The organism is Tindallia californiensis (genome assembly GCF_900107405.1).
Classification (GTDB): Bacteria; Bacillota; Clostridia; order Peptostreptococcales; family Tindalliaceae; genus Tindallia; species Tindallia californiensis.
Genome location: NZ_FNPV01000001.1, coordinates 1 through 230,686 on the forward strand (window position 1 = coordinate 1; position 230,686 = coordinate 230,686).

Annotated in this window: 212 protein-coding genes, 2 tRNA genes, 1 other RNA gene, 2 riboswitches and 2 other annotated features (1 of these 219 cut by a window edge); of the genes, 44 read left to right on the plus strand and 171 right to left on the minus strand. The window is 37.6% G+C overall.

What is annotated here, in order from left to right; translation table 11 throughout:
• Positions 1–1,141: 1,141 nt before the first annotated feature.
• The 21 genes from BLV55_RS14950 to BLV55_RS00110 form a co-directional block, all read right to left on the minus strand.
• Positions 1,142–1,303, minus strand: a complete 162-nt coding sequence (locus BLV55_RS14950; RefSeq protein ID WP_408645559.1) for a YvrJ family protein — start codon at positions 1,301–1,303, stop codon at positions 1,142–1,144.
• 117 nt (positions 1,304–1,420) lie between these two features.
• Positions 1,421–1,648 (minus strand): DUF2922 domain-containing protein, encoded by a 228-nt coding sequence (locus BLV55_RS00015; RefSeq protein ID WP_093309613.1) that lies wholly within the window; start codon positions 1,646–1,648, stop codon positions 1,421–1,423.
• Between the two features lie 55 nt (positions 1,649–1,703).
• Positions 1,704–1,925, minus strand: coding sequence for a DUF1659 domain-containing protein (locus BLV55_RS00020; protein ID WP_093309614.1), 222 nt, complete (start codon positions 1,923–1,925; stop codon positions 1,704–1,706).
• Between the two features lie 25 nt (positions 1,926–1,950).
• A complete protein-coding gene (locus BLV55_RS00025) occupies positions 1,951–2,364 on the minus strand; it encodes a hypothetical protein (RefSeq protein WP_093309616.1) in 414 nt (137 codons plus the stop codon).
• Positions 2,365–2,375: 11 nt separating this feature from the next.
• A complete protein-coding gene (locus tag BLV55_RS00030) occupies positions 2,376–2,732 on the minus strand; it encodes a YcbK family protein (protein ID WP_093310502.1) in 357 nt (118 codons plus the stop codon).
• Positions 2,733–3,211: 479 nt separating this feature from the next.
• Positions 3,212–3,475 (minus strand): LiaI-LiaF-like domain-containing protein, encoded by a 264-nt coding sequence (locus BLV55_RS00035; RefSeq protein ID WP_093309618.1) that lies wholly within the window; start codon positions 3,473–3,475, stop codon positions 3,212–3,214.
• Positions 3,476–3,479: 4 nt separating this feature from the next.
• Positions 3,480–4,001, minus strand: a complete 522-nt coding sequence (locus tag BLV55_RS00040) for a PspC domain-containing protein (protein WP_093309621.1) — start codon at positions 3,999–4,001, stop codon at positions 3,480–3,482.
• 136 nt (positions 4,002–4,137) lie between these two features.
• Entirely contained in the window at positions 4,138–5,283 is a 1,146-nt protein-coding gene (locus tag BLV55_RS00045; RefSeq protein ID WP_176968175.1) for a PP2C family protein-serine/threonine phosphatase, read from the minus strand.
• A gap of 13 nt (positions 5,284–5,296) precedes the next feature.
• Positions 5,297–5,764 (minus strand): chemotaxis protein CheX, encoded by a 468-nt coding sequence (locus tag BLV55_RS00050; RefSeq protein ID WP_093309625.1) that lies wholly within the window; start codon positions 5,762–5,764, stop codon positions 5,297–5,299.
• Positions 5,764–6,243 (minus strand): chemotaxis protein CheX, encoded by a 480-nt coding sequence (locus tag BLV55_RS00055; RefSeq protein WP_093309628.1) that lies wholly within the window; start codon positions 6,241–6,243, stop codon positions 5,764–5,766. The genes BLV55_RS00050 and BLV55_RS00055 overlap by 1 nt, the downstream gene beginning before the upstream one ends.
• A 26-nt stretch (positions 6,244–6,269) precedes the next feature.
• Positions 6,270–6,626, minus strand: a complete 357-nt coding sequence (locus tag BLV55_RS00060) for a response regulator (RefSeq protein ID WP_093309630.1) — start codon at positions 6,624–6,626, stop codon at positions 6,270–6,272.
• A 47-nt stretch (positions 6,627–6,673) separates the two neighbouring features.
• Positions 6,674–7,165 (minus strand): chemotaxis protein CheX, encoded by a 492-nt coding sequence (locus tag BLV55_RS00065; RefSeq protein WP_093309633.1) that lies wholly within the window; start codon positions 7,163–7,165, stop codon positions 6,674–6,676.
• On the minus strand, positions 7,158–7,541 hold the full coding sequence (locus BLV55_RS00070) for a response regulator (RefSeq protein ID WP_093309635.1): 384 nt from the start codon (positions 7,539–7,541) through the stop codon (positions 7,158–7,160). The genes BLV55_RS00065 and BLV55_RS00070 overlap by 8 nt, the downstream gene beginning before the upstream one ends.
• Before the next feature lie 7 nt (positions 7,542–7,548).
• Positions 7,549–8,394, minus strand: coding sequence for a CheR family methyltransferase (locus BLV55_RS00075; RefSeq protein ID WP_176968176.1), 846 nt, complete (start codon positions 8,392–8,394; stop codon positions 7,549–7,551).
• Between the two features lie 11 nt (positions 8,395–8,405).
• A complete protein-coding gene (gene cheB / locus BLV55_RS00080) occupies positions 8,406–9,515 on the minus strand; it encodes a chemotaxis-specific protein-glutamate methyltransferase CheB (protein ID WP_093309640.1) in 1,110 nt (369 codons plus the stop codon).
• 22 nt (positions 9,516–9,537) lie between these two features.
• Entirely contained in the window at positions 9,538–9,969 is a 432-nt protein-coding gene (locus BLV55_RS00085; protein WP_093309642.1) for a chemotaxis protein CheW, read from the minus strand.
• 1 nt (position 9,970) lies between these two features.
• Complete coding sequence (locus tag BLV55_RS00090) at positions 9,971–13,015, minus strand: hybrid sensor histidine kinase/response regulator (protein WP_093309644.1); 3,045 nt, start codon at positions 13,013–13,015, stop codon at positions 9,971–9,973.
• 33 nt (positions 13,016–13,048) lie between these two features.
• The gene (locus BLV55_RS00095; protein ID WP_093309645.1) at positions 13,049–13,351 is read right to left on the minus strand and encodes an STAS domain-containing protein; all 303 of its coding nucleotides are present in this window, start codon (positions 13,349–13,351) and stop codon (positions 13,049–13,051) included.
• Complete coding sequence (locus tag BLV55_RS00100; RefSeq protein WP_093309647.1) at positions 13,348–13,758, minus strand: ATP-binding protein; 411 nt, start codon at positions 13,756–13,758, stop codon at positions 13,348–13,350. Before BLV55_RS00100 ends, BLV55_RS00095 begins: the two co-directional genes overlap by 4 nt.
• A 24-nt stretch (positions 13,759–13,782) precedes the next feature.
• Positions 13,783–14,838 (minus strand): HD domain-containing phosphohydrolase, encoded by a 1,056-nt coding sequence (locus BLV55_RS00105; protein ID WP_093309649.1) that lies wholly within the window; start codon positions 14,836–14,838, stop codon positions 13,783–13,785.
• Between the two features lie 99 nt (positions 14,839–14,937).
• Positions 14,938–16,278: an MATE family efflux transporter gene (locus BLV55_RS00110; protein ID WP_207645989.1), complete on the minus strand. Its 1,341-nt coding sequence runs from the start codon at positions 16,276–16,278 to the stop codon at positions 14,938–14,940.
• Between the two features lie 116 nt (positions 16,279–16,394).
• Here BLV55_RS00110 and pgmB point away from each other — a divergent pair, with 116 nt between their 5' ends.
• Positions 16,395–17,066 (plus strand): beta-phosphoglucomutase, encoded by a 672-nt coding sequence (gene pgmB / locus BLV55_RS00115; protein ID WP_093309653.1) that lies wholly within the window; start codon positions 16,395–16,397, stop codon positions 17,064–17,066.
• Here the strand turns inward: pgmB and BLV55_RS00120 are convergent.
• From BLV55_RS00120 to BLV55_RS00155, 8 genes are all read right to left on the minus strand, one after another.
• Positions 17,033–18,157: an ABC transporter ATP-binding protein gene (locus BLV55_RS00120; RefSeq protein ID WP_093309656.1), complete on the minus strand. Its 1,125-nt coding sequence runs from the start codon at positions 18,155–18,157 to the stop codon at positions 17,033–17,035. The genes pgmB and BLV55_RS00120 overlap by 34 nt on opposite strands.
• Before the next feature lie 3 nt (positions 18,158–18,160).
• Positions 18,161–20,515, minus strand: a complete 2,355-nt coding sequence (locus BLV55_RS00125) for a glycoside hydrolase family 65 protein (RefSeq protein ID WP_093309658.1) — start codon at positions 20,513–20,515, stop codon at positions 18,161–18,163.
• A gap of 85 nt (positions 20,516–20,600) precedes the next feature.
• A complete protein-coding gene (locus BLV55_RS00130; protein ID WP_093309660.1) occupies positions 20,601–21,947 on the minus strand; it encodes an ABC transporter substrate-binding protein in 1,347 nt (448 codons plus the stop codon).
• Positions 21,948–22,069: 122 nt separating this feature from the next.
• Positions 22,070–22,942, minus strand: coding sequence for a carbohydrate ABC transporter permease (locus BLV55_RS00135; RefSeq protein ID WP_093309663.1), 873 nt, complete (start codon positions 22,940–22,942; stop codon positions 22,070–22,072).
• Positions 22,929–24,008 carry a carbohydrate ABC transporter permease gene (locus BLV55_RS00140; protein WP_093309665.1) on the minus strand — a complete coding sequence of 360 codons (1,080 nt, stop codon included), beginning with the start codon at positions 24,006–24,008 and terminating at the stop codon, positions 22,929–22,931. Before BLV55_RS00140 ends, BLV55_RS00135 begins: the two co-directional genes overlap by 14 nt.
• Positions 24,005–25,516 carry a glycosyltransferase gene (locus BLV55_RS00145; RefSeq protein WP_093309668.1) on the minus strand — a complete coding sequence of 504 codons (1,512 nt, stop codon included), beginning with the start codon at positions 25,514–25,516 and terminating at the stop codon, positions 24,005–24,007. Before BLV55_RS00145 ends, BLV55_RS00140 begins: the two co-directional genes overlap by 4 nt.
• 42 nt (positions 25,517–25,558) lie before the next feature.
• A complete protein-coding gene (locus BLV55_RS00150; RefSeq protein ID WP_093309670.1) occupies positions 25,559–26,506 on the minus strand; it encodes a carbohydrate kinase family protein in 948 nt (315 codons plus the stop codon).
• Positions 26,507–26,509: 3 nt separating this feature from the next.
• The gene (locus BLV55_RS00155; protein WP_093309674.1) at positions 26,510–27,529 is read right to left on the minus strand and encodes a LacI family DNA-binding transcriptional regulator; all 1,020 of its coding nucleotides are present in this window, start codon (positions 27,527–27,529) and stop codon (positions 26,510–26,512) included.
• Positions 27,530–27,717: 188 nt separating this feature from the next.
• Between BLV55_RS00155 and BLV55_RS00160 the strand changes: the two genes are divergently transcribed.
• Genes BLV55_RS00160 through BLV55_RS00175 form a run of 4 tightly spaced genes read left to right on the plus strand, consistent with a single transcriptional unit; the run spans position 27,718 to position 31,445 of the window.
• A complete protein-coding gene (locus tag BLV55_RS00160) occupies positions 27,718–28,131 on the plus strand; it encodes an OsmC family protein (RefSeq protein WP_093309675.1) in 414 nt (137 codons plus the stop codon).
• A gap of 35 nt (positions 28,132–28,166) precedes the next feature.
• Positions 28,167–29,234: a pyridoxal-phosphate-dependent aminotransferase family protein gene (locus tag BLV55_RS00165; protein WP_093309678.1), complete on the plus strand. Its 1,068-nt coding sequence runs from the start codon at positions 28,167–28,169 to the stop codon at positions 29,232–29,234.
• Positions 29,235–29,260: 26 nt separating this feature from the next.
• Positions 29,261–30,196 (plus strand): D-2-hydroxyacid dehydrogenase, encoded by a 936-nt coding sequence (locus tag BLV55_RS00170; protein WP_330386542.1) that lies wholly within the window; start codon positions 29,261–29,263, stop codon positions 30,194–30,196.
• Position 30,197: 1 nt separating this feature from the next.
• Positions 30,198–31,445, plus strand: coding sequence for a DUF1015 domain-containing protein (locus BLV55_RS00175; protein WP_093309680.1), 1,248 nt, complete (start codon positions 30,198–30,200; stop codon positions 31,443–31,445).
• Positions 31,446–31,468: 23 nt separating this feature from the next.
• Here BLV55_RS00175 and metA read toward each other — a convergent pair whose 3' ends face one another.
• A complete protein-coding gene (metA, locus tag BLV55_RS00180) occupies positions 31,469–32,383 on the minus strand; it encodes a homoserine O-acetyltransferase MetA (RefSeq protein WP_093309682.1) in 915 nt (304 codons plus the stop codon).
• Positions 32,384–32,400: 17 nt separating this feature from the next.
• Positions 32,401–33,681, minus strand: coding sequence for an O-acetylhomoserine aminocarboxypropyltransferase/cysteine synthase family protein (locus tag BLV55_RS00185; RefSeq protein WP_093309685.1), 1,281 nt, complete (start codon positions 33,679–33,681; stop codon positions 32,401–32,403).
• A gap of 74 nt (positions 33,682–33,755) precedes the next feature.
• Positions 33,756–33,856, minus strand: a riboswitch (SAM riboswitch).
• A 180-nt stretch (positions 33,857–34,036) separates the two neighbouring features.
• On the opposite strand from BLV55_RS00185, the gene BLV55_RS00190 reads away from it, so the two are divergent.
• Positions 34,037–34,561 carry an arsinothricin resistance N-acetyltransferase ArsN1 family A gene (locus tag BLV55_RS00190; RefSeq protein ID WP_176968177.1) on the plus strand — a complete coding sequence of 175 codons (525 nt, stop codon included), beginning with the start codon at positions 34,037–34,039 and terminating at the stop codon, positions 34,559–34,561.
• A gap of 46 nt (positions 34,562–34,607) precedes the next feature.
• On the opposite strand, the gene BLV55_RS00195 is transcribed toward BLV55_RS00190, so the two are convergent.
• The 24 genes from BLV55_RS00195 to BLV55_RS00310 all read right to left on the minus strand — a co-directional run bounded on the left by BLV55_RS00195 (position 34,608) and on the right by BLV55_RS00310 (position 62,899).
• The gene (locus tag BLV55_RS00195; RefSeq protein WP_176968178.1) at positions 34,608–36,395 is read right to left on the minus strand and encodes a glycerophosphodiester phosphodiesterase family protein; all 1,788 of its coding nucleotides are present in this window, start codon (positions 36,393–36,395) and stop codon (positions 34,608–34,610) included.
• Positions 36,396–36,501: 106 nt separating this feature from the next.
• Positions 36,502–36,860: a transfer-messenger RNA gene (gene ssrA, locus BLV55_RS00200) on the minus strand.
• Between the two features lie 2 nt (positions 36,861–36,862).
• A complete protein-coding gene (gene smpB, locus BLV55_RS00205) occupies positions 36,863–37,327 on the minus strand; it encodes an SsrA-binding protein SmpB (RefSeq protein ID WP_093309689.1) in 465 nt (154 codons plus the stop codon).
• A gap of 1 nt (position 37,328) precedes the next feature.
• Entirely contained in the window at positions 37,329–38,231 is a 903-nt protein-coding gene (gene rbsK / locus BLV55_RS00210; RefSeq protein ID WP_093309690.1) for a ribokinase, read from the minus strand.
• Complete coding sequence (locus BLV55_RS00215; RefSeq protein WP_093309693.1) at positions 38,228–39,634, minus strand: ADP-ribosylglycohydrolase family protein; 1,407 nt, start codon at positions 39,632–39,634, stop codon at positions 38,228–38,230. The genes rbsK and BLV55_RS00215 overlap by 4 nt, the downstream gene beginning before the upstream one ends.
• 19 nt (positions 39,635–39,653) lie before the next feature.
• Positions 39,654–40,952 (minus strand): amidohydrolase family protein, encoded by a 1,299-nt coding sequence (locus BLV55_RS00220; protein ID WP_093309696.1) that lies wholly within the window; start codon positions 40,950–40,952, stop codon positions 39,654–39,656.
• On the minus strand, positions 40,942–41,874 hold the full coding sequence (locus BLV55_RS00225; protein WP_093309698.1) for a nucleoside hydrolase: 933 nt from the start codon (positions 41,872–41,874) through the stop codon (positions 40,942–40,944). The genes BLV55_RS00220 and BLV55_RS00225 overlap by 11 nt, the downstream gene beginning before the upstream one ends.
• A 37-nt stretch (positions 41,875–41,911) precedes the next feature.
• Positions 41,912–42,841, minus strand: a complete 930-nt coding sequence (gene rihA, locus BLV55_RS00230; RefSeq protein WP_093309701.1) for a pyrimidine-specific ribonucleoside hydrolase RihA — start codon at positions 42,839–42,841, stop codon at positions 41,912–41,914.
• Positions 42,838–43,773, minus strand: coding sequence for an ABC transporter permease (locus BLV55_RS00235; RefSeq protein ID WP_093309702.1), 936 nt, complete (start codon positions 43,771–43,773; stop codon positions 42,838–42,840). The genes rihA and BLV55_RS00235 overlap by 4 nt, the downstream gene beginning before the upstream one ends.
• Entirely contained in the window at positions 43,766–44,845 is a 1,080-nt protein-coding gene (locus BLV55_RS00240; RefSeq protein WP_093309705.1) for an ABC transporter permease, read from the minus strand. Before BLV55_RS00240 ends, BLV55_RS00235 begins: the two co-directional genes overlap by 8 nt.
• Positions 44,838–46,391 (minus strand): ABC transporter ATP-binding protein, encoded by a 1,554-nt coding sequence (locus tag BLV55_RS00245; protein ID WP_093310507.1) that lies wholly within the window; start codon positions 46,389–46,391, stop codon positions 44,838–44,840. The genes BLV55_RS00240 and BLV55_RS00245 overlap by 8 nt, the downstream gene beginning before the upstream one ends.
• Before the next feature lie 144 nt (positions 46,392–46,535).
• Entirely contained in the window at positions 46,536–47,702 is a 1,167-nt protein-coding gene (locus BLV55_RS00250) for a BMP family ABC transporter substrate-binding protein (RefSeq protein ID WP_207645991.1), read from the minus strand.
• A 93-nt stretch (positions 47,703–47,795) separates the two neighbouring features.
• Positions 47,796–49,958, minus strand: a complete 2,163-nt coding sequence (gene rnr, locus BLV55_RS00255) for a ribonuclease R (protein WP_330386557.1) — start codon at positions 49,956–49,958, stop codon at positions 47,796–47,798.
• Positions 49,959–50,040: 82 nt separating this feature from the next.
• A complete protein-coding gene (locus BLV55_RS00260; protein ID WP_093309710.1) occupies positions 50,041–50,313 on the minus strand; it encodes a DUF1294 domain-containing protein in 273 nt (90 codons plus the stop codon).
• 94 nt (positions 50,314–50,407) lie between these two features.
• The gene (locus BLV55_RS00265) at positions 50,408–52,417 is read right to left on the minus strand and encodes a sodium-translocating pyrophosphatase (protein WP_093309712.1); all 2,010 of its coding nucleotides are present in this window, start codon (positions 52,415–52,417) and stop codon (positions 50,408–50,410) included.
• Between the two features lie 44 nt (positions 52,418–52,461).
• The gene (secG, locus tag BLV55_RS00270; protein WP_093309714.1) at positions 52,462–52,698 is read right to left on the minus strand and encodes a preprotein translocase subunit SecG; all 237 of its coding nucleotides are present in this window, start codon (positions 52,696–52,698) and stop codon (positions 52,462–52,464) included.
• Between the two features lie 205 nt (positions 52,699–52,903).
• On the minus strand, positions 52,904–54,190 hold the full coding sequence (eno, locus tag BLV55_RS00275; protein ID WP_093309716.1) for a phosphopyruvate hydratase: 1,287 nt from the start codon (positions 54,188–54,190) through the stop codon (positions 52,904–52,906).
• 102 nt (positions 54,191–54,292) lie between these two features.
• On the minus strand, positions 54,293–55,828 hold the full coding sequence (gpmI, locus tag BLV55_RS00280; RefSeq protein WP_330386543.1) for a 2,3-bisphosphoglycerate-independent phosphoglycerate mutase: 1,536 nt from the start codon (positions 55,826–55,828) through the stop codon (positions 54,293–54,295).
• An 18-nt stretch (positions 55,829–55,846) separates the two neighbouring features.
• Complete coding sequence (gene tpiA / locus BLV55_RS00285; protein ID WP_093309722.1) at positions 55,847–56,605, minus strand: triose-phosphate isomerase; 759 nt, start codon at positions 56,603–56,605, stop codon at positions 55,847–55,849.
• Positions 56,606–56,654: 49 nt separating this feature from the next.
• Positions 56,655–57,854, minus strand: a complete 1,200-nt coding sequence (locus BLV55_RS00290; RefSeq protein ID WP_176968179.1) for a phosphoglycerate kinase — start codon at positions 57,852–57,854, stop codon at positions 56,655–56,657.
• Between the two features lie 199 nt (positions 57,855–58,053).
• A complete protein-coding gene (rpoN, locus tag BLV55_RS00295) occupies positions 58,054–59,430 on the minus strand; it encodes an RNA polymerase factor sigma-54 (protein ID WP_093309725.1) in 1,377 nt (458 codons plus the stop codon).
• A gap of 137 nt (positions 59,431–59,567) precedes the next feature.
• Positions 59,568–60,752 carry a glycine/sarcosine/betaine reductase complex component C subunit alpha gene (grdD, locus tag BLV55_RS00300; RefSeq protein ID WP_093309728.1) on the minus strand — a complete coding sequence of 395 codons (1,185 nt, stop codon included), beginning with the start codon at positions 60,750–60,752 and terminating at the stop codon, positions 59,568–59,570.
• A gap of 15 nt (positions 60,753–60,767) precedes the next feature.
• Positions 60,768–62,318, minus strand: coding sequence for a glycine/sarcosine/betaine reductase complex component C subunit beta (grdC, locus tag BLV55_RS00305; protein WP_093309730.1), 1,551 nt, complete (start codon positions 62,316–62,318; stop codon positions 60,768–60,770).
• A gap of 110 nt (positions 62,319–62,428) precedes the next feature.
• A complete protein-coding gene (locus BLV55_RS00310; RefSeq protein WP_093309734.1) occupies positions 62,429–62,899 on the minus strand; it encodes a tRNA (cytidine(34)-2'-O)-methyltransferase in 471 nt (156 codons plus the stop codon).
• Between the two features lie 182 nt (positions 62,900–63,081).
• Between BLV55_RS00310 and BLV55_RS00315 the strand changes: the two genes are divergently transcribed.
• Both BLV55_RS00315 and BLV55_RS00320 read left to right on the plus strand, forming a co-directional pair.
• Positions 63,082–63,828: an MBL fold metallo-hydrolase gene (locus BLV55_RS00315; protein ID WP_093309737.1), complete on the plus strand. Its 747-nt coding sequence runs from the start codon at positions 63,082–63,084 to the stop codon at positions 63,826–63,828.
• Positions 63,829–63,921: 93 nt separating this feature from the next.
• Positions 63,922–64,770 carry a DegV family protein gene (locus BLV55_RS00320; protein ID WP_093309739.1) on the plus strand — a complete coding sequence of 283 codons (849 nt, stop codon included), beginning with the start codon at positions 63,922–63,924 and terminating at the stop codon, positions 64,768–64,770.
• Here the strand turns inward: BLV55_RS00320 and BLV55_RS00325 are convergent.
• The 19 genes from BLV55_RS00325 to lepB are packed head-to-tail and all read right to left on the minus strand — an operon-like array spanning position 64,745 to position 82,872.
• Complete coding sequence (locus tag BLV55_RS00325) at positions 64,745–65,857, minus strand: pyridoxal phosphate-dependent aminotransferase (RefSeq protein WP_093309741.1); 1,113 nt, start codon at positions 65,855–65,857, stop codon at positions 64,745–64,747. The genes BLV55_RS00320 and BLV55_RS00325 overlap by 26 nt on opposite strands.
• A complete protein-coding gene (cbiB, locus tag BLV55_RS00330) occupies positions 65,833–66,807 on the minus strand; it encodes an adenosylcobinamide-phosphate synthase CbiB (RefSeq protein ID WP_093309743.1) in 975 nt (324 codons plus the stop codon). Before cbiB ends, BLV55_RS00325 begins: the two co-directional genes overlap by 25 nt.
• Entirely contained in the window at positions 66,804–68,324 is a 1,521-nt protein-coding gene (locus BLV55_RS00335) for a cobyric acid synthase (protein ID WP_207645992.1), read from the minus strand. The genes cbiB and BLV55_RS00335 overlap by 4 nt, the downstream gene beginning before the upstream one ends.
• Positions 68,314–69,585: an ABC transporter ATP-binding protein gene (locus tag BLV55_RS00340; protein ID WP_176968180.1), complete on the minus strand. Its 1,272-nt coding sequence runs from the start codon at positions 69,583–69,585 to the stop codon at positions 68,314–68,316. The genes BLV55_RS00335 and BLV55_RS00340 overlap by 11 nt, the downstream gene beginning before the upstream one ends.
• A gap of 10 nt (positions 69,586–69,595) precedes the next feature.
• Positions 69,596–70,633, minus strand: a complete 1,038-nt coding sequence (locus BLV55_RS00345; protein WP_093309747.1) for a FecCD family ABC transporter permease — start codon at positions 70,631–70,633, stop codon at positions 69,596–69,598.
• A 1-nt stretch (position 70,634) separates the two neighbouring features.
• Positions 70,635–71,576 carry an ABC transporter substrate-binding protein gene (locus tag BLV55_RS00350; RefSeq protein ID WP_093309749.1) on the minus strand — a complete coding sequence of 314 codons (942 nt, stop codon included), beginning with the start codon at positions 71,574–71,576 and terminating at the stop codon, positions 70,635–70,637.
• Entirely contained in the window at positions 71,573–72,199 is a 627-nt protein-coding gene (locus tag BLV55_RS00355) for a histidine phosphatase family protein (protein WP_093309750.1), read from the minus strand. Before BLV55_RS00355 ends, BLV55_RS00350 begins: the two co-directional genes overlap by 4 nt.
• An 8-nt stretch (positions 72,200–72,207) precedes the next feature.
• Complete coding sequence (gene cobS, locus BLV55_RS00360) at positions 72,208–72,942, minus strand: adenosylcobinamide-GDP ribazoletransferase (protein WP_093309754.1); 735 nt, start codon at positions 72,940–72,942, stop codon at positions 72,208–72,210.
• A complete protein-coding gene (cobU, locus tag BLV55_RS00365; protein WP_093309756.1) occupies positions 72,942–73,568 on the minus strand; it encodes a bifunctional adenosylcobinamide kinase/adenosylcobinamide-phosphate guanylyltransferase in 627 nt (208 codons plus the stop codon). The genes cobS and cobU overlap by 1 nt, the downstream gene beginning before the upstream one ends.
• Positions 73,559–74,098 (minus strand): methylated-DNA--[protein]-cysteine S-methyltransferase, encoded by a 540-nt coding sequence (locus BLV55_RS00370; protein WP_093309759.1) that lies wholly within the window; start codon positions 74,096–74,098, stop codon positions 73,559–73,561. The genes cobU and BLV55_RS00370 overlap by 10 nt, the downstream gene beginning before the upstream one ends.
• Positions 74,091–74,789, minus strand: coding sequence for a DUF2225 domain-containing protein (locus BLV55_RS00375; RefSeq protein WP_093309761.1), 699 nt, complete (start codon positions 74,787–74,789; stop codon positions 74,091–74,093). Before BLV55_RS00375 ends, BLV55_RS00370 begins: the two co-directional genes overlap by 8 nt.
• A gap of 39 nt (positions 74,790–74,828) precedes the next feature.
• On the minus strand, positions 74,829–76,274 hold the full coding sequence (locus BLV55_RS00380; protein ID WP_093309764.1) for a VanW family protein: 1,446 nt from the start codon (positions 76,272–76,274) through the stop codon (positions 74,829–74,831).
• A 36-nt stretch (positions 76,275–76,310) separates the two neighbouring features.
• Positions 76,311–78,209: a cell division protein FtsA gene (locus BLV55_RS00385; RefSeq protein ID WP_093309766.1), complete on the minus strand. Its 1,899-nt coding sequence runs from the start codon at positions 78,207–78,209 to the stop codon at positions 76,311–76,313.
• Positions 78,206–78,877, minus strand: a complete 672-nt coding sequence (nth, locus tag BLV55_RS00390) for an endonuclease III (RefSeq protein WP_093309769.1) — start codon at positions 78,875–78,877, stop codon at positions 78,206–78,208. Before nth ends, BLV55_RS00385 begins: the two co-directional genes overlap by 4 nt.
• A gap of 22 nt (positions 78,878–78,899) precedes the next feature.
• Positions 78,900–79,181 (minus strand): DUF503 domain-containing protein, encoded by a 282-nt coding sequence (locus tag BLV55_RS00395; protein WP_093309771.1) that lies wholly within the window; start codon positions 79,179–79,181, stop codon positions 78,900–78,902.
• A gap of 37 nt (positions 79,182–79,218) precedes the next feature.
• On the minus strand, positions 79,219–80,256 hold the full coding sequence (gene queG, locus BLV55_RS00400) for a tRNA epoxyqueuosine(34) reductase QueG (RefSeq protein WP_093309773.1): 1,038 nt from the start codon (positions 80,254–80,256) through the stop codon (positions 79,219–79,221).
• Positions 80,256–81,929 (minus strand): nucleoside kinase, encoded by a 1,674-nt coding sequence (locus BLV55_RS00405; RefSeq protein ID WP_176968181.1) that lies wholly within the window; start codon positions 81,927–81,929, stop codon positions 80,256–80,258. Before BLV55_RS00405 ends, queG begins: the two co-directional genes overlap by 1 nt.
• Positions 81,930–81,952: 23 nt before the next feature.
• A complete protein-coding gene (locus BLV55_RS00410) occupies positions 81,953–82,315 on the minus strand; it encodes a response regulator (RefSeq protein ID WP_093309774.1) in 363 nt (120 codons plus the stop codon).
• A 35-nt stretch (positions 82,316–82,350) separates the two neighbouring features.
• Positions 82,351–82,872, minus strand: coding sequence for a signal peptidase I (lepB, locus tag BLV55_RS00415; protein WP_093309777.1), 522 nt, complete (start codon positions 82,870–82,872; stop codon positions 82,351–82,353).
• 139 nt (positions 82,873–83,011) lie between these two features.
• On the opposite strand from lepB, the gene BLV55_RS00420 reads away from it, so the two are divergent.
• Positions 83,012–83,542 carry a hypothetical protein gene (locus BLV55_RS00420; protein ID WP_093309778.1) on the plus strand — a complete coding sequence of 177 codons (531 nt, stop codon included), beginning with the start codon at positions 83,012–83,014 and terminating at the stop codon, positions 83,540–83,542.
• A 68-nt stretch (positions 83,543–83,610) separates the two neighbouring features.
• Here the strand turns inward: BLV55_RS00420 and BLV55_RS00425 are convergent, their stop codons facing one another.
• A complete protein-coding gene (locus tag BLV55_RS00425) occupies positions 83,611–84,036 on the minus strand; it encodes a thioesterase family protein (protein WP_093309781.1) in 426 nt (141 codons plus the stop codon).
• Between the two features lie 174 nt (positions 84,037–84,210).
• Here BLV55_RS00425 and BLV55_RS00430 point away from each other — a divergent pair, with 174 nt between their 5' ends.
• From BLV55_RS00430 to BLV55_RS00445, 4 genes are read left to right on the plus strand one after another with little or no spacing between them, the layout of a single operon-like run.
• Positions 84,211–84,414, plus strand: a complete 204-nt coding sequence (locus tag BLV55_RS00430) for an indolepyruvate ferredoxin oxidoreductase subunit alpha (protein WP_093309784.1) — start codon at positions 84,211–84,213, stop codon at positions 84,412–84,414.
• 21 nt (positions 84,415–84,435) lie between these two features.
• Positions 84,436–85,512: a 3-methyl-2-oxobutanoate dehydrogenase subunit VorB gene (gene vorB / locus BLV55_RS00435; protein ID WP_093309786.1), complete on the plus strand. Its 1,077-nt coding sequence runs from the start codon at positions 84,436–84,438 to the stop codon at positions 85,510–85,512.
• A complete protein-coding gene (locus BLV55_RS00440) occupies positions 85,512–86,264 on the plus strand; it encodes a thiamine pyrophosphate-dependent enzyme (RefSeq protein WP_093309789.1) in 753 nt (250 codons plus the stop codon). The genes vorB and BLV55_RS00440 overlap by 1 nt, the downstream gene beginning before the upstream one ends.
• Positions 86,261–86,794, plus strand: coding sequence for a 2-oxoacid:acceptor oxidoreductase family protein (locus BLV55_RS00445; protein WP_093309792.1), 534 nt, complete (start codon positions 86,261–86,263; stop codon positions 86,792–86,794). The genes BLV55_RS00440 and BLV55_RS00445 overlap by 4 nt, the downstream gene beginning before the upstream one ends.
• Positions 86,795–86,894: 100 nt before the next feature.
• Here BLV55_RS00445 and BLV55_RS00450 read toward each other — a convergent pair whose 3' ends face one another.
• The 9 genes from BLV55_RS00450 to BLV55_RS00490 all read right to left on the minus strand — a co-directional run bounded on the left by BLV55_RS00450 (position 86,895) and on the right by BLV55_RS00490 (position 96,219).
• Complete coding sequence (locus BLV55_RS00450) at positions 86,895–87,668, minus strand: helix-turn-helix transcriptional regulator (protein WP_093309794.1); 774 nt, start codon at positions 87,666–87,668, stop codon at positions 86,895–86,897.
• Positions 87,669–87,810: 142 nt separating this feature from the next.
• Positions 87,811–88,452 carry a response regulator gene (locus BLV55_RS00455; RefSeq protein ID WP_093309797.1) on the minus strand — a complete coding sequence of 214 codons (642 nt, stop codon included), beginning with the start codon at positions 88,450–88,452 and terminating at the stop codon, positions 87,811–87,813.
• Positions 88,449–89,852 carry a sensor histidine kinase gene (locus BLV55_RS00460; RefSeq protein WP_093309799.1) on the minus strand — a complete coding sequence of 468 codons (1,404 nt, stop codon included), beginning with the start codon at positions 89,850–89,852 and terminating at the stop codon, positions 88,449–88,451. The genes BLV55_RS00455 and BLV55_RS00460 overlap by 4 nt, the downstream gene beginning before the upstream one ends.
• Positions 89,853–89,959: 107 nt before the next feature.
• On the minus strand, positions 89,960–90,904 hold the full coding sequence (locus BLV55_RS00465; RefSeq protein ID WP_093309802.1) for a 2-thiouracil desulfurase family protein: 945 nt from the start codon (positions 90,902–90,904) through the stop codon (positions 89,960–89,962).
• 115 nt (positions 90,905–91,019) lie between these two features.
• Positions 91,020–91,418: a DUF948 domain-containing protein gene (locus BLV55_RS00470; protein WP_093309804.1), complete on the minus strand. Its 399-nt coding sequence runs from the start codon at positions 91,416–91,418 to the stop codon at positions 91,020–91,022.
• 43 nt (positions 91,419–91,461) lie between these two features.
• Positions 91,462–91,956, minus strand: coding sequence for a YtxH domain-containing protein (locus BLV55_RS00475; protein ID WP_093309807.1), 495 nt, complete (start codon positions 91,954–91,956; stop codon positions 91,462–91,464).
• Between the two features lie 92 nt (positions 91,957–92,048).
• Entirely contained in the window at positions 92,049–93,956 is a 1,908-nt protein-coding gene (locus BLV55_RS00480) for a type I glutamate--ammonia ligase (RefSeq protein WP_093310519.1), read from the minus strand.
• A gap of 167 nt (positions 93,957–94,123) precedes the next feature.
• Positions 94,124–94,825 (minus strand): transporter associated domain-containing protein, encoded by a 702-nt coding sequence (locus BLV55_RS00485; RefSeq protein ID WP_093309809.1) that lies wholly within the window; start codon positions 94,823–94,825, stop codon positions 94,124–94,126.
• 173 nt (positions 94,826–94,998) lie between these two features.
• Positions 94,999–96,219 carry a SpoIIE family protein phosphatase gene (locus BLV55_RS00490; RefSeq protein ID WP_176968182.1) on the minus strand — a complete coding sequence of 407 codons (1,221 nt, stop codon included), beginning with the start codon at positions 96,217–96,219 and terminating at the stop codon, positions 94,999–95,001.
• 159 nt (positions 96,220–96,378) lie between these two features.
• Here BLV55_RS00490 and BLV55_RS00495 point away from each other — a divergent pair, with 159 nt between their 5' ends.
• Complete coding sequence (locus tag BLV55_RS00495; protein ID WP_093309814.1) at positions 96,379–98,010, plus strand: MBL fold metallo-hydrolase RNA specificity domain-containing protein; 1,632 nt, start codon at positions 96,379–96,381, stop codon at positions 98,008–98,010.
• Here the strand turns inward: BLV55_RS00495 and BLV55_RS00500 are convergent.
• The 3 genes from BLV55_RS00500 to trkA form a co-directional block, all read right to left on the minus strand.
• The gene (locus BLV55_RS00500; protein WP_093309817.1) at positions 98,007–100,418 is read right to left on the minus strand and encodes a homocysteine S-methyltransferase family protein; all 2,412 of its coding nucleotides are present in this window, start codon (positions 100,416–100,418) and stop codon (positions 98,007–98,009) included. The genes BLV55_RS00495 and BLV55_RS00500 overlap by 4 nt on opposite strands.
• Before the next feature lie 83 nt (positions 100,419–100,501).
• Complete coding sequence (locus BLV55_RS00505; RefSeq protein WP_093309819.1) at positions 100,502–101,950, minus strand: TrkH family potassium uptake protein; 1,449 nt, start codon at positions 101,948–101,950, stop codon at positions 100,502–100,504.
• A complete protein-coding gene (trkA, locus tag BLV55_RS00510) occupies positions 101,916–103,307 on the minus strand; it encodes a Trk system potassium transporter TrkA (RefSeq protein WP_093309821.1) in 1,392 nt (463 codons plus the stop codon). The genes BLV55_RS00505 and trkA overlap by 35 nt, the downstream gene beginning before the upstream one ends.
• A 181-nt stretch (positions 103,308–103,488) precedes the next feature.
• On the opposite strand from trkA, the gene BLV55_RS00515 reads away from it, so the two are divergent.
• Positions 103,489–104,535, plus strand: a complete 1,047-nt coding sequence (locus BLV55_RS00515) for an FAD:protein FMN transferase (RefSeq protein WP_093309824.1) — start codon at positions 103,489–103,491, stop codon at positions 104,533–104,535.
• A gap of 106 nt (positions 104,536–104,641) precedes the next feature.
• On the opposite strand, the gene BLV55_RS00520 is transcribed toward BLV55_RS00515, so the two are convergent.
• Positions 104,642–105,370, minus strand: coding sequence for an HAD family hydrolase (locus BLV55_RS00520; RefSeq protein ID WP_093309828.1), 729 nt, complete (start codon positions 105,368–105,370; stop codon positions 104,642–104,644).
• A gap of 11 nt (positions 105,371–105,381) precedes the next feature.
• The gene (locus BLV55_RS00525; protein ID WP_093309831.1) at positions 105,382–106,998 is read right to left on the minus strand and encodes a Na/Pi cotransporter family protein; all 1,617 of its coding nucleotides are present in this window, start codon (positions 106,996–106,998) and stop codon (positions 105,382–105,384) included.
• 188 nt (positions 106,999–107,186) lie between these two features.
• Between BLV55_RS00525 and acpP the strand changes: the two genes are divergently transcribed.
• Positions 107,187–107,420: an acyl carrier protein gene (acpP, locus tag BLV55_RS00530; RefSeq protein WP_093309834.1), complete on the plus strand. Its 234-nt coding sequence runs from the start codon at positions 107,187–107,189 to the stop codon at positions 107,418–107,420.
• A gap of 44 nt (positions 107,421–107,464) precedes the next feature.
• Here acpP and BLV55_RS00535 read toward each other — a convergent pair whose 3' ends face one another.
• The 9 genes from BLV55_RS00535 to pdxR all read right to left on the minus strand — a co-directional run bounded on the left by BLV55_RS00535 (position 107,465) and on the right by pdxR (position 115,755).
• Positions 107,465–107,839, minus strand: a complete 375-nt coding sequence (locus BLV55_RS00535) for an Asp23/Gls24 family envelope stress response protein (protein WP_176968183.1) — start codon at positions 107,837–107,839, stop codon at positions 107,465–107,467.
• The gene (locus tag BLV55_RS00540; protein WP_093309839.1) at positions 107,805–108,497 is read right to left on the minus strand and encodes a molybdenum cofactor guanylyltransferase; all 693 of its coding nucleotides are present in this window, start codon (positions 108,495–108,497) and stop codon (positions 107,805–107,807) included. Before BLV55_RS00540 ends, BLV55_RS00535 begins: the two co-directional genes overlap by 35 nt.
• 80 nt (positions 108,498–108,577) lie before the next feature.
• Complete coding sequence (locus tag BLV55_RS00545; protein ID WP_093309841.1) at positions 108,578–109,279, minus strand: HAD family hydrolase; 702 nt, start codon at positions 109,277–109,279, stop codon at positions 108,578–108,580.
• Positions 109,280–109,474: 195 nt separating this feature from the next.
• Positions 109,475–110,125, minus strand: coding sequence for a CoA transferase subunit B (locus BLV55_RS00550; protein ID WP_093309844.1), 651 nt, complete (start codon positions 110,123–110,125; stop codon positions 109,475–109,477).
• Positions 110,126–110,128: 3 nt separating this feature from the next.
• The gene (locus BLV55_RS00555; protein ID WP_093309847.1) at positions 110,129–110,779 is read right to left on the minus strand and encodes a CoA transferase subunit A; all 651 of its coding nucleotides are present in this window, start codon (positions 110,777–110,779) and stop codon (positions 110,129–110,131) included.
• A gap of 191 nt (positions 110,780–110,970) precedes the next feature.
• The gene (locus BLV55_RS00560) at positions 110,971–111,999 is read right to left on the minus strand and encodes an inorganic phosphate transporter (protein WP_093309850.1); all 1,029 of its coding nucleotides are present in this window, start codon (positions 111,997–111,999) and stop codon (positions 110,971–110,973) included.
• 36 nt (positions 112,000–112,035) lie between these two features.
• The gene (locus BLV55_RS00565; protein WP_093309852.1) at positions 112,036–113,286 is read right to left on the minus strand and encodes a competence/damage-inducible protein A; all 1,251 of its coding nucleotides are present in this window, start codon (positions 113,284–113,286) and stop codon (positions 112,036–112,038) included.
• A gap of 38 nt (positions 113,287–113,324) precedes the next feature.
• Complete coding sequence (locus BLV55_RS00570) at positions 113,325–114,227, minus strand: diacylglycerol/lipid kinase family protein (protein ID WP_093309856.1); 903 nt, start codon at positions 114,225–114,227, stop codon at positions 113,325–113,327.
• A 25-nt stretch (positions 114,228–114,252) separates the two neighbouring features.
• Positions 114,253–115,755 (minus strand): MocR-like pyridoxine biosynthesis transcription factor PdxR, encoded by a 1,503-nt coding sequence (gene pdxR, locus BLV55_RS00575; RefSeq protein ID WP_093309857.1) that lies wholly within the window; start codon positions 115,753–115,755, stop codon positions 114,253–114,255.
• A gap of 123 nt (positions 115,756–115,878) precedes the next feature.
• On the opposite strand from pdxR, the gene BLV55_RS00580 reads away from it, so the two are divergent.
• From BLV55_RS00580 to BLV55_RS00590, 3 genes are all read left to right on the plus strand, one after another.
• Positions 115,879–117,549 (plus strand): ABC transporter ATP-binding protein, encoded by a 1,671-nt coding sequence (locus tag BLV55_RS00580; RefSeq protein WP_278279985.1) that lies wholly within the window; start codon positions 115,879–115,881, stop codon positions 117,547–117,549.
• Positions 117,550–117,567: 18 nt separating this feature from the next.
• Positions 117,568–119,520 (plus strand): ABC transporter ATP-binding protein, encoded by a 1,953-nt coding sequence (locus BLV55_RS00585; RefSeq protein WP_093309861.1) that lies wholly within the window; start codon positions 117,568–117,570, stop codon positions 119,518–119,520.
• A 558-nt stretch (positions 119,521–120,078) separates the two neighbouring features.
• Positions 120,079–120,885, plus strand: a complete 807-nt coding sequence (locus tag BLV55_RS00590; protein WP_176968185.1) for a histidinol-phosphatase HisJ family protein — start codon at positions 120,079–120,081, stop codon at positions 120,883–120,885.
• Between the two features lie 87 nt (positions 120,886–120,972).
• Here the strand turns inward: BLV55_RS00590 and BLV55_RS00595 are convergent, their stop codons facing one another.
• The 4 genes from BLV55_RS00595 to BLV55_RS00610 all read right to left on the minus strand — a co-directional run bounded on the left by BLV55_RS00595 (position 120,973) and on the right by BLV55_RS00610 (position 125,342).
• Positions 120,973–121,593 (minus strand): GGDEF domain-containing protein, encoded by a 621-nt coding sequence (locus BLV55_RS00595; RefSeq protein WP_093309864.1) that lies wholly within the window; start codon positions 121,591–121,593, stop codon positions 120,973–120,975.
• Positions 121,594–121,689: 96 nt separating this feature from the next.
• Positions 121,690–122,136 (minus strand): MOSC domain-containing protein, encoded by a 447-nt coding sequence (locus BLV55_RS00600; RefSeq protein WP_093309867.1) that lies wholly within the window; start codon positions 122,134–122,136, stop codon positions 121,690–121,692.
• A gap of 33 nt (positions 122,137–122,169) precedes the next feature.
• Positions 122,170–124,092: a molybdopterin biosynthesis protein gene (locus tag BLV55_RS00605; protein WP_093309869.1), complete on the minus strand. Its 1,923-nt coding sequence runs from the start codon at positions 124,090–124,092 to the stop codon at positions 122,170–122,172.
• Positions 124,093–124,115: 23 nt separating this feature from the next.
• Positions 124,116–125,342 (minus strand): molybdopterin molybdotransferase MoeA, encoded by a 1,227-nt coding sequence (locus BLV55_RS00610; protein ID WP_093309870.1) that lies wholly within the window; start codon positions 125,340–125,342, stop codon positions 124,116–124,118.
• Between the two features lie 234 nt (positions 125,343–125,576).
• Here BLV55_RS00610 and BLV55_RS00615 point away from each other — a divergent pair.
• Positions 125,577–125,653 (plus strand) — tRNA-Ala (locus BLV55_RS00615).
• A gap of 42 nt (positions 125,654–125,695) precedes the next feature.
• Here BLV55_RS00615 and BLV55_RS00620 read toward each other — a convergent pair.
• On the minus strand, positions 125,696–126,625 hold the full coding sequence (locus BLV55_RS00620) for an RluA family pseudouridine synthase (RefSeq protein ID WP_093309872.1): 930 nt from the start codon (positions 126,623–126,625) through the stop codon (positions 125,696–125,698).
• Between the two features lie 128 nt (positions 126,626–126,753).
• Here BLV55_RS00620 and BLV55_RS00625 point away from each other — a divergent pair, with 128 nt between their 5' ends.
• Together BLV55_RS00625 and BLV55_RS00630 are read left to right on the plus strand one after the other, a co-directional pair.
• Entirely contained in the window at positions 126,754–127,560 is an 807-nt protein-coding gene (locus BLV55_RS00625; protein WP_093309874.1) for an NAD(+)/NADH kinase, read from the plus strand.
• Positions 127,561–127,618: 58 nt separating this feature from the next.
• Positions 127,619–128,887 (plus strand): [Fe-Fe] hydrogenase large subunit C-terminal domain-containing protein, encoded by a 1,269-nt coding sequence (locus BLV55_RS00630; RefSeq protein ID WP_093309876.1) that lies wholly within the window; start codon positions 127,619–127,621, stop codon positions 128,885–128,887.
• Here the strand turns inward: BLV55_RS00630 and BLV55_RS00635 are convergent.
• On the minus strand, positions 128,851–129,498 hold the full coding sequence (locus tag BLV55_RS00635; RefSeq protein ID WP_176968186.1) for an HD domain-containing protein: 648 nt from the start codon (positions 129,496–129,498) through the stop codon (positions 128,851–128,853). The two genes, BLV55_RS00630 and BLV55_RS00635, sit on opposite strands and share 37 nt — an antisense overlap.
• Positions 129,499–129,671: 173 nt before the next feature.
• On the opposite strand from BLV55_RS00635, the gene BLV55_RS00640 reads away from it, so the two are divergent.
• From BLV55_RS00640 to BLV55_RS00665, 6 genes are all read left to right on the plus strand, one after another.
• Positions 129,672–129,747: transfer RNA gene (locus tag BLV55_RS00640), tRNA-Val, on the plus strand.
• Positions 129,748–129,909: 162 nt separating this feature from the next.
• Positions 129,910–130,875 (plus strand): RnfABCDGE type electron transport complex subunit D, encoded by a 966-nt coding sequence (locus BLV55_RS00645; RefSeq protein ID WP_093309878.1) that lies wholly within the window; start codon positions 129,910–129,912, stop codon positions 130,873–130,875.
• Complete coding sequence (locus tag BLV55_RS00650) at positions 130,872–131,489, plus strand: RnfABCDGE type electron transport complex subunit G (RefSeq protein WP_093309879.1); 618 nt, start codon at positions 130,872–130,874, stop codon at positions 131,487–131,489. The genes BLV55_RS00645 and BLV55_RS00650 overlap by 4 nt, the downstream gene beginning before the upstream one ends.
• On the plus strand, positions 131,482–132,111 hold the full coding sequence (locus BLV55_RS00655; protein WP_093309882.1) for an NADH:ubiquinone reductase (Na(+)-transporting) subunit D: 630 nt from the start codon (positions 131,482–131,484) through the stop codon (positions 132,109–132,111). The genes BLV55_RS00650 and BLV55_RS00655 overlap by 8 nt, the downstream gene beginning before the upstream one ends.
• Entirely contained in the window at positions 132,111–132,698 is a 588-nt protein-coding gene (locus BLV55_RS00660) for an NADH:ubiquinone reductase (Na(+)-transporting) subunit E (RefSeq protein ID WP_093309884.1), read from the plus strand. Before BLV55_RS00655 ends, BLV55_RS00660 begins: the two co-directional genes overlap by 1 nt.
• Before the next feature lie 13 nt (positions 132,699–132,711).
• Positions 132,712–133,815, plus strand: a complete 1,104-nt coding sequence (locus BLV55_RS00665) for an NADH:ubiquinone reductase (Na(+)-transporting) subunit F (protein WP_093309887.1) — start codon at positions 132,712–132,714, stop codon at positions 133,813–133,815.
• A gap of 35 nt (positions 133,816–133,850) precedes the next feature.
• Here the strand turns inward: BLV55_RS00665 and BLV55_RS00670 are convergent, their stop codons facing one another.
• The 6 genes from BLV55_RS00670 to BLV55_RS00695 form a co-directional block, all read right to left on the minus strand.
• Positions 133,851–135,074 carry an aspartate kinase gene (locus BLV55_RS00670; RefSeq protein ID WP_093309889.1) on the minus strand — a complete coding sequence of 408 codons (1,224 nt, stop codon included), beginning with the start codon at positions 135,072–135,074 and terminating at the stop codon, positions 133,851–133,853.
• Positions 135,075–135,076: 2 nt separating this feature from the next.
• Complete coding sequence (gene dapD, locus BLV55_RS00675) at positions 135,077–135,790, minus strand: 2,3,4,5-tetrahydropyridine-2,6-dicarboxylate N-acetyltransferase (protein ID WP_093309892.1); 714 nt, start codon at positions 135,788–135,790, stop codon at positions 135,077–135,079.
• A gap of 39 nt (positions 135,791–135,829) precedes the next feature.
• Positions 135,830–136,558 (minus strand): 4-hydroxy-tetrahydrodipicolinate reductase, encoded by a 729-nt coding sequence (dapB, locus tag BLV55_RS00680; protein ID WP_093309894.1) that lies wholly within the window; start codon positions 136,556–136,558, stop codon positions 135,830–135,832.
• A gap of 30 nt (positions 136,559–136,588) precedes the next feature.
• The gene (dapA, locus tag BLV55_RS00685; protein WP_093309897.1) at positions 136,589–137,461 is read right to left on the minus strand and encodes a 4-hydroxy-tetrahydrodipicolinate synthase; all 873 of its coding nucleotides are present in this window, start codon (positions 137,459–137,461) and stop codon (positions 136,589–136,591) included.
• A 52-nt stretch (positions 137,462–137,513) separates the two neighbouring features.
• Positions 137,514–138,512 carry an aspartate-semialdehyde dehydrogenase gene (locus tag BLV55_RS00690; RefSeq protein WP_093309899.1) on the minus strand — a complete coding sequence of 333 codons (999 nt, stop codon included), beginning with the start codon at positions 138,510–138,512 and terminating at the stop codon, positions 137,514–137,516.
• Between the two features lie 120 nt (positions 138,513–138,632).
• Positions 138,633–138,815, minus strand: a riboswitch (Lysine riboswitch).
• Positions 138,816–138,896: 81 nt separating this feature from the next.
• Positions 138,897–139,736 (minus strand): carbon-nitrogen hydrolase family protein, encoded by an 840-nt coding sequence (locus tag BLV55_RS00695; RefSeq protein ID WP_093309901.1) that lies wholly within the window; start codon positions 139,734–139,736, stop codon positions 138,897–138,899.
• Between the two features lie 120 nt (positions 139,737–139,856).
• On the opposite strand from BLV55_RS00695, the gene BLV55_RS00700 reads away from it, so the two are divergent.
• Positions 139,857–140,594, plus strand: coding sequence for a lysophospholipid acyltransferase family protein (locus tag BLV55_RS00700; protein WP_176968187.1), 738 nt, complete (start codon positions 139,857–139,859; stop codon positions 140,592–140,594).
• Here the strand turns inward: BLV55_RS00700 and BLV55_RS00705 are convergent.
• The 17 genes from BLV55_RS00705 to tig all read right to left on the minus strand — a co-directional run bounded on the left by BLV55_RS00705 (position 140,591) and on the right by tig (position 157,465).
• Positions 140,591–140,965, minus strand: a complete 375-nt coding sequence (locus tag BLV55_RS00705) for a PilZ domain-containing protein (protein WP_176968188.1) — start codon at positions 140,963–140,965, stop codon at positions 140,591–140,593. The genes BLV55_RS00700 and BLV55_RS00705 overlap by 4 nt on opposite strands.
• A gap of 112 nt (positions 140,966–141,077) precedes the next feature.
• Entirely contained in the window at positions 141,078–142,271 is a 1,194-nt protein-coding gene (locus tag BLV55_RS00710) for an aspartate aminotransferase family protein (protein WP_093309908.1), read from the minus strand.
• A gap of 40 nt (positions 142,272–142,311) precedes the next feature.
• Entirely contained in the window at positions 142,312–143,172 is an 861-nt protein-coding gene (gene argB, locus BLV55_RS00715; protein ID WP_093309912.1) for an acetylglutamate kinase, read from the minus strand.
• A gap of 13 nt (positions 143,173–143,185) precedes the next feature.
• Positions 143,186–144,427 carry a bifunctional glutamate N-acetyltransferase/amino-acid acetyltransferase ArgJ gene (argJ, locus tag BLV55_RS00720; RefSeq protein ID WP_093309916.1) on the minus strand — a complete coding sequence of 414 codons (1,242 nt, stop codon included), beginning with the start codon at positions 144,425–144,427 and terminating at the stop codon, positions 143,186–143,188.
• A gap of 23 nt (positions 144,428–144,450) precedes the next feature.
• Complete coding sequence (gene argC / locus BLV55_RS00725; RefSeq protein ID WP_093309919.1) at positions 144,451–145,488, minus strand: N-acetyl-gamma-glutamyl-phosphate reductase; 1,038 nt, start codon at positions 145,486–145,488, stop codon at positions 144,451–144,453.
• A 202-nt stretch (positions 145,489–145,690) separates the two neighbouring features.
• Entirely contained in the window at positions 145,691–146,461 is a 771-nt protein-coding gene (locus tag BLV55_RS00730; protein ID WP_093309921.1) for a transglycosylase SLT domain-containing protein, read from the minus strand.
• Complete coding sequence (locus BLV55_RS00735) at positions 146,454–147,227, minus strand: WG repeat-containing protein (protein WP_176968189.1); 774 nt, start codon at positions 147,225–147,227, stop codon at positions 146,454–146,456. Before BLV55_RS00735 ends, BLV55_RS00730 begins: the two co-directional genes overlap by 8 nt.
• Positions 147,228–147,431: 204 nt before the next feature.
• The gene (locus BLV55_RS00740; RefSeq protein ID WP_176968190.1) at positions 147,432–147,737 is read right to left on the minus strand and encodes an STAS domain-containing protein; all 306 of its coding nucleotides are present in this window, start codon (positions 147,735–147,737) and stop codon (positions 147,432–147,434) included.
• 62 nt (positions 147,738–147,799) lie between these two features.
• Positions 147,800–148,000 carry a hypothetical protein gene (locus BLV55_RS00745; RefSeq protein WP_093309928.1) on the minus strand — a complete coding sequence of 67 codons (201 nt, stop codon included), beginning with the start codon at positions 147,998–148,000 and terminating at the stop codon, positions 147,800–147,802.
• Positions 148,001–148,030: 30 nt separating this feature from the next.
• On the minus strand, positions 148,031–149,323 hold the full coding sequence (gene hemL / locus BLV55_RS00750; protein WP_093309931.1) for a glutamate-1-semialdehyde 2,1-aminomutase: 1,293 nt from the start codon (positions 149,321–149,323) through the stop codon (positions 148,031–148,033).
• A 1-nt stretch (position 149,324) separates the two neighbouring features.
• Positions 149,325–150,629, minus strand: coding sequence for a glutamyl-tRNA reductase (hemA, locus tag BLV55_RS00755; protein ID WP_093309933.1), 1,305 nt, complete (start codon positions 150,627–150,629; stop codon positions 149,325–149,327).
• A 100-nt stretch (positions 150,630–150,729) separates the two neighbouring features.
• On the minus strand, positions 150,730–152,277 hold the full coding sequence (locus BLV55_RS00760) for a PAS domain-containing sensor histidine kinase (protein ID WP_093309936.1): 1,548 nt from the start codon (positions 152,275–152,277) through the stop codon (positions 150,730–150,732).
• A gap of 225 nt (positions 152,278–152,502) precedes the next feature.
• A complete protein-coding gene (locus tag BLV55_RS14430; protein ID WP_143033152.1) occupies positions 152,503–152,598 on the minus strand; it encodes a MetS family NSS transporter small subunit in 96 nt (31 codons plus the stop codon).
• 23 nt (positions 152,599–152,621) lie between these two features.
• On the minus strand, positions 152,622–154,136 hold the full coding sequence (locus BLV55_RS00765) for a sodium-dependent transporter (RefSeq protein ID WP_093309939.1): 1,515 nt from the start codon (positions 154,134–154,136) through the stop codon (positions 152,622–152,624).
• Between the two features lie 80 nt (positions 154,137–154,216).
• On the minus strand, positions 154,217–155,506 hold the full coding sequence (gene clpX, locus BLV55_RS00770) for an ATP-dependent Clp protease ATP-binding subunit ClpX (RefSeq protein ID WP_093309941.1): 1,290 nt from the start codon (positions 155,504–155,506) through the stop codon (positions 154,217–154,219).
• Between the two features lie 17 nt (positions 155,507–155,523).
• Positions 155,524–156,108 (minus strand): ATP-dependent Clp endopeptidase proteolytic subunit ClpP, encoded by a 585-nt coding sequence (clpP, locus tag BLV55_RS00775; protein WP_093309944.1) that lies wholly within the window; start codon positions 156,106–156,108, stop codon positions 155,524–155,526.
• A gap of 22 nt (positions 156,109–156,130) precedes the next feature.
• A complete protein-coding gene (tig, locus tag BLV55_RS00780; protein WP_093309946.1) occupies positions 156,131–157,465 on the minus strand; it encodes a trigger factor in 1,335 nt (444 codons plus the stop codon).
• 239 nt (positions 157,466–157,704) lie between these two features.
• Here tig and BLV55_RS00785 point away from each other — a divergent pair, with 239 nt between their 5' ends.
• Genes BLV55_RS00785 through BLV55_RS00795 form a run of 3 tightly spaced genes read left to right on the plus strand, consistent with a single transcriptional unit; the run spans position 157,705 to position 160,505 of the window.
• Positions 157,705–158,862: a betaine/proline/choline family ABC transporter ATP-binding protein gene (locus BLV55_RS00785; protein ID WP_093309947.1), complete on the plus strand. Its 1,158-nt coding sequence runs from the start codon at positions 157,705–157,707 to the stop codon at positions 158,860–158,862.
• Positions 158,863–159,507 carry an ABC transporter permease gene (locus BLV55_RS00790; protein WP_242869989.1) on the plus strand — a complete coding sequence of 215 codons (645 nt, stop codon included), beginning with the start codon at positions 158,863–158,865 and terminating at the stop codon, positions 159,505–159,507.
• Between the two features lie 35 nt (positions 159,508–159,542).
• Entirely contained in the window at positions 159,543–160,505 is a 963-nt protein-coding gene (locus BLV55_RS00795) for a glycine betaine ABC transporter substrate-binding protein (RefSeq protein WP_093309949.1), read from the plus strand.
• 392 nt (positions 160,506–160,897) lie between these two features.
• Here the strand turns inward: BLV55_RS00795 and BLV55_RS00800 are convergent, their stop codons facing one another.
• The 3 genes from BLV55_RS00800 to BLV55_RS00810 form a co-directional block, all read right to left on the minus strand.
• Positions 160,898–161,887 (minus strand): LacI family DNA-binding transcriptional regulator, encoded by a 990-nt coding sequence (locus BLV55_RS00800; protein WP_093310527.1) that lies wholly within the window; start codon positions 161,885–161,887, stop codon positions 160,898–160,900.
• A 31-nt stretch (positions 161,888–161,918) separates the two neighbouring features.
• On the minus strand, positions 161,919–164,366 hold the full coding sequence (locus tag BLV55_RS00805) for a sensor domain-containing protein (RefSeq protein ID WP_176968191.1): 2,448 nt from the start codon (positions 164,364–164,366) through the stop codon (positions 161,919–161,921).
• Positions 164,367–164,483: 117 nt separating this feature from the next.
• Entirely contained in the window at positions 164,484–165,044 is a 561-nt protein-coding gene (locus tag BLV55_RS00810) for a signal peptidase I (protein ID WP_093309952.1), read from the minus strand.
• A 318-nt stretch (positions 165,045–165,362) separates the two neighbouring features.
• On the opposite strand from BLV55_RS00810, the gene BLV55_RS00815 reads away from it, so the two are divergent.
• Positions 165,363–166,730, plus strand: coding sequence for an alanine/glycine:cation symporter family protein (locus BLV55_RS00815; protein ID WP_093309954.1), 1,368 nt, complete (start codon positions 165,363–165,365; stop codon positions 166,728–166,730).
• Between the two features lie 53 nt (positions 166,731–166,783).
• On the opposite strand, the gene ileS is transcribed toward BLV55_RS00815, so the two are convergent.
• From ileS to BLV55_RS00850, 7 genes are all read right to left on the minus strand, one after another.
• Positions 166,784–169,888 carry an isoleucine--tRNA ligase gene (gene ileS, locus BLV55_RS00820; RefSeq protein WP_093309956.1) on the minus strand — a complete coding sequence of 1,035 codons (3,105 nt, stop codon included), beginning with the start codon at positions 169,886–169,888 and terminating at the stop codon, positions 166,784–166,786.
• 65 nt (positions 169,889–169,953) lie between these two features.
• Positions 169,954–170,161, minus strand: a binding site (T-box leader).
• Between the two features lie 110 nt (positions 170,162–170,271).
• Positions 170,272–171,429 (minus strand): sensor histidine kinase, encoded by a 1,158-nt coding sequence (locus BLV55_RS00825; RefSeq protein ID WP_093309957.1) that lies wholly within the window; start codon positions 171,427–171,429, stop codon positions 170,272–170,274.
• A 218-nt stretch (positions 171,430–171,647) separates the two neighbouring features.
• Entirely contained in the window at positions 171,648–172,346 is a 699-nt protein-coding gene (deoD, locus tag BLV55_RS00830; RefSeq protein WP_093309959.1) for a purine-nucleoside phosphorylase, read from the minus strand.
• A 255-nt stretch (positions 172,347–172,601) separates the two neighbouring features.
• The gene (locus BLV55_RS00835) at positions 172,602–173,348 is read right to left on the minus strand and encodes a hypothetical protein (protein WP_093309961.1); all 747 of its coding nucleotides are present in this window, start codon (positions 173,346–173,348) and stop codon (positions 172,602–172,604) included.
• 140 nt (positions 173,349–173,488) lie between these two features.
• Complete coding sequence (locus BLV55_RS00840) at positions 173,489–173,710, minus strand: hypothetical protein (protein WP_093309963.1); 222 nt, start codon at positions 173,708–173,710, stop codon at positions 173,489–173,491.
• A 69-nt stretch (positions 173,711–173,779) separates the two neighbouring features.
• Complete coding sequence (gene mgtE / locus BLV55_RS00845; RefSeq protein ID WP_093309964.1) at positions 173,780–175,138, minus strand: magnesium transporter; 1,359 nt, start codon at positions 175,136–175,138, stop codon at positions 173,780–173,782.
• A gap of 84 nt (positions 175,139–175,222) precedes the next feature.
• On the minus strand, positions 175,223–175,837 hold the full coding sequence (locus BLV55_RS00850) for a Maf family protein (protein ID WP_093309965.1): 615 nt from the start codon (positions 175,835–175,837) through the stop codon (positions 175,223–175,225).
• A gap of 119 nt (positions 175,838–175,956) precedes the next feature.
• Between BLV55_RS00850 and BLV55_RS00855 the strand changes: the two genes are divergently transcribed.
• Genes BLV55_RS00855 through BLV55_RS00865 form a run of 3 tightly spaced genes read left to right on the plus strand, consistent with a single transcriptional unit; the run spans position 175,957 to position 181,386 of the window.
• Positions 175,957–179,760, plus strand: a complete 3,804-nt coding sequence (locus BLV55_RS00855) for a phosphoribosylformylglycinamidine synthase (protein WP_093309968.1) — start codon at positions 175,957–175,959, stop codon at positions 179,758–179,760.
• Between the two features lie 22 nt (positions 179,761–179,782).
• A complete protein-coding gene (gene speE, locus BLV55_RS00860; protein WP_176968192.1) occupies positions 179,783–180,622 on the plus strand; it encodes a polyamine aminopropyltransferase in 840 nt (279 codons plus the stop codon).
• Positions 180,623–180,639: 17 nt separating this feature from the next.
• Positions 180,640–181,386 carry an NYN domain-containing protein gene (locus BLV55_RS00865; RefSeq protein WP_207645994.1) on the plus strand — a complete coding sequence of 249 codons (747 nt, stop codon included), beginning with the start codon at positions 180,640–180,642 and terminating at the stop codon, positions 181,384–181,386.
• 54 nt (positions 181,387–181,440) lie between these two features.
• Here BLV55_RS00865 and trpA read toward each other — a convergent pair whose 3' ends face one another.
• From trpA to BLV55_RS00920, 11 genes are all read right to left on the minus strand, one after another.
• Positions 181,441–182,241 carry a tryptophan synthase subunit alpha gene (gene trpA / locus BLV55_RS00870; protein ID WP_093309972.1) on the minus strand — a complete coding sequence of 267 codons (801 nt, stop codon included), beginning with the start codon at positions 182,239–182,241 and terminating at the stop codon, positions 181,441–181,443.
• Positions 182,228–183,448, minus strand: coding sequence for a tryptophan synthase subunit beta (trpB, locus tag BLV55_RS00875; RefSeq protein ID WP_330386545.1), 1,221 nt, complete (start codon positions 183,446–183,448; stop codon positions 182,228–182,230). Before trpB ends, trpA begins: the two co-directional genes overlap by 14 nt.
• A 38-nt stretch (positions 183,449–183,486) precedes the next feature.
• On the minus strand, positions 183,487–184,104 hold the full coding sequence (locus tag BLV55_RS00880; RefSeq protein WP_093309973.1) for a phosphoribosylanthranilate isomerase: 618 nt from the start codon (positions 184,102–184,104) through the stop codon (positions 183,487–183,489).
• Entirely contained in the window at positions 184,101–184,913 is an 813-nt protein-coding gene (trpC, locus tag BLV55_RS00885; RefSeq protein ID WP_093309975.1) for an indole-3-glycerol phosphate synthase TrpC, read from the minus strand. The genes BLV55_RS00880 and trpC overlap by 4 nt, the downstream gene beginning before the upstream one ends.
• Complete coding sequence (gene trpD, locus BLV55_RS00890) at positions 184,907–185,941, minus strand: anthranilate phosphoribosyltransferase (protein ID WP_242869990.1); 1,035 nt, start codon at positions 185,939–185,941, stop codon at positions 184,907–184,909. Before trpD ends, trpC begins: the two co-directional genes overlap by 7 nt.
• Positions 185,938–186,513, minus strand: a complete 576-nt coding sequence (locus tag BLV55_RS00895; RefSeq protein WP_093309977.1) for an anthranilate synthase component II — start codon at positions 186,511–186,513, stop codon at positions 185,938–185,940. The genes trpD and BLV55_RS00895 overlap by 4 nt, the downstream gene beginning before the upstream one ends.
• Positions 186,513–187,997: an anthranilate synthase component I gene (gene trpE / locus BLV55_RS00900; protein ID WP_093309979.1), complete on the minus strand. Its 1,485-nt coding sequence runs from the start codon at positions 187,995–187,997 to the stop codon at positions 186,513–186,515. The genes BLV55_RS00895 and trpE overlap by 1 nt, the downstream gene beginning before the upstream one ends.
• Before the next feature lie 167 nt (positions 187,998–188,164).
• Positions 188,165–188,423: a binding site (T-box leader), on the minus strand.
• Positions 188,424–188,516: 93 nt separating this feature from the next.
• Positions 188,517–189,380, minus strand: coding sequence for a DMT family transporter (locus BLV55_RS00905; protein WP_093309981.1), 864 nt, complete (start codon positions 189,378–189,380; stop codon positions 188,517–188,519).
• Between the two features lie 176 nt (positions 189,381–189,556).
• Positions 189,557–190,333, minus strand: a complete 777-nt coding sequence (locus BLV55_RS00910; protein ID WP_093309984.1) for a DUF1295 domain-containing protein — start codon at positions 190,331–190,333, stop codon at positions 189,557–189,559.
• 15 nt (positions 190,334–190,348) lie between these two features.
• Positions 190,349–192,136 (minus strand): DAK2 domain-containing protein, encoded by a 1,788-nt coding sequence (locus BLV55_RS00915; protein WP_093309988.1) that lies wholly within the window; start codon positions 192,134–192,136, stop codon positions 190,349–190,351.
• Between the two features lie 64 nt (positions 192,137–192,200).
• Entirely contained in the window at positions 192,201–193,073 is an 873-nt protein-coding gene (locus BLV55_RS00920) for a DMT family transporter (RefSeq protein ID WP_093309992.1), read from the minus strand.
• Between the two features lie 214 nt (positions 193,074–193,287).
• On the opposite strand from BLV55_RS00920, the gene BLV55_RS00925 reads away from it, so the two are divergent.
• Positions 193,288–194,532: an aminopeptidase gene (locus BLV55_RS00925; protein ID WP_093309994.1), complete on the plus strand. Its 1,245-nt coding sequence runs from the start codon at positions 193,288–193,290 to the stop codon at positions 194,530–194,532.
• Here the strand turns inward: BLV55_RS00925 and BLV55_RS00930 are convergent.
• Together BLV55_RS00930 and panD are read right to left on the minus strand one after the other, a co-directional pair.
• Positions 194,529–195,179, minus strand: coding sequence for a cyclase family protein (locus BLV55_RS00930; RefSeq protein ID WP_176968193.1), 651 nt, complete (start codon positions 195,177–195,179; stop codon positions 194,529–194,531). The genes BLV55_RS00925 and BLV55_RS00930 overlap by 4 nt on opposite strands.
• A 95-nt stretch (positions 195,180–195,274) precedes the next feature.
• Positions 195,275–195,655: an aspartate 1-decarboxylase gene (gene panD, locus BLV55_RS00935; RefSeq protein ID WP_176968194.1), complete on the minus strand. Its 381-nt coding sequence runs from the start codon at positions 195,653–195,655 to the stop codon at positions 195,275–195,277.
• Between the two features lie 207 nt (positions 195,656–195,862).
• On the opposite strand from panD, the gene BLV55_RS00940 reads away from it, so the two are divergent.
• Positions 195,863–197,860 carry a methyl-accepting chemotaxis protein gene (locus BLV55_RS00940; protein ID WP_176968195.1) on the plus strand — a complete coding sequence of 666 codons (1,998 nt, stop codon included), beginning with the start codon at positions 195,863–195,865 and terminating at the stop codon, positions 197,858–197,860.
• A 29-nt stretch (positions 197,861–197,889) separates the two neighbouring features.
• Here the strand turns inward: BLV55_RS00940 and BLV55_RS00945 are convergent, their stop codons facing one another.
• From BLV55_RS00945 to BLV55_RS00960, 4 genes are all read right to left on the minus strand, one after another.
• Positions 197,890–199,110, minus strand: coding sequence for a BaiN/RdsA family NAD(P)/FAD-dependent oxidoreductase (locus tag BLV55_RS00945; RefSeq protein ID WP_330386558.1), 1,221 nt, complete (start codon positions 199,108–199,110; stop codon positions 197,890–197,892).
• A gap of 23 nt (positions 199,111–199,133) precedes the next feature.
• Entirely contained in the window at positions 199,134–199,988 is an 855-nt protein-coding gene (locus tag BLV55_RS14830) for a methyl-accepting chemotaxis protein (protein ID WP_093310006.1), read from the minus strand.
• A 185-nt stretch (positions 199,989–200,173) separates the two neighbouring features.
• Positions 200,174–200,956, minus strand: coding sequence for a DUF975 family protein (locus BLV55_RS00955; RefSeq protein ID WP_093310008.1), 783 nt, complete (start codon positions 200,954–200,956; stop codon positions 200,174–200,176).
• Positions 200,957–201,005: 49 nt separating this feature from the next.
• A complete protein-coding gene (locus tag BLV55_RS00960; RefSeq protein WP_242869991.1) occupies positions 201,006–203,270 on the minus strand; it encodes a DNA translocase FtsK in 2,265 nt (754 codons plus the stop codon).
• 128 nt (positions 203,271–203,398) lie between these two features.
• Here BLV55_RS00960 and BLV55_RS00965 point away from each other — a divergent pair, with 128 nt between their 5' ends.
• Positions 203,399–206,437 (plus strand): ligand-binding sensor domain-containing protein, encoded by a 3,039-nt coding sequence (locus tag BLV55_RS00965; RefSeq protein ID WP_176968196.1) that lies wholly within the window; start codon positions 203,399–203,401, stop codon positions 206,435–206,437.
• A gap of 21 nt (positions 206,438–206,458) precedes the next feature.
• On the opposite strand, the gene deoC is transcribed toward BLV55_RS00965, so the two are convergent.
• The 5 genes from deoC to BLV55_RS00990 form a co-directional block, all read right to left on the minus strand.
• The gene (gene deoC / locus BLV55_RS00970; RefSeq protein ID WP_207645995.1) at positions 206,459–207,238 is read right to left on the minus strand and encodes a deoxyribose-phosphate aldolase; all 780 of its coding nucleotides are present in this window, start codon (positions 207,236–207,238) and stop codon (positions 206,459–206,461) included.
• A gap of 133 nt (positions 207,239–207,371) precedes the next feature.
• On the minus strand, positions 207,372–208,655 hold the full coding sequence (locus tag BLV55_RS00975) for a cysteine desulfurase-like protein (RefSeq protein WP_093310012.1): 1,284 nt from the start codon (positions 208,653–208,655) through the stop codon (positions 207,372–207,374).
• Between the two features lie 144 nt (positions 208,656–208,799).
• Entirely contained in the window at positions 208,800–209,780 is a 981-nt protein-coding gene (locus BLV55_RS00980) for a YeiH family protein (protein WP_093310014.1), read from the minus strand.
• A 21-nt stretch (positions 209,781–209,801) separates the two neighbouring features.
• Entirely contained in the window at positions 209,802–210,092 is a 291-nt protein-coding gene (locus BLV55_RS00985; RefSeq protein ID WP_093310016.1) for a CC/Se motif family (seleno)protein, read from the minus strand.
• A 221-nt stretch (positions 210,093–210,313) separates the two neighbouring features.
• Positions 210,314–211,663 (minus strand): MATE family efflux transporter, encoded by a 1,350-nt coding sequence (locus tag BLV55_RS00990; RefSeq protein ID WP_093310017.1) that lies wholly within the window; start codon positions 211,661–211,663, stop codon positions 210,314–210,316.
• A gap of 154 nt (positions 211,664–211,817) precedes the next feature.
• On the opposite strand from BLV55_RS00990, the gene BLV55_RS00995 reads away from it, so the two are divergent.
• Positions 211,818–212,270, plus strand: coding sequence for a PPC domain-containing DNA-binding protein (locus BLV55_RS00995; RefSeq protein ID WP_093310020.1), 453 nt, complete (start codon positions 211,818–211,820; stop codon positions 212,268–212,270).
• Between the two features lie 24 nt (positions 212,271–212,294).
• On the opposite strand, the gene BLV55_RS01000 is transcribed toward BLV55_RS00995, so the two are convergent.
• The 6 genes from BLV55_RS01000 to BLV55_RS01025 form a co-directional block, all read right to left on the minus strand.
• A complete protein-coding gene (locus BLV55_RS01000) occupies positions 212,295–212,729 on the minus strand; it encodes a universal stress protein (protein WP_093310021.1) in 435 nt (144 codons plus the stop codon).
• 124 nt (positions 212,730–212,853) lie between these two features.
• Entirely contained in the window at positions 212,854–214,350 is a 1,497-nt protein-coding gene (thrC, locus tag BLV55_RS01005; protein ID WP_093310024.1) for a threonine synthase, read from the minus strand.
• A 48-nt stretch (positions 214,351–214,398) separates the two neighbouring features.
• Positions 214,399–216,375, minus strand: coding sequence for a serine/threonine protein kinase (locus BLV55_RS01010; RefSeq protein ID WP_093310026.1), 1,977 nt, complete (start codon positions 216,373–216,375; stop codon positions 214,399–214,401).
• Between the two features lie 237 nt (positions 216,376–216,612).
• The gene (gene glgX / locus BLV55_RS01015) at positions 216,613–218,733 is read right to left on the minus strand and encodes a glycogen debranching protein GlgX (RefSeq protein WP_093310541.1); all 2,121 of its coding nucleotides are present in this window, start codon (positions 218,731–218,733) and stop codon (positions 216,613–216,615) included.
• A 95-nt stretch (positions 218,734–218,828) separates the two neighbouring features.
• Positions 218,829–219,227, minus strand: coding sequence for a cytochrome b5 domain-containing protein (locus tag BLV55_RS14690; protein ID WP_207645996.1), 399 nt, complete (start codon positions 219,225–219,227; stop codon positions 218,829–218,831).
• An 88-nt stretch (positions 219,228–219,315) separates the two neighbouring features.
• Entirely contained in the window at positions 219,316–220,512 is a 1,197-nt protein-coding gene (locus BLV55_RS01025; RefSeq protein WP_093310027.1) for an MFS transporter, read from the minus strand.
• A 216-nt stretch (positions 220,513–220,728) separates the two neighbouring features.
• Between BLV55_RS01025 and BLV55_RS01030 the strand changes: the two genes are divergently transcribed.
• A complete protein-coding gene (locus BLV55_RS01030; RefSeq protein WP_093310030.1) occupies positions 220,729–221,139 on the plus strand; it encodes a DUF2177 family protein in 411 nt (136 codons plus the stop codon).
• A gap of 98 nt (positions 221,140–221,237) precedes the next feature.
• On the plus strand, positions 221,238–221,714 hold the full coding sequence (locus BLV55_RS01035) for a YbhB/YbcL family Raf kinase inhibitor-like protein (RefSeq protein ID WP_093310032.1): 477 nt from the start codon (positions 221,238–221,240) through the stop codon (positions 221,712–221,714).
• A 76-nt stretch (positions 221,715–221,790) separates the two neighbouring features.
• Here the strand turns inward: BLV55_RS01035 and BLV55_RS01040 are convergent, their stop codons facing one another.
• The 5 genes from BLV55_RS01040 to BLV55_RS01060 form a co-directional block, all read right to left on the minus strand.
• Positions 221,791–222,921, minus strand: a complete 1,131-nt coding sequence (locus tag BLV55_RS01040) for an ATP-NAD kinase family protein (RefSeq protein WP_093310033.1) — start codon at positions 222,919–222,921, stop codon at positions 221,791–221,793.
• A gap of 110 nt (positions 222,922–223,031) precedes the next feature.
• On the minus strand, positions 223,032–223,808 hold the full coding sequence (locus tag BLV55_RS01045) for a SurA N-terminal domain-containing protein (protein WP_176968197.1): 777 nt from the start codon (positions 223,806–223,808) through the stop codon (positions 223,032–223,034).
• 338 nt (positions 223,809–224,146) lie between these two features.
• Positions 224,147–224,503, minus strand: a complete 357-nt coding sequence (locus BLV55_RS01050) for a hypothetical protein (RefSeq protein WP_093310037.1) — start codon at positions 224,501–224,503, stop codon at positions 224,147–224,149.
• A gap of 202 nt (positions 224,504–224,705) precedes the next feature.
• Positions 224,706–226,121: a Na+/H+ antiporter NhaC gene (gene nhaC / locus BLV55_RS01055; protein ID WP_093310039.1), complete on the minus strand. Its 1,416-nt coding sequence runs from the start codon at positions 226,119–226,121 to the stop codon at positions 224,706–224,708.
• 480 nt (positions 226,122–226,601) lie between these two features.
• Positions 226,602–226,913 (minus strand): putative quinol monooxygenase, encoded by a 312-nt coding sequence (locus tag BLV55_RS01060; RefSeq protein WP_242869992.1) that lies wholly within the window; start codon positions 226,911–226,913, stop codon positions 226,602–226,604.
• 152 nt (positions 226,914–227,065) lie between these two features.
• Between BLV55_RS01060 and BLV55_RS01065 the strand changes: the two genes are divergently transcribed.
• A complete protein-coding gene (locus BLV55_RS01065; RefSeq protein ID WP_093310042.1) occupies positions 227,066–227,731 on the plus strand; it encodes a TVP38/TMEM64 family protein in 666 nt (221 codons plus the stop codon).
• Between the two features lie 17 nt (positions 227,732–227,748).
• Here the strand turns inward: BLV55_RS01065 and BLV55_RS01070 are convergent, their stop codons facing one another.
• On the minus strand, positions 227,749–230,214 hold the full coding sequence (locus tag BLV55_RS01070; RefSeq protein WP_176968198.1) for a U32 family peptidase: 2,466 nt from the start codon (positions 230,212–230,214) through the stop codon (positions 227,749–227,751).
• 97 nt (positions 230,215–230,311) lie between these two features.
• On the opposite strand from BLV55_RS01070, the gene BLV55_RS01075 reads away from it, so the two are divergent.
• Positions 230,312–230,686: the 5' portion of a 2-oxoacid:acceptor oxidoreductase subunit alpha gene (locus BLV55_RS01075; protein ID WP_093310047.1), read on the plus strand. The gene runs 1,311 nt beyond the window's last position; the window shows 375 of its 1,686 coding nt (coding positions 1–375); the start codon lies at positions 230,312–230,314; the stop codon falls past the right edge of the window.

Here is a 230,686-nt window from a genome sequence, read left to right on the forward strand (position 1 = left end):
GGGCTGGCCGGAGCCACGAGAAGCCGGTGATCTTCCGGCTGAAGTGCAGCGAAGGCCAGACCTGCTCTTGACTTGCTCTTGATTTTGGACCCGAGAGATAGGCCTAGCCGACACTATTTCTTAAATGTTCCTTTGGGGCAAGGTTTCTGGTAGTTGCTTGCAACTATGCACCAAAGATGGCATTTAAGGAAAGCGTAGCGTTAGTTGCGGCGGGTAGGGTTTTGACTTTCGGCGGTCCGGTGATCTTCCGGACGGCCGGATATAAAAAAGTTTCTATTAGCCGAATGGTATTGGCCAATGGTGGATGCATTTCCCACGATTGGCCTTAGTTGTTAAGTAACGATGAGAAAGCAGCGGTGCTTGTGGAGCTTGCGTAACTTGCACGGCTGCCTGGTTAGCCTTGCTACTTATTGTATGCGTTGGGCTGGTGGTGGGTGATCTTCCCACGGCCAGCTTTGGACCACATAGCTTCATTGGCCAGCAGAGCGAGCGAAGGCAGCCTATATCCTGTGGCAGCTGCATGATCCGGAAGGAAAGGACCTGACCTTGAGCCTGACTCGGATCAGGTAGATGCCAACTTATATCCTGTGGGTAAGCGAGCGACTTAAATAGAAGCCATGCGGGAAGGATGGCTTCCTTGTTTTTGATCTTCCGGCCAGATGAATCAGGGAGCCAAGCGACCATGACGGGATCGGCTGTAAGGATGTGCCACAAGGTTTTCTTCTCCCGAAGGGAAGCACTGAAATTGATGGATCTCTATTAAATTTCATTGAAACTTTGGATAAAGTCTGGATGCAACTTGACGCACCTTGTCCCTGATTTGTCCCTATACAAACCTTCGGACATATGGTCCGCAATAAGGTCAACGGCCTTGGCCACTTTCCATCTCAAGTGCACTAGGCAAAACTCCGGTTGTACGCCGTGCTTCTCTCCTGCCACACCCACGGCGATTCCAAGGCGCTGCCTGTTGAGCTTAACAGCAACAGATCTACTCTTTCGATCTACGCAGGGTAGCGGCGCTCTTGGCCGCTTCGCTGCGTTAAAACTTCCTCGCCATCCCGAGCAGCCGGGAGCGGAGGCAGGGGCGTTTACCCTCAGGGTACAGGTGAGCTGTGCGACTTTGCCGCTGCCGGGGATGGGTTCAGTCACGGCGGCCAAACTGGGCGATTGTGGTGGCTAATTCATGTACGCTGTCGGAAAGGTTTTCTATTTTGCCTTCCAACCTAACGAGCAAGTATATAGATAGCACCATCGGAAATCCCACGTTAGCAGCAGCGGTGAAAAGATCTTCTATTTTCGACACCTCCTTTCGTATGAAGGGTTGAAAAAAGGGCAAGCGCTAAACGCTTGCCCTTTCGGTCACTCTACTTATTTGGTTACAATTTATAATAGATGGATAATGTGTTAATAAATTAAAAAACTAACCAGCGTTTTCGACATCAAGATCTTCAACTTCTGTAGTTACCACTCTAGCCGACGCAGGGGCGGTTAACGCTACATTGCCTGGCGCAAAAGCGCCACTGTCGATAATTCCTTGCATACTCGCTGCAACTGTCGTTGCCGTGAGATCTTCTTTAGGATTCGGCAAACTGATTCTTACAGTGCTCCCTTCGGCATTCAAGAAGTTCATTTCAAGTCTTTGGTTCATTACTCTTTCACCTCCTATCTGTTTTTAATTCCATCACCTTTAGTTCGATTGCTCACTAACCTTCAATGATTTCTGCTCTTTCGATTCGGGTTATCGTTTTGATATTTTTGGTCTGCAACTGCATTAAATGATATGCCACTGCAAGAACCGCACTGTCTTCGGCTTCGGCTTTGATTCCACTAAATGTTCTGGTCATATACCGTTCAGCGCCATCGACAATCGAATCGATAAATCGTAGTTGTAACTGACCTACTACTACCGCTCTTTCTGCGTCCATGTGTTTTCACCTCCCTTCACTAATATTAAAATACGAAACTCTGCACTACGTCCCTAGGATCCACATCGTCTTTGTGATCAGCCGGAAGAATGTCAACTTTAATCGAATCATCTTCCGGGAAGTCTGATGTCTCTTCGTCTATACATATAGCCGCTTCTTCTTCTGGCTCTGCGGGTTCTTCAGTGGGAGTTGCATCTGTGTTTTCTTCCAACATTCTGATTCGCTGATCTTCTTCTATTTCACTAAAGGCAAGCTGCATAGTTTTGAGATTGACCAACACTTCCTCGTTAGGCCTAAACTTCCTGAGAGCAATTAAATTAGCATCTGTTAGTTCGATATCACCAAGCGTTATAGTGATAGCTTGTTTCCAGTCAATTCCTATAACTTTGTTGTCTAGGTTGATCTTTTTCACTTTTGCAATTACATTTGTTACGGGCATTGTCTCACCTCCTAACCGTTCCAGCGTGCTGGATTCGGTCTAATATCTACATGGGTAAATCTATTATAAATACCAATGCCATTAAAACCTACTTGGGCCGCCAGCTGAGCAACTTCATCCGGGTGCATCCCTGCGACTCTAACATCAGCCGCCTCACCTGTTAGATGGCGGCTTTGCGCCGCACCTCCCACGGCTGCGTTGTGGCTCTGATTCCGATAACCACTGGTAACGATCATTGGCTGGCCGATAAGATCACGGAGACGCTGTAGTTTCTCGATCAACTCCGCCTTGACCGCTACCTGGTGACTTCCGTCCTTGCACTCAAATTCTCGAAGCAAAAAATTCCTTGATACTCTGATATTATTCATAACTACCACCGCTCCCTCCAACCACTACATATTGTGTTTTTATCAGTTTCTATGATATAAATATACTATATACACCATTAGCAGGCAAGTCGCACAAAACAGAAAACTCCCGCAGCTTCTTCAATAGCCACGGGAGTTTTTTTCATTTTCTCTAATCTAATTCTCTAATCTAATTTCTCAAATTAGATCATTTATTTCCTAACGCTTCCTAAACCAATTTGCAAAAAATGCTTGTTTTTCAGGGCCGGAGGGAGTTTTTCTTAATCGTTCATAATCGTTCATAATGGCTGTATGTCTTTGGTAAGGAAGAGGTTCGGCGGTTCGAATCCGCTCAACAGCTCCATAATTACCAACAGTCCCAGAGGTTTTTGCCTCTGGGACTGTTCTTTTTTGTCAATCAATTTGTCAATCAAAAAAAGAAAAGGCTTATTCTTCATAATGGCCTTGTCTTTTTTGTTTTCGCAAGTTCTCCTCAAAAATCAGTATGGAAAAGGAATCATAGGGATATATATTTCCAGTTCTATCATAATGCTTAACGTTATTACAATGATAAAAAACAAAATCCAAGTTAATACTGCAACATAAGGTTGTTTTTCAATAATCAAGTTAATGCCTGTAATGATCAATATGACAGGCCAGAATTGAAATAGGTATCGAAAGCTGATGATACCAAAATTCCTTAAAAGAAATAGTATACCAGCTCCAATAAGAATAACTCCAGACGTATAATCCCTATTTTTCATATAATCACTTCCTTTGGTTTACAATAATATATACTCCAATAAGGATGAGTGCCAACGGCCAAATATAGCTGAAGTCAATCCAGTGAATTCGCAAAAAGTTTCTAGAAAAAAACAAAGACCCTAACACAACCAGTATGAGACCTATAGCCACATTATTGCTATCACTTCTGTATTCTGTTTGCTTTTCTTTCAATTCGTCATTATTGGATTTTTCATAGTCAGCTCGCTGATCGTCCTGTTTTTTTGTTTCACCCACTTCCTCAATATCCTCTTCTTCTACAACTTCAACAAAGCTGTCATCTTCATATGTTGCTCTATTACTAGGTGTATCAGAAATATCTAAGGGTTTTTCCGGCATAATAATAGCAGCAATGATATAAGCTAATACTCCCGCACCTCCAGCAAAGGTAAAAACTACCCATATCAAACGAATTAACGTCGGATCCACTTCAAAATATTCTGCTACACCACCGCATACCCCAGCCAGTTTTTTATCTTTCCTCGAACGATAAAATCGCTTTTCCATAATGATCTTCTCCTTTAATATACACGTCTCATTATAGTACTACGTCATTCTTCTTATTTTGTTTTAGATGACAATAAAAAATTCAGCCGATATATAGCGACTGAATCCTCTAGGATTTCGTTTTTGCTTAGCTTGTTTATTTTCTAATCAAATACATGATTGCTATATCATCATCAAGCTGACTTTTATTCGTTTTTCTAAACGAAGTCATTAGCTGTTCTAAAAAGTTGTCTGGTTTTTTCAATGCAATTCCATCAAGTAACTCAGCATGCTTTAAGACACTAGTATGACTCTTGCTTTCCTCTGGATTTTTAGGATCTTCAAAGAGACCATCTGTATAATTCAAAATACCTTCTCCAGGCAAAAGTGTTATCGCATGATTATCGTATTTTGTATCACGAAACAAGCCTATCAAATATCCATTAGCCGCTAAAAACTCCCACTCTTCTTTTCTTTTTTTAATTAGCAAAGGATATGGATGTCCTGCATTAGAGTATGTAACCGTATCACCTTCTAATTTCCCAACAAAGACAGAAAAACAAAGATTGGTATTCTCTTCCATCAAATTATAAAATGTTAAGTTGATTTCTTCTAGCACCTCTTTGGGCTTTTCATTGTTAAGTATAGCATGATTAAACACTACCTTAAGCATGGAAGCAACCATCGAGGCCGCGACGCCATGACCAGTAATATCAGCGATCATAAACCAACTATGGTTTTCATTTTCAACATAGTCAAACAAATCTCCACCAAGTTCATCACATGCTAGGTATTTTTGGTACAGTTTAACCTTATTTTGATTTTCTCTATTTCTAAACAAAGCACCTTGAAGTAAGCTCGCTATTTTAAGTTCATTTTTCATTCGTTTATTCATTTCTTTAAGATCTTTCTTCTGTTCATAAAATTTAAGCGCATTACTTGCTTTCAGTGGTATTATCACCTTCATCTGTTCAGGTGTAATTGGTTTAGTGAAGTAGTCCATAGCTCCCATTTCAAGAGTACGCTTTATACTCTCCATATCAGTAACCGCTGAATTAACAATAACCGGAATATCAACATGACTAGGATGTTCTTTCATTTCTTCCAGCACCTCATAGCCATCTTTCCCCGGCATCATTAAGTCTAGTATAACTAAATCAATATCATCTTTTTCCAATACTTCTGTCGCTTGAAAACCATCCTCTGCATCCAAAAAACAAACATTGTCAATGCTATCCTTCAGAACTTTTTTCATTAGTTTTCGGTTCACTAACATATCGTCTACAATTAAAATTCTGTACATATCAATAGTCTCCTTACATCTCCAACCCAATATTGACTTCAATTTTACCAACATCAGTCTCTAAGTCAATAGCAAGTGTCTCCATTGGCGTAATAATCATGTATATCTCTTTACCATAAATAATAGACGGTGGTGTTGGCGTCACTTCACTTATTTCTTCAATTTGTGAAAGGGTTGCAATTGCCGTTCCTGTAATCATATTAGCAAATTCTGACATAGCACTTCTAGCCATTTCATCTAAATCATTCACAGTCATACCCATCATCATTTTGGATGCAATCGATTTAGCTGTTTCTTCAGAAAACGCATAGCTAACATTACCTTTTACGCCTCCTACCAAACCAACTATCGCTATAGTATCCATATCAACATTCATATTCTCTTTTTTTACAATTGTTCCACGTTCAATTTTTTCAAAACCAAATTGTCCCATAATTGTTTTTACCGACTCTAAAAATGGTGTTATATATTTAGCATCCATCAGGCTTCTCCACCCCTTTCGAAAGCTACATTAATCCTTAATTTTCCTTGTTCTGTCATACATTCTACCGTAGATGACTGAATTTTAGGTATTGAAATAATAACATCTTTTCCTGTAAAAACAGCAGGTGAAGCAAGTCTGAGACCCAAAGCCATCTCATTGTTAAGATAAGTTATTGCATCGCCACCAATGATGTTATTTAATTCCGAAACCATCCCCATGTAAGTACTATCTTTAGGATCCTGCAATGTTTCCCCCAGAACTTCTTTAACAATTTTTGACGCAACATTAACTTCCATATCTATTAATAGTCTCCCTTTTACCTTTCCAACAAAAGTTACTAATGTAGTCACTCCATAAGATTTGATGTCTGTTGCTTGCTCCTTAAAATCATCATGTTCCTTTAGTGATACAGAAGCCATTTGCAAAAGCATGTCTTTAGTACTTTTCAAAAAAGGATCTAGTAACCGGTTATCCATATTATTTCCTCCCGCCCTGTTTATTCTTAAATTATCTTTGAGATCGCACTAACGATTTTATAATCATCGAAAGGTTTTTTCAAAAAAACATCTACTCCTAGTTGTTTTGCTTCTTCTTTGATTTCATCGTCGCCCATAGCACTTAGCATAATGATTTTTGCATCCGGATCAAATTCCTTTATAATCTTTACCGCATCCAGTCCTTCCATGACAGGCATTGTAATATCCATAAAGACAATATCTGGGTTAAGCTCTTTATACATATCTACTCCTTCTTTACCATTTTTAGCGTCTCCACAAACTGAATAATTGTTTCTTTCCAGAACTTTCCTTAACAAGTTGTGAATAATAGGTGAATCATCCACGATCAATACATTTTTCATCATTATCGCCTCCTAAATATAAGGTATTTTTGTATCGTTTCATGTTTTCATGTATTAAATACTTTTAATATAAAAGAAATATCATTGGAAGTAAAACGTTTTTGTATTAAACTCGCCTGTTTTTTATGTACGATATAGTGATTTTTACCCACAATGGTAAATGGTGGAGATATTTCAAAGTAAAACTCCGTATCACGTAACAGCGCTTTTGCTCTACCAGCTATTAAATTCATCATTTCTGCTACTCCATCAAACAAATCTTCGTCTGACAATTCATAATACGGGATGCCTGTCATATACGAAACCAGAACCGATGCTGTCGTTCTAGTCATTGTGGCAGTGGCCATACCGTTCTTACCACCAAACAATACCATAGCTCCGCTTATTTCACAAGGCTCTTTATTTGAAGCATCACATGAATCTCCTCGTGATTCACTAAATGAAGCATCTTCTTCCATTTCAAAACCTGTCATAGTGCTCATTACTTCTGAAACAGAAATTGAAAATGCCCGATGATAAGCTTGTTCATGTTCATTCATCGCTATCCCCCTGTCCCAAACATTCCAGTACTTTTTTTATAAGCTCTTCCATTGTAAACGGTTTGACAACATAATGGTCCGCTCCTGCTTTAATCGCTCTAACAATATTTTCTTTCTCGCTTTCCGTGGTAACCATCATAACTGGAATATGTTTATATTTTTCATCTTCTTTTATAAATTCAAGCAACTCCATCCCATTCATACCAGGCATATTCCAGTCTAGAAGTAGTAACCCTATTTCTTCATAGTGATTTTCCAGCACTTTTTTTCCTTCTACGCCATCAGAGGCTTCCAACAGGTCGTAATTTAATACTTCCACCGCCCCTCTAATGATTTTTCTAACAATTGCCGAATCATCTACAGATAGTATTTTCATTTGCTTTTCACTCCTTGACTTGATAGTATATACCTTTATCAACGTGTTTTGCTTCGAAATATTCTTTATAGGCCGGAAATATTTCAGAATTACCTATGAACAAAACACCTTTCTTTTGAAGTGCGTTTGCAAGTTTTTTAGTCATTTCTTTTTTGAAATCCTGCGAAAAGTATATCATGACATATCGACAAAATATCATATCAAATTTTCCAAGAGAATGAAAAGAATTTTGAAGATTAAACTTGCGAAACTTTACATGCTTTTTTATTTCATCTTTTACAGTCCATACACGACCTTCATTAATAAAATATTCTTCTTTAAGCTTTGGATCAAGTCCACGCATAATAGATATTGGGTCATACCTTCCCATTTTAGCTATTTCAAGAACAGGAGCAGAAATGTCCGTACCTACTATTTCAAAATCTTTTAATCCGACATCTTTTACTCTATGTTTTTTTAGATATTGATCAATTGATATTACCGTTGAGTAAGCTTCTTGCCCTGAAGATGCAGCCGCACTCCATATTTTAATCCTCTTCCCCGTATTTCGGATCATCGAGATATATTCTGCCATTAGTTCTTTTTCAAGGATTATCCATGGCGTTTTATCTCTAAACCATAATGTTTCGTTTGTTGTTATTGCATCAATAACCTTCTCCGAGAGCTTAGGATCTTTTCTATCATATAACATTTTATATAATTCTTCGAAGGAATTCAGCTTTGATTCAATCAACAATTTGGTTAACCTGCTTTCAATTAAATATGCTTTTTCATCTCCTATAGAAATTCCGCATTGATCTTCAATATATTTTTGAAACAAAGAAAATTCCCGACTTGATAAAGAAGCAGTCATCTTATCACCTCTCATTTCAGCATATTCACGATGCGTTCCGGAATATCGTTGAGATGTAACACTTCATCCGATAAACCGGCTTCTTCTATGCTCCGAGGCATACCATATACAACACTGCTTTCTTCGCTTTGTGAAATACAATATACCTCACATCGTTTTTTCAACTCTTGTACTCCTCGCATGCCATCATTACCCATCCCAGTAAGAATAACCACTAAGATTTTATACCCATTAAATTCTTTAGCAACCGATTTGAATAGAACATCAGCAGAAGGCCTTACACCATTAACCATAGGTGTCTCTAACAACCTTAGAGTTTTTTTGCCCTTCTCAGAAACCACAATCATATGCGACCCTCCAGCCGCTATAATCACTTCTTTCGAACTTATTTCTTGCTTATCTTCCACTTCAGAGATATTAAGACCACTTTTAGACTTTAGAGAGTTTGCAAGCACTTTAGTGAAGTGTTTTGGCATATGTTGCACTATCAAAACAGGTTTGTTGATTGGTTCCTCAATTTTTTTAAAGATACTTTCCAGTGCCACTGGTCCACCCGTTGAAGAAGCAATAAGAATAATATCTGGCTTTATTCGCTTATTTAAGCTATATGGTATATACGCCTGCTTTCTTTCTGCTTTTTTGATATTATGATTCGTTTTTTTATCAGCATCCATGATAGAGGTTTTTCTTTTATCAATGTTTCCTTTTTCATATTTATGCATGTGGATCTGTGCAAACAATATTTTTAATGTTCTCGTTATTGATTGAATGTTCTTTGTTTGATCGCCACCAGACGGTTTCATTATAAATTCCATAGCACCAAGTTCAAGAGCCTTAACCGTATTTTGAACACTATCCTCCCCATCACTACTGATCATAATCACAGCCATCGCAGGAAACTCTTTCTTTATCTGCTTTAATGCCTCAATCCCATCCATTACAGGCATAAAAACATCTAAAAGCACAACATCAAATGGTTTTTGTTGAAGCCATTCCAAAGCAATCATGCCATTAGGCGCCGTTTTATCCACTACACACAAACCTGTATCTTCAATAGCTTGTGTTAATATTTTTCTGTAAATAATAGTGTCATCAACTACTAATGCTTTTAGTTTCGTCATTTAATCACCTAAATTCCATGTTTTATTGTGTGTCAAACACAACGTCTGTATCTAACATTAACAACAGTTTATTATCAAGTTTAACCACTTCTTTTATATATTCACTCTTTACTTCCTCTACATTCGCAGGTGTTTTTTCACACCAACCATCTTGTATATCAACCACATCACCAGTTCGATCTATTAGAAATCCAATTTGATGAGGCTGATTCGGTAGGGCTTTTAATATGATGCATGCAGATTCATCGTTTTGACTACTCGATTCCAGCTCTAATATGTTGCTTAACCGAAATAGCGTAACTACCTGTCCTCGAAGATTCATTAACCCTACAATATTTGGATCAGAGTCCGGCACTTCACTAAATTCAACTTTGCGGCTTATTTCCTTAACTAGCTTTATATCTAAACCAAACATTTTCTCATTGATAAAAAAAGTTAATGCTTTTCCATTCATTTTACTTCACCTCTTTACTTAAGGCATTTTTCAACGTGTATAAAATAGAAGCTTTATCTAATTTGAACTCATAATAATCAAACCCCGCCTGCATCCCTAACTGTTTGTCTTTATCACTCGTCATAGAAGTCAATGCAATAACCGGTAATTTTGCTAACTTGGCGTTTTTACGGATCGATCTTACCAGGTCAAGGCCATCCATAACTGGCATCTGAATATCACTTAATACAAGATCTACCGGCTTCTCTTTGAGAACTTCAAGGGCTTGTTCTCCATTTTCCGTAAGAAGAACTTTATACCCGGCCCATTCTAAGTAATTCTTTGTAAGCCTCGCAAAAAAAGGAGTGTCTTCTGCAAGTAAGATTGTTTTTTCCCCAGATCTGTTTTTCAAACTTTCGTTTTCATATTCTTCAGGTGATACCATTTCGAACAGTTCATAAATATTAACTAGCAGTACTATTTTATTATTTAATATTGTTGATCCTAACAAACCTCTTCCTTTTATATCTTCTTGATTAAGGTGTATACTAGTCATCATCGTATCATGAATTTTTTCAATAATAATTCCGATAGGATTTTTTACTAGCTTCGGTATAATAACATATAACTTTTCTGGTGAATGGTCTTTTTTTGATACCGGAAGATAGTTTTCTGGCCTGATAACTCTTAATGCATCTCCACGATATTGAATATATTCTTTGTTTCCTATCTGATCAATATTATTTTGGGTGATTTCTTCTACACGAGATACCAGGGATAAATCAATTCCAAAGGTCTCATCTCCTGAGCATTTGAATATCAGCATATTTTGAAGTTCTTTAAGCTCATTTAACTGATCATCTGCCTCAGCCTCGCTTGCTTTAACCTGTTCATCCATAAATCTCAAGCTTGCTTTATTCACTATTCCTTCCGGATCTAAAATCATTGCTGTTTTTCCATCTCCCATAATGGTAACTCCTGAATAACATTGGCAATTTTTGAAATATTTCGGCAACGGCTTTACTAATATTTCTTCCTCATCATAAATAGAATCAACAACAAGGCCAAATCTCTTTGACCCAACTTTAAGCACAAGAATTCTTGTAATACCATCAAATCCTTCATTTATTTCTTTTTCTTTAAGGTTTACAAGGCCTAGCACCTGACCCAGATCTACAATTGGCAATAGCTTTCCTCTTAATCGAAGCACTTGAGCATTATGAACATATTCAATTTTTTTGCTTTGATCACCTTTCTTAAGCCGAACCATTTCCTGCAAATTCACTTGTGGTAAGGCAAACTTAAACTGACTGACCTCTACTATAAGAGAAGGAATAATCGCCAGTGTCAATGGTAATATCATTCTAAAAGTAGTACCTTCTCCTAGCATGGTTTTAATTTCAATGGTTCCGCCAAGTTTTTCAATATTAGTCTTCACTACATCCATTCCAACTCCACGGCCAGATACATCAGTTATTTGTTCAGCTGTTGAAAAACCAGGCATCATAAGCATTTGAAGAACTTCTTGTTCATTCATATTTTTAAGGTCTGCCTCATTGATAAGGCCTTTGTCGATTGCTTTTTTCTTAATTTTTTCAGAATCAATCCCCGCTCCATCGTCAATGATATCAATATGTACATATCCACTTTCGTGATAAGCTTTTAGATCTACCTGACCTACCGTCGATTTGTTAGCTTTTTTTCGTTGATCAGGCGTTTCTAATCCATGATCAACAGCATTTCGTATTAAATGCGTTAGTGGATCACTTAAAGATTCAATGATAGACTTATCGAGTTCAACATGGGATCCTTCAATATTCAGATCTACTTCTTTCCCTAACTTTTTTGATAGGTCTCTAATAACTCGTGGCATTTTATTAAACACATTTCCCACCGGTTGCATTCTTGTTTGCATAATTTTTTCTTGCAACTCAGTAGTAACCCTATCAATATTCTGGAGAATGGCGTCAAGTCCCACAATACTTTTACGATATTCTTCAATATTTCTTAATAGCTGATTTCTCCCCAAAACCATTTCACTAGCAAGGTTAAGAAGGTCATTTAGCAAAGAAACATGAACCCTCACACTATCTTCCACAACGGTTGCTGCAGAAGATTTTTTTAACGCTAACTCTGATACTTCATTAGTCTCATTATTATCTAAAAACACATCAGTTTCATGATCATCGACGATAGCATCCTCTGTATTAATTACAAAAACATCTTCTTTATCACCAGTCATTTCTGAAATGTTTACGGGCTTAGAATTTTCCAGCTTTTCATTGCTTTTAATCTCCTTATTTAACGCTTCTCCAAAATCCAATTCTTCTATCGAGTCACTTTCAATATCAAGTGCTATAGGCAGCAAGTTTTTTTCTAGTACTGTGGTGAACACAAAGGAAAAATAAACATCTGAGTCCATTACAGAATCAATACTCTCTATATCGCTTATATCTGTATAGGAATCAATAATCTCTCCAACAGATTGAATTTTTTTAAAGAAAAGGACTGGACTAATCTCTTTTGCCCCTATATCACGATTTATCCCAATCTTAACTTTATAAAGATAATGACCATGTTTCTTTGCTTGTTCTACTTGCTCTAGTTGAGCTTTGCTAACCTTCGTTACCGGTTCTTGGGTTTTCGCACTCGTTATTATTTCATCTTTTAAAGAAACATCAGAAACATTTGTTCCTTTTAGAATGTTTGTCATACTACTTATCAGATCATCCACATCGTATTGGCCACTGTTAAATACATCATCTACCATTTCTTTCAAGGAGTCATTTCCATTTAAAAGTAGATCTACCATCTCCGCAGTTGGCGTAATTTTATCATTTCTAAGTTCTCCCAAGATGTTTTCCATAATGTGGGCAAGTTCAACTATTTTTTCTAGTCCAAAAAAACCAGCTGTTCCTTTGATACTATGTATTGACCTGAAAACGTTGTTAATGTTCTCCTTATCTCTGCTTCCTTCATCCATTGCTAGAAGTCCATTTTCTACCATTTGCAAGTGTGTCTCAGCTTCTTCGACGAATTCATTTATAAACTCTTCATTATGAATCAATTGTATCACCTCGCTATTTTAGTAAATGAACCTCTATTTAACCGAAAATATCTTATCTAAGCGGATTATTTCAAATAAATTTTTTATTTCTTCGCTTGTTCCTATTACAGAAAATAATTTATTGGATGATTCAAGCGATTTGTAGATTCCTATAATTAAAGTAATACCAGTCGAGTCAATGTATTCTACCTCTGATAAATCTGCAACAGCCTCCTTATATTCTGCTTCTTGCCCTAATTTAATTTGTATCTCTTCTTTTAAATCTTTTACGGTTTTTGCCGTAATATTCTCTTCAAACTTGATGATTATTTTTTCTGTTTCTTTTATAAATTTCATTTTTTACCCTCCCGCTTATACTGTGCAATTACTTTATTTTTTTCAACAACCACATCAAATCCAAGTTTCTCAAGTAACCAAATTCCTCTTCTTCTATTTTCTAAATCATCTCTTTTTGTATCATCAAAATTTTTTTGAAAAAGATCAAATCCATCTCCCTCATCTTGAACTATTAAGGTTATGCATTCTTCTTCACTGGTGGCTGTACAAATAATTTTTTTTTGGGGATCACTAAGATTTCCATGCTCTACAGCATTATTCATTAACTCACGTAGAGCAAAATTGATATTAAAACGCTCTTCTGATGATAAGTTACCATTATGGTCAACCACAAAATCCGTCACAAGAATAGAGTGCTTATCCACTTCACAAAAGTCAGAATAGAATTCTACTCGAAATTCTTTCATGCCGCACCACCTTTATAGTACAAGTTATCTGTATATCTTTTGTATTTTTACTATTTTGTCCAACTCTCTTAAAAAAGCTTCTACTAACGTCGGGTCAAAATGTTTTCCACTCTGGTTTTTAATTTCCTTAATAGTTTCTGAAATTGACCACGCTTTTTTGTAAGGTCTGTCCGAAGTAAGCGCATCAAACACATCACATATGGCAGCAATTCTTCCAACAAGTGGAATCTCCTCTTTTATTAACCCCTTTGGATACCCACTACCATCCCATTTTTCATGATGATTCAAAGCCACTTCTTCAGCCGTTTTTATAAAATCCGATTTTCCACCAACAAGAATTTGCCCACCTATCACCGTATGTTCTTTCATTAACTTCCATTCATCTTCCGTTAATTTTCCAGGTTTTAGTAAAATTCTATCAGGTATTCCTATTTTCCCGATATCATGTAGCGGAACAGTATATCTTAGCTTTTCTTTTTCTATAGTATTCATACCGATCGCATTGCCTATGCATTCCGCGTAAAGTCCTACTCTCAAATCGTGATTCCCAGTTTCGTTATCTCGAAATTCGCCTGCTTTTGCAAGTCGAATGGCTATTTCTAGCTGTGACTCTTTTAATTCTTTCGTTCTTTGCAAAACTTGATTTTCTAAATTATTCTTCTTTTCATATACCTGGTTATACAAAATTCGTGTTTCTAAAATATTGCGAATTCTGTTCAGTGTTTCCGTTTTTTCAAAGGGTTTCCCAAGAAAGTCTCTAGCACCCATTTCAAGTGCCTTGTTCTGATTAGCCATGTCATCGTTAGCCGTCAATACTAATACAGGCAAAAAGCCATCTGCTTCAATTTTCTGTAGCTCTCGCATTATATCAAAACCGTCCATATAGGGCATCATTAAATCCAGTAAAACAATGTCTGGCTGCATTTCAATATAAGTCGCAATCGCATTTCTAGAATCCACAATAGATTTGTAGTTCTTATATCCACCCGATCTCAGCATTTTCTCTACAATATATATATTTGTTTTCAAATCGTCCACAATCAAAATTTTTGCGTTTTTTATTACCTCATCACTTAACATAGCATTCACCTGCTTTAGCAAATTCGATTGATCCTCGATCAGACTTGTGAGTATTTTTACCCAAACAGAAAGTTATTTAACAAATGGGCATGTTTTTTATCAAAGTTTTATTGTTTTCCAATGACCCTTTTGGAATCTAATGGTCATCAAAGTTGCCTCTACCACATATTGTGTCACAGAAATCCACCAAATATAAGTAACTGGAAGTCGAAAAACAAATACGGCTAAAAAGATCAATGGTAAGCGTATGCATAAATTTGTAATAAGCGAAACAGCAAAAGGACCTTTGGTGTCTCCAGCACCTTTTAATGCACCTGAAGTAACCATCGCTATTGCAATTGGTATCTGTTCAAAGGCACCAATCCTCAAGCATGCCGCTGCCACTTCTACAGCATCTGCTTGATTACTAAATAATCGCATTATTTGAAATGGAAATACAAAAAATAAAACCCCTACACATCCCATAAAGATAGCCGCTAGTAAAATAGATCTCCTTGTACTTTTCAATGCCATATCCAGGTTTCCCGCGCCCATGTGTTGTCCTACCATTGTTGCAGCTGCAACAGCAAATCCGTAACCTGGCATAAAAGAGACAGATTCAGCCGCAACCGAAAGAGAATGTGCCGCATACGCTATAGTTCCTAACTGAGCAATCCAAAACGATGAAACTAAGCGACTACCTTCGTTCATAAAAACCTCCATCCCGGCAGGTAAGCTAAGACGAATTAATTTTTTTAGTTTTTCTATTTCAAACAAATGCATTTCTTTTAGTTTTAGCTTAATCTTTCCCTTTTGGCTAAAAAGAAAATAGAATGTCACCATTGCTCCCAGTATTTGCGCTGTCCCTGTTGCTATAGCAGCTCCACGAGAACCCATGGCTGGAAATCCAAACTTACCAAAAATCAAAATATAATCTGCCGCAATATTAAATACATTAGCAAAAACAGCTGAAAGAAAAGGTACAAAAGTATTTCCACTCCCTCTAATAATTGCATTACCAATCATTTGAGGAATCAAAAAAAACACTCCTATTAAAACAATTCGAAGGTACATAGATCCAATTGCTACCACCTGCGGATCTTCCACTAAAAATTGAAAAATCCAATCTGCGCTTAGCATGCCAATAGAGCCAACAAAAATACTAATCAGGATGCCAATACTAATCGCTTGTGACGCTAATCGTGATGCTTCTTTTTCTTCACCAGCACCTATGTGTCTAGCAACCATCGCTGTTGCTCCTGTCCCAAGTGCTCCAAATATCATTGCTGTTGCAAACATCATGTGCGCTCCCAGATTGACAGCTGCAATATCTGCTGCTGTCAATCTGCCAACCATCGCTGTATCAGCTGTCCATACTAAAGTATGCATTAACATTTCTAAAATTGCCGGTCCTGCAAGAATCATAATTTGCATAGTTAGTGGTTTTGTTTTTTTTATCATTTTTGCTTCCTCCATTAAGATATCATGCTATAATAGTGTTAATCTAACTATCTAGTAGTATAGCATAGCTTTATAGAGTTTTTGTATGCATACCTTCTTACGAAAGGATGAAAAAATTGATTAAAGGTCTTATTTTTGACTTAGATGGTGTTATTGTTGATACAGCCAAATATCACTATTTTGCTTGGAAAAAACTTGCCGAAGAGCTTAACTTTGATTTTGATGAGAATCAAAATGAAGCCTTAAAAGGTGTCAGTCGTATGCAAGCACTCGAATTATTATTAAACTTTGGAAGTATCCAGGCAAATCAAGAAGAAAAAACGTTATGGGCAAATCGCAAAAATAGATATTATCAACAGTGCTTAAGCAATCTTTCTCAAAATGATTTATTGCCCGGAGTACTCAATTTTTTAATTAAAGCAAAAGAAAGAAAATACAAAATAGCCTTGGCTTCTTCTAGTAAAAACGCCAAGACTATTCTATATCATCTTAACCTTGAAAACTATTTTGATTACATTGCCGATGGGAATATGGTTCAAGAGTCAAAACCTGATCCAGAAATATTTCTATTAGCTTCTGACGGTATTCAATGCTCACCAAACAGTTGCCTTGTTTTTGAAGACGCATTATCAGGTATTCAAGCTGCTAAGAGTGCTGGCATGTTAGTAATAGGAGTAGGCAAATCTACTGTGTTAACTACTGCAGATTTGGTTATCTCTGGCTTTAATAATTTCAAGCTCAATGAAGCAGAAGCTTATTTCAATAATGACTCTTCTGTTTCTGGATGAAAAAAGTGCATTTTATCTTTTCTAGGATTAATGATAACTGTATCGTTCACTGCAACTTTTACAGATGGCTCTACCCTTGCTACTATAGATTGGTTCTGTTTAATGTTTAAGAAAAGATATGTTTCTGACCCTAGCATTTCAGTCACTTCCACTAAAGCCTGATTGCTATCATTCTCAGTATCATCGTTTTCTTTCGATGCTTTCACAACTACCTCTAAATGTTCCGGCCTTATACCAAGAATAACTTTCTTTTCCGATTGCTTTAGCGATCTAATAACCGCTGCTTTTTCATTTTGCAGCATCACTTTACCACCATGGTATTGAAAATACAAATCTCCACTTTCTTCAACAAACTCACCTTCAATAAAATTCATTTGTGGCGATCCAATAAAACCAGCAACAAACATATTTTTAGGATTGTCATACAAATTAGTAGGCGTATCAACTTGCATTACATACCCATCCTTTAATACAACAATCCTCGTACCCATTGTCATAGCTTCTGTTTGATCATGAGTCACATAAATGAAAGTAGTTTTTAACTTTTGGTGAAGCTTACTAATTTCTGCCCTGGTCTGCACTCGAAGTTTTGCGTCCAAATTGGATAAGGGTTCATCCATCAAAAAAACCTGAGGATCTCTAACGATTGCTCTTCCAAGCGCAATGCGCTGTCGTTGTCCACCCGATAACTCTCTTGGTTTTCTATCCAGCAAGTTTTCCAAACCCAGAATTTCAGCCGCATATTGCACACTCTTATCAATTTCATCCTTTGGTACATTCCTAAGCTTAAGACCAAAAGCCATATTCTCATAGTTAGTCATATGAGGATACAAAGCATAGTTTTGAAAAACCATGGCAATATCTCTGTCTTTCGGAGACACATTATTCACCAAACGATCTCCAATATATAATTCACCACTACTTATTTCTTCCAATCCAGCAATCATTCGTAAAGCTGTTGATTTTCCACAACCTGACGGACCAACAAAAACAACAAACTCATTGTCAGTTATCTCCAAATTCATATCATGTACGGCATGAAAGCCATTAGGGTATATTTTATTCACATTTTCAAGTTTTAGTCCTGCCATTTTTTACCCACCTCTTTTCATCGTTTTAATCGTTTTTTTTGCCGTCAATGTAAAAGGTATGCCTTCATGAAGAATATCAATACCTTCCCCTTCTAACAATTCATACTTTGTTTCTTTTTTCGATACCCTTACTTTAATTCTATTATTCAGGAATGCTAGTTGAAACTCAAAAGCATTCCATGATTCTGGTATTCTGGGAAAAAAACTGATTTTATTTTCCCAAGTTCTCATTCCAGCAAAACCATTTACAATACACATCCATGCCCCGCCCATAGCTGCAGCGTGAATACCTTGATGCGTATTATCATGAAGATTGTCGAGATCCATGCGAATATTATTTAAGAATAATGTTTCCGCTTTATTCATTTCTCCTATTTCAGCATAGAGAATACTAAAAATACTTGTGGATAAAGATGAATCATGAGTGGTTATGGAATCATAATAGTGAGTATTCGTAGTTTTTTCTTCAATTGTAAAGTGCTTATGCACCAAAAACATTGCCAATACTAAGTCAGCTTGCTTGCATACTTGATGCCGATATATTTCAAGTGGATGATAGTGAAGTAGTAATGGATAATGCTCCGCAGGAGTAGTGTGAAAGTTCCATTTTTCCTTTTCCAAAAAATGTTCATCTTGAGGGACTATTCCTTCTTCATTCTTTGATGGAAAAAACATATTTTCGCTAGCCTTTTTCCACTTATACTCTTCTTTTTCGTCCAATTCAATTTTTTCTGCTAGTTTCTTATATACGCCAGGTGCTTTTTTCTTTAATCTTTGATTATAGCAATACGCAAAGTTTAGATGCTCACTTGCCATAAGATTAGTAAAATAGTTATTATGAACCATTGCCGTATATTCATCAGGCCCGGTAACCGTATTAATAACAAACTTCCCGTTTTTCACAGGAGAAAAATGACCAATATACATCCATATTCGAGCTGTTTCCATAAGAATTTCTGCACCATAATGATGCATAAAATCCTCATCACCCGTAGCTTCCCAATACTTCTTAATAGAATAGGCTATATCTGCATTGAGGTGGTATTGTGCCGTACCCGCCGGATAATAAGATGAACATTCTTCTCCAGCGATGGTTCGCCAAGGATAAAGAGCTCCTTTTTTTCTGTATAAAGTCCTTGCTCTCTCGCGCGCTTTCGGTAAAATATAATAACGATATTCTAACAACTTTCTAGCCTTAGCTGGAGAAGTATATAAAAAGAAAGGCATAATGTATATTTCTGTATCCCAAAAGTAATGCCCTTGATAACCTTCTCCTGTTAATCCTTTTGCTGAAACATTCGTTTTCCCATCACAACCTGTAGACTGAAGCAAATGAAATAAGTTAAACCGAACTCCCTGCTGTTGTTTTTCATTTCCATCTATTATCACATCATTTTTCTTCCAAAATATTTGCAGCCACTCTTCCTGCTCTTTCTTCAAAAGTTCCCATTGACTACTCTCTTGACTTAACTGCTGACTTTTCCACAATTGGACCACTTCATCTTTTTTTTGCGAGGGTCCATGAGCGTAAAATAATTCTTTTTCCAACTCAATATCCATAAACCTTCTTGCCTGAATTTTATACGTAAAGTCTATGCTTCTATCAGTAGCACTTTGCGTTGCTTCATAATGACAGCAAGTTTGTAATCTATTTTTCATTGCGCATAATAGAATCAAGTCAGAATAAATGGTTTTCTGTAAAAACATTGCATCTTCTTGATCATAATAGGAATCAAGAGTTGCAAGTGATTCTTCCTTTATATTGGCACCAAAACGTGGATCTGCTCCCGATTCCTGATTTTTTACATATCCGTCCAACTTTGATCTAATGGTTATTTCACCATCAAAATCTAATGGAGTTAAGCTTATTTTCAACATCGCTTTGTTAGGGCACCAAAAGGAAACTAACCTCTCCCACTTCATTTGTAATGTTTTTCCCTTGGGTGATTTCCAAGTTACCATGCGAATCAAAAGGCCAGTACGGAAGTCTAGCTCCCGTCCGTAAGCCATTATTTGACCCGATTCAAAATTGAAAGCTTCTCCATCTAAATCTATGCTTACCTTTTTTCCATCTGGTACATTTAGCATCGTTTCCGAGTGTGTAGCATAGCCAAAGGCATTTTCATCATAATGAATGGGCGTTCTTTCATAAAATCCATTGAGATACGTCCCTTCCATAGAAAATGATTCTGAACTTCTATAACCCTCTTCAAAAGTTCCTCGAAATCCCAAGTAACCATTAGCTTGTGAAAACAAAGTTTCTTTTAATGCATTAAATTCTTTAGGGTATTTCTTTTCTATTAATTTCCAAGGGTGTATTTCTTCGCGATCCCAAATTTCATTACTCGAAGTTTTCATAAATCCAATGCCTCCGTTAATAGTTTCTTGAATATGTAAACTGTCCGAAAAATCGTCGGACAGTCAATTGTATCCCTATTGATAGTTATTCAATATCAAAACCAGTAATATCTTGTAAGTCTAATTCAAGCTCTTCCAAAGCAGTTGCTGCATCCGTATTTCCGTTTAATACATTATGCACAGCACGGAAAAAGGCAGTAGATACAGCATTGTAGTTAGGTGCACTAGCTGTCGAAGGTCTGGCTACAGCATTAATAAACACATCGTATAAGCTTCCAAAGAAAGGCGCTGCTTCTAATACATCCTCATCTTCATATAAATCCATTATGGTTGGATTAAGAGATCCATCAACTGCCCTCATTTTTTGCATATCATAAGATGCCATAAAAAGAGCTACATCAGCAGCTACATCAGGATTTTCACTATACTTACTGACAGCTAACTGCCATCCCCCTAGTGTAGCGGCAGGTTCTCCGTTAGTCCCAGCTGGTAGTGGGCTCACATCGAAGATATCTTTAACAGCACTGTCATCTTCTTGCCCTAAGCTATAAGCATATGGCCAATTTCTCATAAATGCGGCGTTTCCACCTTGCCAAATTGCACGGGCATCCTCTTCTGCCATCCCCGTCACACCTTCCGGAGATATTGTCCCTACCCAAGTAGCTGCCATATCAATTATTTCAGCAGCATTCTCATTATTAACGGTTATAACGCCTTCTGGACTAATAATTGTTCCTCCATTGTTAGATGCAATCCATTCAAGAGCATTGCAAGTCAAACCTTCGTAAGCATCTCCTTGCCACACATAACCAACAAAATCTTGATTTCCTTCGTCTCTTTCTCCCTGCTGAATTGTCTGTGCCTGCTCAACCAATTCTTCCCAAGTTTCTGGAGGAGCAAAATCATATTTTTCTAGCAAATCAGTCCGATAATACAGTAATCCTGCATCTGTGAACCAAGGAATAGCAACTAGTCTTCCGTTCACTGTATTATTCTCAACAATAGCAGGAAAATGATCTTCTACAACAGCATCCGCACCATATTCATAAAGGTCAACAAAATGTTCTTCTAAGTCTCCGGGCCAAATAACATCAATTTGATAAATATCTACTTCTGCACTTTGAGCCTCAAAAAACTGTAGATATAGCCCTAAACGATCTTGAGCAAGATCCGGGGTATCTAATACGTTTACAATAACATTAGGATTATCATCCATATACATTTCTGCAGCTAGTTGTGTTAGTTCTAATTCCTGGCCTACAGCTCCTGCTGCAACAGTAATAACTACTTCTTCTTCTGAAGGTTCTGTAATTGTTTCTTCTGAAACTTCCTCAACTGCATCCTCTTCAGCCGGAGATCCACAACCAGCTAACAAACTAAAGACTAACAATACTACCAACAGCATACAAAATAGATTTTTTCTCTTTCTCATTATTCTTCCCCCTTCTAATTTTTCATTACTTCATTACTAGCTAAGCTTCCATTATTACTAATAAGTGACTAAAAAGCATCCCCCCTTTTCAACAGTTTTTGAATTTTTAAGGTTCTTCAGATTTATCCTTTCACCGCACCTGCTGTCAAGCCAGCTACGATGCGACGCTGGAACACTAGTACTAAAATAACAATAGGAACCGTAACTAGAACAGCCGCTGCCATAATCTCTCCGAAAGGTTCCTGTCTAGCTACAGCGCCGGTAAAATAAGCAATTGCTACAGGTACTGTTCTTGCGGTGGGCTCAATAGAGGTAAATGTCAATGCAAATAAGTATTCATTCCACGCAGCTATAAAAGCTAATAGTCCTGTAGTTACTAAGGCGGGAGCTGTTAAGGGCAGCATTATTTTATAAAAGGTTTGAAAAGGAGTAGCTCCGTCTACTTGTGCAGATTCCAGAAGTGCTACAGGAAGACCACGAAAAAAGGAAGTCAATACCCATGTAGTAAAAGGTAGTGTAAAGATCATATAGGATAAGATCAGACTGATTAACGCTGGAAGCGACAGAGCCCTTATTACTGCATAAAGTCCTGCTAACACTGTTACTTGCGGAAACATAGTCATTGCTAAAATAAGGTAAAGCGTTGGTTTCTTACCCCTAAACCGTAGTTTACCCAGAGCAAACGCAGCGAAAGAGCCAGCAACCAAGGCCAGGGCTGTGGTAGAAAAAGCAATAATAGTGCTATTTACTATCCCTCGGATAAACTGTTGATTGTCAAATACCACTCGATAGTTTTGTAATGTTGGTGATATCTCTCCCGTTGCCGGATCTCTCGGCACCATGGTTGCGGGTGTCATTTGCAATTGAGCTTCTGTTTTAAGAGAAGAGTTGATCGCCCAATAAAACGGAAACAGTAAATAAATGAATATAATCATTAAAATAAAGTAAAACCCTATTTTGAGTATTCGTTGACGAACAGTTTTATGAGGTTTCATCCATCTCAACTCCTAACGATTTAATATAGATGATAGCAAACCCAAAGATAATAATAAAAATAATTACTCCAATTGCCGATGCTAATCCCATATTACGATTCCCAATAAGCTGGAAGTAATTATAAGTTGCCATCGAATACTGACTCTGACCCAATAGCACTTGAAAAACGTCAAAAACACGCAATGCATCTAAAGTTCTAAAAATCAGCGCTACAGCCATGGCTGGTTTTAGAAGCGGAAATGTAATGCTTAAAAACTGCTTTACCGGACCAGCACCATCGATGGAAGCCGCTTCATAAAGCTCTTCAGGAATCGTCTGCAATCCTGCTAAAAGAAGTAACGCCATAAACGGAGTCGTTTTCCAGACATCTACCGCTATCATCGCCGGTAATTGAAATGAACTGTTTGATAAAAAAGCAATATTGTTTTCAATTAAATCAAATCGATCCAAAAGCATGTTAAACATGCCTGTACGATTAGGCGCCAGCATCCACTCCCACATCCTGGCTGATACAACTGTTATTACAGCCCATGGAATAAGCATAGCCGTACGAGTGATCCCTTTGCCTTTAAAGTTACTATTAACTACTAAAGCAATTCCTAGCCCCAGAATCAATTCTAAAAAAACGGAAATAACCGTAAAAACAACCGTATTTTTAATTGCCTCTATAAAATCCACGTCTGTTGCACCTAAAACATACCGATTCCCCATAATGGTGAATGTTCTATATTCTCTATATCGAATCGGTTCCCTTGGCAGTACATCTATTGGCCTTTCATAGACAAAATCACCAGTTTCATTATCAAGAATAGGATGGTTTGTCGTTTCATCAATTACTGGCTCCAATTTTTGTACTGTCACGCTTAATAAGCGTCGATAGTTATCAAAACCAATGAATTCTGTTTCTTGACCACTAGCAAATTGCCGGTCAGTTAAACTGGTATAAAAAACCTGCCCCAATGGATAAATAGCTATCACAAGAAGAATGATTAACGCTGGTAACAGTAGTTTATAGGCTGTCAATTCTTCTCTTTTTGCCAGATCGGACCTTTTATTGTTTTTCAACCATCTCCCTCCTTTCTATCCACATAGTAGCTCTTAATGAAATTTTCCATTTCTTTTTTCGGATGCTGAAGCCATGATTGATAATGAGTGAGATCTATTTTTTTATCATTTGCTTTATTTTGCTTTTCTACTTCATTGATCTCTTTTTTATCGATTAGAATATTTGCAATAACTTCTTCGTAAGTATTAGCGGTTGATTGCCACGTAAAACGTTCAGCTACCCTCTTAAGACCTTGTTTATGAAAGTAGCTCCATTTTTCAGAATCCTTGACTAAATCCAATAGGTTTTCAGATATTTGGGTAGAACTTTCTGGATCCACCAGTACCCCAAATGATTCTAAACCTTCTTTTAGAATTTCCCGCCCCCCTCCATTCGATGTCACGACAACAGGTAGCCCGCAAGCCATCGCTTCAATTGTTGCGAGTCCAAACGGTTCATACAGCGAAGTTAAACAAAAGACACCACCATCACTTGCTAGTGCTCTATAGCAAGAAGCTAGTTCTTTCTGACTGAACAATTGTATAAAAGCTACTTTGCCTCCCAAATGATAGCGTTGAATCATATCAAGTATTTTTTTCATCTCTAATTGCTCTTCTTCTTTTAATTCACTAAAATCATTATAAGGATTTTCAGTTCCCCTCACAGCGATTAATAGATTCGCCCTTTCTTGTAGTTTAGCATTACTTGCAAAAGCCATGATCAATCCACTAACGTTCTTTTTAGGATCTAGTCGGCTTGAAGAAATAATAAAAGGCAGATTCCTACGATGTTTGCTTAAGTCCCTGGATCTGATTTTGTTTAATTTTTCAGAAAGTTCTTTCTTGTAATAAAAATAGCTTTGATTTACTCCTGGAGGAGCTACTATAAATTTTTTAATATCTTTTTCAAATAGATCACTGTATAGTCCATGCTGATACTGTTTGGTTTTTTCCTGCGAAGTGCTAACAAAACGAACCGATGCTTCCTTCATAGCCAATCGCTCAGCATGAATACGGGTTGCAAAAGAATAGTATCGGATCAACTCATCAAACTTAGATTCTGTCATCCCAACTTTATCCATTTTCTGTGCACCAAGTGAATGAGCTGTAAATGAAAACGGTATATCCGTTATTTCATTTAGCATTACCCCTGCAATACCACCATCTCCATAATGAGTAGTAATAAAATCTGGCCAATCATTCGTACTATAAAAGAATCTAATAATTCCCTCGACATATTCTATCAAAAATGGCCAAAGTAGCTCTTTTCGTAAAAAAACATCCCCTCCGAAAGGTATTCGGATTATTCGCACTCCTGTATCTGGGTAAACTTCTTCTTTTGCTTCAAATTCTGGCCATTGAGGATCTATGATCATTCTTGTAAATATATCAACCTCATGCCCCTTGTTCCTTAAGGCATTTGCAAGTTCTTTTACATATACCAATTGCCCACCAAAATCTGGATGTTCTGTCCAGTAACTATCCTTAATATCAAAGTTACCTTGTGGATTTAAAAAAGCTATTCGCATAAATGATCCTCCCTATTTTTTCTCCCTATTGGCTTCTTATTATTAACATTCCTTTGGCAACGGTAAATCTGTTATAGCTCCTACATGCTCTAGTTTATGAGCTGCAATCTGACTTCCATGGTCCAACGCTTTATGTAAATCGTTTTTCATTAATAATGAAGCCATAAATCCAGCCCAGAAAGCATCGCCAGCACCAGTAGTATCTATAACGGTTTTTGCATACGAAGGTACATTTATTCGTTTTCCCGAATGATAAGCGGTTAACCCTTTTGCACCTTTGGTGAGAATAATTGTCATTTCATTTTTTTCACTTAACTCCATAAAAACATCCTCTATCATAGAGCCTTGAATATTCCAAATATTCAAGGCATCATCCTCAGAAGGTTTTATAATATCCACCAGCGGTAATACGTATTCTTGAATCCATTTAGCACCATCATGATTTATTTCCCATAAGTTTTTCCGGTAATTCGGATCAAAGGTAATCAGCTTTTTCTGAAACCTGGCGTATTGAAGTAGATCCATTGTCACAGCCCTTATTTGCGGCATCGAAAGTGCCCAAGCAGTAAAATGAAAAATTTTACATTGATCAATTAACTGATAGTTAGTATCTTTATCTTTTAGACAGTAATCAGCATTTCGAACCGCAAAATAATGTGGACTTTCTAAACTTTTAGTAACAAAAATCATAGAAGTTGCTTCTTCAACTTTTTGCAAACCTTCTATATTTACATTTCGAGTCTTAAGGAATTCCTGAATAAACTCCCCAAACTCATCGTTGCCCACACTACCAATAATAGCCGTTTTAAGACCCATACCTGATAGATTAACAGCGATATTTCCAGGCGATCCCCCAAAGGTCTTTTGAAAGTGAACAGCCGATTTCAATTCTGTTACGTAATCTTCAGAGATAAAATCAATTAGCAATTCTCCTACCGTTAGAACATCTAAACTAGCTTCATTTAGGAAAGTTTTTTTATTTATATTCATTTGTTATTCCTCCAAAACAGGAGATTTTAAGGTGCTTTTTCGAAAAATGATTGAATGTGGTAATACAATATTTTTTTCTGTTACGTTAATTCCTTCTATTTTAGCAATCAACATTTCGCCTGCCGTTTTCCCTATCTCTATAATGGGTTGACGAATTGTTGTAATGGAAGGGTTATAATACATTGCAATAGGAACATCATCAAAACCAGAAACTTCAACATTTTCCGGTATTCTAAGTCCATGGTCTATCAAGGCTTTGATAGCTCCAATTGCCATCAAGTCGCTTGTCGCAACAATAGCCGTTGCTCTATATCCCTCATTCAAAAATCGTTTGACTGCTTTATATGCACTATCTATTTTAAAAGTGCTTCTGAGAACCAAATGCTCTCTCAAAGGAATATGATACATTTTTAAAGCATCCTGATATCCCTTAAATCTTTCATAGCCTGATGTTCTATCTGTTAATGGCGCTCTGATAATTGCAATTTGACGATGACCCCGTTTAAGAAAAAAGCTGGTTATTTCTTTTGCGGCCTGATAATTGTTGATATCTACGCTAAAGCTGCGCAAATCATTGCATTTGCGATTAACAAAAGTAACAGGTAATTTGTTTTCACTAAAAAACCGCTTATGTGCCTCTGTCACTTTTGATGTCATAAATACAATCCCATCAACATATTTCTCGCGAAGCATTCGCAAATGCTCCACTTCTTTTTCATGACTGTGAAAGGTATGACATAATACAATATGATATTGATGTTCTTGTACTACGCATTCTATCCCACGAACAATTTCTGCAAAAAAAGAATTAGTTATATCTGGTATCAAAACTCCAATAAAACCTGTTCTTTTCTGAACCAATCCTCTTGCCACCGGATTTGGTTTGAACTGCAACTCTTCGATCGCCCTAAGAACCTTTTCTTTCTTATCTTGATTTACCGGTTTGGATTCATTGATTACCCGAGAAACGGTTGCTTTAGAGACGCCTGCCAACTTTGCCACTTCATTAATCGTTAATTTCATTACCACCAGTTCCTTTCGGGAAATCGGTTTCCTTACAATAATTATAGTGCCTCTTCAAATATTTGTCAAAGAATTTTATTTTTTTCTGAATAATCTGACCCAACTCTTATCTTCCAAGGAATCTAGACTGTTTAATAACAGTTCATTGAGGTATAATAATCACAATAACTTTTACAAGGAGAGATCATATGGATCAAAAAGTGGAATGTACGTGGGTAGATAATTTGGTGTTTGATGCAAATTTAGATGGTCATCATGTTATTATGGATGCAAGTCCCGAAGTTGGTGGCGAAGATAAGGGAGCCCGCCCAAAACCCCTCTTATTAGCAAGTCTAGCGGGTTGCACCGGTATTGATGTGGTTTCAATTCTAAAAAAGATGCGTGTAGATTTTGAAGGCTTTCGAATGGAAGTGACTGCTAATTTAACAGAAGAACATCCCAAAATATATGATAAAATGTTAGTCACCTACTATTTCAAAGGAAAAAATCTTCCGATGGATAAACTGGAAAAAGCTGTTCAACTTTCCGAAGAAAAATATTGTGGTGTTTCGGCAATGTTGAAAAAAGCTGGACTAATTGAATATAAGATTATTATTGAATAAAGAAAACATTTATTGATAAAACAGGAGGGAATCTTATGCATACAAAATTATTTATTCCCGGACCGGTGGATGTTGCACCGGATGTGCTGGAAAAAATGGGAACTCCCATGATTGGCCACCGAACCAAGGCTGCCAGCAATTTACAGCGAAGTATTTCTGAAAAAATGCAGAAGGTGATGTTTACAAATAGACCGATTCTACTATCCACTTCTTCCGGCACCGGTTTAATGGAAGGCTCCATTCGATCCTGTACCAGAAAGCGGGCAGCGGTTTTCTCAGTAGGTGCCTTTGGCAAACGCTGGCATGAAATTGCAGAAGCCAACGGTGTCCCCGCAGACCTGTTTGAATCAGAAACAGGAGCACCTACAACGCCGGAAATGGTAGAAGATGCCTTGGCTACTGGCAAGTATGATTTGGTTACGATAACCCATAACGAAACTTCGACTGGTATAATGAACCCGGTGGAAGCCATCGCGGAAGTCATTAAGAAATATCCTGATGTGGTTTTCGCCTTGGATACAGTAAGCTCAATGGCTGGCACCAAGATTGAAGTGGATCGGTTAGGTGTGGATCTTTGCATTACTTCCACCCAGAAAGCCCTTGGCCTTCCGCCAGGACTGGCTATTTGCTCTATCTCAGAAAAAGCAATTGAAGCAGCCAGGCAGGTTCCTAATAGAGGGTATTATCTCGATCTCCTGACACTTTACGAATATATTCAAAAGAAAGACCATCAATATCCATCCACTCCCTCTTTATCTCATATGTTTGCTCTGAATTATCAGCTAGATCGTATTTTGGAAGAAGGATTGGAAAACCGCTTTCAACGTCATCTGAAGATGGCACAATACACTCGCCGTTGGGCCAAGGAACAGTTTGAATTGTTCCCAAAGGAAGCTTATGCTTCCAATACCCTGACCACTGTCAAGAATACAAAAGGACTCAGCGTGGCTGATTTGAATAAAAAGTTAGGGAAACGAGGTTACTCCATTTCCAATGGCTATGGGTCTTTAAAGGAAAAAACGTTCCGAATAGCTCATATGGCCGATACTACATTAGAGGAGCTAAAGACACTCTTGAAAGAAATTGACGATATTATCAAATAAAATCGACATGACCGGGAGGTAGTTTCATGAGTATGAAAGAGAAAATGAAAGTACTAATTGCTGACGATATTGCACCAAGTGCTGTAAAACTATTACAGGAAGCATGCTACGAAGTCGATACAAATACCTACAGTCCAGAAGAATTGAAAAAAAAGCTGGGTCACTATCATGTATTAATAGTGCGTTCCGCCACCAAAGTTCGTAAAGACCTGATTGATGCCGTTGAAGGTTCTAACTTAGAATTGATTGTTCGAGCAGGTGTCGGACTGGACAATATTGATGTAGGTTATGCTAAGTCGAAAGGCATTGAAGTGAAAAACACACCTAATTCCAGCATTGGATCAGTAGCAGAACTGGTGCTGGGCCATATGCTATCTCTGTCGCGAAACCTACATCGATCCAATGTCACCCTGCGTAAGGGGTCCTGGCCTAAAAAAGAATACAAAGGGACAGAATTATTTAACAGCACCTTAGGTATTATCGGCTACGGCAGGATTGGACGGGCAGTAGGCGATAAAGCCAAAGCCCTTGGCATGAAGGTTCAGTTTTATGAAATCTATGATGTGCAGAATGCTGATAAAGACATCAAACAAGTAGATATGGATATGTTGCTATCCACCTCTGATTTCATCACTTTACACGTACCCGCATTGCCTGGAAAATCTCCTATACTTGGAGAAGCAGAATTTCAAAAAATGAAAAAAGGTGTCTATATCATTAATTGTGCCAGAGGCGGCGTCCTCTCCGAGAAAGCACTCTTAAAAGCCATTGATGATGGCATTGTAGCTGGTGCAGGTCTTGATGTATTTGAAAAAGAACCGCCGGAATGTAAGGCGTTGCTTGAAAGTGAAAGAATTTCCCTATCACCACATATCGGCGCTAACACCTTTGAAGCTCAAGAACGAATCGGTAATGAACTGGTTGAAATTCTTCTGGATTTATGCGAAAGGAGACATTCATAAAATGGAAATAAGACCTTTTAAGGCACTTCGTCCAGCTCCCAACTTAGCATCTAAAGTAGCATGCTTGCCCTATGATGTCATGAACACGGAAGAAGCAGCTAAAATGACAGAAGGAAACCCTTACAGTTTTTTACATGTTATCCGATCAGAAATTGATCTACCACAAGTATCCAACCAGTACGATCAACAGGTTTATGAAAAAGCACAGAAAAACCTTCATAACATGGTTAAAAACCAGATACTGATTCAAGATCAAACACCATCTTTTTACTTATATCGACAATGCATGAACGGACGCCAGCAGCTAGGAATTGTTGCCTGCCATTCGATTGATGATTATGAAAATGGTTTGATAAAAAAACATGAATTTACACGTCCAGAGAAAGAAAACGATCGAATCCGTCATTTCGACCAATGTGATGCCCACACAGAACCGGTTTTCTTAACGTATCGGAGTGAAGCGAACTTTACCGGGCTGATCCGGCAATACGCTGCAGAACATGAACCGGTGTATGATTTTGCTACAGAGGATGAAATTCAGCATACACTGTGGATTGTCAGTAATAGCGAATGGGTTCAAAAGATAGCTGATACTTTCCAAAAGAACGTTGAAGTCCTTTACATTGCCGACGGTCATCACCGTACTGCTTCTGCCGCTAAGATTGGTTTTAAGCGACGTAAAGAGAATCCTGATCTTGATACCAATGACGAAAGTCAGTTTCTGATGGCCGTTTCTTTTCCGCAGGAAGACCTGTACTGCATGGAATACAATCGAGTAGTGAAGGATTTAAATGGCATGTCGGTGGATGAGCTACTAGCTAGAGTCTCACAGCATTTTGAATGCGAACCAGTGAATAAGCCCTACCAGCCAAAAGAAAAACATGAGTTTGGCATGCTGTTGAATAACCATTGGTACCGTCTAGTTGCAAAATCTCACACTTTTTCAGAAAACGATGTGATTCAGCAACTTGATGTTTCTATTTTACAAAATTATTTACTTCAGCCTATTTTGGGAATAATGGATCCCCGAACAGATAAGCGCATCGACTTTGTAGGCGGTATCCGAGGAATTGAAGAGTTGGAGCGAAGAGTTCAAAACGATATGAAGCTTGCTTTTTCCATGTTTCCCACCACCATCGAAGATCTATTGCAAGTAGCGGACGAAGATAAGATTATGCCTCCGAAATCCACTTGGTTTGAACCAAAGCTAAGGAGCGGAATTTTTCTACATCCATTTAAGGAGTATTAGGAAAGGAGCCATTTGGCTCCTTTCTAAATTCGACTGATATCATAAGGTGTTTCTTGGTATACAAAGTAGTTGAGCCAGTTGGAGAACAGTAAATTGGAATGTGCTCGCCAGGTAACAACCGGCTCTTTGGATGGATCATCGTAGGGGTAATAATTACGAGGAACTTCAATCTCCAGACCAGCTTTCACATCTCTGTCATATTCAGCTTTCAACGTCAATGGATCATACTCAGAATGACCAGTAACAAAAATGCTTTTACCATTAGCAGTAGAAGCAATATAAACCCCAGCTTCTTCTGATTCACAAAGGACTTCCAGCTCTTCTACCAAATCAATATCTTCCCTTCTCACTTCCGTATGTCGGGAATGCGGGGCCCATACAATATCATCAAATCCTTTTACCAGCCGATGATTCGACGTAAGAACTTTATGATTAAAGACACCGAATATTTTTTTTTCTACTGGATGTTTCGGTACTCCAAAATAGTGATACATAGCTGCCTGAGCTGCCCAACAAATAAAAATGGTGGAAAAAACATGGGTCCGTTTCCATTCCAAAATATTCTTCAACTCTTCCCAATAATAAACCTCATCAAATTCAAGTTTTTCAACAGGTGCCCCTGTTACAATCATACCATCAAACTTTTCATCCTTTATCTGTGAAAAAGTTTTATAAAAAGTTTGTAAATGCTCTTGAGCAGTATTTCTTGATTCATGGGTTTCCGGATGTAGAAGCGTTACATCAACCTGAAGTGGAGAATTTCCTAACAACCTCAGAAGCTGAGTTTCTGTCGTTATTTTAGTTGGCATTAGGTTAAGAATCAGAATTTTTAATGCCCTTATATCTTGAGAGTAAGCCCTGCTTTCTTTCATTATAAAAATATTTTCGTTGTTTAGTGTTTCAAAAGCCGGTAGATTATCTGGTATTTTTACTGGCATGATATTTACCTCCTTGTTCAGCTATTTAATGCTTGGTTCAGATCGTCGATAAGGTCTTCCGCATCTTCCAACCCTATGGAAACTCGAACCATGTCTGGACTGATGCCAGAATTCCGTTGCTGCTCTTCCGATAATTGAGCATGCGTGGTACTTGCTGGATGAATCACAAGAGATTTAGCGTCAGCTACATTTGCCAACAGAGAAAATATTTCTAATGAATCGATAAATTTTTTCCCTGCTTCTAGACCACCTTTGATCCCAAAGGTGAAAATGGATCCAACGCCTTTAGAAAAGTACTTTTGATAAAGATCGTTATAAGGACTGTCCTCTAGTTCTGGGTAGTTAACCCACGATACCTTAGGGTGTTTTTTGAGAAAAGAAATAATTTTTCTGGTATTCTCCACATGTCGCTCTAACCGTAAGGATAGAGTCTCAAGGCCCTGCAAAAACATAAAAGCATTAAAAGGACTTAAGGAAGCTCCAGTATCACGTAATAACTGAACTCTTGCTTTAACAATATACGCAGCCGATCCAAAAGTATCTGTATAGCAAATACCATGATAAGTAGGATCTGGCTCTGTCAAACCAGAAAATTTACCACTCTTTTCCCAGTCAAAGGTACCCCCATCCACAATAAGACCACCAATACTAGTTCCATGTCCCCCTATAAACTTAGTGGCAGAATGAACTACAATATCAGCCCCATGTTTTAATGGCTGAAATAGGTAAGGTGTCGCAAAGGTGTTGTCAATGATCACTGGTATTCCATGGCTATGAGCAATTTTAGCCACTGCTTCCAGATCAATGAGGTTTATATTAGGATTGCCTATACTTTCTAAAAAAACTGCTTTGGTTTTTTCATTGATGGCTTTTTCAAAGTTTTGAGGATCATCCGGTTGTACAAAAATAGTTTTTATCCCATATTTAGGTAGCTGTGCATCCAGCAATGTATAAGTTCCTCCGTACAGCGCGTTTGATGCTACAATTTCATCCCCTGCTTCAGCAATGTTCATAATGGCATAAGTCACTGCGGCGGCTCCTGAAGCCACTGCCAAAGCGGCTACTCCACCTTCAAGAGCCGCCATCCTTTTTTCAAAAACATCCGTTGTAGGATTCATAATTCGGGTATAAATATTACCAGCTTCTTCCAATGAAAATAGTTTAGCGGCATGTTCCACGTTGTCAAACACATAGGATGTCGTCTGATAAATTGGTACGGCTCTGGAACCCGTTGTCGGATCTGCTTCCTGCCCTGCATGGATTTGTAATGTGTCGAATTTTCTGGTTTTTTCTTTCATTTTTATCGCTCCTTTTTTTTGAGAATAAGAAGAACCTCTTTCGCAGGTGCAAAAGAGGTTAGATTGTTTCGAGTCTCTCATCTCTTAGGTGTTCACCTACAGGATTTGGCACCGTGCATTATATGCCGGTTGCCGGGCTTCATCGGGCCAGTCCCTCCGCCACTCTTTATAAGAGTAAGTTATTTAATTGATAGATATATTATCATCCTTTTAACGACTTGTCAACAGTACTTCCTCTCATTGAAACATTTGATCGCATCTATTTTATGTATTTTAGGAATATTTTTGATATGATTAATTTTTATGTTATACTTCATTATTATAATTCTTTTGATTCTGTCTGGAGGTAATTTAATTGTCTAATGAAAAAAGTGACTACACAATTAGACTTGCACAAAAAAAGGATTTACCAGCTATTACATTTATTTATAATCAAGGTATTTCGACTCGTTATGCAACTTTAGAATCGGAATATAAAAATTTAGATGAAATGAAAGAGTGGTTTATGACAAGGAACCCTAGGTATTGTGTTATCGTTTTAGAGTATGATGGTGAGATATTAGGTTGGGCTTCGTTAAATCCATTTCATTATCGTACAGCTTATGATGGAGTTGCCGATTTTTCAATCTATATTTCTGAAAACCATCGAGGAAAGGGTCTAGGCAAAGTATTGATGAAATATTTAGAAGATCTAGCAAGGGAAAATAAATTTTATAAACTCGTTTTGTTCACGCCAAATCATAATGAATCCGCAAAAAAACTTTATATGAATAGAGGTTTTCGTATTGTTGGCATTTACTATCATCAAGGTAAAATTGATGACAAGTGGATAGATATTGCAATAATGGAGAAATTACTAGGCAATAATCCCTCCACATAATGTCAGTCCACCACTTAAGTGGGCTGTTTGTTTTTATCTAAAAATTTCAAGACGTATTTTCAACCGTATACCCAATAATATTCTGAACTCGTTCAACATAGTCTGTAATAATTCCATCAATATCGTACATTAATACTTCTCTAATGTCGTCTTCTTCATTCACTGTCCAAACCCATACTTCTCTTTCGTCTTTTTTAGCGTTACGAATGAATTCTCTATTCAACATGCTCTGGTCAATTGCATAATAGTCTACATCTAATTGAGAAATATCACCTAATGCATAATACAGAATTTGACCTAAGTATAAATCAGGGTTTTGTTTTCTTATCATCTGTAATAACTCATAATCAAAAGATTGAACGTACACGCTATTCGCCATATTGGACCTTTCAATGGATTTCACTACTTCTTCGGCTAGAATCTCTATTGGTCCATAGGCTTTGACATCAATAATAACTTTTGCCTTCCCTTTGATTTCTGCAAGCACTTCATCTAAGGATACAACCGTTTCACCTTTAAAGTCTTCCGAAAAGCTGCTTCCAATATCAAGTTGTGACAACTCTTCATAAGTTAATTCAATAGGCCTTTCGGGAATGCCAGCTACTCGAGCCAAGCCCATATCGTGATTCAAGATGACTACGTGATCTTTGGATAGTTGCACATCAATCTCAATAAAATCCGAATGTTGTTCTAGTGCAGCACGAACCGCACTCATCGAATTCTCAGGTGCATTAATTGGATCACCTCTATGAGCTGCTATTTTAACATCTCTACCTAGATGAACAAAGTTTTCATTCAATGTATGTCCAATCATAAACGTTCCTAAAAGATTAAGCATTAAAATGGTCAATAATAAGGCCCTTCTTCTTTTAATTAAACGGGTAAAAAACCATTCTATTTTTTCTAATTTTTTGTTTCTAACTGTTTCAAATTCACCGGAGCTTTTCATCTTAGTTTTATTTCTCAAATAGTAAAATAACCTGGTTATGTATATGATGTTTATTGGCATGACAAGCATTGCCAGTATCATCCCAAGTAAACTATTAAAAGTAAGTATATAGGCTCCTAATAATCCTCCGGTTTTAATACCAATGTGAGAAGGTATAAAAGAAATAGCTGAGAAAATAATAAAACTTCCACCCACAATAATAATATTAAGAATTAGTAAGCTGGCTAAATGAATAATATTTCTACCTTCCGTCAATTTAGCGCTACAACTTATAGCTTTTCGTGCTGGTAAATTTTCCAATAAAATATAGTGCACTGCAAATATCCATCGCAACAATATTAAGGTAAACAGTGCTAGTATACTTCGATATACGTAAAGCATTATCTTGGAGTCCTGAATCATGTTCATCAGTATAGGCGGAACTTCTATTTTACTTGTTATTTCGGTGGCAACAGGTATATCAATAAGTGGTGCAACAACTAAAATAACAAAGATAAAATGAAGCATCCCTATACCAATAATTCTAGGAACAGAAAAGATAGCTGTTATGATAGCTTCCGATATAAATACTTTTTTGGAAAAAATTTTTCTTTGAGCTAACACAATAAGACCACCGAGTTCTATAAAAACAATCATGACCGAGATCGATGCAATAATGATAAGCCCTATTAAGCCCTCATAACTCAAAACGATTCTGAAAGCGTCTTTATTTATGAGTACACCTGCTCCCATCGAAATAATCAGTCGGTTAAATAAATAGCCTAGTAGCGGGATAAAAATAACACTGGTAAGAATTAAAAAAACAAATCCATACGCTATATATCCCCTATAATATTTTTTAAAATCTATTAAACTTTTCAGTAATAGATTGTTACGAATATTCACCATGTATTCTCCTTTTGAGATAAAAAATAATCAAAAACCGTACTGATCTATTCAGTACGGCCTAAGGACATTAGCTTACTATCGTAAATAATTATTTGCAATACCATGGTGGAGGCGAGGAGAGTCGAACTCCTGTCCGAAGGCTCTTTGTCGTCGCTTTCTCCGAGCACAGCTACTGTTTTGGATTCTCATCTCCTCCGCCGTTCAGTAGCAAACTGCGGATTTGACCAGCCTTGATTGTACAACGCAAAGTCAAGGCACCCTTTGCGACGTTCCCCGTTTAAATGACGTCACGACCCTGAATGACGGGACATCCAGGCGCAACGAGCTACCTTATATTAGGCAGCTAACGCGTAATTATTGTCTGCGTTTATCTTTAGTTGTTCCGTTCTTTTACGTGTACCCGAAACAAAACACGGCTCGCTTACGAAAACTCCAAACCCCCGTCGAAACCATTACGCCCCCTTCTACTGTTTTTGCCGTTCCCTAAGCTCTTTTTGGATCTTACGATCGGCATCCCTTTTTGCTATGTCTTGTCGTTTGTCATATTTTGCTTTTCCCCGAGCAACAGCCAACTCAATTTTAACTAATCCCTTTTTCAGGTAAACCCTTAAAGGGATCAGTGAATATCCTTTTTGCTGGACATACCCAATGAGTTTGCGTATTTCTTTCTTATGAAGCAACAACTTGCGAACACGCAAAGGGTCTGTGTTGAAAATATTTCCCTGTTCGTAGGGACTTATATGAACATTATACAGGAAAACTTCACTGTTTTCAACCCGGGCATAACCATCTTTTAGATTGACTTTACTTCCACGAATGGATTTTACCTCTGTTCCTTTCAATGCAATTCCTGCTTCATATACTTCTTCGATGAAATAATCATGTCTAGCTTTACGATTTTGTGCGATTACTTTCATATTGTCAGCCATTTTACTTCATTCCTTTTTTAATCAGTTCCTGTACTTCCAAGTCCGTTGGCAATGAACTTTGAGCACCCATTTTGGTTGTAGCCAATGCTCCTGCAGCATTAGCAAAACTTAGAGCATCCGTCATGCTTTTTTCTTTCATTAATGCTATCAAAAGAGCCGCATTAAAAGTATCTCCAGCTGCTGTTGTATCAATAGCATGGACAGCAAAAGGCTTTCCTTTCGTGGTTTTATCTTCATTAACCGCTATAGATCCTTTTTCACCTAAAGTTACAACTACTTGATTAACTCCTTTTTTTAATAAAGCTTGCACACCCATATCAGTATTTTCTACTCCAGACAAGAGTGATAACTCAGTTTCATTGGGAGTGATGATATCAATCAATGGATATAAACTATCTGGTAGTATTTGAGCGGGAGCAGGGTTTAGCAATATTCTTTTTCCTAAAGCCTTTAACCGCTTAATTCCATATTCCACTGTTAGCAATGGTGTTTCTAACTGAAACATGACCCACTCTGCATCTTCTACTAAATACAGTTTATCATCAATCCATTTTTCTGTCACATCATAATTAGCCCCTGGATAAACCATAATGGTGTTGTGGCCTTCTTTATCTATTGTAATAGAAGCATTCCCAGACGGAGTTTCAGTTCGCATGACTCCTTCTGTATTAACTTTTTCTATATTTAAGTGCTCCATTAATTGATCACCAAATCCATCTTTACCAAGGGCACCGATCATTGTAACATCGGCTCCTAGTCTAGCAGCAGCAACCGCTTGATTAGCTCCTTTCCCCCCTGGAACTGTCCTATAATGATCTGCCAGGAGTGTCTCTCCTTTTTGTGGCAACCTTTTTACTTGAAATATCATATCCATGTTGATGCTACCAATAACTGCAATTTTCATCGGCATACTCCTCCTTGATTGCACGCCTGCCTGATAGACTGAACAGTCCACTTAGCCAGACCAGAAATAGTCATGTTGTTCATAGTGCGCACATAAGTTTCAAGCTCATCTCCTATAGGAGCCTTCCATTTTTCTTCTATCCCATCAAGCCCATGAATAATACCTAGTATCGTAGCTATCTGCGCAGCGTTACAGTCAACGTCCCGTCCTGAAAGAGAAATAATTTCCATTGTTTTATTAAAGTCTCCATTGCCATACCACAAAGCAATCACCTCTGCTGCAGCATTGGGGTATGCATGGATCCAATTATACCTTTCATATTTCTCTTCACAAAGCCTCCACGCTTTCAGCCATTCATCATAACGTCGACACTGCTGTAGAGCAAATGTCACCACTTGAAAATATTCACTTTTTTCAGGTATGAGATTGATACTTTGTATCAGAATCTCCCGGACTTCTTTTTTTGAGAAAGCCATAGATACCATTATCGCATTAAATATTTCACCTATAATACCATTATTATAATGAGAAATAGAACCATCCATCCAAGCTAACCTTGCTGCTTCTTTAGGATTTCCAGGTGCTACCATGCCACAAATTGCACCCCTCATCTGTGCACCTATCCATTCATAAAAAGGATTATTGTTTACACCACTTTCTGGTGGATATATTCCTAGCTTTAAATTCCGAAGTGCAATATCTTCCGCAGACCAGCCAAAAGGAATAAGAGCTACCCATTCCTCTGCAATATCTGATGCTGTAATTTTATATCCTTTTTCAGAAAACGCTCTTAAGAATGCTAATTCATAAGTGATATCATCATTAAATGTATTAGGTTTGCGTAGATAGTCCTTCACCTCTCCAAATAGGCTCATAAGCTGATCTGTTGTATACCCTTCCAGTGCCGTCCCAATTGCTCCAGCAATAATTTGCGCTAACCAGCCGGCATGAATTTTTTCTAAAAATCCAGCTTGATTTACATCGATATATATTGAATCAGGAAATTTTACCGAAGATTCATATTGTTCCCAGCTGTAAAATTCTTCATAGGTCCAGTAAGTATCCTTTTGATTCTTAGGAGCCTTGAACAACTCATGAAAAATTCGTGCCGTAATCCGGTGAAGTGATGCCATATCATCAGTTTCCCATGCTTTTAGTCCAGGTTCTATCCATTTTTCAGCTTGCGATACATCCAACCCTCTATTTTCCATGTCTTGCATCGCTGCAATAATTAATCGCTCAGGTGCACCTGAACCAGGCACTTCACTATACCACCACATTTTCACTCGCTGGTCTTCTATATTCTCTGCCTGCTTAATGGAGCTCCAAGTTTGATCATCCTCTGAAAGAAGTTTTGGAACGGCATTTTTTATTAATTCCATTTCCATAAGCCGCGCTTTCATAAGACAGCCTCCTTTATTTTCAAAACATAAGCTGTGTTTTACCTTTTCCTATAACCATTAAATTTTCAGCTTGATATTCTAGGTTTTTTTGTACTTTTTTTTCATCTAGTTTTAGAGAACCTTCGTATTTTAACCATTTACCAGAAACCATCACGTTTCTTATATTGGAATGATCAGCGCTATATATGATAGCTGCTAACGGATCATAGACAGGCTGTGTAATGATTCCATTAAGATCCCAACAAATTAAATCTGCTGCACTTCCCGATGCAATCTTTCCACTATTAAAAGGAAGTGCCTGATGACCTCTCATCAAAATATTCCATAAGTCTTTCAACTTAAACTTTTCGGCATCTCCGGTAATATATTTTCCTATTAGCCCAAAATATCTGATCTGCTCCAACGGGTTAAGAGTGTTTGAACTTGCAGCACCATCTGTGCCAGAAGTTAGTGGCAATGTATCACTAAACTGCCATATTCTACCCATTCCCATAGCAAGTTTCATATAAGTTTTAGGGCTAATTGCCATGTAGGAATTGTCTCCTAACAGATTGATGTCATCTTTTGTAACCCAAAGACCATGAGCGATAATCGTTGGAAGATCAAATCCGCCTGCATCCGCAAAGATTTGAAATGGTGTTTTTCCATATATGCTCAAACTATCTTTTAATTGCTGTTCTGTTTCAGATAAATGAATGTGCAAACCCACCTTCATTCTAGAGGCTTCATTTACCATGATTTTAAGAGTTTCAGGCGGGCAAGTATACGGAGCATGAGGTCCTAAACGAAAAGATACCGTATTTCTATTTTTATAGTAGTGACTAATTAACTTAAGCGCTGACTCCAAATCTTCTCTAAAGGTAGGTGAACTACCAAAAATAGTAGTTGCAAAATCACAGCGAACTCCAGTTTTTCTAACAGCCTCTATGACCGTTTCTCCAAACATATAATGATCAGCAAAAGCGGTCACACCATAATGAATCATTTCACAACATGCAGCCATTGTACCTGCATACACATGTTCTTTTTGAATCTTGCTCTCATAAGGCCATATTTCCTTATTAAACCACTCATCAATCGCAACATCTTCTGCCAAGCCCTTAAATATATTCATAGGTGAATGGGTATGAAGGTTTACAAAACCAGGAGTAATCACCATCTTAGAAACATCTAAAATTTCTTTAGCTTTCCAGTGAAAATCCCATTTGTCTGCTATTATCTTTATTTCACCATCAGCGATAAGAATATGCTTTTCAGGTGTAAAGAAGCCGGATTCATTAAGAATACCGGCATTTTTAAGAATAACATCATATCTCATAGCTCTTTATCAACCCTCTTAACAAGTCTACAAATCTTTCCCTATCCATTTCTGTTGCGACCTGTGTATTTGGCTTCTTACCCGTAACACGCATCGTATCTACTACTGTTTTTCCAGTAGTGTAGTCTCCTTTTGTTTCCACCGTTACAAAGTAATCTTCTGTTTGTATTAGAGTTGGATCAATAGCAGCTGCTATTGCTGAAGGATCATGCATAATGGCGCCTTCAAAATTAAATCGGGAAGCAAATTCATGAATATGTTGCATCATTTCCTTTGCTAACCAAACGCCATTCTGTTTTGATGAATCACCCATACTTTCAATTTCATTTTTAGTAAGCCATGCTTTATGAGTACAGTCTAAGCCAACCATTGTAATAGGAATTCCCGATTCAAATACTATCTTAGCAGCCTCTGGATCTGCAAATATATTATATTCAGCGGCTGGTGTATCATTCCCATAACCGATAGACCCACCCATCATTGTAATGCGAGATATGCCATTCTTTAAAGTAGGATATTTCATTAATGCTATTGCAACATTACTCAAAGGACCTAATGTAATGAGATGGATTTTTTCATCGTTTTTAATACTCATTTCATAAAACAAATCCCAGGCCTTGGTACTCAGATATTCTATTTTAGCTTCCGGTAGCTCTACATGTGCCATTCCAGATTCTCCATGAACATGTCCAGCCGTTACCAACGGTCTCATAATCGGTTTTTCAGCACCTCTTGCTACAGGTACTGATTTATCTAAAAAAGAAACAATTTTCAACCCATTAACGGCTGTTTTTTCTGCCGTTTGGTTTCCTGCAACAGTCGTAATAGCTTTTACATCTAGTTTATCAGAAGCTAATGCCATAATCAGTGCAATGGTATCGTCTGTGCCCGGATCACAATCTATAATAACGGGTATCTTCATTGGATATCCCTCCTCTTACAATGTTTTTTCAAAGTTTCTAATGATACTTTTTAAGACTATCCATTAAAAGTTTTATAAATGCCTCACGATCCACATCATAGATAACCTCCGTATTGGGAATCTTACCAGTCACACCACGATAATCCACTACAGTAGCACCTGTGGTAAACTCACCCTTAGTCTCGATAGCTACATGCAGGTGTTTGGTCGTAAAGATATCTGGTTTAATAAGCCAAGCAACCGCACATGGATCATGAAGAGGACTACCTTCAAATCCCATTTCTTTGTGGAATTTAGCAAAAAAATCGAGCAGTTCTGCTACCATAACAGAAACTTTTCCACCTTGCAGACGAATAGATTCTATTTCTTCATCATATACTTGTGCCTTATGGGTAACATCTAAACCACTCATCGTGATAGGAATACCACTTTTAAAAACCACATCAGCTGCTTCCGGATCAACAAGAATATTAAACTCAGCTGCAGGAGTCCAGTTTCCACCTACTGCCGATCCACCCATTAAGGAAATTCGCTCTATGCGATCTTTCACATTAGGGACCGTTAACAGCAATGTAGCAATGTTCGTTAGCGGTCCAGTAGGAACCAACACTATTTTATCTTTGCTTGTCATAATAATTTCTTCCATCAGTTCAATAGCACCTTTTCCATAAGGTTTAAAGGTAGGCTCTGGCAAATAAGGTCCTTCGAGCCCACTTTCTCCATGTACCTCTGGTGCAATTTGCAATTCTCTCACTAATGGTTGGCTAGCACCTGGAGCAACAGGTATACCTTCAACTCCTGCAAAACTCAAAATACGCATGGCATTATTTAAGGTTTTTTCACTCGTTTGATTTCCACCTACCGTTGTTACTGCTTTAACTTCCAACTCCTCACTTGATATTGCAAGCAAAAGCGCTATTGCATCATCATGTCCTGGGTCACAGTCAATTATTACAGGTTTTTTCATACTCGATCCTCCATTTTTTGTCTTTTTGATGCATTTTTCTGTCTTATTGCATAAATAACTAATCCAATGATTGTCACCAGATACGGAAGCATTTGAACAAATTCTGATGGTATTTTAAAGCGTTGTAATGAGTTAGAAAGCGCATCCGCAGCACCGAATAATAGTGATGCCAGTAATATTCCCAGAGGTCTCCCCATACCCAAAGCTTCGGCAGCTAATGCTATAAATCCTCGTCCGGCAGTCATATCTGTAGAAAATCTGGATACATACCCCATCGACATATAAGCACCGCCAAAACCTGCAAATGCACCACTCAGTATTAATGCAATGTACTGAACCTTTTGAACGCTTATTCCCACGGATTCGGCTGCATGAGAGTTTTCTCCTACGGCTCTTATTTGTAATCCCAAAGGTGTCTTATATAGAAAAACATAGACTAAGAAAACGGATAATAGTGAAACATATGTTAAGATGTTGTGATTTGATAGAATGTCACCAAGTATAGGAATATTTTCCAGTATTGGTATACTAACTCGCGGTAATACCTGGCTACTAATTGATGACGATATCCCTCTATCTCCAGAAATAACAAAAAGTGCAAAAACGGTTCCTCCGGACGCCATAAGATTAATAGCAATCGCTGCCAATATTATATTTGTCTTCAGATTCAGCGCGAAATATCCTAACATTAACCCTAATAGCATCCCTATCAAAACAGCACCCACTAATCCCGCAAACGCACTGCCGGTGTATCCACTAATAACAACTCCAGTTAAAGCTGCTGTTAACATTGTTCCTTCCATACTTATATTTACTACACCTGCTTTAATGGAAATCATCGCTCCTAAGGTTGCGAAAAGAATAGGGGTGGTAACACGCAATACTGAATATCCAAAAGTAGTGGAGAAAATCAAATTAAATAAACTATCCATTGCTCACCCCTCCATTCTTCTGTGCTTCTAGCTTCATTTGCTCTTTGACAACGACTCGATGCTTCCAACCTGCTAGCAACCTTTCGGCTGTAACCAGCATAATCATAATCCCTTGAATGATCGCCACAACCTCACTGGGAACATCTGAAAACCTTGCCATTACATCTGCTCCAATTCTTAAATAGCCAAGAAAAATTGCAAATACTGGAATTAACAGCGGATTATTCCTTGACATGATAGCAACAATAACACCATCCCATCCATAGCCTGGAGATTGGAACCAAGTAAATCGGCTATACATACCCAATAACTCTACTGCACCACCTATTCCTGCTAAAACACCTCCAATAATCTGTGAATAAATAATAACAGCTGTTGTATTTATACCAGAGTACTCAGCAAATTTGATGTTTTGACCAGTCATTCGAAGTGCATATCCCCATTTTGTACGGAACAGAAATAAGTATACAAGAAAAACAAAGATAATCGCAATAATAAACCCAAAATGAAGCCTTGTGCCTGGCAGAATTCTTATAAGTCTAGCGTCAGGATTAAGACGGTAGGATGCCATAGCTCCAGCCATTTCATCTCGAAAATAATTGTTAATAATAAAAATACCAAACCAGAAAAGTATAAAGTTTAACATTAGTGATGAAACTAACTCACTTGCGTTTAACTTTGCTTTCAGAACAGCCGGAACAGTGCTACCGAGACCACCAGCTATCCCGCCTGCCGCAATAGCAAATATAGGCAGTATGATGGGAGGCATCTCAAAAGATATGGCTACTCCCGTTGCCGCTACCGCACCTATAAAGAAACCACCTTCAGCTCCCAGGTTAAATTGTTTCGCTGTAAACATCATAGACATTGCTAGACCAGTAAAAATTAATGGAACAGACATTTCCAAAATATTTCCAATATAGCGAGTGGTCGTAAGTGGAGCTACGATAAAATGATAGAGTGCAAATCTCGGATCCTCACTGACTGCAAAAATAATAACTAGTGCTAGCAATAATGCTACACCAATAGCCACTAATGTTCTTGCAGCTTCAAAAAAAATTCTTCTACCCACTTATTACACCCCCTATATCTTCCTCTGACATCCTTTTCAAGCCTAACATGTACATACCTAAATCCATTTCGTTAACCTTTGAAGCATCTTTAAAATATGCTACTATTTCACCTTCATACATCACTACCAAGCTATCACTTAACTCCATCACTTCGTTCAAATCTGCTGAAACAAGAAGCACAGCCGCACCTTCATCTCTTAGTTTTACAAGCTGTTTGCGAATAAATTCTGTAGAACCAACATCAATTCCACGAGTGGGTTGATTTGCAATAATCAACTGCGGCTCAGATGAAAACTCTCTGGCTACTACTACTTTTTGAATATTACCTCCTGATAGCATTCGTACTTGTTGTTTTTCTGAAGCACATTTAATATTGTAATCCGTGATCAATTTTTTTGTCAGCTGAGTCAGTTTTTTAACATTCATTAATACACCTACATTGTATTTCTTTTCATCAAATCGATCCGAGATAATGTTTTCTTCAATACTGCTGTCACCAGAAGCGCCATAAGTCATTCTATCTTCAGGTATATGTGAAACTTTAAGTTCTCTAACTTCTTTTACAGAAAGATTAGTTGAATCCTTATCTTTTATCCACACTTTCCCTTGTGAAGCTTTTTTCATTCCTGTTAGTAAATCTACTAATTCACCTTGACCGTTACCTTCTACCCCAGCAATTCCCATTATTTGCCCTTGCTTAATTTCCATTGATATGTTTTTTACAACAGAAGATCCATCACTACTATGATAAGTAATACCATCCATTTTGATCACCGTTGAGCCAGGTTTTGCCTCTTGTTTTTCGACTTTTAACATTACATCTCTTCCTACCATAAGCCTAGAAATTTCTTGTTCACTAGTATCTTTTGTGTTATGAATGCCCATACTCCTACCATTCCTAAGAATAGTTAAACGATCTGTAATCTGCTTAACCTCTTTTAATTTATGGGATATAAATATAATGGTAAGTCCTTGATTTTTTAAGTTTATCAATTCTTCAAATAATTCTTTTGTTTCTTGAGGCGTTAGAACGGCTGTAGGTTCATCTAATATTAGTATCTCTGCGCCTCTCACTAAGGCTTTGAGAATTTCAATTTTTTGTTTTTTACCAACAGCCAATGTTTCTACAACTGCTTTGGGGTCAATTTTAAGATTGTATTTTTTTGATACATCTTCAGTAATTTTAACAGCTTGATCATAGTCAAAAAACACGCTATTCTTTCTTGGTTCAATTCCCATCACCATGTTTTCTGCAACTGTTAAACTGGGAACCAACATAAAATGCTGGTGCACCATACCAATTCCATAATTAATAGCATCACTTGATGATGCAATGTTAATTTCTTCTCCCTTATAAATAATTTTCCCTTCCTCTGGTTGTTCCATTCCAAATAATATTTTCATTAAAGTCGATTTACCTGCACCATTCTCTCCCATTACAGCATGGATTTCACCTTTACGAACAGAAAAGTTAACATCTTTATTTGCCATTACTCCATTGGGATATACTTTAGTAATTCCTTGCATGCTTAATATTTCTTCCATATTTGCAGAACACACCTCCACCCTCAAAACTCCCGTCCTATTTGGGGCGGGAGTTTCTCTATTATATTATGTAAAATAAGGACAGGCAGAACAACATCTGACCTGTCCTCTTGCGTAAATTTATTGCTATTATCGCCATTACTACTATGGACTAACAGAATCCCGAATTTCGTCTAACTCTTCAGTAGACATACCTAAAGCTGATCTCACTGTTATTTCACCAGAATCAATCAGATCTTCAATTTCTTTGATATAATCTCTAAGTTCTTGGTCAACGTTTTCCTGGTAAAAATCATTATTGGCTAATCCTACAGCTTCCTCTTTAATACCTAAAGCTTCTGCTTCACCATATGGTAATGTTCCTTCAAGATGCATTTCTACAGCTCTTAATATTGAATTGTCAACACGCTTTAACATAGAAGTCAAAACAAAAGCTGCTTTTTCAGGATCCGTTTCTGCAAATACCATTGCCTGATCCGAGTCAACTCCTATTGCATATCGGCCAACTTCTGCTGCTGCATCAATTTGTCCTAATCCTGCTTGTCCTGCAACATTAAACCCAATATCGACACCGTCGTTATACTGAGCAAGGGCCATCTCTTTTCCCCGAGGTGAATCAGAAAAATCACCTATATAGGAAACATATACTTTAATATCTTCATCAACATAAAGCGCACCGTCAATATAGCCTACTAAGAAATCATTAATAACTGGAATATCCATACCGCCTAAGAAGCCAATCATATTCTGACTATTATCAGCATATTCCATATCAGAACCCGTTACGTGTGCTGCTAAAACACCTGCTAGAAAAGCACCTTCATTTTGCTTATATTGAATAGAGTACACATTATCTAATCCACCTAAGCTGTAATCAACAGAGGTATCAAAAATAATGTATCGGTTGTCAGGAAACTCAGGAGCTACTTCTTCTAAGAATTCCTGCATTTGCCAAGTACCAAGAACAATGATGTCCCAATCTTGCTCAGATACATCCCATAGAGTTGGTTCCCAACTTGTTTGGTCATAGGACATTTCAATCGTTCGAACATTTGCACCTAACTCCTGTTCGATTAGCTGCATACCATTATGAGCTGAATCAAAAAATGATCTGTCTCCTAATGTACCATTAATCAAAAGCACAATGTCCAGTTCATCTTCGCTAGGCTCTACTTCTTCACCATTTTCTACTGATTCATCAGTATCTGTCGGTTCAGCTGGCTCAGCTGGCTCATCCGAACCACCACAGCCCGTAAGAGCAAGCGACAAGATAAGCACGATCATCAATAACACACTTCCATACTTTTTCAACAGTAATTCCCCCTTAATTCTTTCTTTTTTTATGGAACGATAACGATTAAATTATCATCCGCATAGTAATTTTACTTCAATTCTGACTCTCCGTCAATGACTTAGATCATTTTTCAAATCATCCACAATTGATAAATGAATTTCTCGCCTTTTCACATCAACATCCTCAATTTTAACCATCAAATAATCGCCAATGCTATATGTTTTTTTAGTTTTTTCTCCAGTTAACTTTAACTGTTTCTGGTCAAACCTATAATAATCATCATCCATATCACTCAGTCTTGTCAAACCTTCTACCGAATTTTCAAGTTCAATAAAAATACCAAAAGAAGTAACGCTAGAAATAAAACCATTATAATGACATCCTATACGTTCTTTCATAAATAATGCTTTTTTTAGATCTTTTGATTCTCGTTCAGCTTCTTCTGCCTTCCGCTCCATCTCCGATGCATACTTAGAGATTTCTTCTAGTTTTACTGTCATTTTATCTTGAGCTGATTGATCTAAGTCGGAAGACGCTTGAATATGTTCTTTTATAATTCTGTGTATGGCAAGATCAGGATATCTTCGTATAGGCGACGTAAAATGACAATAATGCTCTGCTGCTAATCCATAGTGACCCAAAGGTTTTGTCGTATATCTAGCTTTTTTCAGAGATCTTAGCATCATAGCATTAATCATTTTACCTTCTTTTTTTTCTTCTACTTCTTTTAATAATAACTGTAATGTCTTTGGATGAATTGAATTGAATTGTCCTTTCAGCGTGTACCCAAAATGATAGATGAATTCTTTGAATTTTAATAATTTTTCTGAATCAGGTTCTTCATGGACTCGATAAACGAAAGGGTTTTTCAGCCAATAAAAATGTTCTGCAACCGTTTCATTACAAACCAGCATAAATTCTTCGATCATTCGATTGGCAATTCTTCTTTCTTCAGGGATAATGTCAATAGGATATCCAGTATTATCAAGAATCACCTTAGACTCTGGAAAGTCGAAATCAATAGCTCCTCTTTCCTCTCGTTTTTTTCGTAAAGCCTGACACAACTCTTTCATCTTAAAAAAGCTATCCGACAAAGCTTTGTATTTAGCTATTAATGTTTCGTCATGATTTTCAACCATATCGCTTACATCATCATAAGTCATCCTTGCATCTGTTCTAATAATCGTCTCCGCAATTTCGTAGTCTTCAACAATCCCACTAGTATTAATTTTCATTATCACAGACAAAGCTAACCTGTCTTCATTAGGATTAAGGCTACAGATACCGTTGGAAAGCTGATGTGGTAACATTGGCAAGACTCTATCTACTAAATAAACACTTGTAGCCCTTTTAAATGCATCTTTATCTAATTCAGTTCCCTTTTTAACATAATGTGCTACATCGGCAATATGCACTCCCAGTTGAAATGTGTCAGAATCTATTTTTTCAATGGAAACAGCATCATCAAGATCTTTTGCATCTAAACCATCGATAGTCACCATAAGAGTATCTCTAAGGTCTTTACGATGCTTTATCTCCTCTTTACCTATTTCTTGTGAAATCATTTTTGTTTCTTTAACGGTTTTTTTTGAAAAAGACTCTGGTAAGTGATGTTTTTTAATAATCGCTCTTAAATCTGTATCTGGAGAATTTGGATCTCCTAAAACTTCAACAATTTTCCCTTCCGGATTTCTGCGATTTTCTGGCCATGAGGTTATTTTGCATACAATTTTATGACCATTAGGAGCTTTACTATTCTGCTTTCCAGGCAGAAAGATATCCGCATGAAATCGATGATCATCAGGAACACAAAAACCATGATTTTTTGACTTTTGAAAAGTTCCAACTACTTCTGTTATTCCCCGCTTTAAAACACGAACAATTTCTCCTTCAGCCTTAAATGCCTCAGAAGAAGTTTGATTCACTTTAACTAGAACAAGATCTTGGTGCAATGCACCATTCATCATATTAGAAGGTATATATACCGAGTTAATTTCTGTTCTGTCAGAATCAACAAAGCCATATCCTTTCCAGTGACCAACTAACACCCCAGTCATAAAGCCCATTTTTTCCGGAACGCCATATCTACCAGATCGACTTTTCATTATTTGTCCATCTTTTTCCATCTCGTTCAATATGTTAGTAAATATTTTCTTTTGATTCCAATCGATGTCCATTGCTTCCATTAGTTCAACCAAAAGAAGTGGTTTATACACTGATTCTTTCATATACTCAATCATTTTTTCTTTGATATCATTTCCTCCTATGCTAATATTATCATCCCTACATCATTATTAATGTTGGAATTTTCATTGCTTTCACTATTATTTACCCTTATTTTATATAAAAGTTACATTAACTTAACATTTTATTTGATAGTAGCCTAGCAATTATTATCATATGAATCACTACCATCAAAGGCACTCCTACTTTGAATAATACTTTCTGTGTTTTATGTCTCCACGTCACCATACCAGCCCATACCCCCAATGCACCTCCTATTAGAGAAATTAGGAATAGATGCTTTTCAGCAATTCTTTTTTTATTTTTTTTCGATTGTTTTTTATCCCACCCCATCATTATAAAAGCAATAATAACAACAGCTACATAGTATATGATTAAAAACATATGCCACCTCAATTTCTTTGTCACTCGCTATGGTTATGATATAATCTCTAAATGAAAAAATCCCCTTTCAGCTGACAGCCGAAAGGGGATTTTGTTAAAATAACCCGGTCAATGCTCCACCAAAAGCAATAAACAAAGGTGCAAACACAACGGACACAATGGTCATAAGCTTAATAAGTATATTAATAGAAGGGCCAGAAGTATCCTTAAAAGGATCACCTACAGTATCACCAACAACAGCAGCTTTATGGGATTCACTTCCCTTACCACCATGATGACCTTCTTCAATATATTTTTTTGCATTATCCCAAGCACCACCAGCATTCGCCATCATAATTGCCAATAACACTCCTGCTCCTAAAGCTCCTGCTAATAAGCCACCAACAGCAGCAGGACCTAACAAAAGTCCCATCAAAATAGGAGCCAGTACGGCTAATAAACCTGGGATAACCATTTCCCTTAGAGCCGCAGCTGTACTGATATCTACGCAATTTGCATAATCAGGTTTGCCGGTTCCTTCCATAATACCTTCTATCGATTTAAACTGTCTTCTTACTTCTTCAATCATTTCATTCGCCGCTTTCCCAACAGCTTCCATCGTCAATGCTGAAAACAAGAATGGTAGCATAGATCCAACAAGTAGTCCAGCGATTACCGTCGGCTCTGTCAAGTCTATTGAAGAAAGACCTACAGCCGCTGTATAAGTTGCAAAAAGAGCTAATGCGGTCAATGCAGCCGATCCTATGGCAAAACCTTTTCCGATAGCCGCCGTAGTATTTCCAACAGCATCCAGTTTATCTGTTATTTGACGAACGCCACTAGGCAACTCGCACATTTCAGCAATACCGCCTGCATTATCAGCAATAGGTCCATAGGCATCAACAGCTATTGTCATTCCTGCTGTTGCAAGCATGCCAACAGCAGCTAATGCAATACCGTAAAGTCCTGCTGACGTATAGGCTACTAAAATCCCTACAACGATAAAGAGAATTGGCCAAACAGTAGAAAGCATTCCTACGGCCATACCACTAATAATAGTAGTAGCTGGTCCTGTTTCTGATTGTTTTGCGATTCGTTTTACCGCTTCATAATCACTTGATGTATAAACTTCTGTTACCTTTCCAATCAACATACCCACAATAAGACCAATCACAACAGCAAAAAAACCACCTAAGTCACCTAGTAAAGATCTACTAAGCATAAACGCTGCAACTACTGTTATTGCACCACTAACATAGGTTCCTCTGTGTAAAGCTTTAGCAGGATCTGCATCATCATCACCTTTAACAAAAAATGTAGCAATGACAGAAGCAATAATACCCACAGCTGCTAAAAGTAATGGAAATAAGGCTCCGTTCATTCCATGAGCTATCAAACCAAGAGAAATTGCTGATATAATGGAACCTACATAGGATTCAAATAGATCTGCACCCATACCAGCTACATCTCCAACATTATCCCCCACGTTATCGGCAATAACTGCTGGATTTCGAGGATCATCTTCCGGAATTCCGGCTTCAACCTTTCCTACAAGATCAGCACCTACATCCGCCGCTTTAGTATATATACCACCACCAACTCGACCAAAAAGAGCGATAGAAGAAGCTCCCAGTGCAAAACCGGTTATAATAGACGCAGCAGATTCTGCCCCTTCAGCAGCACTTATAAAAATAAACAATCCACCAACGCCAAGTAAACCAAGTCCTACAACCGACATTCCCATAACAGCTCCACCAGAAAACGCAACGCCCAGTGCTTTATTCATACCACTTTCTTTTGCTGCATTGGCTGTCCTTACATTTGCTTTAGTAGCAACTTTCATACCAAAAAAACCTGCAAGTCCTGAGAATAATGCTCCTATTAGAAAACAAACAGCAGTCAATACATTTATTCCAACAGCTAACACAATCGCCAGTACAACAACAAAAATAACAAGGGTTTTGTACTCTCTTTGTAGGAAAGTCATCGCCCCTTCATGTATGTAGGAAGCTATCTCTTTCATTCTATCTGTTCCTACTTCAACTTTTTCAATTTTCTGTGCCAGCATATAAGCAAAAATGAGTGCAATAATACCCGCCACAGGCGCCGCATAAAAATAATTCATTTACTGTGTCCCTCCTATTGAGTTTTAAATTTCTAATTATTATGCTACTGGATCGCTACAAGAATAATTGCAACAACAATAAACATTACCGCACCTGCTGTCGTTACTTTTTTCAATATTCCTTCATATCCTCTGCCTTCCTTACCAAATAACTGCTCCGATCCTCCGGCTATTGACCCAGACAGCCCGGCACTTTTCCCAGACTGAAGCAGTATACTTGCAATCAGTACTATGGAAGCTATTACTTGTAAAATCATCAAGACAATTCTTAACCCATTCATATCTTAACACCTCCTATACTATGTCGTTAACAAAGCTATTCTATCATAGAGACATTGTAAAATCAACAGCATTTTAGCATACACCCTGAAGCCATAGAATCCTTATGGTTACAGGGTGCATGCGTACACTTGAGCTGATTAAAAAGCATTATATCTTATTTGTATACAATCAGATACCTAAGATTCATATCTTTAGATATTCTATTTATTTTAGATTATAAAAAACATCGCCACTATATTGAGCTGTATCACCTAACATATCCTCAATCCTTAATAATTGATTGTATTTTGCAACCCTATCCGTTCTTGCTGGTGCTCCCGTTTTAATCTGTCCAGCGTTAACAGCTACAGCAAAATCAGCAATAGTATGATCTTCTGTTTCACCAGATCGATGAGAAATAACGCAAGTAAACCCGGATTTTTTAGCCATTTCAATAGTATCCAACGTTTCTGTTATTGTACCAATCTGATTTAGTTTTATAAGAATGGAATTAGCACTTTTTTCTTCTATTCCACGCTTCAATCTTTCTGTATTTGTTACAAAGATATCATCTCCTACGATTTGGATTCGCTGACCTAGTTTTTCTGTCATTTTGGCCCAACCTTCCCAGTCCTCTTCAGCAAGACCATCTTCTATAGAAATAATTGGATATTTTTCTATCAGTTCTTCATAGTAATCAATCATTTCATCTGCGTTTTTATTGACTCCTTCACCAGATAGTTCATATTGCTGTTTTGCTTCGTTATAAAAGCTAGACGCTGCAGCATCTATAGCAATCTTAATGTCATTTCCTGGTTGATAACCTGCTTTTTCAACAGCTTCTATTATTATTTTCAGCGCCTCTTCATTTGATGCTAAGTTGGGCGCAAAGCCACCCTCGTCTCCAACTCCAGTACTAAGGCCTTTTTCTTTCAATACATTTTTCAATCGATGATATATTTCTGTACACATTCGGAGTCCTTCCGAAAAATGATTGGCTCCTAAAGGCATAATCATAAATTCTTGAATATCAACATTATTATCAGCATGTGCTCCTCCATTAAGAATATTCATCATCGGAACTGGCAACTGTTTGCTATTCACTCCACCTAAATATTGATATAACGGCAATCCAAGACTTTGAGCAGCCGCTCGTGCACTTGCCATAGAAACCCCTAAAATAGCATTCGCACCAAGTTTGCTTTTATTCATCGTCCCATCTAATTGAAGTAGCGTCTGATCAATTCTTATCTGATCAGTTACATCCATCCCTATCATTTCTTCCGCAATATGCTCATGAACATTTTTCACTGCTTCCTGAACACCTTTTCCCATATACCTGCTTTTATCACCATCTCTTAGTTCCACAGCTTCAAAAATACCCGTCGATGCCCCTGAAGGCACAATCGCGCTACCTATATTTCCGTCCTCTAAATAAATTTCCACTTCTATCGTTGGATTTCCTCGCGAATCAAGTACTTCTCTAGCATGTACATCTGTTATAATTGACATTTTTCATCCTCCTAAATACGTATTTATATTACTTTAATACTGACTAAATACAGAATACTATTCGCTAATGTCTTCCACTTCAACAATTTTCATACATGGTTCTTATCTAACAAGCAATGAACGACCAGACATTTCCTTTGGTTTATTCATATTCATTATATCTAAAACAGTCGGTGCTAAGTCACATAGTTTTCCTTGTTGTCGGAGCTCTACACTACCTAGACCAGCAAGCATTAGGGGAACCGGATTGGTTGTATGGGCTGTCACCGTATTCCCAGTTTGTACATCTATTAATTCTTCAGCATTTCCATGATCAGAAGTAATTAATATAACGCCTTCAAGTTCAAGAACTTTTTTCACAATCATACCCATGCATTCATCCACGGTCTCCAAGGATTTAACAACCGCTTCCATTACACCTGTATGACCTACCATATCCGGGTTTGCATAATTCACTACAATGAAATCCGCATTGTTGGAATCTAAGTACCGCAGCAATTCTTGCGTTACTTCCGAAGCACTCATTTCAGGTTTCAAATCATAGGTGGCTACTTTTGGCGACTGAATAAGAATTCTGTCTTCGCCTTCGGATGGTTTCTCAACACCACCATTAAAAAAGTAAGTCACATGAGCATACTTCTCAGTTTCTGCTATTCGAAGTTGCTTTTTACCATTTTGAGCTAATACCTCTCCTAGTGTATTGCGTAGCTGTTGTGGTAAAAAAGCAACTTTTACTCCTTCGATCGTCTGATCATATTGAGTCATTGTGACATAGCATAAATTGACAGGTTTTTGATCTCTTTCAAAATACGAAAAATGTTTGTCTATAAAAGCTCTTGTTATTTGTCGTGCCCGATCGGGTCGAAAGTTAAAGAATATTACTGAATCACCTGTCGAAATTTGATTTTGCTGCTGATTGGCTTCATTAATGATTGTTGGCTTTATAAATTCATCATTTTCGCCTCTTTTATATGCTGATTTCACAGCATCTACTGCCGTTTCAGCCTTTATCCCAACGCCTTTGGTCATGGCATTATATGCCAGTTCAGTTCTATCCCATCGCTTATCACGATCCATCGCATAATAACGACCACTAACAGTTGCGATACGTCCTAACCCAAGAACATGAATTTTCTTTTCCAGATCTTCAATATACGAAACAGCGCTTTGTGGAGGAGTATCTCGCCCATCTAAAAAACAGTGAATGGCCACTTTACTTACATTCTTTTGCTTCGCCATCTCCAATAATGCAAAAAGGTGTTCCATGTGACTGTGCACGCCACCGTCTGATAATAATCCCATTAAATGAAGGGTCGTGTTCTGATTGCTTGCTTTAAGCATCGCTTCAGAAATCTGTGGATTGTTAAAAAACTCACCTTCTTCAATGGCCTTGCTAATTCGTGTTAATTCTTGATAAACAACCCTTCCTGCACCTATATTCAGATGACCAACTTCAGAATTACCCATTTGATTTTGTGGTAATCCTACGGCTAACCCACTAGCTTCTAACAGTACATTGGGATATTTATTAAACATTCCCTTAAAGATAGGCATGTTTGCTTTAAACACAGCATTACCAGTCTCATTATCACTTATTCCTAGTCCATCTAAAATCATCAGCACTACTGGATTTTTCATCATTGACCTTCCTTCCACCTAATTAGAATGCTTAAAATGTACAATGTTAATGAAGTCTTCATCAATCAGACTCGCTCCTCCTACTAAGGCACCATCAACATCTGGAGACTTCATTATTTCAGAAATATTATCCGGCTTCACGCTACCACCATAAAGAATTCGAATTTTCTCAGAGGAAGATTCACCATACTTTTCTTTCAACCATCCACGAATAAATCCGATCGTATCAGCCGCTTGCTCAGGAGTGGCTGTTTTCCCTGTACCTATTGCCCATACTGGTTCATAGGCAATCACTATCTTCGTTGCTTCTTGGGTGTTTATATTGGCTAAACTATTTTCCAATTGATCAGTAAGCACTCGTTCTGTTTGTTTACCCTCGCGTTCATTTAGCAATTCACCAATACAAAGAATTGGTACTATTTGCTTTTCCAAGGCTTTTTTTACCTTTAAATTAATCATATGATTTGTTTCTGAAAATATCTGTCTTCTTTCCGAATGACCAATAATGACATATTTCACACCCAGTTCCAATAACATATCTGCCGAAATTTCACCAGTAAATGCCCCAGAGTTTTCCCAATGCATATTTTGTGCTCCCAGCATGATTGCAGAATCGCTTAAGCACTTCCCTATTTCAAGGAGCATTGGAAATGGACAGCACACCACCACTTCGGGATCACTTCCACCAACTTTATCAGATATTTTTTTTACCAAATCTTTGCCAGACTCATGGTTCATGTTCATTTTCCAGTTACCGGCTATTAACGGAATCCTCACATTAACACTCCTCCCATATATCATTGATCAACACTGCGACGCTGCTCTCTTACTCATTTGAAATGATGTCAATCCCAGGCAATATCTTCCCTTCCAGAAATTCAAGAGATGCTCCTCCGCCAGTGGAAACATGATGCATCTTTTCACTCATTTCCCATTTTTCTACAGCCGCCGCACTGTCGCCTCCTCCTACGATAGTAATAGCATCATTGTCAGCCATTGCTTCAGCCACAGCTTTTGTTCCTTTTGAAAAGTTATCTATTTCAAAAACGCCCATCGGACCATTCCATATAACTGTTTTTGCTGCACGTATTCGCTCTGCAAATAAGCCTATTGTTTTAGGTCCAATGTCAACGCCTATTTTATCGTCAGGAATACGATGTATCTCCGCTATTTCAAAGCTTGCATGATTGGATAAATCGTTAGCGGCAACCACATCAACAGGAAGTAGTAACGGAACACCTTTTTCTTCAGCTTTTTCAATCATTTTTTTTGCGACTTCTATTTTATCTTCTTCTAATAGAGACTGTCCAATTCCAAAGCCTTCCGCCTTTAAAAAAGTAAACGCCATTCCTCCACCAATTAAAAGTACATCTACTTTATCGATGAGGTTATCAATCACTCCAATTTTATCAGACACCTTTGCACCTCCTAAAATGGCCACAAAAGGTCTAGCTGGTTTATTGAGTGCTGCCCCCATAATACCAACTTCTTTTTCTATTAAATATCCAATAGCTGATGGAAGATAGTTTGCAATACCAGTGGTAGAACAATGTGCTCGATGAGCCGTGCCGAACGCATCATTAATAAAAACCGTTCCTAAAGATGCTAACTCTTTAGAAAAGTTTGCTTCGTTTTTTTCTTCTTCACTCCGAAAGCGTACATTCTCTAACAACATAATTTCTCCTGGTTTCAAATTTCCAGACATGCTCTTTGCATGGTGACCTACCACTTCATCGTCGTCAGCAAAGAAAACCTTTTTGCTTAAAAGGTTTTCTAGTCTCTCAGCAATCGGCTTTAGTGTCAAGTCTTTTTTAGGCTCTCCTTTTGGTCTTCCTAAGTGTGACATCAATATAACCGAAGCATTGTTCTCAAGCAGGTATTTAATTGTCGGTAGAGATGCTTGTATTCGGCTATCGTCTATAATATTTCTCTCTTTGTCAAGGGGAACGTTAAAATCACATCTAAGTAAAACTTTCTCTCTTTCTAATTTAACATTGTTCATCTTCCTTTTATTTAAGCACATCATATAATCCCTCCTCTGTTTAGTAAAACCATTTCGATATCCGTTGATATTCGCTATCACTTTGAATACCCTAAAATCAAGTACACGAACAAAATTCTCTAGAAGATTCGTAATCTAAAAAAGAACAGGTCATCATTATGAGACCTGCTCCTATTATATCAAATTTTTCCTCATTCTTGAACGTATGAATTATTTCTAAATGTTAATATCGTTTCCTCTTGGATGATGAAGGGATTTTCATATCTTCCCGATATTTTGCCACAGTTCTCCTAGAAATTTTAATACCTTTACTTTCAAGTTCCGAAGCTATCCGGTCATCACTATAAGGTTTCTTTGGATCTTCATGATCAAGAATATCACGAATATAATTTTTAATGCTTTCAGCAGCGATACTTTCGCCTCCGTTGTTAGGTACTCCGCTAGAAAAAAAATATTTAAGTTCAAAAGTACCCGCTGGCGTTTCAACATATTTTCCATTGGTGGCGCGACTCACCGTTGACTCATGAACACCAATTTCATCAGCTATCTCCCTTAAAGTCATTGGTTTTAAATGTTTTTTTCCATGTTCAAAAAAACATCTCTGCTTATGAACAATCTGTTCAACAACTTTGTGGATTGTTTGCATTCTTTGCTCAATACTTTTAATCAGCCACATCGCATTGTTAAACTTATCATTTAAAAATCTAACAGCTTCTTCATTTTCGTCTCCTCTAGAAAGCATTTGCTGATAATCTTTTCGAATCGTTAATCTTGGAATGTTTCGATCGTTAGGAATGATATAGTACTCATTTTCAATTTTTTTAATAACAACATCAGGTACTACATAGCGATTATCATTCCCAGCATACTTTCTGCCTGGTTTTGGTTCTAACGTCTTTAAAAAGTCGCAAATATTCTGCACTTCCTGTGTCGTTATACCAAGGCTTTTCGCAATAGCTGGATATTTATTACAAGCAATTTCATCCAGGTATGATTCAATCATTAGATAAACGTTTTCATTTTTGATGCCTAAGGATTTACACTGAATTACCAGGCATTCTGTTAAGGTCCTTGCCGCAACTCCTACTGGTTCAAATGTCTGGATAATATGAAGAACACTCTCAACCGTAGAATAATCTTGTTGAAGGGTTTCGGCAATTTCTTCCAGAGACACTCTTAAATATCCATTTTCATCCAAACTATCAATAATATACTCCCCTATTAAATGCAAGTCAGCCTCTAAATAGGTAAGCGTAAATTGAAAAATTAAATGCTCTTGCAGTGTTGGATTTCTGAAAATAATATTTTCATAATTAAAGTCATTATCACTATTATGATGAAAAGCTTCCTTACAGTATTCGTAGTTATCAAAATCTTCAGCATATTCTTTCCAGTCAATTTTTTTATCCTCAATAAGTTCTTCTTTCGTTTTTTTATCTTCTTCATTTATTTCTATAATAGGATTATTCTCAATTTGTTGCTCTATATACTCTTCTAGCTCCAACGATGTAAATTGTAAAATTTTAATCGCTTGTCTTAATTGGGGCGTCATAACCAATTTTTGGGATTGCTCCAAATTTAGATTGAATCCCATTTCCATTCCCATCGCCTCCTGATCAAACCATACCACTGTATTTTTGCAGTTGGTCTTTCGAGACTATTATACCATTAATGATCACAATCTTAAAGTGAATCCTACAATTCTTTGCTAATTGGCACATTTTTTGCATATAACTCTTAACAACATCCTTCCTCGTATACTAAAAATCCTGACTTTTTTAGGGCCATGATTGCTCTTTCTGCTTTTTTCTCATTTACTAATAAAATAGGTCCAGTGCACCCCATCCCGCTTTCCGCATAGATACCACTACTCCATAATATCTGCATAGCCTGCTCAAGTTCCATGATGTCAATCCCAGCAATTCCATGATTCACAGGTTCTTCCAAAGGTATCGTAATACTTTTATTACCCATTTCCAGCTTATTCATTTTACTCATACGATTTATGATCTCTAATAGCCCTGCTTTTTTAGCTTTCGAAAATTCATTCTTTGCAACAGAAATTAAGTTTCCTCGAATTAATTTTGCTGCAAAATGTATTGCATTTTCAACAACAATCTCCGCCGATGCTCTAGAAATAACCATCGCAATTTTATCATACTGTTCTCCAATCCCAGGTCCATATCCTGCTCCAATCGTTTCCAGGCTTCCTCCACTCATAAAGGATGCACACATTTTCATCGTTATGTTTCCTGTAAGCGAGTCTTGGACTAAAACATCCGGTGTCCCAGCAATAACATCATTACCCCTCATAATGCAGCCTGCCTCACTTCGCATTGAACTTGCAAAATCAATGGGATAACCTCTTTGCGAAAGCTCTACCAGTCCTTTTTCCACTTGTCTTGCACCTTCTACATTCAAAATCCCTACTTTCGGATTATTGATTCCCATTGTTTTTGCTACAATAACGCCATACAGTGCATTAAATGTCATTGCAGCTCCTCTATTGATAGCTGATGTCCCAGAGGTAGTTGCCATAAATATCTGCTTACCTTGACTTAGGGTCGTCATTTTCCCTACTGAAGCTACGCCTATTGGATAAGTATAGTTTGTCGTAATACACGCATCAATAATACCATGATCTAGCATCATGTCCATTTTTTTATGAGCCTGTACTTCGTTAATCGCATCAAACTGTAATAAAGCTGTTTTCTGCTTTGGACCTATCAGTACAACTTCAAAGTCATCACTCTGTGCCGTTGCATTTTCAGCAGCTCTAATCCAGTTCTTAATTCCCGCCTCGCAGCCATAGGTAGTTAGTCCTACTTTCATTTTATTAGATTTTTTACCAGTCTCCAATATCTCGGCCACTTCTTCAAAGAGATGCCCCATCATATTACGAGTATTATATTCATTGACCATTTTTTCACCTCAGTGCTAATCCGTTTCTTTTAACAACTCTTCCGCAAACTTCCTCATCATTTTAGCCATTATTAAACGCATATCTTCTTCTGACAGCTTTTTTTCTTCCTCATCTTCCAAAAGTCCAGAATTTTTTTCTATCACAAAAGATACACCATCAAATTGATTGGTTAGCCTTGCAAGAAAAAGACTGCCTTTTCCAATAATCATTACGCGTGTTATTTCATTATTTAATATAGCAGAGCGAGCGTGACCTATATATGGAATGCCTGATGGAATATGGCCTTGGGTCGGAGCCCAGCCTAAAAAACCAAATGTTTCTCCAAAAGTAGCCACTTCTTTGGGATCAATTTCGCCTCTTTTCACACCTAGCGAAGCAATCATTTTATAGTTTGCTTCAGGCACGTCACCAGCTCCAGCTGGTTTAGTAATATCAGGATTCTGCATTTCCACAGCATATCGATCAATATCCTTCAGTTTTAATCCACCTTTTTCTAAAGGTGTAGTAATTAACGATGTTATAACAGCTTGTGGCGATGACCCAGTCGAAACCGTATGTTTACCTGCTAAATCAGATCTGATAATTGGATTCAACCCATCATTTTCACCTACCAATACAGCAAACCCAGCTATTACATCTTCTAGCACCGGCATGTCGTGTTTTAAGTGTTCTCTAGCATTCATAGCCAATTTAGCCGATGCTCCACCTGCCACCACTAAGACATTTCTATAGATTCCCGATTGGACTAAGGCCGAAGCTTCAATAATCGCGTGAACGGGAGCTGCACAAAAAGCACGAGTATCTGATCCGGAAGCATTCACTGCTCCTATGCCTTCTGCTATTGCTTTTGCAAAGTTTCCTCCTCCTCTTTGATAAACATCCCCTGCCGCACTTTCAGAGCATTCTATCACATAGTCAATTTCCGAAGCCTCTATCTGGTTACGATCCAGTAGATTCCATGCCGTTAACATACCGGAAGCTTTTGTAATAATGTTTTCAAAAAAAATCTCCGCCGTTAGATTTGGATCAAATTCATGCGCACGCTTAACACAGCCTACTACTTGGCCGCCAATTTTAAGAGGCATGGCTTGCATTTTGTCTATGTGCATCTGTATGTTTTCAAGGGAATCCCCTTCTTTTAATCGCCTGAGTTTCATTTCATTAAACAAAGGATGTTTGGTGAGTTGCTTTTTAATATGTGAAACATATTCTTTTTCCAATTTAATTAAATCAAAAATATCAGCTATTTTCAGTACACCAATAAATTCATCCTGACTCATAATTTCTCCATGTGCCCCAAATCTATCCGCATTTTTTACTGGCTTATTATACCATGGAAGATCATAATGCCTAAGCGTTTCTGGATTAATTTCTCCAATATACACTTGATGTGGTAAATATCGAACCGCTTCCTCGAAAGATCTCAAAGACTTTGAAAGGTTCTTTAGTATTTCAGACTTGTCATCCACCTTATTTTCAAGAGAAGAAAACACAGAGTTACTCTGAATAAAATCTGGTACATGAGCTAACGTATACCCTTCGCCTCTAATAACAGCATATCTCACAACAACCACCTCACATTACATTTTTAGTAGCATTGATTACTCTAAATCATCCTGCTGATTACTGATATTTTTCTAGTCTTTTTCAAAATAGTACTATTGGATAGCATTCTTTAATGCATTCCTATAAAATCCCACTGGCGCATCACTTCATATGCCACAATAGCTACCGCATTAGAAAGGTTTAATGATCTAGCACTATCGTGCTTAATCATTGGCACTCTTATTAATGAACTCCCATACTGTTCAAGGATGTTTGGAGGCAAACCAGCCGTTTCTTTTCCAAACATTATAAAGCTTGGATCAGAATATTGTTGATCACTATAGATTTCTTTAGCTTTTGTGGATGCGCAATATATTTTCTTCACTTTTGTACGCTTAAGAAAATCCTCAAAGTCATTATAGATAGTCAAATCCAATAAATCCCAGTAATCTAAGCCAGCACGTTTCACATATCGATCATCTAAAGAAAATCCTGTTGGTTTAATAATATGAAGACTTGCACCAATTATGACACAAGTTCTAGCTATATTCCCAGTATTCTGAGGTATTTCAGGTTCATGTAAAATAATATTAAGTGACATTTTTTCCTCCTAAACGACTTCATTAAAATCATGTTTGTCATCGGTGTTTTCATGCTAACCATATCAAATCTACTGCTAAGCAGATTATATCACATTTGAATAATGCTGCAATCTAGCTTAAATTGTGAAATCAAGATATAATGGGGTATAATATTTCTAAACTTTCCTAAGGAGGTTCGTTTATGAAACCATCAACGTGTAAAATTACGCATCTTTATCATAGCTCCTTTTATCTGCAAACAGCTCACCACCTATTTATATTTGATTATGTCCTTCCATCAAGTGATAGTGACAGCTCCTTAGACCTTACCAGCAAAAATATTCATCAATTAGCTTCAAATCGGAATGTTTTTGTTTTCGTTTCTCACCATCATTCTGATCATTTTTCTCCAGTTATTTTCGAGTGGAAAAATGAAATCAATAATATTCACTATGTGCTCAGCAGTGATATAAACCAAACTTTTGATGATTCAAATACACATTCTATGGATCCCGGAGAACAGCTCAAGATAAACGATGTGCTTATAAAAACATTTGATTCTACTGATGCTGGGGTTTCTTTCTATATCGAAGCTGACCAGCTTTCATTCTTTCATTCCGGAGACTTAAACTGGTGGCATTGGGATGATTTCTCTAAAGAAAAGCAAGAACAAGAAGCGTTAGAATATAAGAACGTCATTGAAAAAGTAAAAAAAGAGCATATTAATATAGCCTTCGTACCAGTAGATCCCAGGCTTGGAAATGCATTCTTTTGGGCTGGTAAGTATTTTTTCGAAGAAGTTAAGCCCGACCTATTGATACCTATGCACTTTCATGACAATTTTTCAATAACGAAAGCTTTTTCAGATGTAATGGGCTTATCTTCCAAAACAATTGCATCTATTGGTAGCAGAGGCGAAAAAATATTTTTTGATAAAGATCAGAAATAAGCCTTCTGTCCAAGAAGATCTCGCTGGCAATTGAACTGAATTTTAGTTATAATAATGTAAACGCCTGTAATATTAAAAGGAGGCACAAGACGAATGGCAAAAGTTCATATCGTAACAGACAGCACTAGTGATTTGCCACAGCATATATTGCTCGACCGAAATATACATGTTGTTCCTTTATATGTCCACTTTGATGATGAGATTTTTAGAGATGATGTTGATATTAATCCATCTCTTCTTTACAAGAAAGTTCAAGAATCAGGAATATATCCCAAAACATCCAGCCCTTCCCCTAAAGACTTTATTGATTTTTTTAAGCCTATAGTCGATAGGGGAGATCATGTCTTGTATATAGGCTTGTCTTCTCAGCTTTCTTCAACTATCCAGAATGCTCGAATTGCTGCATCTGAATTTCCAGACCATACTGTTTTGGTTGTAGATTCTCTTAATCTGTCAGCTGGTATTGGCATGCTTGTTTTAGAAGCATCGGAACTTTCTTTACAAGGCAAAAGTTTAGAAGAGATCTCAAAGGCACTTCATGCTATGGTTCCTAAGGTTAAAACATTTTTTGCAGTAGACACGTTACAATACCTTTATAAAGGTGGGCGTTGTTCTTCTTTGCAAAATCTTATTGGAACTATGTTTCGTGTGCGCCCTATCCTTCATGTTGTCAATGGCAAAATCATTGTTCAAAAGAAGGTTCGCGGCAGACGCGAAAAACAGATAGATGAAATGCTTCAATTTCCAGATTCGGAATCAAACGCTATTTCTATTAAAAGAATTATTGTGAATCACTCTTTTTGTCCTGATGATGCAGAACTCCTAAAAAAACAATTGGATCAATCATTTAGTCCAGAAGAAATCATCATTACGGAGGCAGGATGTGTTATCTCCAGTCATTGTGGTCCAAATACTTTTAGCATTGTTTATTGTTTAGAATAATATTGTTAACAGAAAGAAGAGAATCTATTAATTGCCTATTCTCTTCTTTCTTTTTTACGGCAACTCTAAAAAACCGACTAGGCATTCCATTAAAATTATTGCATTTTCGAATGAGTATCTGTCTTTTCAATAACCAATGATATAGTCTTTCTACATTGTATTTTTCATTATCACTCAAACGAATCAACAGATAATTTGTGTGTGATGGAAAAACAGTAAAAGCTTCCATTTTTTTTATTGCCTCTTCCATTATCTCCTTTTCAAGCTTTATTGTTTCGCTTACCTTCTTTATATACACTGAAGCCTCTACTGAATTAATATAGTACCTTAGAGATTCTGCAAATACATTGACACTCCACGGAACAGCATGCTTTCTATGATTTTCTGACAATTCCAAACAACCATAAATTCCGTATCCTAGTCTAATGCCTGGAATAGCAAAAATTTTCGTAAAGGCTCTTATGATAATCAAATGATTCCATTTATGTATTTCAGAAGCCATTGTAAGCCTATCACTCGCAGTAACAAATTCAATGAAAGCCTCATCTACAATAACTTTACACCCTACCTTTTGGCACTTTTCTAAAATTTCGTTCATTTCTTTTCTCGTTATAAGATTTCCTGTCGGATTATTAGGATTGCACAATACCAATAGATCAAAGGTTTCATCAATTTGATTAATTAATTTTCCAACATTAAGTTTAAAGTGATTAGTCATTTCCATCTTAAAATAGACCACACTACTACCCACCACCTCTAAAGCAGCTTCATATTCGCTAAATGTAGGTACTGGCAACATTGTTTTCACAGGATTGATTAACCTTATTGCATCATGAATAATTTGAGCTGCTCCATTACCAGGTACAATTCGTTCTATTTCTGTTGAAGCGTAATGAGCTAATGCCTTTCTAAGCTCATAGTACTTAGGGTCAGGGTATATGGATATATCTTTCTGAGCCTGCGTTATTAGTTGTATTAAACCATCCGGGATTTTAAACGGACTTATATTTGCACTAAAGTCTAAAATTTCATGGGGATCAATCCCGATTTCCTTTCCTATCTTCAATACATTCCCACCATGCTCCATCTAAATCCTCCTATTCCTATCAGTAAAAAACCCAAAAACACAGCCAAAATTATTGATGCAATCCTCATAACATCAGTAGTTTTACAAATCATATCTCGAAAAACATACGTCTCATTATCTCCTATTGTTGGTTTGCTGATTTTTTTACCAAAATAGTAGCTATCTCCCCCCAACTGAATCTCTAAAGCTCCCGCAATCATAGATTCAGGATATCCTGCATTAGGACTGCTGTGGTTCATTCTATCCCTCAACATAATTTTAATGGATTTTCTCCACTCCAATCCTCTTATCTTAATGGCTATCAATAAAAAAAATACCGATAATCTTGCAGGAACCCAGTTTGCTGCATCATCTAATTTCGCAGCAAATCTGCCAAAAAAAATATATTTTTCATTTTTATAGCCAATCATCGAATCCATTGTATTAATCGCTTTGTATGTTAATGCTAATAAGGGACCTCCAACAAATAAGTATAGGATAGGAGCTACAACGCCATCTGAAAAATTTTCTGCAACCGTTTCAATAACAGCTTTAGTAATGTCAGATTCATCTAAACATTCCGTATCTCTACCAACAATCATAGAAAGATAATATCTTGCACCTTCAATGTCTTGACTACATAACTTTTCATATACATTCATTGCCGATGTCGTAAGGCTTTTAACAGCAATGGTTGTATATGCAAGATATACAGAGAAAACAAACCCTAAGGATACATGAATGCTTGAAAATAATCGTTGTAATGACCATGCACTTATTATCGTTACACAAACCACTATGATGGTCAATAAAAAACCCATCACCATTTCATACTTAGAATTACGTTGCTTTTCCGAACGTAATTTACCTTCTAAAAAAGTAATTAGTTTTCCAATGCACCTTACTGGATGTGGCCAATCTTCTGGATCTCCAAGAAGCAAGTCTAAAAGAAAGGCTGAAATAATAATCATTGTGAATGTTCCTCCAAAATCTCATATATTCTTTTCATGTCAATTGATTCTCGAACGGTTTTAGCTAAGATATCATATTGCTCTTCCTTATAAGCTTTAAAGGAGCCTCTTTTTTCAATTTCATCAATATTTAGATCGTTGGATAAAAACATCAGTAATGCATTGTTAAACTCTTCGTTATCAAATATCCCATGCAAGTAAGTTCCCCACACTTTCCCATCACTCGATATCGCTCCATCGTAGCGGATGGTAAATTCTTGACTGTCTTTTATTTCAGCAAATGGTTTCGCTTCATCATTCAATGTTGTTTTTCCCATATGAATTTCATAGCCTTCCACAGCAATATTTTTCATTTTGTTGTCTATGTTTTCAAAAATAACTTCTGCTTTTGTTTGTTTCGTTACCTTCTCTCTGTCAAATATTGTTTCAACATTCAACAACCCCAATCCTTCTAATTCTCTAATATTACTTTCTACCCCGTGTGGATCTACTAGTTTTTTTCCTAGTATTTGAAAGCCACCGCATATCCCTACAATTGCAGATCCTTTATCTCTTGCTGATAAAATAGATTTATCTAACCCTTTTTCCCTCAAAAACAGTAAATCTTCAAGCGTGTTTTTTGTTCCCGGGATAATGATTAAGTCAGGTCTGCCCAATAACCCTGGGTCTTCAACAAAGCGAATGTTAACCAATGGGTGCTTTTCCAACCAATGAAAATCGGTAAAGTTAGAAATCCTTGGTAATCTTATTACACATACATCTATTTTGTTACTGGATAAAGCCTTTGATTTTAATCGTTCAGCTTCCCCATCTTCTTCCTCTATATCAAATTTCCCATATGGAATAACTCCTAGTACAGGAATGCCTGTTAAGGCTTCTAACTGTTTTAATCCTGGATTTAATATCTTTCTATCACCACGAAATTTATTAATCAGTAGGCCTTTTACTCTTTTTCTTTCATCTTCATCAAGGAGCATAATCGTTCCATAAATTGAAGCAAAAACACCACCACGATCAATATCTCCAATGAGAAGCACAGGAGCATCTACCATTTTAGCCATGCCCATATTAACAATATCGTTATCTTTAAGATTTATTTCTGCTGGACTTCCTGCCCCCTCAATCACAATCACATCCGCTTTCTTTTGGAGTTCATCAAAAGCACTTAAAATAATTTTTTTGAGCTTCGGTTTAAATTGATGATACTCCGACGCACTCATATTACCATATACTTTGCCACTCACAATTACTTGAGCATTTTTTTCACCTGTGGGTTTTAATAGAATAGGATTCATATTAACTTCCGGCTTTACCATTGCCGCTTCCGCCTGACACACTTGAGCACGTCCCATTTCTAATCCTTCGTCTGTAATATAGGAGTTTAATGCCATATTCTGAGACTTAAAGGGCATTGAATCAAGACCATCTTCCTTAAAAATTCTACATAACGCAGCTGTCAATACACTTTTCCCGACAGAAGATGCGGTGCCTTGTAGCATGATAGATTTATTTTTCATTCAAAATTACCTCCAGTTGATGAATTATTTCTTCGCAATCAGTAACTCTTATCATACCATTTTCCAACAAGAAAGCTAAACGTCTCAGACCTTCCCCTTCTACAAAATCCACAAGTGTTCCAGCAGGGTATTGATCCAAAAAAATAATTGGTTTTTTATTCGCAACCTGCTGTTCAGCAATTTTCAAATTTTCTAAATTACCCTTTCCAAACGGAATAGAGGTTAATATAACGACATCTGCATTTTTTGCACTTTTTAGCGCTAATAATAAGGATTTTTCCGAGATAGCTTCAAACGGCTTTTCTTCAATCACATCAAGAGTAAGCTTTGTCGAAACTTCCCAATCGCTATCGCCGCGATTCACAACACCCACAGATAAAGCAAAACCCTCTTGGTATAGTCTCTGAATCAGTATTTTTCCAGTACCACCACCACAGATTATATGAACCTTGAGTTTTTTAACCTTGCTTTTTTTTTCAAGCGTTGATATCGGTGAAACTTGTAAACATCCGGTATAAATATTCCGATCTATAACCATTTCAAGTTCATACGCTTTTTTTAAGTTTTCTACCGTCAAAACCTCTTCTGTTCGACCAAGGGTTAAAATATCCCCTCTATATAGCAGTAACATTTCTTCACTATAGCGTGCTGCCATATTAAGATCATGTAATATTACTATTACGGATATCTTTTTTTCTTTATTGAGTTTTTTCAATAGTTCAAGGACTTCAATTTGATGATGAATATCTAAGAAGGAAATCGGTTCATCTAATAGTAAAACATCAGGTTCTTGAGCAATTGCTTTTGCTATCATGACTCGTTGTTTTTCACCGCCACTTAACTCGTTAACGTATCGATCACGCAAATGAAAAACATGGGTTTCCTGCATAGCCATATTCACTATTTCTATATCTTTTTCAGTTTCTGCCCTAAGCCTTTTAATATATGAATGTCGTCCCATCATTACAATATCCTGCACACAAAATTGATGGTTAATATCCGGATTTTGATGAACCGCCGCTATTTTTCGTGCTAATTTCTTTACTGGATATAGTTCAATATTCTCACCGTCAATCATTATACTCCCTGTAGTAGGCGATAAGTTTTTAGCAATATTTTTTAATAATGTTGTTTTTCCAGATCCATTTGGCCCAATAATACTAAGGAAAGTTCCTTCTGTTATTAAAAGATTTAATGCGCGCAGTATTATTTTTTTATCGTATGCAAAGGTTAGCTCTTTTACTTCGACCATTGTTCCCATTAAAATCATCCTATTCTATTTTTCTTGCTTTTCTTAACAAGTAAACAAAAAAAGGTGCTCCCGCTAAAGCCGTTATGATCCCTACTGGCAACTCTGTTGGTGCTATGATTGTGCGCGAAAAAGTATCGGCTGTCACCAAAAAAATCCCACCTAACAAACCACACGCAGGTATCAAAACCCTATGGTTAGGTCCAATTAGCACCCTTGTTATATGAGGTATTATCAAGCCAACAAAACCAATAATACCACTAACAGAAACTGCAAAAGCAGTTATTAGCGTACTAATAATGAGTATGCTAATCTTCACTTTTTCGACATTCACTCCTGTATTTTGAGCAGTTTCCTCACCAATTAGCAATAGGTTCAGGTCTTTCGAATGAAAAATAAGAAAAAAAGTTCCCAAGACCATAGGAACAATAACAAGGCTTACATGATGCCATCCTCTAGCTGAAAAACTTCCCATTGTCCAGTAAACAATGGTTGAAACATCGCGAGATGCAATGACCATTATAAATGACAACGCTGCACTAAAAAATTGCCCCGTTGCAATGCCTGCTAACAGCAAGGTGGTGGTAGGAACTTTGCCCGAACGACGTGCTAACTGATAAACAATGCCCGTAGATAATAGAGCTCCTAAAAATGCAAAAACCGAAACCATTCCAAATCCTATAAATGTATGATTCAATTTCAACACAATTGCCAATGAAGCACCTAAAGCTGCCCCTGAAGAAGTACCTATAATATATGGATCTGCTAACGGATTTCTTAACATTCCTTGCATAGAGACTCCAACAACTGATAAACCTAATCCAACTAGGAAAGCTAACAATACTCTTGGCAAACGAACAAAAATAATAATAGATGTAGCCGCATCAGATATATGATCGATATTGACAAAATCCTTGATGTACGGAACATGGGCCATAACTATTTGAAAACCTTCTAAAATCGAAATATTGGCAGCTCCGATGGATGATGCTGTAATAATGGCTAGTCCTGCCATCGGTATCATCAAATAAAAATAGCTTTTTGCCGATAGCAACTTCATCTTAAAACTCCTCTGGATGCATAGCGGATGCAAAGATCTTGAGTCCTTCAATCACACGAACACCTGGTCTTGACACAATGTTGGGCTCTAATAGCTCTATACGATCATTTTGAACAGCTTTAATCTGGTCATAGCCAGGTCGATTTCTCACTTCTGCTTTTAATGAATTCGCTATTTCTTCACTCATATTCTCAAAATCAGCCACATGGGGTGGCATAAAGTATATTTCAGGATTTTGTTCAATTAATGCTTCAACACTATACATAGGATAAGCACCTTCTGTATTTTGCGCAATATTATAACCGCCTGCTAATGTTATTAATTCATGAATAAAAGACTCTGGACCTGCTGTTTGGAGAGGTTCATCCCAAACCTGATAGAATACCGGGATAGGTTCTAACTCATTAACTCTTTTTATAATTTTTCTCTTTTCAGCTCTTAATGCTCTTACAATTTCATATGCTTCATTGCTTTTGCCTGTTAGTTCACCAGTTTTAATAAGTGAGTCAAAAACTTCTTCTACATTTTCAGGCTCTACGTTAACAACTTTTATGTTTAGATCTCTCATCAGTTCCAATGCCTCTTTATGAGACTCTCCATAAACAAAAACAATATCCGGCCTTAGTTCAATAATTCTTTCGACATTTATGGTCCATGAACTTCCTAGCTTTTCTTTTTCAGAAACTTCTTGTGGATAATCACAATAATCAGAAACTCCGATCACTGAATCATCTAACCCTAGAGCAAATAGATTTTCAGTTTGACTAGGTGATAACGAAATGATCCGTTGTAAATCGCTATCAGTTTCCATTTTATGGTCTAAGGATGTATCTTCTAGCATTAGTTCTTTATCACCATCACCACAAGCGCTTACTATCAATGAAATAACAAGCAAGCAAACAACCAGCAAATACCGGTAATGATTTCTAGCAAATTTCTTCATTCCTGCCCCTCCTGATAATCAAAATGACAAGTATCATTTAGTTTTTCAATATATGGATATTCTAAAACATTTTTTAATACTGTGATCCCACAATGATCAACAGCGAAGCGCCAATGCCCATCAATATTCCCGATGACCAAGTGTGTAAGCATGCATCTAATGGTTCCTGAATGTGCTACAATTAACATATTTTCATCTTTTCTATTTCTGTGTAAATAAGCAATCAAGGTATCAATCACTCTTTTATGAAACGTATTTAAGTTTTCACCTTCAGGAAACGTATACTTATCTTCTGTATAAATTTTTTTGTACTCTTGATTGTGACGCTGTTCAATTTCTTGCATACTTAACTGTTCTAGATTGCCAAAATTCATCTCTCGAAACCCCATGATTTTTTCATGAGGGATTTCTTTTGACTGGTGTTGTGCAATAATTTCCGCTGTTTTAACAGCACGATTTAAATCACTGGAAAGCACTCTATCAATCGGTAAGTTCTTCAACCTTTGGGCAACAATATGGGCTTGACGAATACCGTTCAAGCTCAGAGGTGTATCTGTCCAGCCACTCATCTTCCGTTTAACATTGTCTTCCGTTTCTCCGTGCCTCACCATAATAAGATCCATCTAAATACCTACCTTCCACCAAAGATTACAACAATCCATAATAAGAAAAGAGTTTCTGTTAATTCCAGAAGCGCTCCAAGCGTATCTCCTGTCATGCCACCAATTTTTTTTTCCAATAAACGTTTAAATAATATGGTTATCATCCATAAAGGCGCTAAAAAACTCCCTGCTATTGGTAAAAAACAAACCATCGATAGCGAAATCACCATTGCTATTGCAACTTCTTTCACCGTTATTCTGCCAATGTAAAAATGTCCCAGCCCGGATTCTCTAGCATAGGTAGATCGATAAGCACCTAGCACCAAGGATAATCTTCCAAATATGGGCATCAAGAAAATTGTCCACAATCTTATTGATGCGGGTATCGCTACAAGTAACGTGAATTTCATCAAGCAAACTAATATAATGCACACTACGCCATGAGTACCCAGACGACTGTCCTTCATAATCTCTAAAATATCCTTTTTCTTTTTTCCAGAAAAATAGCCATCTGCTGTATCAGCTAGCCCATCAATATGAATTCCTCCTGTTAAAAGAAAATTGATTGATAGTAAAATCACAGCAAGTACCGAGGTAGATAGATAAGGGTAGAGCAACCAATCAGTGAGACACAAGAGGCCTCCTATCGCCATACCTGCTAAAGGAAAAAAAGCCATGTTTTTATAATCAGAATCCTTCCACTCTGTGTGATCAGTAAACGGAAGTGTTGTTAGAAATGTTATTGCCTGCATGATATGTTTCATTATACTCCTCCATAAACATCTATTGTCTTGCCGCTATCTGTGGAAGAATCAGAGCTTTTAATCTTTACCGGTATTCCAGCTACAACCCAATAAACATCCATTACATCTTTTGCAATCTTTTGATTAATCCTTCCAGCAATATCTCGAAAATCTCTTGCCATTCTATGTTCAGGAACTATGCCACACCCTACTTCATTCGTTATTAAAACGGATGGTTTACCTATCTTTTTAAGAGATATTAGCAGTTTATCTATTTCATTATGTATGTCTTCCTCTGCCTTGATTAATTCCTCCTGAGTAATATCATCCCAGTTTATATCTTTTTTTTCCATCATTAACCTTGTGATCATTAACGTTATACAATCCACAAAAATGCCTTCCACTTTGTCTCCATATGGTGGAAGGTTCTGATCAAAGTCACGATATGTCTCTAAAGTTATCCAATCACTTGGCCGATCCTGCTTATGCCGTCGGACTCGCTCGCTCATTTCAGGATCTAGTACCGCTGATGTTGCTACATACAAAATTTTTTTGCCATAACTCGATACTAACGTCTCACCAAATTTGCTTTTTCCACTTCTTGTCCCACCTATCACAAGGCTTATGCACGGTTTATTTAAGTCCATATATTATCCTCCAGTACCATCTTCGAATTTATCCTATGTCCTTCTGATATTAATAATTTTTTCTTTACATCAATGCCACTCCCAAAACCTGTTAAATGATTATTCATACCAACTACTCTATGACAAGGAATAATAATTTGTATTGGATTTTTATTGTTAGCCATACCAACAGCTCTGTAAGCGCTAGGATGATTCATCAGTTCAGCCACCGCTTTATAAGAAAACACGTTACCAAAAGGAATCTCTCTTAAAACATTCCAAACTTTTTTTTGAAAGTTCGTTCCTTTAGGATCTACTGGAATGTCAAATTCTTTAAGTGAACCATTCAGATATTTTTCTAGTTGTTCAACCGTCTTTTGAATAATAGCATGAATATTCTTTAGATTGCTCTTTTTGCTGTCAAAGGTGTTGGATATTGGTTTTTCATCGTTTACAGGAAGTATCTGTAATCTTGTAAGTCCAGTATGAGATGCTTCTATATAAAAGTTGAAATCTTTTATGTTATACCTAAACACCACTTTTTTATCCATCCAGTGTGTCTCCTTTTTTCTTTTTATAAGCGTCCCTTGCCAGTTGCCATTGTTCCCTCGCCTTTAACTGAATCATTCTTTTATACTTAATATCTGGATGGTCTAAGGCTCTACTAAACCAGAAAATCGCATTTTGAGGATCTCCATTCAAACGTTTTAATTCTCCAATCAAATAAGAGAGTGAAACTTCATCAAGCCCTGCTACCGGAAAAGCTTCGTTTGTATATGCATTTTCTAAATGTTCAAGAGCACTTTTCAAATATATATTTTCCTGATCTGCATTGTCAGCCTCCCTATATAACCATGCTATCCGAAGGCACAAACTGCCTAAATACCCTTTTGATTTATTAAGCATCTGCCCAATGATCAGTGCTAATTTATGTGACTCTAGCGCCATTTCGATTGTTCTTACACCACTAAAATCCCTTTTATTCCACTTAAGGCTTATGTTTTTCAATATAATTGTTTTTTCTTCCTTTGAAAGTTTTTTAAACTCACTCTCCGTAGCACTAAAGCCACAGTTTGAACAAACCCACACATTATAATAAACCGGATTTATTTCTTTATACCATATATGAAAATCCGTATCTTTTTTATCAACAGGAATCTTTCTTAATCGAGGTTTTTTAGTAGTGAAATTATTTGCACATACCGGACAATCAAGGTTTTTATCAAATAAATATTGATCCATTACACCCTCCTACACCATTTGTCATGTGTTTTATCAGTCTTACATTTCTATTTCTGATTCACTCTGATACTGACTGTGAATGTATTCAATTAATTCATGCTGCTCAAATTGTTCATGTAAAGGTCTTGGCTTAACACCTACAAGTTTTATCCCTTTAACAGGCCGATAATAATCTCTGGATATCTCTTCTCTTTTGATTTCTCTACCATTTTCATAATATATTTTATACGTCACTACCCGATAGCCTCTTTTAGGTTCTTGTTCGACGATTATTTCACCTTCATATAATTCTTCATCTTGCTTTTCCTCGATAGGTGCTTCGATTACTTCTGTAACATGCGAAGCAAGATCAATCCTTTGTATTTTCGAACTTTCATTCCCATATACGTTAACAAATATTCTATTTCCTTGGATATAGCTTTCGATGTATATTGGATAATCATAATGATTCTTAAACTTTAGATCAATAGCTCCATAAGAAACCGTTGCATCATGGCCTAAGTTGACATAGCTGACAGGCAAGGAATGGTTGCGTCTTTCAACAATAGGCAGATTGGATCTGATTGCAGCGTTATATAACGTAGTTGAAACCTGACAGATACCACCACCAATTCCTGGTACAAGCTCTCCTTGAACAATTACCGGAGCTTCTCGATATCCGGCTGCCGCACTTCGTGGACCAGTTGCTTTGTTAAACGAAAATTCTTCGTCTGGCAACAATAACGTTCCATCGATGCTTTGAGCCCCAAGCTTAAGATTTGCTGTTCTACCAACAACGCCTGCATTAAAACGCGTGCTAAACTCTCCAATTACTCCATCGATCAACTTTAAATCTGCTTTTGTTGGGTATACACTTATCGTATCAACGCTTATTTCCAAAGGGCTTAGCGCTCCATCTTCAAGCGCATCAATGATTGTTTCTCGACTTTCTTCTTTTCTAAGTTTTTTTCCTTCTATCTCAGCTATTATCACAAATTCTCCGGAAGCTCTTTCTAATGTTGCTGCTTTTCCTTCAAAGTTAAGTTCATTTTCTAATTCATCTAGAACCTTATCAATTAAATCTTTTTCGAAACAATTTTCAAGCTCTATATAGTAAGGCCTTTCTTGAAGACGTCGTACTTTCATCGCATTCTGAATTATATTTCCATATCTTCCCAGATTCCATGCTTTATTAATTGCCTTATCATAATCATAGTTATACCCAATTGATTCCAGCGGATAGGACCAGCTCTTGTCACCAAGCATTAGCGTTAATTCTTTTTCATCCAACTTATTCTTCATTTCATTTTCAAGACGCAAAGTGGCTTCATCAGGAAGCATTCCACCGACATTAACACCTTGAATATAGACGTTTGGGTGAATGTTTGCTTGATTTGTTATCCAGTAAGCATATCCGCCTCCAAGCATTATAGCCGCTATTATTACACAGCCTAATCCTATGAAAATTCCGACAAGTATTTTTTTTTGTTTTTCTGATATATTCATGCTTTCGACCCCTCACCTTAAATATAACGCCTCTTACTACGCCCAGTATATCCACACTTCATCCTTTGTCCTGATTGGTGATATATACTCCGCTGGTTGTCCATTATGCCTTAAAATCAATTCACCTTGTACTTTAGATCTATCAAAATCAATATAATCGAATAAATCGACAAAAATCAAATTGTCTTTTGGGGTTGTAATCGTTAAGGGATTACCATTATATTTAATTTCTATGATATTTTTCTGATCAGTATCATGATCATCAGAATCATCAAAGGTTATTGATTTCTTATTCTTAGGTAAATCTTCCTCTTCTTTCTCTGCTACTTCATTCGTATCTTTAATGGTATGATTCAAGGTTTTATAGCTAACCTCATCTCCATTACTTAGCCTGCAGTTCACCTCTGTAAATTCCCCATTATGTTTTAGTGTGTTATGCTGATAATCATCATTCAGTATATCATATAGCATCATAGTTGCACTTGAACCAGTCGTTGCAGGCTGAACCATTACTTCATCTCCGTTCAAAAGTTCAGTCTCCAAACTAGCCACTTCCTGATTTTTAGTTATGATGGCAGGCTCACCATATTCGCCATAAAACTCTCGTTCTTCACCATTAACGATAATATGTATCGATTCTCCTTTTTTAGGTATAAGAAGGTGAGGATCATACTGAAGAGCCGCAAGTCCATCTCGAATAAATAATTTTCTAGTTTGAAAAAGTTTAATTGAACGGCCATTAATTGTAATTTCAATAAAATCATTATGCCTTTTCATTAACGCCTTTTTAAGGATTCCTATTGGCGTAATCCCTTCAGGTCCTATTGAATCCTGAGGATGATACAATAGCTGCTGAATCGTAGATATATTTCTGACAGAAACTCTCTCTTCAGGCAGCTCTAGGGCTTGGCTAATCATTTTAGGCAGGCCCTTCATTCTGCTTCCTCCCCCAATTAAAAAAACAGCACTGGGCATTTTACCATTATGTTGAATGATTGACTCTGAAATCTGAGTAGCTATCGACTTCATCGCTGGGCTAATTGTTTCTATTAACTCGTCTGATGTTTCTTCATGTTTAATCCCTAAAATATCCTCATAATCCAGTTTTTCTGCAGTCGATATCTGACATTTTATACTTTCTGCACTATCAAAGTCCAGCATTTTTTCTCGTGCAAGATATTCCGTCAACTCATCACCAGCGACATCCGTCATAGCATAAGCATGTATACTGCCATCTTTAGTAATCGCAATATCAGATGTTCCAGCTCCAATATCAACAAGCGCTATATTTAATAAACGAGCATTTTCCGGTACAGCAACTTCAATAGCTGCAATTGGTTCCAAGGTCATATAATCCACTTCAAGCCCCGCGCCAGTGACAGAGGCATAAAGACTGTCTACAACTAATTTCGGTAAGAACGTAGCAATCAAGTGCACCGAAAGCATTTTTCCTTTATGATTAAGAGGGTTCTTAATTAATGCACCATCTAAATAGTATTGAATGATGGAGTGTCCAACACAAAAGTATCTTAAGTCACCAGTATTAGATTTTTCCAGTTGTCTTTCAGCCTCCTGTAATGCCTTTAATTCAATTTGTTGTATATGACTCCGTTTTATATCTTGCAGATAACCCAGCCCTAAATCCACGGTAACAGATTCTGTAAGCAAAGCTCTTCCTGCTGCTGCAATAGTCGCATCTTTAAGTTCATAACCACATTCTGCTTCCAGTTTTTCTTTTACTTTTTTAATGACTTTTGCCACTTCTTCAATATCATGAATTTGGCCATCAAACATTGCACGGTTTTCGTGAAAAATAACAACCGAATGATGAACAACAAGCTTCTGATCCTCCAGTGAACCCAGCAAACCAACGACACTTCTGGTGCCAATATCTAATGCCAGCGCCATTTCATTTTTATTTAATTTCATCTTCATTGTGCACCACCATCATTAATTTTTTGATAATATACACACCATTCAGAAACAATGCATTTTTCACAAGAAGGCTTCCGAGCTTTACAAACTCTTCTGCCATGTAGTATTAACCAGTGATGTGCATCTGACCATCTGTTTTTTTTAATGACTTGCATTAACTGTTCTTCTGCTTTAAGGGGATCCTTAGCCTCAATAATACCAATTCGATTAGAAACACGAAAAACATGTGTATCCACAGCTATTGCTGGCAGACCAAAAGCATTACTAAGAACGACATTCGCTGTTTTCCTACCTACTCCTGGTAATTCCATTAATGTATCACGACTGTTAGGAACAGTTCCATCATGCTTTTCAACTAATATTTTACATGCTTCAATAATATGCTTACTTTTAGTCTTGTAGTAATTGCAACTTTTAATTAGTTTTTCTAATTGACCAGCATTTGTATTCAAATAGTCCTTCGGATTTTTGTATTTTGCAAATAGTTCTTTTGTCACCATATTAACCCGCTGATCTGTACACTGAGCAGAAAGCATCGTAGCAATCAAGCATTCAAAAGGAGTGGTGAAGTCGAGTTCGCTTTTCGCCGAAGGATATTCTTTAGCAAGTTGGTCCAATATTATTTCACAATTTTTTGCGTTATTCTTTCTCACTTTATTCTTTACCAAAAGATCCCTCCATTAACCTGTGCTAAATTACTTCCATATCAATATTGATTAGTTCCCCTCTCCCATCCTTCTCCAAAAAACGAAGGACTTCTTGAATGGTTTTCTCTACATGTCTTTTGTTATTACTAATACAACAAAAACCTATGGTTGCAAGTCTCCATTTATCTTGATCTGCTATTTCTGCAATAGAGACATTGTATCGACTTTTTATTCTTTCTATCACACTTTTAACAATCATCCGTTTCTCTTTTAAGGAACTTCCTTCATACATCATGATATTAAAAGTGCATATCCCTACTTTCATTATTTTCTCGACTCCTATTCAATAAAATAATTGCACTTTATGCAAGCGTTAGTTGTTTCAATGCCCATTTAGCTGCGTTATTTATATCTTCTCTCTCGTCATCAACAAAGGGTTCTATGATAGGTATCGCCATAGGATTCCCCATGTTGCCTAAAGATTTTAACGCATTGCGTTTCATCACCCTTAACCCTCTCCAAGCAAAAGCCATAGATTCATACCGTTTCTTAAACTCTTTATTATTCATATTTAATAATTCTTCTAAATTAATCCATGCCAATTCAAAGTTATTATAAAACATCTTTTCAGATGTTTCTCTTATTCCTTTATTATTTGGACAAACGTCTTGACAAATATCACAACCATAAAGCATGGTGCCTGATTTTTTCATACTGACACTATCCATGACTCCTTTTTGCTGTAGCTGATTAGCGAGACATCGCTGATTGTTTATTACGAAAGGAGTAGTTATCGCGTTGACCGGACATGCACGCTGACATTTGCCACATTCATTGCACTTTAAGTAAGGCATTGATCGATAATCTTCTTCAAAAAATTCTAACGATGTTACTACATATCCAATCACAATGTATGATCCATATTCAGAATGAAAAAAACAATTATTTCTCCCAAAATATCCAAGACCAGCTTCCGCCGCCAAGTGACGGTCTACTAAAGGTCCCGTATCTGCATACACAAGCCAATGATATGGTTCTTCCTTGAATGGTATAGACTCCATCAGCTGACTTAATCTCATTTTTAGTACACGATGATAATCCGTGCCTCTGGAAAAACGAGCTAAGCTTCCGCAGAATAAAGGTCTATAAGAAACATCAGTTTCTTCCTTGTTGAAGTAAGACATTGCTGCTACAATAACCGATTTAGCCTCTGGCATTATTAAGCTCGCATCAATACGTTTATCAATAGAAATTTCTTCAAAATTTGTCAGGTACTGATTAGCATGCCTATCTTCAATTAATTTTTTTAATAAAGGTGATTTGTTTGGCCGAATAACGCCTATGTCAATAATATTCTTTTTCTTCGCTTCTTGCTTTAGTTCCTTTACTGATAAAAGCATTAAAAAGCACCATTTCCTATAAATTCACGAAGTATAGATGTTTTAGGTATATCATCTTCATTTTCAAGAACAACAAAATAACTTAAGAATTTAAGTAGCCTCTTTGCTTCCGGAAATTGTGGACTATCCCTGTCTATCTGTCTCAATAAAGGCTCTGCATATTTTTTCAAAACACTTAATTCATAAAATAGCGCTGAATTAAACATTACATCAGCATCCTCTTGGAAAGGAAATATATATGCTTCCTCACCTCTCCGCACAGATGGCCACATAGACATGGTTCTTAGTGCATCATTCCCTCTAAACTGATGGTCTCTTACCATCCTTCTTATCAGCCTTGCATCTGTAGTCGGTATCCGATTATGTTCATCAATATTTAATTGAGTCAAGCAACTAATATATATCTTAAACTTTAGGTTTCGTTCTACACTTTCTGTCAAACGATCATTTAACGCATGAATTCCTTCTAAAATTAAAGGTTGGTCTTTATCTATCTGGATGGATTTACCACGATATTCACGTTTTCCTGTTTTGAAATTAAAGGTTGGTATTTCAACCATTTCTCCACTCAGTATTTTCTTTAAATCTTTGTTGAAGAGGTTCAGATCTATCGCTTCTATGGCTTCAAAATTGTATTCGCCATTTTCATCCAATGGTGTTTTTTCTCTGTCTACAAAATAATCATCCAATGAGATAGATTTTGGTTTTAGTCCATTAACTCGCAATTGAATACTTAATCTTCTAGCAAGACTAGTTTTGCCAGAGGATGAAGGTCCAGCTATCAAAATAAGCCTTCTATGGCTCAAATCCTCAGCAATGTAATCAGCCATCTGGGCAATCTTTTTTTCGTGGAGTGCTTCCGCTATCCTGATATACTCATCTTCCTTTTGCGAAACAATCAAATCGTTCAAGCTGGCCACATAATCTACCTGAAGAATTTCTGCCCATTTTTCTGACTCGCGAAAAACTTTGAAAATCTTAGGATTATCAACGAAATCTGGAATTTTCCCGCCCTCTTCATTTCTTGGGTATTGCAGCACAAAACCAGGAGGGTAATATTGCAGATTAAATTCTTTCAGATAGCCTGTAGACGGAACCATATAACCATAAAAATAATTTTTAAGCCATCCACATTGATATAGTTTTATGTATGGCTTTTCTCTATATTTTAAAAGTTTCACTTTACTCATTTGGGTATAGTCCTTAAAAATATCTATTGCTTCTTCTACCGAAACCCTTCTTTTTTCAAAAGGCACATCTTCTTCAATGATTTCTTTCATGCGGTTGTATATTCTTTGTGAATCTTCTATTTGCAACTCTTTTTTATACTTTACTTCACAATACAAACCTTTATTGATAGAATGTTCAACATTAACTTGACAGCCAGAATATAACTCCATACAAGCTCTGATAAAAACAAACGTGAGGCTTCTTTTATATATTCTTGACCCTATTGAAGAACAAGCATCCACCCACCTGATGTCACAGTTTCCATCGATGGAAGCTGATAACTCTTTCAACTCATTCCCTACAATCGCTGCTATAATGCGGGAACAGCTGTTATCCTGATATTCTTTGCTTATCATCTCAAGGGTAGACCCTTTGGGAAACCTCTTAGCATTTTTATTGTTTACTGTTATTTCAATCATATTATTTTGCTGGTTTGAAACCATTTTACACTCCTCCTATTGAGTCCTCATTGACTTAAATAATCCGTGCTAACTTTCTTCACCATTTCTTTCAAATCCTTTTTAGAAGCCGGCGTCTTTAGAATCGTTGTCACATTCTTTGATTTCATTTTTGTTCTTAACTCTTTTTCATTGCTTGATGTTAGTACATAGATTCCTTTAGGTAATACTTTTTTAAGTTTTTCTATTAGCACATCACCGTTTATTTCTTTCATGTATAAATTAACAAGGATTAAATCTGGTGCTTCACTTCGAGCTTTTTCTATAGCATTATATTCATCACAACTATTCGTTTGTAGTCCTAACTCCTTAAGCATCGTTTCTAAAACAAGTGTTTCAAACCTCGAATCATTAACAATGAGTATTTTCATCAAATAGCCGCCCTTTCTTCATCCGCCCTATAGTATTATTGAATAAAACCAAACCGACCAAAGGGATAGAGACGAAAAAACGCTTTCCCAATTATGTCTTCTTCAGAAACCAAGCCAAGAATGCCATCTCGACTATCCAAACTATTGCTTCGATTGTCGCCCATAACAAAGATTTTTCCTTCTGGAATAATTAGATCCACTTCACCAACCGTATAGTTTTCTCTTATGTACTCTTCTTGCTGAAGAACATCGTTAACATAAACCTCACCATCTCGAATCAGTAGCTCATCACCCGACAAGGCAATAATGCGTTTGATCAATAATTTTTCTTCACCGGAAGAGGTTCGTAAGGGTGATTGAAATACAACGATGTCTTTTTCTTTTGGTGCGCTTCTCTGATACAACAGTTTATTGATCATCAAAAAGTCATTCTCTTCTAAGGTATTGGTCATGGAATGATTTTTCACGATGGTGGGTGTCATAAAAACAGTGATTAATAAAGCTATTGCAATGGATATAACAATCGTTTTTACCCACTCGATTATTTCTTTCTTCATCCTGCTTCCCCCATCCAGCTATTATGACTAAACATATTTTATCATTTGCCAGCATCGAAAGCAATGTTGACCAAATTGTTGTGCCTGCAGAGTTTCTATGGTATTCTTAACTTAGTAGTAAAGAAAGGTGTGATAGATTTTGGAAAGGTTAAAAGACTTTATTCATGATTATTCCGATCTATTTTTAGCTACATTAATCACTGCTTCAATGGCATTTGTAGTCTTTTGGAACTTAAACACTATTTTCGATGATTCACCTTCTGTCGCCAATGCGACACCCCCTTCTACTGAAGATTCTGTTTCGATGGATCATCCTTATGATGACTCAGATGAATTATCTGCCCCTGATTCAGATCCTGTCGTTATCGACCTCTCTCCTGAAGATGAACATCAGCAAAGCGATGACTCCACCAATCCTGAGGAGACAGACGCAGCAGATTCTGAATCAGTTGAAACGCATAGTTATGTAACTATCGATATTCCTAGCGGCACACCAGGAGTTGGGATTGCTAATATTTTAGTAGAAGCTGGTTTAATTGAAAACCCGGGCGACTTTGTTCAAGCTGCAGAAGAGTTAAATCTTTCTCTTAGCTTGAAATCAGGCACCTACGACGTTCCAGTAAGTGCGACTCCTGAACAGTTAGTTCGTATCATCGCAGGTCAAGAATAGGATAAGCCAGCCTGACATCATAATTAATGACAGACTGGCTTCTACTTATTCATTTTCATTCTTTAGCACTATCGGTTCAAATCTTCCAAGGCTTGTGCTCTTTCGTGAGCACGTTTAATCAAAGCATCCTTATTCACTAAATACCGTTCTTGCTTTCCTTTTGCAATTTCACCAATTTCATCATAACAAGTCATTTCGAAATGCAAAGCACTGCCATCAATTCGATCCAACTTTGCCTTAACCGTAACCTGCATCCCCTGTAGTGTAGGCTTTTCATGAGTTATTTCAATTTTTTTACCCACAGTAATAAAACCCTCTGGTACATTTTTTCCCACTAATTCAACCGCTGCTTCAATCATCATTCCTACCAATGCTGTTGTTGAAAACAAGGTTTCAATTCCAGCTCTCCCAAAACTAACGGTAGTGTCTTCATACGCCACCCTCTTTTGAACACAGTACTCTAAACCTTCACTTAACGTAAAATCTTCATGCATACATAACCCCCCTTTGTTATCTATTATTACCCGCTTATCTTAAACATACACTGTTTTCCCAATATATTATTAAGAAACTTCTTTATGATATCAGTAAATTATTTTAACACTTCTAATAATTGTGGAATAATGGTAGAATATAGTTATCTACGAATGTCGAAAGGAGGTTCTATTATGCCAAAAGCAGTTGTTTTGGAAAAATATTGTAAAAGCTGCCGTTTATGCGTTGATATTTGCCCTCAGAAAATAATGGATATCAGTACTAGATCAAACGAAAAAGGTTATTTTGTCGCTGCTTGCATTGATCAAGAAAAGTGCACCGGTTGTACTCTTTGCGCTACTGTTTGCCCGGACGTTGCTATCGAAGTATACAAATAACTCATCAAGGAGTGTTAAAGAATGGAAAAAGTTTTATTGAAAGGTAATGAGATTATTGGCGAAGCTGCTATACGAGCTAAATGCAAGGTTTTCTTCGGGTATCCAATCACACCATCAACTGAAGTTATTGAATACCTTTCTGCCAATTTACCATCAAAAGGTGGATCAGTTTTACAAGCCGAAGATGAAATTGGCGCCATTAACATGTGTTACGGTGCAGCTTGCACTGGCACAAGAGTCATGACTGCATCTTCCAGCCCCGGAATAAGCTTAAAGCAAGAAGGTATCTCTTATGCCGCAGCTGTTGAACTACCCATGGTTCTAGTCAATGTTAATCGATGTGGTCCAGGGCTTGGTGGATTAGGTCCAGCACAATCAGACTATTTCCAATCTACCAAAGGCGGGGGCCACGGAGATTATCGATTGATTGTTTTAGCACCTTCAAAAGCTCAAGAATTATATGACTATACAATGGAAGCCTTTGATTTAGCCGATCAGTATCGAAACCCAGTAATGGTTCATACGGATGGATTTCTTGGTCAAACTATGGAGCCAGTAGTCTTAAAGGATCCTCCCAAAATCCCTGATATCGATCGAACTTGGACGGTATCCGGATGTAAAGGCCGTAAAAAGCGCATCCTTGCCAGCTATTCACTGACAAATGAAATTGGGGAATCAAATAACCTATACCTGGAAAAAAAATACAAAGAAATTCAAGAAACAGAACAGCGATGGGAAGCTTTTCATGCAGATGATGCCGAATATTTACTTGTTAGTTATGGTACTACTGGTAGAATCTGTAAAAGCACTGTTCTAAATGCACGAAAAAAAGGAATCAAGCTTGGCTTAATTCGTCCTATAACCTTGTGGCCATTTCCAGAAAAAGGCATAAAGCCACTCATTAGTCAGTTGAAAGGAATTATTTCAGTAGAGCTTAATACTGGTCAAATGATTGAAGACGTTAAGCTTTCAGCTGAATGCAAAGTCCCTGTACATTTATTCAGAAGACAGGGTGGTATGCTTCCAACAGAAGATGAAATCTTGGAAAATGTAGAAGAAACTTTTCAACTTAAAAATAACAAGGAGGTGAACCTATAATGAACAAGGTTTTTGAACGATCCAAAGGCTTATCAGATGCCCATTTTACCTTTTGTCCCGGATGTACTCACGGAACTATTATGAGGCTAATCGCAGAAGTTATGGATGAACTTCAGATTATTGAAGAAACCATCGGTGTTTCACCCGTTGGATGTGCTGGTTTCTGTCAAGATTTTTTTACTTGTGACTTCGTTGGCGCAGCCCATGGTAGAGCTCAGGCAGTAGGAACCGGAATTAAGCGTTCTTTACCAGATAAAATGGTATTTACTTACCAAGGAGATGGTGATATTGCAGCTATCGGTACACAGCATGCCATTCATTGTGCCGCAAGAGGCGAAAAAATAACTTCAATCATGGTAAATAATGCCATTTATGGAATGACTGGCGGGCAAATGGCACCAACAACATTAGAAGGAATGAAAACTAGTACAAGTCCTTTTGGAAGAGATCCCATTGATGTCGGAATGCCTATGGATTTCCCTAAAATAATTGCCAATATTCCCGGAGCTGTTTATGTTGCTTCTGTTTCTGTAGATTCACCTAAAAATATTAACAAGGCAAAAAAAGCAATAAAAAAAGCATTTCAAGTACAGCAAGCTGGGTTAGGATTTGCACTCGTAAGTATTCTTTCAACATGTCCTACCAACTGGGGAATGTCCCCTATTGATAGCCTGCAATGGTTGCGCGAAAATATGCTCCCAGTATATGAGCTAGGGGAATTAAAAGAAACTGAGGAGGTAAAGAAACTATGATGGACACTGTAATTATGGCTGGTTTCGGAGGTCAGGGGATAATGTTCCTAGGAAAAGTCTTGGCTTACGCAGGAATGACCGCCGACCTTGAACTGTGCTGGATACCTTCCTACGGGCCTGAAATGAGAGGTGGAACAGCAAACTGTTCTGTCATTCTTTCAGATACTGAAATTCATTCACCAGTAGTCGATAGAGCAGACGCTGTCATCGCTATGAACCAACCTGCATATGAGCGATTTAAGTCCAGAGTGAAACCAGGTGGATTCCTTATTGTTAATTCTTCTTTAGCTACTACAAGCAACGATAGAACAGATATTACGACTATAAACGTTCCCGCTTCAGACATTGCAAACAATCTTGGTAATCCCAGCATCGCAAATATGGTATGTCTAGGCGCCTTGTTACCTTCTATGAAACTGGCTAACTGGGACTCCGTTGAAAAATCAATGAAAAAACTTACGATGAAACGACCTGAGTTTTTGCAAGGAAACCTCGATGCCATTAAAGAAGGAATGAAATGCCAAAACTAAACTAATTTATCATCCTTATCGAAATCATTACCAGCTAAATAGAATAAGAAGCCAGGACTGCCCGCTTGGCTTCTTATTTTGTTAGATTCTATATGATTTCCTATGACTTAATAAATGGATTTTTTATTAAATGAACATAATTCAAAACTTGAATCATTTCTTCTTTGCTAAAAGTGCATATGGAACCAATAACATTTTGCACATTTTTGTCGAATAATATTTCTCTCATTTCAGGGGTTATTGCTCCAATCATTTCTTCTACTTCTTCCTGTTCAAGAATCAAATAACAAATTGATATGCCCAGTGATTCACTTATTTTCTCTATGGAGTCCAAAGATGCCTGCACTTTTCCATTTTCCAAATGTGTAATCATAGCTGTCGATAATCCTGTTATTTCAGCAAGTTCCTTTTGCGTTATTCCTCTGTTGACACGTGCATTTCTTAATTTCTGCCCCACAACACTTTGTTTCCGCTTGTTCCCAATAAACAAACTGATGGGAACTTCAAACACCTCCGTTATTGCTCTAAGCGCAGAAATCGAAGCAACTTTTTCACCTCGCTCCACTTCACTTATGTACGTTGGAGATAGACCTGTAAGAGCACCTAACTCCTCCAAGTTCAATCCTTTGTTTTTTCGCAAAGCTCTAACTTTATTACCGGTTGCACCTACGGCAATATGCTTCCAGCTACTAATATCATCATCGTTCATTTCCAAAACTTCAACCAGTCTTGCAAAAAATTTCGGACTCATTTCCCGTTGATTTTCTTCTATTTCCCGAAGTTGGTTAAGTGGTACTCTCATCTGCTCAGCTAAGTATTCTTGTGTCATTTGATGCTTTTCACGAAGCCACTTCACCCGATCACCATGAATCAAATTTTTCACTCCTCTCACTTATATAAAACACATTTTCTCAGTACACTTTAGTTGATTATGTTCTGATTTTATCATAATACTCTCTATTAACACAATCAATTCGTCATTGATACCCCTAAGTGAGCCTATCTAATCCATTGGTTTATTTTCGTGACATATGTTTTAACCATAGTCCAGCCGCCTCTGTCCTATTAGTAACTTCTATATTCTTCATTATCTTCGTTATTAGATTTCTAACTGTTTTTTCCGCCAAAAATAATTTCTCTCCTATTTCTTTATTTGTTTTCCCCTGACTCACTAATGCTAGTATTGTCTGTTCACGCTCCGATAATCGTGATAAAAAAGGATCTTCTTTTGCTGACTGACTCATAATGATCTGAACCTTTTGATCCATCACGGTCAATCCATGTAACACATTGTGAATCGCTTGAACAATCGCTTTTCCATCTACATTTTTGAGTAGATATCCATCAGCACCATTTTTAATGCTTTCCTGAACCATAAAATCTTCCGCATAAGCTGTTAAGATTAGTACACGAATAGCACTATTTCTCTTTTTTATTTCCCTTACACCTTCAGTTCCATCTCCGTCAGGAAGTTGCATATCCAAAAGAACAATATGAGGATTTGCTTCGTCTAGATTATCATACATCTCTTTCAACGAAGCAGCTTCTGAACAAACTATTAGATCCTTATCTTTTTCAATCAACCCTTTTAAGCCTAACCGTACAATTTTATGATCATCTACCAACATAACTTTTTTCTTAGTATTCTCATCTATCATTCTTGCTCATCCTCCCATGGTACTTTTATCATTATCCGAGTACCTTCTTTACCGCTTTTAATTTTCATTGATCCATTAATCCTAATGACACGATCTTTCATATTCTGTAATCCATAGCCTTCGGTATTCTTCTTGTTACTATCAAAACCAACTCCGTCATCATCTAGCTCCACTACTAATGCTTTTAAGCTGGAGTATACGCTTATCCGAACATTCTTTGCCTTCGAATGTTTTTGTATATTCATTAGTGCCTCTTGTATAATATAGTATAGCTCGGCATTTATATCTGTAGATATTTTCCCCATTACCATTGTTGGTACTAAATAATTATAATCACAGTTAATGTTATTCGTTCTTTGAAATTGTTCAATCAAGTTAAGTAAGTTTTCTTTAAGATCTTCTATTCCTATATAACTGGATGAAAAAGTTTTCAGAAAATCTCTTGCTTCTTTTATGGTTTCATTTAAGTCTGATTTGAGTTCTTCCAAACCCATACGCGTTTCATCATTTTCAGACACATCTAACAAGGACTCAACTAGCATCCCTGCTCCAAACAACCGTTGTATAATTTGATCATGAACCATCTGGATGGTTTTTTTTCGCTCTTGTATCAATAGCTGATGTTGTTCATATTCATTAAATCGTTTTTGAATCTCCCAGCTGAAAGAATCAAAAATTCGTATGGTTATTACCGTTATTCCAATAGCCGAAATAGCCCTTACTAACTCTACCGGTATTCCCGTATAGTGATAAAAAACAACATGATTAAGGACATTGGAAGGAAAGATATCTAAAGGCGTAATAAAAACACCAGATGTTAATCCATAGAGGAAAAAAAACATCCCTGCAATCATATACATATTCGCATAGCTCGACAATCTTAACCCTTTCAAATGATTACTATTCTGAAAAAAAGATATTCCTGCTAAAATAGCACCAGGAAGCCCCATAAAATACCTTGTCAAGTTATTGAATATTGTTATTTGCCACATTAAATCTTTTGGAACAGAGGATATTCTTCCGAGAAAGAAAAATAACCATAATGCCAAAATGAGTAAGGGTACCCATATATGTATTTTAATATTTTTTGTCGTTTCTTTCAAAACCATAGAAAAACCAAAAATCATTAAAAAAAGAAAAGAAAAACCTGTCAGAAGTGTTTCAACTGTGTATAGCTGCCACTCAAAATTGTCATAAGCTTTCATCATTCGAAGCATTGCGATCCATTCCGCTATACCATGCAACACCCCAAAAGCTCCTAATAGCTGTATCGTAGTGAGTAAAGGAAATTCACTCTTATGTCTAAATTTTTGTTGCAATGCCGATATTCCCAGAACAAAAAAAGAAAGCCCATAAAAAAAGAATAGCCATAAATACGTTTTTTCTTGAAATTGATTCAAATCACTCACTCCAGCACTATTCTAATACTATTTTGTCATATATCCTATTATTAGTATAGCTACACACCTTATAAAATGCAAAACACCAGTTTTCTGGTGTTCTGCTATTACTCTTTCGACATGCGATTTACTCTTTGTTCACTTCTATATAGAATAGGCGCAGAAGAAAAAAACGTACCATTTGAAAAAGCATGTCTTTCCATTGTGATCAGTTCTTTTGTAATACGCGTCATATTTCTCTGAATTTCAGGACTTAGCACATCTTCTATTTCTTGATTAGTAGATTTTTTAAAGTAAACATAACTTTTCCAGAGTCTCTCTTTAATACGATTAACCGTAGACGGTTTTCTCAAAATCTCTAATATTTCCCTTTTAAGATTTTCTGCATATTCAGGAGAAAATCCTTTTGGGAGCATTGCAAGACTCTTACCAATCAACCTCGCCGCCGAATCATCTATTTCTTGACACAAAAATTTAACTGTATACCACAAGTTATATAAATCTTGCTTTGACTGAATTTCTTGAGAATGGACCCATGCAAATGCATGAAGTCTTCTACGCCAGTCCCACCATCTGAGCGGACTGTCAAGGTCTACGGCTGGTATTAGAAAAAACCCTTCTCTTAAAAGTAGTGACCCCAGAACACCAGGCGGATGTCCTAGCCGTTTATTTTTTAACGTTGTTCTATAGACACCACATGTCGGACTACCTTCCATATATACATATCCAATCGCATTTACTGATCGTAGTATTTCTAATGTTGATAAGCATGATCCTTTTAATTTTTCTGTCACATCGTCGCCTTTACGATTAATTATTTTTGCCTTTCCTTCCCAAACATCATCACCACTGCTACCAGCTATTTTTATCGGCTCTCTTGGTACACCTAATCCTGCACCAACTTCAGGACAGACGGGATGCCATTCAAAATCACTATGCTCACGACCCATATTCTTAACCCGATCCCAGCCTCTACGATTATACCTAAAGGGAGCGCCAAAATTACATGCACTCACCCCTAAAACTACTTTTTCTTGAATGACACGCTTCATTTTTACCATCTCCATTCATGCATATATACATTACACTAGTAAATGATACCCAATAAACGGTTCAACACGCAAAACAGCCAGACATAATTTGAATTATATCTGGCTGTAAATAATTTTAAAACCATTTTTTCTTATTCTTACTTCCCGAAAATATGCTTTGAATCATCATAAGGATCTTAAATAAATCCTTAACTGGCTCCACCACTTCTTCATTTATTCCTTGTACTACATCTGCTACATAATCCGTCATTTCAGTAACATTCTCTACCGTCGACTGTACATGTTCCATGCTTTGATTTACGTGAGCTGTGATCCCTTCTACGTTTTCCAGTACTCTCGGAATCCGTTCTAAAGATTCATCAATATGTTTTTCATTTTTATATACCACCGCTTGAATGTTCTTTAATGCGTCATTAATCTTAATCAATGCCATTAATAGGTATACTAATGCTCCCACACCCAATAACGCAATAAGCACAATAAGTAATTCTCCAACAGTTACGGTCGCTCCCATATCACCCCACCTTTGCTGTATATTATTTCAGTATTACTTGACCTTATTCCAGCTCTTGGGATACTTTTTCTGCCTCTTTGGAAACTTTTTTTGCTGCATCATTCGTTTCTGACTTTGCTTTTTGCTTTATTTCTTCCTTTGTATCTTCCAACTCATCAACGATTTCTTCTTTTTCTGATTTAACTTTATCTTTTAATGTCTCTACTTTTTCTTCAACAATTTCTTTTGTTTCCTCATAAAAAGTATTTAACTTTTCTTTGCTTTCCGCAAGATTTTCATTTACTTTTACTTTCGTTTCACTTAATTCTTCTTCGAGTTTGCTTTTCGCTTTAACTAATTCTTCTTTTGTTTTTTTTCGTGTGTTTTCACCTTTATCAGGAGCAAAGAACACACCCGTCAACCCACCTAAAAAAGCACCTGTAGCAAGGCCTTTCATTAATCCTTTTCTTCGCTCCGCTTGTTTTTCTTTTTTCATCTTATTAGGATCAATCGCATTCCTAAATTGCTCCATTCTTTTGCTTAAGTTGCATTTACCCATAAACACACTCCTTTTCGATCATTTTAGTGAATTATACCCAATATTTTCTAAAATAATCATCGAATTATTTTGTCACCTTGTCCAATGCCTCCCTATTCTTCCATTAAATTTCTTCGATACTCCAAGTAATATTTTTTAAGGGTTGTAATTTGTTCTCCTATCGTTAACTGTAATCTCGATATTTTTTCTAAATTATGTTCCTCAATAGCTTCTCTCCATTGAGATATTAGTGATTTTTTCTCTAGGCTGTCTTTCATCAGCGCATTTCGCAAACTGTTTATTTTTTCCCAATGGACAACATCCAGATCTGTTACATCTTCTAATCCATGCAGCTTCTTACAATTCCTTATGATTTTTGTGTATTGATGGATAATTCTTCCCGCAATCTCCTGAACCCATTGATCAATTGTTGCAATTTTGTATGAATTTACGATTTCTTTCGTAAATACCTGACCTTTAAACAGTTTTTCCTTTTTTTCTTCATGCTGATCAAAAATAGAAATATTTTCCCAAACAGTAGCTGGCGGTGTTCCAAATAGATGATTCCTTTCCTCCTCTGTATAGTCATCAAATACATCTTGTTCACTTCTGAATAAACGATCTTTATCAAGATAAAATTTCTCTTCGCCTGCCGGTTTAGAGAATTCAATTTCTAGTTCTTTAGCACTCAGGTTTGATTTTGCTACTGCCTCTATTCCATCCAACATCATCAAGTATGATGCCGCCACATATAAATACGTATTTGATGTTGGGTTGGGTGCTCTCAACTCAAATCTTGTAGCTAAAGGATTGTTCATGTCACGAACAAGTGCTAATAAAATAGTTCTATTCCTTGATGGATTTTGTGGATTATGCCCGACAGATCCAACAACGCAAACAGGAGCCTCAAACCCTGGTTTTAATCGCTTAAGTGCGTCATTACTTGAGGTGACAAATGGATTAATGGCTTCATAGTTCTGCAAGATTCCCATAAACGATCCCCAGCCAGCTTTACTGAGAAAGTCTTTATCTCTGTCTTTCGGAGCCATCAGATTAATAAGTCTTCCATCTTTTGTTTTTAAGTTAACACCCATATGCGTGTGTTTCCCTGATCCCGCAACTCCTTCAATAGGCTTTGCCATAAAAGAAACTTCCAATCCATACCTTTCAAAAATCTCTTCGACCAAAACACGTACAAACACTTCATTATCCGATGTTTCCATAGGAGTATTGTATTTCCAATCTATTTCCAATTGTTCCATTACATGATCAAGTTTCCCTGTGTTGCTAATTTTTGCCGTTACGCCCCCTACTTCCTTATGCCCCATTTCTGGTTCAAGGCCATAATCATGAAGCATCATCATGGATTCTTCAAGAGCTGAGCGTACACTTCCTTTTGTTCTTTTCCAATACTGTTCTTTTAATAGCTGAGAAGTTGATAACTTTTCTTCATTAGCTTTATCTTGCGGTGTTCGCACCCAAAATTCTAATTCTGTGGCCGTTGTCATCTTAACGCTTTCAATCTCATCAGCCGATTCTAAACCATACTCTTTTAGCATTTCTGGATATGTAGAAAATAGCTTCATAAGATGTTTTTCAAAATACTTTTCTACTCTTGCCAATACGCCTCTAGAACCAACATGTTTGCCTTCATGTCTTAGAAAAGCAGGTATTCTCAAAGAACCTATGGGTAACCCGGTTTCTTGGTGGATATGTTCAAAATTATAATCCACATACCAATTAACTTCAAGGTCCGGCACAAGGTCAACTTTTGCATTGTTTAATGTAGCAATTTCATGCAACATTACGCTAGATCCATCCGTTTGAACCCCCATTTGCAAAAATGTTTCCATATCATCCAGCATTACCGAGATTGGAATTTTTTCGTCTGTATTGTTACCTCGCAGATCTACACCTACCAAAGAAACAAACTGAATGGAAGGAAAGTTTTTCAATAATTTTACCAGTATTTCATTTTTGTGCGTCCATACCGGTAAGCTATAAAGCAGTTTCTGATCCATTAGTGCTTCTAGTTTCTTTTCCACTATAACCCCTCCTCAAATTCAAATGATTAAATAAATAAAAAACATTATATCATTTTCATCATTTTTGTAAAGAATAAGTCTTTATCAGATGCAAAAAGACTTCCAGAAAATTTCCAGAAGCCATTCAACATTAGTAACCATATTTAGTAATGCCAATTTTCATTGTCTTTTCCTTTCTTAGTTTCAGCATTATCAACTTTGTCCTCTCCCTCTTCATCTTCTTCATCCTTTGTAATCATAACCTTTTCTATCACTCCATCTTTTACTGTAACCACCTTTATGTTTAAGCCTCCAGATTCAAAAATGGTTCCTTCTGAAACCGGTACACATGCTTCTTCAGCTAAATTACACACTAACCCACCTAAGGTATGTCCTTTAGAGCTAGGTATATCAGCTCCTGTTTCTTCCAGTATTTTTTCTAACCTTGTTGAAGCTGAGTATACATGTTCATCCCTAGCAACAAAATCTTTTTTAGGCTCTAGATATTTTTGGATAGCAAAAACCCCTGCGATGGCAATAGTTCCTAACACTAAATCTAACATTGTATCGCCATAAATAAGCATTTTTCGAGCTATAAGATAAAGAACTAGCTCCAATATAGCACTCGTAGAATGGGATAAAAGCATTAACATAAGTTCAATTCCAACCACTAGCAATAAGGTGTGTGCAAGAAAATTCTTAAAAACAACATAAGAGCCCTCTGGTCCTGTATTAAAAATCAGCAAAAAATATTTTACGATGTCGATCAGTCCGATTGCAATCGCTATAGCCACAAGAATGGTTAAAACAATTTCAAGATAGTATGCTGACTTTTCCAGTTTTTTCATAATCAGCAGATCTTTCATACACTCATCTCCCTTAGCTTTTTGGTAGTGTAAACTTAAACACTACTTTTTAGATTTACTTGCTTTATATTGCAAAGGTTTCAAAGTTTTTTTGTTCATATTTATTATAATTCTCACCATTAGAAAAACAGCGCCATCTTGTTACTGTTTTAACAAAGTTGTCGCTATTATCACTATCCTGGCTCCCATACCATTTCAACCAAGGTTAAATCATCTTTTAACTCTCCCTGTGCCTCAGCAATTCTTTTAAAGAAAAGCGTCATTGGTCTTTGGGTTTCACTTACCTGATATTTTCTTGCTATTTCCAATAACTTTTCATAATCTATGGCTTCCCTATTATTATCTTCTAATTCCATCAATCCATCGGAATAGATAAATAGTCGATCACCAGGATTCAATTGAATTTTCCCTTCTTCATGTTCTTGAGAAAATTCAAATCCTATAGGTGTTCCATATGCATTCAATGTATCTATCTCACTACTTCCCTTTACCCACAATGGTTCTGGGTGAGCCCCTCTACAATATCTCAAAATACCCGTGTGCGTGTTTAAGACCATATAAAATATTGTAAAATAATGCTGGTACTTAGAAAAAGAAAATCGCTTGTTTAAGTATTGAATAACGTTTCCCGGCGAAATAATTTCATAATAAGGAGGCCGATCTATTTGTCGTTTTAAAGGCGTACCTCGGCTAATATCCGGAACCATAAGTTCTGAAAGTGCAACAGCAATCATCGATGATGCAACCCCATGCCCCATCACATCAATCATATAAAGACCAACATGTTCATGATCTAACATAAAAATATCGTAAATATCCCCTCCTACTTTTCCAGAAGGTTGGAAATGGCAGTAAAATGAACATCGAGGCACCTCAATAATATTTTTAGGAATTAATGATTCCTGAATTCTTGCCGCTAAAGACAGATGATGGTCAATTTCAGCGCGTTGCCGATTAATCTTTTGCATGCTTTCTTCAAGAGCTTGCTGACTTTTCCTCAAACTTTCTCTGTGCTGCGTGTAATTTAACCAGTGTTGTATTTTCACTTTTAATTCTGCATGCATGATCGGTTCAGGTAAACAGTCATTTACGCCTTCCATGTATAAAGCTTCTCTTGTTTCCTGATATTCTTTCATACCAATTTGAACCAATAATGGTATTTTTTTTATTTGATCAATCGACTTTAATGTTCGGCAACATTGTTCTATATCACAACCAGTCATCCCGATCGATTGCAGAAGGATAAGGTCAGGCTTTTCAGAAATCACATGATAATGTACGTCCTGATCGTATTCATACTGGACGACTTCATGCCCCCAACTTCTTAACCGTTGTTTATTAAGCTGTGTTCCATCTCTTAGCATTTCAAGTATTAGAATTTTACCAGTTTTCATTAATATGCCCTTCCTATTATGTGCCCACTTGCCTATTTGAATTCTCGTTAATATCAGTGTACCTTGTATCATTAACTTCTGCAAGAATATTTTCTTTTACTAGTATACAAACATGGGTAAATACTACTTATACGAATAAAAAGAGAAAGGTGGTTTACTATGGAGATTCAATTTCTTGGTGCAGCAAAAGTAGTAACTGGATCAAATATTCTGATAAAAACAAAAGCATGCAATTTACTTTTAGATTGTGGATTGTATCAAGGGAGTAATGAACTTGAAGAATTAAACCATCAAGACTTTCCTTACGATCCTTCTTCGATTGATTATCTCTTTCTTACTCATTCACATGTCGATCATTCTGCCCGTATACCAAAACTTGTCAAGGAAGGGTTTCGAGGAAAAATTTATGCAACTCAGGCTACTACTGATCTTTCAAAAATAATGTTATTAGATAGTGCTCATATTCAAGAAAGTGATGCTGAATGGAGTAACCGCAAACGACAACGTGCAGGAGAACCACCTGTCGTTCCGCTCTATAATACACAAGATGCACAGAACAGTCTTCGGTATTTCGAGTCCGTATTGTATGGTCAAAAAATAAACGTTAATGACATTATTAGCGTACGCTTTAGAGATGCAGGGCACATTCTTGGTTCATCCATTCTAGAAGTTTGGATTACAGAAGAGGAAGAAACGGTTAAACTTGTGTATTCCGGAGACATCGGAATGAAAAACAAACCATTAATTTGTGATCCAGAAATAATTGAAGAAGCCGATTATCTCATTATGGAATCAACCTATGGTAACCGGATCCATGAACATACTGAAGAGCGCATGGAAATGATGATGGATGCAATCAATCGAACTTTAGAGCGAAATGGTACGGTTATTATTCCTTCTTTCGCCGTCGGAAGGACTCAAGAATTAATTTATGAACTAAATAAATATTATGGCTCCAGCTCAAAAATAAATCCTATTCATAAAGTTCCTATTTATATTGATAGTCCAATGGCTGTATCAGCAACAAAGGTTTTCGAAAAAAATGCCCACTTTTTCGATAATGAAACAAAAGAATTAATCTATCGCGGTGATAACCCACTGGAATTCAGTAATCTCCATTTCATTAGGAATCACCACGAATCTATCAAACTAAACCATTCAGACCATTCAAAGGTAATTATTTCTGCTAGCGGCATGTGTACAGCAGGAAGAGTCAGGCATCACCTAAAACATAATCTCTGGAATGATCGAAATACAGTTATTTTCGTTGGCTACCAAGCCCAAGGTACACTGGGCCGCCTTCTGAAAGATGGAGCAAAAAGCGTAAGGATTCTTGGAGAAGAAATAGCGGTAAAATCCGAAATAATTAGCATTGATGGCTTTTCTGGTCATGCTGATCAAAAGGGCCTTATAGAATGGGTAAAAGCATTCGAAAAGAAACCCAAGAAAGTATTTCTAGTTCACGGTGAGCCAGCCGCTAGCGAAGCACTTGCGGATTTAATAGAACAAGAACTCAGCATCCCTACGGAAATCCCATCCGTTGGATACAACTTTGAAATGGAAGAAGCTGTTCTTAAAGAAGATTCCAAAGAACTCCTAGAACCAGTTCAACGGAAAGAAAATATTAAAAGCGAGCTTCAAGTAGTGTATTCACAGTTTGAATACTTGGCAAAACAGACCGATAAATTTACGGATGATCAGTTGCTGGAAAAAGAATATGATAAGCTAAAGAACAAACTAATTGACCTTCAACGCGAACTTATCAGTTTAGGAATTATTTTAGGAGACTAGCTCTTTAGCATCTGCTTTGCTTTTTTGACAGCCTGAACCGCATCTATCGCATACTGAGCACCAATACTTTTTGCATAATCTTCCGTAAGTACGGCTCCCCCCACTAGTAGTGATATATTCATCCCCTGACTCTTAACTTTCTCAGCGACCACTGCCATCTGTTGCATGGTGGTGGTCATCAAAGCGCTCAAACCGATAATATCTGCTTGCTCTTCTAATGCCGTCTTCACTATCAAATCTGCGTCAACATCCTTACCAAGATCTATCACACGAAACCCATGATTCTCCAACATTACCGAAACAATATTTTTACCAATATCATGGATATCGCCTTGAACTGTAGCCATAACAACTGTTCCTATTTGTTGCGATTCGTTTTGAGGCAACTTTTCTTTAAGAAGAACAAAGGATTTTTGTGCAGCTTCTGCTGACATTAGTAACTGAGGTAGAAAAAATTCACCTTCCTCATATTTTGCTCCCACCTCTTCTAATGCGGGAGTGATCAATTCATTAATAATATCTAAACCACTTTTTCCTTTTTTCAAAAAAACATCTATGATACTCTCTATTTCGTCCGTTTCGCCATTGATGATCTTTTCTTTTAGATCAACAGAAAGATTCTCTCTCTTTGCTTTTTCATCTGTTATTTCTTGATGATTTTTTACCCCTTCATTGCCTAATAAGGTATTCTCTTCAAGATAACGCTTAGCATTGTGATCTTTCCCTGTCAGCACATCCGACCCAGATATCATTAGCCGAAACAAAGGCTCCCTTGGATTGATAATAGGCATATCTAGTCCTGCACCTAATGACATTGCCAGAAAACTAGCTGTCAGTCCCGATCTTTTAGGCAAGCCATGTGATATATTACTAACACCAAGCACGGTTCTAACACCTAGTCGTTCTTTTATTAGCTGCACAGCTTTTATGGATTCCATTACAAGTCTTTGCTGTGCACCAGCTGTAAGCGTTAGCGGATCAACATAAATATCCCTGATGTTCATTCCATTTTGAATGGCATAGTTTACCATTATTTCGGCAATTTTAAATCTTTCTTCTGCCGATTCAGGAATTCCTTTACTGTCCAACGTTAAGCATAGAAGCGACGCACCATATTTTTTTGCCAGTTTTACCATCTGTTCCAATGTTTCTGGTTTAGCTGTTGTTGAGTTTAACAATGGTTTTCCTTGTACCGCTCTAAGCCCAGCTTCTATTACTTTTGGATCACTGCTATCAATTGAAATCGGGGCTCGGACCACCTTTTGAACAGCTTGAATTGCTAAAGGCATCATCACTTCTTGATCTACCCCCGAAGCTCCTGTATTAATATCAATGATTGAAGCACCAGCTTCTATTTGGGCCTTTGCTTCTTCTACGGCCAACTTCGGGTTAAGTGTTCTAAATGCCTCCGCAAGATTTTTTCTTGAAGTTGGGTTAATATTTTCCCCTATCATTGGTGTTTGGTATCCGCACCCTACATACACTGTCTGATCTTTTCCAGCAAGTTTTGAAAACAAAATAGGTTTCGGCTGATTGGAGCGAAGCATTTTTAGCTCTTTCGAAAAAACTTTAATGTGTTCAGGCGTTGTTCCACAACAACCTCCTAAAACACTTGCTCCAGTACTTACTAAAGAGGAAACATAAGCCCCCATGCGATCAGGCGTCATATCATAAATAGTATTGCTTCCTTCCAATCGAGGTAGACCTGCATTTGCTTGTGCCATTAAAGGAACATCAGACACCTGCCGCATTCTTTTAATGATGGATATCATTAAGTCAGGACCTACGCCACAATTTGCTCCGACTACATCTACCTCCATAGCTTCCAAGACAGTTACTACCGTTTCAGGATCCGCACCAGCTAAGGTTCTTTCCTGAATATCAAAAGTCATTGTGCAGATAACTGGCAAATCAGCCGCCATCTTAGCTCCAATAACAGCTGCTTTCGCCTCTTGTAAATCGGCCATTGTTTCTATAAGAAATAAATCACACCCTCCTTCCACAAGTGCTTTTGCCTGCTCGTTAAAGGTCAATACCGCCTCTTCAAAGGTTAGGCTTCCCATTGGTTCCATTAGTTTTCCTGTAGGTCCAATGTTACCAGCTACTAGCACCTTATCTCCAGCTACTTTTCTAGCAATTGAAGCAGCCTTTACATTAAAGGCTACCACCTGATCGCCAAGCCCATATGAATCTAATTTTAATCTGGTGCCGCCAAAGGAATTAGTCTGAATCATGTGGCTTCCGGCTTTCACGTACTGTTGATGAATGTTCTCAACCAGCTTTTCGTTTGTCATATTTATCGCTTCAGGACATGTAGCTTCTTTCATCCCTTCACTTAACATCGTCCCCATGGCACCATCACCCAACATAATGCTTTGTTTTAATCTATCTGTTAAACAAATACTCATCCTAGTTCCTCTCCTTTTCTAAGCCTTCATATGATGTTTCTTGTTTCTTAAATTAGCGACTATATCAAGAAAAAACTGATTGGCTATCTACTCTCTCGCCAGAACGAAGGTGTCAACAAAATAAACACTGTAAATAGTTCTAAACGTCCCATCAGCATAAACAATGATAATACCCCTTTTGATACGTAGCTAAATTCACTATATGTTTGTGTTGGACCAATAAAACCAAAACCTGGTCCTATATTACCAAGAGTTGCCGCCGAAGCACTGACAGCACTGACTAAATCTAACCCTTCTATGCTAAGAACAAACATCCCACCTGTTAAAATCAAAATATAGAGTATCGCAAAACTGGTAACACTGGCGATAGTATCCGCTTGTAACATTCTTCCTTGTATTTGTATAGGCACCATAGCTCTTGGATGTAGTACCTTTAATATTTGCCTTTTAACCAATTTAAACAAAACAAGAATTCGTATTACTTTGATACCACCACCCGTCGAGCCTGCACACCCACCTATAAACATCAAAAAGAAAATAATGCTTTGAGCAAAAGGTGACCACAATTCATAATCAGCGGTAGTGTACCCGGTCGTAGTCATGATAGAAGCCACCTGAAAAGAAGTATGTCGTAAATTTGCTGTCCAATCTCCGCCTTGTTGAAATTGTATCGATATAAATAACGCAAGCATTGCTGTGATCAGCAAAGAGAGATATAGTCTCAATTCCGTATTTTCTACAATATTTCCTATCTTCTTTCGATACAGTTCATAGTATAAAGCAAAATTCACTCCAGCCGCTATCATAAAAACAGTAATCACCCATTGGACATAGGCACTATCATAGGCGCCAGCACTATCGTTATAAATCGAAAAACCTCCTGTGCCTACAGTTCCAAATGTATGCGTCAAAGCTTCATATAAATCCAACCCTCCAAACATTAGTAAAATTGTCTGAAGCACCGTCATGCCAAAATAAGCTGTATAGAGGATGGTGGCTGTTTGATGCATTTTAGGTACTAGCTTATCTGAAATAGGACCTGGGCTTTCCGCTTTAAATATTTGAAAACCACCAACACCTATCGCTGGAAGTATAGCGAGCGTTAGTACCAATATACCCATCCCCCCTAACCAATGGGTAAATGAGCGCCAAAACAGAATTCCTTTCGGCAAAGCCTCAATATCATCTAAAATAGTTGCTCCTGTTGTTGTAAATCCTGATACAGCTTCAAAAAAAGCGTCCATAAGGTGCGGTATACTCCCCGAAAAATAAAAAGGAAGTGCTCCAAAAAAAGATATTACTATCCATCCACCTGCTACAATAACAAGAGCTTCTTTTGTTTTGATTTTTCTGGAAGAATGGCTTAAACGCATGCAAGGTATTCCTACTAACAAGGTAAGACCCACCGTCAATAAAAAAGAACTTACAGCCGCCTCTTTATAAAGAAAACTGACCATAATTGCCGGAAGTAACATAATCCCCTTAAAAACCAGCAGACTACCGAGAACTCTTATGATAACTCCATAATTCATTTAGCAAACCTCTCTTCGATGGATAAAAATATTTTTCAAAATCAGTTTCATCGTCTTTGACGGCAAAAATAACCACTCGATCGCCAGCTGTTATCATCGTTTCTCCGTCCGGTATAATCACTTTGTTTTTTCGTAGTACAGATCCAATGATTAAACCTTGCGGAAGTTCTAAGTCTTTTAATTTTTTCTCTGTTACATAGGCATTTTTTCGAACAATAAGTTCTGTTACTTCTGCTTTCCCGCCAAATAACAAGGAAAAAGACAGTACTTTTCCACCTTGCACATAACGCAATATTTCACTGGCCGTAATGGTAACAGGATTAACCGCCACGTCTACGCCAAGTTTTTCAATAATAGGGATATAGTTTGGGCGACTAACTTTAGCAATAACTTTTTTCGTGTTGTATTGCTTCGCCAATAGGGATAATAATAAATTTTCTTCATCTAATCCTGTCAATGAAATCAGTGCATCCGCTTCGAAAATCGATTCTTCTTCCAACAAATTAATATCTGTACCGTCACCGTGGATCACTAGTGCATCATTTAATGTTTCAGCAAGATATTTGCACCGATTTCTCGACTCTTCAATTATTTTTACTTGAACGCCTGTTTTCAAGAGTTTATCTGCCAGATAATACCCAATCCGCCCTCCTCCAAGAATAACTACTTTTCTCGTCATTTTTTTCTTTGTAGAAATACCACATCTCTGCGTAAACGAGTTAACATCATCTTTTTCTCCAATAACATAAAGGACGTCCGTTTCCATTATTTTAGTTTCTCCATGTGGAATAATGACATTTCCATTTCTATTTAAAGCAGCAATCAAGACTCTCTCTTCATAATTCAAATCTTTTACGTATTGACCAGCCATACCGCACAGCTGCTGTACCTTCACATCAGCTAATACAATTTTTCCGTGGGCAAAATCCTCTGTATGAACTGGTAATCCTTTCATTAAATACCTAATAATTTCTGAGGAAGTCGCTAATTCCGGGTTTACAATATAGTCTATATTCATTTCTTTCTTTATAAACTCTGCCTGCCTTGAATATTCTGGGTTTCGAACTCTTGCTATTGATTTTTTGCACCCCATTCTTTTCGAAAGAAAAGCTATCAGCATGTTCGTTTCGTCATCGTCCGTTACAGCAATCACCAAATCTATTTCATGAATTCTCGCCTGTTTAAGACTTTTAACTTCAACTCCGTTTTGTTGAATCGTCAACACATCCAATTGATCACTAGCCTTTTGCAAAGCTTCTGCTTTTGGATCCATCACAACAATATCATTTTCTTTGTGCGAAAATGCCTCTGCTAATTGAAAACCTAACTTTCCAACACCTATAATAAGTATTTTCATCTATATCAACTCCAGTAAAAAATTCTCACTCACACCTACTCTTTTGAACTAAAGCCATTCTACCATATGTCTTACAAAACCCCAAGGACAAAAGTTTATCTAATTGACAGTTTTGAACAACTATGCTGTAATAGTGTTGCATGTTATTGCCTTGCAATACTCAAAAAGAGAGGAGATATATATGAAATCTAATCGAAAAATGATAACGGCTTTGTTCATGATTGGCTTAACGCTTTTTATCATAACAAAATTCATTAATCAGCCAGAAGGAGAATGGGTAGAAAAAAACGAGTTTGTTCTTGGTACTTTCAGTCAAATAAGAATTTATGCACCTACCGAGGCCGCTGGAGAGGCAATTATCAGAAAAGCATTTGACAGAGTGCATGAAATTGAAAAAAGAATGAGCCCACACATCGAAAATAGTCAAGTTTATAAAATCAATCAACTGGCAAACGAATCTTTCTCTGAAGTAACGGAGGATACACTAATGGTTATTCAAACAGGAATTGACTATTACGAACTTACAGATGGACTATTTCATATCGGCTTAGGATCACTTATAAATTTATGGGGGATTGGTACGGAAGAACCTTATGTCCCAAGACAAAGTGAAGTCGACGAATTATTGGAAGCCCTTGATATCCATGCTATTCTCATCGAAAATTCCAGTGTAATGATACAAAACAAGCATATGGCATTGGATCTTGGTGGTATCGCTAAAGGCTATGCTGTAGACGAAAGTGTGCGTATATTAAAAGAAGAAGGTATCCAGAGTGGCTTTATTAACTTCGGAGGCGATGTGTACGCTTTAGGCAAGAAACCAGACAAAACACCTTGGAATGTAGGTATTCGAGAGCCTATTATAGAATCAGGCGGTCTTTTAGGTAGAGTTCCTGCAGACAGTCTATCCGTTGTAACTTCCGGTGACTATGAACGTTACTTTATTGAAGATGAAACTATTTTTCATCATATTATTGATCCCAGAACCGGCTTCCCGTCAGAATCCGACCTAAAAAGCGTCACTATTATCTCAGAAACCTCCATGGACGGGGATGTGTATTCTACAGCCTTATTTATCATGGGCCTAACCCAGGGCTTATCCTTTGTTGAATCTGTCCAAGGGGTTGAAGCCGTTTTTGTTAATCACGAAAAAGAGATTTACTTAAGTTCAGGATTAAAAGATGGCGGCTTTGAGTTGATGAATGAAGATTACACACTTATTGACTAGTCACCCTTTTATGCTCAAAATTGGATTCACTAAATAAGATAATGTTTTTAGGGAGTAGGGAAAAAAATAAGGAAAGGATGATTGCCATCTAGCAATCATCCTTTCCTTATAACATTTCTACACAAGGATCAAGTTTGTAGATTACATCTTTACGCTCCACAATAACCATCGTTTTTGATCTTAAGAGTTCATTTCCTTTGATTTCTGTCAAAAGCTCCTTAGCTGGATTAATAGCTACTGGATTTCCCACCGCTTGAAGCATAGATAAATCACCTTTCGTATCTCCATAAGCATAGCTTTTGGCTAAATCTATCTGATATTTATGGATCATATCAGCCATTGCCTTCTTCTTACTTTCCGAATCCCACATTTGAACAATTTCTCCTGTGAAATTATTTTCATCATCGACCAAGTATTGAGTTGCACGGTAAGCTTCAACTTCATATTTTTCAGCCATTTTTTCCACCAAATAATCCGGACTACCGGATATAAAAAATACATGATGACCTTGTTTTTTATGCCAATAAATTCGATCTCTTGTAAATCGGTATACGCGATCACCTTTAGTATCAATAACCTGCTCTACAATAAAATCGATATAGTTCTTATTCTGACCTTTCATCGACTTTAGGTATATCTCGGCTACTTCAAGCAAGTAATCTTCGTAATTTCCCATACGTTTGTCCCAATTGCGGAAAGCTTTTTGAGCATGACTATACCAATAGTGAGGGTCTATGATTTCGTAGCGAATTAATCTTTTAAAATGTTCCATCATTAAAGAGTCCCGATGAAGCGTCCCATCAATATCAAAAAAAGCGGCAATGTTTTTTTTCATTTTATTCTCCCCTAAAGCCGTCTAGCAACTATTTCATCCCTTGTTGCTAGTGCTATATTAGCAGCATGATCTGAAATACGCTCTAAATTGTTAATCATATCTAAAAAAATAACACCTGCACTCGGAACACATTGATGCGCATTAAGTCTTGATATATGATTTACTCGAAGGGTCTTTTCAAGCTTATCTACTTGTTTTTCTATGGCTAAAACCTCTTCAATCATATTGATATCTAAGGTTTTCATCGCTGTTAATGCTTTTTCATACGCTTCTATCGTGAGGTCAGATATTTCTTTAATTTCGTTAATCGCCACTTCTGAAAAAGTAAGTTTATTGTCTATTTTGAATTGAGACAGTTCCGCTATATTTTCAGCATGATCGCCAACCCTCTCAATATCATTGATGGTGTGAAATAAGCCATCTACCGTTTCACGTTGATCTGGTGATAAGTCTCTATTGGATAGTTTAACTAAATACGAGGCTATTTCTCTTTCCAACTCATTAGTAACTTTTTCTGTTGCCAAGGATTCATTAATTTTTTTCTCGCTACCGTCAATAATACTACCCATTGCTTCCTCTAGCGATTTTTTAGCTGTATTCCCCATATGAAGCGTTTCTTTTATAGCCGTAGCCAACGCAATGGATGGAGTGTTTAGGATTCGCTCATCAATATATTTAACACCAACAACCGCATCGGTTTCTCCCGGAACCATACGGTACGCCAATTTTATTAGAACCCCCGTAAATGGTAGCATTAACAATGTTGTTGTAATATTAAAAATAGTATGTGCGTTCGCAATTTGCCTTGGTATATTATCCGGGCTTAAATGTTTAATTAAGTGGTATGTAGGTCCTTGAAGTAAAAAAATGAATATTATTGTTCCTATTAAATTAAAAAGTAAGTGAAAAGAAGCCGCCCTTTTAGCTGTTTTATTCGCACCAATACTGGATATAATCGCTGTTACCGTAGTACCTAAGTTGATACCAAACAAAATCGGTAATCCTGATTCTATGGGTATTAAACCCTCCATAGAAAGTGCAAGGAGAATACCCGTCGAAGCCGTACTACTCTGAACCATAATTGTAATAGCAAAGCCTGCTAAAATACCAAGTACCGGATTTTCTCCAAAACTAATCAAGAGAGTCCGGAAACCTTCAAACTCCCTAAGAGGTCCTAACGCATCGCTCATAAACTTCATTCCTATAAACAGCATCCCAAACCCTATAAAAGCTTCTGCTAACTGTTTCGTTTTACGATTTTTAGAAAACAACCATATTCCTACGGCAACTCCAATAATAAGCGGTGCAAAGCGATCAATCTTAAACGTAATGATCTGCGCCGTTATGGTTGTTCCAACATTAGCACCCATTATTACACTAGCCGCTTGACCTAACTGCATCATACCTGCATTAACAAAACCTACCACCATAACAGTCGTAGCACTACTACTTTGAACAATAGCCGTAACTAACGCCCCAACCATAACACCCGTAAAACGATTTGATGTTAATGCACTGATAATGCTCTTCAATTTCTGACCAGCTACCTTTTGAAGACCAGTACTCATTATATGCATTCCATACAGAAATAAACCTAAACCCCCAAGCACACCAAAAGCTATTTCCATCACAGAGCCTCCTATTGGATTAATTGCACAAACAAAATTCAAGATAAAGCACGAACATTATACTATAAATGAAGCTAAAATAGCAAAGATCTTTTAAAGAATAATAAAAACAGATGCAATCATCTCACGTCTGTGGTATCCTAATTTACGGGTAATATTAAACATCATATATCATAAGGAGGCTTCATATGATCGATCAAAAAATAAAAAAAATAATTGCATCACATCTCGGTATCGAAAATGCAGAAACACTGTTGCGTGAAACTATGCTGATGAATGACCTAGACGCTGACTCACTGGATGCTGTAGAAATAATAATGGCTATTGAAGACGAGTTTGAAATTGAAATTCCGGATGAAATGGCTGAATCAATCAAAACCATTGGCGAAATCATTGATTATGTAGAAGAGCAACATCAGTAACCCAAAACAGCCAAGCTGTTTCCGATACAGCTTGGCACTATTGATTACGATTCTTCCATTACCTTTATATCATGAACAAATATATTAACATTTTCTACCGGTATTTCCGTCATTGCTTCTATCGCTTCTTTCACTTTCTTCTGTGCTTCTTCCACTAGTTTAGGAATCGGAGTTCCATATGCTACTTCCAGCGAAAGATTTAAATGAATACTCTTATCTGCTTTTTCTATCCTAACACCGGCCTTTGTAGCTGTGTTTTTACTAAAAAGAGCTTGCACACCGCCTGGAAATCCACCAGCGATAGAAAGGATACCTTCTATATCATTAACCGATTTTCTAGCTATCGTCATAATAATATCATCTGATATTTTAACCTTTCCTTGCTCACTGCAAAATATCATCGGGTCTTCGTTTTTCATTCTTTTTTTCACTCCTCTTTGCATTTTTCTGTTGATTGACTGTTATATCCTTTTCAAGAGCCCACCTAGCTTTCGCGTTTAAGTATTCCGTTTCTGTATTGACGTTGGTGAAGCTATTTAAATGAGGGTCTATTGTTCTAACATGAGTTTCACTCACAGGTCTTACCAGCACATGATCATAAAATGCGGTAATTTTATAGTTTTCATCACGAAGTTGATCTAAGATATATGGTAAACATGTTTTTCGATAGATCGCATGTAATGGCTCGAAATAGGATCCTATCATCGGTATTCGAACATCTTCTCCATCGAGACTTTCTATCATATGAGCTATTAACTTGCTACTCAAAAAGGGCATATCACAAGGAACGATAAAAGCATACTCGTTATTCGCTTTCAAAAGACCAGAGTACAGACCTACAAGAGAATTCTTCTTTTCTGTATCCAAAACATCTGTTACAAACCTGACATTATCAAGCATATAAAATGATGATGGATTACGAGTAACCAGTATAACTTCATCAAATAAAGGTTCCAAGGTTTCCACCACTATTTGAATCATCTTTTTATCGCCTATCCTAAGTAACGCTTTATTTCGCCCCATTCTTTTGCTGTTTCCTCCGGCTAAAACAACCGCTGACACCTTATGTTTAAGCATTTCTCATCCCTCATTTTCTTTCAACTACATGAAGTATTCTTTCGAATCGAGACAGTAATAGTTCAGAAATAATACTTATTTCAGAGCGTTTTAACAAACTCCAAAAAATCATCGGTATTACTCTCCAAGTCAGGCATATTCTTTTGTTTATCTCGGTTCAGCAAGTGATCTGTCAGTAGATAGGTGCTAATCCCTACCTCTGCAGCTGCTAAATCTTCTAAAGCATCATTCCCTACCATGAGAACCTCTTCTGATGATAACTTTAAGTGATCTAAAATTTCCTCATAATATTCGGTATTTGGCTTCGCCGCATGCATTTTCTCAAAGGTTGTCATATACAAAAAATCTTCCGGATTTAATCCCGCCCATCGAATTCTTTCACAAACGGCATTTTGAGGAAAAAGAGGATTTGTTGCAATTACCAGAGGATACTGTTTTTCTTTTAGCAACCTTACGGACTCAATCATATTGGGATTTTGCCACGTCGATTTTTTAACCAAAGAAAACTCATTCGAATAAAAGTGATCAAAAAGGAGCCAGGCTTTTTCACTTTCTATTGAAAGATCTTTTGTAAATGTTTCCATGAAAACTTTTTCATTGGATTTTGTTCTGCCGCTATTTGATATCATTGCTCTTGTAGCAGTCCATAAATTTTTTTTGAACAATGAAGGTTCAAGATAAGGCTTAAACTTTTCCGTTAATGCGTCAATATACAGTTTCATAAATTTTTCTAAGTTCATTGGTAACAGAGTACCATCAAGATCAAAAAGGATTGTTTTCAAAACTAATCCCTCCAAGTTCTACAGTAATGTTTTCCTCACTATTATATCTAAATTTTTCTTTAATCACAACGGTTACTCTCTAAACTATATTAGCACCAGGATCGTTAATATTATATAAACTAGTAATACTCATTTTTAATGACATTCTTTATAATCAAAAACCTGCCAGATAGGCAGGCTCGACGAATCTTCACATTAATCTTCCATCACTTTTAGGTTTTCATCAACTATAAACTCAGCTTCTGTAACTTCTCTTATCTTTTCTACAGTAGTATCAGGAGCAATTTCCCGCAAATACATACCTCCTGGAGTAATTTCAAACACTCCCATTTCTGTCACAATCATATCAACTTCTTTTTTGGCTGTTAGCGGTAAAGAACAAGATTTTAGTATTTTAGGTTTTCCTTTAGCTGTGTGTTCCATTGCTAATATTACTTTTTTTGCGCCTACGACCAAGTCCATTGCTCCACCCATTCCTGGAACTAGTTTTCCCGGAATCATCCAGTTAGCAAGATTTCCTTCTTGGTCTACCTGCAAGGCGCCTAAGACAGTAGCATCTACATGTCCTCCACGTATAATCCCAAAAGAAGTCGCGCTATCAAAGTAGGCGGCACCTTCTAAAACAGTTACAGGTAATCCACCAGCGTTCACTACATCCGGATCTTCATTTCCTTCTGCTGGAGCTGGTCCCATTCCTACAAAACCGTTTTCAGATTGAAGAATCACTTCAATTCCTTCCGGTATATAATTAGCTACAAGGGTTGGCATTCCAATCCCTAAGTTTACAATATCTCCATCTTCAAAATCTTTAGCTACCCTTTTAGCAATTCTTTCTCGAATATCCATGCATTATTCCCCCTTTACAATATAATCAACGAATATTCCCGGAGTCATCACATTATTAGGATCTATTTCTCCGACTTCAACAAGTTCACAAGCTTCAACAATAACTACATCAGCAGCCGTTGCCATATGCGTATTAAAATTCCGTGTAGCTGCGTTATACCATACGTTACCTTTTTTATCAACTTTTGAACCTCTTATCAAAGCTACATCTGCTCTTAGAGGCAGCTCTAACAAATATTCTTTTCCGTCCAGGGCCATCTTTTGTTTTCCTTCTTCAACTACCGTACCAACTCCTGTTGGCGTTAAAAATCCTCCCAGACCAGCGCCACCAGCTCTTATTCTTTCAGCAAGTGTACCCTGAGGAATCAAAGTAACATCAATTAAACCTTCGTTCATCATACGTCCAGTTTCAGGGTTTGTTCCAATATGAGAAGCATAAAGCTTCTTAATCTGACCATTAACAATCAACTTGCCTATTCCAACATCAGGCCTCGCTGTATCTGTGCAGATCAGAAATAAATCTTTAACATTTTTTTTAACCAATCCATCCACCAAATTTTCAGGTGTGCCAGCTCCCATAAAACCCGGGATCATAACCGTCGAACCGTCTTTCACAAAATTAAGCGCTTCATCCATCGAAACAACTTTACTCATGCGATACCCTCCCTTTAACTATTAGGTTATCCACGGTGATTAAATCACAATAGATATTACCTCTATATGATACCAGAATTATCTCACATTGTCCAAGTTTCCATATAAAATAAATATTTTATCGAAGATCGTTAAAACTATTGTTTCTAATAAAGAAATATGCAAACTTTCCCCTTGTTGCATCTTAATCGCTAAGAGAATGTTAGTAGAAAAAACACGACTATAATAGAAGCTACTGGTGTGATCACCCATCCAAGAAATATCTTGCCCAGCAATGCGAGTTTTATATTTCTACCACCTTTCGCAATACCTATTCCTACAACTGATCCAACCACTGCTTGAGATTGCGATACCGGTACCAACGGAAAAGAAGGTAGGTTATGCGATACTAACCATGCTTGTAAGCTTTGAGACGCAAACAAAAACAAAACAAGAGCACTTGATAAAACAATAATCAGTGCATGCGCAGGGGTGAGCCGCATAATACCACTGCCAATTGTTGACATTACTTTCATCGAATACGTATATACTCCCACCGAAACCGAAATAGCTCCCAATAAAAATAACATTTGTTGGCCATTCAAAACAGTTATCGTACTCAGCGTTAATGGTGGTACATTTAAACTATTCACAAAAACTCCCATAACATTCGCCATATTATTTGCACCAAGGCTATACGCTCCAAAAGCTCCCGCTATTACTAAGGCGATTCTCAGCCATCGATCTCTACGCACAATATGTATAGGAAATACTTTCCAAGTATATGCAAAAACAACAAATAGAAGCATCGCCATCACTGCACCCAAAACAGGGGCAAACACCCATGTTCCAGCAATTCGGATTAGCAACGACCAATCAATCGCATGTCCATGATACAAATTCCATCCGATAATAGAACCAATAATTGACTGTGATGTCGATACAGGAAGTCCATTTTTTGTCATTACCATTACTACAAGAGCCGCTGCCAAGGATGCCATAAACGCCTCTTCTAGCCGAGCTATGTCGCCTAATTCCCCTAATGTTTTAGTAGTTCCAGCACCGCTGATCACCGCACCAAGAGCAACAAAAATAGAAATAATCAGTGCCGCTGATCGAAATCTAATCATTTTAGTACTAACCGCTGTACCCATTATGTTCGCAGCGTCATTCGCACCTAACGACCAGCCCATAAACAATCCTGCGGATAAGAAAAAAAGAGCTGCTGGATTCCCTTCCATTATTCCACCTGCCTTCCCTATAAAATATAATCACTATTATACTCGTGTTTTTTCGTTTGCATATGCTTTCAATTTTTGGTGCAGCCACACCAAAGCTGCGTTTGCAGTAAAAAAGCGGATGCGATTTCTATCACCATTAAAAATAATTTTTTTTGCATCTACATCACCATTGATAACGATTCCAATCCATACTTCTCCACCTGTCGAACCCTTTTGATGATCATCTGCCCAACCGGTAGTCGCAAGCCCTATATGAGCTCTCGTTTTATCTGCAATACCTTTTGCCATAGCAATGACAGTGTCTTCACTAACGACGCCTCTGGTATAAATTGTTTCTGGCAAAACGCCTAGCTCATCAATTTTCGATGCTTCACTATAGGCTACTACACCTTCCTTCAAACATAATGACATTCCAGATACATTAACAAGCTTTGCACATATCAGCCCTCCAGTAATTGATTCTGCAATCGATATGGTTAATGCATGCCGGCGCATTAAGGTAAATAGTTTTTCTTCCAGGCTAATCGTACCAGTTCCATATATATACTCATCTAAAATTGGTACTATTTTTTCATAAACAGGCATTAACATCTTCTCTGTGTCTCTCTCAGTAGTCGCTCGTGCTGTTATGCGAATATGAACTTCGCCTTCTTTAGCGTACAGTGCGATGGTGGGATTTTGTTGATCATGCATTAAATTTGTAAGTTTTTCTTCTACCTGACTCTCACCTATTCCACAAAGCCTAATCGTTTTTGAACGAATTGTTTGTCTTAAATATGGCTCTAGCTTTTTCACAACTTCATTTTCAAACATTTTTTCCATTTCTTTTGGAGGACCAGGCATCATAATCATTATTTTACCGTTCAGCTCTATCCAACAACCCGGAGCTGTTCCAGCGCTATTATTTATAATGTGCGAACCTTCAGGGAATGCCGCTTGCTTTTTATTGTTTTGAGAGTACCCAGCTTCTCTACGAACAAACCGTGACTGAATAGTGCTCCATATATTTTCGTGAAATATCATTTTTTTCCTAAAGTATGTTGCCGCTACTTCTTTTGTAATATCATCGCCTGTCGGACCTAAGCCACCTGTAACAATCAGCAAATCAGCTCTTGAAAAAGCAGTTTTATAAGCCTCCAAAAGTCTTTGTGCATTATCACCAACAACCGTTTGATAATAAACATTAATCCCCAACTCAGCTAATCGTTGTGATAAATATTTTGCATTTGTATTAAGAATTTCTCCTAATAGTATTTCTGTGCCAATACTTATTATTTCAGCTTTCATGAGTCATCTCCCTATTCCTTTGCATCGCCTTTCAGAAATCAATTCTTCTCCAAGGGCGTAATCAATTGTAACGCTTTAGGAATTACCTTAAAATCCATCGGTAGCTTTCCACAAAGTTCACCATCTACATCCACTTCAACATCTTGTTTGCTATTCAATCGAAAAGAATCTACCTGATAATAGATAATACCTTTTTGCGGCTTAACTCTTTTCTTTAAAAAACTGAGAAAAACATTGGCCATGTCAGGAAATTCTGTGTTTTTAACAATGAGTAAATCTAGTTTCCCATCACTCAATGAAGCTTCCGGGACTAAATTTTTAAACCCTCCAATAATCGGTCCATTAGCTAAAAGAAAAAAAAGTGTATCTATCGTTTCTCTTTTTTCTCCATAGTCCAGCTCAATTTCAATGGTTTGAAAAAACTGTTTAGGAAATTCTAAAAACCCTTCAAAATAATATGCAAATTTGCCAAGAATTGATTTTTTTTCCGAAGATACTTTATGAGCTAGCTCCGGAAGTAATCCACCTGCTGCAACATTTAAAAAGAACCGATCTCCCGCTTTCCCAACATCCACATAAATTTTCCGCGGATTTAAAATCATCTCTGCGTATATTTCCACGTTTTTAGGAATTTCTAAATAAGTGGCAACATCATTAGCAGTACCCATTGGAAAAAGAGCAAGCGGAGGAGGAGACGGCACCTGCATCAATCCATTTATTACCTCGTTCGTTGTTCCATCACCACCAAAAACAATCATTTGATCATAGTGTGACGCTCCAAAACTTTTCACCGCTTCCACCGTATCATTTTCCCCTTTAGTTTCATATACATCAAATTGACAAATCTCCTTTTTGCTAATAATTGCTTTAAGCGCTTCAAAACGTTCTTTTCCCATTTTTCTTCCAGCATTCGGATTAACAATAGCTGCATATTTTTTCATTCAGGTCTCCCTTTCCATTCAAGTATTACAAAATTGGCTCTTTATCCTCGCCACTCCATTTTTCTGTATTAATCAATTTATCTGTACTTCTGATCAATCTTATCATTTCCGTCATGCCAATTTCAATTTGATTTAAGCTCACAGCGGCAATACTAATTCGCAACCGCTCATAAACCGGTTTATTTAAGTAAAATAAACGGCCTGGAGCAAACACAATATTTTTATTCGCTACTTTAGAATAAAGTAGCGAAGCATCAACCCCTTTAGGTAGCTCAATCCAAAAGTTCAGTCCTCCCGACGGTATTCTGCACGTTATCTCTTTCGATAAGTCACTCTCCAGAATTGATTTTATAGCACAAAATCGTTTATAATATTCGTTAGTCAGTTTTTTCATATTTCTATCCCATTTCCCATGGTGAAAATATCGTTCCAGAGCTCTTTGGAGTAATCCAGAAGTGGATATATCTGTAGCCTGCTTCGCCATGACCAAAGTACTATAGACTTTGGAAGGAACTATCATATATCCTAGCCTAAGTCCCGGCATAAAGATCTTCGAAAAACTTTTAATATAAATTACCCGTTGGTATCGATCAAGAGACTTTAAGGTATTAACAGAAGATGAGTCAAAAGCAAACTCGTTCACGTAATCATCCTCCAAGATCGTAAAATCATATTTTTCGCTAAGTTCAATGATTGCTTTTAATTTTTCAAGGGTATAACTAATTCCGGTTGGATTTTGAAAATTAGGCATAAGGTACACTAGTTTAGGCCGTAATTCTTTGACTGTCTTTTCAAATAAGTCAATATCAATCCCATCAGATGTTAACTCTATGTCTTTCACTCGAGACCCTCTGGAATAAAAAGCGGCAATGGCACCGCTATAAGATGGACGCTCGATTAGTACCGTATCTCCAGGCTGAAGTATTCCTTTTGCCACCAAGTCTATCCCTTGCTGCGCTCCGGAAATAATTTGTATTTCTTCCGACGTCGTACTGATGCCATTACATTTTGCTAAATCAGCCATACGCTGCCTCAAAGGAGCATACCCTCTGCTATCCTGATAACTAAATGCAAATCCTTTATCACGATCTAGCACTTCTAGCAGCGCTTCTTTAAAATCATCTACAGGAAACAAATCTGGCGAAGGGTTCGCGCTAGCAAAATTAATAGTTTCTTCTGTTATAGATATATTTCTTTCAGTCATTTGGTTTAATTGCTTTAACTGTATTTTTTCCCATTCTTCATTCACTAAGACATTTCCCATTATGTCGTTGTTTTCAAAATTCACATAGGTTCCGCTTCCCCTTTTTTTAATTACCAGTTCATCTCGCTCAAGTAACTCGTAAGCCTTAACCACCGTTACTGTGTTGACATTCAGCACGCCAGCCATTTTTCTAACGGCAGGTAATCGATCTCCGTGCTTTAACTTTTTGTTGCTAATTAATTGTTTTATTCCACAATATATTTGAATGTACAAATGACTTGTTTTATTGCTGTCAATATTCATCTGATGAACCCAGTGATCCATAAGCACAACTCCTTTTCATCCATTTCTCAAAGAATAATCCGAGGTGATATTTTGTCCAGCTATTTAACTTTAATACCTTTCATCAAAAAATACAAATGGTTTTATTTATGGGGCGTTCTTTCCTTGATAATGGTGGATGCTCTTCAACTAGCCATACCCGAAATACTAAGACGTATAACAGACGCTTTACAATTTGGCACATTAGAAAAACAGCAACTATTCATGTATAGCCTCACTATTTTATTCATTGGCTTATTAATGATGCTTTTTCGGTTTCTTTGGCGTATTTTAATTATCAATTCGTCGAGGAGAATGGAGTATGAACTGAGAAATGAAATGTTCGAACAGTTCCTTCGATTATCTACTTCTTATTATAATGATAAAAAAACCGGGGATTTAATAGCACATGCAACTAATGATATTTTAGCTGTACGAAATGCCGCTAGTGGTGGGATCATCACTTTTACAGACGCACTCTTTCTAAATCTTGCGGCTGTTACTATGATGATTCTTACAACAAACCTTAAACTAACGCTCATCGCCTTGATCCCAATGCCTATTTTAGCATTTGCTATCTACCAATTCGGCGCCTCAATTAACCAGCGTTTTAAAATTGTTCAAGAAGCTTTTTCCGAATTAACAGAATCTGTTCAAGAAAGTTTTTCTGGCATTAGAGTGATTAAATCTTTCTCAAGAGAAGAACAAGAAATACATCTATTTGACCAATCTAATGAGAATCTTTTTAACAAAAATATGAATCTTGCGATACTTTTCGGCACATTTTCTCCAACCATTCAGTTTATTTCGAGCATCAGCTTTTTTATCACTCTTATTTATGGTACCCAATTAGTCATGAATCACACGATTACACTAGGTTCTTTTGTTGCCTTTAACGGATATTTAGCCTCCATGGTTTGGTCCGTTCCTGTCATTGGATTTGTGATAAACATTTTGCAACGTGGTGCTGCCTCTATGTCTAGAATAAACAAACTTATGGAGGAAACACCCAACATTGTTGAAGCATCTGACGCTATTGATTTGAGAAATGTCCATGGACATATAGAGTTCTCAAATGTTACCTTTTACTATACGACCGATAAAGTGCCGATTTTAAAAAACTTCACCTTTCACATTGATCCAGGAAGCACTATTGGAATTATGGGGCCGACTGGAAGTGGAAAAAGCACGATTCCTACTTTATTACTTCGTTTGTATGATCCCGATGATGGAGAAATAAAAATTGACGGCATTCCTATTAAGGATACTTCTCTTAGATCACTTAGGGATCAGATTGGATATGTAGAACAGAATAGTTTTATTTTCTCAGCATCCATCTATGAAAACATCGCCTTTGGAAAAGAGGATCATAGCAAAGAAAATATTGAAATGGCAGCAAAGTTGGCTGGGCTACATCAAGATATAGTAAGCTTTCCGGAAACTTATAACACGCTTATTGGTGAAAGAGGCGTCACACTTTCGGGTGGCCAAAAGCAAAGACTAGCCATTGCCAGAGCACTCGTTAAAAATCCACCGATCCTCATTCTTGATGATTCTCTATCAGCGGTTGACACACAAACAGAGGAAAGAATTCTGGAAGGTATTAAGAGTACCATTCATGCAAAAACAACCGTTATTATTGCCCATCGTATTTCCACTTTGAAATACTGTGACAAAATATTAGTTTTAGACAATGGCAGACCTTCAGAATATGGTTCTCACGAAGAATTGATAAAGCTTGATGGATTTTATGCTTATCAATACTATCAGCAAATGTTGGAAGATGAAATTACTTAGTAGCGGGAGATGACACTATTGAGCACTTTTTTGGAAGAAGAAAAAATTGAAAAAGCATATGATAGCACCCTGATGAAACGATTGCTTCAATATGCTAAACCTTATACAGTTTTATTACTGATAGCGGTTATTTTGTTATCTTTTACGGCTTTCGCTGAATTGGCTCAGCCATATCTCTTTAAGATCGCCATCGACGATCATATAAACTACTCAGAGAAAGAATATATGCTAGACAGCGAGTTAGCACTACATTTTACTAATTATGAAACTGGCGATATCATTAGAGTACTTAGAGATGATCAAGATTTCTACCTTAATCAAATCCACGACGAGAATAAGCTGTCCTCTGCTCAAGTTGCTGCCTTGAGATCTGAAGATACTACCTCTGTACGAACACTTGGTTTGATCCTTATAGGTATTTACTTTATCGCTTTTTTTCTCAATTTTGCACAGGTCTATATCCTTAATTATGCCAGTAATAAAATAATTTTCTCAATCCGTCACGATTTATTTAGCCACCTTCAGCATATGTCCATTTCATTTTATGATAATCAACCTATCGGACGGCTCCTTACAAGAGTTACCAATGACACCGAAACACTCTATGAAATGTATACCAATGTCCTCGTAAATCTTTTTAAGGACCTATTTCTTTTAATCGGTATCATCGTAGTAATGATTAGTCTGAACATACAACTAGCCTTAATCACATTTTCCATGATCCCTGTCATTCTCCTTTTTTCTTATTTTTTTAGATCTAAAGTTCGCAAAGCTTATCGCGAAGTCCGTATGCGATTAGCAAACGTTAACTCCTCATTAAATGAAAATATTTCAGGCATACAAACGACTCATATTTTCAAAAGAGAGGAGCAACAATACTCACGTTTTGTAAAATTAAACGATTCTTTATTAAAAGCCAATGAACGAGAAACCTTAATTTCAGCTTTTTTCAGACCTGGAGTTGAGTTTCTTTACTCTTTATCAATAGCGCTCATCATTTATTATGGTGGTGGTCTGGTAATGAATCAAGCTATCGAGTTTGGCGTTTTGTTTGCATTTATTAACTATATCAGGCAGTTCTTTCAACCCATTAACAATTTAACAGAGAAATACAATATCCTTCAGTCTGCAATGGCATCTTCTGAACGAATATTTGAACTGATGGATCATCCACCTCAAGTCGTCAACAGACCTAACCCCCAAAAACCCCAAACCATAAAGGGGCATATCGAATTTAAGAACGTATGGTTCGCTTATAACAATAAGGAGTGGATATTAAAAAACGTCACTTTTGAAATACAGCCTGGAGAGTCAATCGCCTTTGTGGGTGCAACTGGAGCTGGAAAAACTTCTATCATAAATGTCCTATCAAGATTTTATGATATTCAATCCGGAAGCATCCTAATCGACGGCATTGATATAAAAGATTATGATCAACAATATCTTCGTAGTCACATTGGTATTGTTCAGCAGGATATGTTTCTTTTTTCCGGCACGATCGCTGATAATATAAGCATGAATCAAAATGACTTGTCATTACAACAAGTTCAACATTTTGCCAAAAAAGTAAATGCTAACCATTTTATCGAAAAACTTCCTAATGGATACCTGGAGTCTGTTATGGAACGAGGCAAAAACTTTTCTACAGGTCAGCAACAGTTGATCTCATTCGCTCGAACGCTAGCGGCTAATCCTTCCATTTTAGTATTGGATGAAGCAACGGCACATATCGATACAGAAACAGAAAGTTATATTCAACAAGCAATTCCGGAACTTATGAAAAGCCGAACGACACTCGCTGTCGCCCACCGACTTTCTACCATTCAACATTGTGATAATATTATTGTTCTTCATAAAGGAGAAGTTGTCGAAATGGGAAAACACCAAGACTTACTGCGCAATAAAGCTCACTATCACAAACTATACAAGCTTCAATACCAATCTATTCGTGATAAACATCCCGTATCATAACAGACGAAAAACCCCTTGTTAAATCAACAAGGGGTTTTTCGTCTGTTATGCACTCCCTATTATTCTTCTTGCAAAAATATTCTTTCCTGCAATTCACAACTTTCCAAAACGCATGTATTAACAACGCAATGTATGCAAGTTGTAATACCACATTTTACCTTCTTCCTGCTATTTACACTTTCATTATTCTTTTGTTTTTGCATGATGAAGCACCTCCACTATAATAGTATATTCGTCAGTTTTATGATGAATATTATATCAAAGTTTCATTTTTCAGTCAACCAGTAATGAATTTTTTCTTTTTTTTATTTCATTTTTTTGTAGGTATTCCTGATGTCTTTCGTAGCCAATTGTTATATCAACGTATCCGCCGATCAATTTATTTCCCTAGATTTTATTTATGCAAGTTTTTTTCATCTTTTTTCACTTTGACTTCTTTATCCCTTCACTGTAAAATAAATACCGGAAAGACAACTTTCATTCACACTGTTACAAAAGCACAAAATGCCAAAAGTGATTATCTGCAGGAAAAACCAAGAACAAACAGGGAGGAACCTCATGATTGATTATCACGTTCATACACACCACTCCTTCGATGGATTTCATTCCATGGAAGAACTTGTTACAAAGGGAATTTCTTTAGGGCTGTCAGAAATATGTTTTACTGATCATAAAGATTACGATTACGATGGTAAAGGTAGTGAGTTTACTTTTTCTTATAAGGATTATTTTTTTGAACTCGAGCAGATGCAAAACAAATTTGAGGATAAAATCTCTATTAAATCAGGGGTTGAATTTGGTCTTCAGCCTCATAATATTAAACAGTACGAAGACGACATCGCTTTATTCCCTTTCGATTATATTATCGGATCCATTCATAGTGCAAAAAAATCCGATATTTTCATTGGAGATTTTTTCGAAACTCGGAACCAAAAACAAGCTTACGATGATTATTTCGATGATATGTTGCAGGTAATCAGAAAAAATGCTACTTTTTCTGTTCTGGGACATATGGATGTCATTAAACGATATGGAGACTTCCCTTCCCCCTTATCCTTAAATGAATACATTGAATACCCAAGGACTATTTTTAAGGAGATCATCCAGCAAGACAAGGGCATCGAAGTCAATACTTCAGGCTTTCGCTATAACCTAAACGCAACGCATCCTTCTATCGATTTACTCAAACTCTTTCATCAATTGGGTGGCGAAATAATTGTACCAGGTTCCGATACTCATCAAATCAATGATTTAGGCTTTCATTTGATAGAGACACTAAAGCTTCTTCATCATATAGGTTATCGTTATATCGCTTCTTTCGATAAGATGAAACCTCGATTTCATAAAATAGAATCCTTCTTGTAATCATCGTAATAAATTAGATGATCATCGACACAAAAAGCAGCTATCTTCTTCAGATAACTGCTTTTTTGTGCGCCTACTCCATAATATTTACACATCATGATTTTCTAACATTTCTTCTAACCAAGCTCTTATAAGTCCAGATTCTGTCTTATTTCTTTTTGAAGCTATTTCTCGTAGCTTAAGTGCCATTTCTTTAGTAATACACACATGCTTTTCTACCCAATCATCCCTAACAGCAAGGCAAATCCGGTTTTTCCCAAGGGTTTTTGCTTTCACTAAGGCTTTATCAACTGCTTCTATCAAAACTTCTTTCGTTTTACCATTATGAGGAAAGGAAGCTATTCCGGCACTAAACCTTATTTTAAGGCTTTTTTCTCCCACCATCATCGTATGTTCTGATCGAAAATTCCTAATTTCTTCTATTAAAATATTCCCTGTTTCTCTGGATGTGTCAGGCATCATTACTAAAAATTCATCTTTATGTGTCCTACATACCAAATCATCTTCTCTAAGATTTTCTACCAGCATTTTGGCCGTATTTCGAATTACTTGATCTCCAACATATTCTCCATAAAAACGGTTAACGGTTTCAAAATCATCTATATTTAATTTCACTAGGACGATTTCTTTGGAAAATGTCAGAATTTCATTTTGCAAATGATGATAAAATTCTTTATCTGTCATAAATCCTTCAATCATTTTTATCATAAACTTTCACCCCCTAAAGGTAGTCTCATCTCAATGTCACTCCTAGGGATAAAATACCCAAATTGTTCACAAAATCACAGTAAAATATTTCCTCTATTATCCTTCCTTCTTTATTAAGGCTATCTCATCTCCTTCTTTTACTATCCCACCTTTAAGTACTTTAGTAAAAATGCCTTCTCTTGGCATCACACAGTCACCAACTTTTTGAAAAATTTCACATCCATGATGACATTTTTTGCCAATCTGCGTCACTTCTTGTATCGTTTCACCAACCTTCAATCTCGTTCCAATCGCTAACTCATACAAAACAATTCCTTCCGTTAAAATATTTTCTGCAAAAACCCCTGGCTCCAGCTTGTCTATTAGCCCGAGCTTTCTTATTTTGTCAACACTTTCCTGGCCAAGCAAACTCACCTGACGATGCCACTCACCTGCATGAGCATCATTTTGTAGGCCATAATTTTCTATGAACTCTCCTTTTTCTATAGGTGTCTTAACGACGCCCGTTTCTTTACTTAAATTAATCGACAGCACCTTAGCCATTATCATCATCCTTTACTTAAAATAATTACTTGCTTAAATTAGTATGGTTTTTCCTGTTTGTGAACAATCATATCCACCGAGACGCATCACTTGTTTAACAAAGGAATCACTCCTAATTACTTCGAGCAATCTCTTTATTTTTTCTGTTTCCAGCATATATTGAGGTATCAAAAGATCGTATTCTTCCCATGCAATCGGTATAAAGTCAAGTCCCATCGCTTTCGCTGCTGATTCCACACCTAAGCCACAATCTGCCGTATCATTCTTTATTGCGACAGCTACCGCCATGTGGGTAGTCATTTCCCTTTGATAACCTTGAAGCAAGTTAGGGTCCATTTTTTTTATTTTCATCATATAATCTAATAAAATTCTTGTTCCAGCACCCTTTTGACGATTAATCATCGAAATATCTTCTCTTCCCAAATCTTCCAAAGAAGTGATCTCTTTAGGATTACCTTGTTGAACCATTAATCCTTGACTTCTTTTCACCAATTTTATCATGCTCATCTTTTCATTGGCAAAATATTTTCGTACATATTCAATATTATATTCACCGGAAATTTCATCTAATAAATGGATAGGTGCCAAATGGCACTCTTTCTGTTTCATAGCAATGATTCCACCCATGCTTCCTACATGAGCAGAAGAAAGTGCTAGGTTATCATTCTTTTTCTGCAGTTCATTGGCGATCAAATCCATGACTATATCATGACTTCCAATGGATACTATGGTGTTCGAAAGGTCTTCTTGTGATCTTGATAGTTCAACTTCTACACTATCACCTTTATCATATCCTTCTGTCAACTGAGGAATTCTTAAAATTCCATCCGCTTTTACCAAAGACATCGTCACACCCGCTCCCCGATTTAACGGCGTGGCGATCCAACGTTCATCTACCTTCCCTACTTTTACACGAACAAATTCTTCATGCTTCAAAGAAGATACTATCCGTCTTGCTAAAGTTGCTTTTAATTTTTCTACTAGCATTGGTTTCTGATTTTGAAGTGCATAAACCAACGACTTTACCACCTGCTCAAAAACAACATAAGCCGACACTGGATATCCCGGAATTCCCACTACCGGTTTTCCTTTCACCTCTGCAAGAATAGCAGGCTTTCCAGGTTTGATTGCAATACCGTGTGTAAAAACAACTCCTATTTCCCGCAATACATCTACCGTATAATCTTTCGTACCCGCTGATGAACCAGCATTAACCACTACCAGATCGTTTTCATCTACTGCTTTTTCAATCGCCAGTCGGATCTCGGCAGGTTCATCCTTAACAATTGGATAGGTAGTCCCTGTCGCTTCGTAAGAAGATAATAAAGCATAAAACATCTTGCTATTAGACTCAATTATTTTCCCTTCCGGAAGAGGGTCTACCAATTCGGTGATTTCCGATCCTGTCGGAATAATGCCAACAGATATTTTTCTTTTTACCTTTACCCGCTCAATTCCACCAGTTAATAAAGCGGCTATATCTTGCGGTCTAATAATATGATTTTCCGATAGAATCAATTCACCCTTTACCACGTCTTCACCTACAGGTCTGACATGTTGCCAGGGACTAACCGCGCTCCTTATTTCTACCGTCTCATCGTCTACTTCAACAATATCTTCAACCATCACGACTGCATTTCGCTTCATTGTTAGTGGAGCTCCAGTGTTTACTATGGTATAATCTTTATCTATTTTCAATTGTATGGGATTTGTTTCAGATGCACCATTTGTAACCGATGCATCAACAGCAATTCCATCCATTGCTGCCGCATTGTAATGAGGTGCAGATATTTTTGCAAAAACAGGACTTGCTGTTTTTCTTCCCAGAGCGTCTTGCACCATTATTATTTCATCAGATATTCCTGCAAATGATCGACTAATTGAGTGGAGGTATTCTTCCATCGCCTCCTGAAGAGGCTTGTTCGTCAAATAAAGATTTCTATCTTTTTTTGTCAATTTCTCTTCTCCTTTCAGAATAGCTAAAATAGATAAATCATCACATCAGTCCCTTTGTTCAGTCCTTCTTTGTTTGCGTCGATCTTAACAAATCCATCGGCTTTACTCATCATGGACAACATTCCAGATTTACCATGAACAGGTTGTACCACATTCTCTGTCTTTTCCCTGTCCAGTCTGACCATCACATAGTGTTCTCTACCTGGTGCTGATGGAATATTGACAGCTAATTTACCATTTGTTGTCGACATCTGTGAGCCACTTCCAACGAGCGCTTCCATAATGATATTGATTAAAATCCTATACACTACTAACGCAGACACTGGCTGACCCGGCAGACCTATCATCAATGTGTCTCCAACTTTCCCAATAATAGTCGGCTTTCCTGGTTTAACAGAAATTCCATGCACAACGACTCCCGGATCCCCAATGCTATTAATTGCATCTTTTGTGACATCACGATGACCCATAGAACTACCGCCAGAAACCAATATGAGATGACATTTTTTCATCATCATTCGCAATTTTTCTTTTAGTATTTCAATATCATCCGGTACTACTGATGTGTCCACCACTTCACACCCATCTTCCAAAGCCGCCGCTGATATACTATAGCTATTCATATCAATAATCTTACCCATAGTTAATTCATCACCAGGCTGTACAATCTCATCACCAGTAGAAATAATACCTACCTTCAATTTTCCATAGACATGCACACTTTGAAAACCCATACCAGCCAGTAAACCCACATCTTGCGGCCGTAATCTATGTCCTTTATCAAATATCATTTCTCTTTTTTTCATATCTTCGCCCTTCAATAAGGTGTTTTCTCCAGCCGCTACCGATTGGTGAACTAAAACCAACTCATTGTCCATGACCTCTACACATTCAATCATCACAACCGCGTCACTACCTTCAGGAATCATGCCACCCGTTGGTACATAAACACATTCACCAGCATTTATTTCAACAGAAGTATTGGTTCCCATTTCTATTTCTCCTATGTTTTTAAGCATAGCCGGTATTGATTCATTAGCACCATGGGTATCAGTAGCTTTTACAGCATAACCATCAACCGTCGAACGATTAAACTCCGGAATATCCATAGGGCTTTCAACGCTATTGCATAAAGGTCTATGCAGTCCTTCGACCAGCGCAACTTCTTCAGATTCAAGAGAAATATCTAAAGATAGGTTTTTTAATATTTCTTGTACTTCATGAATACTTTTTGTTTTAAATAACTCCATTCTTTCCCTCCTCCTAAAATTACTCTCGCTATCATTTTATATCAGTGTGCCATTAGCCTTCAGATTTGAAGACACTTATATCACTTAGTAATAGTCCATTTTAATTATACCATGTTTTTTTGATTTCTTTCGCACTCATAAACCTTATGTTTTCTTTAGTATTTGGCCATCTACAGCTTCCAAAATATTTCTCTTGCATACAGTTGTCGATTATGCTATAATTCAGATTGTTGTGGGGGCGTAGCTCAGCCTGGGAGAGCGCTTGACTGGCAGTCAAGAGGTCAGGGGTTCGAGCCCCCTCGTCTCCACCATCTATCCTACAACCTTAAAGATCCGCTTTTGCGGATCTTTTTTTATATTTCTTTTTCTAACAACCTTTTTAATTCTATTAGATCATCTGGTAGCTCTGCGTTGCATTCAATTTCTTCTTTTGTGCGTGGATGATCAAAAATAATTCTTTCTGCATGAAGCGCCTGTCGTTTTATTCGATTAGGTTGGTCAGGTTCATAAAATTCATCCCCTATAATCGGATGCCCTATATGATGAGCATGGACACGAATTTGATGAGTTCTGCCTGTATCTATTTTAATCCGAATCAAACTAGCTTTTGAATATACTTCTACTTTTTCCAAATGACTAACTGCCATTTTACCTCTGGAATCCACTACTCTTCTTGGAGGCTCATTCTCAGGAATCGTTTCCGGTCTATAGATAGGTGCTTCTACCTTCTGGTAAGATTTATCTACACGCCCCAATACAAATGCCAAATATTTCTTTACCATTTTTGATTGCAACTGAGCTGCAAGTTGCTGATGGGCAAAAGAGTTTTTTGCCAAAATCATCGCTCCTGAAGTATCCATATCAAGTCTATTTACAAACCTGATCTTATAACATTCACCACGATTATTCATATAATTCATGACTGCGTTTGCCAATGTTCCTTCTCTGGTTGCTGCTGTAGGATGTGTCAACATTCCTGGCGGTTTATTGATTACCAGTACATCAAAATCTTCATAAATGATATTCAGTGGTATGTTTATTGGTGTAAAATCACAGCTCTCTTCTTCCATGTTCAGCACTAACAAGTCATTTTTTTGAAGTATCTGATGGTAAGGTGCCCACTTACTGTTTATTGTTACCCTTTTATCTTTTTTCAGTCTTGACATCAATCGACTCGATACTTCCCATTGCTTTTTCAGTAATGATTTTAATGTCATTCCCTCTTCATTTTTTTCTACTTTGTATACAATTTTATTATATTTCTGATCTTCTATCGGTAACATTGCTTCACTAACCCTTCTGAATTATAATCATTTTATAGCATTCGTATTTTATGAAATCATGTTTGACTTTTGTATTTTTAATGTGTATGTTTATGATATGCCATATAAACTTGTAGGGAGGTACCACTATGTCCACTATTAAACACATCTGCGTATTGAGTAATTCATTACCTCTCTCTCGCAAAACAGAACTATTGCTACAAGAGAAATTAGATGAGTACCGATTTAGCTGGAGCAAGCAATTAGAGGTTGACACCGATTTAATTATCTGCATCGGTGGTGATGGCTCTTTCTTGAAAACCATGCACGATTTATCATTTCCTACTACACCCGTTGTATCTGTCAACACAGGACATTTAGGTTTTTTCTCCGAAGTAACACCAGATCAAATAGATTTGCTTCTACAAAAGATCCATGATAACCGTTATATTATCGAAACCATTAACCCTTTATCCGCTAAAGTCGATTTAGAAAAAAACATTCAAGCCCTTTTGGCAATTAATGAAGTCGTTGTTAAAAGTAGTCGTTGTAAACCAATCCACCTAAAAATAACTGTAAATAATCAACTAATTCAAACATTCAGCGGTGATGGAATCCTTGTTTCTACTTCAACTGGCAGTACAGCCTATAGTTATTCAGCAGGAGGCAGCATCGTTGATCCCAGCTTAGAAGTGCTTCAGATTACACCCCTCGCTCCTATTAATACCAATGCTTATAGGTGTTTTACATCTAGCGTTATTTTTCCTCCTAACGCTACTATTCGTATTATGCCAGAGAGAGAGCCCGAAAGTTATGTCATGATCTCTGCCGATGGAATTGAACAACCTCAAACCTCTTTCAAAGAAATTAATATTTCTTTAAGTAATCAGGCCATCTATATGTTAAGATTAAACCAACATGACTTTTGGAATAAAGTGATTACAAAATTTCTTTAACTAAAAACCCTATTTATACCTAATAAAAACCATAGGCGAACTGTAAGGAGGTTCCTGTATGCCTTCCCGATATCATCCTATCAGTCTTAACTCTGAAAAGTGTATTGGATGTACCAATTGCATCAAGCGTTGTCCTACAGAAGCCATCCGTGTTACTAATGAAAAAGCAAGCGTAATGCATGAAAAGTGTATCAATTGTGGTGTTTGCATTTCCGTATGTCCTTATAACGCATTCCACGGCGTTACAAAAGGATATCGTGGCGTGTCCAACTATGCACTGAAAATTGCCCTTGTAGATCCTATCATCTATAGCCAGTTCCCAACAGAAATTTCCCCTGAGCTAATCTTAACTGGCATTAAAAAATCAGGCTGTTCCGAAGTATATGAGATATCAAAAGGTGCTGATGTTGTAACGAAGTTCACGCAAAAATATTTGCATTTACAGAGAAGAACACCTATCATTTCTTCTTCCTGTCCGGCGATTATCCGATTAATCCAGTTAAGATTTCCTGAACTTATCCACCACATTCTTCCAATTGATTCACCCGTAGAGATAGCTGCTTATATGGCTCGAGAAGAAGCTATGCGTAAATATGGATTAAAAGCAGAAGAAATCGGCGTATACTATTCTACCCCCTGCCCTGCCCGCATTTCTAGTTTTTTAAGGCCCTTAGGCACACAAAAAACCAATATCAGCATGTCACTTCCTATTCATAAGGTTTTTGGTTTGGTAAATAGATTTCTAAAGGATAATGCAGGAAAATCACTGCAACGTGTCTATCCGTCTTCCGAAGGCATTAATTGGTCTCGAGTGGGCGGTCAAGCAGCTTCTTTGAAAATCGATGAATACATGGCCGTTGATGGCATCAGTAACGTCATTAGCGTATTAGAAGAAATCGAATACGGAAAAATGAGGCACTTAAAGTTTTTAGAATGTCAAGCCTGTATTAATGGTTGTGTTGGTGGAAGCTTGAATGTAGAAAACCCTTTTATTGCACAAAGTCGCATTCGAGTGATTGCCAAGAAATATCAACATATTAAAACAGAATCTCCGAGTATTTCGCCGGAAAAATTTCTTTTCACTCAGCCTATTCAACCTCTTCATTCAACAAAATTAGATCAAGATTTATCAAAAGCGCTTTTAAAACTTGAACAAGTTGATAAAACCCTCAAAAAACTTCCTGACATTGACTGTGGCGCATGCGGCGCACCGTCCTGTCGTGCATTCGCAGAAGACATTGTACAAAACAGGGCTGCATTAGAAGAATGTGTTGTTTTGATTAAAAAAACCTACTTTAAAAAAGGAATGACGCTCGATTCTTTTTGATGAAAATAGTATAAATCCTCAGCAAAAGATGTAAGCTTAACACTTTCCTTATTTCTTAAATAACGGATATCCAAATCATTAATACGTACTCTATCTAAGTTGTCTGCATCCTTAAAAATCAAATATAGTTTCGACATGGTTGTATATGCTTTATCACTCCATCCTCTCTGAATTTTTTTATGTTCTTCCATTGCAATAGAATCGTCTACCGAATGATATCTAATGATCATTGTTGCAATATCCAATTCTTGAGAACAATTTAAGCGCATTCTTCTTTTTAGCGCCTTCACCTTTTGTACACTTTTAGTACCATGAAAGGAGTCTTTTTGATCATTATGTCTTCCAATGTCATGATAAAGACTTGAAAAAATTAATATTTTTTCTTCTTCTTCGGAAATACGATAAAGTTGTCCAATCAAAATCGCAAGGATCATAACCCTTTGTGTATGGTCCGGACCATGAAGTCCTTTAGGGTTAAAGTAATGACTCTTCTCTATCCATCGCATATGTTTCTCGCAAGTTTCTATTATCCCTTTATATCCACCAATCATTTTACTAAGAGATTCTTTAGAATACTGATCTGCTTTTTCAACCTTTTTTTCTACTGACATATTTATCACTTCCACTATCCTATAAATTAAGAATGCATACAATGCTTTTTTCATTTTCATCCTATCTCTTCTGTATCATTGTATGTACTGATTGTACCATAATCTTCATCCATATTCATATATCCATTTACTTTTTACTACTTTCTGTGGTAAAATAGTCTTGTTATTATTTAGGGGAATTAACTCAGCTGGTAGAGTGTATCCTTGACGTGGATAAAGTCGTGGGTTCGAGTCCCTCATTCCCCACCAACCAATGAGAAGGCTAAGTATCTTTATGATATCTAGCCTTTTTTCGTATGCTTCTTTCTGTTCTTCTAGTAAATATTCTTTAATTTTTTAAGTACTGTTTTGCATCTCATCATTTCGGGTAATAAAGCTACAGATTTCTATTATCAGATGGAGGGAATGCTTATGATATTTCACAACAAGATTTCATCTTTTTTCCAGAAACAACCACTTATGCGCCATGTTTTAGTTAGTCTTTTGCCGTTAATCTTAGGATCTACCTACCTTTTTGGATTGAGAGTTTTAACTCTTTTGATAGTAGTCTCTGTAGCAGGAATCGCTACAGAATACATCTTTGTAAAAAAAAGAAATCAAAAAGTTACCGAAGCCGTATTAGTAACTTGTGTATTGTTCACCCTTTCCCTTCCCATTGCAACTCCCTACTGGGTTGCCATTGTAGGCATTGTCTTTGGTGTCTTGTTTGCCAAAGAAGTATTTGGGGGTTTCGGACGCAATGTGTTTAATCCAGCATTAGCTGGCAGAATGTTTTTATACGTTTCATTCCCCGAATATCTTACAGCCTCTTGGAACCATGCATCAACTTCTTTTCCCGGAGGGTTTACACAATACATAACTCCTGTTTTAGATACCGTATCAGAGTCAACCCCTATGCCTGCCTTTAGAGCAACAGGAGAACTGCTATCATACAACGAAGTTCTATGGGGTTATACATCTGGCTCTATCGGTGAAACCAGTGCTATCCTTCTTATTTTAGGAGCACTTTTTCTTCTGTCCAGAAAAGCCGCTGACTGGCGATTAATCGTTTCTTCTATCACAGGCTTTCTCACTATTCACAGCCTTTTGTTTATATCCGGAGTCAACAATGTTCCTAATCCTATTTACGGGCTTTTAACGGGTGGTTTCCTTTTTACTTCTATCTATTTTGTTACCGAGCCTACCACGGCTCCTAAAACCAGCTCCGCTAAGTGGATTTACGGATTTTTAATCGGTATTATTACGGTTATTATTCGATATTTCGGTATTTTTATAGAAGGGGCCGCTTTTTCTGTTTTAATCATGAATACCTTTGTTCCTATTATGGACGAAGGGGTTAAGTCGTTAAAAGCTATGAGAAAGAAGGTGAAAGCATGAAAAAATTAAACCTTAAACCCGTCGTGTTTATGGTAATCGTCACTTTTATATATACTTCTGTACTTGCAAGTATTAACGCCATAACGATCGAAAGAATTCAATTAAATGAGCAACTTTCTGATCAAATATCTTTTCTATACGTTTTAGACAAGCTTCCAGAAGAAACCAATGCCGAAACCATTAACTCATTATATGAAAAACACATTCATGAAATAGAAGTAAACGATCAGACTATTTATGAAGGGTTTGATCAAAATGGCGAATTAATTGCCTATATTGTTCCGATTACCGGTAGTGCTGTATGGGGTGACCTTAAAGGACTGGTCTCCTTATCCACTGATTTTAACGAAGTGCTGGGCATTGAGTTTCTTTCTCATAACGAAACTCCCGGATTAGGCGCTCGTATTGATGAAGAATCTTTTAAGGAACAGTTCCGAGGTATTGAAATCGATCCTGATGAGTCTCATCAGTTTCTCACTTACCGACCGGATCCTGACGGCCAGGTAGATGCTATCTCCGGTGCCACAGGAACTTCCAATGCTGTCAGAGATATTTTTAATAATAATATGAAACAGTTTATGTCCGAAACTCGGGAGGCGTTACAAAATGATTAGAAAAATTAGAAATATTTTTTCTCTCGGTGTATTCAAGGACAATCCTGTTTTTAGACAAATATTAGGAATCTGCTCAGCTCTGGCGGTTACCAACTTAATGATTAACTCTCTTGTGATGGGTATTGGATTAATCTTTGTTGCTTCGTTTTCCAGTATGACCGTTTCTATTATTCGCAAATTTACTCCGAAGCATATCCGTATGATGGTGCAGACCCTTATTATCTCTGCTTATGTCATTATTGTCGATATTGTGTTAAAAGCCTATTGGCCTTCTATGAGCGAAGCTTTAGGCCCTTATGTTGGTCTCATTATAACCAACTGCATTATTATGGGTAGATGTGAAGTTTTTGCACAAAACAACCCTCCATTAACTTCTTTTATTGATGGGGTCGCATCAGGAGTAGGCTATAGCTTCGTTTTACTATTTATAGCTTTTTTTAGAGAATTACTCGGCTTTGGATCTCTATTTGGTATTAACGTTTTAGGTGAAAACTGGACAAACTGGGTATTCATGATTATGCCTCCGGGAGCTTTCTTTATGCTGGGCATTCTCATTTGGATCGCCAATACTTATATCCCAGATAAAGAAGGAAACAAGCCAGCAACAGGAGGTGCTAAATAATGGAAATAAACCCTATGGTTATTTTTATGGCATCTATTTTTACGAATAATATGATTTTAGCCAATTTCTTAGGAATGTGTTCTTTTATTGCTGTCTCCAAAGAAATTAAAACAGCATGGGGGCTTGGCCAAGCTGTCACCTTTGTTTTAACAGGAACGTCTGTTATCAATTACCTCATCTACCATCATATATTAGTGCCATATAACTTAGAATATTTGCGATTTATTGTATTTATCATCCTCATAGCTGCCTTTGTTCAGCTGGTGGAAATGATCGTTGAACGATATGTTCCTACGCTTTACTACTCTTTGGGTATTTTCCTTCCTCTGATAACTGTAAACTGTGCCATACTTGGTGTTTCTCTTTTCATGGTTATTCGTGATTATAATTTGATTCAGTCTACGTTTTTTGGACTAGGATCTGGTATTGGTTGGACATTAGCAATTGTAGCTTTAGCAGGAATTCGACAAAAAATCAAAAATGCTCCAGTTCCTAAAGGTCTGGAAGGCGCAGGAATCACCCTGATCATTATCGGCTTAATGGCTTTAGCTTTTATTGGTTTTTCTGGAATCGCAAATGTACAGTAGAGGAGGCTGAAAAATGACGCAAATCATGATTACAGTAGGCATTATGAGTAGCCTTTCTGGCATTCTTGCTTTAATTTTAACGCTGGCAAATCAATACATTGCTAATTACGGTGAATGTAACATCCTTATTAATAACGATAAAGAGTTTATCGTCGAAGGTGGCAGCACATTGCTTAACACCCTAAATGAGCAAGAACTATTTTTACCATCGGCCTGCGGAGGAAAAGGCACTTGTGGCCTTTGTAAGTGTGGAATTACAGAAGGCGGAGGTCCTGTATTACCAACCGAAACTTCATTTCTTAATGAGGACGATCTAAAAAACAACCTCCGTTTATCTTGTCAAGTAAAAGTAAAATCAGATTTGAAATTAACCATACCGGAAGATCTGCTCAATGCCAGAAAATACGAAGCTGTTGTTGATTCTATCAAAGAACTTACTAACACTATCCGCTTCTTAAAAATCCAAATTTCAGACGGTCAACAAATTGACTTTACCCCTGGTCAATATGTCCAATTATTAGCACCTCCATATCCAGGAAACCCCGAGGAAGTATTTAGAGCTTATTCTATCGCTTCCCCTGCATCAAATCATGATTATATTGAGCTTATTATCGGGTATGTGGAAGAAGGTCTTGTTACAACCTATGTTCACCAATTTTTGCAAGAAGGAGATAGCGTATCTTTCAACGGACCCTTTGGAGATTTTTATCTTCAAAAGGAAAGCGATGCTGATATTGTACTGATTGCTGTAGGAACAGGACTAGCACCTATCCGAAGTATCCTATATCAGTTGAAAGAAGAAAACATCAACCGCAAAACCACCTTTTTCTTCGGAGCTAAAACTGAAAAAGATCTTGTTTTAGCTGACGAAATGAAAGAATTCGAAGAGATATTGCCTAACTTTTCTTATAAGCCGGTACTTTCTAGAGTTGCTGAGGAAGATCCGTGGGATGGCGATCGGGGACGAGTTACTGATTCCATCGAAAAATATATTGATAATGCAGATAACAAAGAAGCTTATCTATGCGGCAGTCCTGTAATGATAGAATCTGCCGTTAAAAAACTTAAGGAAAAAGGCTTTACTGATGAAAACGTATTTTATGATGAGTTTGGATAGTAAAAAAACACCCTCCTTTTATCGGAGGGCGTTTTTTATGCATGACAATTTGTCAATTCAAATCCTTCGCCTATTAGTTCTATTGCCTTTTCTTCTTCTTTTGCATCAATTACCCAAGAAAGATTAATTTCTGATGTTGTAATCATTTTGATTTCAATATCAGCCTGTGCTAATAAATCAAACACTTTTCCAGCAACACCCGAATGAGAACGCATCCCTAAACCTACGATAGACATCTTAACAATATCTTCATTAATCTCCCACTGTATAAGGTCGTCTTCCATTTTCCACGATTCCATCATGACTTTAGCATAATGAGCATCTTCTTTCGGAACCGTAAAACTTACATGCATCCGATTCTTATCCACCTTCATTTGAGAAATCATATCAACATTTATTTCTTTTTGAGCCATTTCATCAAAGATGCGACGCAGACTTTTCATACTTGCAGGCAAGTACATTAGTGTTACTTGTATATCCGAATGACTGGATGTCATTCCTGTCACAACACTTTCTTCCAACTCACCACTTCCTCCACTAATGATTCTGGTCCCAGTCACTGGATCAAAGGCTGAAGCAACATAAAGTGGAACCCTATATTTATGAGCCAGTTCAACGGAACGATGGTGAAGAACACCAGCTCCTAAACTAGCCATCTCCATCATTTCTTCTGAAGTAATCTGATCAATCTTCTTTGCTTTTTTCAACTTTCTGGGATCCATTGTGTAGATTCCATCAACATCTGTATAGATTTCACAGGAAGCTCGTAATTTTGCCGCCAAAGCTACCGCAGAGGTATCACTTCCACCTCTGCCTAAAGTAGTAAATTCTTGGTCTTTTCCTACACCTTGAAAACCAGCAACAACAACTATCTTATTTTTAGATAGTTCTTGGTGGATTTTATCAACATTCATATCAAGAATTCTTGCCTTTTGATGGATAGCCGTTGTTTGAATGTTTAACTGAGAACCCGTAAAGGAAATCGCCGGTTCTCCCAAATCCCATATCGCCATAGCAAGTAAAGCGATCGACACTTGTTCACCTGTGGTCAGCAGTACGTCCAACTCCCGAGAATTCGGATATTCCGAAATTTCATGAGCCAGTTTCATTAAACGATCTGTAGAGTCTCCCATGGCCGAAACAATAACAACAACCTGATATCCTTCCTGCTTCTTTTGAATTACCTTTCGAGCAACATTTTTTATTTTTTCTGGTGATCCAACAGATGTTCCACCATATTTTTGTACAACAATATTCATTTTTAATCCTCGTTCAGTTGTCGCAATGCTTCAACTAAACCTGTTTTAGATTTTGTTTTATCGTCTATTTTTTTTAATATTTTTGCCGGTGTGCCTGCAACAACCACATTAGCAGGTACATTCTCTGTTACAATAGCCCCTGCTGCAACTACTGAATTTTCACCTATTCTCACACCTTCTAAAACGACAGCATTAGCTCCAATCATAACACCATCTTCTATCACAACAGGAGTTGCCGATGCTGGCTCAATCACACCTGCAATAACAGCACCAGCTCCTACATGGCAGTTTTTCCCAACCATTCCTCTTCCACCTATAACCGCATTCATATCAATCATTGTTCCTTCACCAATGATGGCTCCAATATTGATAACAGCACCCATCATAACAATGACATTCGGTTGTATCTCCACTTTTTCACGTATAATAGATCCTGGTTCAATCCTAGCCGGAATGCCTTTGTAATCCATCAACGGAACCCCCGACATATTACGATCCCACTCCACAACGTGATCTTCAATGAACTCGCCATGTTCATTTATAAAAGCTTCTGTTTCTTTCCAATCTCCAAACAATGTTCCATTTTGTGAATTCACAAAATATTTTCCATTATATTTTTCCCAATCAACAGACTGTAGATTACCTTTAATGTAAACCTTTACAGGCGTTTTCTTTTCACTTTTTTGGATATATTCAATTATTTGTTTTGCTTCCATCGTATTCCCTCCATCTTATTTTAAGTATTCCCTTGACTTTTAAGCATCTTTCATGCCTAAGACATCTTTCATGTTATACAGACCCGCTTCTGATTGCAAAGAAAATTTTGCTGCTTCAAGTGCTCCTTTTGCAAATACTGAAGGGTTATATGCTTCATGAACAAGTGTAATGCTTTCTAATTCGTGAATAAAGCTGGCTTCATGGCGTCCAATAATATTTCCTCCTCGAATACTATGAATACCAATCTCTCCTGCACTGCGAGGACATTGCCCTTCTCTCCCATGAACATGCTGCCTTTTTTCACCTAATCCTTTTTCTATACATTCCACTATCGTATTAGCGCTTCCTGAAGGTGCATCTTTCTTTCTATTATGATGTGACTCTACCACTTCAATATCAACAGAATCTTTTAATACGGATGCTACTTTTTCAACCATAGAAAACAGGAGGTTCATTCCTAAAGACATATTCGTTGCATATACCAAAGGTATCTCTTTAGAAGCTTTTTCTATGGCCGATAGCTGCTGATCATTATAACCCGTCGTCCCTATCACCAAGGGACAGTTTCGATTTTTCACATAGTCCAGTACTTTATCCAACGCATTTGGATGAGAAAAATCTATGACGACATTCGGCGTTAGTAAGTAGCTCTCATAATCATCATGCGAACCAATCCCTTGTACTTGATGCCAAAAAGGATCTTCTTTGGCCATTTCAATAATCATTTTCCCCATCTTCCCTGTTTTTCCCCATACTAGTAAATTCAAAAAAACACACCCTTCCTTAAAACATCCGTTCTATATAATATTCAAGGTTTTCATCTCTTTTTCCAGTTCATTCATTTTATCATCTTCCATGGAAGTCAGCGGGAGTCTTAGTTCATTATTGATTTTATTCATTAATGCCATGGCTGCTTTTACAGGTATTGGGTTAACTTCTGCAAACAAATGGTTAAAGAGTTTCTTATACTTTACCTGAAGCTCTATGGCCTTCTTAATGTTTCCTTCTGAAAAAGAGCGACACATTTCTTCAGTTTCTTTTGGTATTACATTCGCCATCACTGAAATAACTCCGTGACCTCCAATAGAATATATTGGCAATATATTATCATCATTTCCAGAAAAAATCAGAAAATCCTCCGAAACCAAACGTTTTATTTCTAAAACTTGCGATATATTCCCACTGGCTTCTTTAATACCGATGATATTTTTTACTTGCGAAAGCTTTTCCACCGTCTCCGGTTCCATGTTGACACCTGTACGCCCAGGTACATTATATAAGACTAAAGGTATGCCGATACTTTTAGCAATAGTTTCAAAGTGGGTTATAAGACCTTTTTGAGTAGCTTTGTTATAGTAAGGAGTTACCACCAATACCCCATCTGCTCCTAAAGCTTCTGCTTTCTTTGAACTGTCAATAGCCACTGATGTATTATTACTTCCTGTGCCTACAAGGACTGGTATTCTACGATTCACATGGTCCACTGCCGTTGTTATTATTTGTTTTTTTTCTTCATCAGTTAATGTCGATGCTTCTCCAGTAGTTCCCAAAACAACCAAACATTGGCAATCATTTTTTATCTGAAAGTCTATTAATTTTTTATAGCTCTCCAAGTCAATTTCCCCTTCTTTGAAGGGTGTTATAAGAGCTACCCCTGTACCTTTAAACATAACTATCGCCTCCTTATTAAATCTTCTTTGTTACAGTATTCCACAAGCCTACCTAATGCTTCATCTCTTCCATCTTTTCGATAATTTGAACAGCGTTGGTAGCAGCCCCCTTACGCAAATTATCAGCAACGATCCACATAGAAAGCGTGCAGGGATCAAATAAATCTTTTCTAATACGTCCCACAAAAGTCGAATCACTCCCTTGAATTTCAAGGGGTGTCGGATACTTTAGATGGGCCGGATCATCTAATAAAGTTATTCCCGCTTCGCTACTGAGTAACTCTCTAACTTCTAACAACCGTGGAGTGCTGTTAAATGTCACCGTTACCGATTCACTATGCCCATTAAAAACAGGCACTCGAACAGCTGTTGCGTTAACCTGTATGGTTTCGTCATTGAATATCTTTTGGGTTTCATTGACCATTTTAAGTTCTTCTTTGGTAAATCCATTTTCATAGAATACGTCGATATGAGGGAGGCAATTTGCCGCAATTGGTTTTGGATAAACAGATGGCGGATAGTTCGGGTCATCGTTTTGTTTTTCCAACTCAAGAATTGCCTTATTACCACTCCCAGATACCGCCTGATAAGTAGATACAACAATTCGCTTCATTTGATAAACACGATGTAACGGCGCCAGAGCCATTACCATTTGGATGGTAGAACAATTAGGATTAGCAATGATACCTTTGTAGTCACGCAATATATGGCCATTTACTTCAGGTACGACCAGCGGTATTTCTTCATGCATGCGCCAATAAGAAGAGTTATCTATTACGATATTTCCGGCTTCTTTTGCAATCGGTGCATATTCTTTCGATATATCTCCGCCGGCTGAAAACAAAAGATAATCATACTTTTCTCGCATCTTTTCTTCTGTCAATAATTCAACGGTAATCGTTTGGTCTCTCCATTCCAACTGTTCTCCAGCCGTCCTCGATGACGCAAAGCAGCGCACCTTATCAAGGTTAATATTTCTTTCATTAAGTACTTCTAATATTTTTCTTCCTACAGCCCCTGTAGCTCCTACTATTCCAATGTTAAGTCCTATTTCACACGCCTCCCTTTTTTATCTACCCCATTTATGAAAAAACTCCCGGAACCAAACCCGGGAGAAATCATACCATTAAAAAGATAGCACACCTATAATGACCTTATAGGCATGAATTCGTCTTCCAATAGCACTCCATGGGCATCCATGACAGTAGCAACGCTATTCGCAATTGCTCCCAGTTTCATGAACGAAAGCATGTTCAGAAACTTCGGCGCCCAGACCTTTTGAAAATCGGCATTGAGTGCTTACCTCTTATCATCCGAATTTCTACTTTTTCTTAGCGCATCCTCTATCGATCTATCATTCAATTATATAAATACCATTTATAATATTATCATACCTTTAAAAGCACTGTCAAGATTACCTAAGACTCTCCGATAGTCATTTTTTAGTCTTGAATGTTTCAAGATTATAGATATCTGTTCTTCGAAGCTTCAATAATGGCAATTGATTACGGATTGAATCAACACGATCTGGTAGTATCTCCGTTGTCACTATTGATTCTTTTTCATCAGTTGATGCTAACACAGTCCCCCAAGGATCGCAAATCGTCGAGTGGCCATAAGCATGGTATTCTGCTTCTTCATTTCTAGCCGGAGAAGCTGCCACAAAATAGACCTGATTATCAACGGCACGCATTTTTATTGTTTCATGCCAATGCGCAGGTCCTGTAGTTGTATTAAATGCTGCCGGCACAATGATTATACGTGCTTGTTGTAAGGCCATTAGCCTAATTAATTCTGGAAATCTCATATCAAAACAAATGGCTATTCCAACTTTGCCATATGCTGTATCAAAAACCGTCACTTTATTACCAGCGGATAGAAGATCCGATTCCATAAAGCGAACGCCATTTTTAATATCGACATCAAATAAATGAATTTTCCTGTGTTTTCCAATACACTTTCCAATGGTATTATATGTATAGGACGTATTATATATTTTACCATCAGCTTTTTCAGCAATAGACCCACCTATTAACGTAATTTTAAGCTCTTTCGCTAAGGATGAAAGCATTCTAGTTGTAATGCCTCCTTCCTCTTCTGCTGTTTTCTCCATGCATTCGATACTATATGGTGAGTTAAAAATTTCCGGCAATACCACTATTTGGGAGTTAACATCAGAAACAGCTTTTCTAATCATGAATTCTGCTTTTTGCAAGTTCTCTTTCTTATTATTTTTCACCATCATTTGACATATCGAAAGCCTAAAAGGTTCCATATGAAAACACCCCTTAAAATCATAAAATTGTTTTTATTTTTATCTCTACCTTATAACTATATAGCATTTATGATAAAATGTAATCCGTTATTATATTTATTTCCAGAAAGGAAGGATTCTATGCTAAGAACCGCTTATTGGTTGTTTGATTTCCTTTTATATCTAGTGTACATTATCTTTTGTGCCCGTCGAGCAAAATCTATGGAAAAAAACGGTGATAATCTCAAAAAAAGAGATTTCACTCAAAAAATTGGACAGAGATGGTCTCATCGTATTATTAATAAATCAGGTAGCAAGGTAACCATTGAAGGTGCAGAAAATATTCCTGAAAGTGGACCTGTTTTAATTGTTAGTAATCATCAAAGTTATTTTGATATTCCCTTATTAGTAAGTACGATTCCTTTACCCATGGGATTTGTTGCAAAAAAAGAGTTGCAAAAGATTCCTGTCATATCAAAATGGATGGATTTGATTGAATGTAGTTTTATTGATCGCAAGGATTTACGCCAATCAATTAAAGCCATTCAAAAGGCTCAACACACCCTGAAGGATGGGCATTCAATGGTTATTTTTCCAGAAGGAACCCGAAGCAAAGGAAAGGAAATGTCTTCCTTCAAACCTGGTAGTTTAAAATTGGCACAGAAAGCAGGGGTTCCCATTTTACCAGTAGCCATACAAGGCACCTGCGATATGTTTGAAACAACTAATCGAATCCAGCCAGCAGATGTAAAGATCAAGATATTACCTTTATTCGACCTTGAATACGTGGAAAGCACTACTACCAACCAACTTCTAACTGATGTTTTTCAATTAATTAACAAAGAGTTAGGAGGAAGCTCTTTGTTATCCATTGATTAATCTTCATGGTACATGGTGTCAACAAATTCATCCATAATTCGATCATGATCACCAGCATTATAGGATATGATGTTTTTTAGATGTGTAAAGGAATCTAAATCGATATGTTCTAATCTAATTCCAATTCCATTTTCTTCCATTCGAACAATAGATCCTTCTGCCTGTATTTCTATATTAGAAGCATGGTCCATCAATTCAATCAATACTTCAACTTTTTCTCCTAACAAGGATGCCTCCAAAGGTTTTTCCACTTTCAGGAATAAACCTTTTAAGCTTAAGTCGTGTACTTGGCCTATAAGATTTATATTCCTGCTTTTCACCTTTCCTTTAATATGAAATTCAATACGAGTAACTTTTCTTTTTTCTTCCACTTTAACCGCTCCTCGCTTTCCATCATTGGTTTTCAAATTCTTTAGTTATTATACCCATCAAAATCAGTGAATATCGGTTATAAAAAGGAAACCCCCTCAAAAGAGGGGGAAATCAGTTTACTTCTTGGAAAACCTGATCTAAAGTATTCACAAATAGATCAATCTCTTCTTTTTTTATCACCATTGGAGGAAGAAACCGCAACACCTTTCCTGAAGTACAATTAATAATCAGTTTTTTGTCAAAAGCTTTTCTGACAATTTCATCTCCCGGAAAATTAAGTTCCAACCCTACCATAAGCCCTTTTCCTTTTACTTGTTTTACAAAATCATATTTTTCTTTCAACATCTGTAATTTTTGGATCAAATATGCTCCGTCTTCTTTTACCTTCTCAGGTATATTTTGATTTATTATCTCTTTCATTGTTGCTGCTCCCGCTGCACAAGCTAATGGATTTCCACCAAAGGTGGTTCCATGATCTCCAGGATTCCATGCATCTGCAACCTTTTCTGTTGCAACAATTGCTCCAATAGGAAAACCGCCAGCCATTGTTTTTGCCAATGACATAATATCAGGTATAATACCATATTGCTCATAAGCAAACATAGCACCCGTTCTTCCTAATCCACACTGAATTTCGTCTACAATAATTAAAAGGCCCTGTTTCTTGGCAAGGTCGTTCACCTTATTAACAAACGCCTCCGAAACTTGGGTCAGTCCGCCTTCTCCTTGGAGAGGCTCAAACATAATCGCACAGGTTTTCTCCGACACAGCATTTTCTAACGACTCTACATCGTTAAAAGGTACTTGCTTGAACCCCTCTGGTAACGGTTTGTATCCTTCACGATAGCTTTCCTTAGCTGTCGCACTCAGGGTACCCAGCGTTCTTCCATGAAAAGACTCACTTACGGTAACAATTTCATACCTTGGGGTATCAAACATCTTATAACCATATTTTCTTGCTAATTTAAGGGCCGCCTCATTAGCTTCCGCACCGCTATTACAGAAAAAAACTTTATCCCCAAAGGAGTTGTCTACTAATAACTTCGCAAGTTCATATTGTGGCTCATTCCAATAATAATTTGTTACATGCATTAATTTTTTTGCCTGATTCATTATCGCCTCTACTAAAAAGTCAGGTGAATGCCCCATCCCCGAAGCAGCTAATCCGCCTACCATATCCAAATATTTATTTCCTTCAGAGTCAATCAGCATACAATCTTTGCCTTCAACAAACACTACTGGTACTCGTTTATAAGTATTCATGATAATACCTTCACTTGCTCTAATAAACTCATTCTTTAGCATATTTATACTTCCTCCTAATAGTCATTCGCTATTCCTATCGTTATTGGTATATTATTGTTCCTTCATGAAGGTCAGAAAAAATTTCTGATAACAACGAGTGGCTTTTTCTACCATCGATTATATATACCCTTTCAACACCATTTTTGACAGACTCTGCACAACCTTTAACCTTCGGAATCATTCCTCCCGTTATGATTCCTTCCTCAATGTAGTCATCAATTTCATTAACATTCATTCGAGGTATGACTTTCATCTCATCTCCCTGAGATTTCATCACTCCTTCTATATTCGTTAACATAATTTGAACAGGCGCCTTTAATTCAATCGCTATTTTCCCAGCCGCTTCATCTGCATTAATATTATACCGGTTTCCATCTTCATCACAACCAATCGATGAAATCACTGGAATAAAATCTTCACTTAGCAACTTATTTATTAACTCCGAGTTGATTGTTTTAATTTCACCTACGTATCCTAGTTCAGGGTTTTTTTGTCCCGCTACAATAAGCCCTCCGTCCTGTCCACTTAATCCTATCGATTTGATTCCATAAGAACTAATCCTCGCTACCAAATCTTTTGCAATTTTTCCTGAAAGTACCATTTCAGAAACAATCATCGTTTCTTTATCTGTCACACGAAGCCCTTCTACAAATGTTGATTTTTTTCCTATCAATTCTAACATACTTGTTATTTCAGGGCCCCCACCATGTATAATAACTGGATACATCCCCATATATTTCATTAAGACGATGTCCTCTATCACTTGTTTCTTTAACTCATCATTGACCATGGCATTCCCGCCATATTTGATGAGGATTACTTTTTTATGATATCTTCTTAAAAAAGGTATCATTTCCACCAGCATTTCTGGATTAACTTTTTTTTGATCCGTCCTGCTCATCCATACTCCTCCTCTAACTTCTATAGGAGCCATTGATTTTTATATAATCATAAGTAAGATCACAGCCCCAGGCGGTAGCAGACGAACTTCCATTGTTAGCTTCAACAATAATGCGAACAGATTGATTTTTTAGGATTGTTGTTACCAATTCCTCGTCATACTCTAACGGAAGCCCATTTTCCAACACTTTCACATTTTTCTCCTGTCCATCACTCAGATTAAGCTTGACTCCTTCCATATCAAAGGGTACTCCCGAGTACCCAAGACTACAAATCATTCTTCCCCAGTTTCCATCTTCTCCAAAAATAGCCGTTTTTACAAGATTTGAACCCGCTATGGTTTTCGCTGCTTTTCTAGCATCACTAACGGTTATAAAACCATGTGCTTCTACCTCTATAAATTTTGATGCTCCTTCGCCATCCTTAGCAATAGATTTCGCAAGATATTCACATACATATTGGAGCGCTTGAACAAACATATCTTTTTGGGGATGATTCTCATTCATTTCCCGATTGCCACTTTCACCGTTAGCCATTGCAATAACCGAATCATTAGTGCTCGTATCTCCATCTACTGTAACCATATTGAAAGTACCCTCAGTTATTTCCCTTAAAATTGCTTGAAAGTAACTTGGACTAATCACAATATCCGTCGTGATGAAACCAAGCATCGTTGCCATATTAGGATGAATCATCCCTGATCCCTTCGCTATTCCCGCGATAGTCGCTATCTTCCCATCCAATTCTATTTCAACAGCAATTTCCTTATTGATCGTATCCGTTGTCATAATTCCTTGAGCTGCCGCTTTCCCGCCTTTTTTACTTAGCTGTTTTGCCGCTTCCGGAATACCTTCTATAATATTATCCATCGGCAATGGTACTCCAATGACACCGGTGGATGCAATGGCTACCTCTGTCGAATCGATATCCAAAAACGCAGCAGTTGTTTTTTGTATGGTTTCAGCGTCTTCCATCCCACGTTTTCCTGTACACGCATTGGCATTCCCACTATTTATTATAATAGCTTTTAATGATTGTCGTTTTAAGATTTCTTTGCTAATGATGACCGGAGCTGCCATTGCGTTGTTCTGTGTGAAAACACCAGCTGCCACAGCCTTTTTCTTACAGTATATTAAAGCTAAATCCAATTGCTCATTTTCTTTGACTCCTGTGCAAATACCACTCGCCAAAAAACCTTTTGGACTTGTAATAGAACCATTATCTACTATTTTAAACGATGTATTGCTGTTCTTCATCCTTCCACTCCTTTTCTACTACATTAAGGCCATATAGGCGCTGTATCCAAACCAGTTCTTTCATCTAATCCAAACATCACATTCATGTTTTGAACAGCCTGACTTGAAGAACCTTTTAGTAAATTATCAATCGCCGAAACCACCACCAATTTACCACTTCTTGAATCAATGACAAATCCTATGTCACAGAAGTTCGACCCTTTAACAGCTTTCGTTTCCGGAAGATATCCTTCTTTTAATATTCGTATAAAAGGCGCTTTCTCATAATACGCTTCATAGCATGTTTCAACATCTTTTCTCGTTATCCCTTCAGCCGATATAACAATGGTTGATAAAATACCACGATCTATAGGAATTAAGTGCGGCGTAAATAAAATATTTACGGAAGATCCCGCCGCCAGCGACAGCTCTTGCTCGATCTCCGGTGTATGTCTGTGCTTACCTATGTTATACGCTTTGATATTTTCATTAACCTGTGAAAATATATTTACTTCCGATGAACTTCGTCCTGCTCCCGAAACACCCGTTTTTGAATCAATAATAATCTCTTTGTTATGGAGCCGTTTTTCTTTTAATAAGGGTAAAAGTGGCAATAAAATGCTGGTAGGAAAGCATCCTGGATTCGCTACTAAAGCAGCATTTGCGATGCTATCAGCATACCATTCAGGTAAACCGTAAACAGCCTTTTTAAGAGTTCTATCATCCAAGTGTTTTGTTTCATACCAATGTTCATATATTGTTGCTTCCCGAAGCCGAAAGTCTGCAGAAAAATCAATCACTCTAAAGCCTCTTTTGATTAATGGCAACACTTTACTTTGACTAACTCGATGGGGAAGAGCAGAAAATATGATATCCGTATCTTCAGGCACGTCGTCAACATTAATGGATCGACAAATATCCTCCACTTTGCTGCGAAGATTTGGATAAATAGCATCAAATCTGACGCCTTCATAACTTCTTGAATCAAGGAAAATCGTTTCTATTTCAGGATGTAATTCTAATAACCGCACCAGTTCAGCACCTGTATAACCTGTTGCACCCATGATCCCTGCTTTTATCATTGTTTACCTCCTCGCAAAATAATCATTTGCATCACATAATCGCTTGTTTTTGGGCACTTCATGCAAATATTTCATCCATTATACACGAAACTGACTTATTATGCAAATCACATCCAAGTCAAAATCTATTAAAAAAGATAAAGTCATTACTATAACACAAAAAATTTCACAACTTCATTTTATAACAGAAAGATTGATTGTATTAAAATTCATCATTTTGTATATTTTTACTTTCGTACTTCCCCATCCACTCTGCCTTCTTTTCTAAGACCCTTTTTGAGTAAGTAGTTTTGTAACTTTTATGCCACTCATACACTCGTGATAACCCTGTAGGTCCCATGTTATATTCACTCAACACCTTGTGCCAGTCAACATCGCCATAGTCTTTTTGAGATCTTTCGACATTGTGTTTTAGGTACATTAACCCTAATGGTAGGTTATACCAATTTTCAAATATTTTTTCCGGATCATACGTAAAAAACCATTGATCATGATATAATTCAAAAAGATGTTTTTCAGTGATCGGTGTTATTTGCATAAACCCTCTATCTTGATGCTGACCTACAAGCTCTTTCTCAAAGGTACCTCCAGTTTCCACATGAATTAAGCCTATCACTATCCATATTGGAATCTCTTTATCAAAGCTATTTCTCATTAATATCCAAACATCTTCATTACTCATCCCTGTTTCACTCACTAAAAAATCAAGTAAATATTGTTCCTCCGCTGATAATAAATGTTCACGATGAAATCCTTTGTGATAAATATTATCCAAATAGTCATCATGACGTCTTTCCAACGGATTAGAAACTCTATAATGAACCATTATTGCTTCTTTTCTTAAAGTAGCTATGCCATCCACTTCTTTTTTATACTCACTCCATATCCAGCCTGGTACTAAGATAAAAAACACCATCAGTATCGCTACGGCTAACAAAGTCCATATTATTAATGTTTTTTTACTTTTATTCATTCCATTCAGGATTCCAAATCCAGTCTCCTTCTAAGTTTATATATCCGTTTCCTCCATCCGTTTCTACTTGAGCGATACCTTCAAAGAAGTTCCAAGCTCTCTTGAACTGTGGTTCCACGATCATAACACCATTTTCATCAATATATCCCCACCGATTATTAAGCTTTACAGATGCCCTTCCTTCAGAAAAACTCCTAGCATCTTCGTACTCAGCTTTGATAGTAAATTGATCTTCGATATCTATATATCCCCATTTCCCATCCATCCGTACAGCTGCTATCCCATTATGATAAGGTAACGCATGTTCATAAACAGGAGAAATAATCCAGTGACCTTCTTTATCTATAAAACCTACCCGTTCTTTATATCGAGCAAAAGCGACGCCTTCACTAAAGATATCAACTTCATCAAAAATTGCCTCTATCACCACATTACCTTCGATATCGACATATCCCCAATAGTCTCCTATTTTAACAGGTAGACGCTGTTTATTTTCTAACACATTTGCCTCTTCTTTATTTTTTGATCCCGGATTTTGTAAAGAACTTCTTTCTTGTGTCGCATCAGACTGGCTACCGATAGCCTCATCCATATTAGTTATTTCAACCTCATCCCGTCCAAATAAAAGAAATAAGACGCTTCCCGTTATTAATAAGCTAAGTATGACTACTGCCCCAATCAAAAGAAATGCCTGTTTTTTCGTCAATTCCCTCGACATTGCAACTTTTGTCTCTTTTGTCTCTTCAGATGTTTTTTCTTCTTCCATGTTGCCACCTCTTTTCTGTGATTTTATCATGCAGCTTTTTCTTTTTTTACTACTCCTTACTGTTCATTTTTTACTTGTTAGCCTTTTCCATATTCTTTTTATCGGCTTATAGACTATATATATCCATTACCGGTGAATTTAATAAATTCTTCCATAAATAAAAAATCTCAGTTGATTCTGTTACACAATCAACTGAGATTAATCTTATTTATTTACTTGAAAAAGCTCTGTTAGATTAACGATTTCAAATAAGTCCATTATTTCTTTTTTAGCATTAGTTATCCTCATTTTCCTGTCGCCTCTCGCCAAATGCCTGTATAGACCTATCAGAAATGTAATACCTGTTGAATCAACGTATTGTACTTCATCAAAATCTATTATTACTTCATTTATTAGTTCTTTTGAATCAAGAACTTGATACATGTACTGCAAAAATGTGTTTACGTTAGTTGCTGTTGGGTTTTGTGCCAAATAAAAAGTTAATTGTTTTTCTTGTATTATATAATTCAAAACATCCCCCCCCCTTATCATAACCATCAGCAAACGAACCATTTATTATAAGCAGTTTGGCCTTACATTTCCATATCTTCAATGGTTTCAAGACTTTTATTAATTTGATTAAGTTCTTCTTCCAGCTCAAGCTTCATTTCGTTTAGATTCTGTATTACTTCGTCATCTTTTAGATATAAATCACTTAAAACAATAGCCCTTCTTATAGCATATATTCGGTTTTTTAGTTTATCTTTTTGAAATAAAATTTCTCCCAATTTCATCCTATCTACCTCCCAGGTTGTAATAAGTTTCTACTTGAACATTGTTTCAAAAACGCTTTCCGCTGCTTCTATTGTTTGATCAATGACCTGATCATCATGGCACACGGATAAAAACCAAGACTCAAATTGAGAGGACGGTAAATAGATTCCTTTTTCCAACATTCCACGGAAAAATTTTCCGTACATATCTGTGTCAGATTTCGAAGCACTCTCATAGTCACTAACCGGTTGATCCGTAAAAAACAAGCTTAGCATGGAACCAACTCGATTAACCGTCGCCGACACATCATATTGCTCAATTAAAGTTCGCAAACCACGCTCTAGCTTCATTGTTTGTCGATCAAGTTGTTGATAAATATTAGGATTACTTACAAGTTTTTCCAAAGTATGATATCCCGCTGTCATTGCCAGAGGATTTCCCGAAAGTGTTCCAGCCTGATAAACGGGTCCTTTAGGAGCCATCAGTTTCATTACATCGAATCGTCCTCCGAAGGCTCCAACCGGCAGTCCGCCTCCTATAACCTTACTATAGCATGTCAAGTCAGGCTTAATATTATACAAGCATTGAGCACCCTCAAAAGCCAATCTAAACCCAGTCATTACTTCATCTAAAATCAAAAGACTATCATGCTCCTCCGTTACTTCCCGAAGGGTTTGTGCGAACTCCATGGTCATTGGAACAACACCCATATTTCCAGCTACTGGCTCCGCAATAACCGCTGCTATTTCACTACCTTGCTCCTTAAATAGTTGGCGTATCATTTCATCATCATTATATCTAGCTGTAATGGTATTTTCCACAATGCTTTCTGGAACACCAGGACTTCCAGGTATTCCCTGAGTTAGGATTCCCGATCCAGCTTCAACTAAAAGGCCATCAGAATGACCATGATAATTTCCGCTAAATTTCACTATCTTCGATCTACCTGTAAACGCTCTTGCAAGCCTTAAAGCCGTCATTACTGCTTCTGTTCCAGAGTTGACCATCCGAATTCTTTCAATAGAGGAAACATTATCCACAATCATTGAAGCCAGCATATTTTCAGCTTCTGTTGGTGCTCCGAAACTAGTGCCGTTTTGCAAAGCTTTTTCTAAAGCCCTTATCACATCCGGGTCAGAATGCCCTAAAATCATCGGTCCCCAGGATAAAACATAGTCCAGGTATGTATTGCCGTCCACATCTGTCACCGTCGCACCTTTTCCATGCTGAATAAAAACAGGATCTCTGTCAACAGCAGAGAATGAACGCACAGGGCTATTAACACCTCCTGGCATAAGCGTCAGAGCTCTTTCATACATTGCACGTGAATTTTCATGATTCATATCAATATTTCTCCTTTCCGTATTCTTTTTCCATTTTTTCCTCCACATTCATGTAATCACAGGTCAGTAATCGATCCAATAATTCTCCAGCCTCTTTTCCTTTACCTTCCAGCCCCACTTGTTTTAATTGTTGAATAGGAGTTCTCCACATTTTTTTTGCAAGGCTGTACACAAAAGCTTCGATGTTATCACGATCTTTTTGTGACAAATGTGGCATTTGACTAAACAAATTTTCTAGCTCCATTTCTGTTACTTCTTTAGAATGATGTTGGATTGCTTTTATTCTGGGATAAACAGGTAGACAGCGGTACCAGTCAAAAAATTCCCTGCTTTTTTCTTGTATCTTCTTTTCTATCAATGTTAGTTTTCCAGATCGTTTAAGCATATTTTCATTTGCAACTTCTTCCAAATCATCAATATCGTATAATTTCACCCCAGGAATATGCGAGATGTTTGGATCAATATCTCTTGGTAATGCAATATCCGTTATCAACATGTCTTTACCCTGCAGATAATGCTTATAAAAATAATGTTTCTCTATCACTTGATGCGGGGCTGACGTAGCACTTATAATCCAGTCTACATCCGCTATCACTTCATAACGATCATCAAAAGGAATGCGCGTGATTTCCGTATAAGGATGTTTTCCGATTCCTGTGAGTAATTCACTTCGAGTTGCTATATATATGTGTCCTACATTTAAAGATATAAGATGCTTAATTGCTCGGCGACACATTTCTCCTCTTCCAACAATTAATACTTTCGTTTTATTTAACAATCCAAATATCTTTTCTCCCTGCTTAACGGCAATTGATGCGATGGATAAAGAATTTTCCGAAATACCTGTCTCGTATTTGACTTTCTTTCCTAAAGTGATCCCATTTTGAAATAGTTTATTTACCGCTTTGCTGGTCGCTCCAAACTCTCTAGCCGCATAATAAGCTTCCTTAATCTGACCAAGAATCTGATCCTCTCCTAAAACAAGTGAGTCTAACCCACAACACATTCTAAAAAACATAGAGACGGCCGGAACTTCATGATGACAGTATGCCTCAATTTCTTCATCAGAAAAACCAAAGTACTCTTGAAAAAAAGAGTCAAGTTTCTTTTTTCCATCTACTCCATCATCCGCTTCATATATCAGCTGACTACGATTGCATGTCGAAAGAATAACGCAACTATTAATGCCTTCAAGGCTTAATATTGTGTGATACGCACTTTCAAGACCAGAAGCCTTAAATGCAGCCCTTTCTCTAATTTTCACCGGTGTATTTTTATAATGCATTCCATAGATGCCAATATTCATTGCTTTTCATCCCTTCAAAGCATATAATGTTTTCCGTTAGAAACAACGGTTTTATAATATCAGAAATGTAGATTTCCGACAAGTTGTGATTAAAGCTTCATCAATATGTGGTATCAAGCATCCTTCCATCTTTACTTTTATTGACCTCGCAAGTAAAATAAAACCAACTTCCTTCCCCTTCCATACTTTCTACCCATATTGTGCCATTCATATCCTCAATAATCTTTTTTGTTATCGATAATCCAAGGCCTGCACCACCATATTTTTCAAAAATGATCTCATTAGCTTGAGAAAAAACATCAAAGATCTGTTCTTTTTTTGTTTCTGGTATGCCTATGCCAGTGTCTTTTACTAAGCATTTCAGTAAATATGTTTCATCTCTTTCCATTACTTTATCGATTTTAACGTCAATTCTTCCATCATCAGTGAATTTAACAGCATTGTGAACAAGGTTTGTAAATACTTGCTTCAGTCTTAAAGAGTCTCCTTCAATAACCTCAGGCAAATCCTCTGATATTTCTACTTGAAAATCCAAGTCCTTGCTTAGTATTTCAGGTATTAAAATTGTTTCTATCTCTTTCATAAGGTTCTTTAAATTAAAAGGTTTTCTAAACATATCTTTTTTACCAGCTTCTGCTTTAGAAAAATCAAGTACTTCATTGATTAACTGAATTAAATTACTTCCAGATTTTTTAGCAAGTTCAATAATTTCTTTCTGTTCATCTTTCAAATCTTCCATTTCTAACAATTGCAACATACCCAAAATGCCATTAAGTGGTGTTCGAATTTCATGACTCATATTTGCTAAAAACCTACTTTTTACCTCAATGGCATTTTCTGCCTTCTTTTTAGCAATCAATAGCTCTTCTTGCATTTTTTTAGTTTCTGAAATATCTCTACTCACACCCTGTAACCCTATTGGTACTCCCTGCTTATTTCTTACAAAGGAAATATGCATCGAAACCCAAATACATCCTTTGCTTTTGTGAAATTGCTGCAATTCCAGCAACCTCGTCCTATTATAATCTATCCCTAAGGTGTTTTCCCTCATCAATTCTTCTTCAAGTGTTTTTTTTAATATCTCTAAAGATTCCGGAGGAAAAATGCTTTCAATCGGTTTTCTGATGTGTTCTTCGCCTTTTTCACCAATTAATCTGTAAACAGATGGTGTGATAAAAGTAAGGTTCAGCTTTAAATCCGTTTGCCAAATAACATCTGTCATGTTTTCTAAGATTTGTTGATACTTTTCTTTTTGCTTTTTAAGCATTATTTCCGCATTGATTCGATCGGTAACATCTATAGCAGCTGACTGGTATTTGATGGCATTACCTTCATCGTCAAAAAAACCTCTGTCACGCCATTCTTCCCATTTAACCTCGCCATTTCTTTCTGTCTTTTGGATATGAACAGACACTGGTGCTTCAGGAGTTAATGAAAAGAAGGTTTTTTTTGCTTCCTCGTGAAGGCTCTTAGGCAGAACCTGCAGAAAGCTTTTTCCAAGCAGCTCTTCTTGACGCTTATTGAAATAACAACAATATGCCCGATTCACATACGTAAGTGTCGTATCGGGCAAAAACTCACATATCATTACAGGAAAATCATCCATCAATACATTAAATTTCTTGTTCCGAGATGTGATTTTATTCATTTAACTCCTCCTATTTCTATCCAAAAAGAGTTTTGCTTTTATTTCATCCGTATGAATATATTTCATTGTTATTCTATAGTATATTTCATTTTTCTTCAAAAAGATACTAATTTTCGAAGAAGCCACCATCTCTCCACACTTCTCTACCATGGTTAAATGGCGGATGCTAAAAGCACCCGCCATTTAATTATTAAAATGATTTATATTGATTTGTTTGGATTTTATTTATTCGCTTTTGAACGCTTTCAGAAGAAAAAAAGCAAAACCACCGGCATAAAAACCAAAAATAATAATCATAAACGTAATCGCCGATAATGTCATGAGACCCCTCCCTCTTTAATCTTCTATTCTTTACTCTTTAGACCTTCAGTCACGCTAGCCTCACTTATTGCGCCTGTTTTAATACGCTCTGCTAACCAGTTGTTTAGCTTAATCATGATAAAAGCACCTACTCCCCATTGAAATGCCATGGTTCCTGGCGAAAAAACTTCAAAGGGTTTCCACCACTCTCCCGGGTACCAGCTAATCGCTTGCCAGGTCCACCACCCAAAAATCACAACAAACACAAGTGGGAATATCCGAATCATATATGACCACCATTTACCTATATACATATCACTATGTTCGTGATTAATGTCCTCTATACGAACTTTTTCTACACCATATTTCATAACAGCGACCGATATTAAAAGTCCACTTATTAATAGCCCAACTCCCCAAACAAAGTCCTGATTATCAAGAAAATGAATGCTGTAGGCCGATGGTATTCCAATGACAAAGCCGCTCAAACATACAAACAAAGTTGCTTTTCCCCGACTCCATCCAGCATCTTGTAAGTTCAATACCCCTACTTCAATCATCGATAATAATGATGATAACGCTGCAAATGCCAAAGCTGCAAAAAACACAATCGCGACAAAAGTACCACCCGGCATATTTCCAAATAAGGCAGAAAGATATACGAATATTAACCCATTATTACCAGACCCCAATGCTGCTTCTGCCACTTCAACCGTTGAAGAAAGCGAATATACCGTTGGCAGTATCGCCGTTGATGCAATCAGCCCTACCAATACATCTCCAAAACCAACAATAAAGCAATTTAGTGAGAGGTCTTCTTTTTCTTTAGTATATACTGCATAGGTCATAATAAGCGCCCATCCGGCACCGGTTGACCAAGCTGCCTGTGTAAAAGCTTCTAACCATGTTTGCGCTTTAAAAAGGTATTCAAGATTAGGTGTAAACAAAAATTCCAGCCCGGCAGATGCGCCCGGTAATGTAACACCTCTGATCGCCACTAAGGATATTAGTACAAATAAGGTTGGTACCATTACTTTTGTTACTTTTTCAATTCCTGCACTAACCCCTTTGTATATAACAATAGCACCAAAGAACATTGATACTCCATGAAAAAAGATGGTTTGAACAGGAGAAGACAAGAAACCTTCCCAGATGCTTTGTGTCAATTCAGGAGTTATATCCGGTTGTGCAAAAGTTCCCTGCACCGAAAGCACAAGATATTTCAATGTCCAGCCTGCTACAACTGAATAATAAAACATAACACCCATAGCTACCAAGGCTAGCCAGCCACCAATCCAGGTGAACTTTTTTCCCATAAAGTCCCGCATAGCTCCTACGGTTCCCAGCCTTGTTTTACGAGCAATGGACATTTCTGCTAATAACAAAGGAATTGCATAAACAAACATCGCTACCGTTAATGCCAATAAGAAGGCTCCTCCACCATTTGCAGCTGCTACTCTAGGAAAGCGCCACATATTCCCTGTCCCAACAGCCATTCCAATTGCGGCTGCAATAAAACCAAATCTCGATTTAAACTGTGAATTGTTAGATTTCTGCATCAAACGTCCCCTTTTATTATTTTTCTATATTCTTTATTTACACAAACACGATTTTACCATAAAAAAACCTCCCGATCAAATCAGGAGGCTGTTTCCTCTTTTTCACTTTCATCATTTTCATCATTTTTCGTTTTAGCATCCGCCTTTTTATAAATCACAGTTGGCTGTCTGTTATTCAAAATTGTCTCTTTTGTAATCATTACTTTGTCTACATCTTCCCGTGATGGAATATCATACATAATATCCATCATAAGCGTTTCCATAATACCTCTTAAACCACGAGCACCAGTCTTGGTTTCTTTAGCTTTTTGGGCAATCAAATCAAATACACCTTTTTCAAAATCAAGGGTAACATGATCCATCTCAAAAAGTTTTTGATATTGCTTTACCAGTGCGTTTTTAGGTTCAGTAAGTATCCTGATAAAGGCTTCCTCATCTAGTAAGTCTAATGTTGCCACAACAGGTAGTCTGCCTACCAGCTCCGGAATAAGACCATATTTCAGCAGGTCTTCGGGCTGAATCATCTTCAATAGTGCTCCGATATCAAGATCTTGCTTGCTTTGAATGTCAGCACCAAAGCCCATTGATTTTTTCCCTACTCGTTTCTGAACAATGCTTTCAATACCATCAAAAGCACCACCACAAACAAAAAGGATATTGCTGGTATTTATTTGAATAAATTCTTGGTGTGGGTGCTTCCTTCCACCTTGTGGAGGAACCGAAGCGACAGTTCCTTCCAGAATTTTCAGTAAAGCTTGCTGTACACCTTCACCACTAACATCACGTGTAATCGATGGGTTTTCAGATTTACGCGCTATTTTATCCATTTCATCAATGTAGATAATACCTTTTTCAGCCTTTTCAATATCATAATCTGCTGCCTGGATAATTTTCAGCAAAATATTTTCAACATCTTCACCAACATACCCAGCTTCTGTCAGTGACGTTGCATCCGCAATTGCAAAGGGAACATTTAGAAGCTTAGCCATTGTTTGCGCAAGCAAAGTTTTCCCTGAACCCGTCGGACCCAACAACAAGATATTGCTTTTTTGCAGGTCTACATCATCTGCTTGCTGCTCCGCATTAATTCTTTTGTAATGATTATACACCGCAACAGCTAGTGTTTTTTTCGCATGATCCTGACCAATAACATATTGATCAAGAATATCTTTTATCTCTTGAGGTTTCGGTAGCTCTAAAAGATCTATCTCTAAGTTTTCGTCCAATTCCTCTTGGATAATTTCCTGGCACAACTCAATACACTCATCACAAATGTAGACATTAGGACCAGCAATCAATCGTCGTACTTGATCCTGTGATTTTCCACAAAAAGAGCATTTAAGTTGCTTTTTTTCTTCATAGCGTGCCATTATTACACCTCTTTTTCTTATTTCCTGGACGCAATGACTTCGTCAATTAATCCATATTCTTTTGATTCTGTCGCCGACATAAAAAAGTCTCTGTCCGTGTCTTTCTGAATTTTTTCTAAAGGCTGACCTGTTCTCTCAGAAAGAATTTTATTCATTGTTTCTCGTGTTTTTAAGATTCTCTCTGTGTGAATTCGGATATCTTCAGCCTGACCTCGAGTTCCACCCAGTGGTTGATGTATCATCACCTCTGCATTAGGAAGTGCATATCGCTTCCCTTTCGTACCAGCACCCAGTAAAAAAGCACCCATGCTAGCCGCCATACCTATGCATATTGTTGATACATCTGGCTTGACATAGTTCATTGTATCATATATAGCCATCCCTGATGTAATGGAGCCGCCAGGACTGTTAATATATAACTGAATGTCTTTATCCGGATCATCTGCTTCTAAAAAAATTAGCTGCGCAACTATCAAACCTGCATTTACATCATTAATTTCCTGATTCAGTAGTATAATACGGTCTTTTAATAGCCTTGAATATATATCGTAGGATCTTTCACCTCGATTTGTCTGTTCTACTACAATTGGCACTAGTGACATCTGAAACCTCCTAAGGCATTTTTTACTCTGCTTGTTTTTCTTCTGTCGCATCTTCGGTGTTTTCTACTACTTCTTTTATAGTAGCATTTTCTGTTAAGAAATCAATCGTTTTTCTAAGTACTACATTATCTGCAAAAACTTTATTTCCATGTTGAGCAACTTTTTGTTTAAAGTCAGATACATCTTGATTGTACTGTTCTGCAATTTTTGCTATTTCTGCTTCAATCTCTTCATCAGACGCTGCTATTTCCTCTATTTCAGTAATTTTATCCAAAACTAACTGGTCTTTAACTGTTTTTTCAGCATCCGGCCTCATTTTTTCTTTAAGGTCTTCTTCATTAGAACCTGTCATTTGATAATACATGTCTAAACCAATTCCTTGGGACATCATTTGCTGATTAAAATCCTGTAGCATTTGATTAACCTGTCTTTCAACAACTGCTTTAGGAATATCAACAGAAACTTTTTCTGTTACTTTTTCTATAACCGATGCACGAAGTTCTTGTTCCGTTCTTTGTTCCAACTGTTCCTCTAGTTTTTTGCGTATATCTGCTTTCAACTCTTCTAACGTATCAAATTCCGATACATCTTTAGCAAACTCATCGTCTATTTCTGGATACTCTTTTTCTTTCACTTCATGAATTTTAATCTTAAAATCCGCTTCTTTACCGGCTAAATCCTCTGCCTGGTAATCTTCTGGAAAAGTAACCTTAATAACACTTTCTTCGCCTGGCTTCAAGCCAACCATTTTTTCTTCAAACCCAGGAATAAATTGACCAGATCCTATTTCCAGTGTATGTTTTTCTGCTTTTCCACCTTCAAAAACCTCACCATCAATGGACCCTTCAAAATCGAATATTACGGTATCACTCTCCTGTACTGGTCTATCCTCTATGGCAATCATCCGCACATTTTTTTCTTGCATTTGTTTAAGTTCTTTTTCAATTTCTTCCTCTTTCACTGGATAAATCTTTTTCTCTACTTCAACACCTTTATAGCCTTCTACTAACACATCAGGCATAATCTCAATATCCGCAAGAAAAATAACATCTTCTCCTTTTTCCAGCTTTTCTATATCTACTTCCGGCTGATCTACTGGATCAAGACTATGCTCTTCCAATGCCTTTTCATAAGCTTCAGGAAAAGAAACGTTGATTGCTTCTTCATAAAAAACTTCAACTCCATAATTCATTTCAACAATCTTTCGTGGCGCTTTCCCTTTTCGGAATCCCGGGATATTGAACTTAGATTTCATTTTGTTATACGCTTTATTAATTGCTTTTTCAAACTCCTCCGGACTAACTACAATCTTAAGGGATATACAATTACCTTCTCTTTTAACAATTTCTGAACTCATGCGTGTCCTCCTCAATCTATACGATTTGATTTATTTTCAGGCCATTGCCTCAATCTATTAAAAAACAACAGGCTCCAACAGGTTCCTGCTGCTGACTAACCTTAGTCTACCGAATTTTACGCTTAATGTCAATAATAGCTTCAGAATTACCTGTTCCTTTCGTTGCAATCTATTTGACAGTATATAAACATTACCTATATAATTTAATATTAATAAATCTACAGAAAGGAGGTTCGTGGATGATTGAATTTAAGAAGTTATCAAAGTCTTACGATGGTAAAACCAACATCGTCGACCGTCTCGATATGACCATTAATGATGGTGAGCTAGTGGTTCTAATCGGAGAAAGCGGTTGTGGGAAAACAACTACCATGAAAATGATCAATCGGCTTATTGAACCGTCCGGCGGAGAAATACTCATTGATGGAAAAAACATTTTAGAGATGAATCCTATCCAACTGCGACGCAATATAGGATATGTTATTCAAAAAGTCGGACTTATGCCACATATGAGTGTTGGGGATAATATCGAACTGGTTGCTTATCTTAAAAACTGGGATAAAGAAAAAAGAAGAGCACGCTCGAGAGAACTTCTAAAGCTTGTTAACCTTGAGCCTGATCAGTACATCGATCGCTACCCCAACGAACTAAGCGGAGGACAGCAGCAACGTGTCGGAGTCGCTAGAGCACTGGCCGTGAATCCAGACATTATCCTGATGGATGAACCTTTTAGTGCCGTCGATCCTATAACCCGTGAAACCCTCCAAGAAGAACTCATAAAGCTACAAAGTGAAGTTAGAAAAACGATTGTGTTTGTTACACACGATATGGATGAAGCTCTCAAGTTAGGTGATAAAATCGCTGTCATGCAAGGTGGAAAAATAATTCAATATGATTCGCCGGAAAAAATTCTAAAAGAACCCGTCAATGATTATGTTGAATATTTTGTCGGAAAGGATAAGCTATGGAAGTCACCAGAAATGCTTTATGCCAGAGATATCATGCAGAAAAGGCCTGCCGTTGTATTAGAACATAGAACTCCTGCCTACGCGCTTGAAGTAATGAGAAAAAGAGATACAGACTTTTTAGTAGTTGTAGATGCTCCATATGATCAACCTCAAAAAATGCTAGGCGTCGTTACACCAAAAGAACTTAAAGGTAAGGGAATGGTTGAAAACAATCGAATGATCGATATTATGCGAAAAGACTACCCTACCGTAACAGAACGAACTAGCATGGTAAAAGTTCTAAATATCATGAAACAGGAGAGGTTACACTATATCCCCGTGATCGAGGAGGAAAAAAATCTACTGGTAGGTCTCATTACCCACGGTAGTATTGTAAATATTATTACAGATGCCTTAGTGGATTCTGAAGTCGAAAAGGAGGCGTTGTAATTGGAACAACCAAGCTTTTTAGAATTTTTTATGAATAGATTTCCTGATGTCATCAGCCAGACGATAACACACTTGCAAATCACAGGGTTAGCTGTTTTTTTAGCCGTTCTAATCGGAGTACCAGTGGGTATATTTATTACACGAAACAAACTACTTGCACGAAATGTTTTAGGTTTTGCAAATATTATGCAAACACTTCCTAGTTTAGCTTTGTTCGGTTTAATGATCCCCATAATGGGTATAGGCTTTAACCTAGCTGTGTTTGTACTATTTCTCTATGCGCTTTTACCGATCATTAAAAATGCTTACACCGGCATTGTGGGGGTTGATGATTCTTTAATTGAGTCTGGCCGAGGAATGGGAATGACGAACACTCAGCTGCTATGGATGGTTCAGATCCCATTGGCTCTACCTGTTATTATGGCTGGTATCAGAATCGCCACCGTCATTAATATTGGCACAGCAACAATAGCCGCTCTTATTGGAGCTGGAGGGCTTGGTAGCTTTATTTTTCGCGGGATATCGATGGGTAATAACAACCTGATCTTGACAGGAGCAATCCCAGCAGCTATACTCGCATTGGTAGTCGACTGGATTCTTGGGTTAGTTGAACATCGAATTACACCTAAAGGGGTCCGGAAATAAGTTTAAGAACACTATTTTAATAAGGGGGATTTACAATGATTTTTCAAAGAAGCAGCAAGCTTATGGTAACGCTGGCAATTTTGCTAATATTCAGTTTTGTTTTCGTTGGTTGTGGAGGAGACACGGCAGAGGATGTGCCGATAGATTCACCAGAAAATGATATCACCTCATCCGAAGACGAGAGTCCTGAGGGTGGGGAGGTTACCATAGGAACCAAAAACTTTACGGAATCAATCCTATTAGCTAATATTTTCTCTGTGCTAATAGAAGAAAATACGAATATGACAGCTAATGTCCAAGAGCTTGGCGGTACGATGGTAGCTTTCGAAGCACTTCGCAATAATGATATCCAACTTTATCCTGAGTATACAGGAACAGGATATATCAACATGCTCGAAAAGACGGAAATATTAACCGCCGAAGAAACCTATGAGATTGTCCAAAATGAATTTCAAGAAAGATGGAACTTAGAATGGATGCAGCCTCTTGGCTTTAACAACACTTATACCCTCGCTCTTCGTCAAACGATGATTGATGACTTGGATTTAAATACCTTTAGCGATTTATTAGAGCATGATCAAGACTTGACCTTTGGTGGAACCACCGAATTCGTAGAGAGACAGGATGGTTTGCCAGGGTTGATTGAAGCATATAACTTCGAATTTGGCAATGTGGTAGATTTGGATCCAGGCTTAATGTACACAGCCGTCCAAAGTGAAAATGTGGATATTATCAGTGCCTTTGCAACAGATGGGCGTATTCCTGCTTACAAACTAGGAATACTGGAAGATGATCTTAGCTTTTTTCCTCCCTATTTTGCTGCTCCTCTAATTCGAAGCGATATCCTTGAAGAATATCCTCAGCTTGAGATTCTCAACAGCTTACACAATATAATTGATGACGAAACAATGGCTGAATTAAACTTCAGAGTTGATGAAATGGGCGAAACAGAAGATACTGTTGCGAGAGATTTTCTTTCTTCTGTAGGCTTAATTTAGTAATAAAAAAAAGAGAGAAGCCAATGAGGTTTCTCTCTTTCTGTTATTATGATATCTGAAAGCACCCTATTCTTACCATCAAAAGTTTTTCTTAATATCCATTTTTCTACTATCTGATCGCTTTGTTGTTTTAATTTCCATTGCACCGGAATCTTTAATGCCTATTCCATGAAATCCCTGTCTAACATAGGGTCAATTAAACTTCGATGACCTATGCATACATTTGCAGACATGAAATAAATACCACCTTTTTGTATCGTTTATTGTTATGCTTTAAAGGCTATCATCTCTATAAAGTTATTTTAAATGCACATTAACCCTCTGAATAATAACAACGCCTTTCTATCGTCCTGGAAAAGAGTCATCATTCTTTGCCCCTTATTTGCTCGCTGTTAGGTGCTTTCTCGTTCAATCACTTCATAATCCAGTATAATATCTAGCGCTCCTATACTTTCCTTTTGAAGAATTTTAGTGATTAACCTCATCGCAATAGCACCCATTTCATACATTGGCTGGCCTATCGTTGTAAGAGATGGGTAAACTTTTCCAGAAATATCCACATTATCAAACCCTATCATCGCAACATCTTTTGGAATTTCATACCCGTCTTCTAGTATTGCCCTGCATGCCCCTATAGCCATTTCATCACTACATACAAAAATAGCGGTTGGCGGAACTTTTAATGCCATTAGTTTTTTCGCACCATCGTAACCACTTTTATATCGATATCCGCCTTCAATTATTAACTCTTCCTCTGGTTCGATCCCTTTTTCCTCCAGTGCCTGTTGATACCCTTTAAGCCTTGCTTGCCCCATCATTGGATCTTTCATTTTGCCTGTAATGATTCCTATTCGGAGATGGTTTTGATTAAGTAAAAAGTCAACAGCATCCTTTGCTGCTTTTTCGTTATTTATGGTTACAGACGGAATGCCTGGTGCCTTACCACCTATTAAAACCACAGGAATATCAGCACTTTCCATTTCTTTTCGCAATTCTTTCGACACGTGATTTCCCATGAAAATCAATCCGTCAATCTGTTTTTCTTCCAGTTCGGCAAAGTATTGCAATTCTTTCTCTTCGTTAAGGTCTGTGTTGCATAAAAAGATAGAGTATTCGTACATATTCGCAACATCCTCTATTCCCCTAACCACTTCCGGATAAAACTGATTAGCAATATCCGGCGTCATGATGCCAATCGATTTTGTATGCTTCACTTTCAAACTTCTAGCAATAGCATTAGGTCGATATCCCAGTTCTTCGATAGCATCCAGAACCTTTTCTTTTGTTTTTTGTTTAACCGGTTTGCTGCTATTAATCACTCTTGAAACTGTCGAAATCGAAACCCCGGCTTTTTGAGCAACATCTTTTATATTAAATTTCACTAAACTCCCTCTTTCTTTTGATCCTTCATCCTTAAAAAAAGAATCTATTCTTGTCAACAAACATTCTATTTTTCATCATGTTTTCAAAGCGATCCGCTGGTACAGCCGGGCTATAATAATATCCCTGGATCATATCGCATCCTACTTTTAGAAGGAAGTTTTTTTCTACTTCCTCCTCAACTCCTTCCGCTACAACTTCTATACCTAACTGTTGGCACATTCCAACCATTGCCGCTACGATGGTTTGCTTGTCTGCGTTTTTTTCAATTCCAGAAACAAAGGAACGATCAATTTTCAGTTTATCTACTGGTAATCTGCTTAAAAGTGCCAAAGATGAGTAGCCTGTCCCAAAATCATCCATAGCCACTCGGATACCTAATTTTTTAATTCTCTTTAAACTATTAATTGCATACTCAATATCCACCATAGCCGTATTCTCTGTTATCTCTAACTCCAACATAGCAGGATCTGCTTCTGTTTCCGACAGAATCCATTTAATTTGATCATAAAGATCTGACTGTTGAAATTGAATAGGCGACAAATTAAAAGAAATCAATGCTTCTTGAAATCCTTTCTGCTTCCATTTTTCACTTTGTGCAAATACTCGCTTCATTGTGTATATACCTAAAGGAACCATCAGCCCACTTTCTTCTGCCGCAGGTATAAAAGTTCCGGGAGGTATCTGCCCCTTAACAACATGTTTCCATCGCATCAAACTTTCGGCTCCTTTTATTTCTCCTGTGGCAAGCTGTACTTGAGGTTGATAGTACATTTCAAACTCATATTGCTCTAACCCTTTCCTAATATCATTTTCCATCTCAAGCCTCACAAGCGTTTCTTTGTGCATATCTTCTGAATACAGGCGATACCTATTCTTTCCAAACTTTTTAGCTTGAAACATAGCCATCTCAGCATGCATAATCATTTGATCCGGATTATCGCCATCTCCTGGAAATAATCCAATCCCAATACTTACGGTCATATATACTTCTTGATTTTCTACATAAAATGGTTTTTCCAATGATTTCAGAATTTTTTCAGCTACTACAACCGCTGCATTCACATTAGTCACTGGGTTCACTAAAATGGCAAATTCATCACCTACTAATCTTGAAATGGTGTCTCCTTCCCTCATAACCTTTCGCAACCTATTCGAAAAAGCTTCAATCAACTGATCTCCTGCTAAATGCCCTAAAGTATCATTAATTCTTCTAAATCGATCAATATTTAAAATAAACACGGCAAATATACTTTTCTGCGACTTAGCTCTTGCCATTGCTACCGCCATTCGGTCAATCAGCAAAAATCGGTTTGGAAGTCCCGTTAACGCATCATGATATTTTTGATACTCTAACTTTTCTTCTGTTTTGACTCTCTCTGTTAAATCATTAAAAATAGAAACATAGTATTCTGTCTGTTCTTCCTTATTACGAATGGCTGTTATTGTAAGTAATTCCGGATACACTTCTCCATTTTTTCTTCTATTCCATATTTCACCACTCCAAAACCCTTCTAATTGAATGCTTTTCCACATGTTTTCGTAAAAGTTTTTAGTATGTCGATCTGATTTTAAGATGCGAGGATTTTTACCAATCACTTCATCAGCCGAATAACCAGTTATATCTGTGAATGCCGGATTCACCCACTCTATTCTTCCACCTGCATCCGTAACAACTACTCCTTCGATGGTATTTTCTAAAATCGCTTCTGACATTTTTAATCGTTGAAAAACCTCTTTTGACCCTTGCAAATCTATGACTGTGCCAATGACCGCTTGGCTACCCTGATAACTAATAAGACTAGCCATTACTTGAACTTCTATTTGATAACCTTGCTTATGCAATCCTTTTATTGTGTAAGGAGCTACTTTTTCTCCTTCTAATCTTCTTCTTAGGTTTTCAAAGACTCTCTTTCGTTCTTTCGGTACAGCAATTTTATCCGCCGGTTCACCTATTAGTTCCTTAGACTCATATCCAAAAATACTAGCCAATCGGTCATTCACATATACATATGTTTCATTCTGGATAATATAAATACCTGCCAGGCTTGTTCCTACAAGTTCCTGGAATCCATGTTCCCATTCCGTAGCTTTATTTTCAAGATTTTTAACATAGGTGCAGTCTAAAAAATATCCTTCTATGTTAACAGGGTCGTCACCAACGTAGTGCACATTTCCGTATTCAGATATATGCCTTATTTCTCCTTTTTTAGCAATAATTCGATATTCGATTCTATATTGACTCTCTTTACTAGCAATAGTTTCTCTTATCCTGGTATTAATAATCGGATAATCATCAGGATGAACCATTTTTGAGTATATTGCATGATCATCTGATGCAATCTTCGCCTCATATCCAAACTGGTTGAAATTGTCTGATAGATATGAAAAACCAAAATTATGATTGATCCTTCTGATAAAGTAAACAGCAGGTCCATGAAAATGATTTTTTACAAGTGAGTTTCCCTCTATTGATGACATATATCGTCCCTCCTGCATATGCATACTCCTCTTGTCTTCACTATTTTATATAGATTGAATTGTAACATACTGTCTCAACCGCCGCAATGAAGAGACCGCCAATACCTTATTTATCTTCTAAAAAGATTTCTTTGAATAAACCCGTGCCCCCAATAGCATAAATATAAAAAACATCACTAATTTTACGGTTATTTTAAGCCATAGAGTAATGTTTCTTACATGATGTGGTTCTATAATACGCCTCACCACACCAACAACTTTACATGATTGAACCAATGTCGGATCTTCTACTCTATTAGCATCACCCATTGTAACAAAACTTACTTCACCAACGCTTCCATTGCTCCATTTTTCTATCCCCACCACTCGATGTGTTGTGCAAGGCTTTTGACTTCTATAGCATAAATAAGTAATGATTTCATCAATTTGTATCATTTCAGCTTCTTTTTCTTTCACAATGATCAAAGAGCCATTCATGATAGTTGGCTCCATACTACTTCCATGTACAACATACATTCGATACCCTAAAATGCTTGGTGGAATATCACTATATTGAACAGAAAAACCTTCTATTAACCCATAAATAAAAACAGAGAAGCATATGACCATCAATATTATCCAGCAATCATTTTGATAATGACCTTCCGGCCTTATTTTACTTAAGTTAGTATTCAACATAGACCTTCACCCTTCCATGTTAAATTAAATTATTTTTCCGAATATTTTCACTTTAATTATCTCATATTTATCTTTCCTTATCAACGAACAGGTGGTGACTTTTAATTATCACATTAAAAATACTAAAAATAATTGTAGACTTGAAATTTTTGGGGTATTTGATATGATATAAAGTGAGTGATTCATCTGAATCTTTAGATATCACTCTCTATTGACAAAATTCCTACACATGAGAGGTGATGCTTATACTAATTCACTAAACTCCGCAAGGTTTTTGTTCGCAGAAAATGTTCAAGCTTACTAAAAGGAGGGTAAAAAGTGGATTCATTAATTCAACTTAGCGATTTTATTGGTGGTATAGTATGGGGGCCTCCCTTCCTCATCCTACTAGTGGGTACGGGTCTTTATCTAACAATTCGTTTAGGATTTTTTCAATTTACTCATTTAGGTCATGCTTGGAAACACACCTTTGGTGGAATGTTTAGCAAAGATAAGGAGAAAGAAGAAGAAGGCGGTGCTATTACTTCTTTCCAATCTGTAAGTTCAGCAATGGCGGCAACTATTGGCGTCGGTAATATAGCCGGTGTTGCAACCGCTATTTATCTTGGTGGGCCGGGAGCTGTATTCTGGATGTGGCTATCCGCTTTAGTAGGAATGGCTACTAAGTTTGGCGAAGCATCATTAGGGGTAAAATTTCGAAATACCAACCCTGATGGCACCTACTCCGGGGGTGTTATGCAGTATATCGAAAACGGTCTGGGAGCAAGCTGGAAGTGGCTCGCGGTTCTATATGCTATCTTTGCCGGCCTTGCAGCTCTGGGGATCGGGAATATGGTTCAATCCAATACCGTAGCTACTGCAATGGTTGAGTTCGGAATTGCTCCTTGGGTAAGTGGTATTGTCATTGTTGTACTGGTGGGTCTTGTAACTCTAGGCGGCATTGAACGTATTGCTCAGACGGCTGAAAAAATTGTTCCAACAATGGCAGTGATCTACATTGTTGGCTCACTAATTATACTCATTCTAAATATCACTGCAATACCAGCTGCTTTAAGAGACATATTCTATTATGCTTTTAATCCATATGCTGCCGGTGCCGGTGGTGCTGGTGTAGCCGTTGCCAGTACTATTCGTTTCGGTATCGCTCGTGGAGTTTTTTCGAATGAAGCAGGCCTTGGTGGCGCATCAATTGTCCATGCACAGGCAAAAAACTCTCCAAGTCGTCAAGGTATGTGGGGAATCTGGGAAGTATTCATCGATACCATTGTTGTTTGCTCAATGACCGCTTTAGTCATATTAACAACTGGTGCTCTCGGAACCGGAGAAACAGGCGCTGATCTTACCACAGCCGCTTTTAACAAAGGGCTTCCGGGACCTGGAGGCTATATTATCCTGATTTCCATCGTATTTTTTGCTTATACCACGATGCTTACCTGGTGTTTTTATGGAGAAAAAAGCTGGGAGTATATTTTCGGCAGTAAAGTTGTTCTTCCTTACCGGGTTATGTTTCTGGCATTTCTATTCGTCGGCGCTGTCGGAGGATTAGAAGTTATCTGGGGTGTTGCTGATACATTGAATGGTCTGATGATTGCACCTAACTTAATTGCCATGATTTTACTGGCTGGTGTTCTTGCTAAAGAAAAGAACAACTATATGGATACCTACAATCTTAAAAAGGATAAGTAACACATTTCAAAAAGAAGAGCCCATTCTGCAGCGGGCTCTTCTTTTTTGGGCTTTTATTTAATTTTCTCTATTCTTATCATTGCCTCATAACCATTCAAACTCACCTTCTCAAAATCTGAATCTTCCTTTGTTTGTATCGTTTGTGCTAGCGTTTCCTCCTTAATATAGTTTTCCCATAAATGAACAGCTTTTTTCACTTCGTCCTCTGAATTAAAAAATATCTCAATCTGATCCATTACCTCATATCCGTTACTCTTTCTCAATTGTTGTATTTTAGAAACAAACTCTCTGGCAAGACCTTCATTTGTCAACGCTTCGGTTAAAGTTGTATCTAAGATAACAAAGCGATTGTTTTCCATTTCTACAGTGAATCCTTCTTTTGCCGTGATACCAATCATTACCAACTCTTTTGAAACATCTCTTGTCTCTCCATTTATTTCTAGCTCAATACTTTCTCCCGATTCTAGCTTAGGCGCTACCTCATTAGCATTTAATGCAGTCAAGGACTGCCCAAAGGCTTTAATGTTTTTTCCTAAAATTGGTCCCGCCACTTTAAAGTCAGGCTTTAAACTAAAATCCATATATTCGTTAAGATCTTTTTCAAATATAACTTCTTTGACATTGAGCTCTTCTTTTAGCAAGGGAATTAAATGCGTAATATCTTTTTCATATTTACCATCGATATGAATCTTTTGAAGTGGTTGACGAACTTTTAGCCTAGTCTTCTCTCTAGCAGCTCTTCCTAAGGTTACCAGATCTCGGACAAGATCCATTCTCTCTTCTACTTTTTTATCAATTAAAGAGTTATCTGCTACTGGCAAGTAGGAAGTATGGACCGATTCGTCTCCTGTCAGGTTTTGGTATAACTCTTCTGTAACAAAGGGAGCAAAGGGCGCTGATAGCTGTATAACACCTACCAAAACTTCATAAGTTGTATTGTATACCGCTTTTTTATCTTCACTTAAATCCGAAGCCCAGAATCGCCTCCTAGCTCTTCGAATATACCAGTTAGAGAAGTCTTCATTAACAAAGTCCTGAATTTTTCTCACGGCTTTGGTTAAATCATAAACGTCCATCTCTTTTCGAACGTCTTCAACCAGATGATGATATTTTGATATAATCCAACGATCCAGCTCCGGTCTGTTTTCTTCAGGAATATCAAAACTCCTTGGATTGATGTTGTCTGTATTGGCATATAAGGTGAAAAAACTATAGATATTTTCCAGTGTTGAAAAAAACTTACTCTTTACTTCTTTCAGCCCCTCAATATCAAAGCGAGTGGGTGTCCAAGCCGGAGAAACATATAGCAAGTACCAACGTAAAATATCTGCTCCAAACCGGTCAAACAATTCAAATGGATCTACTGTATTCCCTTTTGACTTAGACATCTTTTGGCCTTCTTTATCCAGAATCAAATCATTTACAAGCACATTCTTATAAGGCGCTGTCCCTTTTACAAAACTTGATATGGCGAGCAAGGAATAGAACCAGCCTCTTGTCTGATCGATCCCTTCACAAATAAAATCGGCAGGAAATAACTTTTCATCAAATTCCGCTTCATTTTCGAAAGGATAATGCTGCTGTGCAAATGGCATTGAGCCACTATCAAACCAGCAGTCGATTACTTCAGGTACACGTTTCATTTCACCCTTACATTCTCCACACTTAAGATACACTTCATCAACATAAGGACGATGTAGTTCAATGGTTTCACTGATTTCCGTCATAGAATTTTCCACAAGTTCTTTTCTGGACCCAATAGATCTTTTAGCACCACATTCACAAACCCATATATTTAGCGGCGTTCCCCAATATCGATTTCTAGAAATAGCCCAGTCATTCAGATTCTCTAACCAGTTACCAAATCGTTTTTCTCCCACAAAATCCGGATACCAGTTAACGGCATTGTTGTTTTCTATTAACTGATCTTTAATTTTAGTCATTTCGATGTACCAGCTTGGCTTTCCATAATAAAGCAAGGGGGTGGAACACCTCCAGCAATGCGGATAATTATGTGCCAGTCTCTCTTTTTGGAATAGCTTCCCTTCCGATCTGAGCCACTTTACAATGTCAGGATCAGCATCTATGACAAATTGTCCTTTCCAGGGAGTTGCTGTATACTTCCCTTCCTGATCAACAGGTTGCAGCACTGGTAATCCATACGCTCGTCCTGTATGATAGTCATCCTCTCCGAAAGCGGGGGCCATGTGTACAATACCTGTTCCGTCGTCAGTAGTAACAAAGTCTCCAAGGGTTACAAAAAAAGCTTTTTTATCTGGTTGAACAAAGGGCATTAATTGTTCATATTCAATGTATTCCAATTCTTTACCCTTCAATTCTTGTATTACTTCGTACTCTTCTCCGATTACTTTTCCTACTAGGCTTTTTGCAACATAATAAATATTTCCTTCTGACTTCACCTTTAAATAATCTGTCTCTGGATTCACACATAAGGCGACATTAGAGGCAAGTGTCCAAGGTGTCGTTGTCCATACTAAAAAATATTCCTCTTTATCTTTTCGCTTGAAGGCTACTGTAACGGTTTCGCTTTTTATCTCTTTGTATCCTAAAGAAACTTCATGTGATGCAAGACCTGTGCCGCATCGTGGACAGTATGGAAGAATTTTATGACCATCATAGATATAGCCTTCTTCAAAAAATTTATTCAGGATCCACCATACTGACTCGATATAGTTATTATCCAATGTAATATAGGGATGATCCATATCGATGGCATACCCCATGCGCCTTGTCATTTCTCGCCACTGCTTTTCATAAGAGAATACGGATTCACGACACTTTTCATTAAATTCAGCAATACCATACTCTTCTATTTCTTGCTTACTACTTAAATTCAGCTGTTTTTCAACTTCTATTTCTACTGGTAGTCCATGTGTATCCCACCCTGCTTTTCTGCGAACTTGTTTTCCAAGCATTGTATGGTACCGACACACAGAATCTTTTAATGTTCGTGAAATAACATGATGAATACCTGGCTTTCCATTTGCTGTAGGTGGTCCTTCATAAAAAACAAAAGAGTCCTTCCCTTCACGACTGGTGATACTTTTTTCCAGTATCTTCGCTTCATCCCAGTACTGATTAATCTTGTTTTCTCTTTCAGCCACCGGTATCTGAGATAATTCCTTAAATTGACACATCAAGCTCATCCTTTCTCAGTTCATTTATTTCGTTCTTAAGAAGCAAAAAATCCCTGAGCTAAGCGCCCAGGGACGATTGTCAATCGCGGTACCACCCTGATTACAGTTCAAAAACTGTCTCTCAATGCCGTTATCGCCGGCTTACGAAAGCTCTTACATTTTTCAGAGCTTCAACTCCAAGGTGATCCATGCAAAGCTTTGTATGAACCTTTCAGCCCAGGGTTCATTCTCTGCTCACAAAATTCTTTGCAACGTCCTTATCATCGTTCTACTAATGATGTTTACCAATTATATCGATATATTCTTTTTAAGTCAAGTTACTGAACACAGAAATGACTTCTAAAAAATCCAACATTAATTTATCGTAAAAAAGTATTGTTTATTTATGCGTATCTGTCATCCATCGGCAAGCTGAAAAAGAACCTCGAACCTTCGTTCACAACACTATCAACCCATATTTCTCCCTGGTGACCATCGACAATACGCTTTGCTATTGCCAGACCTAAACCTGTGCTTTTTTCATTTTCTGTTGGCCTGGTGCTAAGTTTACTAAACTCAGAAAACACCTGGTCAATTTCATCCATTGGAATTCCAGGCCCTTCATCTGAAACACATGTTAGGAGATATCGATCACGCTGTGTTACTTTAACACATATTTTTGTTTCTTTATAAGAAAACTTGATGGCATTCCCTATTAAATTATTAACAACTTGCATGATCTTGTTTCGATCATAGTAAAGCATTAAAGGTTTATCCGATAAAATCAGTTCCATTTTAATATCTTTTTTTACAGCTAATGGTTGATTAATCATAACACTTTCTCTTATCGTTTCTGCATAGTCATGGTAACCTATATTTAATTCCAGCTTTCCACTTTCAATACGGCTAATTTCAAGCAAATCATCTACCAAACGACTCATGTATTCACTAACCTCATAAATATCCTTCAAAAACAACCGTTGTTCATCAGTCATTTTATCTGAATCATCCAGTAAAAACCACGACACGTTCTGGATCGCACTGATAGGATTTCGCAAATCATGTGTGACTGTTCCAAGAAATTTATTTTTTAATAATATGGCTTCTTTTAATTCACGCCGTTGTTCTTCAATTTCCGTTATATCATCTACTACCACCATAACCATGCTCTTTTTTTCATAATATATATGCCGCGTAGTAAACACAAAAGTTTTCTCTACTTTTTTGCCATTTATATATAAGTGGCGAGTTACTTTCTCTTTATAAGTAGGTATTTGATGTTTAAGAACTTTAAAAAGTCCTTTCCTAAAATCACATAAATCACAGAAAGAAGTATGCTGACAATTCTTGTTTTCTTCAATAGCATGACTGCAGTTTATAGCATTCCCAAATATTTGATGCGTCATATTTTTAATATCTTTTCCGAAAGACTCTTCCACCGCACCATTAACACACTGGATTCTTAACTGCTGATCCAGTATAAATATTAGCGAAGTTATGTGATTTAAAAGTGTATTTAGAAATTCGTTTGATTCTTTCAATTGATTCAGATCAACTTTCATTCAATAACTCCTTTTCACATTTCTTCTAGCTAATTTTTTGAATAACATACCTCGTCTACAAAATTGTATGGTCACTCAGTAAATCTCTCAACAATCCGTTTTCGATACATTTTATCACTGGCCTTGTAGGATAGCCATCATGTAAACGGATAACAATCCCTATTTCTCCGTTGTTCAATCTAACCTTAGTACCTAAAGGATATCTACCAGTTCAAGTACTAAGCAAGGGATAGGGCTATTTCCATCATATCGTTGAAGGTCTTTTGCCGCTCTTCCGACGTAGTTTGTTCCCCGGTAATAAAATGATCACTAACCGTTAAAACAGATAGGGCTTTAACACCATATTTCGCTGCCAATGAGTATAGTTCTGCCGTTTCCATCTCAACTGCTAACACGCCATAAGAAGCCCACATTTTCCATTCTTCAGGATCTTCATGGTAAAAGTTGTCTGAGGTCAACACCGAACCTACTTTAGGATCCAATCCTTTTGTTCTAGCTGTTTCAACTGCCTTTTCTAGCAAACTAAAGTTTGCTGTTGGCGCAAAATTTCGTTGCGGAAATCGTATGTTATTAACATTAGAATCTGTATTCGCACTCATGGCAATAATAATATCACGAATCGCTACCTCTTCCTGTAACGATCCACAACTTCCAATTCGAATTAAATTTTTAACGTTATACTCTCGTATCAGCTCGTTTACATAGATTGATATCGAAGGAATTCCCATTCCTGTACCACTAACAGACACCCTTTTTCCCTTATAGTAACCTGTAAATCCATACATTCCTCTTACTTCATTGAAGCAAACAGCTTCTTCTAAATAATTATCTGCAATATGCTTTGCTCTCAAAGGGTCTCCTGGCAATAAAATTGTTTCGGCAACTTCACCTGGTTTCGCTGAAATATGAATACTCATCAATTGACACTCCTATTCCTATGAAAATTTAGATAATACTTACCGCAGAAATTAATGCGGCGAAGGTGGAAAAGATCATCATAACCGCAACAATAATGGCAATCATTTTCCTGACTCTAGCGGGCAATTTCACCACTCCTCTTAATTCTTTTTAATAATCCTTTCTGCTAAATTATTCTATCATATTTCGCTGCTGTTTCAAACTGAAACAAACTTGAATTCAATTTGATCCGTATTTATAAAAAAGGCTTCATCTCATCCTTTATTGATGCAAACCCTCTCGGTTTTTTCATCATAAAACCTAGCAACAATGCCTGTTTCAGGAGTTTCTAGTAAAAGATTAATCGGTTTTTCAACTGGAAAGTACATAATGGGTTCATTCTTTTTTCTCCCCATCGGCAACACATGCTCCGACTGATAGGAGACCACCAGTTTTATTTTTTTCTTGCTTCTCTGCTGATAATATGCTGCATATGCCTCCAGACTAGTTGCTTCATAAATCATTGTTGAGGAATGTTCCATCGCTTTACTGCCATATAAATAATTTAACAAATCGATAAAATAATATTTATCGTCTTGTTTAACATAGTTAAACACATGCCCTCCTTCTTCATCACTGCAAGCAATAAATCCCACCTCTGTATACTTTCCTTTTAGCAAATAATTAAGTAGGCTTGACAGGGCACCACAATTCCCTTCATTAGCCATGATTGCTTCTGGTCCTGTGAGGTTGTAATGCCATATCATTGGCGGCTGACAAATCCTAATATCTCCAATTTTAGGTCTAAAAAAAGAGGCTCTTACATAAAAAATCGTTTCCAGCACCGTATGTATATTTTCCCTAAGAAATGCTGGATCTTTTGGAAATCGACGCATTTCATTGATGCTATATCTGCTATTTCCAAGGCATTCTGGAGAAACATGATATACTCCGGGGGCTACTTTCGATAGCCATCTCAATAATAGTTTTGTCATGCTTGAATTACCTAACATCGATTTCATTCGTATCGCCTCATTCATCAAAATAGTTTACGCATTCCTAGCTTATTGACATTAACTACCCATTCTATTTTGAATATATTCTTCAATGTTTACGTTTGAAAGAAAAAAACCGCCTTATACAGGGCGGCTGATCGTTTTTCTTAATGGATGGTTCTATCTCCATCATTTTTCTGGTCCGGAAACTCTTCTTCCATCCATTCATCCAACATATATTGAATTTCCAAACTGTATATTGAACCTTTCGCCACCTTCTTAGCTTCTTCATCAAAAAGATCCAAAAGCTTTTCAGCTTCATCTTCTGTAATTTTGCAGCTAATTTCATGGATTTTTTCTTTAATCCTTTCTCGATTTCTTCTTTCCACGGAACATCCTCCCTTCTATTCATCAAAATTCATAAATTTTACCCTTTATTGAATAACACTCATGATCGATTAAACCAAATAATGCATAAATCTGGTCGCTACAGTAAAATATATAGTTAACCCGACAATGTCATTAACAGTCGTTATAAACGGTCCGGATGCTACCGCCGGATCTATTTTCAGCTTTGTCATTATCAATGGTACTACCGTTCCTGCCAAAGTAGCAACAAATAGTGTAATGGACAAGGAGAGTCCTATTACAAAACCAAGCATCATACTTCTTTGCCATAAAGCAGCAATAATACTGATCAAAACACCATTTACTATTCCTATTATTACTCCTACAATCGCTTCTCTTTTTAGTAACTTCCAGACGTTTTTTCCAGAAAACTGACCCATCGTTAAGCCACGCACAACCACCGCCAGTGATTGTGTCCCTGTATTTCCAGCCATATCTGCAATCATAGGAATAAATACAGCCAAAACAACTACGGCATCTAACGTTTCTTCAAACCGATCAATAATATTACCTGCTAAAACCCCTACTCCGAGTAACAATACCAGCCATGGGATTCTGTTCATTGAAGCTTTAATTGGTCCTATGCTAAGATCCTGAAGGCCATCTTCAGAACCCGAAATACCACCAAATTTCATCATGTCTTCCGATGCTTCTTCTTCAATTACTTCAATAGCATCGTCTACTGTAACAACTCCTACCATTTTTTCACCTTTTATAACAGGCAATGCCAAAAACCCGTAGTTCCCCATTGTTTTGGCCACTTCTTCCTGATCCATGTCAACAGGAACAGAAACGACCCGTTCAGACATTATATCTTCCACCATCGTTTCAGGATTTGCTACAATCAGCTCCCGTAAGGAAACAACTCCTATAAGTCTATGGCTATCATCCACCACAAATAAATAGTAGATCGATTCAGCATCAGGTGCTAAATTTCTCAATCTGCTTATCGCTCTTTCTACTGTATCATATTGATAAAGAAAAAAGTAATCTATGGTCATCAAACCACCAGCAGTATTATCTGGATATCTTAAAAGCTGACGAATGTCACTCGCTATCTCTTGATCTAACTTGCTTAGAATCTCTTCTTTTTCCGCTTCATTTAATTCTCCCAAATAATCTGCAGCATCGTCAGGAGCCATCCGTTCAATAATTCGAGCACCTCGAACAAGGCCTATCGTCTCCAACAAAGATTGCTGTTCTTCGTGATCCAATTCTTCCAGAATATCAGCAAGCTCTTCATCCGTTAGCTTTGAAAATATCTTTCTTTCTTCTTCATCAAGATTTAATAGGGCTTGCGCCATATCATAGGGATGTATCTCGTCCAGAATATGGCGCAAGGTTTCTGCATCTTCATTCCGAATCGCTTCAACAATTTCATTATTTAACTCCTCGCTTAACCCTGGCATCCGATCCCTCCCATCTTAAAATTATCTAAAATATAACATACATGTTTCTACTGGTCAACGGACAGACAAAGATATGGTCAATCGTTAATCGATTTCTTGTTCCTGAAAATCAGTCAAGGATAATTGAAATCTTTCAAACAGCCTTAAAGTGGCATGAATCGGCAATCCTACAACGTTGTAGTAACAGCCCTCTATTGACTTAACCAGTAAAGCTCCTTCTTCTTGAATCGCATAACCTCCCGCTTTATCATCATAATGAGCGTTTTTTAAGTACCAGTCCATTTCTTGTTCATTAAGAAGTCTAAACAAAACCTTTGTACATTCCACCGTAGTTTCTGCTTGGCAAGTGCTAGTGTTTATCATAGTCACAGCTGTCATCACTTGATGCATCTTCCCAGAAAAAGCCGCTAACATTTCTTTCATTTCTTCTTCATTGTTCGGTTTCCCATATATTATATTGCTCTGAACAACAACCGTATCAGCACCTAATACCAATTTTTTTTCATTCCAATGTTTTTTTGCCACCTCATTTGCCTTTTCGTAACTCAAAAGTCTAATTCTTTCACTAATTGAACGACAGGCATTTTTTTCTATTATCTCATTTTCATTCACATCACTTTTCTCAACGCTGTGGACAATTTTCAGTTTACTCAGTATTTCTTGACGCCTGGGTGACTGTGAAGCTAGTATCAGTTTCATCTTATCCCTCTTCCATCTAAATGTTTTTCCAATAGATACCAAGTTCTCAACCTGTTCATTTGAATTTTTTCTGTTATAATTATAGATATCAAAACCATAGAAGTCAAAGGGGGATTTTCATGCCAACCAATGTTCGACGCATTTTTGTCGAAAAGAAACCAGCTTTCCAATTGGAAGCAAATAGATTGTTGAAAGATTTGCGAGAGAGCTTATCCATAAGCTCATTAAATACGCTTCGGATCTTAAATCGCTATGATATCGAAGGAATTTCCGACTCAGATTTTGAAAAAGCAAAAGGAATGATCTTTTCAGAACCCCCAGTGGATGATGTGTATGACGAAACATTCAATTTCAACGATGCTTCTACTGTCTTTGCAACAGAGCTGATCCCCGGTCAGTACGACCAGCGAGCTGATTCAGCTGAGCAATGTATTCAGTTATCTACAAAGGATCATCGACCAAATGTTGCTGTTGCTAAGGTATATGTTTTATATGGTGAATTGAGCCAAAGTGAAATAGTGTCTATCAAAAATTATCTAATCAATCCTATTGAATCCAGAGAAGCTTCATTAAAAAAACCGCTAACGCTTACGATGGATATGCCAAACCCTAAGCCAGTAAAAGTAATCGATGGATTTATTCAATTCACACCAAAGGAACTACATAGTTTAAGTGAGGAAATGGGTATGGCTATGAGTCATGAAGACTTGCTCTACTGTCAAAACTATTTCCGTAGTGAAGAAAAAAGAGATCCCAGTATTACTGAACTTAAAATGATTGACACGTACTGGTCCGACCATTGTCGTCATACTACTTTTATGACTAAAATCGATCATGTTGATTTCGAAGAAAGCCCATTGACCAATCCCATCAAAAATACCTATCATCAGTACTTAAATAACCGCAAAAAAGTCTATGGTGAAAGACTGGAGGAAAAATATCCCTGCTTAATGGATCTGGCAACCCTTTCCATGAAAGCCTTGCGAAAAGAAGGATTGTTGGACGACTTGGAAGTATCCGAAGAAATAAATGCTTGTAGCATTCATGTACCAGTTATCGTTGATGGAAATACAGAAGAATGGTTGGTAATGTTTAAAAACGAAACCCATAACCATCCCACCGAAATTGAACCTTTTGGTGGTGCCGCAACTTGTCTGGGTGGGGCCATTCGCGACCCACTGTCCGGTCGCTCTTATGTGTATCAGGCTATGAGAATTAGCGGCTCTGGTGATCCACTATCCCCTATCTCCGATACCATACCAGGTAAACTGCCACAAAAGAAAATCACTCAGGAAGCTGCCAACGGGTATAGCTCTTATGGAAACCAAATCGGCCTTGCAACGGGCCATGTTCGAGAAATATATCACCCCGGATATGTAGCCAAAAGAATGGAGCTAGGTGCTGTGATTGCCGCCGCACCCAAAAGCCATGTTTTACGAAAATCCCCTTCACCTGGTGATGTTATTATATTAGTTGGTGGTCGAACAGGACGGGATGGTTGCGGAGGAGCCACCGGATCATCAAAAGAACATGACGAACATTCTCTCGCCAATTGTGGTGCCGAAGTTCAAAAAGGAAACGCTCCAACAGAGCGAAAAATCCAAAAACTCTTTAGAAACCCTAAGGTGAGTACACTTATTAAAAAATGTAACGATTTTGGAGCAGGTGGCGTTGCTGTTGCTATTGGAGAACTAGCCGATGGACTCGACATCGATCTGGATCAAGTGCCTAAAAAATACGAAGGGTTAGATGGAACCGAACTGGCTATCTCTGAGTCACAGGAAAGAATGGCCGTTGTGTTGGATCCAAAAAATGTTGATATTTTCATTGAAGAATCAGCAAAAGAAAACCTGGAAGCTACTCCTGTTGCCATTGTAACTGATACAAGACGACTTACGATGAAATGGAGAAAGGATACCATTGTAAATCTTTCACGAGATTTTCTCGACACAAACGGTGTCAAACAACAGGTTTCTATGAAGATTAGCGCCCCAAATCCAGAGAAAAACCCCTTGCTCTCTATGCCGGTATCCATTCATTCATCCTTAACTAACGAAAAGCTCGAGTGGGAAAGTGTATGGAAAACCAATCTGGAAGATTTAAACGTATGTAGTCAAAAGGGATTAATCGAAAAGTTCGATAACTCCGTAGGTGCCGCTACAACAATAATGCCTTTAGGCGGTAAAAATCAACTAACACCTGCTGAAGGAATGTCCGCAAAGATACCTGTGCTACATGGAGAGACCTCCACAGCAACGATTATGACAGCAGGCTTCAATCCTTTTGTTTCTTCTTGGAGTCCTTATCATGGTGGTTTTCTAGCTGTTATTGAATCACTTTCTAGGTTAGTAGCTATGGGGGGGGACTTCTCAAAATCCAGGCTTACTTTGCAGGAGTATTTCGAAAAACCAGGAAATGATCCAGAACGTTGGGGAAAACCAATGGCTGCATTACTCGGTGCTTACGCGGTACAAAGCCAGTTATCCATTCCAGCCATCGGAGGAAAAGATAGCATGTCCGGTACCTTTAAAGATATGGATGTACCGCCTACCTTGGTCTCTTTTGCTGTGGATGCACAAGAAGCTCAACATATTATATCACCAGAGTTTAAGGATAGTTCAAAACCAGTAATGCTAACTAGAGCAGAGTATTCCGATACATCGCTTCCAAATTTGGATCAGCTGCAAACCATCTACTCCACTATTCACTCTATGATAAAAAATGGAGAAATCGTTTCAGCTAAAACCGTTGGTGTCGGCGGTGTTGCTGCAACCGTCTCTCAAATGTGTTTTGGTAACGATATAGGGTTTTCTTTTCACGATCCCATCCCCTTATCACCAAAAGAATTATGGTTAGCAGATCCAGCAAGCTTCATTTTAGAAATGAAAGACGAAGCGGCTGCCGAAAAGTTGTTTCATCTGATTCCAACTTATCATCTTGGTCAAACAAGCACAGAGAAAACCATCAATATAAAAGGAACCAAAATGGACTTAGAAAACTTGAAACATTCATGGGAAAAAACATTAGAGCCAATTTTTCCAACCAAATTTAATTCACCTAAAGATACTCTATCCATTCCTTCCTACCAGCCAAAAAATCGGATAAAACCAAGAGTAGCTTATGCTAAACCTAGAGCTGTCATTCCCATATTCCCAGGTACAAACAGCGAGTACGACACCGCTCTGGCTTTAGAAAAAGCAGGTGGCCTTTCAGAGTCAATTATCATCCGAAACCTTTCTTCCAGAGATATCGAAGAAAGTGTAGAAAGAATGGTTCAGGGGATTCAAAATTCCCAAATGGTTATTATTCCCGGTGGTTTTAGTGCTGGCGACGAACCAGATGGTTCAGGAAAGTTCATCAATGTATTTTTTAGAAATCCACGTATTCAAGAATCTATCCATGAACTATTAAAGAACCGTGACGGATTAATGTTGGGCATATGTAACGGGTTTCAAGCTTTAATAAAGCTAGGATTAGTACCTTTTGGTGAGATCAGACCTTTAGACGCTCATTCGCCTACACTAACCTTTAACGAGATTGGCCGTCATGTATCCTGTATGGTGAATACTCGCATTAGCTCTACTTTAACACCCTGGTTTTCTCTGATGGAAGTTGGTGATGTTCATACACTACCAGTATCTCATGGAGAAGGACGCTTTATTGCTAGTGAAAAAGATCTTTCTGCTTGGATAGAAGCAGGTCAAATCACGACTCAATATGTCAACGACAAAGGTCATCCATCCATGAATATAGCTTTTAATCCAAATGGTTCCTTTCATGCAGTAGAATCTCTTTGCAGTCCAGATGGAAGAGTGTTAGGAAAAATGGCTCATACAGAAAGAACCGGAATTCATGTCGCTAAGAACATCCCTGGGAATAAACATCAAAGATTATTTGAATCTGGAGTTTACTATTATAAATAAACCTTATGGTAAGGGGGATCCTATGTCAAAAAAATGGTTTTATGAAAAGCACAGTCCATCAACCGTTTATGGGTATGAAGTATCACCTGTTTACGAAGAAAAGACTAAATTTCAGCATTTACAAATTGCTGACAATGAACATTTTGGAAGAATGCTTATTTTAGATGAAGTTGTGCAGACAACTGAAAAAGAAGAGTTTATTTATCACGAAATGATGAGCCACCTTCCTATCATGGCATTAAATCGACCAGTTCAATCGATTCTGATCATTGGTGGTGGTGACGGTGGAATTCTCAAACAATGTCTAAAACACGAAAGCTTAAAACGGATTACGATGGTGGATATTGATCAACGAGTAATTGAAATAAGTAAGGAAATGCTCTTCTTTTCCGATGCTTTTGATGATCCCAGGTTTGAACTTATTGTTGGTGATGGTGCGGCCTATGTCGCTGGTGAAATTGCTCAAAGTCGAAAATTCGATGTCATCATCGTCGATTCTCCAGACCCTATCGGTCCAGCTAAAATTTTATTTGAAATGCCTTTTTATCAGGATATCCGGAAGTGTCTAAATGATGATGGTGTAATGGTCCGACAAGCTGGTGTACCCGTGTTTCAAGCTCCAGAATTGAAAGAAGCTGTCGAGAGAGTTGCACGGTGCTTTCCAAAAGTAGAAGTGTACAGAGGAGTCGTTCCTGTTTATGGAGGAGATATGGCTTTTGTTATTGCCTCCGCTGATGGTCACAGTTGTAAAACTCCAAGAACTAAATTTACTGGTAATTATTATAATAAGCCATTTCATCAAGCTGCCTTTTCACTTCCTACTTGGTGGTATGATTTAACCGGCCTTACCATGGATGAATAAAGGAAAGGGGCATTCATTTGACTAAAAAAGAAAATGGTAATAAAGATCAACGAATGGCTTTATTAATAGACGGAGATAATGCTCAACCTTCTTTAATCGCTAAAATGCTAACAGAAGCTGGTAAATATGGCGCTGTTACTATTAAACGGATTTATGGAGATTGGACAACTCCTGAAATGAAAAGTTGGAAAGAGTCTTTAAATAACCATGCTTTCCAGCCAATTCAACAGTTTCGTTATACTGTTGGTAAAAACGCAACTGATAGCGCTCTAATTATTGATGCAATGGATATACTCCACGGCAGATTAGTGGACGGATTTGCCATTGTGTCCAGCGATAGCGATTATACTCGTTTAGCTACTCGCATACGAGAGAACGGTACTTTTGTGATGGGAATTGGCGAACAAAAAACACCGAAAGCTTTCGTAAATGCATGCGACATCTTTATCTATACTGAAAACATCGCTCCAAAAGACTCAAAATCAACGAGTAAATCATCTAATAATCGAAAAAAAGAGAAAACAAAAGACTCTGTTTTAATGGATTTATTAAAAGAAGCCTACGAAATGGTTGTTCAGGAAGATGGATGGACTCATCTCGGCTCTCTGGGAAAAGCATTGTTGCAGCTTGATCCTGGTTTTGATCCAAGAAGTTATGGGTTTCGTCAGCTTTCACAACTGATTGAAGCCTTCCCAAAATATTTTCAGCTTAAAAGAATGGATGATGTTGGCCCCAGTAGTGTCTATGTTAAATTAATCGAGTAAAAGAAAGCTGACAGCTTCGCTGTCAGCTTTTTCACTCTTATGCAGTAACTCTTCCTATCTATTTTTATCCAAAGCTTCACGTAATGTAGCAATAAAGTCGATGGTCTTCACGAAGCCCTTATTTCTTTTTACATCTTCTTCCACCTTTTCCATTAATGAGCTCCCTATGATGAACCCATCTGCCAACTCGCGAATTTCCATCACCATTTCCGGAGACGATATCCCAAAACCAAGTGCTGTCGGACAGTTTGTTTCCTGTCTTACCTGAGTCATAAATGTTTCCAGCCCCTCATCCAAGGTATTTCTAGCTCCTGTAACTCCTTTAGAAGCAATGCAGTACAGGAAACCATCTGCATCTTTTGCAATAGTGCGCACACGTTCACCAGAAGTTGGTGCTACCAATCGTATCTCAGTGATTGGTAAGGGCGAAAGGGCAAACCCATCATAAAATCTAGCTTCTTTAGGCAGATCAGGAATGATTACGCCATCTAACCCCGCTTTTTTAGCACATTTCCCAAAATCATCCCATCCATATTGAAGTAAGCTATTCACATAAACAAGCCCTACCAATGGTACTTCTGTCTTTTGTCTAATGCTCTCTATCAGTTTCAAATACTGATCCATATCCATTCCCTTTTCTATCGCTTTTTTCGCAGAACGTTGTAGAACAGGCCCATCGGCTAACGGGTCAGAGTAAGGCAGACCCAGTTCGATAATATCAGCACCAGCTTTCTCCAGTTCCAAAACCAGTTTGATCGTTGTATTTATATCCGGATCTCCCGCCATTATAAATGGAATAAGTGCTTTTTTCTTATCCTCTTTCAAAGACATAAATTTTGTATTAATTCTTGTCATTCTGCTCCCCACTTTCCATAATAGTATGAATATCCTTATCGCCTCTTCCAGACAAGTTCATAATAATAATCTGTTCCTTATCCATCAATGGCGCCATTTTTATCACCTGGGCTAAGGCATGAGAACTTTCTAACGCTGGTATAATCCCTTCTAGCTGCGTCATTAAGTGAAATGCCTGAACGGCTTCCTGATCTGTAACAGCTTCATAAGAAGCTCTTTTGGATTCAAATAGATAGGCATGTTCTGGCCCAACTCCTGGATAATCAAGGCCTGCTGATATGGAATGAACTGGTTCAATCCCCCCATCCTTATTTTGCATCAGGTACGTCAACATCCCATGAATCACCCCTATGCTTCCACGATTAAGAGCCGCTGCATGCTGCTTGCTATCCAACCCCAGCCCTCCTGCTTCTACTCCTATCATACGAACCTGAGAATCTTCGATAAAGGGATGAAACAGTCCAATAGCATTACTGCCACCACCAACGCAAGCCACTACCGCATCAGGCAGACGGTTTTCCAATTGTACTATTTGTTTTCTGGCTTCCAGACCAATCACTCGCTGAAAATTTCTAACCATAACAGGATAAGGATGAGGCCCCACAACAGAACCAATGATATAGTGCGTATCTTCCACCCGAGCAATCCATTCTCGGATGGCTTCATTGGTAGCATCTTTCAATGTCCCTGTCCCCGAATCCACAGCATGTACTTTTGCCCCTAAGAGTTTCATTTTATAGACATTCTGAGCCTGTCTTCGTATGTCTTCCGCACCCATAAAAACATCACACTCAAGACCTAGCTTTGCACTGATAGTTGCCGATGCAACACCATGCTGCCCAGCTCCGGTTTCTGCAATAACCCTTTTCTTCCCCATTTTTTTAGCTAGTAAAGCTTGTCCGATCACGTTATTAATTTTATGAGAACCCGTATGATTCAAGTCTTCTCTCTTAAGGTATATTTTCGCACCACATAAATGATTTGTTAGGTTTTCTGCAAAGTATAAAGGAGTTTCACGTCCAGCATATTCCTTCAAGAGCCTGTTAAGCTCATTTGAAAACGAGCTGTCTTCATAGGCTTTCTTTAACGCTTCTTCTAATTCCATCAATGCACTCATTAACACTTCCGGTGCATATTGGCCACCAAAAATACCAAACCGATCTTCCAACTCAACGATTTTTTTTGTTTTTTCTAGACTCATCGCCATTTTTACCACTCCCTATATTATCTTATTTTTTCTTGCATTCACTTTTGTTTTCTCCTTATTTGATTAATCAATTCCAGAACCTTGTTCTCATTTTTTCTTCCCTGTACTTCCACTCCACTGCTAACATCCAAGACATCTGGTTTCACCATTTTAATAGCTTCTTCTACATTTTCTATTTTTAGTCCACCAGCCAGTATCAGCTTACCTTCTACAGAAATATGTTGAGCCCATTCCCATGGAAACGTAATCCCATTTCCACCTTTCAGTGGTCCTGCTGCATCTACCAAATATCCATCTACCTGATAGTCCTTTATCTTCTCCAAATCAAACTGTGTTCGGATCGTAAAACTTTTCCAAACTTTATATCCCTCTTGCTTAATACACCTACAATACTCCGGACTTTCATCTCCATGAAGTTGAATAATATCAAGAGGTACCCCAGCCGCTTGTTTCAGCAGTTCATCTGTTTTCATGTCTACAAACACACCAACACGATTAATCTTCGCATTTACTGCTTTCGATAAGCTTATCGCCTGTTCCAAAGATACTTTTCTTTTGCTGGGAGCAAAAACAAACCCTATATAGTCTGGCATCCCCTTTTGAATTCCTATCAATTCTTCCGGCTTACTAATACCACATATCTTCACCTGAGTCATAAGGCTTCCCCTTTTAAGTTCCGAAGTGCCTCTCCCGGTGAATTTTGTCTCACAAGACTTTCACCCACTAATACCCCTGTAGCACCCCATCTTTTAACGTTATGACAATCCGCACTGTTCTTGATACCACTTTCACTAATAATCGGAATATTAGACGGAACATGAGGACATAACTTCTCCGTTATCCGAAGGTCTACTTCCATCGATTTAAGATCCCGATTGTTAATCCCTATATAGTCTTCCCCTTTTTTAAGATCTAAGCTTTTTAGTCGTTCCAGTTCTTCTCTGTTATGAACTTCCAGCAAACACTGTAAACCCATACGTTTTGCTTCTTGATGAAAAACGACTAATTCTTTATGATTCAAAGCAGCCATTATTAATAATATGATATCTGCCCCCATGTGCTTGCTTTGATAAATCTGATAAAGACTAATGATGAAATCTTTTCTAAGCACAGGTAATCTTACAACGTCTTTAACCGCTAAAAAATCCTTAATCGAACCATGAAAAAAATCAGTTTCTGTTAATACAGAAATTGCCGCCGCACCAGCTTCTTGATATTCCTTTGCCACTTTTGCAGGGTTTTTTATATTTCTCAATGTTCCTTTTGAAGGAGATGCTCTTTTAATCTCCGCAACAATTGCCGGCATTTCCCCCTGAGATTTTTCTATTAAATGTGGAAGTAATTCTACCGTTTTTGCAACATCTGTTTCTTTTTCTTCCATTTCTTTGCGTAGTATATGCTCCGGTAACAGATTCTGTTGAACCTGAAGATTTTTTTTAGCAGTATCAAGAATTTTACTCAGCATACCCTATTCTCCACCTTTTCTTTATTTGATCTTATCAGTTTATAAAAATCAAATGCCCGGCCATCATCAATTATTTCAGCCGCCTTCAGAACACCTTCTTGCATATTCCTTGCCACTCCTGCTATATATAACACCGCTCCTGCATTTAAGATTACAATAGATCGGTTTCCATTTCGTTTTCCTCGCAGCACACTAAGAATAATCGCCGCATTTTCTTTCGCTCCTTTTCCTTCCAGTTCTTCAGGGTCGACTAATTCCAGTCCTAACTCCTGTGGCTTGATCTGATATTCTTGTAATTTTCCATCCTTTATTTCGCATACATAAGAATCACCGGTTACCGTTAGTTCATCCATACCATCCGAACCATGGACTACCATAGCATGGGTTGTCCCTAAAGCTCTTAAGGTTTCAGCCATCCTTTTTACCAGAGATTTGCTATAAACACCCATTAGCTGATATTTTACGGATCCAGGATTAGCTAAGGGACCTAATAAATTAAAAATGCTTCGAAACCCTAGTGTTTTGCGAACATTAGCAACGTTTTTCATGCTGGCATGATAATCCGGTGCGTATAAAAAAGCCATTCCATGTCGATGAAGTTTTCCCATAGCTTCTTCCGGCTCCTGATGAATATTAATTCCCATAACTTCTAATACATCTGCGCTGCCAGATTTACTAGACACACTTCGATTACCATGTTTCAACACCTTTGCACCACCTGCTGCCGCTACGATCGCTGACGCTGTAGATACATTAAATGTTTTTCCTCCGTCGCCACCGGTTCCACAGGTGTCTACAGCTTCTGCACATGAATAAGGCAGTGTCTTCGCCCGGTTGCGCATTGTTTTTGTTGCAGCCACCAGCTCGTTTACCGATTCGCCTTTATGTCGAAGAGCCGTTAAAAAAGCGGCCATCTGTATCTCGTTTACGTTTCCATCCATAATTGCTTCCATACTTTCTATCATTTCTTCTGCTTTTAGTGATTGATTACTCATCAATTTTTCTACCATTGGCGTCAAGGATTTCATGCAACAATCTCCTTTCTCAAAAAATTTTTTATCATTTCTTTTCCATACTCTGTAGCCAGCGATTCAGGATGAAACTGCAGACCATATACTGGATGTTTTTCATGTTCCATCGCCATAATTTCCTGTTTATCGGTAACAGCTGTCACTTTCAACTCACTCGGCAATCCTTCTGGCTTTACCACTAGGGAATGGTATCGCGTTGCATGAAAACCGGTTGGTATCCCTTCCAAGATTTTACTATTCGTATGGTAAATTTTATCCGTCTTACCATGTACTCGATGAATCGCGTGTATTACTTTTCCACCATAGGCTTCTCCTATTGCCTGATGGCCAAGACAAATACCAAGCGTGGGAATACGTGGACTCAACTCGCGAATGAGATCAATAGAAATTCCAGCATCTGTCGGAAAGCCTGGTCCTGGCGAGACAACTATATGTGAAGGGTTCATTCTTTCAATCTCATGTACTGTAACTTCATTATTCCGTATCACCTTTACCTTCGGGTTTATTTCTCCAATATATTGAAACAGATTGTACGTAAAGGAATCATAGTTATCCAGTATAATAATCATTATTTATGCCCCTTCCTTTCATCTTTCTGTACAAGCACTTGCATCAATCCCTGAGCTTTCCGACAACTCTCCTTATATTCCTCTTCCGGAACTGAATCCTCTACAACGCCTGCACCAGCTTGTACATACGCTTTCTTTTGATGAAACAAAATGCTTCTGATGGTGATGCAGCTATCCATATTTCCATTGTAACTAAAATAACCTACAGCACCTCCATAGGAACCCCTTTTCTCCGGTTCCAGCTCGTCTATAATCTCCATCGCTCTTATTTTAGGAGCTCCTGATAAGGTGCCCGCCGGAAAACACGCAATAAATGCATCGAAAGAGTCAAGCTCCTGCCTAAGCTTCCCTTGCACCTCTGTTACCAAATGTATCACATGAGAAAACTTTTTAACGACCATAAAAGGGTCTACGGTAACGCTGCCAAATTCAGCAACTTTTCCTACATCATTCCTTGCTAGATCTACCAGCATCAGATGTTCTGCCTGTTCTTTTTCATCGGAAACCATCTCCTCTGCCATCTTCTGATCTTCTTCCAACGTGCAGCCTCTGGGTTTTGTTCCTGCAATAGGACAAGTTTCAACAACTCCTTTAACACATTTCACCAGCATCTCTGGCGAAGCTCCCACCAGTTGATAGTCATCAAAATCAAAGTAAAAAAGATAAGGCGATGGATTCAATGCCCTTAATTTCCGATAAGTTTCAAAAGACGATGGTGCTGGATCCACACAGTATCGTTGAGATAACACCACTTGAAAGATATCACCATTCCGAATATATTCTTTCGCTTGTTTTACTTTTTTTTCAAAACTAAGCGGCGATTCTGTACTAGTTATTTTTCTCGAAGGATTGTCATCTTGATCTTTATTTTCTTCTTGATCCACAAGAGGCTGAAAAATTTTGCGATTCATTTCTTTCAATTTTTTTACAGCCATATTATATTGATCATATAGTTGTCCCTCATTTTCTACCACCTCGATAAGTACGATCGTCTGTTTTGCATGATCGTAAACAGCTAGCTGGTTTACTACAAAAAAATCTGCATCCGGTAGTTTCCAATCATCCCCCTCTGACTCTCCTAAGGATTCATATTGCCGTATTAAATCGTATCCCATCATTCCAACAACTCCGCCGATTAAATCAGGGCCTTCTTCTAATGGCGAGGGAATGGTTTCACCTATTATATTTCTTAGGCAATCCATTACCTTTCCTTCCCCTTCTGCTAAACAACCTTCTCTATTCCATACTTTCCATTTATGGCCATAAGCCGTTATCCTTTTATCTACTCCACTGCCAATAAAAGAATATCGACCACGCTGACTTCCATCTGACACACTTTCCAACAAAAATGTTCCCCCTTTTTCTGCCAGCTTTCTATATAGGGTTATTGGCGTCTCCATATCTCCAGACATTACAGCTGTCACGCAAATCCGGGGATGACCATCAGCATTTTTTCTGAAGGTTTCGTAGGACATTATTTCCATAAGGTACCCTCCCTGTTCAGCATCATTTTATTAACAAAAACAAAAAACACACCAATCCCATATCAGGGACGATGTGTTTTCACACTCGCGGTACCACCCAGTTTAGACCTTAATCTTTCCAACATGACTACCATAACTTCAGAAACAAAAAACGCACTTCCTCCTAAAGTTAGGACGAAATGCGCTGATTCCGTGTTGCCACCCATGTTAGACGATTAGACCGTCTCGCTCTTTACAGATACGGAAGAAACAATTCTTCGATATCCTGTCCTTCTAACGGTGGACTTCCGGCCAACACTACTCCTGTACGTTTTGTGCGGCTTCTCCTGGAACCATTCAGTAATCTGATCGTCACCAGGCTCTCACCATCCCCAGCTCGCTTTAGATCTTCAGACATTACTTACTATTTCCATTCACTGAATTTCTGTTGTTATTTTTATCTATCCTACACCCACCAATCTAGTTTGTCAAGTAGATTTTAATTTTTTTCAAATAATAGCGTTAAGGTATAGGGAGTTATTATTCTTTGCTTTGTTTCGTACTCAAAATAGTTACCGTCACCAATATAATACCCATTCCGGCAATTTGGTTCAATGCAAGCCTTTGACTCAAAACAACATATCCGAAAAGCGAAGCTGTAACCGGCTCCACCATCGCAACAATAGAAGCCGAAGTTGACGTTGTCCGTTTTAAGCCAGTTATATACAAGAAAAAGGATAAACCTGCCCCAAAGATACCTAGTAGAATCATCCAAGCTATATCTGGCGATTGAAGGACTGAAACCACTTCAGCCCGATCAACAAACAGAAGCATTACTACGGAAAAAGAGGTGAATGCAATCGTTAAAATTCCCTGAGGCTGTCCATAATCATCTGCATATTTAAAGCTAAAAATAAATAATGCATAGGAGAGTCCTGAAGCCAGCCCTGAAACAAGACCAAGCAGCGAAATACTGTCAGGACCAATGTTGTAAACCTCTGTTAACAATATCACTCCAAGCATCACAAAAAAAATCGCCAGCCATTTATATAGCGACATCTCTTCCATCCGAAATACAAAAGATATAAGAAACACAAATACTGGCGCCGTATACATTAAGGTAGCCGCTACAGCAATGCTTGATTCTGATATACTGATATTATAAAAACCAAGATTTCCTGCAACACCAATTCCTGCAACAATAGACCAAATAATCATTGGTCTGTTCCATGTTGATGGTCGGAACAAGAACCAAATCAGAATAAATAGTAACCCTACGGATCCCCTGTAAAAAGCTATCACCAAAGGACTCCATCCTTTATCCATTAGAAAACCACCAAGCCCTCCAGAAAGGCCCCATAAAATGGCGGCTAAAACAACCAGTAACACACCACTGACACGCATAAACATACCTCCGGAATAGAGGGGTCAGGCTTGAATCATTTACTTACTTAGGTGAATATCATGGCTGATCCTCTATCAAAATTAACAAAAAAATGTTCCCTGTAAGCTTCTACTAAGGAATATTCAACGATTATCTGCACAAAAAGAGACTTGATTTTTTTCAGAACATCAGAACATTAATGGCTTTTCTTTGGAGGTCCAGGAAAAAAAGCATTGGTTTTCTGTGCATAAGCTTCAAATTCCGGGTTACCCTTGTATTTTTTTTCCAACATCGGCACTCCGGACACAAATAACAGCAGCCATGTGATAGCCAAGGGGCTGATGATACCTGTCCATCCCCATTCTACAGGAATAGCCATGATCCACAATCCCCACCACATAGTAGCTTCTCCGAAATAATTGGGATGACGAGTATAACGCCACAATCCATGCTGAATAATTTTACCTCTATTCTCCGGTCTCTTCTTAAACTCTCTAAGCTGTCGATCTCCTACGGATTCAAAATAAAACCCAATAACCCAAACTGTCAACCCTAATGTTTCAAGAATCCCAAAACCAGTTCTGGCTGATGCTTGCACCAGCAGCACCGGATAGGCCACTACCAGCATGAAAAAGCCCTGCAACATAAAGACCTGGAAAAAGGCTCTTGGCACCACCCATTTACCCCATTCGTTACGCCAGTTGGCATAACGAAAATCTTCCGGTTTTCCTATATTGCGTCGAACAATGTGATAGGCCAATCGACTGCCCCAAATTACCACCAGAATCATAACAAGACTGCCTCTTATTGTCAAGCTTTCTGACGTTAGCCAAGCATAAATCGTAACAACAACAAAACCAGGTCCCCATCCCATATCCACAATAGAATTGTTTTTAATGATCTGAGCCATCACAAAAAAGAGCATAAAGTATGCAAAAACCACTATGGCAGACTGAAAAAGCAATGATTTCATGACCTATGCCTCCTCTCATTTTTGAACCAAAGATACGGCAACGGCTCCTTTACCAGAGCTAAGAGCAACGACAGGTGATATACCAGTGATATATTTCGGTTCCTTACCCAGAATTTTCACCAGTTTTTGCCGATATTCTTCTGCTTTATCTGGTGCATCTCCATGAACAATACAATACTCTTTCACTGACTTTCCCTGATGAAGAGAATCAACAATCTCCATAATTTTCCCTGTGTTTGCTTTGCGGCTGAAGGCTTTGGCAAACGCAACCCCTTTTCCCATTTCATCTAATGATACGATAGGCTTAAGATTCAGCCATTTTGCCAATTTCCCCTTCATGGGACTGACTCTTCCGCCCCGAACCATATATTCAAACGTTGCCACACTAACAAATATATAGGTTTTAGGAATTAAACTTTTCACCATATTTTTAACTTCCTCAAAGTTTTTTCCATTCTGAACGGCTTCGGCGGCACTTAAAACCAATAAACCCTGAGCACCAGAGTTTTTCAGAGTATCAATAACGGCAATTCTTTCTTTGCTTTCATTATATTTTTCAGCTTCATGAAGAACCGCCTGATACGTGCCACTAATATTACCAGAAACTGTTAATACCAATACTTGTTCGTAATGACTAACCAAAAAATCCAGGGTTTCACGTATCCTGGTCACTGTTGGCTGGGATGAAGTGGGGTATTCTTTTACCTTCTCCAAAAAAGAAAAAATTTGTTCCGGAGTAATGGTTACCCGATCAAGATAAGGTGTTGCACCTACTAACATCTGAAGTGGAAGCAAGTGAATATGATATTGATCCATCAATGTTTGTGGGATGTCCGCAATCGAATCTGTGACAATCGCAATGGACGGTTTTACGGTTTCCATGGCATCCTGCTGACGCTTCATATCGTCTACTTTTTGCTGTTTGATAACACCATACCGACTCATGTGAATAAATATATCCTCCGGATGGTCTGTATGAAAATGAAACCGGAGCCGCTTGGAGTTTCCCGCTACAATGACTGAGTCACCTTTACCTGTTAAATAATCTTTTATTTCTTCGATTGACATCTGGCTTCCGTCCAGATATCCTTCTGTACAGTACCGATAATCGATTTCTGATTTTCCATACCTCTCTTCTGGAAAGTCAATTGATTCTGCTGTCCGTTTTTCTCTTACAAGAGCTTTAATTTTGCCAGGGCTCATCACTTCCGCAATCCCCTCCAAGAAATGTACGAACCCTTGAGCCCCAGAGTCAACAACAGATTCTTTTTTTAAGACCTCCAGTTTTTCCGGAGTTTTTCTTAAAGATTCACGAGCCCGATCCAGGGATTTTATCAAAACATCTCCAAAATCATTATTGTTTTTTCCGAATTCATAAAAAGATTCTGCCCATTCTTTAAGCACCGTTAGCATTGTTCCTTCAACAGGATTTGCCATTGCTTGGTAGGCATAAGGCACTGACCGCATTAAAGATTCTCCAAAAAGACCGGCCGATATTTCTTTATGGGATTTTACCTCTTCCGCTAATCCATTTAAGAACTGTGCCAAAATCATACCGGAATTACCTCTAGCACCGGTTAATGATGCAGCTGCAATCGATTCAAATAGTTGATTCACATCCGCCTGAGGCTTCACTTCTTCCAAAATATGATTTAAGGTTATCGAAAGATTATTACCGGTATCTCCATCTGCCACCGGAAACACATTGATATGATTTAAGTGTTGCCTCTGACAGGAAACTTTTCTGGCACCTGCCATCATCGCATAGTAAACTCGCTTACCATTCAGGTAATATACTTTCATCGGACCTCCTCCTAGGCGTTAATAAAGTCTTCGTTAGAAAGTGTTTACCCATCACAAGAATCACTTACTCACCATTCAATATGGAAAAGGATTTTCTTTTGCTAGACATAGAAAGACTTCCCAAACCCAGAATAATCAATCCTATTCCCATCCAGGCATAGGTCGATAAGCTTTCTCCCACAAAAAACACACCTAAAAGGGCTGCTGTCATCGGCTCAGCCAAGGTTAAGGTAACCGCATTGGAAGCTACCGTATGTTTAAGACCGTTAGCAAACAAAAGATAGGCTCCTGCGGTGGTTACCCCGCCTAAATAAACAGATACAGCTATCCCTCTGGGTACAATAATCCAAGAAGCATCTCCGATGATCAAAAGAGGCATTAAAAGCAATCCACTAGCAAAAAAAATCACCGCTACTACGGTCTCCGAGTCATGATAAGCCAATAATTCTTTGCTAAACAAAATATATGTCGCAAAGCCAAAACCTGCAATCAAGGCTAATAGAATACCGACAGGCCTTACATTGATCTCCGCTTCATTGGCCCAAAATAAGATTGCACAGCCTACAATAGCCATTGTAGTAGAAATCCACCATTCTTTCGCTGGCTTTCGTTTCCATAAAAACCATTCCATCATACCTGCCATCGCAGGAGCTGTCCCTAGAGCAACCACCGTACCTACGGCTACTCCCGTGATTGCAACTGCCGAGAAAAAGGCCGGTTGAAAAACGGAGATGCTTAGGGCCGAAATAAGCACATATTTTATCGATAGGGAGCGAATATCTAATTTCCCCCTAGTCCATGCACAAAAAAACAGCATAACTCCTCCTACTACCATGCGGATAGCGCCAACAGTGAGGGGAGTTGCTGTTTCAGGAGCCAGGGTTTGAACCGTTCCTGTTGTTCCCCATAAAACGGATGCTATTAGAATATAAATCATACCTACGCCTCCAAATAAACCATTATTTGTTGATCATCTAATCTGCTTTGAAAGCTCGTCAGACATTTTGCCTGTCTTCCTCATCAATTTTATTCAGTATTTGAATTTATATAAAAACACCTTGGATTTTCTAAGGATACTGGTATAGTATAAGATAGATTATCATTCATTTCCATCTTTATACGAATAACTTTATTTTGAAAGGAGCTTTTCTATGAAATCTGAACAAATGAAAAAATATGCTGAGATCGTTATTAAAATCGGTGTTAATCTTCAACCAGAACAAAAGTTAGTTATAAAGTCGCCGATAGAAACCGCCGAATTTGCCAGAACCTTATCTTCCATAGCTTTTGATGCCGGAGCAGGCGATGTAATTATTGACTGGAAAGATGAGTTGCATTCTAAGATCAAATATCAGCAAGCACCTGAAAAGGTATTTGAATCTTTCCCTTCTTGGCAAAAGGATTTCCATACAGTCCTTGCAGAAGAAGGTGCTGCCTTTATTAGTATTGCTGCCAATGATCCTGAACTAATGAAGGATGTAAATCCTGCTATCCTTATGAAACATCAAAAAACCATTAACACCGCTTTAAAGGAGTATCGAAACCGATTGATGGGAAATCAGAATGCTTGGAATGTCATTGCTTACCCAACCAGTTCCTGGGCAAAGAAAGTATTTCCTGATCTGCCTGAATCAGAAGCCGTAGAACAACTCGGAGAAGCAATTATTACTTCCGTTCGTGCAAATTTAGAAAATCCTATCCAGGCTTGGGAAGACCATAAAAAAAGCTTGAAAAAACGTATGGACTTTTTGAATACTCACAGATTTGATAAGCTGCATTTCCAAAGTGAAGCCGGAACCGATCTAATCGTAAAGCTTCCAACAAATCATCTGTGGACAGCAGGTGCTGAAAAAACACAGGATGGCACAGAGTTTATTGCTAACATGCCTACAGAGGAAGTCTTTACCCTCCCACATAAGGATGGTGTTTATGGAACTGTTGTCAGTTCTAAGCCTTTGCCCTACAACGGAAATCTAATTGAAGACTTTTCACTTACTTTTGATCATGGAAAAGTAGTAAATTATACAGCTGCCAAAGGATACGAAACACTCAAAGGACTCCTCGAAACGGATGAAGGATCTTTGTGCTTAGGAGAAGTAGCCCTAGTCCCCTACGACTCTCCCATTTCTAATGCTGGCATCCTTTTTTACAACACCTTGTTTGATGAAAATGCTTCTTGTCATTTAGCTTTGGGAAAAGCCTATCCTGTTTGCTTAGAAAATGGCAATCATATGTCTGCCGATGAATTGTCCAATGCTGGAGTAAATGAATCTTTAGTTCATGAAGATTTTATGATTGGTACTTCCGATATGAACATCACAGGCATTACTAAAGAAGGAGCAAAAATTCCAATCTTTATTAATGGAAACTTTGTCGATTCTGTGAATGCAATTTAATCAACCGGTGAGTCAAAGAAAATAGCTCGAACAGGAGATCCATCACCTTTTTTTACTTTCAGTGGCAGAAAAGAATACATGCCTTTAACAAAGGGAACTTCCTTCAAATTACAAAGATTTTCTACAATCAGTATCTCCGCATTCATAAGGACAGAATGTACAGAGAAAGTCTTATCCATAGTCGAATCAACACTTAACGTATCAATCCCTACTAATGAAACGCCCATATCTACAAGCATTTTCGCTGCTGTTTCGGTAAGGAATGGATGCTTAAAATACATCCTTTCTCTATAGTGTCGATCCCATCCAGTCATAAAAACAACAAATTCGCCAGAGCTTATATAGGATCGATAAGCGGCAATGTCTTTAGTATCTATCTTTTCATTGGTCCCTTTATTGGATACATCAATAAGCGTACCCTTACCAACAAAACGACTAAGCGAGAGATTATCCAGCGATGCTCCCTGGGGGTTAAAATGCCAGGGAGCATCTACATGGGTTCCTGTATGGCTCCCCATCAAGATTTTACTGATCTGGCAGCCATTTTTTTCATGAGTATTCCATGATTTAATCTCCACCGATGGATCTCCAGGATATATTGGCATACTGGTCTCTATTTCATGGGTTAAATCAACGATTCTTTCCATCTTCATCTACCTCTGTTTTCCTTTTTTGTTAATCCTGAAATACCGGATGATTCTCTCATCCGGTTAAGTGCTTTACCTACTTTCAGTATCATGTTTCATCGTATATTACCATGAATTTCTTCATGGGAAACTTCCACCGGTTTATTGTTTTCATCCACAAAAACAATGTTAGGGGTATATGTTTTGGCCTCTTCTTCCAAAAGCCAGCAATAGGCAATAATAATACAGGTATCTCCAGGCTGTACTAATCTTGCTGCCGCGCCATTTAAGCAAATAATACCACTGTTTCTTTCCCCTTCAATAACATAGGTCTCCAAGCGGTTTCCGTTGTTATTGTTAACAATCTGTACTCTCTCTCCTGCTATGATATTGGCTCTTTCCATCAACTCTTTGTCTATCGTAATGCTGCCCACATAATTAAGATTTGCTTCTGTTATTGTAGCTCTGTGTATTTTCGCCTTAAACATATTTAACATCAATGCTATTCACCAACCTATTTTTTAATCTTTCATCGTTATACTACACTATTTAGCCGTACAATGCACGCTTTTCTATACTAGTTTAAAAGAACAATCTCATCCCATGCTCTTATTATTGTTTGCATTAAGAAAACATGATATACTGATCTGACAATATGGAATTTTTCAACTATTTTAACTTTTTACAAAGGAAGGATGTTGCTAATGAACCTTTCAAAAAAAATCATTTTATCCATCGGTATGCTAGTAATACTTGTAGCTGTCGGACTTGGGGTTAGTTCCATTTATTTTAGCAGTAATACAATAAGATCTCAGGCAGAAGACAGCCTTTTTACCCAGGCTAGAGATGGCTCCCGCCTTATTTCTGACACATCCGCTCTGAGACTTCAGGTCATTCAGGAGATGACAGAAAGAGATGCCATTCAATCAATGGACTGGGTAGCTCAACGAATCAGTCTACAGTCAGATATTCAACGATTGGGTTATCGTGACCTAGCTATTATCAATGCACAGGGATATGCTCAGTATGTTCAAAGTGGAGATGTAGCCAATTACGCCAATATGGATTTTGCACAACAAGCACTTGCTGGAAATGTTTATATTTCAGATGTAACCATTGATCGTCGAACGGAAGACGCTTTTATCACTTATGCCGTTCCTATTATGCGGCATGAACAAGTATTAGGAGCTCTTATTGCTCAGCAGGATGCCCAGTTCTTAACTGAGGTGATTAGCACGATGGGGCATGGCGAGTCTGGCTATGCTTATATTATTAATAATGAAGGTCGCGTTGTGGCCCATGATAACTGGGAGTTTGTCACTTCTCAGTTTGATCCTATCTCAGAATCCGAAGAAGATTCATCCTTAATCCCCCTTGCTTCTGCCTTCAGACAAATTCTTGACACCGAATCCGGAGTGGGCGATTATTCTTTCCAGGGAAATGATTTATATCAAGGTTTTTATCCTATCGATGGAACCAGCTGGTATTTAGTAACAACAGCACATCAGAGTGAAGTTCTTGCCGGGTTATCAAACCTCCAAAGTATGTTGCTGATAGTCACCGTCGGCTTTCTTCTGCTAGGTATTATTGTTGCCATACGCGTTGGAAAATCAATTTCTACTCCTATTAAAAATTTATCAGAAACGATTATCAAACTTTCTCAGTACCATTTAACTTTTGATGAGAACAGTGCGGTTCTAAAATATCTAAACCGAAAGGACGAAATTGGCACCATTTCAAATTCATTAGCAACGATGCAAAAGAATTTCATTGACCTTATTCAACAAATAGGTGATAGTGCACAGGATGTCGCATCCTCTTCTCAACAGTTAACCGCTACCAGCCAACAATCTGCTACTGCTTCCAACGAAGTAGCAAAAACCATTGAGGAAATAGCACGAGGCGCTTCCGACCAAGCAAAAGATACAGAGAGCGGCGCTAGTCATATCAATGAGCTAGACCAAATGATCCAGGCAAACCAAAGTCATATGAATAGTCTTAATCGTTCTGCTGTAGAAACTGATCAGATGAAAAATGAAGGACGGCAAGCTCTAAAACTGGTTGTAGAAAAAACTGAGCAAAGCAGTCATGCCGCCCAGGAAGTAAATCAAGTTATTTTAGAAACCAACGAAAGTGCTCATCAGATTCAAAATGCCAGTGCTATGATTAAAAGTATTGCTGAGCAGACCAATCTATTAGCATTAAACGCCGCAATAGAATCAGCCCGGGCTGGCGAAGCAGGCCGTGGATTTGCAGTAGTAGCCGAGGAAGTTCGAAAACTAGCAGAACAGTCTAACCAATTCACGGAAGAAATTGAATCTGTTATTAAAAAGTTAACCGAAAAAACAGACAGTGCGGTTACAACAATGCAAACACTCAGCCAAATGGCAGAAGATCAGACAGAAGGCGTTTATAAAACAAATGAAAAATTTGATGGAATCGATCAAGCTGTATCCAACATGGATAGAATTATACAAGATCTAAATAACTCTGGTAAGGCAATGGATCAAAAGAAGGATGAAATTATTGCCGTTATCGAAAATTTATCGGCAATTTCAGAAGAAAATGCCGCAGGTACTGAAGAAGCTTCTGCTTCTGTTGAAGAACAAACCGCTGCCATAGATCAAATTGCCAGTACCAGCGAAGATTTATCCGCACTTGCACAAGATATGCAATCTGCCGTTGCCCAATTTAAAATATAAGGTTTTACTATAAAAGCTCTCAGAACGAACTACTGAGAGCTTTTTATAATCGCTTTTGCGGCAGCCATTCCTGAGGAAAAAGAGAATTGAAGGTTGAATCCTCCTGTTACCCCATCCACATCTAGTATTTCACCAACAAAGTAAAGACCCGAAACCAGTTTTGATTCCATTGTATTGCTGTTAACTTCATTAGTTGATATTCCGCCAGCGGTTACCATTGCTTCATTAAACCCTTTTACAACGGATATTGCTAATGGAAACGAAGTTAATAACTGAACTAATTTCTTTCTCTGCGCTTTTGTTAAATCGGCACATTTTTGTTGCATCGATATGCCTGCCATAAAAAAAATCGTTTCTATCAACCTATTAGGCAGATCATCATCAGCTACTATGTTTTTCACTGTTTTTTTTCCAGCCTTACTTGTACTTTCTAATAATTTCCGTTCATATATATCGGTCTGTATCGATAGTAAATTCAGCTTCAGTATGTCACCCTCCTCAAAATAGCGAGAATGATTTAGAATCACTGGTCCGCTCAAACCATCGTGCGTAATTAAAAGATCACCCTTGTATGTGCCAATTTTTTTCTCGTTTCGCCAATGTTCGACAGTGGCTTTTTTAAAAGACATACCAGCTAATTCCATTAAACAATGGGAACGAACTTCTATAGCTGCCAACGCTGGACGTACTTCTGTAAGTGAATGCCCCAAAGCACTTGCCAACCGATAGCCATCACCGGAAGTTCCAAGTGCTGGATATGACTTTCCTCCTGTTGCAATAATAAGATTTCTTCCCCAAAAGTGTTGTGTCCCCGTTCTCACAAGAAATTGATTGTGCTCTTTTCTTATGTGCTGGACACTTGCACACAGATGCATCTCCACCTTATTCTGTTCTATTTGTTTCAATAAGGCATTTACAATTCCAGATGCTCTTCCAGTCTTAGGAAAGATTTTCAGGTCATCACGTGCTTCTAATGAAACATCAATATCTTCAAACCATTTCTTTAACAAATCCGGCGAGTATTTTCTTATGGATTTCCCTACAAACTTTTCTTTTTCATGATAGCTTCTTAGAAAATGATCGATTGATCCCGCATTTGAAATATTGCACTGACCGCCACCCGATACCAATATCTTTTTCCCGGGTCGGTCATTTTTTTCCAACAAAAGAGTTTTTAGTCCCTTTTTTGCCGCTTCGATCGATGCAACCATCCCACCAAGTCCCGCACCAATAATGATTACGTCGTAAATAAAATGATCTCCTTTCTTCTAACTTATTCTTTTCCTAAAGAGTATATCCGCTGTTGAATATCTTCCGTTTTTTCAGTGAATAGTCTAAGTGCTTCTTTTTGCTCCTCCGATGTCTGTGTATTGTTCTTTACTAATTCAAAAATACTATTAAACATCTCAGTAAATTTTTTTGTTTGATCATTGATATTTTTAGCATAAGTCCCTGTTTGTTCTGCAAGCTTTTTCACTTCCCCGGCAACGACAGCAAATCCTCTACCAGCTTCTCCTGCCCTTGCTGCTTCTATCGAAGCGTTTAAAGATAGTAGATTTGTTTTTTTCGCTATGCTTTCAACAAACTGCAGATCCTTTTCAATACTTTCCAACATTCCTTCCGCTTGACTAATGTTATTCAAAGCACTCGTATTCACTTCGGCCAGGGATTCTGAGCTGGCATACAGCTCCTGGGAAGTCGCTGCTAAATCATTTATATGATCATTTACGATTGTCGTAGTTCCTCTGATTTTTTCATTTACCTGATATTGCTGACACATCATCTCTACCATTGCGTTAACCATATCAAAGAAAACCATTACCTCATTAGGGTCACCGCTCATTGCTAATACAGTTACAGGCTCTTGGTTGCAATAGATCACTTTGATCACACCAGCCTTAACATCCATCCCTTTTTCCTGAGCTTCAAGCTCCTCTTCTTTAGAAACAACAAATTTCTTTGTTTGACCTTCTTCCATCATCACTTTTGATCTTGGGTGATGATTGCCAATACGTTCTTTCTTGGTAGCGGCGACAATTTTTCCTCCCTCATCACAAAGAATAATTGGGTATGGAACGATATTTCTACATTTCTCTACTATTATCTGTGCCACTGCATGATCTACCATTTTAATAGCCTCCCCATTTTCCTGTATTCAATTTTGTTAATGATTTATTTCAAACCTATTTACTCTCATACTCTAACTAATTCGACGCAGAAGAAATATTTCCTTCCTAGTATAGTATAAAATATTCCCATTAACCGCAAGTAAATCCTTTCTTGCTTACGGTTATCGGTGGTAATTGTCTATCTTTAGACTGTTTCAAACTCTTGATAAGCTGGCGATTTTTTCAGCTGATGATAAAGTTGAGCGTATGTTGCTTCGTAATAGGGATGAACAAAAAACACACCTATTCCAAACATAATACTTCCCAGCAAATACCATCCAATAAAAGAAAGATCTAACACAAACAAATCCATTTTCTGACCCTTGGTCATATCAATACTCTTTTGAATCGCTTCACCGGAATCCAAATGCGGCTCCTCTACCATAATATAGGGAACCATTTTGTATTGATAATGTTTTATAATACCTGGAATGATCAATAGCAAGAACCACAAAAAGTTATATAATCCCCGCAAAAACATCGTTTTTACGATGTTCAAGTAATAACACGACTTAAAAATTGATGCTAGTTGACCAATATCAGCCCTTCCATCAGTTACTCCATGTAAGAAAAAAGACCTTCCCCCTACTTCTATGGGGATGCCAACAAATACTCGAAATCCCCATAAGATTACTACCATTGCTACGCCAAAAAACATCATAAAAAATAAGCTTCCAGGAATGCCAATACTATCTATGATACTCGAAATGAATGCTTGCGAAGTGTTGATATTAATTCCGCCTATGTCAAAAGAAAAACCACTGAAACTTCCTCCTTCTGATACGGCCGTCCTCCCTTGATTACCATTATTAAAAATATTTTCATTACCGCCCACTAACGCAATAATTAAAGAAACAAAAAATGCTTTCAGATAATTTTTACCCAAAAATCTTTTAGCACTTTCCTTGATTTCTTTCCTGGTCCACATTCCTTTTCCTCCTGTCTATTCCTTCTATTTTACAATGATTCAAAAGGCATTATTCTATCTTTGTTGAATGAGAACCCGTTATTACTTTCCTTGGTTTCGTTCCTTCACTTGGACCCACATATCCTCTTTCTTCCATTTCATCGATTAATCTTGCCGCACGATTAAAACCCATTTTAAGTTTTCTTTGCAGCATCGAAATAGATATTTGTTGATGTTCAAAAGCTATTCTCAATGCATCCTGAAACACATCTTCCGATTCTCCTATCTCCTCTTCCACAAGTTCTTCTTTTTTATCTATTTCTTCTTCTAAACGATCACCAAGCATATTGGTTATATCGAACTGTTTTAAGTACTGAACAGTCTTTTGAACTTCTTCATCTTCTAAAAATGCACCTTGAATACGCATTGGTTTATTAACCCCGACAGGGTGAAAAAGCATATCTCCTCGACCTAATAGTTTCTCCGCTCCAGCCATATCTAAGATCGTTCTTGAATCAATCTGAGATGCAACAGAAAAAGCAATTCTCGATGGAATATTCGCCTTAATTAACCCTGTGATGACATCAACAGACGGACGCTGCGTTGCCAACACAAGATGTATTCCTGCCGCTCTTGCTTTTTGAGCTAATCGACAAATAGTATCTTCAACATCCTTAGCAGCAACCATCATTAAATCAGCTAATTCATCAATAATAATCATGACATATGGCATAGATTCTTTTGATTCTTTCTGATGATAACCTTCAATATCTCGAACTCCCATGCTTGCAAACTCTTGATATCGATCCTCCATCTCTTGCACAGCCCATTTTAAGGATGTTGTTGCTTTTTTAGGATCAGAAATAACAGGCGTAATTAAGTGAGGAATCCCATTGTATCGGTTAAGTTCTACCACTTTTGGATCAATAAGCAACAATTTAACATGCTCAGGCTCTGCACTAAATAATAAGCTTAAAATCAACGTGTTAATGCAAACACTTTTCCCCGATCCAGTTGCTCCAGCAATTAAAAGATGTGGTGCTTTTGTAAGATCAAAAATAACAGAATCTCCACTAATATTTTTACCGATAGCAAAAGGAAGCAGTGCTTTGCTACGTTTGTCGCCTGATTTTTCAATAATTTCCCGGAAAGTTACTAACGATGTTTCTTTGTTAGGCACCTCAATACCAATAGCTGCTTTCCCCGGAATAGGTGCTTCTATCCGGATGGATGGTGCTGCCATATTAAGTGCAATGTCATCACTTAAATTAGTAACCTTGCTTACTTTAACACCCCTCTCCGGCTGAAGTTCATATCTTGTAATAGCCGGACCCTGAGTAACATTAAGCACTTTCGCCTTCACTCCAAAACTTTCAAGTGTTTCTTCCAACAATTCAGCCTGTTGACTAAGCGCCTCCCGACATTCTGTAACGGCTTTCTTTTTCATGGGATTTAGCATCGCAAGTGATGGCCTTATATAGGTTTCCTTTTTTTCAAGGTTTATTTTACTACTTTCAGATGCTATTTCTTTCCTCTTTGCCCCGTCCGGCGAAACTTCTTCCCTCATGGCAAATCGCTCTTTTACAGGAACTTGCTCTTCTTTTTTCATATTATTAGAATCACGCTTTTCATCTTTCGACGGGCTTAACTCAGACCAATGAGCATTTTTTTTCACTTTTTCTTCTAACTGCTCATGCTTCTCTCTGATTTCTTTCTTGCCGCTCCCTTCCATCGAAAAATCTTCTCTTGTAAAAACTTGTTCTTCTTTTTTTATGTTACCAGGATCATGCTTTTCATCTTTCAGCGGACTTAACTCAGACCAATGAGCGTTTTTTTTCACTTCTTCCTCTAACTGCTCGTGTTTCTCTCTAATTTGCTCCTTTTGACTTTTTTCAATCAAATCTTTGACACGTTGTCGGTGTACTTGCCATTCACTTTCTTCTCTTGCCTCCTCCACCTTTTCCATTTCATTTTGACCAAATGAATCTGTATCATTTTTATCCGTAGGTTCATATTCCAAATATATATTAGGTTTTCTTACAGGTTTCCCCTTGCTATTCGCATAGGGATGATTGCCAGTTTTTGCTCCAATGATTCTATTTCCTCTGCTTACTCTGTTTGTTCTGTTTGTTTTATTTCTAGCATTGCTAATGTTTTTGCTCTTTCGTATAATCCTTCCTACGACTGCTGTATACAGGATTATCGCTATTCCTGTTAAAACAGTTGCCAACCAGCGATTATCTAACCACCAAAACATCATTCCTACTATAAATAAATAGATGCACATTTGCCACATGATAAAGCGCTTCATTTTTTTCTTCTGATATCTCGTCATCCATAAACCCTCCTGCTTTTCTTCTTGTCTATCATAACATTTTGCACCATATTTTTCTATGATTCTTCTTTTTTGAGCTTCTAACATGATATAATGGGTATATAGTTATGAAGGATGTGAAATTAAAAATGATTCGAATATATCCGCTTCTTCAGAATATAATCCTTCGGCTTTTATCTGTGTTTTTATCTGCAACTCTCTTAGCGTCATTTTGCTATGCCGATGATACGGTCCACGCCATTGATTTTCATCAACATCCTTCTTTTATTAGAGAAGGCTTCACGCCACATTTTGATCTTCTGGACAGAGACTCCGGACTTTCTAACCTTTCTGTATCTTCTATTGCCCAAGATCGATATGGATTTTTATGGTTTGCTACACAGGGAGGATTAAACCTGTATGACGGTAGAAGGATTTCTACTTATCGTCATAATCCTTTCGATGATGAAGGGCTTGTTCATAACCTAATCCAAACTATGTATTATGACGAAGCATTGCATCAGCTATGGATTGGCACCTATCAAGGTGTATCTATGCTTTCTATCCACGATAATCATTTTACAAATTTCACTGTAGATTCTCATGGCCTTTCTAATCCAATCGTCATTGCTATTACAAAAGCTTCTGATGGAAACATATGGGTCGGCACAATGAACGGTTTAAATAAAGTTGATCAACAAAGTGGTGAAATATCTGTATACGAAGTTCCCGGTAATGTCATCAGAGATTTGTACATTGATTCGAAAGGTAGATTATTAGTAGGAACACACAAAGGCTTGTATTACTTCGATATTAAAAAAGAAGAATTGATCGCTTTAGAAATCGACCTTCCTTCGCCTTATGTAATGGTCATCGAAGAGTTCACCGAAGGAACATTAACACTCGGCCTATGGAATGGCGGTGTGGTGAGGGTTGATATGGATGATTACTCTCTGACACATCATGAATATGAACATAGTGATGTCTACACACTTTATAAAACACACGATCACATTCTATGGGTAGGCACTTGGGGCGGTGGTCTTTTTTCGGAAACTCCTGATGGAAGCGTATACCATTTTTCAGGTGAAGGAGAAAACAAAGACCTGGAGCATCCTGTCATTTATTCTCTTTTACAAGATCACTCAGGAATTCTGTGGATTGGCACAAATGGTGGAGGCATCAACAAACTTAACCCACGTCAAAATAATTATGTTGCTTTTTCTCATGATCCTGAAAAGTCCAGTAGTCTTAGCGCAGGTAAAATCAATTCAATTATTCGTGATGCTCAAGGTCAACTTTGGATCGCTGTTTATAACAATGGTTTGAATCGATATGATCCTATTAAAAAGAAAATGCATCATTATCTTCATGATCCGGAAGATCCTACTTCTTTACCTTCTGACAACATCGTTACCATGCATCTTGACCATACCGGTAATCTCCTTTTAGGCAGCAATGCAGGTTTAATTCAATATGACGATACTTCCGACCATTTTCAGTCATTACCCTATTTCGATGAAAATCTTCATGTTTACTCGATCGAAGAACAGAACCATTATCTTTGGATAGGTACTTATAATGACGGCGTTTACCGGTACAATCGAAATACGGAAGAAACCAGTCATTATTATTATGGTCCAAGTTTTGATGCGATTATCTCTGACAATCTCGTCTATGATATATTAGTAGACTCCAGGGACCGTGTTTGGATAGGCACTAATAACGGACTGAATGTTTTAAGTCCCGAATCGGATAGGTTTAAGACATACAAACGAGGCTCTGCATCTTCCTATCAGTTGGCATCTAACACCATTCGTGTTGTTTACGAAGATTCTAAAGGCAATATTTGGATCGGTCTGGTTGGTGGAGGACTAGCTCTTTATCAAGAGGAAACAGACAACTTCAAAACTTTTTTAGAACAAGATGGTCTTTCCAGCAATACAATCACAGGAATTCTTGAGGATAAGGAAGGTCGTATATGGGTAGCAACTCATGATGGAATCTCCATAGTAGATCCAGTTCGCAAAGACATCATTGCGCTTTCGCCACAGGATGGCATCGGAGGGTGGGAATTCAATGCAGGTCACTATAGAGATACTGATGGCTCTCTGTTTTTTGGAGGTGTTCATGGCATCTCTGTAATCCCGGGGGATTTTAGTGGAACTGCCTCCATTTCTCCTATTGTCTATATTTCAAGCATAGAGCTTTTTCAAAATCAAATTGTTTCTGAAAAAATGTTTTTTAATGCTCAACATTTAGATTTTAATGCTCAAGAAAACTTTTTAGGCTTTCAATTTTCCGCAATCGACTATGATGCACCGGATAAAACTCGATTTAGTTATTATTTAGAAGGGTTTGATACGGATTGGATTCATGGCGGCTCAAGAGATTATGCCACTTATTCTAATCTGCCACCTGGCCAGTACACGCTTCACGTATTAGCCGAAAATGTACATGGAAATGTTTCTGAACCAGCTGTCTTTTCTTTTTCCATTGCAACACCATGGTATCGATCTACGTTTGCATTTTTATTGTACGTTGCTTTTTTTCTCCTTTTATTAAAGGGGGCCTTCAAATTACGAGAAACAAGCCTTGTCCGTCAAAGAAATTCCGTCTTAGCTGCTTTAAATAGGCAATTGGAAGAAGCCAACCAAAAATTGGAAACCATGTCAACAACCGACTCTTTAACAGGACTCTTTAACAGACGTTACTTTGATACTGTTTTAGAGGATCAGTTCCAGCTTTCCAAAAGAAGCAAGAGGCCCATATCATTGTTGATGTTTGATATCGATCATTTCAAAAATATCAATGATACTTTTGGTCATATTGTAGGAGATGAAGTCTTAAAACAAATCGGAAAAGCAGCCAAAGAAGTACTTCCGAGGAATACTGATTTTATCGCTCGCTATGGCGGAGATGAATTTGCTGTTGTTTTATATGATACGCAGGAAAAAGGTGCCATAACCGTCGCTCAACGAATTATGGATAATGCCACTCATATCCAGCTTGACGCATTGGTTAACTCTTCATTAATGATTACAGTCAGTATTGGTATTTGCAGTATGGTACCTGATGAAAAGACATCTCTACCGGAGATAATACAGTCTGCTGACCAAGCATTGTATCAATCTAAAACAAAAGGCCGTGACCGTATGACAATCTTTGGCAAGGACTCAAAAGAATAATACGATTTATCAAATACCATCCTAGTACAGATCCGTCGATGGTATTCTTTTTTTATTCTCTAAAACGGCAACAGCACTACTAAGCCCGAGTCGATTAGCGCCAGCACCAATCATCTCCATTGCTTTTTCATAATCTCTTATTCCACCGGAAGCTTTGACGCCCATAACTGTCCCCGCAATCGATCTTAACAGCCGAACATCTTCGGCTGTTGCTCCCTCTTTTGCAAAACCAGTAGATGTCTTTACAAAGTCTGCTCCAGCTACTCTTGCGATCCAACCCGCTATATATTTTTCTTTTTCTTCTAGTAATGCCGTTTCAATGATGACTTTTAGAATTCGTTCTGGTCCAATCGCTTTTTTTATATTGTTGATTTCATTAAAAACTTCTATATACTCTCCTGATTTAAGTGCTGATATATTCAATACCATATCTATTTCCTGAGCACCGTCTGCTATGCATTTTTTTGCTTCGAATATTTTAGTCTCCATGGATTGATACCCTAAAGGAAAGCCAATCACAGTACATACGTTAACAGATGTGCCTTCCAGCTCATTTACCGCTAACTTTACTCTGCAAGGTGGTATGCATACAGAATGTACTTCATAATGCTTTGCCTCTTCAAACAAAGTGATGTAATCCTTTTTACCAGCTTCCGGTTTTAGAAGGGTATGATCAATCATATCGGCTATTCGACCTGTTTCTTCTAGTTTTTTTTCGGTAGATTCATTCCATAAATCCGGTATTTCTACTTTGAGTTCCTTTTCTAAAGCGTTTTTCCATTCTATTATTTTTTGTCTCATAACAGCCTTCCTTTCTAATTGAATTGCCAGTTTGTATATACAGTGGATAAGGGCTTGCTACATAAATAGCAACCCCTTATCCAGCAACCCCTTATCTAGCTTTTATAAAAACCCTATTGCGTTCCTTAACCTTTTATTCTTTTAACGCAATCTTACGCACTACTTCTATCGTTCTATTTACTTCTTCTTCTGTATTATAAGGTGCAAAACCAATACGAACTAAGCCTCCAACACTTTTAAGATTTAATACCTCATCAATCAATTGCTTCGCATAATAATGGCCTGCCCATACAAAAATTCCTTCATCGCCCATCTTCTTTGCCACTTCACCAGCACGCAGCCCTTCTATTAAGAAGGAAATGGTAGACGTTCTAGGTTGACCCTCCAACGGACCATATATTTTCACCCCATCGATGGCTGCCAGCTCTCGTCTCATTTTTTGAGCTAAATGGTCTTCATATTCTTCAATAGCCAATAAACCTGCTACGATATACTTTCTTCTTCCCTTAAGTCCTATCATTTCATCAGAGCGTTCTTTTATTGCCCACTCTTCACAGTCATGCCCGATATCAGCGATAAATTCAACAGCTTCAGCCGCTCCACAAATGGCTTCAAATTGAGGTGTGCCTGTTTCCATTTTTTCTGGTGGTTGAGTGTTTCCATCTACCAACACACGAAATGTTTCTAGGTTTTTCATGACATCTAACTTGCCATACATCACGCCCATATGCGGCCCAAAAAACTTATATGGTGAACAAAGAAGAAAATCCATTCCTAATGCATCTACATCTATTGGACGATGTGGTGCATAATGCACGGCGTCAATAATGGTAATCGCATTCTTTTCATGAGCTAACTCAATCAGAGGTTTTATATCCGTTATGGTACCTACTCCATTAGACGCCCAGTTTAAAGCAACCACTTTTGTTTTTTCCGTTAATTTATTTCGATAGTCTTTCAGATCCAATTGACATGTTTCCGGATCAACGGCTATACTTTTTACAATAATGCCTTTTTCCTGCATATGAAGCCACGGTGAGCGATTTGATTCATGATCCAAATCCGTAATGATTACTTCATCGCCAGGTTTCATTTTTCTCGCAAGCGCCAGGGTTAATTTCAGATTATTGGTAGTACTGCTGTCACCGAAAACAATTTCTTGGGGATAACCATTCAAAAAATCAGCCATTGTCTCTCTTGCCGCTTCATGCAACGCATCACATTCTCGAGATGAAGCAAAATGACCATGGGCGTTTGCATTATGGTACAGTAAATAGTTCGTCATTTTATCGGTAACTCTTTTGGGAACTTGAGTTCCACCAGGTCCATCTAAATAAATAGCCACATTGCCATTTACCTTTCGATCTAATGCTGGAAACTGACTCCGGATCTTTTTTATGTCGTAAAATAGTTCCATTTACTCAATCCTCCTCTTCCCTTACTGTATTGCAATTTGAAATAAACCGCTCTCCTTTGTTATTACCCACTTTTACCTGTTTTTCACAGGGTCAGCAAAATATGCTTTTCGTCTCTTTTATCCTGATAAATTTCCTTTTATAGCCTATTTTTGGATAAATTGCTGTATATATAGCGATACAATTGAAACCGAAACCCAAGCGACCATTCCCATAATAATTGGTTTGCTTCCGTAAGTAATCAAATTTCTAATATTAGTATTTAACCCTATTGCAGTCATCGCTAAAGTAATCTGAAAACGACCAGCACCGGAAAGTATTTTTGACGTATCAGCGCTCATGAAATTCGTTGATGCGATGAAAGAAGCTAAAAGAAAGAGCAAAATAAACCATGGAAATATTTTTCTTATGCTTACATTCTCCGCATTCTTTTGAGTTTGTTTGAATGCCAAAAACAGTGAGATCGGAATAATCATTAAGGTTCTCACCAGTTTTACAATAGTTGCTGTTTGGAGCGCTTCTTCTCCCCAAACCTGACCAGCCGCTACCACCGAAGAGGTATCATTAATCGCTGTTCCAGCCCATAATCCAAAGGAGACATCCGTCATACCCATTAACCTTCCCAGTGTCGGAAATGTTAAAACAGCCAGGATATTAAAGAGGAATATGGTTGAAATGGATATGGCAACTTCCTCTTCCTGTGCCTTCAGGATAGGTGCTGTTGCTGCTATCGCTGAACCTCCGCAAATAGCTGTCCCTACACCGATCAACACAGTAGTGTTTTGATTGATTTTGAAAATAATTGAAACAATCTTTGTCATCACCAGTGCCGTTATAATGACACTTAAGATCAAAAAAAATGAGTTGGCACCTACGGCAAAAATATGCGTTAAATTCATTCCAAATCCAAGAAAAACAATCGCCGATTGCAGAATTCTTTTTGATGCAAAAGAAATTCCGGCACGAAACCTATTCGGTAAGGGGATCACCTGAGAAATAATGATCCCTCCTACAATTCCAAATACAGGTCCACCTATTAGAGGCATATGATTCCCTAAAAAAGTAGCAGGCATCGCAATAAATAAGGCCAGCAAAAGACCTGGCCCAATGTATTTGAGTATTGTCATCGTTGTCAATTCCTTTATCTATTATAGTAATTGCAGGGTTGGCAGTTCAATATCTTTAATAAGCATCTTTTTCTTTAACTTTAATTCAACCATATTATCTCTAAAATCCATTACTTTGTCCACATAAATTTCCAGATCTTCGTAGGTCAGTTTATGAAATTTGAACATTTTTTTCTCTGGTGGATGATTGAAAATAATATTGGGAATCATGCTTCCACCACAGCAACCTTTAGGAATCATTAGATCTATGCTGATTTTACCGCCTTTTTTCTTCACATATTCATACGTGGTTTGATCCATTTTAACTTCCATTCATACCTCTCCTCCCTATTAGTATTCCAGTTATTAATGATCGCTCACCGTCTTTTGCATATACTAGTCTTTCCCGTACATTGCTTGGCGAATTGCTCTTTTCTATCTCTATATCATTATCGTCACTGTATCCCTTATTATAGTATCCTTTTATCGATGCACTAAACACTGCTTGTCTAAGTATTTTTTAATTCTTATTTTCCTTCACTAGTCTTTGAAAGCTACTGAATACTCCTTTTCAGTTCATTAATTTGTTTCTTTACCCAAAAGGAAGTAAACACAGTGGAAAGCAAGTCCGCTAACGGAAAAGAAATCCATATTCCTATCAGCCCTAAGCCTCCAATCTTTGGAAGAATGAGCACCAATGGAATTAAAAACAGAATTTGTCTTGAAATGGTCAATACTAAAGCTGGTATTACTTTGCCCAAGGATTGAAATAAAGCAGCACCTACGATTTGGACTCCAACAATTGGTATCATGGCAATAGATATACGAAGTGCCAATATGCCTGTCTCAACCACTTCCTGACTATCATCAAAAAGACGGATAATAGATGCAGGGAATAGTTGCCCTAATATCGTACTTACCACTGCCATCATAGTAATTCCCGTTATGGCTAGTTTGACCACTTCTATGACACGTTTTGCATTCCTTGAAGCATAATTATATCCCACAATAGGTTGCATCCCCTGAACAATACCAAACATTGGCATAAATAAAAACATCATTACCCGTTGAACAATCCCAAAAACAGAAAGGGCTAAATCCCCTCCATAAAAGGCAAGCGAATTGTTTACGGCAATGGCCATTAAACTTCCAGCAATTTGACGGGCAAAAGAAGATGACCCTATTTTCAGGATTTCTTTTTGAATAGACCAATCCCATTTCAGATGTCTTATTTTTACTTTTATAAGGCTATTCTCCCCATAGAAGTAGTAAAGAACATATAGCAACGAAAAAAACTGAGAAGTAATGGTTGCGAGTGCTGCGCCTTTAATCCCCATATTCATAGGGAAAATGAATAAATAGTCCAGACATGTATTGATTACCGCACCAACAATCATGGAAATCATTGCAACTTTTGAATTTCCTTCTGATCGTATTACATTGTTTGCATTCACTACAAAGGGAAAGTAAAGGCTTCCAATAAGGATAATCCGCAAGTACTCTTTGGCATATGGAAGCAATGTATCCGTTGCTCCAAACATCTTTAGTATGGGATTCATCATCAAGTTACCTACGGTAAAAACAACGGCTCCCATTAGCATAGATGCTAAAAAAGAATTTCCTGCAACTTTTTTTGCTTTCTCCACCTCACCAGCTCCAAGATTTCTAGAAGTAGCCGAAGCAGCACCTATTCCGATTGTTTGAGCAAGAGCCATAATAGCCATTTGTACCGGAAAAGCAACCGTTAATCCACCAATCCCCAGATAGCCTACTCCCCGGCCAATAAAAATCGTATCAATGATATTGTATAATGCATTCACTAACATAGCGACAGTCGCAGGAGCAGAAAGACGAATTAGTAATGTAAGTATTTTTTCTGATCCCAATCGCTGACCTCTATCCATCTCTTTTTCCTCCTAATGAACAGGATTCTTAAAGTTGATTAATTTCCTTTCATCATTTGAACCTTCGTGATATAGTAAAAAATAAAGCAACCTATCTATATTGTAGTCCATATTGATTGGTTCAGCAAAGGTAAAAAAATAAAGGAGGTTCAAAATGCAATATACAGAAGCGACTCAAGGCAGGGTTTTTGTTCTTCGTTTAGAGCAGGGAGATCTTTTACCTGACACTATCGAATCTTTTGCACATCGTAAAGGGATTTCTTCCGGCGTTGTCTATCTCTTAGGAGCAACAGATCAAGATAGCAAAATAGTATCCGGTCCTAGAGATGCTGAATCAACAAGAATTCCTATGGATGTAAATGAACATTTACTAAACGACGTTTATGAATCTTTTGGTTTTGGCACTCTCTTTCCAGATGAAAACAAAGTTCCCTTTTTGCATTTACACGCCGGTTTTGGCAGAAACAAAAACGCTTTGGTAGGTTGCATCCGTCCCGGTGTAAGTGTTTGGCTTTATATGGAAGTAGTGATTATTGAATTACTGAATTGTACCGCAAAAAGAAAAGTGAACCCGGATAATGGATTCACTTTATTAGAGATAGACTGATCACTAAATAGACTGCTTGTTTTCCTATTTTTCGTTTCGGACAATTAGCATATCACACGTGACATGATGTAACACTTTGGTAGAAACACTGCCCAGCATCACTCTGCTAAAGCCACCTAAACCCCTGCTACCCATTATTAGCAGGTCTGGCTTTTCACGCTCTGCTAATACCAGTATTTCTTCTGCTGGCTCACCATAATCCAAAATAGTTTCAAGTTTTCCTTTATAGCCTTGGAAAATCTCCTGAGCACTCTCTAATATTTTTTTAGCACTATTTTCTACTTGCTTATCCATTTGCTCATTTAGCTCTCCACCTGTGTAATAGTTCGTTACTCTCAGCTTTTTCACGACAGTCATAACCAACACTTCTGCTTCAAACTTATCAGCGATTTGTCTTGCTTTTGTTAAAACTTTTAGCGACATGTCAGACCCATCGATGGCAACCAAAATTTTTTTCACAGGATCGCCTCCTTCATATATAAACAGGGTTCTTAACTGCTACTGGTGGAGTTTTAACTCCATCAGCCATCATTTATATTAATACCCCTAATCCTGCGAACTACACCATGGGCTGTATTGTTTTTTATTCTACTCTTTTTCTTAATGTCTCCAGAATGCCGACTTCCATCTCGTTGCATTCCAAAGTTTTCTGATGTCGTATTTCTTTACTCTTTAAGTCTCTAAGCTCTTTGGGAACTTTAACCCCTGTATGCTGGTATAATCGAGCGATTGCTTCGAATCCATCTTCTTCATCTGGCAGACCTAATGCTTTTACAACCGTATCAGCAAACTTATAGGCGCTTGCTGTAGCTGAAATAATCGTTGGCGTTTTGTCATTGGTTTTCTGCTTATAATCTTCATATACCTTATAAGCTACTGCCGTATGAGGGTCCATTAAATATTGATTTTTTTGATACATTTTTCTTATGGACTCCATGGTCTCTTCTTCATTTGCATAGTTAGCGTAAAACAAGTCAAGTCCACTTAAGATATAATCATCAGCTACATAATGTTTTTTCTCTTTAAGATCTTGCATGAATCGACTTATTCTTTCGCCATTTCCTCCAGATAAGTGATAAAGCAGTCTTTCTAAATTGCTGGAAATAAGTATATCCATCGAAGGAGAACTAGTAATATGAAATTCGCGCCGGATATCATACACACCTGTATTGATAAAATCTGTCAATACGTTGTTTCGATTTGATGCACAGATAAGTTTATTAACAGGTATCCCCAACTCTTTTGCATAAAAAGCGGCAAGTATATTCCCAAAATTCCCTGTTGGTACTACTATATTAATCGCATCACCATTTTCTATTTTCTTTTCTGTTATCATTTGAACATAAGCCCATATATAATAAGCTACTTGCGGTACAAGTCGTCCTATATTAATAGAATTAGCAGAAGAAAACTGGTATCCTGATGATGTCAGTTCTTTTTCGATTTTCTTATCCGCAAAAATTTTTTTAACCGCTGCCTGCGCATCATCAAAGTTACCTTTGATCGCAAAGACATGAGTATTATCTCCCTTTTGGGTTATCATTTGTCTTTCTTGCACTTGACTAACTCCTATATGAGGATAAAAAACAATAATCTCTGTTCCTTCTACATCAGCGAATCCTTCCAACGCTGCTTTTCCCGTATCTCCTGACGTAGCCGCTAAAATAACTGTTTTTCTACTTTCTTTTTCTTTTTCTATTGCTGTCGTTAACAAGTGTGGCAAAATAGAGAGTGCCATATCCTTAAACGCAGCCGTTTTTCCATGAAAAAGCTCCAGAAAATATACGTCTCCTGTATCAATCAATGGCGCTATACTGGCCGTGTCAAATTTACTGTCGTAAGCTTTGTTTACACATGTCTCTAGCTCTTCCTGAGAAAAATCTGTAAAAAAATGAGAAAGCACGATTTTTGCTATCTGCTGATATTCATATCCCACCAATTCATTTGGATTGATAGCTTTTTCAGGAAATTGCTTCGGTACAAAAAGACCATCATCTTCTGCAATACCCTTGATTATCGCTTGGGCAGAAGTCTTTTTATGCCCTGAATCTTTTTTTGCCCTTGTACTTATATATTCCATTTTATCCCCCTTTGTCTGTTAAAAAACCTTTTAATTACTGAATATAGCTTAATAGGCTATCCATCCATAAACAGTTTCATCTTCATCATTAATTAATTCTAACTCCAGCCATAAATTATTATTAACATCAATATGGTAATCCGTAACAAAAAAATCTCCTTCTCTTATGGTTTCACCCATAACCCAGGAATTAATATTTGGCTCAGACCAAACCGATGTTCCAAGTCCAACATATATCCATGTCTGCCACAGTTGATGCCCCAACTCCTGAACATTATCCACATTTTCATTATGCTCTATTTCATCCCAAGTATCGTATTCCCACTCAAGGTATAAGGGGTGTATTGTAATAAAATCAACGTTACGACCGGAAAATCCTTCAAACACCACCGCATACTGCTGACTTACATCATAGTGTAATAAATGAGAATTGTTTGATGTGCCTATCTCATCCCACTCTGGTTCCCCATAAACCCGTTTTACTTCATCAAAACTTGCGTTGACAGAAATGCCCGGTAACTCTCTTAGCCCTATAATCATTACTTTTCTGTCTCGACTGTATTCATTAACCATCGCATAAAAATTTTGATATTCGTAAAACAGTCCGCCTTCCCAATAAAAAGAATCAAAAGGATCTCCGTACATTCCAAATAATTCCTGTTCAGTAACACCTAAAAGTTCAGTATATCCGGAAGAGCGTAAGGCTTGATGTAAATCGTAGCTGATAGGCTCTTCATGAGGTTCCTCTTCTGTAGAATCTATGTTGGCCACTTGGTCCGATTCTTCATTCTGAGTAATTATCGAAGCGTCGGTGGTTGCTTGATCTTCTATTGCTTTCGCCTTTTTTTCATTTAAATCTTCTGTATTATTCAAACTAAACACAAGGAACAATACCAGTGCAATACCAGAAATAACAGCTCCTATTCCTAAAAATAGTTTGTTGTTTTTTTCAGAGCTTTTTTCTTCTGACAAATTCGAAGGCTGATAAGATGGCGTAGGTATGGGTAAAGGCGTTGGCAAAGGTGTAGGCGTAGGTGGATTTGATTCTTCTTCCGTAATTCCTTCTACCAAGGCATGTTGAAAACTTTCAGCTGTCTGAAAACGATTTTTTGCCATTACTGCCATTGCTTTTAAAAGAGCATTCTCAACAGTAGCCTCAATTTCAATGCCATACATTGAAGGAGGCACTAAATCATCTTCCACCATTCTGTCTAATGACTCGGGAGGCATATTGCCCGTTATAGCCCGGTACATGGTTGCGCCTGTTGCATAGATATCAGTCCATGGTCCCTGTTGGCCTTTAGAACGATATTGTTCTTCTGGCGTAAAACCTGGCTTCATAATGATCGACATGCTTCTTCCTTGTTCTTTTACGGATTGTCGAGCAGCGCCAAAATCAATTAAAACCACTTTTCCTTTTGCTGTAATAAAAATATTATCCGGACTGATGTCTCTGTGCAATGTATTGAAACGATGAACTTCTTTTAATGCTTCGAGTACCGGGACCATAATATTAATAGCCTGCTCAACAGATATTTTGCCGCCTTTATCTTGTATAAACTCTTTTAAGGTAACGCCTTCAATATAGCTCATCACAAGATACGCTGTTCCGTTTGCTTTGAAAAAATCTCTAACCGAAACAATATTAGGGTGGCCTTCAAATCTAGCCAATGTTTTTGCTTCCTGTAAAAATTTTTCTAATCCATCATGGTAATGTGCATTTAAGGTTCCCGAGTAAACAGAAATCTCTGTATTGCCTTGGCTTCTAGATGCTAAATCTTGAGGAAGATACTCTTTAATTGCTAATTTTACATCTAAATTCATGTCTTTAGCAAGATAGGTTACTCCAAATCCTCCTTGTCCTAAAGCTCTTCCGATCAAATATTTTTCTTGTAATATTGTACCAGGTTTCAAATGCATATGAGATAACGGACCAGCACCCTTCTCCCAACCACATAAAGGACAAATTGATTCCATTATATTGTCAGTCATACAGCCATGACATAATTGATCAGTGGTTTTCAAACGTCATCATCCTTCCCCGCAAAAGCTATCTCTCATACTATTATTATATGATGATTTCGAATTTTTAACAATATAGAGTCCTTTTTGTTTTCTACTGGAAGGTGTTTTAATATTTTATCCGCCAAAATAATGCTTCACCGACATATATATAATCAATATTGCTACCAGCAATATTCTTACTTTTGGATTTCAAAGCATTTCATCATCTTCCTTTCAAGAGATTTTTCAGTTTAATTTTTAAGGCTCTGCAGCTATCAAAACCATGGTTGATCTTGGATCCATCATAACGTAATTTTCTACTATCGGCATTTCATCAGTTGTTTCATAAATTTCCTCCACAAGCCTTTTCGACGTATCAGCTACACATTTCCATACGAAACCTTCAGGCAAGTCTGGAAGACGAACATTTTGCGGTTCCCAATGTGTGTTTAATCCTATATAAACGATTTCGTCTTTTTCATTTTTATCATCTCTACCTGCGTACATCATTCCTAACACGTGAACCTCACCACTAGGCTCTAAATACCATGGTTCCGACCCATGTTTACTCACTGAAGGCAATCCACAGAATGCTTCTTTCGCACAACCTCTTACCACCGGATGGTTTTTTCTAAACCTGATGAGACCTTTCACATATTTTAGTAAATCCTCATTCTTTTTTACTTGCTCCCAATTAAGCCAAGATATTTCATTATCTTGACAATAGGCATTGTTATTACCACGCTGAGAATTTGCAAACTCATCTCCCGCTCGAAGCATCGGGGTGCCGTGGCTGGTCAATAGCACCGTCATAGCATTTTTCATCATTCTTTTCCTTAGCTTCTGAATAAACTCATCTTCTGTATCACCTTCTACCCCGCAATTCCAACTATGGTTATGCTCTTCTCCATCTGTATTATCCCATCCGTTCGCCTTGTTATGTTTATTGTTATATGCATATAGATCATATAAAGTAAATCCATCATGACATGTAATAAAATTCACAGACGCCTTGGAACTGCAATTCTCTGATCCATATAAATCCTGAGATCCACTCATTCTGTCTGCCGCAATCTGTGCAAATCCACTATCACCTTTTAGAAACTGCCTCATTTCATCACGATATTTACCATTCCATTCAGACCACCTATTCCAAGAAGGAAAACTCCCTACTTGATAAAGTCCTGCTGCATCCCACGCTTCCGCAATTAGCTTCACCTTTGCCAAGATAGGATCAAATGCAAGATTTTGTAGTAAAGGTGGATTACTCATTGGAGAACCATCTTCATTTCTTCCTAAAATGGCCGCTAAATCAAAGCGAAAACCATCCACTCGATATTCAATAACCCAGTAACGCAAACAGTCTAAAATCATCCGTTGTACAATCGGATGGTTGCAGTTTAAAGTGTTGCCGCATCCACTGAAATTATAATAATAGCCATCCGGCGTTAATATATAATAAATACGGTTATCCAGTCCCTTAAAGGATATATATGGTCCTTTTTCATTTCCTTCTGCAGTATGATTAAACACTACATCTAAAAAAACTTCAATGCCGTTTTCATTAAGTTTTTTTATTAATGTTTTCAGCTCTTTTCCTTCACGATTGTATTCAACATTGGCTGTATAAGCTGTGTTGGGAGCAAAAAAGCTTACTGGGTTATAACCCCAGTAATCATATAATACTTCTCCATCCACTGTTCGCTGATCCATCATTTCGTCAAATTCAAAAATTGGCATTAGCTCTACCGCATTAACTCCCAAATCAATTAAGTAAGGAATTTTTTCCATCAACCCTGCAAATGTTCCTTTATGTTTCACTCCAGAAGAGGCATCTTTCGTATACCCTCTAACATGCAGCTCATAAATGATTAAATCTTGCATAGGGATATATGGTTGTTTGGAGTCTCCCCAGTCAAAATCACTGGTAACGACCCTTGCTCGATACTGTTGTCCATAAGCTGGCTTCTTCCCCCAATCACTCTGCCCTGTAACAGCTCTTGCATAAGGATCTAGTAAATATTTTGATTGATCAAAAATAATCCCTTTCTTAGGATTCCAAGGTCCCTCTACAGAATAGGCGTATTCAAACTCTTCAATATCAAGTCCAAAAACAATCATTGAGTAAACATTTCCAACTCGATATGTTTCTGGAAAAGGAAGAATTGCATAGGGTTCCTTTGCTTCTCGTTTAAATAATACTAATTTTATTGAAGTTGCATCCTGTGAATGAATGGTAAAGCTGACACCACCCGGAATAACCACGGTTCCATTTTCATCATACAACCCTGGCCGTATTGAAAATCCATTGATGACATCTATTGGCTTCATGTGCATTTCAGCTGTTTCATCATGATGACCTCTTTTTATTTGATCCATTTTCACTTCCCGCCTTTCTGGTATTACAAAAGCCAACCCTTGAAAACAGGCTGGCTTGTTATGTCCCACAATCGACTAAACGTTATTCAACTTCTTTATTCCTCCACTTGACCAACAATCTCCATTCTATCCAACACACCAGTCCCATGAGGAGACTTTTCATGTATTTTTTCTGTTAAATCCTGACCTGCCTGAAACTGACCTTGATGATTTCCTTCTTGCCACATACTTGATTCTGTTACATCGTAAACCAGGCCATCAACAACAATATACGCAGATCTACCATCTAAACCATCATACTCAGCTATCTCTTCCATCGTAAATGAAGGAAGCTCTTCATCGATTTTTTCTTCATGTATTTCTTCTGATGTTTCTTCTGGCGGTTCTGTTGCAACTTCTTCTGTAGTGGTATCTGAACAGCCAGCTATCACGAAAAGTAGCAACAACGCCATTAGGATTAGTTTCATTTTTGATGTAGTGAAATACGTTTTCATTTTCCAAAACCCTCCTACTTATCATTATTCTTCTAGTTATTTATTCAGGAAGATGAATCTTTTGTATTAATACCACGATTTAATAATACTAATCATATGAATCCCAATTTGGTGAATCCGCACTACCTTTTTCTTGTATCATTCTTCTTCTCTCTTTGCTTAAAAATAGTAGTACGATCATTAAAAAAATAGATGATCCAAAAAAGATAAGTGGCAAAACACTGATACCATAAATTTCTGCCATTTCACCTACAAACTTTTGAGAAGTCATTCCTCCAACAGAGAGAAAAAAATAAAACCAGGATGTGATCGTTCCTACATGTTTAGGAAAAAACTCTCCAGCTTGTATTAGAAAGATAGGAAACATTCCTGCTAATGCTAAACCAATTCCTATAAGGCTTAGTAATGCAATGATTGGATGATCTGTCTTTAACCATATAGCCGATATCAACATAAAAAACAAGGTTGTATGTAACATAAAAGGCATGTTTCCTATATGATCAGCTATTTTTCCAGCTATTAATCTACCGATGGTAAAGGAAAGCCAAAAAAACGCCGTCACCATACTATACGGAACTATATTCTCATCACCTAGTACGTGCCAATACTCACTAAACCAGGATCCTGCTGTAAACTCCGTCATAGGATAAACAAGAACAAACAGGGATATGCATATAAACGTTAATCCGAAAGGAAAGGATTCTTTTGTATTATTCTCTGTTTCAAAAACTGGCAAAAACTGAATATTCCTCACCATTGATAGCAATATAAACACGAGTATTACAATCGGTACATATCCAAATCGCCAGTTTCCTATGACTAGCGCCAAGCTAGCCATTACAGGAGCTGTGATTGATCCGATGCCAAAAAAAGCATTCATTAAAGAAACTCTTTTACCCGTATGATTTTCACTCGCCATCACGATATAAGCTGAAAGTAAATTTTGAAACGTCCCGTAAGAAAATCCACTAAAGGCTATACCCGCATAAAGAAAGTATTTGTCTGAAGATAAAATGATGAATCCAATGCCTGTCAACCATACTCCAACAGCTACCAAAAGTAATTTTTTCATTTTGAGACATTCTAATAATTTGGTCCTTGCTATAAGGCTTATGATAAAACCTATTTGAAGCACCACCATCACATTTCCAGCTTCCGCATAACTCAGTTCAAAAGTAGCCCGAATATCTGGTAACAATGAAAATATAATATTAACAGCCATTCCGATCGTAAAAAAAGCAAGGCATCCTACATGAAATTCTTTGTTTTTTAACATCACATTCATCTCTACTTTCCTATTATTTATCTAACTGTTTTATTTTTGAATATATTCATGGATCTGGTGAAAAAATTAGTATCCTGTATAAGTATATTCTTTATTGATTGGGTATTAAATAGATCACCTACATTATAGCAGAAGATAAATAAAATAACCTTTAAGTCCCACCTAATAATGATAACCTTCATTTTCTGTACAGAAAACGAACAAAGGAGAGATTCTATGTATTATTGGCTCAGAATATATTTTATAACTATCATTGTGTTTTTTTCTATTGATCTATTATGGCTTGGCCTTATCGCAAAACCTTTTTATCAAAATCAAATAGGATTCTTATTAAGTTCACGGGTTAATTGGCCTGCTGCCGCTACTTTTTATCTGTTGTATATTGGTGGGATGGTTTATTTTGTCCTCCGGCCGGCACTTCAACAAGATAGCTGGATGGTTGCGTTATATACCGGCGCTCTGTTTGGTTTTATCACTTATGCTACTTACGACCTGACTAATCTAGCTACCATTAAAAACTGGCCATTGTTGGTTACAATAGTAGACCTGCTATGGGGTACTTTTCTGGGAGCATCTGTCTCTACCGCTACGTTTCTGATTTTAGAATCTCTTAAATGGAATCAATAGGTCTCACCGGTTGAATTACCTAATCAACATATGGTATGATAATTCTGGATGATCGTTAACGGAAAGGCAATTAAAATGAACGCTGAAAGGGTGGTTCTATGGCTTTTGCATTATCAGAATTGAAATTAACCAGTAGCGCTTTTGAGTTCGGTAAAAAAATTCCTCAGAAGCATACAGGCGAAGGTGTTGACGTCTCTCCTTCATTAAGCTGGCAAAATATCCCTGAAGGAACTAAATCCTTCGCTGTCGTTTGCCATGATCCGGATGCTCCTAAAGTAGAGCCTGGCAACTACGGATTTGTCCACTGGGTACTTTACAATATACCCGGTGATGTTACAACCCTACCGGAAGGTACTGGGGATTTCACAACAGGAATGAATGATTTTGGAAAAGAAGGTTTTATGGGTCCTATGCCTCCAGAAGGTCATGGCCCTCATTATTACTACTTTATGATCTTTGCGCTAGACGAGAACTTACATCTTGAAGCAGGCCTTACTTTATGGGAACTTTTTGAAAAAATCGAACCACATGTGCTTGGAATGAATCGTCTGATTGGTGAATATGAACGTTTTTAATCCTCTTTCTTTTCAATTCATATTTATGAACTCAAAAGTCCTGGCGCTTTTAATAGCGACCAGGACTTTTTTTACTTTAGCACTCTACCGGATAACTCGCTGTAAATGCATACCCTTTAACAACTTCAATATATCCACTAAGCTCCTGGTCCACTTCCTGATCACCAGTATCAACCAGCAATGCCTCCCCGTTTAGTGATAACAATTTCGCTCCTGTTGCTACTACTATGATATTCTTTTTTCCCACCTTCCGTATAATCCGTGGACTTATTTGCTGATTTCCACGTCCAAAAATATTTCCTTGCCCTCCAATAATAGTAACCATTATCTTCACTCTTCCTTCATGCTGCCTTATATGCTCCCATATTTGCGACTCTGATACATCCACCGCCACTGTCTTTCCATCTTTTACCAAATCAACCCCCAGGAGAGTTCCCTCTATGTCCATTGCCTGGAGTATTGATTTAGTAGTAGTTCCCGGCCCTACCACATATAATACATCACCTTCCATTTTGCTAATGACATGATCTACAATCCCCATCAATTCTTCAGCTTCTGTGGGAGCCGCCGACTTAGTGCTTTGTACTCTGTTACCAGCTTCCGGAACCGACAAATAACCATAAAGTTTAGCACTTAACCTTCCTTCCCGAAAAATATCTTCATCTATATCCATCACTTCAGCAAGTTTTGTGTTTTCAATCATTCCCAACACAAAATCTTTTGCAACTAAGCCTGCATTTCTTGAATTCGTTGCATAGACTGCCGAGTGTATTTTAACACCAGCCGGTATTCCAACAACAGGAATGCTATCTCCAATCGCTTCAAAAATATTTCTAGCGGTTCCATCACCACCAGCAAAAATGATTAAATCTACCCCAGCCTTTTTTAGCAGCAAAGCCGCCGCCTTTGTATCCTCTGCTGTTGTCCTCTTTTCACCTTGTCTGCCAACTATTTTTGCCGTAATGCCTAACTCCGTTAATTGAATTTCTCCCATTTCTCCACCATATGTGTAAAATTGTAGTTGCTCTTTGATGGGTTCCAACTCTTTTAGGGCGAAAGAAGCTCTCTTTGAAGATTCCGGCTCTGCTCCCATCGCCAACGCTTTATCAATAATATTCCACCCATCACTTCCCTTTAAGCCTACTCTACCCCCTAGTCCTGCAATGGGATTAATAATAACACCAACAGCCTTTTTATTCTCACACATTTAGAACCACCACCCCTTTCTTCAGCTTCTTCTTTGATTCTATCTTCATTCTGTCATCGCTGTCAACAAAAAAGCCCCCGTTGTTAGACGGGAGCCTTACATGTATCATCTTAAAGCATAATCTCTATTTCACTTTCTTCCATTAAATCATTAATTAACGCCATTTGTTCTTCCTGCTGCTTTTCCATGATAAGCTGTTCGCGAAGTTGTTCTTTCATTTCTTCATAGGGCGGTAACTCCATCATTGCCATTTCTTCTTCAGATAGTTCCTGTCCTTCTGCTTCCATAGCTTCCATTTGCGCCTGATACTGCTGTTCATGAAGATCATAATACTCACGAAGTTCGCTTTCTTCAACACTTACCTCTGTGCTGTTCTGATCAAGAAAGGTATCAACGGTAAGTTCTACTGTAAGCATCTCCTTGAATTCATCTTCTGTAAACTGATTTACTTCCAAAGCATCCAGAAATTGTTCTTCTGTCTCAAATTGTTCTTTTACCATATCTAGTTCTGCCTTTATATCGTCTTCAGTTACTTCAACACCTTGAGCAGTAGCCTCTTGAAAAATAACTTCCTGCTGAACCAGCTGTTCAATTAATTGCTCTTTTAATTGTTCTTTCATCGCATCGCCATCTTCACCTTCCATCACCATCCCTTGTTGCTCATTAACAGCAATAGATCTTTCTAATTGCCTCTGAAAAAGACCGCTATCAATCGCTTCGCCATTCACCATTGCAACAGGCTCCCCTGTCTCTTGCACAGCCTCTGCTTGTTCCCCGTTTTCTAGCGCTTCATCATTCTCCAGATCTTCACCAGCGCCTCCACACGCAACCATAAACATTGTCAGTAGCAACGTTACCAATAAAATACTTCTCTTCTTAGGTACCACCATAAAACTCCTTTCAGTTATCCTTTATTGATTTTGTTGAAATAGTATCTATTTATTTCAACGTAGTGGTCATAATAACATATCTGTTTTCACTTTTAAACCGTTATGATAATTTTTTTATGTTTTGTGTTTAGAATCACTCTTTTGTCTTCCTTTATTTTCATAGAGCAGACACTAATCAGTTTTCATTTTACTTTGGAGCAACTTCGATTTAAAAACAAAAAACAGTCTTTGCATTATCTTCACAAAGCTGTTTTTATATTTTATTCCAAGAATATTACCCTGAACAGCCTTCCCACTTCTCTTTATTCGCATAGATCTTCCCATCGAATTCATCACTATTCAGATGATCCACAATCTTCAAATATCTGCCCCGCACCTTTGCAAAACTCTACCGGCACCGTTAAAACAACTCCTGTGTCTGGCTGATTTAAATCTCCCACAATTCGTTCTATTGCTCCTATTACTTTTTCTCGCTCTTCATCAGATTGAATTAAAACAAAAATGGTTTTATTTTGACCCGGCTCCTGATCTTCTTCCTTAAATTTAGCAAAAAAAGGAACGTGATGAGCCATGATATGCGCCATTCCCATACTGTCCAACACAGTAGAACCTTTGATTCCTTCCTGATAAAATTCATCCAAGATATAAAATACATTTGCCGGGTTATTGATAATCGCAATTAACAACCGCATCAGAATACCTCCTTTGTACCTGTTCACAAACAATCTACTTTTTGGTTTCTTATATTAAAGATATCATTATTTCATTTATTTGACAATCATCTCCCCATCTCAAAATTGAATTTCGAGAATAAAAAATGCCCTTCGGAATGCATCTTTTTCCGAAAGGCATGAATCCTACAAGTAACACTCTAATCGTTATTCCAGCACATTTCTACGCTACGTCTTCAGACGGCGCCCCTTCATACTTTGCCATATCAAATCCTACAATTGCAAAGATTAATGAAATTGCCATTGCAGCGAGAATAAAGAATGCATATGGTGCGTATGTGAAAGGATGCACTCCATAAAGACCATAAACAAACACACCGCAAGGTCCCCAAGGAATTAAGGAAGAAGGCAATGTACCCCAGTTTTCGGATATCCTAGTAACATTCTTGGCATGCAATCCATTTTCTTCAAAAGCATGCTTAAACGTTCTACAGATTAATGTGTGAGTCAGATAATGAGAGAGAACTGTCATGATAAGGAATAATGTAGTGAAATGAGCTGTAATTGCTAAAGCTTTAGGTGTTTTGGCTAAGCTCAGTAAATTTTCAAGCATTACTTCTGTCATTCTTGTATGCTCAATGATTCCACCAAACATTAGTGTGATTAAAATCATAGAGATAGTCCACATCATACTTTGTAGTCCCCCCCTGGAGAGGACACCATCAACGATTGCCATGCCAGTATCCATCGTAAACCCATAGTGCATGGAGGTTATCACAGAACCCAAGTTAGCTCCTTGAAAAAGAAGAGCCCAAACCCCACCAATAATAGCACCTACAGACAAAGCGGCAATTGGAGGAACTCGTTTAATGATCATAGCAAGAACTAAAATCATTGGCACAAGCATAAGGGGATTAACATTAAACGTCGAAGTAATAGCACTATTAATTTCAGCAATTTGATCATAATCCATATTTGCACCTGCAAACTGTGAACCTAATATGCCGAAAAGGACTAGAGCAATTAGATACGCTGGACCTGAAACCTTTAGCATATGCTTTATATGGTCATAAATATTAACCCCACCAGTACCAGACGCTACCACTGTAGTATCGGATAAAGGAGACAACTTATCACCAAAATATGCACCAGATACGATGGCACCAACAGTCATACCACTAGGTACGCCCATACCTTCACCGATAACAAACATGGCAAGTCCAACGGTACCAAGAGAGTTCCAAGAACTACCGGTAAATACTGATACCAAAGAACACACGATAAGTGTGGCTACTAAAAACAATTGCGGAGAAATAAGTTGTAATCCGTAATAAACGACTGTTGGTACAATGCCACCTTCAATCCAGGCCCCGATTAAAATACCAACAATTGTCAAAATCAATACGGCGTCTAGGGCAAAGTTTATCCCTTTAAGCATCCCTTCCTGCACGGTGCTCCATTTATGCCCCATCCAGAAAATAGCAACTAATGCTGCAACGGCTACAGAGAAAAATAATGGGATATGAGCATCAACCCCGAAACCTAAGTAAGTAGTCATAACGATAACAACAAGTGCAATTAGCGGTGTAAAAGCCTGAGCCGGTGTTGGCTTAGGAAAATTCTTATTGTCGTAATTCATAGATACCCTCCTAAAATTTTAATAACTCCTTTGGTAATTTCTTACGGTGTTGCCTATGGTTTCCGTCCAACCTTTATCCATAAGACTTGCCTTTTCCTTCCACCTCCTTTTACTAAAAGATTATAAAATCCAAAACAGTCCACTTTAGTGTTTTGCAGGCTTTTTCGACAGGGAATGTTTTGGTTTTCAGTTTATTCGGAATTTTCAATCTATGTTACGCATTAAGATTTCACCTTTGAAGTTATTATTTGAACTCATTCGCCGAAAAAACATACTGTCTTTTCACCTTAAAATGTCATTTGATCTGCATTTTTTGATAACTTACTGACGATTATACCGAATTATTGCAATTAATTCAATATTATTAACGAATTTTATATTAATTTTTTGAAAAATATTAAGATTTTCTAAAAAATGCATGGAATGTTTCATATGCGCAAGGATTCGATTTTTTACTAAGCAAAAAACCGCCTAAGCGGTTTAAGTGAGTTTCTTATATAAGGTCATTTCTGATGACGGATGACGTAATGCTTTCATTTTAGGAACATTTCTTTCAAAGTGCTCTGTTTTTTGATGCGCTTCCACCGCTTTCATATTTTCCCACTCTTCAATAAATGTCATCACATGATCATTATGAATATCCTGATACAGTTGGTAGGTTATACAACCCTCTTCTTCTCTGCTTTTCTCAACCATTTCCTGAGCCAATGCCTTAAACGCTTCCAGCTTTCCCTGTTTTACAATGCTTTTGGCAACAATAACAACCATAGCCGTCTTCCCTCCTTTTTCCATTATTATAGCACCAATAAGGTTTGTCTGCAGCCTTAGAAGATACTCACATATTTATTCGTAAATCATCTCAATATTAAAACCGTTCACAGTGAGTTCATCTATCAAGGGTAATATTTTATAAGAAGAAATTTGTTTTAAGAGGTGTTGAATAAATGAATTATAAAGAAGCGATTCAAGAAAAATCTTTCTATAAATATATTCTTATCTTTTTTATTTTTGCTTTATATTTATTCTTGCAGAATCAGTATAATGCAATCCGCCCTGACATGTTTCGAAATATATTGACCTCTTTCGGCGTCTTTAGTCCGGTTCTTTTTTTATTGTTCTCTTTTATACGGCCTTTCGCTTTTTTTCCTATAACCATCTTTTATCTAGCCAGCGGCTTAGCTTTTGGCCCGTTTTGGGGAGGAATATTAGCGACTCTCGGTGCCATCGCCGGAGCCTTAACGGCCCATATGGTAGCACAAAAGGCAGGAATTGAATTTTTGCCTTCTGCCTTGCAGGAAAAAATATTCAACGCTAAAAACATGATAAATCAAAATGGATTTCACTCGATACTAATGATTCGGTTTATCCCGTTACTCAGCTTTGATTTAATTAGTTTTGCCAGCGGTCTAGCCAACATTCACCGAAAACCATATATGCTCGGAACGGTCCTTGGAACTACTCCAAGAATTTTTGCCTATACCTTTCTCGGCTCCAGCATTGTTACTATTTCCGATGCCAATCTTTGGACCATTTTGTTTCTATTTATGATTATCTTTATACTTCCCCTGGGCGTCTACAAAAAAATACATGGATATAAATTCAACCATTAGTCTTTCAATAATACCTTTTACTCTGCTCCTCGAAAAAGATGACCGCGAGTAATCCCTTCGTTTTTTAATGCCTCTAATCGTTTTTTATCCACCTTGTTACAGGTTCCTTTTTGGGCATTGATATACATTTGAGCTATTTCCATCGTTTCTTGTTTTTCTTCATGCAGAAAATTCAATCTCATAATGCCAATACCCGCTTCAGCTAAGTCCTGCATATTTTCTAAAAGTAATAATCTTTTCGAATTATAAACTTCCGAATAACCAGTAGCATGACGATAAATCGGAAAATGTTCTGATTTTCGATCTTTCAAAAAAAACAGTTCGTCCCGACACAGTTCATTCCGACAAGGGATGCTTTTGCTTCGACACTCATTATTTCCCTTAACCAAACAATGTTTCAATGCCATTACGGGCAAAAAACCAAACCCAAGGAGTTCTGTTTTGGATGGTATCAGATCCATTTCTTTTATCTGTGATAAATTCACTTCCGGGGATAAGGCAACTCGTTGCAGCATATGATGTTGATAATAATAGCAAAGAGAACGATCATTGACGATATTTAAGGATATATCTCCCATTATTTCAAAAGACTTAAATACTTCTATATGGCCTACATTTTGGATCAATACCGTATCCAAACCCAATGCCTGGATTTTCTGTCGATACTGAATCAGTTCTTCATCCGAAACTAATTTAAGTATTTCCGGTACCAGCTTTCCTTTAAACCTGTGTTTAGCCACCACTTTTATGGCGTCTTCTAATAAATCTGGATTCCGAAAATAAATAATAGGTATTTCACTCCCAGAATCCACCAACAACAAGGCTTCTAACTGTTCTAAACTGGTTACAGAACATGAAAATTTCAGCTCTTTCTTACTCCACTTTCTCTCCGAATCATTTTTCTGTATCTGATTCACCTCTATCAGTGATTTTGCAGAGCCTTTCTGCCTTTGATGCCATTTGCTTCTTTCCTGAATTAACGCTTCCACCAAATCTCGCCTTAGCTCATTTAAAGCCTTGATCGGAACTGCCAAGCCCGATCCAAGATGAACGATCATCTCTTGAGCCTTAAAAGGGGTGCCACCTAATTTTGACATTTGAAGCATCGCTTTTTCTTCTGATAATGGCTTATTCAGTGCTCTTTCAGGGACATCCTCCGCCCATACTTCTATTTCTTGACTCCCATCGGATATCTTCCCATATAATGCTTCTCCATCTTTAATCGATACTTCTATCTTTACTGGTATCTCTAGCATTTCCTTGTGATAGGTTTCTTTAAGGGATTTTATCCCTATCTCATCGTATGTCTTAAATACCTGTTCTTTTGAATAACACTCATGCTTAAAATTTACTTTACATATGGCGCCCGCCGCACAATATGTTACCATTTTACCATTTTGCTCTATTCGTTCAGCTCTTCCACCAAAAGATTTCCCATCTCTTCTTATCTGTATCTCGTCGTTCTGAGATAAAGTTTCTTCCAGTTTTAAGCTTAGCTGTTGTTTCTTTTTATCGTAGCCTATAACCGATCCAAGTAAGTACCCCTGGTTTCCAGAATGGTAAGAACTCATTAAACGAGCTCCTTCATCTCCAAATAGATGTCCTCTTGTAAAACCCCGGTTAAAAACGGCTAGTTCCTTTTCTTTTGCCTCTTCCCTTACTTTTTTACCTGCTTCTATTGCATCTAACATGTTCCGATAAGCTCGGACAACAGCCGCAACGTACTCCGGACTTTTCATCCGACCTTCTATCTTAAAGGAAAATGCACCAGCATCAACAAGATGATGAAGCTCTTTTAATGTACAAAGATCTTTGGGGCTCAGTAAATAGCGATCCTTAAAGCTATCGACAGGCTTCCTGGTTTTTTCTGTTGTTAACGTATATAATTGGCGACAAGGTTGAGCACACCTGCCACGATTACCACTTCTTCCACCAATCATACTGCTCATCAAACACTGTCCTGAAACAGAAATACATAAAGCTCCATGAACAAATACCTCTAAGGCAAGATTTGTTTTTTTCTTCACTTGCCGAATGGTTTCTAAGGACATTTCTCGTCCTAGCACGACCCGTTGCACCCCTAGTTTTTCAAGATAATGAACATCCGCCATTGTTTGAACAGACATTTGTGTCGAACAATGCACATCCCAATCAGGATACGTCTTTCGAATATAGTCTAGCACACCGATATCCTGAACAATGATCGCATCCACATCATGATTATAGAGAAATGCTAAGTAAGCCTTCAGCGTGTCCATCTCGTCATTAAAAACCAATGTATTCACCGTCACATACACAGCTACACCTCTGACATGACAATATTGAACCGCTTTTACCAATTCTTCCTTCGTAAAATTCCCAGCAAACTTTCTGGCTCCGAACGCTTTTCCTGATAAATAAACGGCATCCGCTCTATTTTGCACGGCTGCTCTTAAAGCCTCACTATTTCCTGCCGGCGCTAACAATTCGTATCTCTTTTTCATTGATTTCACTTCTCCATTGTTTTTCATTCTTTATTTCGGGTATAGGTTGTTTGAGTTCCATTTTAAATCATATTTTATCACAAAAGGAGGGATCCTGTTGGATCATAATTTATTAATTGGCGGTTCTGCTGGTCAAGGGATGGACACTTTATCCAGTTTATTGGAACGCTATCTTATGCGTCAGGGCTATCACGTTTTTGTTCACAAGGATTATATGTCCAGAGTCCGTGGTGGTCACAATTTTATTCAAATTCGTTTTAGCGATCAGGCTTTAACATCACATCGACATTCCTTGGATTTAATCCTGGCTTTTGATAAAACCACTATCGAAGAACATCAATCAAGACTTCTCCCCGATGGATATATCCTCTGCGATGAAAAGATAGCAACTGAGGATGATCATGTATTACGTTTTCCCATCGAAGCTTCTGCAAAAGAATCCGGAAATCCTAAAACCTTTACAAGTGTTTTT

Bases quoted from the DNA above. Each gene is read 5' to 3' on its own strand.
- BLV55_RS00670 (WP_093309889.1), bottom strand. From the start codon at position 135,074: ATGAATATTGTTGTACAAAAATATGGTGGAACATCTGTTGGATCACCA.
- BLV55_RS01025 (WP_093310027.1), bottom strand. From the start codon at position 220,512: ATGAATGTGATGTTAAAAAACAAAGAATTTCATGTAGGATGCCTTGCT.
- BLV55_RS00730 (WP_093309921.1), bottom strand. From the start codon at position 146,461: ATGAATAAAAGTAAAAAAACATTAATAATATGGACTTTGTTAGCCGTA.
- BLV55_RS00975 (WP_093310012.1), bottom strand. From the start codon at position 208,655: ATGGAACTATTTTACGACATAAAAAAGATCCGGAGTCAGTTTCCAGCA.
- queG (WP_093309773.1), bottom strand. From the start codon at position 80,256: ATGCTTTTATCAGTAAAGGAACTAAAGCAAGAAGCGAAGAAAAAGAAT.
- BLV55_RS00325 (WP_093309741.1), bottom strand. From the start codon at position 65,857: ATGGAGCATGGTGGGAATGTATTGAAGATAGGAAAGGAAATCGGGATT.
- BLV55_RS00165 (WP_093309678.1), top strand. From the start codon at position 28,167: ATGCATACAAAATTATTTATTCCCGGACCGGTGGATGTTGCACCGGAT.
- BLV55_RS00495 (WP_093309814.1), top strand. From the start codon at position 96,379: ATGGAGATTCAATTTCTTGGTGCAGCAAAAGTAGTAACTGGATCAAAT.
- BLV55_RS00345 (WP_093309747.1), bottom strand. From the start codon at position 70,633: ATGAAGTTGCTATCGGCAAAAAGCTATTTTTATTTGATGATACCGATG.
- BLV55_RS00045 (WP_176968175.1), bottom strand. From the start codon at position 5,283: ATGTACAGAATTTTAATTGTAGACGATATGTTAGTGAACCGAAAACTA.
- cobS (WP_093309754.1), bottom strand. From the start codon at position 72,942: ATGAAACATATCATGCAGGCAATAACATTTCTAACAACACTTCCGTTT.
- BLV55_RS00105 (WP_093309649.1), bottom strand. From the start codon at position 14,838: ATGTTAAGTGATGAGGTAATAAAAAACGCAAAAATTTTGATTGTGGAC.
- smpB (WP_093309689.1), bottom strand. From the start codon at position 37,327: ATGGCTGACAATATGAAAGTAATCGCACAAAATCGTAAAGCTAGACAT.
- BLV55_RS00620 (WP_093309872.1), bottom strand. From the start codon at position 126,625: ATGTTACCGATAGAAGATCAGAAATATAATAAAATTGTATACAAAGTA.
- BLV55_RS00085 (WP_093309642.1), bottom strand. From the start codon at position 9,969: ATGAATGGAAAAGCATTAACTTTTTTTATCAATGAGAAAATGTTTGGT.
- BLV55_RS00490 (WP_176968182.1), bottom strand. From the start codon at position 96,219: ATGAAAACTGGTAAAATTCTAATACTTGAAATGCTAAGAGATGGAACA.
- BLV55_RS00125 (WP_093309658.1), bottom strand. From the start codon at position 20,515: ATGAAAACTTCGAGTAATGAAATTTGGGATCGCGAAGAAATACACCCT.
- deoD (WP_093309959.1), bottom strand. From the start codon at position 172,346: ATGAGTATTCATATTTCAGCGAAACCAGGTGAAGTTGCCGAAACAATT.
- BLV55_RS00855 (WP_093309968.1), top strand. From the start codon at position 175,957: ATGCCAACCAATGTTCGACGCATTTTTGTCGAAAAGAAACCAGCTTTC.
- BLV55_RS00035 (WP_093309618.1), bottom strand. From the start codon at position 3,475: ATGAAAAATAGGGATTATACGTCTGGAGTTATTCTTATTGGAGCTGGT.
- BLV55_RS00100 (WP_093309647.1), bottom strand. From the start codon at position 13,758: ATGAAAGAATTTCGAGTAGAATTCTATTCTGACTTTTGTGAAGTGGAT.
- BLV55_RS14430 (WP_143033152.1), bottom strand. From the start codon at position 152,598: ATGACATTATCGGCGATTACGTTTATGATTATTATTTTTGGTTTTTAT.
- tig (WP_093309946.1), bottom strand. From the start codon at position 157,465: ATGAGTTCAGAAATTGTTAAAAGAGAAGGTAATTGTATATCCCTTAAG.
- BLV55_RS00070 (WP_093309635.1), bottom strand. From the start codon at position 7,541: ATGAAAATACTATCTGTAGATGATTCGGCAATTGTTAGAAAAATCATT.
- BLV55_RS00895 (WP_093309977.1), bottom strand. From the start codon at position 186,513: ATGATTATTATACTGGATAACTATGATTCCTTTACGTACAATCTGTTT.
- BLV55_RS00745 (WP_093309928.1), bottom strand. From the start codon at position 148,000: ATGAAATTGGGAGAAATTTTATTTCAAAAAGATAAACTAAAAAACCGA.
- BLV55_RS00265 (WP_093309712.1), bottom strand. From the start codon at position 52,417: ATGAATTATTTTTATGCGGCGCCTGTGGCGGGTATTATTGCACTCATT.
- eno (WP_093309716.1), bottom strand. From the start codon at position 54,190: ATGTCAATTATAACAGATGTACATGCTAGAGAAGTACTTGATTCGCGA.
- BLV55_RS00485 (WP_093309809.1), bottom strand. From the start codon at position 94,825: ATGAAAGATCTGCTGATTATGAAAAAACTGGAAAAGTCAGCATACTAT.
- BLV55_RS00350 (WP_093309749.1), bottom strand. From the start codon at position 71,576: ATGAAGAAATTTGCTAGAAATCATTACCGGTATTTGCTGGTTGTTTGC.
- BLV55_RS01060 (WP_242869992.1), bottom strand. From the start codon at position 226,913: ATGGAAAAAGGAGGGAAGACGGCTATGGTTGTTATTGTTGCCAAAAGC.
- BLV55_RS01065 (WP_093310042.1), top strand. From the start codon at position 227,066: ATGAATTATAAAGAAGCGATTCAAGAAAAATCTTTCTATAAATATATT.
- BLV55_RS00700 (WP_176968187.1), top strand. From the start codon at position 139,857: ATGCTAAGAACCGCTTATTGGTTGTTTGATTTCCTTTTATATCTAGTG.
- BLV55_RS00810 (WP_093309952.1), bottom strand. From the start codon at position 165,044: ATGTTGAATACTAACTTAAGTAAAATAAGGCCGGAAGGTCATTATCAA.
- speE (WP_176968192.1), top strand. From the start codon at position 179,783: ATGTCAAAAAAATGGTTTTATGAAAAGCACAGTCCATCAACCGTTTAT.
- BLV55_RS00430 (WP_093309784.1), top strand. From the start codon at position 84,211: ATGCCAAAAGCAGTTGTTTTGGAAAAATATTGTAAAAGCTGCCGTTTA.
- BLV55_RS00220 (WP_093309696.1), bottom strand. From the start codon at position 40,952: ATGAGATATGATGTTATTCTTAAAAATGCCGGTATTCTTAATGAATCC.
- BLV55_RS00370 (WP_093309759.1), bottom strand. From the start codon at position 74,098: ATGGATAAAAAAGTGGTGTTTAGGTATAACATAAAAGATTTCAACTTT.
- argJ (WP_093309916.1), bottom strand. From the start codon at position 144,427: ATGAAGAACAGCAATACATCGTTTAAAATAGTAGATAATGGTTCTATT.
- BLV55_RS00645 (WP_093309878.1), top strand. From the start codon at position 129,910: ATGATATTTCACAACAAGATTTCATCTTTTTTCCAGAAACAACCACTT.
- BLV55_RS00850 (WP_093309965.1), bottom strand. From the start codon at position 175,837: ATGAAACTGATACTAGCTTCACAGTCACCCAGGCGTCAAGAAATACTG.
- BLV55_RS00565 (WP_093309852.1), bottom strand. From the start codon at position 113,286: ATGAAAGCTGAAATAATAAGTATTGGCACAGAAATACTATTAGGAGAA.
- BLV55_RS01070 (WP_176968198.1), bottom strand. From the start codon at position 230,214: ATGAAAAAGAGATACGAATTGTTAGCGCCGGCAGGAAATAGTGAGGCT.
- BLV55_RS00600 (WP_093309867.1), bottom strand. From the start codon at position 122,136: ATGGCTAAGGTGCTGTCGATTAATTTAAGTAAAGAAACGGGCGTCGTT.
- pdxR (WP_093309857.1), bottom strand. From the start codon at position 115,755: ATGGATCACTGGGTTCATCAGATGAATATTGACAGCAATAAAACAAGT.
- hemA (WP_093309933.1), bottom strand. From the start codon at position 150,629: ATGAATATTGGCATCTATGGAATGCATTATAAAAATACACCGGTGAAA.
- lepB (WP_093309777.1), bottom strand. From the start codon at position 82,872: ATGAAGAAAGAAATAATCGAGTGGGTAAAAACGATTGTTATATCCATT.
- BLV55_RS00425 (WP_093309781.1), bottom strand. From the start codon at position 84,036: ATGCATGAAGATTTTACGTTAAGTGAAGGTTTAGAGTACTGTGTTCAA.
- dapD (WP_093309892.1), bottom strand. From the start codon at position 135,790: ATGGAAGCAAAACAAATAATTGAATATATCCAAAAAAGTGAAAAGAAA.
- BLV55_RS00625 (WP_093309874.1), top strand. From the start codon at position 126,754: ATGTCCACTATTAAACACATCTGCGTATTGAGTAATTCATTACCTCTC.
- BLV55_RS00225 (WP_093309698.1), bottom strand. From the start codon at position 41,874: ATGAAGATACCCGTTATTATAGATTGTGATCCGGGCACAGACGATACC.
- BLV55_RS00535 (WP_176968183.1), bottom strand. From the start codon at position 107,839: ATGAAAAACGAAGACCCGATGATATTTTGCAGTGAGCAAGGAAAGGTT.
- BLV55_RS00955 (WP_093310008.1), bottom strand. From the start codon at position 200,956: ATGTGGACCAGGAAAGAAATCAAGGAAAGTGCTAAAAGATTTTTGGGT.
- BLV55_RS00930 (WP_176968193.1), bottom strand. From the start codon at position 195,179: ATGGAAAGAATCGTTGATTTAACCCATGAAATAGAGACCAGTATGCCA.
- BLV55_RS00465 (WP_093309802.1), bottom strand. From the start codon at position 90,904: ATGAAGCGTGTCATTCAAGAAAAAGTAGTTTTAGGGGTGAGTGCATGT.
- grdD (WP_093309728.1), bottom strand. From the start codon at position 60,752: ATGGTCAATGAATATAATACTCGTAATATGATGGGGCATCTCTTTGAA.
- clpP (WP_093309944.1), bottom strand. From the start codon at position 156,108: ATGTCACTAGTGCCAATTGTAGTAGAACAGACAAATCGAGGTGAAAGA.
- BLV55_RS00315 (WP_093309737.1), top strand. From the start codon at position 63,082: ATGAAACCATCAACGTGTAAAATTACGCATCTTTATCATAGCTCCTTT.
- BLV55_RS00120 (WP_093309656.1), bottom strand. From the start codon at position 18,157: ATGGCAGGACTAAAACTTGAAAATGTGAATAAAATATACCCTAATGGC.
- BLV55_RS00340 (WP_176968180.1), bottom strand. From the start codon at position 69,585: ATGGGAACAATGGTCGAAGTAAAAGAGCTAACCTTTGCATACGATAAA.
- BLV55_RS00960 (WP_242869991.1), bottom strand. From the start codon at position 203,270: ATGACGAGATATCAGAAGAAAAAAATGAAGCGCTTTATCATGTGGCAA.
- BLV55_RS00445 (WP_093309792.1), top strand. From the start codon at position 86,261: ATGATGGACACTGTAATTATGGCTGGTTTCGGAGGTCAGGGGATAATG.
- BLV55_RS00650 (WP_093309879.1), top strand. From the start codon at position 130,872: ATGAAAAAATTAAACCTTAAACCCGTCGTGTTTATGGTAATCGTCACT.
- BLV55_RS00380 (WP_093309764.1), bottom strand. From the start codon at position 76,274: ATGAATATATCAGAAAAACAAAAAAAAATACTTGTCGGAATTTTCATA.
- metA (WP_093309682.1), bottom strand. From the start codon at position 32,383: ATGCCAGTAAAAATACCAGATAATCTACCGGCTTTTGAAACACTAAAC.
- BLV55_RS00505 (WP_093309819.1), bottom strand. From the start codon at position 101,950: ATGAATTATGGAGTTATCATAAGAGTTCTCGGTAGTCTGCTGGTTTTT.
- BLV55_RS00590 (WP_176968185.1), top strand. From the start codon at position 120,079: ATGATTGATTATCACGTTCATACACACCACTCCTTCGATGGATTTCAT.
- trpD (WP_242869990.1), bottom strand. From the start codon at position 185,941: ATGAAATCCTTGACGCCAATGGTAGAAAAATTGATGAGTAATCAATCA.
- BLV55_RS00710 (WP_093309908.1), bottom strand. From the start codon at position 142,271: ATGCTAAAGAATGAGTTTATTAGAGCAAGTGAAGGTATTATCATGAAT.
- BLV55_RS00145 (WP_093309668.1), bottom strand. From the start codon at position 25,516: ATGCGAATAGCTTTTTTAAATCCACAAGGTAACTTTGATATTAAGGAT.
- gpmI (WP_330386543.1), bottom strand. From the start codon at position 55,828: ATGAAAAATCCAGTAGTGCTGATGATTTTAGATGGACTAGGAATAAGT.
- BLV55_RS00335 (WP_207645992.1), bottom strand. From the start codon at position 68,324: ATGAAAAATAAATCTATCATGCTACAAGGCACCGCATCTTCTGTCGGG.
- BLV55_RS00385 (WP_093309766.1), bottom strand. From the start codon at position 78,209: ATGAAGATGAAATTAAATAAAAATGAAATGGCGCTGGCATTAGATATT.
- BLV55_RS00160 (WP_093309675.1), top strand. From the start codon at position 27,718: ATGGATCAAAAAGTGGAATGTACGTGGGTAGATAATTTGGTGTTTGAT.
- BLV55_RS00025 (WP_093309616.1), bottom strand. From the start codon at position 2,364: ATGCCCGTAACAAATGTAATTGCAAAAGTGAAAAAGATCAACCTAGAC.
- BLV55_RS00185 (WP_093309685.1), bottom strand. From the start codon at position 33,681: ATGAAAGAAAAAACCAGAAAATTCGACACATTACAAATCCATGCAGGG.
- cbiB (WP_093309743.1), bottom strand. From the start codon at position 66,807: ATGATTATTATTTCAGCCTTTCTTTTAGACTTGCTTCTTGGAGATCCA.
- BLV55_RS00355 (WP_093309750.1), bottom strand. From the start codon at position 72,199: ATGGATCTTATTATGGTGAGGCACGGAGAAACGGAAGACAATGTTAAA.
- BLV55_RS00480 (WP_093310519.1), bottom strand. From the start codon at position 93,956: ATGGATCAGAAACTGCTTTATAGCTTACCGGTATGGACGCACAAAAAT.
- BLV55_RS00170 (WP_330386542.1), top strand. From the start codon at position 29,261: ATGAGTATGAAAGAGAAAATGAAAGTACTAATTGCTGACGATATTGCA.
- BLV55_RS00050 (WP_093309625.1), bottom strand. From the start codon at position 5,764: ATGGATGCTAAATATATAACACCATTTTTAGAGTCGGTAAAAACAATT.
- BLV55_RS00320 (WP_093309739.1), top strand. From the start codon at position 63,922: ATGGCAAAAGTTCATATCGTAACAGACAGCACTAGTGATTTGCCACAG.
- BLV55_RS01050 (WP_093310037.1), bottom strand. From the start codon at position 224,503: ATGCGGTTGTTAATTGCGATTATCAATAACCCGGCAAATGTATTTTAT.
- BLV55_RS00395 (WP_093309771.1), bottom strand. From the start codon at position 79,181: ATGAAAGTAGGGATATGCACTTTTAATATCATGATGTATGAAGGAAGT.
- BLV55_RS00660 (WP_093309884.1), top strand. From the start codon at position 132,111: ATGGAAATAAACCCTATGGTTATTTTTATGGCATCTATTTTTACGAAT.
- BLV55_RS00130 (WP_093309660.1), bottom strand. From the start codon at position 21,947: ATGAGAAAGAGAAAAAATCTATTTTGTATGCTGTTGGTAGTATTGTTA.
- cobU (WP_093309756.1), bottom strand. From the start codon at position 73,568: ATGGACTTAAATAAACCGTGCATAAGCCTTGTGATAGGTGGGACAAGA.
- hemL (WP_093309931.1), bottom strand. From the start codon at position 149,323: ATGAATCATGAAAATTCACGTGCAATGTATGAAAGAGCTCTGACGCTT.
- BLV55_RS00110 (WP_207645989.1), bottom strand. From the start codon at position 16,278: ATGATAAAAAAAACAAAACCACTAACTATGCAAATTATGATTCTTGCA.
- BLV55_RS00905 (WP_093309981.1), bottom strand. From the start codon at position 189,380: ATGCGTGTCAGTGGTGTGTTACTGGTTGTTTTAGCCGCCATTTTATGG.
- BLV55_RS00055 (WP_093309628.1), bottom strand. From the start codon at position 6,243: ATGGATAACCGGTTACTAGATCCTTTTTTGAAAAGTACTAAAGACATG.
- BLV55_RS00920 (WP_093309992.1), bottom strand. From the start codon at position 193,073: ATGATTTATATTCTAATAGCATCCGTTTTATGGGGAACAACAGGAACG.
- BLV55_RS00570 (WP_093309856.1), bottom strand. From the start codon at position 114,227: ATGAAAAAATATGCAGCTATTGTTAATCCGAATGCTGGAAGAAAAATG.
- BLV55_RS00155 (WP_093309674.1), bottom strand. From the start codon at position 27,529: ATGAAATTAACGATTAATGAAGTGGCAAAGTTGGCAGGCGTCTCTAAA.
- BLV55_RS00520 (WP_093309828.1), bottom strand. From the start codon at position 105,370: ATGAAAAAAAACATTGCCGCTTTTTTTGATATTGATGGGACGCTTCAT.
- BLV55_RS01035 (WP_093310032.1), top strand. From the start codon at position 221,238: ATGGCTTTTGCATTATCAGAATTGAAATTAACCAGTAGCGCTTTTGAG.
- BLV55_RS00470 (WP_093309804.1), bottom strand. From the start codon at position 91,418: ATGGGAGCGACCGTAACTGTTGGAGAATTACTTATTGTGCTTATTGCG.
- BLV55_RS00440 (WP_093309789.1), top strand. From the start codon at position 85,512: ATGAACAAGGTTTTTGAACGATCCAAAGGCTTATCAGATGCCCATTTT.
- dapA (WP_093309897.1), bottom strand. From the start codon at position 137,461: ATGTTTAAAGGTACAGGGGTAGCTCTTATAACACCCTTCAAAGAAGGG.
- BLV55_RS00560 (WP_093309850.1), bottom strand. From the start codon at position 111,999: ATGGAAGGGAATCCAGCAGCTCTTTTTTTCTTATCCGCAGGATTGTTT.
- BLV55_RS00290 (WP_176968179.1), bottom strand. From the start codon at position 57,854: ATGATGTGCTTAAATAAAAGGAAGATGAACAATGTTAAATTAGAAAGA.
- BLV55_RS00760 (WP_093309936.1), bottom strand. From the start codon at position 152,277: ATGAATAAAATCACATCTCGGAACAAGAAATTTAATGTATTGATGGAT.
- BLV55_RS00310 (WP_093309734.1), bottom strand. From the start codon at position 62,899: ATGTCACTTAATATTATTTTACATGAACCTGAAATACCTCAGAATACT.
- BLV55_RS00965 (WP_176968196.1), top strand. From the start codon at position 203,399: ATGATTCGAATATATCCGCTTCTTCAGAATATAATCCTTCGGCTTTTA.
- BLV55_RS00260 (WP_093309710.1), bottom strand. From the start codon at position 50,313: ATGTTTTTAATCATATACTATGTAGCTGTTGTTATTATTGCTTTTATA.
- BLV55_RS00910 (WP_093309984.1), bottom strand. From the start codon at position 190,333: ATGAAATCATTGCTTTTTCAGTCTGCCATAGTGGTTTTTGCATACTTT.
- acpP (WP_093309834.1), top strand. From the start codon at position 107,187: ATGATCGATCAAAAAATAAAAAAAATAATTGCATCACATCTCGGTATC.
- vorB (WP_093309786.1), top strand. From the start codon at position 84,436: ATGGAAAAAGTTTTATTGAAAGGTAATGAGATTATTGGCGAAGCTGCT.
- BLV55_RS00610 (WP_093309870.1), bottom strand. From the start codon at position 125,342: ATGGAGTTATTTAAAACAAAAAGTATTCATGAAGTACAAGAAATATTA.
- BLV55_RS00785 (WP_093309947.1), top strand. From the start codon at position 157,705: ATGATTGAATTTAAGAAGTTATCAAAGTCTTACGATGGTAAAACCAAC.
- panD (WP_176968194.1), bottom strand. From the start codon at position 195,655: ATGTTAAATATGTTTAAGGCGAAAATACACAGAGCTACAATAACAGAA.
- BLV55_RS14830 (WP_093310006.1), bottom strand. From the start codon at position 199,988: ATGGTAGATCATGCAGTGGCACAGATAATAGTAGAGAAATGTAGAAAT.
- BLV55_RS00405 (WP_176968181.1), bottom strand. From the start codon at position 81,929: ATGGTTTCAAACCAGCAAAATAATATGATTGAAATAACAGTAAACAAT.
- BLV55_RS00235 (WP_093309702.1), bottom strand. From the start codon at position 43,773: ATGGATAGTTTATTTAATTTGATTTTCTCCACTACTTTTGGATATTCA.
- BLV55_RS00175 (WP_093309680.1), top strand. From the start codon at position 30,198: ATGGAAATAAGACCTTTTAAGGCACTTCGTCCAGCTCCCAACTTAGCA.
- BLV55_RS00075 (WP_176968176.1), bottom strand. From the start codon at position 8,394: ATGACTGCTTCTTTATCAAGTCGGGAATTTTCTTTGTTTCAAAAATAT.
- BLV55_RS00455 (WP_093309797.1), bottom strand. From the start codon at position 88,452: ATGATAGATGAGAATACTAAGAAAAAAGTTATGTTGGTAGATGATCAT.
- BLV55_RS00835 (WP_093309961.1), bottom strand. From the start codon at position 173,348: ATGAAATCGATGTTAGGTAATTCAAGCATGACAAAACTATTATTGAGA.
- BLV55_RS00540 (WP_093309839.1), bottom strand. From the start codon at position 108,497: ATGCTTAAACATAAGGTGTCAGCGGTTGTTTTAGCCGGAGGAAACAGC.
- nhaC (WP_093310039.1), bottom strand. From the start codon at position 226,121: ATGAATTACGACAATAAGAATTTTCCTAAGCCAACACCGGCTCAGGCT.
- cheB (WP_093309640.1), bottom strand. From the start codon at position 9,515: ATGACGAAACTAAAAGCATTAGTAGTTGATGACACTATTATTTACAGA.
- BLV55_RS00500 (WP_093309817.1), bottom strand. From the start codon at position 100,418: ATGAGTATTTGTTTAACAGATAGATTAAAACAAAGCATTATGTTGGGT.
- BLV55_RS00665 (WP_093309887.1), top strand. From the start codon at position 132,712: ATGACGCAAATCATGATTACAGTAGGCATTATGAGTAGCCTTTCTGGC.
- rihA (WP_093309701.1), bottom strand. From the start codon at position 42,841: ATGAAAAAACCTGTAATAATTGACTGTGACCCAGGACATGATGATGCA.
- ileS (WP_093309956.1), bottom strand. From the start codon at position 169,888: ATGTGTCAATTTAAGGAATTATCTCAGATACCGGTGGCTGAAAGAGAA.
- BLV55_RS00735 (WP_176968189.1), bottom strand. From the start codon at position 147,227: ATGGAAGAAGAAAAAACATCTGAAGAGACAAAAGAGACAAAAGTTGCA.
- BLV55_RS00995 (WP_093310020.1), top strand. From the start codon at position 211,818: ATGCAATATACAGAAGCGACTCAAGGCAGGGTTTTTGTTCTTCGTTTA.
- BLV55_RS00030 (WP_093310502.1), bottom strand. From the start codon at position 2,732: ATGAATAATATCAGAGTATCAAGGAATTTTTTGCTTCGAGAATTTGAG.
- BLV55_RS00215 (WP_093309693.1), bottom strand. From the start codon at position 39,634: ATGAAAGCGCGGCTTATGGAAATGGAATTAATAAAAAATGCCGTTCCA.
- BLV55_RS00550 (WP_093309844.1), bottom strand. From the start codon at position 110,125: ATGGATATTCGAGAAAGAATTGCTAAAAGGGTAGCTAAAGATTTTGAA.
- BLV55_RS00245 (WP_093310507.1), bottom strand. From the start codon at position 46,391: ATGGAAGAAATATTAAGCATGCAAGGAATTACTAAAGTATATCCCAAT.
- BLV55_RS00695 (WP_093309901.1), bottom strand. From the start codon at position 139,736: ATGGAACCTTTTAGGCTTTCGATATGTCAAATGATGGTGAAAAATAAT.
- thrC (WP_093310024.1), bottom strand. From the start codon at position 214,350: ATGGAATATATAAGTACAAGGGCAAAAAAAGATTCAGGGCATAAAAAG.
- mgtE (WP_093309964.1), bottom strand. From the start codon at position 175,138: ATGCCAGGGTTAAGCGAGGAGTTAAATAATGAAATTGTTGAAGCGATT.
- deoC (WP_207645995.1), bottom strand. From the start codon at position 207,238: ATGAGACAAAAAATAATAGAATGGAAAAACGCTTTAGAAAAGGAACTC.
- BLV55_RS00980 (WP_093310014.1), bottom strand. From the start codon at position 209,780: ATGACAATACTCAAATACATTGGGCCAGGTCTTTTGCTGGCCTTATTT.
- BLV55_RS00925 (WP_093309994.1), top strand. From the start codon at position 193,288: ATGAAATCTGAACAAATGAAAAAATATGCTGAGATCGTTATTAAAATC.
- BLV55_RS00410 (WP_093309774.1), bottom strand. From the start codon at position 82,315: ATGAAAATACTCATTGTTAATGATTCGAGGTTTGAAACACTTGTTTTA.
- rpoN (WP_093309725.1), bottom strand. From the start codon at position 59,430: ATGGAAATGGGATTCAATCTAAATTTGGAGCAATCCCAAAAATTGGTT.
- BLV55_RS00150 (WP_093309670.1), bottom strand. From the start codon at position 26,506: ATGAATATAAATAAAAAAACTTTCCTAAATGAAGCTAGTTTAGATGTT.
- BLV55_RS00880 (WP_093309973.1), bottom strand. From the start codon at position 184,104: ATGACTCAGGTGAAGATATGTGGTATTAGTAAGCCGGAAGAATTGATA.
- argC (WP_093309919.1), bottom strand. From the start codon at position 145,488: ATGATAAAAGCAGGGATCATGGGTGCAACAGGTTATACAGGTGCTGAA.
- BLV55_RS00825 (WP_093309957.1), bottom strand. From the start codon at position 171,429: ATGAAAGTTGATCTGAATCAATTGAAAGAATCAAACGAATTTCTAAAT.
- BLV55_RS00915 (WP_093309988.1), bottom strand. From the start codon at position 192,136: ATGAAAGTATATTACCTGAATGGTAAGCGAGTTTACTATGCGATGATG.
- BLV55_RS00475 (WP_093309807.1), bottom strand. From the start codon at position 91,956: ATGGGTAAATGCAACTTAAGCAAAAGAATGGAGCAATTTAGGAATGCG.
- BLV55_RS00940 (WP_176968195.1), top strand. From the start codon at position 195,863: ATGAACCTTTCAAAAAAAATCATTTTATCCATCGGTATGCTAGTAATA.
- BLV55_RS00765 (WP_093309939.1), bottom strand. From the start codon at position 154,136: ATGCAGAAATCTAACAATTCACAGTTTAAATCGAGATTTGGTTTTATT.
- trpC (WP_093309975.1), bottom strand. From the start codon at position 184,913: ATGCTGAGTAAAATTCTTGATACTGCTAAAAAAAATCTTCAGGTTCAA.
- rbsK (WP_093309690.1), bottom strand. From the start codon at position 38,231: ATGAAAATTGCAGTTATTGGTAGCATCAACATGGATATGATATTTCAA.
- glgX (WP_093310541.1), bottom strand. From the start codon at position 218,733: ATGGATCAAATAAAAAGAGGTCATCATGATGAAACAGCTGAAATGCAC.
- BLV55_RS00985 (WP_093310016.1), bottom strand. From the start codon at position 210,092: ATGGAAGTTAAAATGGATCAAACCACGTATGAATATGTGAAGAAAAAA.
- BLV55_RS00515 (WP_093309824.1), top strand. From the start codon at position 103,489: ATGAAATCTAATCGAAAAATGATAACGGCTTTGTTCATGATTGGCTTA.
- BLV55_RS00040 (WP_093309621.1), bottom strand. From the start codon at position 4,001: ATGGAAAAGCGATTTTATCGTTCGAGGAAAGATAAAAAACTGGCTGGG.
- trkA (WP_093309821.1), bottom strand. From the start codon at position 103,307: ATGAAAATACTTATTATAGGTGTTGGAAAGTTAGGTTTTCAATTAGCA.
- BLV55_RS00990 (WP_093310017.1), bottom strand. From the start codon at position 211,663: ATGGATAGAGGTCAGCGATTGGGATCAGAAAAAATACTTACATTACTA.
- BLV55_RS00135 (WP_093309663.1), bottom strand. From the start codon at position 22,942: ATGAAACCTCATAAAACTGTTCGTCAACGAATACTCAAAATAGGGTTT.
- BLV55_RS00020 (WP_093309614.1), bottom strand. From the start codon at position 1,925: ATGGACGCAGAAAGAGCGGTAGTAGTAGGTCAGTTACAACTACGATTT.
- BLV55_RS00375 (WP_093309761.1), bottom strand. From the start codon at position 74,789: ATGGATCAATATTTATTTGATAAAAACCTTGATTGTCCGGTATGTGCA.
- BLV55_RS00635 (WP_176968186.1), bottom strand. From the start codon at position 129,498: ATGTCAGTAGAAAAAAAGGTTGAAAAAGCAGATCAGTATTCTAAAGAA.
- BLV55_RS01040 (WP_093310033.1), bottom strand. From the start codon at position 222,921: ATGTGTGAGAATAAAAAGGCTGTTGGTGTTATTATTAATCCCATTGCA.
- trpB (WP_330386545.1), bottom strand. From the start codon at position 183,448: ATGGCGATGAGTCTAGAAAAAACAAAAAAAATCGTTGAGTTGGAAGAT.
- BLV55_RS01030 (WP_093310030.1), top strand. From the start codon at position 220,729: ATGTATTATTGGCTCAGAATATATTTTATAACTATCATTGTGTTTTTT.
- BLV55_RS00805 (WP_176968191.1), bottom strand. From the start codon at position 164,366: ATGTCATCAATAGAGGGAAACTCACTTGTAAAAAATCATTTTCATGGA.
- argB (WP_093309912.1), bottom strand. From the start codon at position 143,172: ATGAGCAGGACGGATCAAAAAAAAGTTAATCCAGAAATGCTGGTGGAA.
- BLV55_RS00630 (WP_093309876.1), top strand. From the start codon at position 127,619: ATGCCTTCCCGATATCATCCTATCAGTCTTAACTCTGAAAAGTGTATT.
- BLV55_RS00555 (WP_093309847.1), bottom strand. From the start codon at position 110,779: ATGAGTAAAGTTGTTTCGATGGATGAAGCGCTTAATTTTGTGAAAGAC.
- clpX (WP_093309941.1), bottom strand. From the start codon at position 155,506: ATGGCACGCTATGAAGAAAAAAAGCAACTTAAATGCTCTTTTTGTGGA.
- BLV55_RS00525 (WP_093309831.1), bottom strand. From the start codon at position 106,998: ATGGAAATAGCTTTTGGTGTGCTTGGGGGTTTAGGTTTATTTCTGTAT.
- BLV55_RS14690 (WP_207645996.1), bottom strand. From the start codon at position 219,227: ATGAAAACGTATTTCACTACATCAAAAATGAAACTAATCCTAATGGCG.
- BLV55_RS00795 (WP_093309949.1), top strand. From the start codon at position 159,543: ATGATTTTTCAAAGAAGCAGCAAGCTTATGGTAACGCTGGCAATTTTG.
- BLV55_RS00595 (WP_093309864.1), bottom strand. From the start codon at position 121,593: ATGATAAAAATGATTGAAGGATTTATGACAGATAAAGAATTTTATCAT.
- BLV55_RS00015 (WP_093309613.1), bottom strand. From the start codon at position 1,648: ATGAACCAAAGACTTGAAATGAACTTCTTGAATGCCGAAGGGAGCACT.
- BLV55_RS00060 (WP_093309630.1), bottom strand. From the start codon at position 6,626: ATGAAAAATGTATTGATCGTGGATGATTCACCTATTATTCACAACTTG.
- BLV55_RS00065 (WP_093309633.1), bottom strand. From the start codon at position 7,165: ATGAATGAACATGAACAAGCTTATCATCGGGCATTTTCAATTTCTGTT.
- BLV55_RS00095 (WP_093309645.1), bottom strand. From the start codon at position 13,351: ATGAAATTTATAAAAGAAACAGAAAAAATAATCATCAAGTTTGAAGAG.
- trpA (WP_093309972.1), bottom strand. From the start codon at position 182,241: ATGACAAGAATTAATACAAAATTTATGTCTTTGAAAGAGGATAAGAAA.
- secG (WP_093309714.1), bottom strand. From the start codon at position 52,698: ATGAATGGGTTAAGAATTGTCTTGATGATTTTACAAGTAATAGCTTCC.
- BLV55_RS00655 (WP_093309882.1), top strand. From the start codon at position 131,482: ATGATTAGAAAAATTAGAAATATTTTTTCTCTCGGTGTATTCAAGGAC.
- trpE (WP_093309979.1), bottom strand. From the start codon at position 187,997: ATGGAAATAATGTCCTACGAAACCTTCAGAAAAAATGCTGATGGTCAT.